Consider the following 226425-nt stretch of genomic DNA (forward strand, 5'->3'; position numbering starts at 1 on the left):
GCACAAGCATGACAGCCCATAAGCGCGCTGCAGTGCGCCGCTCGTTCAATACGGTGACGCTCGACTCCGGAAAATATGAAGTTCGGGTGCGCCGCAATACCCCGAAATCGGACGACCAGACGATCATCGACGACATTTATTTGAGCGACATCAATGAGATCACTCTCGATACTCTGATCTATCCAAACACCGCCCTTGTGGCGTTGAAGATCAAACTGTCGGATCAAATCTCTGGCATGCCGAAGGTAACTTTCCTCAATGGCGGCCGGGTCATCAATGTCTTCGGCCGCCCTGGCACGTTTGCGACCGAAGACCAGTGGTACCCCGCCGCCTCGAAAAATCCAGCATGGATTATCTGGGATATGCTCACGCATCGCCGCTATGGTGGCGCGATGGCCACCTCACGCCTCGACTTCCCGGCATTCCAGAACTGGGCAAAGTACTGCGACGAGAAAAACCTGCAGTGGAATGGCCCGATCGACACGGAAATGAACGTCTGGGATGCCTCTCAGCTCGTGCTGCGCGTGGGCCACTCTCAGCTTGTCAACGTCGGCACGCGCTACACGGTTGTGACTGAGCGCCCTTCGGACCCGGTGATGATGTTCTCGGTGGCCAACATGATAGAGGACAGCTACCAGGAAACATGGCTGGCCACGAACGATCGCGCCAACGAGATTGACGTCACGTTCTACGACAAGACCAATAGCTATAAGCAGCGTACGATCAAAGTGTACGACCCGGCAGCGCTCACGGCCGGCGCCAAGCAGCGCACGTCCGCGATCACGCTGTACGGCGTTACCGACCACGAGACGGCCTATAAGGAAGCGCAGTTCCAGCTGAACCTGAACCGCTACATCCTCAAGACGATCAATTTCTCCGCCCCTCTGGAAGCTGTCGCCTGCTCGGTCGGCGACCTGATCTACGTCCAAACTGACATGACGGACTGGGCGCAGGCCGGCCGCCTCGATGCGGGGTCGACCGCCTCTAGGATTCAGCTCGACCGCGAAGTCACGATGGAAAAGGGCAAGCAATACAAGCTCCTGGTCATGCGGGACAAAGTGCTACGCGCGCGCGGCGTGGTGTACAACGTCGCCGGCACCTCGATCTTTCTGCAAGACTTCCGAGGCGACTCGGTCAAGCGCCTGCAAATCAACGGCCGTGATCTCCGCGTGTCGGCAAAATTCGCCCAGAATAACGGCTACGGCGTGGTGGTCGATGACGCTGCCGGCATCATGCCTGGGGCCACGTACGAGCTTTACGACACTGACGTAGTTGAGGAATTCAACGTCATCAACGTACCAGGCTCCTCTTCGACACTGCAGCTGCAAACGCCAATGTCCGGCGCGCCGAGCCAGTTCGTCAACTTCATGTTTGGCGAGGCGGAGAAGGTCAAGAAGCCGTTCCGCATTCGTTCGATTACTGGCAGCCACGAGTACAAGCGTGATATCTCCGCATTGGAGTACAAGGCTGAGGTCTATGATTTCGACCGCTACGGCAGCAGCACGCCGACCGTGCCGCCGCAGGACGCGATCATCGGTCCAGTCCGATCGCTCACTACTTACGAAGAATCCTACATCTCCGGCGAAACCATTGCGGTCAGTGTCGTCGCCTCATGGGCCGCACCGATTGCCGGCATGTACGCAGGCGCAGACGTGTACGTCCAGCGCAACGATGGACCAGCGGAGATCGTAGACCAGGCAAAGAACCGGACGTCCTCCGTGATAACCGCCAAGCGCGGCGATCGCCTGGTCGTGCGCGTTGTCGCATACGATATCTTCGGGAAACGAAGCGCCTACGAGAACGCTCCGACCGCAACCTACACGGTCTTGGGTGAAGTGCAAAACATCGAAGTCGGTGATGTAACCGGCGTCGGTTTCGCATGGGCCGGCCGGGACTGCAAAATCTCCTGGCGCTATAATTCGACTACGCACTCCTACGAATTCGGCAGCGAACCGGTCGGCGCTGACGCCGGCGCGCTCGATCCGCAGTTTAAGGATTACGAGATTCGCGTCTATGACAAGGATCACGCGACCCTGCGCCGAACCGAATACACCACGGATAATTCGTACACCTATATTTACGACAAGAACTTCGCCGATGGAGTGACCAGGCACCTGATCTTTGAAGTGCGAATGCGCGACAGGTTCAACAACTTGGGCAAGCCGGCCCTTCTCGATGCCTATAACGCACCGCCAACTGTCCTCAGAACCTCTATCACGACGACCTTTGAGAGCGCAACCCTGAGCTACACCCACTCGGGAGATCCTGACTTTGCAGGCGCGGCTGTGTACCTGTCGCTGAAAGAGGATGAGCTGGCAGACCTGACCAAGATCTCGCCAGTCTACTCCGGCCCGGATACGGCTATCTTGATTCCGAAGCTCAAGTTCGACACCTCGTATTTCGTTCGGGTGGCACCGTACGACGCTTTTGGTATGACGGAACTGAAGCCAAGCTCCGTGATCAAATTCCGAACCACGTTCTTAGATGTAAGCGCCATTGCGGACGGCGTACTGAAGGATTCGCAGTTGATGCCTGTGCTGCAGGACCGCATCAATTTGATCGATGCGCCGGCCACAGTCGTCGGCTCGGTAGCTGCGCGCGTGGACGCCGAAAGCAAGGCGCGGGTCGCTGCCTTGCTGGAGGAGGCGCGTGCTCGGGGGACCGAAATCAAGGCCACTCAGCAGCTTATTACTGACGGCGATACACGCGTGGCAAACTCGGTGCAGAGCCTCAGTGCAGCGATGGGCGACAGTCTTTCGGTTATCCGGAACGAACAGACGGCGCTGGCCAAGGCCGACCTTGCCGAGGCAAGTCAGCGAAACCTGCAAATCGCCGAGTTCGACTCCGCCATTCGCTCCTACGTCCAGTCTTACACGTACAGTAAGGCCGACAGCAACTCGTCCATCAACGAGGCATACAATACGCTCAGAAGTGAATTTGCCATGGGTGACGCGGCGACTTCGGCATATGTTCAGTCCTATGGGTACTCAAAATCGACGGTCGACGGCGCTTTCGCGACGGTCAATAATTCTATCGCCTCGAAAATTGCCGACGTGAATTCGGCCGTTCTCAACGAAGCAAAAGCACGATCCGATGCGATCGCTGCCGAAACCTCGCAACGTAACGAGCAATTGGCTAAGTACAACGGCGACATCCAAAGCTGGATCCAAAACTACAGCTACAGCCAGGCAACCTCGGATTATTCGATTAATCAGGTCTACAGCACGCTACGCAGCGAGTTTGCTTTGGGCGACAGCGCCTCGGCCGCCTACGTCCAATCGTACGCCTACTCCAAGGCTGAAACGAACAATGCGGTGGCGCAGCAGGTCAATCAAGTGACGTCACGGCTGAACGGCGCCGGCATGGGAGGCGTGACGGTCGAGCAGTACCTGTCCAGTCACGCCTCCGCGCTGCAGGGCTTGCAGGGCCAGTACACCGTCAAGATCGACAACAACGGTTATATCTCTGGGTTCGGCCTGGCCTCGACCACCGTCAACGGCGTGCCGCTTTCTGAGTTCCTTATTCGCGCGGATGTATTTGCGGTCGTCATGCCTGGCTACCAGGCCGCGAAGCCGTTCACGATCGGCGCCGTCAATGGGCTGCCACGCGTCATCATTTCTAGCGCACTGATTGGCGATGCGTCGATCAACAGCGCGCAAATTGCTGATGCGGCCATTACGCGCGCCAAGATCGGCGCCGCCCAGGTGGACACGCTCCAGATTGCCGGCAACGCCGTAACGGCGGCGGCATCGGCCGCCGGCGGCCGGTCGTGCTCCATCACGATGAACTTCCTCGGTGTACCAGTGGCGATTTGGGCATGCGGGAATGGCGCCGTGTATGGCGCGTTTCAAGTGCAGCTCGTTGTCGAGATTTTCCGGGATGGGATTCTGCTGGCCACCGCCACTGCCAACGGAATCGCGAGCGGGAACAACGACAGCGGCACTTGGCCGGCGCGAATGACGGCTACGCCGGTATTCATCGACACTCCGCCGCCCGGAGTGCATACCTACACCTTCTACACTAACCGAAACCTGGATGGCGTTGAGATTCAAACTAATGCCGCACTTATCGAGACGCGCCGATGATTAGCTACCTGATCCACGACCATGAAGGTCGAATTATTCAAACCGGCACGATCCCGGAGGACATGCTGGAGCTTCAGCATGTGAATGGCGGGACCGTGATAGCTGGGGTAGCCAACCTAAACACCGACTACGTGGTCGACGGCGCCGTAACGCCGCGCCCAGCGCAGGACACCAGGCTGATTGCCGGTACCCTGACCCACCTTCCAGTGCCATGCACGATCCATATAGATGGCAACGCCCACGCGTGCACCGATGATGTGGTCGAGTTGGAGTTCACCTATCCGGCCACCTACGCGGTGCGTGTCGAAGCATTCCCCTATCTCGATGCAGAATTCAATGTGGTGAAAAAATGAAGATTACGCACACTGCCGACGTCAACGCCATGCGACGCGCGGCCTATCCTCCCTTGGCTGATTTCGCAGATGCACTGTACTGGCAGTCGAAGGGCGACTCAAGCAAACTTGATACGTACCTCGAAGCGATCGAGGAGGTCAAGCGCAGGTTCCCCAAGGAGCAAGCTGATCCGCGTGCCTCGGAACACGCCTAAAATTGTAAGTCAGTACTTATTTATGTTAGACTCGCCTGATCTTTTTACGTTAAAGCGCCATGGCCCAGATTAAGCAGCTTTGTTCCGTCACTAACGGTCAGCAGATCGTTACTTTGCCAGGCGACCAGACGCTCCGCATTAAGCGCAACAGCATCTTCATGGTCGAAAGCGACCTGGTTCCATACACCGTCGCGGCCGACGCCACATTTAACGGTCAGGTCACTTCCGTGTATCTGACTGGCATTTACCTGGGAGCGACCTCGGCAGCGGCGCGCGGCGTGTTCGCCACCGATTTCACCTATCCAGACATGCTGCCCACCATTGCGCAGGGCGATGTCGGCACCGCCGCAGTTTTTACCGCTGCGATGTATCGCCTGCAGCAGATGATCAGGTCGCTTACTCCTGGCGAAGGCGGGGGCGGTGGTGGCGGCGCCTCGAGCTTCGCCGAACTTACCGACTTGCTGACCTTCGACCTGCCATTAACAAACGCCCCACTTGCTGCTGCGTTGGCTGGAAAAATGAACGCAAATGCGCAGCTGTCGGAGGGAACTGCCCCCTGGCTGATCTTCAACAGTGACTTGGTGACTTTTGTCGGAACGACGACATTTAACACTGAAGGCGCTCGCGCCGGTGGTCGAGTTCAATGGCCCGATGGCAAGGGTGGAACATATACGGCTTCCGTGTATAGCGTGGCGTTCCCGGGCGCTGTCGACGCCTACACCATCACGTACGAAGGATCCCCGGTAAGAACCGTTACGCAATCTCTTGTGACCCGTGATTTCATGGGCACGATCACCAATCGCCCTACGCCTACAATCGCATGAGCCAACACCTCCAAGTCCCAGCCACTCCTGAAATCGAGTTTGTGAACTCTCCTGACTTCGTACGCAGTTTCATCCCGACCAAGGCGTATGGACCTACCATCACTTTCGACGGCATGCAGATGAAGCGCATTCGCACCAGTTCGGGCATTACTCGTTACGCCGCGCATACCGGTACGCGAGTTATGGCGTCGGTGGCGACGTACAGCTGGTGCCGAGATCGGGACACCAATATCTCCGAACTGACGCGCATTGAGTTGCCCGCAGGATTGATTTTTAACGGCGAGTATGTGGAATTTGAGTTTCGAGTGGTGGCGCCAATGGGTTTCGGCTCTGCGCAAATTCGCGCCGAGTTCGGCATCATGCCTGGCGCATCCATCGTTTCGCCCCAATTGATGCAAGTTTCGCCAGGGGCGACGGCGACCGAATTCGTTGGCCGCATTCGCATGACCGCGATGGATTACAACGCAGCGAAGATTCAAGATATCGGCTCCACGAGTCCTATGACGTTCGCCTCGGGCGGATCTATTCGAGACCTTAGCCGCACGGTAACGAACACCGTTCGTCTATTGGCTCAGTTTACCGATGGATCGCAGCTCTCGAAAGGCCGCTATGTGAAGGCCGACTTCATGAGCGCGGAGATCCACGCACTTTCGCCAAACCCGCGTCGCAGCGTGTCGAACTATGTTGACCCAGCCGAGCGCCCCTTCAACAACGAGTCGTTCTGGAACATCCCGCTCGTTCGTTACAATGGGCCACCTGGCAACTTGCAAACCGCATCGGACCCTGAAACTGCCGCAATGCGATCCCTGCCCGAAGGCTTCGAGGCATGGGCCGGCAATTCCGTTTTCTTCTACAAGGCGAAAAGTACGGACCCTATGCAGAAGTGGAACTACACCTCTCGCTCAGATCCGAACAACTACTGGCCCTTCAAGTCGACCGATTATTACAACGGAGGCAGCCTATGGATGAATACACCCGTCGGCATCACTGCGGCCAGCGCAGGCGGCGACAAAAACATCGGGGTGATCACTCCAGATGGCCGCTGGTACGTCGAAGGTATCAACTACATCTACAACCCGGACACGAAAGAACACTCGGTAGGCAATATGACGTGTCACGATCTCTACGGCTATGGCGCTGTCCGGGTGCATGAGCGGGAAAATCTTGGCGATAGTGGTTCGTCGGTTGGCGTTCGCGGTGCCGGGGTGCCTCTAATTGGCGGGCTGGTGCGGGGATGGGAGCTGACTGCGGGCAAAATTGACCATGCAATCGTGCTGATCTTGGACGTATCCAAACTCAAGAGTCCCAAAAGTCGCACTGTCTCGCAGCTGATTAATCAGCGCCCGGTGGTCGTAAATGGCGGGAGCGGATACCGTCTGGGCGAAGTGTTGGTTCTGCAAGGAGGTGCCGCTACCCGCAAGGCAGAAGTGACCGTCACCAAGGTCAGCCCCGACAGCGGCGCGGTGCTCGCGGTATGGCCTACCAATACCGGCATGTATCCGGCCAATGGCTCGGGGGATATTGTTGGGGCAAGCGCAACTAAGGCGGACAGCACATCGACCGGGGCCGGTTGCACGATTAGTGTGACCATGCTCGCGGCGCTTTCGCGTAGTGGATCAAGGGTATGGCCGGCGACCACAGTGGACGGCGCATACACTGAATACACAAACACCATTCCTATGGGTTCCCTGTGGACCATCCCTCCCTGGGTGGATGTAAGTAGCATCTTTACCTACAAGCCGGCACTGAAGTCGCAAGAGGCTATGACGCTCGCGCGCGCAATCCAAGAATATGGTGCGTACGTGATGGACGTCTCAGAAGCGGGCGCCATGTACATGGCAGTCTGCGCCCAAGATGTGACGACAGCTCAATTCAATTCGCTAGTAGGCATGGAAAATTACGTAATGCACAATATGGCGGCGATTCTGAACAACCTCGTGATGGTGCGAAATAACACGCCGGAATCTCCAGGGGGTTGGACTGGTGAACGCTACGTGAACCAACGACCGGTTTATCCACTTTTCTAACTTTAGAGGGCGGTTGGCCACGCCCCAAAGTCAGCGTCTCGGCGAACTAATCACATTTTTCTCGCGCCCCAACATAAGTCGGTACTGACTTATGTTAGAATTCCGGCCAATTCCCTTTGCGAGCGAATGACGAAGGATCGACTTGAATGATTACTGAGGATTTTCAATGCCGCCGAACCAAACCGTCTTCGAAAAGCAAATGGAAGAGCTGCGCGCCGATATGCGCGGGATGCGCGCCACGATGGGTCAGATTGCCAATGCACTGACCAAGCTCTCCATCTTGGAAGAGCGCAACTTGGCCATGCACCAGTCCGTAGAAAAGATCGACACCCGCCTGGAAAAGCTTGAGGCGAAAATGTCCGCCATCGAGCTGGAGCAAGTACGTGCGAACGCGACCGTTGACGGCGCCACCAAGACCGTCAAAGTGATGTGGGCCGTAGTGGGCGGCGGCGTACTTTTCCTGGGTTCCCAAATCATCCAGCGCTTCGCATAAGGCTGATCATGAACCTGACTCAACACTTCAGCCTGGCCGAACTGATCGACTCCCAGATCGCCGCGCGCCGCGGCATCGACAACACTCCAGGTGCCGCAATCGTCCCCAACCTGCGTCGCGTCGCCGAAACCCTGGAACTGGTTCGCGCTCTGGTTAGTCGCCCTGTGACCGTGTCCAGCGGCTACCGCTCGCCGGCTCTGAACATTGCGGCCGGCGGCTCACGCAGCAGCGCCCACCTGAAAGGCCTGGCGGCAGATATCAATGTGACCGGAATCGCCGCAAGAGACCTGGCCAAGACAATTGCCAAATCCAGCATTGCCTTCGATCAGCTTATTTACGAGGGCACTTGGGTCCACGTCGGTTTGTCCGAAGGAGCGCCGCGCCGCGAGGTACTCACCGCCTGGTTTAAGCCTGGTGGCGTCACTTACACCAAAGGCATTTCGTAACGACTTGCGGCCGGCAGCCGCCCAATGAAAGGAAACCATGCTGGACAAATTACGCAACGCCTGGCGCTCGCGCACCATCTGGATAAACGCTACCCTTCTCGGGCTGCTGCCCCTGTTCGACATGATCAACTCCGCCCTGCCGCAGTTGCACGAATTTCTTCCGGAGAACATGTACAAGACTGTTGGCGTTGCGACGGTGCTGGTCAACATCTTGCTGCGCTTCTTCACCTCTACCTCGCTGGAGAACAAGTGAGCACCCGGGCGGTTGCTGTCGCAGCCCTTCTCGGTGTCTCGCTCGGCTGTATAGGCGGCTACTGGGCCAAAGTGAAGCTTGACCATGCGTCAAGTTCCGCCGCCAGCATCGACGCTCGCCGCGAGACTTCTGTCGGGATCGTGAGGGCGGCCGAAGCAAGCGTGTCGCTCGGCGCTCAAATTTCTTCCGACAGCACGCGCATCGATCAACTGCGGGTGGCGGCCGCCAAACGGACCGCAAAGTACCTTCTCAAACCCATCGCGCCATTAAATGAAAACACCGCCCCTGAAGCGCCCTTATCTCCTCTTGATCGAAGCCATTCTGGCCTTGTTCTTGATGCTGGGACTGTTCGGCTGCTCAACGCAGCGCGCACCGGCCGTCTCGTGGTCGATCCCAGCGGAGACACTGCGCAAGAGTGATCCGCTGCCTGAGATCGCGCTCGATCCAAAAGCTGCCGACGACGACGCTACAAACATCGACCTGCCAGCCATGGTGCAGATTGACTTGGCGCTGACAAAAACATGCCGCGCGGTGATTGCCCGCCACAATTTGCTGGTCGACGAAGTCATGGCATATCTGCGCAAGCAAGCAGATGCCGGTCAATAAAATTTTACCCTTGAGAATAAGTAAGTACTGACTTATTATTCCTAATCTTTTATTTTTGGAAGTTAGATGATTATCAAGAACCCCCGGGTGCTGCTACATCGAAGCCAGGTCGGACCGGACGACACCATCGAGTCATTCGACTCTCACCAAAAATTTGTCGCCGTCTTGCAGTCCGGCACGGCTATCACCGTAAAGGTCGAAATGAGTATGGACGGCACTAATGGCTGGCAGGAGGTTTGCACCTTTGACCTGGATACTGTCGGTCAGGAGCTGGATACCGGCCTGCTGGTAATCCCCATGCGTTTCATTCGCGCAACCGTCATCGCTCAATCCGGCCCTACTCCAAGTGCCATCGTCTACATGGGGAATTAATGGGCGCTCTCAAAATCAACTCCGTCGTCACTAAAGCAGGCGCTGGCGGCGTTGCGCCGCAAGTGGTGGTGAGTGGCGGCAATAGCGTCGGCAGCGTTCTGACGGCTGCGCCTGGCGAGGGCTGGGCTTGGACTGTAGGGACTTGGAAGCGTGACGGCATCGCACTGGTGACGAATTTGCAGTACACCCGCGCGAAGGCAGACATCGGAAAGCGGCTCACTTTTATTCCCGAAAACCCAACCCCACTGCTGAAAGTTGACGACACGGTACCTGGCATTCCTGGCAGCCCAACCATTACTGCAGTCACTGCCGGTGACGGCTTCGTCCAGGTAACTTTCGCAGCGCCGGCTGACGACGGCGGCGGAAATATCTCGCTGTACCGCCTACAGCTCGACAACGGCGCATTCACGGAAGGCATGCAAAGCCCACTGAAAGTCGCCGCGCAAAACGGCATTAAACGCACTCCGGTGATGTTTGCCAAAAACGAATCCGGCTGGAGCTTGTCGTCGGTGCCTGGCGCTTCCGTGACGCCATCGGTACCTGCGCCTCAGTCTAAGTCTTCCGCTGCTGTAGGCGCATCTGCAGTCGGCTCCTCCCCTCTTTAACCACTGATAGGAAAGCATGAACCAACAAATTTTCGGAAACGGCACAGCCGGCATTGCCCTGGTCGAAGCCATCGGCGCTGCTGCGATGTCGATGAAGGTGTCCGTCGCTGACGCGGCCAAGCTGCCGGCGTTGACTAACGGCGACTTCCTCATGCTCACGCTAACGTCAGCTACCCTGGCTGGAGTGTATGAGGTGGCGAAGGCCAACGCCATCGATACCGCGACCGGCATCATCACGCTCTCCGCGCGCGCTGTAGAAGGCGTAGCGATCGCATGGGCTGCCGGCGACACAGCCGAGGTACGCGTGACTGCAAAGTTCTTGAACGAGCTGCCCAGCGCCGCATCACTGAAATTGGCAGCTAAGGCCAAGGTAACGACGCGCGGCCTGATCAAAACTGCAGGCTCTGGTGCCCAGCTTGTTGAGGGGCAAGCCGTTGGCCGCACTATTTTCAAAATCCGCGCACCCGCCGCATTTGATCGTGTTCGCTTTTGGGCACTCCACCGCAGTCCTCGAGAGGCATTGGGCATTCGCTTTGCAGTTGCGCCTACCGAACAGCCGCTGAACGATACCATTGCCAACGCTTTCCATCCCCGTCAGGGCGGAAACTCCTTCAACGTTGCGCAAAGTGCGGCAGCTCCGGCCGGCTGGCGCGCAGGCAAGTTCGGCGGCGCCGACTCCATCGATTTGCTGCCAAGTCATGGATTCCGTGGCGCCTGGGGGCCAACCGGTAGCTACCAAGCGATTCCAGACATCGGCGTATCGGATTGGATCGATTGCCCAAGTATTGCGGCACTGGACGGCGGTGGCCCATGTCTGTTGGTGCGCTATCTGGCCAGCGGCACGCCAGCCGGAACGGAAATTACCAATGGCGGTCCGACCCTCAATGGCTCGACCACGTTTGGCACTGCCGGCGACTTCGTTTCAGACCTCACCATTGTGCCAACCGCCGTGCCAGGGACCACCAAGTTCTACATTCCCGGCTTCTGCATCGAGTTCGATTTCCGCGTGAAGGCGCGCTCTTTTGCGGTGCCAGGTGATTCCAACTCGGAAGGTTACGGCTGGATGTATGCCGCGATTGCTGAAATGTCCACGCCAGAGCGCCCGTACGTCTCGGCAAATCTCGGTATGTCCACCCACCGCGAGATTGAGTATATGGCCAATTTCCGCCAGTTCCTCAAGCGCGGCTACCGACCGACCGACGTGCTGATCCCGTCGTTTAGCCACAACGATTTCCAGACCATCCCTAACAAGGTGGGCTTTGATCGCCAGCGTAACCGCATTCTGCAAGCCCTCGACCTGTGCGACAGCATCGGTGCGAAAGCTTGGATCTGGACTCATTTCCGCGGCACCAATACCGGCGTTTCGCCCGATGACTGGACTTGTATCGAGTTCAACCAGTGGATTCGTAATTTGGCAGCCACCACTGGCCGCTTCACGCTGGTGGACGTTGCGAAAGACTGGAATTCCGCGACGATGGTAGCGGCGGACAAGACTCACTTTAACGAGTTGGGCAAAGCGAAGGCAAAAGCCGACTTCAAAGCCGTACTCATGATGGAGAACGCATAATGACTGTAATTACCAAACGACAAGGCGCGCCCTACGTGGGGCTTATGACTCCGAGCATTTCGGGTGAAGTCATCAGTGATGCCGTCGCGGCGCCAAGCACTACTATCACCGCAGCAGCCGGCGCTTTCCAGAACTTGACGACAGCTGACAATACTGGCTTTTCGCCTGGTGATATTGTTGAAATCGTAGGCAGCGGTCCGGCAGGTACGGATGACTGGTTCACTGCCGTGACTATTGGCAACTCGAATATGACGGCCGATACCACGAAAGTTAGCATCCGGCAACTCAAGCCCATTTCTGCTGCGGTTGCCTCGGCGGCGATGACGCAGTATCAATTCGTAGATACGGTTTATGCGCCGAACTCGATCACCCTGTTCAATCGCGCAACGCTGGACTCCTACGAATGGAAGCGTGGCTATTCGCAAAACACCGCGCTGAAGACCTCCGCTAACGGTGTTCGCACCAAACTCACGTCGGCCGCCATCGTTCAATCGCCAGTCGGCTTTTGGTTCCACCCGAGCTTGATCGGGCTGAACAACACGCTGGAGTGGTCCGTGACATTCGAAATGCCGGCAGAGTAACTACACAAAAGCCCGCCTAAACAGCGGGCTTTTTCTCTTGCACGGCATTTGTCGGTATATAAGTACTGACTTATCATTGGTCCTGTCAACAGGGTGGGCACGTTTCCCGACTTGGGGTTACTTGGGGCCGCCACTAGGTTTCTATAAGTAATAACTACAATCTGTATAACTGTATATCTTCAATTCATTAAATAAAGAAGTAATTTAGGGAACGGTAAGGCACACCCAATGACCCAAGCAACCTCAACCGAGCTGACGGAAACCTTCGGCCCCTATTTCGGTTCCGAACTTGACTGGAGCAGCTGCGAGATTTTGGCCATTGCCAAGATCGACCGCAAGCTTCTCGGCCTGGATACGGCACTATACGAGAAGAAATGGTTCGACTATCGCAACATGCACCCGACAATGGCGACGTACCTGTTTGCGCACCACTTCAATCGGGCATATGGCGACTTCATGGGCGAGTGCTTCGACCACAAGAAGCGCTTCATGGCGGCCTTTAAAGGCAAAGACGTGATGGCGGCCCGGGAGGTGAAATCGTTTTGGAAGCTCCGCCAGAAGGTGGACGATATGGGAATGCGGTACGACTTTTTCATGCGTGAGGCAATGGCCTGGTGCGCCGGCCGCGGGTGGAAGCAACCGCCCCGCCCTGCTCACCTCGCTACCCAGGACGAAGTGCTACTGCATGTGTCCAACATGTGGGAGTTGGAAAAGCGGGCCAAAATCCAATGGGCGGTGTCCGCCCGTTTTAAGGTCCAGAACTACGTCGGCGCCCCCGACCAGCTGGCCTATGAGCAGTACCTAATCTCGGCAATCGCCTCCCGCGCGCATCCGAAATTCAGCTTACACGCCGCTCTGCATCAGTACGAAGCACTGCGGATCGAGGCCGCAATCAGCCATTTCCCCGAGCAGGCAATTCGCGAGGCGTGCGAGATAAGCCTGTAAAAGTAAGTAAGTACTGAGCTATAATTCGACCATTGCGAAAGTTCGCACCTCACCCACGTAATGGAGAATCACATGAACGCACCCCTGCACCGTACGCCGTCAGTTGATGATCGTGTACGCGCTGATCAAATCGCAGAAGCGCGTCGCTTATCGGAGAGCGAAGGCGTGGCCTTCAATGGCTTTCAACCCCGTCGCACTCTCACTGCCAACCGCCCTTCTCGCCCCACTCCGGCAGCCAAGAATGGTCCCGCCCCCTTGAAGGGTCACGAAGCGTTCTTGAAGGCGCTCGAGAAGTCGGGCGCCAACGTGATCGTGCAAAAGATCAGCGACGGCGAAGACATCCAGGGCACGATCGCACACAGCGACAAGTGGACGGTGACCATGCGCTCGGCCGGCAAGGACCGCGTCATCTTCAAGCACGACATCAGCGAGTTCAGCACCACCACCCCGCGGCTGGCGCCAGCCGCTTCGGAAGGACAGTCGGTATGACCGTCGATGCACCACTGCGCGAGGTCGAAGACGCCTTCGTTGCGACTGTCGGTGCGTCGATGATGGGCACGCCGCACCAACCTGCGGCGCCGGCCGAAATTACCCTCGGCCCCGATGTATTCGAATTCGATAGCGAGTTCCAGACCAAGATTGTCGTCCACGCCCTACGCAACCTGGACTTCATGCGCAAGACGGCGCACCTGCTCAAGCCGGATTATTTTGAGAACGCTGGCGAGGCAGCGATGGTCAATATCGCCATTCGCTACTTCCAGCGCTATAGCACGGTCCCGACTGCGATCATTGCTGGCACGATGCTCAAGGAGGACATCGCAAACAAGGTGATCCGCTCCGACATCAAATCGGTGACGATCGAGGCTTGTCGTGAAGCGTACAAGCCAGGCGCTGACCTGTCCGACGGCTCCGCAATTGCTGAGCGGGTTGCTGAGTTCGCGCAGCACCAAGCAATGGCAGCAACCATTCTTGAATCAGTGGATCTGCTGGGCAAGGGGCAATTCGACAAGATTCGCGAAAAGGTGAAGGCTGCATACGAGGTGGGCCTGAACCTCAACGGCGACGAGTACGACTACTTCAAGCGCCTGGAAGAACGCACCAACGAGCGCAACGACCGGAAGATGGGAATCCTGCCACCGCAGGGCATCACCACCGGCCATAAGATCATCGACGACCTGCTGTATCACCGCGGCTGGGGCCGCAAGGAACTGTCGATCATCCTGGGCGGCGCCAAGTCGGGGAAAACGACCGCGCTGATCAACTTCGCCAAGTCGGCCGTGCTGACCGGCAAGAACGTTCTGTATGTGACCTGTGAGGTGGCCGCCAAGATCATTTCGGAGCGTCTGGATGCAACCATGTCCGACACCGAAATAAAGCTGCTGGTGGACAGAATGCATGACGTAGCGAGCCGGATCAAAGCGCACATGCCGCGATCGGGCCAGCTGCAGATCGCTGAATACCCTTCGGGCACGCTCACGCCCTCCATGCTGCGCGCCAAGATCGAGTCGTACAAGTCTCCAATGCTGCAACCGGATGGCACCGTCAGACCTGCGATTCAGTTCGACATGGTTGTGGTCGACTACGCGGACATTATGGCGCCCGACCACCGCACCACCGACTCCATCGAGAACAGCAAGTCCGTCTACCTTGCGCTGCGCGCGATCGCATCCGAAGAGAACGTCGCGATGCTGTCGGCCACCCAGACCAATCGGGAAGGCCACCAGGCGACTGTAGCAAAGGCCAGCCACGTCGCTGACGACTTCAACAAGGTGCGGACGGTGGACATCATGATCTCGATCAACGTCACCGATGAGGAGCGCGCCGCAGGCGAGGCCCGGCTGTACTTCGCAGCCTCCCGTAACCAGGAGGGCGGCTTCACCATTTTCATTAAGCAGGAACTGGCCAAGATGAAGTTCATCGCCAGCATCGTGAGGATCGAATAGGATGAGGCTCATCTGGGATCGCTCCAAAGGTCTGTCCGGCATCGAGTTCTGGATCGGACCGCGTGTACTTGTGCTGGCGCAGCTATCGACAACACTGTGGTGGAATCGCTTACCCGGCGACGAGAAGTGTTACAGCATCGCAACGCTCTGCTGGCACACTCGAGGTGACACACCTGGCGTGACGGTGCTTTCCCTGATCGTCCTGTGGGCGTGCCTGCGCGTGGGCATTGATCGAGGCGTCAAATGACGTCCGTCCATATCAGTCGGCGCGGCGGCAGTGACGAGCTGCAGGAAGTGCTGGCCACCATCGACATCGAAGCCTGGATGGACCGCGAGGGCATCAAATACCGGAACACTCGCGGCAGCCGCGGCGCCCAGCTCAACGTCAAGGAGTGCCCTTGCTGCGGCAACACCAACTACAAGGTGTACATCAACGCCAGCTCAGGCCTGGGCAACTGCTTCGTGGGCGACTGCGAGGTCAAGTTCAACAAGTGGAAGTTCATCAGCGCGACGCTTGGCGGCTCGACCCGAGAAGCCATCGAGCACGTCAAGGCGGTGGCGCGCGAACAGGGCTGGCGCCCGCCCAGAAAGGCCGCAGCCGTTTCCGTAGTACGCGGCGACCTGACGCTGCCGGAGTCGGTACCACTGCCGCACGGCGGCCGCAACCTGAAATACCTGGACAACCGCAATATCGGCGCGGAGATAGCGGCGTACTTTGAGCTTCGCATGTCCGTACGCGGCAAGTTCGACTATCTCACCGAAGATGGCGATCCGATGAGCCAGGACTACGCCAACCGGGTGATCATTCCGATCTTCGACCTGGAGGGCAAGCTGGTGTCGTTCCAGGGGCGCGACATCACAGGCACGGCAGACAAGAAGTACCTGTTCCCGCCAGGGTTCGCCAGCACCGGTGAGCACCTGTACAACGGCCACAACGCGATCGGGGCGGAGCATGTGGTCATCGGCGAAGGCGTGTTCGACGTAGCGGCGATCAAGGTCGCTCTCGACCAGGACGTGAATCTGCGTGAGGTGGTACCGGTGGGAGGCTTCGGCAAGAACCTTTCCGTCGGCGACGAAAAGAGCCAGCTTGCCAAGCTCATGCGGTTGCGGATGTTCGGACTGAAGATCATCACGATCATGTGGGACGGCGAGGCGCGCGCACTGCAGGATGCGGTCAGGACTGCGCTCATGCTTAAGAGCGTCGGCTTTATCGCCAGGGTGGCAGTGCTGCCCAAGGACAAAGACCCGAACGAGGTAACGGCAGTCGAGGTGCGAAACGCTTTCTACCGGGCCGAAGCGGTAACGCCGGCATTGGCCACGAAACTACTTCTGGCACGCCGTTAATTTATCCAAAAAGATATGTCATTACTGACTTATCTATCCAGCGCTCAGTGCGTAAGATTTAGAGATCAAAGGGCGCAACGTAGCGCAGCGGGGGAATAAGCAGTGACTTACACAATTCATACAGAGTACTTAGAGCACAGCGGCGGCACTAAGTTCTACGAGGTGGTGCTGATCAATGAGGAGCCTGACGGCCCGTGCATTTTGCTTAAACGCTTCGGCAAGCTTGCTGACAGGATCGGCGGCGGCCAAGTTCAAATCAGTCGCGGAAATCTGAACGCTTGCCTGGACGAATATCAGAAAACGCTTCACGCCAAGCGCAAAGGGAAGTCGGGCCAAGGGCATTACGCAAGCGTAGAGCGACCCGAATACGGCCTCCACAAGCGCAACGGCAAAAGCATCTTCGGGGTCGCGCTGCACAAGTACACGGAGGAGCACTACCCAAGCCAGCACGCCGCGTCGATCTTTTCCTATTTCGACCTCAAGACTGAGGGCTACGACGAGCCGCCGGCCGACATCGAAGCTGACGACGCGAAGCCGGAAGCGGCCGCAACTGACGCCTCCTGGGGGAGCTGGTGATGGTGACGCAACCGGTAATCGAACTGCTGCCGCGTCTCTCGCCAGCTGTGCAAGAAATCATTCGTCTGGATCTCATCCAGGCAGTGGGAAATGCTCTGCGTTTGCGCCAGCGCGAGAAGAACGAAACGGCAGAGCTTGAGGAATTCCTCGCTGAGCAAGAAAAGCTTGGCGAGCAGTGGGGATCTTTTTAAAGGAACATCATGATCAACGAACAAATCCAGCATGACACGCACCACCTGCCGGCAGCCAGCGCCGGCGGCAACAACGCCTATTACCTTAAAGGCTGCGACACGGTCCAGCGCAGCCCATCGTACGCCGCCTGCCTATTCAAGATCGTCGAGATCGAGGCAGGCCGCGAAACCGATTACAACCGGGAATGCGGCGTCGCCATCCGCTCGCGCCAGTGCCGCGCGGTAGGCATGCACCAGGAAGAGCAATTAAAGGGCCAGGCGCTGTACTTCTTCCCGCGCAAGAAGGCGCACCTGCCGATGAAGGTTACTGGTGATTTTGGCGTCCCGATCACCAACCTCACCGACCCGGCTCTCATTCCGAGCGATCGTGCGCCTGTACAGCGTTCTGCGCCGCTGAGCAAGCCAAAACCAGCAGCTATTCCCGATGTGTTGGGCTTGCCTCAAGACGGCTACGCCGCCGCAATCAACGCCGCCATTGCTGCCGCGCCACCTGCACCTGCACCTGCACCTGCACCAGCACCAGCGCCAGTACAAGCAACCGCCGCACCGGTACCGCAGGCCAAGCCAGCTCTCGCCGCGCATGTAGCGCCGGCCGCGCGCCCTGCCCTGCAGCCAGGCGAAACCCCTTTGCAGTACGCCCGCCGCTTGGCGGCACTTAAAAACCCAACCTAAGAGGAATACATGGAAGTCCAAATGAACACAGACGAAGTCTTTGGCCTGATCGAAGCCATCGCCAACACGCCAGGCAAGAACGACAAGCTGGCCATGCTCAAGAAGTGCTCGAGCAGCGCCACATTAAAGCGCGTGCTCAAGATGGCGAACGACCCGCTCATCAGCTACGGCATTCGCAAAGTGCCGGCCCGGACCGCGCTGCGTGATACAGGCGAACTGTTCAACGACCGTACGTGGGAGATCCTGGACTCGATGAGCAACCGTACGCTGACCGGTAGCGCAATGCAGTCGGCGATCGCGTACGAAATTGACCGCCTGTCGCTGTACTCGGCAGAATTGTTCAAGCGCATCATGCTCAAGGACATGCGCGCCGGCTTCGCCGAAGAATCGACCAACAAGACCTGGCCAGGACTGCTGCCGGACTTTCCGTACATGCGCTGCTCACTGCCCAAACACGCGAAAATGGCGGACTGGGATTGGGCCGCTGGCGTGTTCTCGCAAGAGAAGGCCGACGGCATGTTCACCAACGTCAACCACGAAGTCACCGGCGCCGTCTTCATGTACAGCCGTCAGGGTTCGATGTTCCCGATGGAGAGCTTCGGCGAGCTGGTCGACGCCATTCGCCTGACCCTAGCGCCAGGCACCCAGACGCACGGCGAAATGCTCGTCATGCGCGACGGCGCCGTGCTGGCGCGCGAGATCGGCAACGGAATCCTCAACAGCGTGCTTCAGGGTGGTCAATTCGGACCCAGCGAGAAACCGATCTTCATGGCGTGGGACCAAATCCCTCTGGCCTCGGTTGTTCCGAAAGGCTCGTTCGAAACGCCGTACCGCGATCGCCTGCGCGTACTGCTGGGCCAGATCACGGCGGCACACTCGCCGGTGATCAAGCTCGTGCCGACCCGCTTGGTGCGCTCCCTCAAGGAAGCGTACGCCCACTACGCAGAACTGCTGGCAAAGGGCAAAGAAGGCACCATCGTTAAGAACCCGGTCGCAATCTGGCGCGACGGCACCAGTAAGGACCAGGTCAAGCTGAAGCTGGAGTTCGAGCTGGATATGGAAGTGACCGCGGTGGTGCTGGGCAAGGCCAACAAGAAAACGGCTGGCCGGCCTGGCTCCCTGACTTGCTCGACCGCCGGCGGCATGCTCGTGACCGACGTGGCGATCAAGGGCGAAGCCATGCGCGACGATGTAGAAGCGAACCCCGAAAAATACGTCGGTGCGATCATGCCCGTCACGGCCAATATGATTCTGCGCCCTTCCCAGTCGAACCCGCTGCATTCGCTGTTCCTGCCGCGCTTCTCCCAGTCGACGCCACGCATGGACAAGACGGTGGCCGACTCGCTCGAGCGCGCCTTTGAAATCGAAGATGCAGCTAAAGAAGGCGCGGCCATCAACGAAGAAATGAAGGCCGCAGCATGAACATCACGGTACAGGAACTGGTTGCAGCGTTCATCGAAACCGGCCAATCGCTTCAATGGCTGAGCGTTGGCAAAGACCGTGAGCGCATGCCATGCACCGCCGGCACATTCGGGCTGGAAAAGATCGTCAAGGCCTTTGAAGTAGCGCTGCTGAAAAAGAGCGTGCGCACCGACGAAGAATTGGCCCTCATTGAGCGTGCGCGCGAGAAGTATGCAGTGCCGTCCGACGACGATGTTTTGATCAACGACGACGCGAAGGTGTCAAAGGCGGGCGACGAAGGCGTGTGGGTAGAAGCGTATGTGTTCTTGCGCAACGGTGAATCGAATGACGCCTGAGCGATTCCAAGCCCTCAAGGCCACGATGCCCTGGACCAACCACGACATCATCATGGGGCGGCAAACCCGGATCTCTGTTCGGGATCGCTTCGGTAACGAAGTTCCACTGCTCGACATGGTGGACTTCGTCAAACACATCACCGCGCACCTGGCCCGCCAGGGCGAGAAAGGATAACCGTGGGCCGCATCGTCGCAATCACAGGGCCGTCTTTCAGTGGCAAGTCCACGCTGGCGCACCTGCTTGGGCATCGCGGCTTCGGCCGCGTTCTCGCCTCGCTCACCCCAGGCGCCGACGGTAATACCGCCGACGGCATCGATCACCGCGTCATGCAGGCGCGCGACTTCAACAACCTGGTCGCCGCCGGCCAGATGGTCATCGCGATCAACATGGGCGCGCAATCGTTCGGCGTTTCGGCGAAGGAGATCGAGGCCGCCCAGCTGGAAAGTGAGAATGTGGTGATCGTGTGCGAACCGGCCGGCATCAGGCAGCTTGACGCCTGGTGTAAGCAGCGATCGGAGATATCGCTCACGCGCGTGTTCTTGGACAACCCGTCTCAGTTCATTAACCAGCGCTTCCTCGAGCGGGCAACGGAAGAGATCATGCGTTCGCGTATGGCCGGCGCCAGCGTTCAAAACCGCGTGCTCAAGCACTATGCCGAACTCATGAAGGTAATGGCCACGACTGAGAACGAATGGCGCAATCAAGCATATTTCCAGGTCGATGAAGATTCTGCCGGCGGCTCGTTCCGCTTCGATTACGTGATCTCTCGCTTCGACACTTTCAACGCGAAGGAAATAGCCGACCAGATCGCAAAAGGCCTGCCAGCTTTTTGCTGAACTGATATCCTTCCGTGCTGGAGGAAACAACTATGCCAGCACTGAAGGAAATCGTAGCCGACACGATCGGCACATCACTGCTCGCCGCCTCTCCCATGTGGGACCAGGCGGTCGACAAAATTATCCCCGCACAAATTACAGCCTTCGTGGATCGCAACGCCGAGTTGGGCCTGCGTGACGCTGCGGAGTCGGCAATCAGTATCGCAATTGAGCGGGTAGCTGCGGCCGTCGACGCCGGCGCAATGCCGCGACCATCAATGCTGTCATACTCCCGTCCAGAAAAACAAGAAGTGTCGCGACAAGAGCTAACGGGTGGCATGCAGTACCTGGGTGATCTCCGAACGGCTATGGTTCTGTTCGCGCTGGAGACGGGGCTAGACGTCGCGGAGGTCTCTCAACTGACGTACCTACGCCTTAAGGCTCTTCGCATCGAGCGTCGGTTCAGCGTACTGGCGGAGGCATGCTTGGAATGCGCGCCGCCACGCCAGCTGTCATTGCAATATGTATTCTGGGAGAATTCGGAGCTTGGCATGCCGGCGCCAGTGTTTGGACTAGACGCCGATATCTTCGACGCATTTGGGATGGTCTGGGCGGAGCTAAATTACGCCTACCGTAATATGTAAGACGTAGAAAAGGCGCCCAACGGGCGCCTTTTGCAGAGGCAAAAAAAAGTTATGATGGTTTCAGCGAAGAAACAACTTCCCGAAGTCTTTTTTTGTCTACCTCTGTCCGCAACTTTGGGTTAGGCACGCCACTTTCCCGAATCACTTCTATCATTTCAATCTCCGCCGCAGTTAGCACCGGCTGGTGTTTGAAAATCGTCTCGAAAGTCGCCCACAGATCAGGATCGTACTCAGCCACGCACAGCGTGAACAGATAGAACGGCTCGACATCCAAAGCTATCGCCATTGGAGCTATCTTTGCCATTGGCAACCTTGTCGCACCCGATTTAATCATCGAAATTACGTTTTGGGATTTGATGCCACAAGCCTTTGCTAGATCTTTTTGGGAAATGCCTGTCAAGTTTATCAACGCTGCTAGGTATTCATGGACCAGCGGCTTTACTTTGTGGCTATATTTCCTGCCTATGTACTGAGTCTGTTGCTCATCTTGCTTTTCTGCAGCTACCTTGCCGGCATCCATTGCCATTGCGCTCATCGTTGAACTCCTTTAATTAAATTGGACAGTGTCACTCACTGCTGACTGAGTGTCAGATCGTAATGATTATAGATTATACATCAGTACTTATTGACACTTGGGGATGTGTTAGGCCCCAACTTATGTGGATTTCGTGTGACTCCCGCTTCCATTTTAGCCCAAAATCCGTGACTTACAAGTGCAAAAGTAAGTCAATACTGAGCTATAATTGCAGCGATCAGTAGCGAAAGCTACCACGTCCAATACAAGACTAGGAGCAGCAAGAAATGAGCGTCGAAGTGACACAGAGCAACACCGAACAAGCCGAGAAGTTCCAGATCGTAGACATCGACTTTGTGGCCGATATCCTCGCGGAGTCGCATATTTGCGAGACTGCAGACTTAGGAACCACACTGGTACACAAGGTAAAGCACCCAGTTCGTGGCATGCTCATCATCATCAACACCATCGGTTCTAAGCACATCGTATTGCCTGCTTAACACGTCAAACATAAGTCAGTCCGTATGTATATCACGAATCGTTTGTTTTGCCGATTACATTTAGACCATTACTGAATAAACTTAGGGCGATCGGAGCGATGCAACGTCAGCTTGCAGTTCCATATCGCTCTTTTTAAAATCAATATTCATCAGTCAGTACTGACTTAACAAAGGGGAAGAATATGAACGCTTCGCACGATCGCATCCACATCATTCGTGAGGCCGTCACCAAATTGGTGCCGATGCTCACCGACAAGAAAGTATTAGTGACACAGCGCGGCATTAGCGCCTTCGTCAAGACAGACGCATCCGGCCGGCCAATACAGGTCAACCTGCCCTACATCCCCGACAATGCGACCGAAGAGCTGATCGACGCCATTCAAGGCTTTCTCGACCATGAAGTGGCTCACATTCTGTTCACGGACTTTAGCGTGCTTCCGAAAGCCGCCCAGATGGGTGTGCACAGTCTGTTTAACATCATTGAAGACGCTCGGATTGAGAAGGCAATGGCCGACCGCTTCCGCGGTTCGGGCACTAACATCGGCAACACTGCGAAATTCTTCTTGGAGAAGTTCACGAAGCCAAAAATGGAAGAAGCAATCGCTGCCGGCGACGAGGCAATGCTGACGTCGGTCCTGATGGTTCCGCTGATTCGCGGCATGGCCGGCCAAACCGTGTGGAGCGATTTCATGGCAGACAAGATGCACCACGTCCAGGACACCTACGACAAAATCAAGGGCACTGTGAAAAGCATCAGCGGGGCAAAGTCGAGCGCTGACGCTTTGAAGGCCGCTGGCAAGGTAATGGAGGCGATGACGGGTCACTCTCCCGCAGCGCCAAGCGCAACGCCACCGGCACCACCGCCACCGCCCAAATCCTCCGGTACTAGCGGCAAGCGCGGAAAGCCGGGCGCTGGCGTGAAGGCGGCCCCCAAGCATGGCCCGTCGGAAGAAGATGCCCCGCCAGCTGAAGAGGAAGACGACGACGCTCCGACCTCTGCAGCCACCGCAGCGCCGGCTGAAGAAGGTACCCCGGATGATGAGGATGATGGCGCCCCGGCTGAAGCCGACGAAGACGACGCCTCGATCGCTGGTTCCGGCGACGAAGAAATGGCCAGCGAGCGTGACGATGAAGCCACTGAAGATGTGGCGGAAACCAATGACGAGGGTGGCGTAACGTGGGAGAAGATCGAAAAGCACATGGCGGCTGACTTTGACGATACCACCTCCAACCTGATCACGAATGGCGTGTCCGAAGCGGCAAAGGGCGCCGACTATCTGGTCTTCACGCGCGACAAAGACATCGTCGAGCCACTGGTGATCGGCAAGCAATATGCTCCGGAAATGTTCAAGCGTATCAGCGATGATGTGGACCACATGGTAGGCCCGCTGCAAAAGGACTTGGAACGGGCCATTAGCGCCCGTAGCCTGTCGAGCTGGTCGCCTGGCCACCGCAGCGGTCGAGTCAATGCGTCATCCCTGCATCGCCTGGCCACCGGAGACGACCGCGTGTTCCGCCGTAAGCAAATCACAACGACGAAGGACGTTGCCGTTGAACTGGTCATCGACATGTCCGGCTCCATGAGCGGTTCTAAGATTCACACTGCGGCAAAGGCCGCCTACGCCCTGGCCTCCGTACTCGATCGTATCGGCATTGCCAACGAGGTAATCTGCTTCACTACCGGCGAAGCCCTCTACTCCGACGAGTCCGAAATGAACCGGGAAGAGGCTAAGCTGGGGCGCCGCTACAGCCGCCGCGAGTCGCTGTACATGCCGATCTTGAAAAAGTTCGCGGAGCGCATGAGCACGGACGTGAAGTCGCGCTTCGGTTGGCTGCCGAACACTTCGTCGATGTCTGGAAATGTTGACGGCGAGTCGATCGAAGTCGCCGCCCGCCGTCTCATGGGTCGCAAGGAAAAGGGCAAGATCATGATGGTGCTGTCGGACGGCGCGCCGGCCGCCTCCGGCGACTGCAGCGAACTGCAGGAGCACTTGAAAAAGACGGTCGAGAACATCACTCGAGCCGGAGTCAACGTCATCGGCATCGGCATCCAGTCGACTGAGGTGAAAAAGTTTTACCCTAAAAGCCTGATCCTCAACGACGTGAAGGATCTGCCAATTGTGGTCATGAAGCAGTTGCGCGAACTGATCCTCAAATAGCACCGAAAGCCCGTCATTTTGCCAAGAAAGATAAGTAAGTACTGACTTGTATATCCTGACGGGTTTGCGTATCATTCTCTATGTCGATTCAACAGACACCCACTAACACCGGGCATGTGCCCAACCAAAGGAGAGTAAGTAATGACTGAAGTCAATGGCAAAATCGAATGCAAATTGTGCGGCGCTCAAGTGCATGTGATGCAGAAGCACTTACTGGATAACCACCCCGAATACACGCCGGCAAGCTACCAAGAAGAATTCCCTGGCGCGCCGATGCTTTCGGACTTGGCCAAGCAAAAGGTTGCCGAAAGCAATGCAGCTAAAGCGGCAGCTGCAGCTCAGCAAGCGCAAAATGATGCTGGTCAAGTTCATATGGCGGCAAGCGCAGCGCCTGCGGCTTCCGTCGCGTCGGTAGTCCCGCGCGGCACCATCGTTAAAAAGCCTCTGCATGAGGTGTTCGATCTCGGCGCGGCAAAAGCGGCGCTCAGCGCAAAGGGAACCCCGATTCCAATCTCGGTACTGACTGCTCACGACCACCAGGACATGGTGCCGGAAGTGTCGAGCATTTACGTGTACGACATCAACGAGCTGAAAAACGTGATACTGGGCCTCGAGTGCAGCATTCCAGTATACGTACACGGCCACAAGGGCACCGGCAAGTCCGAGCTGCTGGCCCAAGTAGCGGCGCGCACCAACCGCCCTCAAATCCGCGTACAACACACCGCCAACACCGAAGAAAGCCACATCGTCGGCCAGTGGACCGTCAAGGGCGGCGAAACCGTCTTCGCACTCGGCCCACTCGCTGAAGCGATGAAGCACGGCTGGATCTACTGCGCCGACGAATACGACTTCGGTATGCCCTCCGTACTGGCCGTCTATCAGCCTGTCCTCGAAGGCAAGGCGTTGGTGATCAAAGAAGCTCCACCTGAGCTGCGCATCATCAAGCCACACCGCGATTTCCGCTTTGTAGCAACCGGTAACACCAATGGCTCCGGCGACGAGACCGGTCTCTATCAGGGCACGCTGATCCAGAACAGTGCCAATTACGACCGCTTCGGCATGGTCATCCACAAGAAGTACATGGACAAGAAGGCCGAGGTCCGCATTTTGATGGGTCGCTGCGGTCTGACCGAAAAGGATGCCGAGAAAATGGTCGAGTTCGCCACCACGGTGCGTGAAGCGTACGACGGCGCCAAGCTCAGCGATACCATTTCGCCACGCACGATGATCTACGCGTCGGAGATTGGTGTGAAGCGTGGTTCCTTCCGCGAAGGCCTGGCCCTGTCGTTCCTCAACAAACTCACCACCGTAGATCGCGAAGTAGCCGACGGCCTGGCTCAACGCATCTTCTCGTAATCGAGGTCGCCATGACCCGGGCACTGAAAATCGAGGAGAACATCGGTCTGGTCCACTTTCACGCCAAGCGTGGCTTCAAGTGGGCTGACGGTGCCGGAAGCGGGCTTACCTACGAGGATATGTTCCAAGTGGCCAGCCTGGCCTTCTGGACCGCCGTACAGGGGTTCAACCCCGACAACGGCAACGGCTTTGCCGCTTACTACGGCATGGTCGCGTACAGCGAGTTTCGCAAGGAAATTGGCGTCATGACAGGCGTCAAAAACTTGAACCCTGGCCAGCGCAGCGATATCGAGGCGCGCAAACAAGAAAACGCCCGCCGCCGCGCTGCCGGCGAGGCTCAGCTGCCAGAAATGAACTACGGTTTGGCGCCAGTGAGCTTTGGCGAAATCGGTGGTGGAAACGAAGATGGCGACTTCACCCCGTTCGAAGACACATTGGCCTCCCCCGAGCGTACCCCGGAAGAGATCGTCGAATTTCGCCAGCAGTGGGAACTGGCAACGGCCGGTATCAGCCCACTGGCGGAACTGGTGATCGACTGGCTGCGTGACCCGCCCCCTGCACTTCAGCAGGAGCTAGCCAGCCAGGCCGCCCATGCCGACCTGATTACGGCCGCCGGTGGCCGGGCACACGGACTGCGTGACGGCGTGAGCGTCAAGGCCGTGATCAAGTTTCTGGCAATGGTAGGGGATGTCTCCCGCGAAGAATTAATGATGGTCGAGGCTGAACTGCGCGGCATCGTCAGTAAATTGGAAAAAGCATAATGAATATGACAAGCACTGTAGAACAGCTCGCGCCTGGCTGCTTTGGCGCTGCCAGCGTCTACAGCATGGACTCCGACGTCTGCAAGGCCTGCCTCGCCTTCGACACTTGCAGTGCCCGGTCAATGGAAAACCTGCAAGCGATCCGCCAGCAGGTGGACGTCGCCGACATACTCAAGCGACACCAGGCCGCCCTGGCACGCAACCGCAACAACGCCGCGCGCCCAGCAAGCCCCAAGTCGGAGCCGCTGATGGTCTCGCACGTCGCCATCGCGCAGCCGCTACCAATCACCAAGCCGGTCGCGCGCAGCACCTCGTCGGAGCGCGTGACGTTCGACCTTGCTGCCGCCGACGAAGCCATCATCGCTCAAATCGCCCAGGCGAACAAGAAGACGGCATTCCAGGCACAGCAGCTGGCCAAAGCGGGCAAGCTTGACGCGATGCGCGCCCTTCTCCCTCGCGGTGAAAACCCGTTCGCTCAGACGGGGCCATCGTACCTTCGCGTAGCGTGCGACATGATCACATCTGGCGGTTTTATCAGGGCTGAGCTGAAAGCCGAATTGATGGCGCGCCTGGGCTGGACCGACGGCACGGCCGGCGCCCACGTTTCGATCGCAACCGCATTGCTGTTCGCCTTCGGGATCACCCGCAAGGATCACAACGAGCGCTTTGTTCTCAATCCAGTTCTGGCGGGCGACAATAATTTCAACCAACTGAAAGCAGCAGTATGAACAAGCGCAACAAAAACGCCACTCGCGCCCTGCGGATAATGATGGGCGGCTTCGTCCTCTTATCGCTGATCGGCATCGCCCTGGGGGATGGCAAGTGAATTTAAACCACGCCCTGTCCGTCCGATCCGACTTCTCGATCGGCCAATCGCTCCTGCAGGTGGATCACATCATCGAAGAGGCAGTCAAACACGGCTACAAGTCCGTCGCGCTGGTCGATGACATGAGCATCCACAACCTGGTGGACTTCACCTTGAAGGCTAAGAAAGCTGACATCAAGCCAATCATCGGCTGCCGCATTCGCGTGGTCGATGACCCGCTGCACCGTAAGCCGCCCAAAGCCTCCGGCCTGGCCGACAAGCCAAACCCGCTGGTGATGATCAAGGCCTATGCGGTAGACGAGACGGGCATCACGTCCTTGCTCAAGCTGCTGTCCAAGGCTAACAGCAAGGAATACTTCTACTACCACAGCCGTGTTGGCTGGGAGGACGTCGAGCAGCTGGAAGGCGTCATTCTGACCTCGGGCGACTTCTATAACGTGTTCTCGCACCCGCACGGCGCTGAGATTTGGCATAACCTGGCGCACAAGTTCACCGGCCGCATTTACACCGAGCTGGTACCGGTTGATACGCCTCTGTTCGACACGCTCAATGCTAAAGCGCTGGACGTGATCGGCAAGTACGGCATTCCGCCGCTTGTCACGTACCCATTCATGTACCGCCAGGACGAAGACGCAAGCACGCTGGAAGTGCTGAACGTAATTACCAGCCAGCAGAAAATCTCCACGTCATGGCGGCCGCGCCAAACGGTGCGCAACTTCAGCTTTCAGCCGTCGCTGGAACTGACCCGCAAGATGGTGGGCGCGGCCAAGCGCGTGGCGAAGTGGAACGGCATCGTGGCGCCGGCAGCATGGAAGTCAGGTCTGGAAAACATCGAAGCGCTGGCCGACGCCTGCGTCTACGAGTTCAAGAAGCTGCCGGTATCGCTGCCAACCATGGCGCCGAACGAGTTCGAAGCGCTCGGCAAGAAGTGCATCGAAGGCTGGAAGCGCCGCTTCAGTCAGTCGTTCCTGGGCCACATGCCTACCGCTGCGGAGATCCCCCAGTACACTGCGCGCCTGAAGTACGAGCTTGGCGTGCTCAAGACCATGGGCTTCTCTGGCTACTTCCTCCTGGTCGAGGACTTGGTCATGTGGGCTAAGAACAATGGCATCATCGTCGGGCCTGGTCGCGGTTCGGTCGGCGGCTCACTCGTGGCGTACCTGATCGGCATCACCGACGTGGACCCGATCCGCTTCAACCTACTGTTTGAGCGCTTCATCAATCCCGAGCGCCTTGACTTGCCCGACGCCGACTTGGACTTCATGTCCACGCGGCGTCACGAGGTCATCACGTACCTGGCCAACAAGTACGGCGCCGATCGTGTGGCTGGCATTTCCAACTTCTCGACCCTCGCCTCGGCTTCTGCCCTGCGCGATACGGGCCGGGTGTACGAGCTGGACCCGCTGACGCTGTCGGCAACCAAGCTGGTACCGAAAGAGCACGGCATGTCCTACTCGCTCACCGACGCCGCCCTGGCCGTGCCGGAGCTGGAGAGCTTCCGCGACACGCAGCCCGAGATCTGGAACCACGCGTTGAAGCTGGAAGGCGTCATGCGCAGCTTCGGCAAGCACGCCGCTGGCGTTGTCGTGGCCGGCGAACCGCTGATCAACCGGGCCGTGATCGAGTCGCGCGCCAGTGATGAAGACTCCGGGGTGCCGGTGGTCAACTGGGACAAACGATTTGTGGAAGAATGGGGACTGGTCAAAATGGACATTTTGGGCCTGTCCACGCTCGACGTGCTGGAGATCGCCCGAAAGTACATCAAGGACCGCCACCGCGTCGATGTGAGCTATGTGAATCTGCCGCTGGAAGAAAGCGACATCATGGAAGCGTTCGCGCGCGGCGACACCACCGGCGTGTTCCAGTTCGAATCGGGCGGCATGAAAAAGCTGTTGCGCGACCTGGCCAAGGGCGGCCCTCTGACGTTTGAAGACATTACGGCCGCCACCGCGCTGTACCGCCCCGGTCCAATGGATTCGGGTCTGATGACGGACTTTGTCCAGATCAAGCAGGGCAATCGTTCGCCGTATTACGACCACCCCAACATGGAAGCGGCGCTTAAGGACACCTACTCGGTCATCGTGTACCAGGAGCAAGTCATGCAGCTTGCCGTCGACGTGGCCGGCTTCACCCGGGCCGAAGCTGATCACCTGCGTAAGGCGATGGGCAAGAAGGACAAGGTCAAGATGGGCGAAATGCGTGACAAGTGGGTGAAAGGCTGCGACATCACCTCCAGCATGGATGCGGGCACCGCCGGCGACCTGTTCGACAAGATCGAGGCTTTCGCGGGCTACGGCTTCAACCGCAGCCACGCTGTCGAGTACTCGGTGATCTCCTATTGGACAATGTGGGTACGCGTGCGCTACCCGGCCGAATACTTCGCTGCCTGTCTCTCGGTCGTCGACAAGGAAGAGAAAATCCCCGCGCTGGTCAATGATGCGCGCTCCTACGGCATCGAAGTGCTGCCGCCGGACATCAACCTGTCCTCGGACCGCTTCACCATCCCCGACGACAAGCACCTGCTGGCGCCCTTCTCGGCCGTCAAGGGGATTTCAGAGAACACCGCGCGCCGGATCGTCGAACTGCGAAACACGCAGACGGCCAACTGCAGCAGCTTCGCCAGCATCACGGAGCTGGAAGATATCTGCACTGCGAAAGGAAGCAAGGTCAACGTCAAGGTGCGCGACGTGCTGAACCGCGTCGGCGCGCTGGTAGCGCTCCAACCTGGCGAGAAGCCGGCCCGAGATATGAGCAGGCGCCGGGACCAGATCGAACTGATGCCTGGCTTGATGGTCGACACCGTCAAAGCGGATCGCCAAACGGACACCAAAGAGCCGTTCCTGCGCGCGAAGATCATTCACCTGGTCCAGGAATATCGCGAGTGCGAAGGCTGCGACCTCAAGACTCAGCCGCACCCAGCCATCCGAACTGGCGGCACCGTCAAATTCATGGTCGTGTCGGATTGCCCGACCTGGCAGGAAGAGAAGGCAGGCAAGTTCCTCGAAGGGGATGCGGCCGCTTGCGTGAAATCGGCGCTGACTGCCGCAGGGTTGAAGCCTGGCGATGGTTACTTTACCTCGCTGGTGAAGGCCAAAAAGAGCGACAAGTTCTTGAGCAACGGGCAAATCAATGGCTGCTCTGAATTCATCAAGCGAGAGATAGAACTGGTCAAGCCTGCGATCATCATTGCGCTGGGCAGCGCGACGATCAAGCACTTCCTCCCCGGCGTAAAAGGCTCGACAGCCGAGCTAGCCGGCAAGGTCCATTTCGATCCGAAGCTTGACGCCTCGATCGTATGCGGCATCAACGCTCAGCAGGTCCATTTTGACCCAAGCAAGCAGGACGTCCTCGATGCGGTTTTTGCCAAAGTGGCAGAGATCCTCGAGTAAAAATTTAGCTCGGACAGTAAGTCAGTACTGATTTATGTCCGGGCTATAATCTGTAATATAAATATTCGATAGACTAACCAAATGGAGAATGTATGAGCACCCAACAAGCAACCCCGATTGAAGACGCGGAACTGGACGCCTTAATGGCGGAGCTGGAGGAGCAGACGGCCACCGCTGTCACGGTAGCGAAGGTTGCGCCTGCGGCAGCCCCGGTCACTGTCGTCGTGGAAGAAGATGATTTGTCAGGCTTGGATTCGCTCGACGGCGAGCAGTCGACGGCAGCAGTAGCTCCAACCAAACCGGCGGCTGCGCCGGCCATCCTGGACGAAGACGCGGAAATGGCAGCACTGGAGGCCGAGCTGGCTGCCACTGCGCCGGCTGCCGCACCGGTTGCGATGCCTGCGCCAGTTACGAAGCCGGCACCGATCGAGAAGCCTGCACCTGCACCTGCACCGACGCCAGCAGCACCCGCAGCTTCAACACCTTCCCCCGCACCTTCTACCGTAGCGAAACCAGCGGCAGCAGCCAATCGCCCAGCCTTTGAGCTGAAGTTCCACATCGATGTGGAGAAATTCCGCGATGACACGCGCGTGTCCGAAACTACCCTGGACGACTGCATGATGCAGCAAGCCAGCTTGCGCGCTTACTACGGTGCCCAGGCGGCACACTCCGAAGCGCAGCACTCGCGCTTGAAGCTCAAGTCCGAAGTACTCGAGGCGGCGCTGTACAAGAAATTCCGCAAAGAGCTGCTGGATGCGGGCGAAAAGCCAACCGAGAAATTGATCGACGCATACGTGAAAGATGACGCCAACTACCGCGCGCTGGAAAACTTGGTGATCGAAGCCCAGACCATCGCCAACATCAATAAAAGCCTGGTCGATTCCCTCAAGGACCGCCGCGACATGATCATCCAGCTGGGCGCCGATCGTCGTGAAGACGGCAAGGGCCAGGCCCGTGTCATGGCACAAGAACAAGCTCACCAGGACTTGAAAGCACGCGCTCTGAAAGCCGCAGCATAAGACCATTTTGCCTAAAAAGATAAGTAAGTACTGAGCTATAATTAATGCGCTGAACGACGAAAGTCTAAAGGCAACAACCCTACCAAAAACTGAAAGAGAAAAATGGATACTTCCAAACTGATGGCACTGATGGCGGCGAAAAAAGCCGCAATGAAGGTTGCCGAAAAGACGGTGAAGATCGAACCCGGCAAAAACCGCATACGTCTGCTCCCGGGCTGGCGCGTGGGCGAAGAACACGTCTGGTTCCACGACTTCGGTCAACACTTCATCAAGGACGCTTCGGACAAGATCCAGGCTGTGTACATGTGCGCAAGCGCTACCCACGACCGCGACTGCGACGTCTGCAAGGCGCTGACCCAAGCCGGCGTAGCGGCGGCCGACGACGCAACCAGCGAAGTGCTGGCGAAGGCGAAGGCATCGCGCACCGTCCTGATCAATGCGCTGATGCTCGACAGCAAAGAACCGAACACGCCCGTGATTCTGGAAATCAAGCGCGGTGTGTTCGGCCAGTTGGTGGACATCATCGAAGAAAACGGCGCGCTGGTCTTCGCTGAAAACGGCAACGAGATCATCATCAACCGCGAAGGCAAAGGTCTGAATACGAGCTACACGGCTCAGATCAGCCTGAAGACCTATACGGTCCCGCCGGCCGCCCTGGCTAAGCTGAACAACCTGGATGAATACGTCAAACAGGAATCGGCCGAGCAAGAGCGCCGCGCGATCGCCGCAGTCAACACCGTCGCGGGCATGCTGCCTGCACCTGGCGCCGGCGGCGACCGTCCGGAAACGACTGCAAGCCGTCTGGCTGCGCCGTCCAAGTCGAATGACCTGAGCGACGTGATGGACCTCGACGAAACTCCACCAGCTACCCCGGCTGCGGAAGTTGAAGATGATGCGGACCTGACCGCGTTGCTGGCTGACCTGGGCTAAGAACCAGCAAAAAGGGCCGACACGTAGTCGGCTCTTTTTTTCTGTGGAGAACAATTTGAAAAATCACACCCTCCTGATCGACGGAAACTCGATCGGCTACGCCGCTCAGCAAGCGACCAAATTAATCAGTGGCGGCATGGAAACCCAAGCTGCCTTCGGCATGATCCGCGAATTGCGCTCACTGCGTCAGGTTCATCCCGAATACACTCCTTTCGTCCTCTGGGACGGCCGCGCTCAGTGGCGCTTTGACCTTTACCCTCCGTACAAAGGCAGCCGCAACAGCACGCCGGAGCAAGTTGCGATGAAGGAGTCTTACAAAAGGCAGCGGCCGTACATCGCGCGCCTCCTGCGACACCTCGGCGTGCGCCAACTGACCGTGACCTCCGCAGAGGCCGACGACATGGGCGGCTACTTTGCAAAGCTGCTCTCCTCCGCGCCTGGCTCGAAAGTGGGCCTTATCACCGGCGACGAAGACTGGATGCAGCTGGTGCGCGCGGCAACGGCCACCAGCGGCGAAGTGTGGTGGAAAGATCCGCGCTCGGACGGCAAATTCACCAACCACAAAAACTTCTACGACAAGACCGGCTGCCGTACGCCCTTTGCGTTCTTGGAAACCAAGATTCTGATGGGCGACGGCTCCGACGAGATCACTGGCGTCGGAGGTATCGGTGAGAAGGGGGCGCCAGAATTCATCGCTGAATTCGGTAGCGTGCGCGAGTTTTGGCGACGCTGTGACGCGGGTGAGTTCGTTCCCCGTCTCAAGGCGCACAAGCGACTCTACGAGGGCATCTGCCCGCTGGATATCGATCAGTGGATGACGAACTACCCTGGCGATCCGGCGGACGCCAAAGCGCTGAAAAAGTACAAAGATTCTTGGCCTGGCCAAGGTCGCTTGATATACAAGCGCAACTTCCAGCTGATGCAGCTGCTGAAAGTTCCGGCGCCGGCCAAAGCCGATGTCCAGCTCGATGCCGGCAAGTTCGACAAGGAAGCATTCGCAGAGGTGTGCCAAGAACTGGCCTTCGCCAGCATCTTGAAGAACCTAGACGAATTCACCAATACATTTTTGCAGAAATAAGGAAACACAGATGGCTACCTCTCCAAAGAACTCTGGCACCGCCGAAGACCTGATGAAGCTGCTCGATGCAGCGATCGGTGAGAATGACGGCAATTCCCGCGTCACCCAGTTCATCGATACCGGCTTTGCGCCGCTCAACGAAGCGCTGTCGGGCCGTCCTGATGGAGGTCTTCCGTTCGGCCGCATGGTTGAAATGTTTGGCGAGTCGTCCTCGGGCAAAACCGCCCTGGCCACCGAATGGATGGTGCAAGCGCAAAAGATGGGCGGCGTGGCCGGCTTCATCGACTGGGAACGCTCGTTCGACGTCGGCCTGGCCGAGGGCTTCGGCTTGAACAGCGCGCGCCCGTACTGGCTCTACAACAAGGCGGAGACGTGGGAAAGTGGCAACGCTTGGGCTGGCAAGGCCTGCCGTGCAATCCGCGCATCGAAAGCTATCCCTGACTCGGCACCGATTTTGTTTGTGTTTGATTCGATCGCGTCGGCTATTCCGATGTCGATGCTGTACGACGCCAAGGGCGTGCGCCGCGAGATCGACACCTTCACCATGAACGACACGTCGGCGCTGTCTCGTGTGACGTCCACTACGCTCAAGGTGATGGCGCAGTACTGCGAGGAATATAACGCCACCTTCCTGTACCTGAACCAGATTCGCCTCAAGATCGGCGTCGTGTTCGGCGACCCGCGCACCACCCCGGGCGGCAAGGCGATGGAATACTACGCCACCAACCGCATTTCGCTCGGTCGCGAAAAGATCATGTTGCAGTCCAAGGGCGGCAAGGAATTCGTGGGCCAGAACATCAAGATCGAAGTCACCAAGTCCAAGCTGACCAAGCCATTCAAGAAGACGGAGCTGCGCATGTCCTTCGACGAAGACGGCGTGGCGCGCTTCGACCGCGACTATTCGCTGGTGGAGCTGATGCTGGAGCAAAAGCTGCTGGACTCACCATCGAACGGCTACGTTACGTGGGATGGCAAGCGTTTGTCCAAGCGCAGCATGGCTGATCTGATCGGCGCCGAAACTGGTCTGCGCGAGAAACTGGTCGCGATGATGTTCCCCGAAAACGACGACGCTACCGCCTAAGAATCAGCTGGAGTCATAACTATAATGCAACCGCGCGGCAACATCGTCGCGGTTGTTTATAGGAGTTCGCATGCACGTACAAGTTATCGGTTTCATCCCGCCGCACGTTGGCCTGGAAGGCGAATTCAACACAGTCCGTCTGGGCGGCAAGATGGCGAAAGTTTTGACACCGGGTCAGGAAGTGTTCCTGATGGACGAGAAAGAAAAGGCCGTATTTGGGCGCGCTGCGGTGATCAGCGTTGAAATGGGCAAGCTGGAAGAGCTTTGCGAGGTCCACGCACACAAGAATCACACCGAGCTGGCAAACGATCCGGCTGGCGCCCCGCAGCGTCTGATGACCTTCATCCAGAAAATCTTTGGCCCGCACATCGCCCCACCACACAAGCGTACTTGTGTGGTGTATTTGAGGAGGATTGAGTGAGTGATATCGGATTAGAAAACACCCTCCCTTGGGGAAAGTACAAGGGACAAAAAGTCGCAGAAATATTCAAGAAGGACGCGGCCTACCTCTGCTGGCTTCGTGAGCAGCGGAAGAAAGAAAGCAGCGACACGAAATTCTTCGCCCGGGAAGTTCACCTCCTGTTGGACGCGGCAATCGACAGCGAAAAATCGCTTCGATTCCACTACACGTCCTGGGGTACCAATCTCGTCGCTGAGCACGAGGTAGCTCAAGACATGGCAAGGCAGCGGGCCGAACGGGCGGCAATTGACGCGGCCTGTTACGACGAATCCTGGGGGATGTTTTGAGCGTCCGTACCGAAAACCGTCTGATGGGCAAGCTGACTGGCGTGTTCTACGAGACGGCCGGCGGCAGCAAGCTGTACCTGGCGCTGCGCAGCAAGCGCGAGATCATGCGTGCCAAGTACGCCTGGTGCATCGAAGCATCGGCCCTGCAGAAGTGCCGCGACGCCGGCATTACAGCGGTCGGGGTTCTTTGGAAGGACGGCAGCAAGCGAATGGTCCACCTGACGCATATCGACGACTGGGAAGGGCCAAACAGTTTCCCCCTATTCACCCACTGCAAGCAGCGATGCCTTCCCATGAAGGCGTTTCGAGTTGATCCAATGCGATCCGAAGCGGTCATCGCAAAAGCAATCAAACTGCGCTGATCCGCGGTCAATTGTAAGTAAGTCCTGACTTACTAGACTATAATGACCATTGATACAGAGATTTTGAGGTACCGCATGGGCATTTCAGCAGCATTGATGTGCCTCGCGCTCAACATTTATAACGAGGCGCGAGGTGAGGTTTTAGGAGGTCAGCAAGCAGTTGCGCTAGTCACGATGAACCGAGCGGGATGGGAACCCAAACGGGTTTGCGAGGAGGTACATAGGCCGGGGCAATTCAGCTGGACAACCGGGAAGCAAGGGCCGCCGAAGGAAAAAGAGGCCTGGGATTTAGCGCTGGAAGTGGCGCGCGACGTAATGAACCGCCGGGTACCAGACTTCACCGACGGAGCGACCTTCTTCCACGCCAAGCGTGTGCGCCCGAAGTGGCGCCACACTGAGCAATACGTGATGACTCTAGGTAGTCATCTTTTTTATAAATCCAGTAATAAGTAAGTACTGACATAGGAGCAACACCCAATGAAGCCATTTGGCGTTATCAGTGACACTCACCATCACGGCTGGTCCGCGTTTGCGACGACCACGCCGGATGGCATCAACAGCCGCCTGGCCGAAACATTAAGCGAGACGCGCCGCTGTGCCGACGCGGTGCTCAAGGCGGGTGGCAACACCATCTACCACGGCGGCGACCTGTTCCACGTACGCGGCTCGATTGCGCCGTCGGTGCTCAACCCGACCATGGACTGCTACAAGGAACTGATCGCCAAGGGCATTCGCTTCGTCATCAACGCCGGCAACCACGACCTGGAAGGCAAGGAAGCGGCCCGCGTGAGCAGTGCCATCACCTCGCTGGAGGGCATCGGCTGCCACGTCGTCAATGCGCCGAACTATCACGCTTTCGACGACATGGTGATCATTCCCTGGATTCCCAAGTTGGCTGACCTCAAGGTTGCCATCGAGCACGTTGCCCCCGCAGACCGTCCTGGCTGCGACCTGTTGCTGCACGCGCCGATCGACGGCGTCATCCCAGGCCTGCCTGATCACGGTCTGGACTGGGGCTACTTGAACAGCCTGGGCTACCGCCGCGTCTTCGCTGGCCACTACCACCATCACAAGAACGTAGGCGGCAACGTGTGGTCGATCGGCAGCCTCACCGCGCAGACCTGGAGCGACATCGGCGCGAAGGCGGGCTTCCTCCTGGTCGACGACACCGATGTGAAGTGGATGGCAAGCCACGCGCCCTCCTTCGTCGAGATCGACGGCGGCACCGACGCAAGCGAAATTCCCCTTATCGTCGATGGCAACTATGTGCGCGTCAAGATGGACACGTCGAAAGAGTCGGACGTGACGATGATGCGTGACTATCTGACCAGCGTCGGCGCGCACGGCGTCACCATTCTCCCGGTAAAGAAAATCGCGTCGGCAACCGCGCGCGCCGGCGGCACCCTGCTCAAGGCTGGGGCCACGCTGGAGCAGTCGATCGGCGACTTCATCAAGACCAAGGGCTTCAGGCTCGAGGCGGCTGTGGCTGCTGAATGCGCTGACGTGCTGGCGGCCGTGCGGAGCGTCGCATGAGCTGGGCACTTCTCGCCGTCTCGGCCGTACCGCAGTCAGGTAACGCCGTCTTGGCCGCCAGCGACGACTTGCTCAAGGAGATCGCGGACGACGACCACTTGGAGTACCTGACATTTTTCCCCGAAACCCCAGGTGTCTACCTCTGGCGCGGCGTCGTTACGGCAACTGCCGACGAGTTCACCTGCGTGGGCCAAGCCCGCCTCGTCCATACGGCCGGCTCCGAACTGACCCACATTCTCAATAAAAATGGAGCTTCAACGCTGTGAAAATCCCATCACTCCAAATCGAAAACTTCCTCACGATCGGCTCAGCCAGCTTGGAACTGGACGATCGCGGCCTGCTGCTGATCCAGGGCATCAACTCGGCCGATAGCTCGGCTACCTCCAACGGCGCCGGCAAGTCCTCCGCTGTCGACGGTCTGTGCTGGTGCCTTTACGGCGAAACCGCGCGCGGCGTCTCGGGCGATGAAGTGGTCAACCGCACGGCCAAAAAAGACACGAGCGTGGTCACGGTGCTTGAAGATGGCGAAGTGCAGTACCGCATTGAGCGCTACCGCAAGCACACCAAGCAGAAGAACCAGCTGCTGGTGTGGCAAATTCTCAGCCCCGGCACCCCGCCGGTAGCCCTGCACAAGGGAACCGATCGCGAGACCCAGGAAGTGGTCAACAAGATCGTCGGCTGCGGCCTAGACGTGTTCCGGGGCGCGATCTACGCCGGCCAAGAAATGATGCCCGATCTGCCGGGCATGACCGACAAGCAGCTCAAATTGCTGATCGAGGAGGCGGCCGGCGTTGAAGAGCTGGGCGAAGCCTACAAGGAAGCCGGCAAACGGGCGCTGGTGATCGAAAAGAGCCTCGTGGCTGCGCAGACCCACGTCGCATCCCTCGGCAGCCGCCTGGGCGCTCTAGAGGGCGAACTGACTAATGCCGAAACCGAGCATGGTTCGTTTGAAACCGGTCGCCGGGGCCGCGCGCTGGCTGTGCTGGCTGGCATGTCGCCGATCGAAACGGCTATCGTCACGAAGACGGCCGAGCTGACCGCGCTGGACGAGCCAACACTGACCACGGAAAAGGCCGAAGTAGAGGCCCGCTTGGCCGCCGTGAGCGGTCAGCAGGAAGAACTGCGCAGCCTCTCCGCCCTGGAGCGCGCCGCCGGCGACAAGGTTACGCGTTTCCGCTCCACCGTCGAGCAGCTGAAAACCGCGAAGGCAAAGGCCGAGGAAAACCTGGCCACCGTCAATTCCCGCGTCGGTACCGCCTGCGGCGAGTGCAGCAAGACCTATTGTGAGCACGACCTGGAGAAGGTTAAGGAGTTGCGCGTCAACGGCGTGGCGCTGGCCAAGAAGAATCTGATCGAAGCGGTCACAAGCTGCCGCACCGCGATTGAATGCCACGCGGCCACCGTCAAAGCCGTGAGCGACTTCCAGGCGACGATGACCGACACGACGGCCGACGCCGCCAGGCTGAGCGTGCTGACTGGCCAGATCGCAGCCGCGACCCGCTTGACTGCGCAAATTGCGGCCCACCACAAAGAAATTGATGGCATCAAGGCTGGCGCCCGCGCCAAGTTGGCCGAAGCGAACCCTTGGACCAAAGCGGTTGAGTCGAAAAAAGACGACATCAAGCGCTGCAAGACCGATATTGCCACCGCATCGACCGGCGTGGCCGAGCTGGAAGACAAGCTGGCCCTGGCCAATGACGTGGTAACTGTGTTCGGCCCTGCCGGCGTGCGCGCCCATATTCTGGACACCGTCACTCCGTTCCTGAACGAGAAGACTGGCGAATACCTTGGCGCCCTGTCCGACGGCAATATCGTTGCCACCTGGTCCACGCTGTCCAAAACCGCCAAGGGCGAACTGCGCGAGAAGTTCAACATCGCAGTGACCAACGACACCGGCGCCGACTCGTTCAAAGGCCTGTCGGGCGGCGAGAAGCGCAAGGTGCGCCTGGCCACCAACATGGCGCTGCAGGACATGGTCGCTACGCGCGCTGAGAAGCCTCTGGGCCTGTGGATCGGCGACGAGATTGACGACGCGCTGGACGAGGCCGGCCTGGAGCGTCTGATGACCATCCTCGACACCAAAGCGAAGTCGCACGGCACCGTGGTGGTGATCAGCCACAACTCGCTGGCCGACTGGATCGATAACGTCATCACGGTGGAGAAAACTGGTGGTGTCTCCACTATTACCGGCGCCAATACACGCGCCACGTCCTAAGCGGGACGTAATCACGACCCAGCCGCGCAGGGCTGGCAAGTCTATCGTCGCAAAGATGATTCGCGAGAATTTCGGCGCGACGATGACAGGCCGCCCCCTGCGAGGTACCGAAATTACCCAAATCCTGGTCGATGAATATTTCGATTCAGAAATTACGAAAGGCAGTGAACAAATGGCAAAAGCAGCGCAGTCGGTCAGCGAGGAAACGATCCGACGAACGAAGGAGCTGGCAGAAGCAATGTCGGCATATTTCTCGATGGATGAAAAGGTCAAGACGGACCTCCTCTCGCCAGCGACACTGACGGCGAAGGTGCCGGGCAAAGGCTATCGCAAGGTATCGCATGTTGGCGGCGAAACCTTCATTTTCGACGGCGTCTACGTCGGCGCAACCAACCGCCTGATCTTTGTCTTGGTGCCCGAGTCGGGAAGCGAAGCCTCGGGCTACACCCAGGTGGAACTGACGGAGCAGGAAGGCCAGAACCTCCTCGACAATTTCCGCTCCCACTGTACGGCGGCCGCCGGCCGCAACTTCCGCGAGGCTATGCATGAGATCCATGCTGTCGAGCGCCAAGCGGCCAAGGTGGAGGAAGTGGCAGAAAAAGCAACCGACTATGAGCAATACGGCTCCTGGTAACGACGACTGGAAATAACGATGAAAATGAAAATCTGCGGCATGGACCCTTCCCTGCAAAACTTCGGGATCGCCTTCGCGACGCTCGACCTCGACACCTTGACGTTCGTGGTGGACCGCTTTGAACTCGCGAAGACCGCGCCCGAGAAAGACAAGAAAGTGCGCAAGGTGGTTCGCAAAAACAGCGAAGATCTGGAGCGCGCCAAAATACTGCACGGCGCGGCAATGGGCGCAGTCAAAGGCATCTGGCTGGCGTTCGTTGAGGTACCAGTCGGCAGCCAGTCGTCGCGCGCGATGGCCTCCTACGGCGTCTGCATTGGCGTACTGGCGGCAGTCGGGCAGGCGGTGCCCATGGTTCAAGTCACCCCGACCGAAGTGAAGCTGGCCGGCGCCGGCGTTAAGACCGCCACTAAGGAAGAAATGATCGAAGCAATGATGGCGAAGTATCCAAACGCGCCGTGGCCAATGCAGAAGAAGGCGGGCGTGATGGTCCCTATCGCCAGCGTCTGCGAACACTTGGCCGATGCCGTCGCTGCAATCGAAGCCGGGATGGCCACGGACGAGTTTCGTCAAACTATTGCTATGTACCGCAGCTCCCCAATGTTTAAGCTTGCAGCGGCAGCATAAGTTCTACCTTTGCCTGAAAAGATAAGTCAGTACTGAGCTATTATTCATTTGCACTGACTTATCTGGAACAGCAAATGGCAATCACGAAGAATCACTTGTGGCACGACTGGCTAAAGGACTTTGGGGATGAAAAGCTCACACGGTCCAAGTTTGAAGACCAGTTCATGGGCACCTTCAAAACTGAGCCGGCCGGGCTGTTGGCGTCAATGGGGCCGGTTCACGTCATGATCCCAGTCAACCCTTTCGAAGTCCGCGATCCCGCGTATGTTCAGCATCAACAGCACGCGCAAGCCGAGAAGATACGCCGCGAGTTAGAGAAAAAGACCCCGCAATGCATTAACTGCGAAATGGTCACGTTCAAAACAGAACGACACTACGAGCACTCAGCGATGCGCGAAAGCGAAGTCATGACAGCCAGTTGCAAACTCAGTCGCTGCAACCAGTCAAAGATCGTCAAAGGTGACGTCGTTCACCCTTATGACCTCATATTGGACGAAACGCTGCCCTACCTCCCTGAAGTCTCAGCCGACATCCCGGAGTCCGCTTCGGGCGACGCCTGGTAATTTTTTCACGCTTTAAAATGTAAGTCAGTGCTGACTTATATATAATTCACATTCCAGTTTTACTTTCACCTCAAAGGACGAAGCAATGTTTGTAACCAAGCGCGACGGCAGCACCCAACCACGCGACATCAACAAGATCCACAAACTGACCGAATGGGCCACCCAAGGCCTTGACGTATCCCAGTCCGAGCTGGAAATGAACGCCAACCTACTGTTCTTCGACGGCATGAAGACCTCGATGATCCATGACTCGATCACCCAGGCGGCCGCAGGCCTGAACAACATCGAAGCGCAAGACTGGACCTTCGTCGCTGCACGGCTGGTGCTGCTCAAGCTGTATAAGGAAGCCTGGAACGACATCGATTATCCGCACCTGCGCACCTACCTGGTGGCCGGCGTGGCAAACTCGAAGCTCGACACGCGCCTGGTCAACCTGTTCGACCTGAACCGCCTGAACGACGCCATCGCGCCGGAGCGTGATCGTCAATTCACCTACATCGGCATCCAGACGCTGGCCGACCGGTACCTGATCCGCGACCAGCAAAAGCGCACCATTGAGCTGCCGCAGCACTTCTTCATGCGTGTTGCCATGGGCCTGTCGGTCCTCGAGGAAAAGCCTACCGAGCGCGCCATCGAGTTCTACAACGTGTTGTCGCACCACGAATTCATCAATTCCACACCCACCCTGTTCAACTCGGGCACCCTGCACGCCCAACTGGCCAGCTGCTTCCTGAATTCGGTCGCCGACACCATTACCAATGACGAAGGCACCCACCGCTTCGCCTCGATCTACGGCACCATCGAAGAATGCGCGATCCTGTCCAAGTACGCCGGTGGCCTGGGCACCGACTGGCATCGCTTGCGCGGCATGGGCGGCTATATCAAGGGCACCGACGGCACCAGTTCGGGCATCGTGCCTTACTTGAAGGTGTTCAACGACACCGCAGTGGCGGTGAACCAAGGCGGCAAGCGCGCCGGCTCCTTCGCGGCCTACATCGAACCGCACCACCCGGACGCCTTCGCTTTCATCGACCTCAAGAAGGAATCGGGCGACGACCGTCAACGCGCGCACGATATTTTTCCTGCATTCTGGATGAACGACCTGTTCATGCAGCGCAAAGAAGAAAAAGGCGTCTGGAGCTTCTTCTGCCCACACACCTACCCGGAACTGCACGAGCTGTACGGCGAGGCGTTCGAAGCGCGCTACACCGAGCTGGAAACGGCTGGCAAGTACGTCGAGCAGGTTTCAGCGATGGACATGTGGAAGAAGATTCTGGGCGCCTTGTTCGAAACCGGCCACCCGTGGATCACCTTCAAGGACGAGTGCAACCGCCGCAACCCGCAGCAGCACGTCGGCGTCGTTCACAGCTCCAACCTGTGCACGGAAATCACGCTCAACACGAGCGACGACGAAACTGCCGTCTGCAACATCGGTAGCGTCAACATGGCAGTCATGAAGTCCACCGAGCACATGAAACGCGTGATCCGCACCGCCATGCGCATGCTGGACAACGTCATCGACATCAACTTCTATGGCAGCGACCGCGCGAAGGCATCGAACCTGCGCCACCGCCCTGTCGGCCTGGGCATGATGGGCTACACCGAATGGCTGGTGAAGAACGGCATCGACTGGGAAAGCCAGGAGCATCTGGAAGCGGCTGACAAACTGATGGAAGAGTTCTCGTACGCCGCCATCGACGCCTCCGCAGACCTGGCCATCGAGCGCGGCGCCTACGCTACGTTCCCGGGCAGCCTGTGGAGCAAAGGCATTCTGCCGATCGACACCGCCAAGCCTGCTGCAGTGGCGCTGACCTCCCACCAGCCCGACGTGGCCAAGTGGCAAGCGCTGCGCAACAAGGTGATGGCTACCGGCATGCGCAACTCAAACACCATGGCCATCGCTCCGACCGCCACTATTTCGAACATTGTCGGCACGACTCCGACCATCGAACCGATCTTCCTGCGCGAGGTGGTGAAGAAAAACCTGTCCGGTAGCTTCATCGTCACCGATCCGTCGCTGCGCTACGGCCGCCCAGAGTTGTGCAAGGAAGCGTTCGAAGTCGATGCGATGTGGCTGCTCAAGGCCGCCGGCGTTCGTCAGAAATGGCCCGACCAGGCGCAGTCGACCAATATCTTCGTGAAGGCCAACGTCAAAGGTAAAGACCTGGACGTGATCTACACGACGGCTTGGCAACTGGGCTTGAAAACCACCTACTACCTGCGCGGCCAGTCGGCATCGGCAAAGACGGCAGAAGTTGGCCCAAAGGTAGAGATTCAGGCGCCGGTGGAAGAGGAACCAGTCAACAACCTCTGCAGCCTGGATAACCCTAACTGCGAATCCTGCCAGTAACGCGGTAACAAAAGGGGCTTCGGCCCCTTTTCCTCAATTCCTCATTTACAGAAACACGATGAACCTCATTGAAATGATCAACGCCCGCCGCCTGATCAACGGCCCCGAAGACAAGCTGATGTGCGTCTCGCCATTAAAGCACCCATGGGCGTGGGAAATGCTCGACCGAATGGAGAACAACCACTGGCTGCCGAAGTCGATTCCCATGGGCGACGATGTGCTGTGCTATCGCACCCGCATGGATCAGGCCGAGCGTCAAATGTACGACCGCTCCCTGGCCTTCTTGTCGAACCTGGACGGCATCCAGTTCAACAACCTGATCACCAACATCGGCCGGCACGTCACCTCCCCCGAAGCATCGATGACGCTCGCGCGCCAAGCCTACGAGGAGGCGAACCACGTTCGTTCCTACGCGACCATGACCGAGGCCGTTTCGCTGGCGCCGCAGGAAATCTACGGCATGTATCAGACCGACGAGATCCTGGCTAACAAGAACAAATTCATCATGGCCCAGTCCGACGAGCTGAAGGGCGACTTCACGCCAGTCAAGTTTGCCCTGGCGGTGATCGGCAATATCTGCCTGGAAGGCATCTACTTCTACTCAGGCTTCCTCAATTTTTACGTGCTGGCCAAAAACGGCAAGATGCTCAAGAGCGCCGACCACATCAAGTACATCCAGCGCGATGAGGAAACGCACCTGGAGTTCTTCTGCCGCATGTACGAGACGCTGCAGCAGGAGAATCCGGAAATCTTCACGCCGGAATTCTACGCAGCAGCGCGCAAGCTCATGATGGCTGCCGTCGAGTTGGAAATCTCCTGGGGCAAACACACTATCGAAGGCGGCGTGCTGGGCCTGACCGACGCCATCGTCGAGCTGCGCATCAAGCACCTGGCTAACGTACGCGCTGCGCGCCTGGGCTGGGAACCGCTCTACCCCGGCGTGAAGAATCCAACCCCATGGGTGGAGAAGTTCTCGGCAGTGAACGGCTCCGAGGTGAACTTCTTTGAAGGTAAGCCGACGGACTATCAAGCAGGCGGTCTTGAATGGTCATAACTGACAGTTTTGCCTGAAAATGTAAGTAAGTACTGAGCTATAATAAGTTCAAGCAAGGGCGCGATGCCCTTGCTGCAACAGGAGAGAAACCCATGACAGATAACGTTTTTCAGTTTAAGGCGAAGTCAGCGACCGCTGATGTTTCCCCGGCTGAGCAACAGGAAGTTGTCGCCGAAATGATGACGCAAAGCTGCGCAATGTTCGTGCTGTCCACCCTGGCCTTCTATGCAAACCAGGGCTTCGACCACGGCCACCGCGCGCGCGCAGCCATGCCGGCGATCAAGGAATTGCTGGCAACAAAAGGCGTCAACGTCGAATTCGCACAACCGCAGTAATCCACACGCCGTCCAGACTCACATCGGTATTGTTTATTTTTCAACCATAAGGGAATTATGAAACGTTCACTCTTAGCCATCGCAATGCTGACTTCGCTGGCAGCTTGCAGCCGTCAGCAGGAAGTGCCACCTCACGCGGTCGCGCCGGCGGCCCAGCCAATCCAGGTAGCAGCGCAGCCGGCCGCAGCAGCGCCAGTGATCATCAACCAGGCGCCGGCCGCAACTCCAAGCTCGGGCGTGGGCGACATGCTCATGGGCGGCGCGGTGGGTTACATGCTGGGTTCGGCAGGCAATCGCAATTCGAACAATCACGCGGCCCCAGTCCCAGCGCCGGCCACCCGTGTAATTAACCGGACTACCGTCATCAACAAGACCGTGGTCATCAAGCGGCAGCCGAAGGTCAACCTGAGCAAGTCAAGCTCGTACCGGTCCAGCTTCTCCAGCTCGCGCAGCGGGAGCCGTCGCTAATGTCGTTCGCCGCAATTCCATTTAGCACCTTGTTCTGGACCGTAGTGTCGTCGGCAGCTGTCGGCTTCGTTCTCGGCGCCATCGTCTCGCACAAGGCCCACGTTTTCTACAAAAAGCACGCAGCATGAGCGCCACCGTCAAAATTATCGAACACAGTATTGCCCCGAACGGCAAAGAGCTGGTTACGTTCCAAGTGAAGTACCAGCGCTTCATTCACGCGGAAGCAAAAACGCACCGTGCAATGACCATCGCCGACCAGTCGGTAGAGCTGCTGCAGGAAGTCGGCCTGATGGACTGTGCTGATCTGTCGCGCAATGCCAGTTCCTCGCGCGCCATCCCGGTCAACAAGATGATCGCCGCCACCCTGGCCGATCCAGCTTTCTTCTCGCATGTCGGCAAAAACCAGCCAGGCATGCAAGCGCGTGAAGAAGTCTCGCCCGAAGTCAAAGCGCAGTTCAAGAAGGAATGGATCGAGCTGGCCGAAATCGTTGGTGGCTTCGTTGACCGCTGGTCGAACGGCTACGGCATCCACAAGCAGGTGGCCAACCGCGCGCTGGAACCGTGGCAGCACATCAGCGTGATCGTCACCGCGACCGAACTGGACAATTTCTTTGCGCTGCGCGACCACGTTGATGCGCAGCCGGAGATCCGCGACCTGGCCATCCTCATGAAGGCGGCCCTGGCCTCCTCCACGCCAACGTTGCGCACCGAAGATCCGGGCCGCGCTACTTCGTGGCACCTGCCGTACGTGACGGCCGCCGAGCGTCTGGAATACCACGGCCAGCCGGCGTACCTGGCCCAACTGTCGGCGGCACGCTGCGCGCGCGTTTCGTACCTCACCCACGATGGCCAGGCGCCATCGGTGGAGAAAGACATCGCCCTGTTCATGAGCCTGGTTGGCAGCGAACCGCTGCACGCCTCGCCAGTTGAGCACCAGGCATACCCGCTTCTGCTGTCGGACACCCGCTGCAAGAACTTCGTCGGCTGGCAGCAATACCGCCAGATCGTCGAGCAATCCTTTATCAAATAACCGGAGAACCACATGCTGCAAAACTTACTCGCCGCTCTGCGCGGCAAGAAAAACACCACCGCTGTCGTCATGACCGCCTTCGGCAAGACCCTGTCCGAACTGCGCCAGGTGGAATCGGAGCACGAGAAACAGGCAGCGGAAGCTGCAATCAGCGCCCAACAGGCCCAGGCCGAGCACGCGGCCGCCAAGCAGGAAGCTGCCACCGCTGCCGCCGTCGCTGCCCGCCTGGAGTCGCTGATCAGCACCAGTGCTGCGGCCGCCGAAGGCTTCTCCGACATTCGCCCAGTCGCCGTCTGAACCATATCCATGCTGCGGCGCTGCCGCAGCATCGTCCAAAAGGAACAATATGCAATTCGAACAATATCAAGGGCTGGCCCTCAAGACCGAGTCGGTGCCGGCGGCTCTGCACATCAACCAATTCGCGCTCCTGTCGGTGCTGGACATCGCCATTGCGGCCACGAAGATCGCCGACCTGGCAAAGCGCAAGCTCTACTACGGCAAGGACTTCCCGCAGGAGCGACTGGTCGGCGAGCTTGAAGGCTTGTTTGCGTCCGTACTTTCCTTCAAGGATCTAGCCGCCGCCGACAGCAGCGGCGAAATCAACAACCCCGAGGGGCCGCACGGGGAGCTGCTGGCAGAAGAATTCCGCGGTATTTCCCTGGACAAGCTCAACATTCGTCTGCTGCATGGCGCACTGGGACTGTTCACCGAGTCAGGCGAACAGCTGGAAGCGCTGCGCGTGCAGTTCTTGGGCAAGGGACTGGACATGGTCAACTTCGCCGAAGAAGTGGGCGACGCCAACTGGTACGACGCGGTGCAGAAGGACGAGCTGGCCAAGCTTGCCGCCGCCGACGGCAAGAGCATCAACGACGCTACGATCCGCTTGAGCAACATCACCAAGCTGCAAGGCAATGCCAAGCTCAAGGGCCGCTACGCCGAAGGCGACTTCAACGTGATCGACGCGCTCAATCGCAACTTGGCGCGTGAGCGCGCGCTGCTGGAGTCCTCCGACGACTCGGCTGCTGTTGCCGACACCAAGGTGGCGTAACCATGGCGAAGAAAATCTACCCGTACAACGCCTTCGTCGTGACCGCAGCGCTGTCCATCAGGGAAGTGACCCTTACGGGGCCAGGCCCGCGCTGGGTTTCTTCCTGGGAGCAGTCCGCGCACGGTCCTACTTACAGCAAGCGCGACCTCCACCCCACCCGGGGCGAGGCAATCACGGCCGCCAAATTGAAACTGGTTGACCAGGAAGCGCGCCTCGCGAAAAGCCAACTGAACCTGGCCCAGCGTCGCGCCAACCTGGCGAAAGCCGAGGCGGCGTAATGATCGGTCTGTGCGGCGCCCACCGAACGGGCAAGACCAGCCTGGCGCGGGCCTACACGCAAGCGACCGGCGCCATGTTCATCGAGTCGCCAGTCACGAAGATCTGGACCGAGCTGGGCCTGGACCCTTCCAAGCCCAACTTCGACTTCAAGACCCGGCTCGATGCGCAAGAGCTGATCCTCGAGCGCTTGGACAAAGAGTACGCGGCCGCCGCCGGCGTCAATGCGATCGCCGACCGTACGCCGATCGACATGCTGGGCTACACCATGGCCGAGGCATTGAGCAACAACGTCACCGACGCCGACATGGATCGGTTCCACCGTTACGTGCAGCGTTGCTTCGACGTGCTCAACCGGCGCTTCTCCGTCCTGCTGCTGATCCAGCCAGGCATTGCCTTGCAGCCGGCGGCGAACAAGGGAGCGCTCAATGAGGCATACATCGCGCACTTGAACAGCCTGATGTTCGGCTTGTCCGTCGACGAGCGCGTCCATATTCCGCACTTCTATATGCCGCGCGCCAACACGGATCTGGCAGAGCGCCTGACCTCGCTCAAGAACGCGGTGGCGCGCAGCCACCAAAGCGTGCAACGGGAATGCGCCCAGCTCAAGTTGGACGGCGTGGCAATGCAGTAGGCAACACATCAGGCATGGTCGCGCGCGACTTGTAAGTCCTGACATCAATTCTTAAACTTATTTCATCAAATCAGTAAATGCAGAAACAAAGAATTCATTAAATGCGTGAAGTCACGCAATGGGAATGCCATGTTTGAAAAGAAAATTAATGTCGAGCGGGCGCATATCCTGGCCAGCGCAAAGCAGCGCGAATACTTCGTTCCTAAATACGGCCACCGGTTTGAGGCGCTGCGCAAAGTTACCCGCCGCATGCTCTCCGAAGGCGTGCTGAAAAAGGTTGGCGCGGACGGTCGTGGCTTCTACTACCGCGCAGGAGAGCAGCATGTCTAACCTGCCCACCCTCAAGGAAGAATTAGACCGCAAATCGTTCGCGACGGTCGAGTGGCTGTATTCATCGCTCGAGCGCGGCCGCATTACGCCAGCCCAGTTCTCCACCGGTTTAGACGCCCTGTTCATGGCCGTCAGCGGCATCACCGACGACGGTGTGGTGGACCTGATCACCGCCGGCAGCGGCGCGGCAGCCAAAGAGGTCGCACGCGTTCGCCGCATCCTGGTTAAGGGCGCGCTCACGGTGCTGATCGACTGGAAGGTTGCCGACGAAAGTGTCACAGTCGCGAAGTACAGCGCAGGTGCGCAAATCGGCTCGGAGGTCAAAACCCTGGCAACCCCGGCAGCCGCGCGCGAAGCGATGAACGCCATGGTGCAAAAGCTCCTGGCGATGAAGTTTGAAGAATTATGAAAGCGGCCACCTCAATCGCCGCTCTGCTGTCGGTGGACATCACCGAGCTGGAGCAGCTGATGCTCGACGTGATCGAGGCAACCGGCGCCACCGGCTGCATTTCGGACGAAGTGCTTGCCTGTTACCCGTCTCTGTCCTATTCGTCGGTCACGGCACGCTTCTCCTCCCTGGAGAAGAAAGGCGTCATCTACCGTTCCGGCGACACGCGCCCAGGAGACTCCGGCCGCGCCCAACAAGTTATGCGCAGCGTCGCACACCTGGCGGCAATACCCGTCACAGTGCCGCGCGTTCGCAAGGTGGCCGGCAAGGTCAAACGCACCGGTTTTATGAAGGGGCTGATCTACGCAGCCGAATTGGTATCGAAGGCACCCGACTTGGCAACCGCCAAGCGACAACTGAAGGCCGCGCTCCTCAAGGCGGCAAAACGATAGGAAAGGGATTTATGGCACGTCTTTTCATTCCAAAACTTGGCACCGCGCTGAAGCTGGCGGCCGACTGGAGCTTCAACCTGGCCGGCGACCGCTTGAACGATGGCTTATTCAAGGCGCTGCGCAAGCCGCGCGCCCTGTTCACCGACTCCGGCGCCGAAGTAACGCTCCCCGCCGGCACGGAGCTGGTGGTGCGCAAGTACTACATCCGTCTGGGCCAGTGCGAGAACGACCACATCACGTTTGCGGCGCGCATCAACGGCAAGTCCCACCGCTTCTTCGCCAAGCTGTGTGACGTAAATCGCATCGAGTATGCCGAACCAGCGCCGCACCCGCTTGCGTAAAGTAGCAATTCTGCAAATCAGTATTTCTGTGAAACCGTAATTAAGGAGAGAGTTTTGAATCAATTACAGATCGTCATCACCGGGCCACTGCCGCCGGCACAAGATCCAGAGTTTGTCGGCGACATTCTCAAGGGCGTTTCCGACGAAGCTTACGAAGGCGAATTGAGCGGCGTGGAGACCATCGTGTCTCTCGGCAGCGAAGAAGACGGCGGCGGCCGCCGCGATTACGCCTGGGCGGTGCGCGAGGTTCCCGCTGACCCGATGAAAACCCGCGAGTATGCCAGCGAGGCCGCCAAGAAACTGCCAAGCGGGATGTATCTGGGCTTGTTCCACGGTCGTGCGTCCGTCGGCCAGGTTATGAACGGCTGGGGCACCAACGGCCCGATGATCCCGATCGCCGGCTTTCACGCCACCTATGGCAGCCGCTTGCGCTTTCGCTTTGCCAACCCCGAGCAGGCTCGGGAATTCTCCGAGAACACCGGTCTGGGTGCTAACAAGGCGTGTGACGAATGGGCCGACGCCAAAGTCATCGACGACTTGATCCAATACAAGGACCGCTTCTACGGCGACTGGTGCATCTTCAACCACATCCAGGGCACTTGAAGCCAACAGCGCGTAAGCCCTACCACCCTCCATTTAAACCGATATTAAGGAATAAAATGCCTCAAGTATTTTTGCAATCCGGCCGTACCTTTACCCCGGCCGATTCGTCCGCTCTCAATATTCAACAGCGCTTGCCCTTGGGCACCTATCGCGTCGGGACGTCGCCTGCTGGCTTCTACCTGGAAAAAGTCGAAGACTTCGCCCTGCCGCCAAAGCTGTATGGCAATGTCGATCAACAGGCCGACCGCATCATGCGAACGTTCGCGGACCGCCCTTCCGGCACTGGCGTACTCCTCGCGGGTCAAAAAGGCGCAGGCAAAACGATGCTGACGAAACGAATCTCGCAGCGCGCCGCAGCGGAAATGGACGTCATCACGATCCTGATCAATCAACCCCTTTACGGCGAGGCATTTAACAGCTTCATCCAGGGCATTAGTCAGCCGGCGATCGTTCTTTTCGATGAGTTTGAAAAAGTCTACGACCGCGACGACCAGCAGCAGCTTCTCACAATCTTTGACGGCACCTACAGCTCCAAGAAGCTTTTCCTGCTGACTTGTAATGACCGCTATCGCGTTGACACATACATGATCAACCGGCCCGGTCGCATCTACTACTCGCTGGATTTCACGGGCCTGGGCGTCGACTTTATTCGCGAATTTTGCATCGACAATTTGCTCAACCAAGAACACTCTGCCAGTGTGCAGACCGTGGCAAGTTGCTTCTCCGAGTTCAGTTTCGACATGCTCAAGGCGCTCGTGGAAGAAATGAACCGCTTTGGCGAGACGGCGAACGACGCGATGAAGCTTCTGAATATGAAGCCAGAACTGGATGATGGCGGCGAATACGAAGTCACGCTGATCCGAAACGGCAAGCCGGTGATCGCTAAGCAGTACAGCGACGATATTCTGGAATCTAATCCCCTCTCTTCCGACGGGTGGAAGCTGGTCATTTATCCGCTCGACGAAACCCACGCTGATTATAAGAAGTCGAATGCGGTGACGGAGCGTGAAATGTACTCAGTGGAACTGAGCCGCCTTGTCTCAATCGATCCTGCGGCCGGCAAGTTCACGTTCAACACTACGAAAGCAGGAACCCAGCTGGTGTTCGAGCGTAAGCGCGAACGTGCCATGGGATTTAACTACGACAAGTTCTAAAAGACAGGCGGGGAAACCCGCCCCTTTTTGAAAGGCAGAAATAATGAAAATCCTATTTCCTCAATTACTGATCAAAGTCCTCGTGCGCAGCGCCGCGCGCCGGCCGTTTCACACGCTGGAGGGCTACATGAAGCGCGATTGGCTGCTGGACCCGCAAAGCATCCTGGCCCGAGTCACCGGTTGCGGCGCCAGAATCCAGCAGATCCTGAGCAGCGATCGCGAGAAGGTTCCGCACGACCACCCATGGCCCTACATCAGCTTTATCCTCGAGGGCGGGTACACGGAATTGCGCTACCACGACACGATGATTGCCGCGTACCGCTACGCCGCCAAGCATCGTGCCAAGCACGGCATGCCAGAAGTCCATTTCAATGGCGAGATTGGTCAGTGGGAATCGCATTCCTACTACGGCGCCGGCAGCGTGCTGATCCGCAAGGCAAAGACGATGCACCGCCTTGTCATCGCCAAGGGCGAATCGGCCACTACCCTTTTCATCATGGGCCGTTACGGCCAGAAATGGGGCTACCTGACCTCTGATGGCAAAGTCTACTGGCGCGACTACCAGTGCCCGGAAGAAGTAGCGCGGTCTGCTGCGGCTATCGAAGAAGTGTACGGGGTGCAGGCATGAAGCTCCTGAACGCCATCTTCAAGCGCATCAAACACGCCCGGTTCCTCCTGGCCATCCACTGGCCGTACGGCTCCCTGTGCCGCCTACCGTACGGCAGCAAGGGTGAGATTCGCCTCACGAAACAAATGTGGATCATCGTGTCTGACGGGGTGTCCCAGGACGCGCTCCCGATCTCGTTCGTGTCTCCGCAGCTGATCGAGAGCATTGGCATCGAGCTGGCGAAGAAGTGGTACTGGCCGCAGGCAGAGTCAGCACAAGCCGCAGAAGTATAAGTTTTTTTACGCTATAATAAGTAAGTCAGTACTGACCTATCTTTCGCTTGAGGATAGGTTTAAACCCATCCTCAATCTCATATACACAGAAATAAGGAAACACAGAACAATGGCAACCAAAGTAACGATGTACGAAGCAAAAGATGGCTCCCTGCACAAAACCCCGAGCGCCTGCGACGCCAAAAACGTGGAGCTGCGCTTGGCGCCAGCCATCGAGAAATTCGTGGACGGCCTGGCCCCCAATGCTCCGGGCATGACCAATACGACCGAATCGACGACCATCCAGCCATTCTGCATCGAGTTAGGCAATTTGCCGCAATTCCTGCTGGGTCAATCTGAAGCCCTGCGCAAGGTGCTGAATGACGCGCTGGTAGTGAAGAAGCCGCGCAAGGGCGCTGCCAAGCCGGCCTCCGCACCCACCCCGGCGCCTACCGACCCATCGCCGGTACCAGCCGCTGCCCCACAACAGGCTGCGGCGCAGGTCGCCGCAAGCTCGCAGGTCAACGTCAATTCGATCGACGACCTGGACGACGCTCTTGCCCAGTTGGAAGCGCAGTCGTAATTCTGTCTTTCTGTAAATCTGCATAACCACAATTCAGCCGCCCATGCGGCTGAAGTTTCCAGAGGAGCTTGAAATGTCAGAAATGAACAGCACTGGCGGCAAAGGCTCGGCCCGCCGCCCTGGCGAAATCACTCAGTCGGCCTGGGATGCGGTATTCGGCAAGAAATCGAAGCCGGTCATTACGCCATGCGGCGGTTGCGGAGAGTCCGATCCCGACAAACGCTGTTTCGGCTGCCGCCACCCCTTTACGCCGCAAAAGTAGTCCAGTTGTCCAAATAGCCCGTCCAGACGGGCTTATTTAGAATTGTAAATGTAAGTCAATAGTGACTTAGTTTGAGGGGAAATATGAACAAACCTAACTTTGAATTATTGAAGGATGCGTACGCAATCATCTACGGCATCCCTGCCGAAGTTATCGACCTAGATAGCATAATTAAGTCGAGAGGCGACAGCCTGAGCTGCGGCACCGTCGCCTGCGCTTTTGGTTGGCTGGGTATGCATCCTAAATTCAAAAATTTGATGAACCCTACCGCCGGCAATTTCCCGGACTGGGTAATCGGCGGAAAGCTGCACATCGGCCACGACGAGGCGGCCGCAGCACTCTTCCAGATTGCCCCCGAAGATGGCTTCAATCTGTTTTCGTCATCCTGCAACAGTCGCTACGACCGTAAGTTCAATAGCAAACTCGGTCACAAAGCCATGTTCCTTCACCGCATGGAATCGTTCTTGAAAGAGCGTGGCGAGTGGAAGGGTCTCACCAAACGCAACGGGTCCGTGCCATGCTGATCACCGGCCTCGACACCGAAACCACCGGCCTCGATCCGGCTGACGGCCACCGCATCATCGAAATCGCCCTGCTCACCTACGACTCGGACACCCGCAAGCTGGTGGACCAGTACGTGCAGCGCATCGACCCGGAGCGCGCGATCTCGGCCGGCGCCCAGGAGGTCCACGGTATCGCCTACAACGAGCTGGTCGGCATGCCGAAGTGGAATGACGTGGCGCCGATCATCGTTGAGCGCCTGAAGGCCACCGACCTGGCAATCGCCCACAACATGGACTTCGACGGCCCATTCATAGGCCTGGAGCTGGTGCGCGTCGGGCAGGCAGTACCGAACTTCGACACGTTCTGCACCATGAAAAACGGACGCTGGGCAGCGTTCGACGGTAAGTCTCCCAAGCTGATAGAGCTGTGTTTCGCGCTGGGCGTCGAGTACGACAAAGCGAAGGCCCACGCCGCCGACTATGACGTCGAGGTGATGATGGAATGCTTCTGGCGCGGCCTGGATCGCGGCTTCTACCGCCCTGATCTGCTGACGGCCGCGTAATGGCCTGGGGCCACCACAAGCCGAAAACGCAGCGCGAAAACCATCGGGGCTGGCGCATCAACCCGGCACTGCCGGCAGGCTACCGCTTAGAGCGCGGGTATCCGGAGCGCCAGAACGTGATCTGGACTTGTAGCGAAGATGACGACGTGGTCGCCCAGGCGCTTCAAGGCTTTAGCGTCGCGGAGATCGCCAGCTACCACCTGCGTTCGATCGGCAGCATTCGCAGCCGCCTTGCCCGTCACGGCCTGGAACAACAGGATCGACCGTGAGCGGCTGGGCCTTTGAAGGTGTCAGGCGTGTCGGTCTGTACCGCACCGCCGTTCACCATAGCCAGATCGACCTCTGGAATGGCGTCTACCAGCACTGGGATGGTGAGCACTGGGGCGAGATAGGTCTGACGCCAGCGGAGGCCCAGAGCCTGGCCGCCAAGCCCACCAAATACGAGCCGAACTTTTGGCTAGAGATAAATCATGGAGAACAAATTGAGCCTTGCACCCGACTGCCCCTACTGCAACCAGAGATCCAAGCTGGTCGACAGCAAGGTGATTTACGGCACCAGCTACGGCCTGATCTACCTGTGCCGGCCGTGCGACGCGTACGTAGGCGTCCACAAGGGCACGGAGACACCGCTGGGCCGCCTGGCCAACGCCGAGCTGCGGGAATGGAAGAAACGCGCTCACGCGGCGTTTGATCCGGTCTGGGAGCGCAACATCGTCCAAGCGGTCCAGAGGAACGGAGGCCGCTTCCCGAAAGGCATCAAGTCCAACATGCGTGGCCAGGCATATAAGCAGCTGGCCCACGCCATGAACATCGACCGTGAACTGTGCCACATCGGCATGTTCGACGTCGAGCAGTGCATGGCGGTGGTGCGAATCGCGCGCCAGTGGAACAACAACCTCCCAGGAGTAAAACATGAGTAAGCAATCGGACGCCCAAGCGGCACAGCAGTACAACCCGAAACCAGATCCGGCAACTTGCGGTAACTGCAAGCACTTCGCATCGGAGAAGAAGCTGCCGGCGTGGATGGAGCGCGACAACGCCGAGGGCAGGAAACCCTTGGCCTGGTCCGGTGACATCAAGCGTGAGCGTTACACCGCCGAAGAAGACGGCGTAGAGAAGAATCTGCGCTGCGGCCTCGGCGGCTTCGCGGTGAAGAAGATGGCTTCGTGCGCTGAATTCACCCGCAAGCGAAATTAAACCAGAGATAATGAAATACAGAAAAGCGTATTTCATTATTAACAGAAAGATTAAATGAATCCGAAAAGCAAAGACCTGATCGCGCGCCTGCGCATCGTGGCCGGCCAGAGTGTCGTCAAGCCGCCGGCCATCGACATCGAGGCGGCTGACTACATCGAGCAATTGGAGAAAGAGCTGGCGCGCGCACGTCGGCGCCTGCCTAACCTCTTACCTGGCCAGCTGGAGAAGGACGTCCCCTGGCGCAACGTCCAGCCGGACGCTTTCTGCTTCATCCTTGGCGAGACAACCGTATTTGACGGCAAAGAAGTGCTGCGAACCTGGAATGCCATGCGTGACGCCCTTCTCAAGCGCCACGACGCCGAATGCGCGCACGTGGGCCACTTAAGCCAGGAACACCTCGACAGCATTGAAGAAGCCGCACACGTACTTGAATCGGCTGCCGCGCACAACCTTTCGAAGTGCCGAACCGTACTGGCGAACACGCAGCAAGACCGCGCTGACCGCCTGCGGTGCGCTCTCGCTGCCGCCAACACCCAAATCAGATATTGAGAATAACTATGCAAAAGTGGAAAGTATCAATGCCGCGTGAACCTCGCACAGACGGCAAGCCGCACGTCGTACTGGCGGTCAAATTTCACAGCGGGCAGCGGATCGAATTTATCGGAGCGCTCGAGCCGGATATGGCCAAAGCTATTCTCGGAAAGATAATTGGCAAGCCGAAGGTCGGTGAGGATCTTGGCATTGAAAAAGCGTTCGACAATTCATCAGTCAAACGCAAAAAGAAGGAGAACAGCAATCGTGAGTGAAGATCGAATCATCTATCGCCAAGACCTGTACAAGGCCTTGGGCGTTACGTCGGAGACGCTGCGCAAATGGATCAAAGAAGAGAAGATGCCGCCAGCGGACATCGCCATCAGCCGCCGCACGGTGGGGTGGCGTCTGTCCACCCTCCAGGCTGCCGGCATCCGACTTATCTAAACTGTACTGGCTCATCCCTGACCCGACACAGCATATCTAACAGCGACAGGCAGCCTGCGCCTCGAAACTAACGTTTGACGTTTCGTGACTCAAAACAGCGGGCTAATAATGCGTGGACTATGACGATTTCTTCTGCTCCTGAATGGCAGCGTCATATCGCTCAAGGTCGTTATACCAGACCCGCTGGTATGCAATATTGCGTTGTTTGAGGTAATCGTCGATGGCTCCAGAGAGCTTGTTGGCGAGATTCAAGCCGTTTATGCTATCCCATATTTCTGGGTCAATTAAGTCAGGGTAAATGGCATCAAGATGGAATATCTCCTTGCGATAAATATTTCGGAATCGCTCTAACCAGGGATGTATAACTCCCTTTTCAACGTGGAGCATGTCGTGTACCTCCCAGACGTGTAGCATGTGATACGGCTCTGGAACCCCAGCGTCAAAGAGAGAGCGCTCCCTGTCTATGGGATTGTGCGAGTGTCCAATTTTCACTAGATACGGACTGTCTTGCATCATTGCCATGTAAACGAATTGTCCACTTCCGATATTCATATCCCACCTGGTCCTTTTAACGTTGACTGTATCAAAAACATAGACTTTCGATAAATTTCCACCCTGGCTTTGGCCGCCTCGCAGCAATCTAACTCATCTGACAGTGTGTCATGTTAAGTGTAACCTAGTACATCCGATGGTACAATCCTTCTCTACTTGCCTAATTCACGGCAGAGATTCGTCAATTAGGAGCCTGATCAAAATAAGCTTTTACTTGCACTGTGGCCAAATAAGCATGGGCCAAGAGGAGATTGCACGCGTGCTGAAGAACGTCTTGGTGCGAAAATTCATTATCCATCGGAATCTTAATTAGACAGATCGTCGATGGATAATTTGTGTAGCGGAAGTAGCTATTAATATACGGAAGCCACTCATCAACAAACGCTTTATGGCCGGACCGGCCACACTTAGCAAACACTTTGCTGTTGAATGTTTCCCGGTCTTTAACTTGCCCCCCAGTATGGACTATGTGATGACGCAGTTGAGCGGTAACATTGGTGCTCAACAAAAGACTGGCCCCGGTGGCGTTCTTGTTCTCGAGCTTTTCTAGCTGAGGCAGAATTCTACGCAGAGACTTCAGTACAAATTCCGCTCCGATCGAGCGCGCAATTGCCTTGACCGCTATAAGGCAATCGTCAAAGCTTGGCTCAATGGCCGCGCTGTCGGAAAGCATTGCCCGCTCCCTCTGGGTCCAAGCCTCAATTCGTTCCCTCCCCACAAATGCATAGAGGTGTAACAGAAAAATTTCAAACTGCTCATAGGCTTCGACAAGTAGCCATTGATATTGCCTATTTTCGTGTCGGAGCGTACTGTCGATAGTTTCAGCAATTGTAACCACCTTCCGACCGTAGAATTGCCAGTCATTACCAATTGGGTCTCTGAAGGCCATATTATGGCTGCCCATTGTATGGTCTTTGTCGCCCTCTACCTCTTGCAGTCTATTTCCTAGTTGGATCATCTGGCCTTTGACCACTGAATTTACTGAACGCTGCTGCAGTTCCACTTCTGTCATGCCAGCATAGTAGACATTAAGAATTTCGTCTGGTGTCATTCTTTTCCTTGGTTAGGCATCAGCCAATCCGCAAAAGCCTGTAGCATCACTCTCCTCTGCTTCAGGTATTCTGCCGAGTTATAAACCCCTCTCACCCCACCCTCTTTATGCGCCAGTTGGGTCTCGACGTGGTCGGCGTTGTATTCATTTTCATTAGCCCAGGTCGAGCCAATCTTACGCCATCCGTGACCGGTCATCCGACCCTTATAGTCTAACCTGTGAATTAGATACAGAATGGAGTTCTCACTCATTGCGCGCTTACCATCGCGGTCGTTCGGAAACACATAAATGCTGCCGCGCGAACGCTGCTTCAATTCGGCGAGCAGGTTCAAGGCTTGAGTTGATAGCGGCACCAGATGTTCACGCCTCTTTTTCATTCGCTTCCCAGGAATTCGCCAGAGGTCGCCTTCGATCTCGTCCCAAGTCATGCGCCGCAATTCGTCAGTGCGGGTCCAAGTCAGCGCAAGCAGCTTGCACGCCATAACTGATTGAAGCTGATCTTCCAGCGCCAGTCGTTCCATGAAGGGGTGAACCTCGTTCAATGGAAGCGACGCAAACCCTTCGACAGGCTTTCTCGAGAACGCCACTTTGGCATTGATATCCGATGCGATGTTGTGCTGGGCGTGGCCATGCTCAACGCACCACTCCAGTACCTGCGACATCCACATACGGGTGCGGCGGACGTAGACCGACTTGCCGGCCTCATCCATAGGGCGCAGCACCGCCATCAGATCGTCACGCGTCACCTCACCTGCAGGCCTGCTGCCAAGTTTCGGCGAGACGTACATGGCGAGCGCACGCGTGGCATTCTTTATATAACCAGGAGAAGCGTCGGTGCGGCCGGCCCAGTAGTCTTGGATCGCCTGGTCAATGGTGAAAGCGGAAGTTGGCTTCTCGTCTTTGGTCGCTTTGAGGTCGGCACCGTCGATCAGCTTCACCCGCAGCTGGTCCCGGCGCTCGCGCGCCTCCTTGAGGCTGATTAGTGGGTAAGGGCCGATGACTGCGGTCTGCTGCTTGCCATCGCTGTTGCGGTAGGCCATGCGCCACACCTTGTTGCCGCTCGGTAGAACGGCAAGCATCAAGCCATGGCCATCGAATAGCTTGCGCAGCTTGCCATTATTGGGCGTGGCGCGCTTGCAGTCGGCATCGGTAAGGGTGTTGATAGCCACAATCGGCTCCTGTAGGTACGGTGTGAATGACAGCCGCATGATACCTACAATTGAACCTACAGAACAGTCTGTGACTTGCTTTTGGAACGTGGATAAATCTGCGATTAGAATCGGCCAGAACGGCCTAAGTGCTTGATTTTTAAAGAACTAACCTGCGATTGAGTGGGCTTCGTCAGGTTAGTCTTTGTTGTACTTGGCGGAGACGGTGGGATTCGAACCCACGATACAGGTATAAGCCGTATGCATCCTTAGCAGGGATGTGCCTTCGGCCACTCGGCCACGTCTCCTAGTCGATCACTCAACTATGTCTGCTTCACCAAACTACGCTGCAGCAGACGACCGTCATAGTATAGACCAGGACCGTTTCGGTCAAGGCTAGCCAACGGTTTTTTTAGAAATATTTATGCTTTTTCCAGTTCGAACGCTTTGTGCAGCGCGCGGACGGCCAGTTCCATGTACTTCTCGTCGATCAGTACCGAGATTTTGATTTCCGACGTCGAGATCATCATGATGTTGATGCCCTCTTCCGACAGCGTGCGGAACATCTGCGAGGCCACGCCCACGTGCGAGCGCATACCCACGCCTACCACGGAGATTTTCGAGACCTTGGCGTCGCCGGTCACGCTGGCGGCGCCCAGTTCTTCGCGGGTACCGTTCAGGACGTCGATGGCGCGCTGGTAGTCGTTGCGCGAGACGGTGAACGTGAAGTCGGTTTTACCTTCGACCGACTGGTTCTGTATGATCATGTCCACTTCGATGTTGGCATCGGCCACTGGTCCGAGGATGTGGTATGCCACGCCCGGACGGTCTGGCACGCCCAGCACGGTGATTTTGGCCTCGTCGCGGTTGAACGCGATACCGGAGATGACTGCTTGTTCCATGTGTTTGTCTTCCTCAAACGAAATCAGGGTGCCAGAGTTGGCTTCTTCTTCGATGTCGAGCATCGGGTCGGTCAGCGACGACAATACCCTGGTCGGTACGCGGTAGTTGCCGGCGAATTCCACCGAGCGGGTTTGCAGCACTTTCGAGCCCAGCGACGCCAGTTCCAGCATTTCTTCGAACGTGATCGCTTTCAGGCGGCGCGCTTCGGAGACCACGCGCGGATCGGTCGTGTACACGCCGTCTACGTCGGTGAAGATCAGGCATTCGTCGGCCTTCATGGCGGCGGCAATTGCCACGGCCGAGGTATCGGAACCGCCACGGCCGAGCGTGGCGATATTGCCGAGGTCGTCAACACCCTGGAAGCCGGTGATGATGACGATCTTGCCGTCGTCGAGGTCGCGGTTGACCTTGGCGTCGTCGATCGACTGTATGCGGGCCTTGGTGTAGGCGGAATCGGTTTTAATCGCGACTTGCCAGCCGGCGTAGGAGACGGCTTGCTTGCCGATCGCCAGCAATGCCATGGCCAGCAGGCCGACCGAGACTTGCTCGCCGGTGGAGGCGATCATGTCCAGTTCGCGTGGATCGGGCTGGGATTGAATTTCTTTGGCCAGGCCGATCAGGCGGTTGGTCTCGCCCGACATTGCCGAAGGTACCACGACGATGCGGTGACCGGCGTCATGCCACTTGGCGACACGCCGCGCGACGTTCTTGATACGGTCCGTCGAACCCATCGACGTACCGCCATATTTGTGCACGATTAAAGCCATAACAGAGAGTTTTCCGCTCATTAAAGGTAAATGGAACCCTAAACTCTACATGCGGCAGTGCAAAATAACAAGTCACAAAGCTCATATTCTCATACCGTATAGGCATATGCACATACAAAATTCGGCAAATGTGCCGAATTCCTACACAGCCTGCCAACGCAGCCGGATACGCCCTGCCCCGGCACCCAAATGCTTGCAATCCATGCCGATGCCGGCGGCGAAAATCAGCTCCTTGCCGGCGTGCACCACCGGCAAACGGCCGCGCTCCCAGGCCGGAATATTAAGTTCCTGGAAGTGGTATTTCAGGGGCCGGGTCGGCCGGTTGTCGGCACGTTTGAGGCGCTCACCGCCACGGCGGAACTCGATCAGTAGTGGCAGACTACGCAGCCAGTCTGCGTCAACGCCGGTCGGCAGCGCGTTTGCAGTATCGATGCCGGCCGACAACGGATTACCGGCATCGAGGCTGGACGGCGCTGAAACGATGACATCGACAGCAGCGGTCGGATCTGCGGTGGCGTCAGCGCCCGCGCCTGGCTCCGCAGCGACCGCCTCTACCACATCGAAGTGCAACACACCGCCGTAAGCGGGAAACGCCATCTGCGCCTCGCCATTCCAGCGGAACGGCGTACCGGGGGTCTGGTCGAACTGGTCTTCGCGCGTGCCTTCGAGGTCGGCCAGCTTGGGCGTCAGGTGCAGGCGGTCGCGGTAACGGCGCACGTGGCAGTCGGGATGCGTGACCAGCACCTGGGCGTCGTCGCGCGCTTCCAGCAGTTGGGTGACGGTTTCCGCCAGCCAAGCCGCGCTCGGCATGCGCAGGCCACGGGTGCCGAACCAGTGGCGCAGCAGGTTGTGGATGCGGTCCAGGCTGAGCAGGCGCAGCTGACTCATGTCGAGACAGTCGCCATCGAGACACAGGGCCAGGTCTTGCTGCGCCAGTTCGGTCAACAGGCGCTGAGCGGACTGGGCGTGCGACGCGCTGCGCGCCAGGCGCTCCTGGAAGCCGGGAAAGGCATCGGCCAGGGCCGGCATGATGGTGCGGCGTAGCGCATTGCGGGCGAAGCGCGGGTCGTCGTTCGATTCGTCGTGAATATGGGTGATACTGTGTGCGGTCACGTACTGGTCGAGTTGCTTGCGCGATGCGGTGAGCAGTGGCCGCGCCATCACCAGCTGGTCGTTGGCCAGCAGGCTGGCGGCGGTGTTGGCGGCGTCCATGCCCGACAGGCCGGCGGGGCCGGAGCCGCGCAGCAGTTGCAGCAGCACGGTCTCGGCCTGGTCGTCCTGGTGGTGGGCGGTAAGCAGCAGTTCGATGCCTTGCTCGCGGCACAGTGCGCCCAAGGCGGCGTAGCGAGCCTTGCGGGCCGCTTCTTCGGTGCCGGTCTTGTCCTTGCGCATCAACTCTACCTGGCGCGCCTGGAACGGCACGCCGAGGGCGGCACAGGCTTGTTCGCAGTGGGCCAGCCAGGCGTCGGCGTTGGGGCTCAGGCCGTGGTGGATGTGGAAGGCGTGCAGTTCGACGCCTTGCTCGGTGGCGCAGGCGTGGGCCAGGTGCAGCAGGGCCGATGAGTCGAGGCCGCCGCTGAGGGCGATGGCGATTTTTGGGGTGTTGCCGGCTTGTGCGCGGGCGGCGCTGACCGCCTGGGCGAAGGTGCTGGCGAGCGTGGGGATTTGCTGCTTCATTGTGTGGTTCCAAATGCGAACCGGGGGCGACGCGTTTGCGTGCCCCCGGTTAGGTTCTATGGGTCCCCGCGTGCGCGGCGGTCCGCCGGTGCGGGATGACGGCTCATCGGCCAGCGCGTATGCAGGCGGCCGCATTGCAGCTTGAGAGCCAACACTGATGCTGACGGTCGCGCTGCTGCACCGGCTGACGGCGCTTGCGGTCGATCCTTACTCCTGCGGCGTGGTTTCCTTGAACTTGCCGTAGCCCAGCAGCTTCTGGTGGCGGGCTTCGATCAGGTCCTTGGTTTTCATGCCGTGGAACTGGCGCAGCGAGTCGGCCAGGGCGCGCTTGAGCATGGTGGCCATGGCTTTCGGGTCGCGGTGGGCGCCGCCCAGCGGTTCGTTGATGATCTTGTCGATCAGGCCGATGGCTTTCAGGCGGTGTGCGGTCAGGCCCAGGGCTTCGGCGGCGTCGGCCGCGCGCTCGGACGTTTTCCACAGGATCGAGGCGCAACCTTCGGGCGAGATCACCGAGTAGGTCGAGTATTGAAGCATCAGTACGGAGTCGCCCACGGCAATCGCCAGCGCGCCGCCGGAGCCGCCTTCGCCGATGATGGTGGCGATCAGCGGCACTTTGAGTTCCGCCATCACGTACAGGTTGTGGCCGATGGCTTCGGACTGGCCGCGCTCTTCGGCATCGATGCCGGGGAATGCGCCCGGGGTATCGACAAACGTGAAGATCGGGATGCCGAATTTTTCAGCCAGCTTCATCAGGCGCATGGCCTTGCGGTAGCCTTCCGGCTTCGGCATGCCGAAATTGCGCATGGCGCGCTCTTTCGTGTCGCGGCCCTTCTGGTGGCCGATCACCATGCAAGCCTGGCCGTTGAAGCGAGCCAGACCGCCGACGATGGACTGGTCGTCCGCATAAGTGCGGTCGCCGTGCAGTTCGTGGAAGTCGGTAAAGATTTCGTTCACATAGTCCATGGTGTATGGACGCTGCGGGTGGCGCGCGATTTGCGCGACCTGCCAAGGCGTGAGCTTGGCGTAGATGTCTTTGGTCAGCTGCTGGCTCTTCTTGGCCAGACGGTCGATCTCCTCCGAGATGTCGACGGCCGAATCGTCCTGAACGAAGCGCAGCTCTTCGATTTTGCCATCGAGCTCGGCAATCGGTTGCTCAAAATTGAGGAAAGTCGTTTTGGTCATTGTACCTCCGGGATTATTCTTGGCTGCGCCCATCGATGATCGATGAGCCTGCTTCAGGCGGGCAAGGACTGGACTCAACCCAGGCCTCACGCAGCAATTAGAGTGGTTATTCTACAGTAACCGGGTCCAGACTACGCCATAAGTACCACGTTGCCACGGTGCGCCAAGGCTCCCAGTTGGCCGAGACTTCGCGCGCATCGCTGCGCGAAACAGGTTCACCTGAGAAATAGTTCTGGCTGATGCCCTGGATCAAACCTGGGTCATCAAGCGGCAAAACATTGGGACGTAGCAAATTAAATATCAAAAACATCTCCGCTGTCCAGCGCCCGATACCACGAATTTGCACCAGCTCAGCAATCACGGCTTCGTCTTCCATCTGGCCCCAGAGGGCGCTGTGGACGCGTTTGTTCTTGAAGTGGTCGGCCAGGTCGAGAATGTACTCGGTCTTACGCTTGGACAAGCCACAGGCGGACAGCTGCTCGGCGCCGGCCTTGATCACTTGCGCGGGCGTGCACTTGGGGCATGCGAGCAGCAGCTTGCGCCAGGCGGCGTCGGCCACCTTGGGCGTGACCTGCTGACCCACGATGGAGCGCGCCAGCGTGGTAAACGGGTCGTCGTGCCCCACCAGGTGCAGGTCGCCGAACTGCGGGATCAGCTTTTTCATGATGCGATCGCGCTTCATCAGCTCGATCTTGGCCTGTTCCCAGTACGGCGGCACGGCCGATAGCGGACCGGCGGCATCGGGCGCGGAGGCCCCGTTATCCTTGGCGGTGACCATTATGCGCGGCGCCAGTTGGTCGTACCGTCGGGTTTGTCCTCGAGGATGATGCCGGCGGCCAGCAGGTCGGCGCGGATCTGGTCCGATTCAGCGAAGTTGCGCGCCTTCTTGGCCGCTGCCCGCTGCGCGATTTGCGCGGCAATGGCGGCGTCGCCGGTGGTATCGGTTTCACCGACAGCCGCCTGCAGGAATTGTTGGGCGCTGCGACCCAGCAAACCGATCACGTCGGCCAGGCCTTTCAATTGACGCACCAGCGCCGGCGACTTGCTCTTGTTGATCTCGCTGGCGAGGTCGAACAGCACGGCAATCGCCACCGGCGTGTTGAAATCGTCATCCATTGCTTGCGCGAAACGCACGGCGTGAGCTTCGGTCCAGTCGAGGTCGGCGCCATCGCCGTCCACGCCGTCGAGCGCGGTGTACAGGCGCGTCAACGCCACGCGGGCGTCGTCGAGGTGGGCATCCGAGTAATTGAGCGGGCTGCGGTAGTGGGCGCGCATGATGAAGAAGCGGATCACTTCGGCATCGAATTTTTTCAGCACGTCGCGGATGGTAAAGAAGTTGCCCAAGGACTTGGACATCTTTTCGTTATCGACGCGCACGAAGCCGTTGTGCACCCAGTAATTGACCATGGTGCGGCCGAACGCGCCTTCGGACTGGGCGATCTCGTTTTCGTGGTGCGGGAATTGCAAGTCCGCGCCGCCGCCGTGGATGTCGAAATGTTCGCCGAGCAACGCCGAGCACATGGCCGAGCACTCGATGTGCCAGCCCGGACGGCCCTTGCCCCACTTGGAATCCCATTTCACCTCTTCCGGCTCGGATTCCTTCGACGCTTTCCACAGCACGAAGTCGAGCGGATCGCGCTTGCCGGTATTGACGTCCACGCGCTCGCCGGCACGCAGGTCGTCGAGCGACTTGCCGGACAGGCGGCCGTAATTGGGGAAGTTGCGTACCGCGTAATTGACGTCACCGTCCGTGCCCTGGTAGGCCAGGTCTTTTTGCTCGAGCGTTTCGATCAGCGCCAGCATTTGCGGCACGTATTCGGTAGCGCGCGGCACCAGCGTGGGCGGCAGAATGCCGAGCGCGCCCGTGTCTTCGTCCATGTATTGCGTGAAACGCGTGGTCAGCTGCGAGATGGTTTCGCCATTTTCCACCGCGCGGCGGATGATTTTGTCGTCGATGTCGGTGATGTTGCGGGCGTACGTGACGTCGTAACCGGTGGCCAGCAGCCAGCGGTACATCACGTCGAACGCCATCATCATGCGCGCGTGGCCGATGTGGCAGTAGTCATAAATGGTCATGCCGCACACATACATGCGGACTTTGCCAGCCTCGATGGGAACGAACGTCTGCTTGTCACGCGCCAGCGTGTTGTAAATCTTTAAATTGCTCATCGGACTCTTGCGTATTCTTGTCGTGATGCCACGTGCTTCGACAATACGAAAGCCGGGCGCGGCACCTTAAGGGCGCACCTGGATTCGCTTTGCCTTGGAAGACTGCCGGGCCTCGGTAGTGTTATTGTTTCCACCTGCCAGCAGGTAGAATGGCATGGTTTTGGAGAAGTATAGCATTGATAAAAACCGCATAGTCCACTAAAGGAAGTCCACATGCATCAAACCCAGCCTTCATTGTTCGGCCGCGTCGGCGCCCTGCTCGCCGGCCTGGCCCTGTCCGGCGCTGTCGCCATGACCGCTACCGCTGCAACAGCGGCCCCGGCCGAGCCGGCCACCCACCCGCAGGTGGAACTCAAGACCACCATGGGCAACATCGTGCTGGAACTGGACCGCGAGAAAGCGCCGAAGTCGGTTGACAACTTCCTCGCCTACGTCAAGTCGGGCTATTACAAGGGCACCATCTTCCACCGCGTGATCGACGGTTTCATGATCCAGGGCGGCGGCTACGATGAAAAACTCAAGAGCAAACCAACGCGCAAGAATGTTCCGAGCGAATCGCAAAACGGCCTGACCAACGACGCCTACACCATCGCCATGGCGCGCATGGACGATCCCAACTCGGCCAACTCGCAGTTTTTCATCAACGTGGCCGATAACCAGGGCCTCAATTTCCCCGGCAGCGACGGCGTCGGCTACACAGTCTTTGGCAAGGTGATCGACGGCCGCGAGACCGTGGACAAGATCAAGGGCGTGCTGGTGGACGACAAGGGCATGTTCCAGAATATCCCGGTCACGCCGATCTTCGTGAAGTCGGCCACCATTTTGAAAACCCCGATCGTGCCCAAAAATGTAGAATAGCGCCCTGCCGCTGCATTGACACTTATTGATAAATTAATTAAGGAACATCATGACCAAAGTCATCATCACCACCAACAAGGGCAAAATGGTTGCCGAGTTGAACGAACAACTGGCGCCTAAATCGGTGGAAAACTTCCTGGCCTACATGAACGCCGGCCACTACACCAACACCATCTTCCACCGCGTGATCGACGGTTTCATGATCCAGGGCGGCGGTTTCGAACCAGGCATGAAACAAAAGCCAGCTGATGCCACCGTGGAAAACGAAGCCAAGAACGGCCTGAAAAACGAGCCATACACGCTGGCCATGGCCCGCACCTCGGCGCCGCACTCGGCCTCGGCCCAGTTCTTCATCAACATCAAGAACAACTCGTTCCTCGACTACCCGGGCCAGGACGGCTGGGGCTATGCCGTGTTCGGTAAAGTTGTCGAAGGCACCGAGATCGTCGACGAGATCCGCAAAGTCAAAACCACCCGCAGCGGCATGTTTGCCGACGTGCCAGCAGAAGACGTGATCATCGAAAGCATCGAACTGGCTGCCTGATTCTTGATGAGCAATACCCTGACCGGCGCGCGCGCGTCCGACGCAAGCGCGCTGTTCATTTCAGACCTGCACTTGCAGGCCGCGCAGCCCGCCATCACGGCAGCGTTCCACGACTTCCTGGAACGCCATGCGCGGCATGCGCCCCAGCTGTACTTGCTCGGCGACCTGTTCGAGTACTGGGCCGGCGACGACGACCTCGACGACCCCTTCAACCGCGAAATCATCACCGCGCTGCGCCGCGTTAGCGATGCGGGCACCGCCATCTACTGGATTGCCGGCAATCGTGATTTTTTGGTCGGTGCGGACTTTGCCGCAGCCGCTGGCGTGACCTTGCTGCCGGAAGTGTTCGTGACGAACATCGGCGGCCAGCGCCTGGTGCTGGTGCACGGCGACGCCCAGTGCACCGAAGACGTCAAATACATGGAATTTCGCGCCATGGTGCGGCAACCGGCATGGCAGCAGCAGTTCGTGGCGATGCCGCTGGCGCAGCGCAAGGCGATCATCGCCGGCATGCGCGAGAACAGCCGCAAGGATCAGGGCGCCAAGACCATGGAGATCATGGATGTGACGCCGCAGGCGATTGCCGACCTGTTTGCGCAAACCGATACGAACATCATGATCCACGGCCACACCCACCGCCCTGCCCTGCACCTGGCGGGCGCTACGCGCCGCTACGTGCTGCCCGACTGGGAGCCGGAAGCGACGCCGCCGCGCGGTGGCTGGATTGCCATCGATAGTGCTGGTGTGATCACGCGCCACGATGTACGTGGCGCAGTTATTTCCTGAGTTTTAACGCAACGCCGCCATTGCCGCATTCAGCCGCTTGATCAGCGGCTGGTTCAAATCTCGTGTTTGCGGCGTCCAGCGCTCGATGGTGCGGCGCAGTTCCACTTCCAGCGCGCGCGCCTTGTCGGCATCGCCCACGCCGGCCGCCCAGATCGCGTATTCGGCCTGGGTGGTAAAACCGCTGTAGCGGCTCAACGCATGCTCGAACTCGGCGCGCGCCTCATCCTGGCGCCCCGCCGCTGCCCACGCCTGCGCCAGCAACAGCGACACCTGCTCGGCCCGGAAACCGTCGTTGGCGGTGCGGATGGTTTGCAGGTGTTTTACCGCATCGTCGGCGCGGCCGGCAGCGAACGTGGCACGCGCGGCGCCAAAGCGGATTTCCAGGTCGCCCGAGAACGGGCCCTGCAGGCAAGCCTCATAGGTCGTCGCCGCTTCGGCGGCATTGCCGCCTTCGAGCAGCGCGCTGGCCAGGCGCATCTGGTTTTGCGCGGTGGGCGTGTAGTCGTAGGCTTCGCGCGCCTCGCGCAGTTCGCGGCCCGGGTCCAGGGTCTTGACGGCCACGTTGGCCACCTTGCGCGCGCCCTGGTTGATGCGCGAGCTGGGCAGGTAGATGGCAATGAAGTACACCACGCTGCCGATCAGCGGAAACATGAACAGGATCAGCAGCCAGTAAATCGGCTGGCCGTTGCGCACCGCGTGCACGGCAAAGAAGATCGCCACCAGGATGTGGATGCCGATGCCAAAAATTTCCATTTGCTGCCTCTACAGTATCGTCAAGGGAGCGATTGTAGAAGCTTCGCCGCGCCATCACAACCCTGGTTAATTAAGAGCGAGGCCGCGCATGGTGAAACTGAAGGTCGTGGCAGCGTCATCGGACACCACGGCGATCTCGCCGCCATGCGACTTGGCAATCTCGGCGACAATGAACAAACCGAGGCCCAGGCCCTTTTCGCGGCTGCCGGGATTACCACGGAAGAACGGTTTGAATAGCTGGGCGGCCAGTTCCGGGGCAATCGGTTCGCCCTGGTTGGAAACCTTTACGTCGAGCCTGCCATCGGCCTGGCGCACGCTGACCAGCACCGGCTGCGCTGGGTCGCCGTGCACCAGCGCGTTTTTAAGTAGATTGGACAGCAGTTGCGCGAGCCGCCCGGCGTCGGCCATCACGCCGCCCTGCATATCGAACTCGGCGACGATGGTGCTGTGCGGATGGGCACCGCGCAGCTCGGCAATCACCTGTTCGAAACTCGCTTGCAGCGCATGCTGCGGTTCCATCGTCACCGCGATACCGCCGCCCATGCGGCCACGGGTAAAGTCCACGACATCGTCCACCAGGCCGGCGATGCGCATGGCGCTGCGGCGGATACGGTCCACCACCTTGCGCGACGCCGGCGTCAGGTTGCCCATGCCGAGCAAATCGGCCCCGCTGACGATGGAGCTGAGCGGCGTGCGCAAATCGTGGCCCAGCACCGCAATGAACTGCTCGCGCAACTCGCCCGACAGCTGCTCGTTCGACAGCGCGTGTTCCGCCTCGGCCAGCTTGCGGTCGTTTTCCAGCTGCACCGAGATAAGCTGGGCGAACAGCTTGAGGGTACTGGTCACCTTGTGCGTGGATAACTCGTTGGGTACCGGGTCGAGCCCGCACAGGGTGCCGAAATAGGCGCCATCGGGCCGGAATAGCGGTATCGAAAAATAACTCTGGAAGCCGTAGATGCGCGGCGTGTGATGGTCGCGGTAGCGGTCGTCGTCGGCCACGCTGTCGATCACCACCGGCAGCCGGGTATCGCGTACTTCCTCGCAAATGGTGGTGGTAATGTCGAGGCCATCGCCTACCTTGAGGCCGAAGTCGAGCCGGTCAAGCACCGCGCAGGTGGTCCACGAATCGGCCGTCACCCGCGCCACGCAGACGAAGCGCAGCCCGGTCAGCGCCGCCACCGTTTCGAGAATGGTGGGGACGGCCTCGATCGACTGGATCTGCGCAATGTCGGCGGCGATGTCGTGCTGCAACGGCAAGCCGGGCATGTCAGCGGCCACCGGGTGCCGACTCCGCCGGCCGCAACCGCGCCACCAGCGCGCCGGGACGGGTATCGATGGCCGTCAGCTCGAACTGCACGCCGGCATAGCGCAAGTCTTCCGGCTTGAAGGTATGCACGGCCACATTTTTCACCAGGGTGTCGCTGAGCAGGTTGGCCACGCTGGCCAATTGCGTCTGCCTGCCGGCATCCATATTATCGAGTGCAAACCGGTCCACGTGGGTGTCGGCGATGTACACGGTATTGCGCACAGGATCGACGTTAAGACGGCCCGACACCGCCATCGAGCCACGCCACGACTGCCGCGCCAGCAGTGGCGTGACGTTCAGATCGAAGGTCAGCGCCACCCGGTTGTTATCGGCCAGGATGGCCAGTTGCGGGCGGCTCAGCTCGACGTCGAAGATGCCCAGCACGCGGTGGTGCATGGGAAACTTGCGGTCCAGGTTCTGTTGCAGCTTTTCCTGCCTGACTTCGACGTCGCGCGGGCCGATCAGCCCGGCGCAGGCCGACAGCACGCCGGCCAGCACCAGCAACGACAGGGACAGCGAAAAATAGCGTTTCAGCTTGGTCATGGTGATTCCATCGATGAGATAGCGCCATTATGACCCACCTGCCGCGCGGTGTCGCGGGAACTAGGCCGCGATGTGGAGCGGGCGCTGCGGATCGAAGGTATCGGGCGCCACCAACTCGCCGAACGCCACGTTGCGCGAGGCGATGTCGTGGAAGGCGCCCACCAGGCCGATCTCGCCGCGCCGGATGGCCGACCGCAGGAACTCGCTGCCATCGATAATTTCCGCCAGTGAATTTTCGACATTGTGGCGCGCCACGCGGTCGCGCAGCTCCTTGTCGCCCAGGTGGCTGTGTTCGCCGCATTGGTGGATCGCCCACTGGATCTTGCCGGTGATGGCGCCGATGCTGTGCGAACCTTCCTGCTGCATGGCCAGGCCGATTGCGCCGCACGACGAGTGGCCTTTCACCACGATCAGCTTGGCGCCGAGCTTGGCGGCGATTTCCAGGCTGCCGATGATTTCGCGGCTGATGACGTTGCCGGCGATGCGGATAGTGAGCAAGTCACCGAGGCCGGCATCGAAAATGATTTCCGGCGACGTGCGCGAGTCGATGCAATTGACCACCACTGCCATCGGGTGCTGCCCGGCGGCCGTGGCGCTGGCCTGGTGCACATAATCGTTCTCGAAGCGCCGTCCCTCGCGGAAGCGCTGGTTGCCCTCCTTGAGCACTTGCAGCACGGCCTCGGGCGCCAGCTTTTTCTGGGTGGCGTGGTCGAGCACCGGTACGAACTGGTCGGGCGCATCCTGGCGATACACCTCGCGCAGGCCCACCACGCTCAACTGCACGTCGCGCTCGGCCGCCACGGTGCGGTAGTCTTCGATCACTTCCATCGCGTCGTGGTCGATGTAGTCGGTGCCCGATGCATTGATCACCACCTGCGAACCGGCAGGGATGTTCCACAGCGCTTCCTTGATGGTGGCCTTGTTCAGGAACGACACCTGGTTCGGCAATTCCATCTTGATCACGTCGCCGATATGCAGCTTGTACTGCTGCAGCGAGTACGGGTTGCGGAAGTTGCTGCGCAGCAGATAGAACAGGCCGGCAACCAGGCCGATCACCACGCCGGTCAGGAGGTCGGTCGCGACAATCGCCACCACGGTGATCACGAACGGCATGAACTGCGTGCCGCCCTTGCCGTACATCTCGCGGAACACGGCCACGTTGGCCAGCTTGTAGCCGGTGGTGATCAGGATCGCGGCCAAGGCCGCCAACGGAATCATGTTCAGCACTGGACTGAGCAACAGCACGCCGCCCAGCAGGAACACGCCGTGCAGCACGGCCGAGGCCTTGGTCCGGTTGCCCGACTGGACATTGACGGTGCTGCGCACGATGACGGATGTCACCGGCAAACCGCCGAGCAGGCCGGCCAGCATATTGCCCACGCCCTGGGCCAGCAGTTCGCGGTTGGCCGGCGTTTCTCGTTTCAGCGGATCGACCTTGTCCACGGCTTCCACGTTGAGCAGGGTTTCCAGCGACGCCACGATGGCAATCGTGATGCCCACCAGCCAGACGTCGAGGTTGGCCAGGTGGCGCAGGTCGGGCAGCAGCAGGAAGGCGCCGGGGTTGCCGGCGTCAAGCGGCGGCAAATCGACCAGGTGGGTCGCGGAAATCGCCAGCGACGGCACAAAGGCAGCGAAAAAGGCGTTCAGTCCGATGGCAAACGCCACCACGAACAGCGGCGCCGGCAGCATCTTGAATCGTCCGAGCGGCGTTTTGCCCCAGTACACCAGCATGAGGATCGACAGCGCCGAAATGAGCAGTGCACCCGGCGTGATGAACTCGACCGCCCGGCCCAGCATCGAGAAGAGGTTCTCGCCATTGCCCTGGAAGAAGGAGAAATTGTCGGCGTTCTTCGGATCGTAACCGAACGCATGCGGAATCTGGGTCAGGATCAGCAAGATGCCGATGGCCGCCAGCAGCCCCTTGATCACGCTCGACGGCACGTAATTGGCGATAAAGCCGGCGCGGCACAATCCCATCACCACTTGCAGCGCGCCAGCGATCAGGATTGCCACCAGCAGGATCTCGAAGCCGCCGAGCTTGGTCACCGACGCCAGCACCACCGCCGCCAGGCCGGCCGCCGGGCCGCTGACACTGGTTTGCGAGCCGCTGAGCGCGCCCACCACGATGCCGCCGATAATGCCGGAAATAATCCCCGACATCAGCGGCGCGCCGGAAGCGAGCGCAATGCCCAGGCAGAGCGGCAAAGCCACGAGAAAGACCACGAGGGCGGCCGGAATATCATATTTAAGATTCTTCATGATTGGCGTCCATATTAAAAATGTGAATGGCGACCGGCGCAATAAATCAAGGCGCAGGACGTCCTCCCGGGTAAGAAGGGATAAAACAGAAACAAGGATGAATACAAAGTTTTATATTGCGCTGCGGTTATTCCGGACGCAATGTCCTGCTCTGTCATGCCGAAGGATCACCTGGCATTGATGGAGGACTTGTCTGGCGTTGAGCTTGAAAAGAAATATAGCATGGACTTTTGCAGTGCACAAAAGTTTTTCACGTGAATTTGCATTAATATTTTTATTGCCAGCACTTAAAGTTTTTCGCTCAGATATTCAAATTATCCATTGGAAATTAAACGAGTTTTTATTCCCGGCAATGTGAATAATCTTTATGCAAATCCAAATAAAACCATGCTCAGTATTATTACGTAGTTGGTTATACGTAGTGAATCGGGGCGTGGCATGGCGTCATAAACAGAGTCGGGCGCCGCGTTTGCGCGCAGCGCCCTACAATGCACGATGAACAACACTATCCGCATCGGCTGTGCCGGCTGGAGTATCGGCCGCGACGTGGCCCTCTCCTTTCCCGGCGACGGCAGCCATCTCGAACGCTATGCGCGCGTGCTGAACGCGGTGGAAATCAATTCGTCGTTCTACAAGCCGCACCAGGCTTCCACGTACGCGCGCTGGGCCGCCAGCGTGCCCGACGATTTCCGCTTTGCCGTGAAACTGCCGCGCAGCATTAGCCACGACCAGCGGCTGGTCGATATCGAGGCGCTGCTGGCCGCGTTTGCCGGGCAAGCCAAATCGCTCGGCGACAAGCTGGGCTGCATCCTGGTGCAACTACCGCCCAGCCTGCGATTCGATACCGCCGTGGCCGACGATTTCTTCACCCGCCTGCGCCAGCACTTTGCCTGCGCCCTCGCCTGCGAGGCGCGCCACGGCAGCTGGTTCGGCGACGACGCCACAGCGCTGCTGCGCGACCACGGCGTTACCCGCGTGATCGCCGATCCGGCGGCAGGCGCACCGGGTCCGTTCGTGCCGACGACCGACATGGTGTACGCACGCCTGCACGGCAGTCCGCGCATTTATTACTCGTCGTACTCCGACGAATACCTGGACCAGGTGTCAGCGTGGATCACCGGGCGCGATGCCTGGTGCATCTTCGACAATACGGCCTCGGGCGCGGCGCTGCCGAACGCGTTGGACCTGCAACGCCGAGATGTAGAGCTTCACCGTTAACTTTGCCCTGGCAGTTTGGACAGCAGCTTATCGAGCGTGATCGGATAATCGCGCACGCGGGCGCCGGTGGCGTTGTAGATGGCGTTGGCAATCGCCGCGCCCACGCCGCACAGCCCCAGCTCGCCCACGCCCTTGGCCTTCATCGGCGACGACACCGGATCGGCTTCGTCGAGGAAGATCACCTCCTGGTGCGGAATGTCGGCGTGCACCGGCACTTCGTAGCCCGCGAGGTCGTGATTGACGAAATAGCCGGCGCGGTGGTCCACCGCCAGTTCTTCCATCAGCGCCGCGCCCACGCCCATGGTCATGGCGCCGATCACCTGGCTGCGCGCCGACTTGGGGTTGAGGATGCGGCCCGCCGCGCACACGGCCAGCATGCGGCGGATGCGCGTCTCGCCGGTATCCACGTCCACGCCCACTTCCACGAAGTGCGCGCCAAACGTCGACTGCTGGAATTTTTTGGCCAGGTCGCCGTATTCCATCATGTCTTCGGCCACGATATCGCCCGTTTCGGCCGCCTGGCGCAGCGGCAGCGATTTGCCGCCGGCGCTGACCTGGCCGCCGCTGAACTCGCTGGTCTCGGGATCGAGCCCCAACTGGCGGCTCACTGCCTCGCGCAGCTTTACGCACGCGGCGTACACGCCGGCCGTGGAACTGTTGGCGCCCCACTGCCCGCCCGAGCCGGCCGACACCGGATAGTCCGAGTCGCCCAGGCGCACGATCACGTCTGTTACGTCCAGGCCCATCATCTCCGCCGCCGTCTGGGCGATGATGGTGTAGCTGCCGGTGCCGATGTCGGTCATGTCGGTTTCCACCGTCACCTTGCCCTGGCGATCGAGTTTGACGCGCGCGCCCGACTTCATCACCATGTTGTTACGGAAGGCCACCGCCACGCCCATGCCCACGAGCCAGCGGCCGTCGCGCACCTGGCCCGGCTTGGCGCGGCGCGCACTCCAGCCGAAACGCTCGGCACCGGTGCGCAGGCACTGCACCAGCTGGCGCTGCGAAAAGCGCCGCTCGCGCTTGGCGGGATCCACCTTGATGTCGTTGATGATGCGGAACTGTACCGGGTCGAGCTTGAGCTTATCCGCCATCTCGTCCATCGCCATTTCCAGCGCCATCAGTCCCGGCGCCTCGCCCGGCGCGCGCATCGCATTCCCTTCGGGCAGATCGAGCAGCGCCAGGCGCACGCCGGTCAGGCGGTTGGCGCCTGCGTACAGCAGGTCGGTCTGCTGCACCGCATTTTCCGGCTTGCCGCCATCGAGGTTGCCGGACCAGCTTTCGTGGCCGATGGCCGTGATGCGGCCATCGCGCCCGGTACCGATGCGGATGCGTTGGATGGTGGCTGGCCGGTGCGTGGTGTTGTTGAACACCTGGTGGCGCGCCAGCGCCAGCTTGACGGGGCGGCCCGCCGCGCGCGCACCCAGTGCGGCCAGGATGGCGTCCGCGCGCACGAACAGCTTGCCGCCGAAACCGCCGCCGATGTACGGCGAAATCAGGCGCACTTTTTCCTTGGGCAGGCCCAAGGTCTTGGCCACGTCGGCGCGACCCCAGGCGATCATCTGGTTCGAGGTCCAGATGGTGACCTTGTCGCCGTCCCAGCGGGCGGTGGAGGCATGCGGCTCCATCATCGCGTGGGCGTGGTCGGGCGTGCTGTATTCGTGATCGATGCGCACCGGCGCGGCGGCAAAGGCGCCGACAAAGTCGCCCACCTTCTTGTCCGGCGTGTCCTTGTGCACGCCGGTGGCGGGTTTGGCGGCGGCCAGGTCGTAGGCGCCGTCCTGCCTGGCGTACGTCACTCGCACGAACTGCGCGGCGGCGCGCGCCTGCTCGAAGGTCTCGGCCACCACCACGGCCACGGCCTGGTGGTAATGCTGGATTTCGGGTCCGCCCAGCAGGTGCGCGGTATTGAAGCTGCCGAGGCCCAGTTTGCCGGCCGATTCGGCCGTGACAATCGCCAGCACGCCGGGTGCGCGCCGCGCCGCATCGAGGTCGATGGACGCGATGCGACCCTTGGCGATGCCCGCCGGGACGATGTAACCATATGCCGCATCGGGAACGGCTACGTGGTGCTCGTACGCGTACGGCGCCGTGCCCGTGGCTTTCAACGGACCATCGATGCGATCGAGCGGCTTGCCGATCACCTTCAGTTGATCGATGGGATTGGTGGTGGCAGGAGTGGTAAATTTCATGCGTCAGCCTTTCTTTGCTGCGGCCAGCACGGCGCCCAGGGTGCGCTCCACCAGCGTCACCTTGAAGGCGTTTTCTTCGGTTGGTTTGGCTCCGGCCAGCAAGGTCTCAAGCGTGGCCCTGGCGCCCTGCGGCAGGCGCGCTTCGGCCGCTTCCACGCGCCACGGTTTATGCGCCACGCCGCCCACGGCAATACGGCCCGTGCCATCTTTCTGAATCACGGCAGCGACAGACACCAGCGCGAACGCGTACGACGCCCGGTCTCGTACCTTGCGGTAAATGTGCACCCCGCCCAATGGGCGTGGCAGCGTCACCGACGTAATCAGCTCGCCAGGTTCGAGCACCGTATCGAGGTGCGGAGTGTCGCCCGGCAAGCGGTGGAAGTCGGCAATCGGAATCCTGCGCGCAGTACCGTTGGCGCGCACCGTTTCCACGGTGGCGTCCAGCACGCGCATGGCCACGGCCATGTCGCTCGGGTGGGTGGCAATGCAGGCGCTGCTCGAGCCGATCACCGCGTGCTGGCGATTGACGCCGCCGATGGCCGAACAGCCGGTGCCCGGCACGCGCTTGTTGCACGGCTGGTTCGTGTCATAGAAATACGGGCAGCGGGTGCGCTGCAGAAGGTTGCCGGCCGTGGTGGCCTTGTTGCGCAACTGGCCCGACGCGCCGGCCAGCAGTGCGCGCGACAGCACGCCGTAATCCTGGCGCACGCGCGCATCGGCCGCCAGGTCGGTATTGCTCACCAGCGCGCCAATGCGCAGGCCACCGTCCGGCGTGGCCTCGATCTGGTTGAAACCGAGGCCGTTGACGTCGATAAGGTGCGACGGCGTCTCGATCTCGAGCTTCATCAGATCGAGCAGATTGGTGCCGCCGGCGATGAAACGGGCGCCGGGCGTACGGACGAACGCTTCGGCCGCGGCAGCCGGGGTGGCGGCGCGCTGGTAGGTGAACGCTCTCATGCTGCACCTCCGGCTACTTCGGTAATCGCGTCGAAGATGTTCGAATAGGCGCCACAGCGGCAGATATTGCCGCTCATGCGTTCGCGGATCTCGTCGGCGGACAGCAGCGGCCTCTCGGTGAGGCTGCCGCTCACGTGGCTCGGGATGCCCTGCCTGATTTCATCGAGCACGGCCACGGCGGAACAGATCTGCCCCGGCGTGCAGTAGCCGCACTGGTAGCCGTCATGCTTGATGAACGCCGCCTGCATCGGATGCAGTTTATCGGGCGTACCCATACCTTCGATGGTGGTGATCGCGGCCCCTTCGTGCATCACGGCCAGCGACAGGCAGGAATTGATGCGGCGGCCGTCGAGCATGATGGTGCAGGCGCCGCACTGGCCATGGTCGCAGCCCTTCTTGGTGCCGGTCAGGTGCAGGTTTTCGCGCAGCACGTCGAGCAGGCTGGTACGGGTGTCCACTTCGAGCTGGTGGCGCTGGCCGTTGATGGTGAGGGAGACTTTGGCCAGCACTGGTGCTGCGGCGGTGGTGGCTGCAGTGGTGGCCGGCGTGTGGCCCTGAGCGCCGGCAAGCGATGGCACAACGGCGGCAGTGGCCGATACGGCGCCCGCTTTCAATACGTCGCGCCGGCTGAGTTTGAAATCGGTAAGGTCATTCATGTGGGACTCCCTGAGGTGGTACTTCTGACGGCATTATTTGGCTGGCTGTTGGTCCAGCGCCGTACGCGCACGGGCAGCGGCTTCCGATCCCACGCGTTCGGCCAGCACCTCGGCAAACTGGCGCAGTTGCTGGTGCGTGAGTCCCTGATGGAGACTGATCTGCGTGTGCGACAGCAGTTGCGGTTCCACGCCAGTCATGGCTGCCAGCGCGGCCACGGTGGCCAGCTCGCGGCTCTGCCAGTCGAGATTGGCGCGCGCAAAAATATCGCCGAACAGATGGGTTTTGAGGTACTGGTCAATGGCCGGGGCGAATTCGAACACGGGGCCCTTGACCGGGGCGCCGGTCAGCCTGGTCTGGTTGGCGGTGCCCACGGCCAGCAATTCTGCACCCACCGGTATCGGTCCGGAGCCGGCGCCTTCCGGGTCGTTGATGCCGCGCTGCTGGCGCGCTTCCACGGTTTTCATCAACACTCCGAGCGCATTGAGGGCGCGCGGGAAGCCGGCATAGGCATACATCTGCACCAGGATTTCCTTGCAGTCGCCCACCGACAGGCCGGCATCGAGGCCGCTGTCGAGGGCAGCGCCCAGGCGTGGCAGGTCGCCGGTGGCGGCAAAGGCGGCAATCGGACCGATGGCCTGCTGTTTGGGGGAAAGGCGGGAAGTGACGGTTTCAGTAGTCATGGAAGCTTGCTCCGGTGGGGCGGCGCTGGCGGAAGTGGTGAACGCCATGAGCGCCAACATTACCGGCAACACAGCAGCGCAAAAATTAACGGGAATGGTATTGTTCATCGGTGACCTTTTCTTGCCATTGGACGCTCTTGCCAGCCTGGCTGCCGGTGACGGCGATATGGGTGAGCGCGGTGGTGGGCGCAGCGCCATGCCAGTGCTTGACGCCCGGCGGGCACCAGACCACGTCGCCGGCCCGCAGTTCCTGCACCGGCTTGCCCCATTCCTGGGTCAGGCCGGCGCCAGCCGTGACCACCAGGTACTGGCCGGCCGGATGCGTATGCCAGGCCGACCGCGCACCGGGCTCGAAGGTGACGTAAGCGGTAGAGGTGTTGATCGACTCGTTGGTGGCGGTGAGCGGATCCACCCGCACCCGGCCCGTGAAATTCTCGGCCGGGCCGGCCACCGAGGCCACCGTGCCGGACTTGATGATGCGCTGGGCCGGTGCGGTGGCAGCCGGTTGCTGCGGTTGAGCCTGCGCCAGGCCGGCCAGCAGCGTCACCGCCAGCGGCAGAATGCGCCAGATACGTATAACCATGTGTGAGTTCCTTGATCGAATAGTGTCAACGTGCAGAAAACCCAATGTAGCTGTTGCGCTATCGAGCGCATAGAGGCAAAAAGCGCATGGGCTTATTAGCGTGGCTCATCAATCCGACAGTTCAGGGTAATGGACGTTGCCCAAAGCCGATTAGCCTCACGGCATGCCAGGAGTTGCTGGTATCCTTGCAGATCACGAAATTCCCCCCTCGCCACTGTGATACAGCTAGATCCTACGACCATCGTTCTGACTTCGACTCTCATGGCGGCGGCGATGACCATCGTGTTGTTTTCCGCCTACCGCAGCTTCCCTGCCGACGTGCGAGGGTTGGGCCATCAGTCGCTTGGCATGTTATCGCTGACGGCGAGCGGCTTGCTATTCTGCGCAGGGCCACTGATGCCGGAGGCGGTGTTGCTGTTCGTGGCCAATAGCACGATGCTGGGCGCCGCCGGGCTGATGCTGATCGGCACCCAGATCTTCTACGGCCGCAAGCCAAGCTGGTGGTGGCTGGCGCTGGCGTGGGTAGCCGGCATGGTCTGTCTGATCGGCTGGTATGTGATCACCCAGGACTACGCGTTGCGGGTGGCAGTGTTTTCATCGTTGACGCTGTCGTTCTACGTGGCGCAACTGGTGCTGCTGGTGCGCCATGGCGAACGCCACTTCTCCAGCTGGTTCTTCGGCGCGCTGTTGCTGGTGCAGTCGCTGGTGCTGCTGGTGCGGTTGCTCGCGGCGCTCAGCGGCGCGGTCGGCACCAGCAACGCCAGCAACGGCGCGGTACAGGGCATTTTCCTGTTGACCGCCAACTTCATGACGCTGATGTTGGCGGTCGGCTTCATGACCGTCGCCACGCGGCGCCTGCAGGTTGTGATGGAGCATCGCTCCAACTCGGACCCGCTGACCGGGGTGCTGAACCGGCGCGGTTTCGCCGACGCCTACCGCCGCGAGGTAGCGCGGATGAAACGCCATGGCCAGCCGATCACCCTGCTCAGCATCGACCTCGACTACTTCAAGGCCATCAACGACCAGCACGGCCACGCAGTCGGCGACCAAGTGCTGGTGCATGCGGCACGCACTACCGTCTCGGCCCTGCGCGAGATCGACCTCGTTGCGCGCTTCGGCGGCGAGGAATTCATCGTGCTGCTATCGGGCACCACGGCCGAGCAGGCCAAAGCGATGGCGCAACGCATCCATGGGTTGCTGTTCGCAGCGCGCGGCGGCAACGTGCCGGACTACACGGTCAGCATCGGCATCGCCAGCCAGCAGTCGCCAGACGAGAGCCTGGAAGCGCTGATGGCGCGCGCTGACGCCGCCCTCTACCGCGCCAAGGCCGCCGGCCGCGACCGCAGCGAGACGGTGTAAGCGCGCAGGCCGGCGCTAGCCGGCCGAGACCATCCCCCTGTGCAAAATCATTGTCTTTTTGATTTTTAGTGCTATAGTTCACTACAACACCATATCAAAAGGACTCCATGTATGTCAGCGACAGACTGGAATGACAACGCGCCGATTTATCGGCAGTTGAAGGACAAGGTGGTCGGCATGATGCTCGACGGCTTGCTCAAGGCAGGCGATGCCCTGCCGTCGGTGCGCCAGGTGGCGGCCGATTATCAACTCAACCCAATCACGGTGTCGCGCGCCTACCAGGAACTGGTGGACGAGGCGCTGGTGGAAAAACGCAGGGGGCTAGGCATGTATGTAACCGAAGGTGCACACGACAAACTGCTGGCGAGCGAACGCGAGCGCTTCATGCGCGAAGAATGGCCGGCCATGCTCGAACGCATCCGCCGCCTCGGCCTCGACACTGCTGCCCTGCTCGGCGCCGCCGCGCCGGCACCATCGGGAGCACAGCCATGAACGCCGCACTGAATCCGGATGCCGTGATCACCGCCACCGGCATCAGCAAGTGCTACGGCAAACATACCGCGCTCGACAACGTCAGCTTTACCATTGGCGCCGGCCGCATCGTCGGCCTGGTCGGACCGAACGGCTCGGGCAAGACCACCACGCTCAAGGCCATCCTGGGCCTGACGCCGTTCGAGGGCGGCTTGTCGGTGCTGGGCCGCGACCCGCGCACCGAGCGCGAACTGCTGATGAACGACGTGTGCTTCATCGCCGACGTCGCCATCCTGCCCAAGTGGCTCAAGGTCAAAGATGCGATCGACTTCGTGGCCGGCGTGCACCCTCGCTTCGACCGCGCCCGCGCCGAACAGTACATTGCCAATACCAAGCTCACGCCGAACATGAAGGTCAATGCCATGTCCAAGGGTATGGTGGTGCAGCTGCACCTGGCGCTGGTGATGGCGATCGACGCCAAATTGCTGGTTCTCGACGAACCCACGCTGGGCCTGGACATCCTGTATCGCAAACAGTTCTACCAGAACCTGCTGGAAGACTATTTCGACGAACAGAAGACCATCGTCATCACCACCCACCAGATCGAGGAAGTCGAGCACATCCTGTCGGACCTGATGTTCATCGAGAACGGCCGCATCGTGCTGGCCGCCAGCATGGATGAAGTGGGCGAGCGCTATGCCGAGGTGATGGTCGAACCGCAGTTCGTGGCCGTGGCCAGCGCGCTGGGCCCGATCTCGCAGCGCACGGTGTTCGGCAAATCGGTGATGCTGTTCGACCGCGCCGACCGTACCCAACTGGCCACCTTCGGCGAAGTGCGCACGCCCAGCGTGGCCGACCTGTTTGTCGCCACCATGAAAGGACAACCACAATGAAAACCATGAAATGGCTGATCAAGCGCGAATTGTGGGAGCACAAGGGCATGCTGGTGTGGACGCCGCTGGTGATCGCCGGACTGATTGCGGCGCTGGCGCTGCTGGCGGTATTCATCGGCAAGGACATCCAGTTGTCCGGCGACGCCATCACCGCCCAGAGCTTCACGGTCAGCATCCAGGGCCAGGCGCGCGCTACCCTGGTGAGCACGCTGGCCCAAGGCTACATCGTTTCTGCGGTGCCGGTGTACCTGGTGCTCGGCTTCCTGGTGTTTTTCTATTGCCTCGGTGCGCTCAACGACGAGCGCCGCGACCGCAGCATCCTGTTCTGGAAATCGTTGCCGGTATCGGACCAGACCACGGTGCTGTCCAAGGTTGTCACGGCACTGGTGGTCGCGCCACTGATCGTGGTCGGTATCGCCGTTGCGCTGTCGCTGGTGCTGCTGCTGGCGGTGGCGGCCAAGCTGTCGCTGCACGGCACGGTGCTGTTCGGCGACCTGCTGGCCTCGCCCGAGCTGTACCTGGCGCCGCTGCGCGTGCTCGGCCTGCTGCCCGTCTATATGCTTTGGGCGCTGCCCACGGTGGGCTGGCTGCTGATGATCTCGAGCATGGTGCGCTCGAAAGTGTTCGTGTGGGCCGTGGGCCTGCCGGTAGGCGCGGGGCTGCTGCTGGTATGGATGCAGAAGGTGCTGGGCTTCGATCTCAACGTCGGCTGGTTCATCAGCAACGTCACCAACCGCCTGTTGCTGGGCGTGGTGCCGGGATCGTGGATGTGGTTCGACCGCAGCCGGCTGGCGCTGTCGGAAGAACACGGCCTGCCGACGCCGACCGACGCCTTCCTGTATTCTTGGTCCACGCTGGCTAACGTGGGGCTGTGGGTCGGCGTGGTCGCGGGTGTGGCGATGATTGCGGTGGCGATACGCATGCGCCGCCGCCGCGAAGAAGGCTAAGCGCCTGATCCAGCCTCCAGCGCGGCGTTGCAGCTCCTCGCCGTACTGGCGTACTGTCTTCGTCGCTGCGCCTTGCTCTGAAGGCTAGATCAGGCGCTTGCAGCGTTTCTAGTTACTCAAATTGCTGGCGGAATTCGGCGAATTGCGCGGTCAAGTCTTCGACCTGGCGGCGCAGCTGCTGCACTTCCTGCTCCAGCGCGCCGATTTTTGTCCCCTGCCCCGCACCGCCGACCGAGCCGCCCAGGCTGGCGGCGGTTTCCTCGCGTGCCAGCGCTTCTTCACCGGCCAGCAGGTGGCCGTAGCGCGGCTCCTTGGTGCCGGGCGCCAGCGGCAGTTTCGACACCAGCGGCGGATATTTGTCGATCAAAAATTGCAGCGCATGCTCCACCTCGGCCACCGACTTGAAGTCGTGCAGGCGGCCGCTGCGGGTGCGGATTTCACCGGCCGTTTGCAGGCCGCGCAACATCAGCATGGTCAGCACGGCCAGCTTGTCCTGCTCCAGCGTGAACTTGATGCGCAGGCGGTGCTCATACTTGGTCACGCGTGCGCCGGCCTGGGTGATGCCGTTGACGTACTTGGCCTGCATCAGCCGCTGCAACACCTCGGCCACTGTGTCTTCCGAAATCGACATCACCGGGTCGCGGCTCGACAGCTGGTTGCAGCCGTTGACCAGCGCGTTCAGTGACAGCGGATAGTTGTCGGGCGTGAGCGCTTCCTTTTCGGCCAGCACGGCCAGCACTCGCAACTCGAACGGGTCCAGAATCTCGAGGCCTTCGGGCGTAGTTTCCATCTGCAGCGTTCCTTCTTGTGGTTAATCGCGTTATTCGACGAGCTTGTTCAATTGATCGGAATTTAATTTATCACATTCAGGCACGCCCTGGCACTCGAGCCCGGCCGCGCGCATGGTGGCCATCAGCCGCTCGATGCGCTCTTCCTGTTTGACGGCGTTTTCGATCAGGCCGCGCAAGGCTTTCGACAGCGGATCATCGCCGTTTGGCGTGACGCCATACGCGGCAAACGGATTGGCGGCAGCACCGAGTAAATCCTTCTGGACGACGTGGGCCGGATTGCCGACGGCAGTGGCGCCCGCAGGCACTGGTTTGAGCAGCACCGCGTTCGAGCCCACCTTGGCATAGTCGCCGATGGTGAAACCGCCGAGCACCTGGGCGCCGGCGCCGATGATCACGCCCCGCCCCAGCGTGGGATGCCGCTTGGCGCCCGTGTGCAGCGACGTGCCGCCAAGGGTGACGCCCTGGTAGATGGTGCAGTCGTCGCCGATCTCGGCAGTCTCGCCGATCACCACGCCGAAGCCATGGTCGATGAACACGCGGCGGCCGATGGTGGCGCCAGGATGGATTTCGATGCCGGTGACGATGCGCGCGCCATACGAGATGAAGCGACCGAGCCACTTGGCGCCGTGCCACCAGCACCAAGACGCCCAGCGGTGCATGACGATTGCCTGCAAACCGGGATAACAGGTGAGCACTTCCCAGGCGTTGCGGGCAGCGGGGTCGCGTTCGATGATGCTGTTGATGTCTTGGCGCAGATGGTGGAACATGGGTGTTCGAGTGACAACGGAAACGCGTATGGTAGCGTATCTGGAGGGGACGTGCCGGAGTGTGTTGCAAGGGCCTCCCGGCAGGAGGCCCCGTGATAATTAAGCTTCTTTGGCGATGCGCTGGCGGCGCGCTTCGTACAGGCAGACGCCCGACGCCACCGACACGTTCAGACTCTCAACCGAGCCGAACATTGGAATGCTCACCAGCACGTCGCAGGTTTCGCGCGTGAGGCGGCGCATGCCCTCGCCTTCCGAACCCATGACCAGCGCGGTCGGGCCGGTGAAGTCGGCTTCGTACAGGCCCTTCTCGCCGTCGTCGGACGTGCCGATCAGCCAGATGTCGCGCTCCTTCAGTTCGCGCAGCGTGCGCGCCAGGTTGGTCACCGTGATGTAAGGCACGGTCTCGGCGGCGCCGCTGGCCACCTTGGCGGCGGTGGCGTTCAGGCCCACGGCGCGGTCTTTCGGTACGATCACCGCGTGTGCGCCGACACCGTCGGCCACCCGCAGGCAGGCGCCCAGGTTGTGCGGATCGGTAATGCCGTCGAGCACCAGCAGCAGCGGCGGACCGTCGATGGCGTCGAGCAGTTCATCGAGGTTGCGCGCCAGCGCCAGCTGCGACGCAAAGGCGATCACGCCCTGGTGGCGGCGGGTGCCGACGATCTTGTCCAGGCGAGCCGAATCGACCGGCATGATGCGCACACCGGCAGCCTTGGCGTTGGCCACCAGATCTTTCATGCGGCGGTCATCGCGCGTGGCGTCGATGAAAATCTCTTCCACCGACGACGCCTCGTGACGCAAGCGCGAGGTCACCGCGTGGAACCCAAAAATCATTTTGTTCTTCATTTACTTATCGCTTCTTCTTACTTTTTGCGGCAGGTTTTGCTGCCTGGGGTGCTGCCGGGGCAGACGCCGCGGCATTGTTCTTGCTGCGGCCACCACGCGAGCGGGACTTGGGCTTGCTGCCGCCGTTGCCGCCGCCGTTGTTGCCACCATGATGATCCGCTGCCGTGGTTTTCACCTCGTGGCGCTGCGACGTGGTCGGGCCGGGCTTGATGTTGGTCTTGCGATCCTTGCCGCCGCTGTTGCCACTGCCTTCCGGCTTTGGCGGCGGCGCGTCGGGACCGGACAGGCGCAGGTCGATCTTGCGCATTTCCAGGTCCACCCGCACCACTTGCACGGTGACGCGATCGGTCAGCTGGAAGCGCTTGCCGGTGCGCTCGCCTTTCAGTTCGTGGCGGGCGTCGTCGTACTGGAAGTAGTCGGAACCAAGGTCGGTCACGTGGACCATGCCTTCGACGAACAGCTGGTCGAGCTGCACAAAAATGCCGAACGTGGCCACGCCGGTGATGATGCCGGTGAATTCCTCGCCCAGTTTATCCTGCATGAAGTAGCACTTGAGCCAGGCTTCGACATCGCGCGACGCTTCGTCGGCGCGGCGTTCGTTGGCCGAGCAGTGCACGCCCAGCGCATCCCAGATGGTGAGATCGGCGGCTTTTTTCTCTTTGCCTTCGGCCTTGTCCTTGGCCTGCTGCTTGCGCGTGGCGTTCGACACATTGGTGTTCAATACGCTCGACTCGGGTATCTTCGGCTCGTATTTTTTGCCGACCAAGATCGCCTTGATGGCGCGGTGCGTCAGCAGGTCCGGGTAGCGGCGGATCGGGCTGGTGAAGTGGGCATAGGCCTCGTACGCCAGGCCGAAGTGGCCGATGTTGTCCGGGCTGTACACGGCCTGCTGCATCGAGCGCAGCAGCATGGTTTGCAGCAGCGACGCGTCCGGGCGCTCCTTGATCTGGCGCATCAGCGACGCGTAGTCGCCGGCGGCCGGCTTGTCGCCGCCTTCCAGGGTCAGGTTCACTTGCTTGAGGAACGTGCGCACCTGCTTGAGCTTTTCAGCGGTCGGGCTGGCGTGGATACGGTACGTGCCCGGGTGCTTGTTGCGAATTAAAAGGTCGGCCGCGCAGACGTTGGCGGTCAACATGCATTCCTCGATCAGGCGGTGCGCATCGTTGCGGGTGCGCGGGATGATCTTTTCGATCTTGCCGGTCGATGGATTGCTGACGATATAGGTTTCGGTGGTCTCGAAGTCGATCGCGCCGCGTTCGCTGCGCGCTTTCAACAAGGCCTGGAACACGTCGTACAGGTTGTCCAGGTGCGGCACCAGGCCGGGACGGCGCTTGGCTGCCGGCCCCTTCTTGTCGCCGAGGATGTCGGCCACTTCGGTGTAGGTCAGGCGCGCGGCCGAGTGGATCACGGCCGGGTAGAACTGGTACGCCTTGATTTCGCCCTTGGCGGTGATCACGGCGTCGCAGACCAGCGTGAGGCGATCGACCGCCGGGTTCAGCGAGCACAGACCGTTCGACAGTTTTTCGGGCAGCATCGGGATCACGCGGCGCGGGAAGTACACCGACGTGCTGCGCTCCAATGCGTCGGTATCGAGCGCGTCGTTCGGTTTGACGTAGTGGCTCACGTCGGCAATTGCGACGATCAGGCGGTAGCCGTTGGCGCGGCCGATCTTGACCGGTTCGCAGTACACGGCATCATCGAAGTCGCGCGCGTCTTCGCCGTCGATGGTGACCAGCGGCACGTCGCGCAAATCGACGCGCTCGCCCAGGTCGGCTTCGCGCACGTGGTCTGGCAGCTTGTTGGCCTGCTTGAGCGCGGCTGGCGAAAACACGTGCGGCACGTTGAACTTGCGCACGGCGATTTCGATCTCCATGCCCGGGTCGTCAAGCGAGCCGAGAATTTCAACGATTTTGCCCACTGGCTGCTTGAAACGCATCGGCTGCTCGGTCAGCTCCACGCTGACGACCTGCCCGGCCTTGGCCTTGCCGACCGAACCTTCAACCAGGACGTCCTGGCCGATGCGCTGGTCTTCGGGCGCCACGACCCAGGTGCCGTTTTCATTGAGCAGGCGGCCGATGATGTGGGTATTGGCGCGGCTGACGACTTCGACAATCGTGCCTTCCTTGCGGCCGCGGCGATCGACACCGACCACCTTGGCCATCACGCGGTCGCCATGCAGCACTTTCTGCATTTCTTTCTCTGGCAGGAACAGGTCTTCGCCCGGCTCATCCGGGATCACGAAGCCGAAACCGTCGCGGTGGCTGCTGACCTTGCCGGCGATGAAACCGGTGTCCTCAGCGAGGGTGAAATTGCCGGCGTCATCGACGACGATCTGGCCGTCGCGCTGCATGGCGTTCAGGCGGCGCGACAGCACGGCCTGGGCGTCGGTCGCTACGTCGAGCGACTTCGCTACCGCGAGCAGGTCAAGCGACCGTTGGGCGCTGCGGAAGATGCCGAGAATTTCCTCACGGCTTGGAATGGTGTGTGTAATTTGGCTCAAAAGTTATTTCTATGGTGTTGTTATTGACAGTATTGGGTAAATCCGGCCTGGCAAAAATCGTCGGGGATACTGATATTGTGCATATATATGCCAGACGACAGCCGTAGTGTACTTGGAAACGCGGCGATAGCCTAATTCGTACGCACTCTGGGCAATTTTTCAAACATTTTCTGAAAATGACGTTTGACATCGCGCAAGATTGCTCTATAATCTTGGTCTCTTGCAGCGACAACGTTGAAAAACGAAAGCAAAGCAGGAATGCTAGACCGGGTTGATGTGCAGTATGGAACGCAAGTTCATCTGGCACGAAACCTACCCTTTTTAGCATATGCAGCATCAGTGCCCACGTGGCGGAATTGGTAGACGCGCATGGTTCAGGTCCATGTGCCGCAAGGTGTGGGGGTTCGAGTCCCTCCGTGGGCACCACAGAATTCCGCAAAGAAGCCGCAGACTTTTCACCGAGTCTGCGGCTTTTTTCATGCCCGTACACGTTGAATGCAAATAATTTCGGGCGGATGCTTGACGACTTGCGCAGTGTCCCGTATAGTTCTGGCCTCTGATGCAGAACACGCAGCAGAACAAGCAGTAAAGCAGTAACAGTGCCCACGTGGCGGAATTGGTAGACGCGCATGGTTCAGGTCCATGTGCCGTAAGGTGTGGGGGTTCGAGTCCCTCCGTGGGCACCACAGAATTCCGCAAAGAAGCCGCAGACTTTTCATCGAGTCTGCGGCTTTTTTCATTCCCGACCGCACCACAAATTAATTTCACAAAAGCATGCTCATGCCCTTGACGCAGTGCCAGTGCTACTTTAAGATTCGGTCCTCTGTTGCAGAACACGCGATAGAGAGAAGTAAAGCAGCAACAGTGCCCACGTGGCGGAATTGGTAGACGCGCATGGTTCAGGTCCATGTGCCGCAAGGTGTGGGGGTTCGAGTCCCTCCGTGGGCACCACAAAATTCCGCAAAAAAGCCGCATTCCTCTTCGAGGTCTGCGGCTTTTTTCATGCTCAGGCCAAAGCGGCTTTCACGGCATCGGCCAGCGGCTGGGTCGGACGGCCGATCAACTTGCCCAGCATGCCGCTGTCGTCGAACAGCGCGCCCTTGGAAGCGGCAAAGTCGGAATTGGCCAGCAGGTCGGCTACTGCCGGCGGCAGGCCCACGGTCACCAGCAGTTCGCGGTACTCGTGCTGGCCCAGGTTGTGGTACGGCAGCTCGCGACCGGCTTGCTTGCCTGTCTCCGCTGCCAGGTCGCTCAGGGTGAAGGACGTGTCGCCCGCCAGTTCATACACCTGCGCTACCGGCTGGCCGCTGGCCAGCACCAGGGCAGCGGCTTGCGCATAGTCGTCGCGCGCGGCGGCGGCAATCTTGCCGTCCGAGGCGGCGCCGCTCAGCGCGCCATGTTCGAGGGCGCCCTTCAGGCCGGCCGTGTAGTTTTCCAGGTACCAGCCATTGCGCAGCAAGGTGTAGGTCAGGCCCGAGGCGCGGATCGCGTCTTCGGTTTCGCGGTGTTCGGCGGCCAGGCCCAGCAGGCTGGTGTCGGCGTGCAGCACGCTGGTGTAGGCCAACAGCGCGGTGCTGGCGCGCACGGCCGCATCGATCACGTTCTGGTGCTGGGCGCCACGGTTGCCGAGGTCGTTGGACGAGATCAGCAAGACCTTGGTGGCGCCGGCAAAGGCCGTGTCGAGCGAGGCCGGATCGTTGTAATCGGCCTGGCGTACGTGCACGCCGAGCGCCTGCAAATCGGCAGCCTTGGCCGGATCGCGCACGGCGGCAACGATTTGCCCGGACGGCGTGGTTTTCAGCAGGTGGGAAATGACGAGGCGGCCCAGTTGGCCGGTAGCACCGGTAATGACGATCATGTTGTTTCCTTTTTTAAATTCGATAAGCACCAGCCTAAAGTGGCACGGTTAGGTTTGTCTTAAGGTGAACTGACAGCGTCCATGGTAATCGCTGTACTTACTTTTTGTAAGTACGTACAATTTGGTAAGTACACCTCCGACTTTGGATAGATGATGAACGAACAAAAATCACTGCGTGCGGCTTTGCGCGACAACCAGTTGCAGCCGCGCGTGCTGGCGGCCGAATGCCCGTCGCGCGCCGTGCTCGGCCACATTACCAGCCGCTGGGGCGTGCTGGTGCTGATCGTGCTGCTCGACCGCACCCACCGTTTCAGCGAGTTGCGACGCGCGATCGGCGGTGTGAGCGAAAAAATGCTGGCGCAAACGCTCGACGCCCTCGCCTATGATGGCCTGGTGCTGCGCGTGGCGCAGCAAGTCGTGCCACCGCACGTGGAATACAGCCTGACCACGCTGGGCCGCGAGGCGGCCACGCGACTGGAAGTACTGGTGGACTGGATCGAGAACAATTTCCCGCTGATCGAGCAAGCCCAGAAAGCCGCCGCCATCGAGGCGGCATGAATTCGATCTTCGCCGCCGATCTTGTAATACACTAACCATGCCATGACGCTGACGCCCTCCTCCGCTACGCCGCACACGATACTGGTTGCCACCAGTTCGGCGTACGACCACGCCGGCCTGGAGCAGACACTGGCGCGCCACGGCTACCATGTGCGCGTCGTCAGCCGCGGCAACGAGGCGCTGGAGGTGGCGCGCAGCGGCGACGTGGCGCTGGCCGTCGTCGATGTGGCGCTGGCCGGCAGCGCCAGCCTGGAGCTCTGTCAACTGGTGCGCCAGTTGTGCGGCCCCCAGGTGCCGCTCTACCTGCTCTCCACCGCGCCCCATCCCGAGGAACACGCGCGCGCGCTCCACATCGGCGCCACCGACTACCTGCCGCTCTCGATGGAGGCGGACGACCTGGCCGAAAAAATCCTGGTACGCCTGCACGCGATATTACCTGCGCCAGCCACGCGCGCGCTGCCCACCATGGCCACGCTGGAAGTCAACTATCACACCATGCTGGCCGGCTCGCCCGACACCATCCTGCTGATGCAGCGCGGCACCAACCTGCTGCTCGACGTCAATCGTCGCGCGCGCCAGCATTTCGGCCTGACCGAGGCGGAGCTGGTGCAAACCGACCTGCCCTCGCTGTGCCCGCCGTTGCAGCCCGATGGCCGCACCTCGAACGCGGTGTTTGCCGAGCAGGTGGCAGCGGTGATGGGCGGCGCCACGCAAATGGTGGCGCTGACCATGCGGCACAGCACCGGCCGCCTGATCGACTGCGAACTGCGCATGGTGCCGCTCAATTCCGGTGAGCACCGGCTGATGCATGTGCGGGTGGTCGATGTCACGGCCCGCAACCGGGCGGCAGCGCTGCGCGACGGCAAGAACAAGCTGCTGGAAATGATCGCCCGTTCGGCGCTGCAGGGCGAGATCATGAAGCGGCTGATGCTGCTGATCGAGTCGCAATCGCCGGATGTCATTTGCACGGTGATGCTGCTGGGTCCGGACGGACGCACAGTGGCAGCCGCAACCGGCCCACGCATGCCGCGCGCGTATCTCGATGCGCTGGTCGGACTGCCCATCGGCCCTTCGGCAGGCTCGTGCGGTACAGCCATGTACCGCCGCGCCACCGTGATCGTGGCCGACATCGACCATGACCCGCTATGGACGCCCTACCGCGAGGTGGCCGCGCGCTTCGGCCTGCGCGCCTGCTGGTCGATTCCCATCATGCAGGACAGCAGCACGGTGATCGGTTCGTTTGCCATGTACTACCGCACCGCGCGCACACCGGCCGACGACGAACTGGACCTTATCGGCACCGCCTCGCACCTGGCCGGGATTGCCATCACCCGCGCCCGGCGCGAGGAAGAATTGCTGCGCCACCGCGAGCACCTGGAAGAGCTGGTGGCGGCGCGCACGCTGGAACTGCTGCAATCGAAGGAGCAGGCCGAGCAGGTCAACGAAGAACTGACGGCCGCGCTGGAAAACCTCAGCCTGACCCAGGAGGAGCTGGTGCGCCGCGACAAGCTGGCCGCGCTGGGCGCGCTGGTGGCGGGCGTGGCGCACGAACTGAACACGCCGATCGGCAACAGCCTGGTCATGGCTAGCACCATGAGCGAACGCACGGCCGAACTGCGGCGCGAGCTCGAAGGCGGCCTGCGCCGCTCGGTGCTGGAAACCTATCTCGACCAGGCCGCCAGCGCCGACCAGGTGGTGCTGCGCAACCTGAACCGGGCGGCAGCGCTGGTGGCCAGCTTCCGCCATATCGCGGTCGATGGCGCCAACTCCCAGCGCAGCCGTTTTCTGCTGGGCGAACAGGTGGGGCATTTACTGCATGCCATGGAAGCCGACCTGCGCCGGCAGGGCGTCACGCTCGAACAGGAAATCGACCAGTCGCTCAAGCTCGACAGCTACGCCACCCCGCTGCTGCAGGCGCTGCGACAGCTGATCGACAACGCCGTGGTACACGGCTTCGGCAGCGGCAAGCTTGGCAAGGCCGGCACCTTGCGGGTGGCAGCCTACGACAGCAGCGGCGGTGGCGACAGCGGTGGCGAGATCGCCATCGACGTCATCGACGACGGCATCGGCATCCCCGGCGGCAACCTGCCGCGCATTTACGATCCGTTCTTCACCACCCGCATGGGCGCTGGCGGTTCGGGGCTGGGCCTGTACGTCACGCACAACATCGTCACTGGCGTGCTGGGTGGTCACATCGACGTGGCCAGCAAGGTGGGGCTGGGCACCCGGTTCACCCTGCGCCTGCCAAAAACCGCACCACTTTGAGGGCGCGGCGATTTGCTGTACTCTTGCGCCATGACTAAATACTTTCTCGGAGTCATAACATTATTGTCGCTGGCTATGACCTGTGGGCAACTTCAGGCCGGGCCGGCGCAGTACTGGCAATGGCAAAGCATCGTCGATGCCAAGGTGCTGACCTGCTCGCCCACGCAACTGGGGCCGGGCTGGAAAAAGTTCCGTGGTCCGTTCAGGGACAGCCGTTGCGAAAAACTGGTTATTATTTACTAAAAAGCCAATAACAACATGGGGACCACCCCGGAGCATCAGCCCATCATTCACATGAGGAGACCGTATGTTCACCAATCCCGAGCAGTTTGCCAACGCCACCAAAGCCCTGTTTGAATTTCAACTGGAAACCTTCAATACCCTGACCGCCCGCGCGGTGCAAGGCGTGGAGCAAGTCGTCGCCCTCAATATGGCCACCGCCAAATCGAATATGGCCGACGGCCTGGCCACCGGCAAGGAAATCAGCCAGGCCGCCGATCCCAAGGCCACGATGAGCCTGGCGGCCGCCAAGGTGCAGCCGGGCGTGGCCGGCGCCACCGCATACAACCAGCAACTGGGCGCCATCATTGCCGACATCCGCGAAGAATTCACGCGCGCCGCCGATGCCCACATGGCCGAAGCCAAGACCAACCTTTCCGCGCTGATCTACGACGTCACCAAGAACGTGCGACCCGGCTCGGAAAACGCGGTGCAAATCGTCAAGGCCGCGATCGACAACGCCTTCACCGGCTACGAGCAGGTGACCAAGGCCACCAAGCAGGCGGTGCAGTCGGTCGAAGAGCAAATCGCCAAAGCCAATGCGCTGGTCGAGCAAAAGGCGGCCGAAGCGGCCAAGGCAGCCGGCGCTGCAGCCAACGCCAGCAACGGCTAACCGACATTTCACTGGGCATTGGCAGCGGAAAGCGATACACTGTACATAAATACAGCCATCGCCTCTCCCTGCCGTGCCCGCAATGACTCCAGTTTTCTCCAATCCGCTCGATAACCCGTTCTACTACCTGGAAAATTTTCACCGGGTACTGACGTGGATCGCCGACCGTTACGACGACCTGCTCACGGCCGACGAGCGCGATTTCCTGCACCGCTTTCCCACCCTGCCCCAGGCCTCGCGGGCCCTGCTGGTACGGATGGTCATGCGCAAGGGCACGGTCTTTCGGGCCAGTAAATTAAGCTATGCCGAAATCGGCGACACCCACGCCGCCGCCCTGCCGCTGGCCGGGCTGGGCCTGATCGAACCCGATCCTCACCTCGACCTCGACCAGCTGTTCGAGCTGCTGCAAAAACCTGAAATCAGCAAAATTTTTCAGCTCGGCGCCAACGTGCGCCACCTGCGCAAGGCCGACCAGCTGGCCGCGCTGCGCGAACAGTTCGGTACGCCGCAGCCGTATTCGCAGTGGTGGCCCGAGTCCGGCGACCACGCCTACCGCAACCTGGTGCAAGACCTGTGCGACCGCCTGCGCCTGATCTTCTTTGGCAACTTCCACCAGGACTGGACCGAGTTCGTGCTGTCGGACCTCGGCATCTTCCAGTACGAAAAGGTGGAGTTTCCGGCAGCGGCGCGCGGCTTTCGCACGCGGCGCGATATCGACGATTTCCTGGCCCTGCACCGCTGCCGCGAACGCTTCGAACTCGGCGAAGACCCGGCCGCCATCATGGCCGACCTGCCCGCCTGCGCCGAGGACAACGAATGGCTGCTCAGCCGCCGCCACAAGTTTACGTTTGCCATCGGCCAGCACCTGGAAAAACTGCGCGACTGGCCGGGCGCACACGCCGTGTATGCCGCATGCCCGTACCCGGGCGCACGCGCCCGCGCCATCCGCGTGCTGGAAAAGGACGAGCAGCCGCGCGCCGCCTTCGACCTGCTGCAGCAAGCCATGGAAGCACCGGAAACCGCGGCCGAACGCCAGCAACTGCTGCGCATGGCGCCACGGCTGGCGCGCAAGCTCGGTCACGCCAAGCCGCCACCTGTGCCGCCCGCCAAACCGCTGCGCATCGACCTGAGCCTGCCATTGCCCACCGAGCACCACTACGTGGAATTCGTCGTGCGCGACCACCTGGCACGCGACGATGCCCCGGTGTACTACGTGGAAAATTCGCTGATCAATTCGCTGTTCGGCCTGCTGTGCTGGGAAGCCGTGTTCTGCCCGGTGCCGGGCGCCTTTTTCCACCCGTACCACCGGGCGCCGGCCGACCTGCACAGCGCCGATTTCCAGCGCCGCCGCGCCGCGCAATTTGACGCCTGCTTCGCCCAGCTCGACAGCGGCGATTACCGCGCCACCATCCGCGCCAACCACGGTGCCAAGCGCGGCATCCAGTCGCCGTTCCTGCATTGGCAGGCGCTCAGCGACGATTTGCTGGACCTGGCGCTCGACTGCATTCCGCCCGTGCACCTGCGCCGCGCCTTCGAGCGCATCCTGCAAGACATCAAGGCCAACCGCACCGGATTCCCCGACCTGATCCAGTTCTGGCCCGCCGAGCGGCGCTACACGATGATCGAAGTCAAAGGTCCGGGCGACCGCCTGCAGGATAACCAGCTGCGCTGGATCGACTACTGCGCCACGCACGAGATGCCGGTGGCCGTGTGCTATTTGCAATGGGCGGCCTGACATGGAAACTACCGGCACCTACACCATCGCCGTGCGCGCGCTGTGCGAGTTCACCGCCAAGGCGGGCGACCTCGACCTGCGCTTCACGCCCTCGCCCACGGCGCAGGAAGGCATCGCCGGCCACGCGGTGGTGGCAGCACGCCGCGCCGACGGTTATGAGACCGAGATTTCGCTGTCGGGAGATTTCGGCCCGCTGCACGTGCGCGGCCGCGCCGACGGCTACGACCCGCGCACCAACCGCCTCGAAGAGGTCAAGACCTATCGCGGCGACCTGGCGCGCATGGCAGACAACCAGCGCCAGCTGCACTGGGCGCAGGTAAAAATCTATGGCTACCTGTTTTGCAGCAATCGCGGGCTCGACACCATCAAGCTGGCCCTCGTGTATTTCGACATCGCCAGTCAGAAGGAAACCCGCCTGCAGGAAGAGTACAGCGCGCTGGACCTGCAGGAATACTTCCAGCAGCAGTGCGGCCTGTTCCTCGACTGGGCGCGGCAGGAACTGGCGCACCGCGCCGCCCGCGACGAACAGCTGAAAGCGATGCGCTTTCCGCACGCGGACTTCCGACCGGGCCAGCGCCAGCTGGCTGAAGCCATGTACAAGGCCAGCAACCGCCGCGTATGCTTGCTGGCGCAGGCGCCCACCGGCATCGGCAAGACCGTGGGCAGCCTGTTCCCGATGTTAAAAGGCGCGTGCGCGCATGGCGTCGATAAGGTGTTTTTCCTGGCTGCCAAAACCTCGGGCCGGCAAATGGCGCTCGACGCGGTGGACGTGATCCGCCACGGCGCCCCGCTGCTGCCGCTGCGCACGCTGGAGCTGGCATCGAAGTCGACCGCCTGCGTCAACCCGGACAAGGCCTGCCATGGCGAGTCGTGCCCGCTGGCCAGGGGGTTTTATGACCGCCTGCCGGCTGCGCGCCAATCGGCGCTCGATATCACCAACCCGCCGGCCGACGGCGCGGCGTTTTTATCGCTCGACCGCGAAACCTTGCGCGCGGTGGCGCTGGCCCACGACGTCTGTCCGTACTACCTGGGCACCGAACTGGCGCGCTGGTGCGACGTGGTCATCGGCGACTATAACTATTATTTCGACCTGAGCGCCATGCTGCACAGCCTGACGGTACTGAACGACTGGAAGGTCAGCGTGCTGGTGGACGAGGCGCACAACATGGTGTCGCGCGCGCGCAAGATGTATTCGGCCGAACTCGAACATGCCAGCCTGCGCCTGCTGCGCAAGACCGCGCCGCCCGAACTGAAAAAGCCGCTCGACCGCGTGCACAAGCTGTGGAACCAGCTCGAAAAAGAGCAGGACGTCGACTATAAATCGTACGCCACGCTGCCTGAAAAATTCATGATCGCGCTGCAAACCACGGCTGCCGCCATCTCCGACTACATGGCCGAGCATCCCACCCACCACGATCCCGAACTGCAGGAGTTTTATTTCGGTGCGCTGCTGTTCGGGCGCCTTGGCGAATCGTTTGGCGACCATGCGCTGTTCGATATCGAAAAAACCGAGGGCGCGCGCGCCAGCCATGCCGATTCGCTGCTGTGCATCCGCAACATCGTGCCGGCGCCGTTTTTGAAACCGCGCTTCGACAGCACTCACACCACGGCGCTGTTTTCGGCCACGCTCAGTCCCTGGAATTATTTCGGCGACATGCTGGGCATGCCCGAGTCCACCGCGTGGGTGGACGTGGAGTCGCCGTTCGTGGCCGAGCAGTTGTCGGTGCAGGTGGCGTCGCACATCTCCACCCGTTACCAGCACCGCCAGCAATCGTTGAAGCCGATTGCCGCGCTGATGGGCGAACAGTACCTGCGCCAGTCCGGCAACTACCTGGCGTTCTTCAGCAGTTTCGATTACATGGAAAAGGCGGCCAATGCGTTTGCCGAGCGCTACCCCGACGTACCCACCTGGCGCCAGTCGCGCCGCATGGACGAAGCGGAACGCGCCCACTTCCTGGCGCGCTTCACGCTCGAGAGCCGGGGCATCGGTTTCGCGGTACTGGGCGGCTCGTTCGGCGAAGGCGTCGATTTGCCCGGCGCGCGCCTGATCGGCGCGTTTGTCGCCACGCTGGGCCTGCCGCAAATCAATCCCGTCAACGAACAGATCCGCCTGCGCATGGACGCCATCTTCGGCGCCGGCTACGACTACACCTACACCTACCCCGGCATGCAGAAAGTGGTGCAGGCAGCAGGCCGCGTGATCCGCACCCAGTCCGACCAGGGCACCGTGTTCCTGATCGACGACCGCTTCGGCCGCCCCGAGATCCAGGCGCTGATGCCGGCGTGGTGGAGTATCGATACGGCGGCGGTACCGGTGGTATCGGCCTGACGAATTCCGGCGCGTTACTGAAAGTGCTGCTGGCGCAGGTCTTGATCAATGACTGCGCGGCAAGACGACGCGCCTGGCGCTGCCACAGCGTCGATGCGCAGCGCTAGAAACGCCGGGGGCAGCCTCCCATCAGCGGTTGGCCGAAGCTGGCGTGGCCAGAGCCCGCCGCGCTGTTGGCGCTCATACTGGCCTTGTCTGGATAAAACAAACAATACTCGCCTAGCGCGGTGATGATGCGGTAAATGCGCCTGGGGTCGTTGGGCGCGCTGAACAGCTCTATCTTTGCCGACTCGAACCATTTCGGTTTGACCGCCGCACTGGCCTCGGCAAAGCCCCGTTCCAGGCGCGCCTGCGGTGTATCGAGCGGCGCGGCGATCAGCTTGCGTTCGCCGGCGCGCAGCTCGCGGTCGATGGCGCCGACAGCCTTGAGCGCCTGCTCGCGCACATCGGCGGGTAGTGCTGCGGGCCCAGGTTGCGCGGCCAGCGGATCGACGTAGGTCGTCTGCTCGGCCGGGGCAGCGGCGGGTGCTGAGGCTGTCGAAGTTGTTGCGGTTGTTGAAGTTGTGGCGGTTGTTGAGGTTGTTACGGCTGTTGAAGCTGCCGCTGCTGCCGACGCTGCCGGCATTTGGGGCGTAGTGGGCGTTGCGGGCCGCGCGGATACTGGCTTCGGTGGCCGGGCATCCGATGCCTCCGGCGCAACTGGAGCAGCCGATGACATCGGACTGGCCGCCTGCAAACGCTGCTGCACTACCGGACTTGGCACGGGTTCAGGCATCGGCAAGCGTTGCGCTGGCTGCACCCTCAGCGTGGCAGCGACCGGCGCTGCGGCCAACGGCAGCAGCTGTATCCACACCCGGCGATCGCTTGAAACTGGCACCGGCACCGGCCGCATGGCCAGCCATAGCAGCGCCAGGTGCAGCGCCACCACCATGGCCGCTCCCGCCGCCAGGCGCGGACGCCGATCCGCATACGTCGTGTAGGCGGCAAAGGAAATCGGTGCGGAGAGTGCCGTCATGGTGTGCCTGGTGCGTTAGCCACAATAAATCCAGGCGCAATTGTACTTTTCTCAAGTGCCGGGTCCGGCGCCGTTCGCAGCGTCCCGCCAGGCGCTACCTACAGCAGCGCCGCGCGCACCTTTTGATAACCGCTGCGGCTGACCGGCAACCGGCTGCCGTCCTTGAGGATGGCGACGTGGCTGTCGCGCGTAGCCTGCTCGATACGATCGATACGGCCGATGTTGACGATGCACGAGCGGTGGATGCGCAGGAAGCGCGCACCGTCGAGCTGCTCTTCCAGCTCCGCCAGGCGCTGGCTTTTCAGATAGTCCTTGCCGTCGGCGCGGATGCGCACGTAATCGTCCTGTGCTTCGATGTAGTCGATCCGATCGCAGGCCACCACGTGGACCCTGGCGCCGTCGCGGATCAGCACCCGGTCCAGCGGCTGCTTGCGGCTGGCGGCGTCGCGCACCATTCGTTCGATGGCGGCGTCGCCAGTGCCTTTGGTAATATTGGCGCGCGCGTGGGCCAGCGCCTGGTCCAGCCGCTGCTGGCTGAAGGGTTTGAGCAGGTAGTCGAGCGCGTGGAATTCGAACGCCTTGATCGCGTACTGGTCGAACGCGGTGGCGAAGATGTAGCGGGTGTGGTTGCCGGCCAGTTCGGCCACCTCGAAGCCGTCGAGCTTGGGCATCTGGATGTCGAGCAGCACCAGGTCGGGCGCCAGCTCGGTGATGGCTTTTACCGCCTCGAAGCCGTTGGCGCATTCGCCGACGATCTCGATATCGGCATGCGCACCGAGGTACTCGCGCACCACCGCGCGCGCCAGCATTTCATCGTCGACGATCAATACCCGCATCTGCTATTCCCTGTCGTCTGTGGTGTGCGCCGGCATGGCGATGTCCACGTTGAAGTTGTTGTCCTGGCGGCCCCACCGGATGCTGGCCTCGTGTTTGTAGGCGCGGGCCAGGCGCTGGCGCACATTGGCCAGGCCGATGCCGCTGCCGCCCGTGTCTGCGTGCAGATCCTCGTCCACCGGATTGTCCACCCGGATGTGCAGCAGCGAACCGGCGCGCTGCGCCACGATGCGGATCACGCCGCCCTCGGGCAGGTTGCAAATGCCGTGCTTGACGGCGTTTTCCACCAGCGGCTGGATCAGCATGGGTGGCACCAGGCAGGACTGCGCCGCGTCGTCCACCGCGCACTCCACCCGTAGCCGGTCGCCGAAGCGCACCTGTTCGATTGCCAGGAAGTGCCGGATCAGCACCAGTTCCTCGCCCAGCGTGACCATCTTGTGCGCTTCCATGCCCAGGCTCTGGCGAAAGAAGCTGGCCAGCTCCAGGGTCATGCGGCGCGCGGCACCGGCGTCGCAGGAAGTGAGCGCGCTGATCGAATTGAGGCTGTTGAACAGGAAGTGCGGATCGATCTGGGTGCGCAGCATGCGCAGTTCGGCCTCCTGCGCCAGCAGTTGCGATTCGAGTTCGCGCCGCTCGGCGCTCCTGGCCCGCACGAATTCGATCACCAGGTAGTGCACCGCCGCCGCGCAGCCGTAGAGCAGTATGCCCAGGCCCACGATCAGCGCCGAGAGCTGCGGCGTGAGCACGATGCCGGCCCACGCCAGGTCTGGCAGCGCGGTCACCGCATTCCACAAGTGCCCGGCCAGCAGCCACAGCACGCCCGATACCACCGCTGCCACCGTCAGCACTGCAGCGACGGTGCCGGCCGGGCGCGCACCGAGCGGGTAGGCGCGGCACAAGTAGTAGGCGGAGTAGCCGGCCACCAGCGCATAGACCATGTTCAGCGGGATCGCGAACAGCATAGCGTTGGCCAGCGGCGTATCGCTGGTCAGCGCTATCACGCCACCGAGCGCCAGGCCGAAGAACAGCCACACCACCATGTAGATGGCGGCGCCGCGACGGTTCGAGAACGCTGCGAGCATCGTGGTACGGGCCTGCTAGTTGCGCACTTCCAGGCCGCCGAGGATGGCGTAGCCGCGCACGACCAAGCGCTTGCCGGTGCCGGCGGGCGGCGCGGTCTTTTCTTCGAAGCCGCCGATGATCGCGGTACCCTCCATCACCACCACCCAGTCCACCGGCACCTTGATGGTGATGCCGCCAGCCAGCGAGAAGATATTGAGTACGGCATCGCCCTCGATCGAGGCCTGGCGCAGGTCGAGATCGGCGCTGCCGAGGATGGCGGTCACTTCGCCGCCGCGAAAATTCTGCGTATTCACGCGCCGGTTGGACGTGCCCACTACCGAGACGAAGTTGATGACGTCGTCGCCGTCGGCGCCGCGCTGCGCCTTGACGTATTCGTCGCCGGGCGCCTGGAACGCGGCCTTGGGATCGTCGCCGCCGGCCCAGTCGCCGCTGTTGCCGGTGCCATTGGCGGCATTGCTGGCTTTATAGACGATGCCAATACCAACAATGATCAGTACCACGGGCCAGATATCGCGCCAGTCGAAATCGAGGAAGCCGATGCCGCGCAACACGCCGATGCTGCCCACGCAAACCAGCACCACGCCCACCACGTTGCCGGAATTGGTACGCGTGTGGGTAAGCTTGAGGACCCCGGCCAGCAGCAGCGCGGTGGGCACCAGCAGGCGGCGGAAATCGAGGTCGATCCAGCCCAGGTTATCGACCAGGAACAGCAGGCCGATGACGACCACCAGCAGGCCCAGCACCATTTGCGCCTTGGGATTGGTTTTGGCGATGCGGCTCATTTTTGCTCCTTGTGGGCGTCGAAGATATTTTCCAGCAGGGGGCGCAGCAGCAGGCCGACGCCGCAGGCGACGATCAGCGCCGGCCAGGTGTCACCGAAGCCCCAGCCCCAGATGCGGTTGAACGATACGTACCACCAGCCGGCAAAGAAAAAACTCCACAGGCCGCTGAGCAGGTAGGCTGGCGTGGTGGGCGGAATCACTTGCGTCAGGCCGCTGATCACCAGCAGCCAGGGCCAGTAGCGCCACAGCTCGGACACGCGCAGATCGAGGTCGATCAGGTCCGCGCGCTGCAACAGCACGACCACCCCCACCACGATCAAGCCGATGCCCCACACCAGTTGCTGGCGCCATTTATAAACGGTTTCCACATTCATGTTCGGTTCCCCCTTGTGACATGACCATCACAATAACGGGGAATCGCCAGCCGGCAAACCACAAATCGGCGAATGACGGAAATGCCCCGGTGAACGGCGTTCAGGCGAAAAAAAACCCACACCGCCGGTGGCGGGTGGGTGGATTTTCATATGCAGGCTGCTGAACTTAGCGGCGGGAGCGGGAATTGACCTTGACAGGAATGAGCGCAGGTTCAAACAACATCAAGCCCCAGCCCAGCTGACGGCGAATTTCCTCGGGCGTTGGCGGCGGTTTGAACTCACGCGCCCGGCGCTCCAACCATGCTCGTACCAAATGCTTTGAAGGATGCAAAGTCTGCGACATGTCCATCTCCCGAAAGTGTAGTGAAGCATCGGGGGCCTCGCAAAACCGTAGCGAGCGGTTTGCTATCGTCTCGAGTAGCGGAAGCGTACTCAGGTACGCTGAGCAACGCAGAGGCGATAGCAGGCCGCGCAGTAGGTTTGGCGAGCCCCAACCAAAAAATTCTGGTGCCGGTACTTGAGGCTACCGGCTTACCTGCTGCCGAGCGACATCTGCAAGAATGCGCTCCAGGCACGCGCAGCCACTATAGCGTGGCGCTGCCGCATACTCTGTACGCGGCCTCACACTATTGATTTGAAAACCGCGCCGTAGGTTTTCACAGTTTTTGTTGGAGAAAATCGAGGAAGCAACCGATGCGCCGCGCCAGTTGCGTGTTGCGGTAATAGACTGCGTGGATCTGCTGGCGGTAGCCGGTGTAGCTGTCCTCGAGCACCTTGACCAGGTGGCCATCGGCGATGTCGGCGCGGGTCATGAAGTCGGCCAGGCACACGATGCCCTGCCCGGCCAGCGCCAGCTGGCGCAAGGTCTCGCCGCTGGAGGCGGACAACGACGGCGTGACGGCCAGGCTGTTGCCGTTGGCGTGTTGCAGCGGCCAGCTGTTGCCCTGCTCGTACTGGGCAAAGCCCAGCAACGAATGGCCGGCCAGGTCTTCCGGCGTGCGCGGCACACCGTGCCGCGCCAGGTAGTCGGGACTGGCCAGCACGTACAGCGGACTGGCGGACAGCGCCCGCGCATGCAGGGTGGAGTCGGGCAGCGTGCCGATGCGGATCGCAATGTCGGTGCGGTGCTCGATCAGGTCGGTGATCTGGTCATTGCTGCTCAATTCGAGCCGGATCTCCGGATACAAGGCGCGGAATTCCGCCACGTGCGGCACCACGCAATGGAGCATGAACGGCGAGGCCGCATCCACGCACAGGCGTCCGGCCGGCTGCTGGCGGCGGATGCGGATGGTTTCCTCGGCTTCTTCCATGGCGCCCAGGATGGCGCGCGCGCGTTCGAGGAACAACTGGCCTTCTTCGGTCAATTCCATGCGGCGCGTGGTGCGCGTGAGCAGCGAGGTGGCCAGCTTGTCCTCGAGCCGCGACAACGCCCGGCTCACGCCCGACGTGGTCTGGCCCAGGTGCACCGAGGCGGCGCTGAGGGTGCCGCTGTCGATCACGGTGATGAAGGTTTTCAGATCGTCCGAATTAATGTCCACTTGGTTCAACTCTACTTGATTGATCGTTCACGCCACGTACAACAGCACGGCGGCAAAGTGGCAGGCGCTCCCGCCCAGCACGAACAAGTGCCACACGCCGTGGCCGTAGCGCCATTTGTGATCGGTCACGAAAAAAGCGATACCCACCGTGTACACCAGGCCGCCTCCGGCGATCCACAGGAAGCCGTCCAGGCCCAGCGCCGCAATCAGCGGGCTGGCGCCAATCACGCCCACCCAGCCCATGGCCACGTAAATCACCAGCGACAGGATGCGCTTGCCCTTGGCGAACCACAGCTCCTGCACGATGCCCACCAGCGCCAGCCCCCACACCACGCCGAACAATGACCAGCCCCACGGTCCGCGCAGGCTCACCAGCGTAAACGGCGTATAGGTGCCGGCGATGAGCAGGTAGATGGCGCAGTAATCCATCTGCCGCAGCACGTCCTTGGCGCGGCCGCGCAAGCTGTGATACAGCGTGGAGACCAGGTACAGCCCGAACAGGGTGGCGGCAAAAATGCTGAAGCTCACCACTTTCCAGGGGTCGCCGCTGCGCGCGGCCAGTACGATCAGAACAATGCCACCTGCCGCCGCCAGGGCTGCACCCACCGTGTGGGTAATGCTGTTGAAGCGCTCTCCGTAATACATAGGGCTTCCGATGCTGGTAAAGCCGACCATTGTATAGCGCGCCGCCTGCCGCGATACTTAGCAAAAACTTAATGGTAGCACATAAAAAATTTATTCAAAGCAATGTTACAAACTGCGACACTATCGCTTGACGATTGCGCGACAAGTGTCGCAAAATAACCCCACTCGTCGCAAAACAGGAAAAGTCATGTCCAATCCCATCCCGTCGGTCAGCGAACTGACCTTGCTCAAGGCGCTGTGGAAGCAGCAACCGCTGAGCGCCCGCGAAATCCACGATGCCGCCGCCGACGAACTGGCGTGGTCGTTCTCATCGACCCGCAAGACCCTCGACCGCATGCTCGACAAGGACATGATCGCGGTTCACGTCATGCACGGCGTCAATGTGTACAGCGCCCGGCTCGACAAGGTCGGCACGCTGGCGGCGTTCGCCCACGACTTCGGCCGCCGCGTAATGGAACTGGACGCACCGCTGCCGGTGGCGATGTTCACCGGCAGCAAGCTGGTGGACCAGCAGGAGCTGTCCCGGATTGAGCAAATGCTCAACGACTGGCCCGACGACGAGGCGGAACAGCCATGAGCACGCTGACGATGGCAACGCCCACGCTGCTGCTGTGGCAATGGCTGCTGGCCTGCTTCGGCTGCGTGCTGGGCGGCCTGCTGGTGCATGCGGCGCTCACACTGGCAGCACGCGCCTGGCCGGCCCTGCGCGGCCAGCGCCTGGTGTGGCTGGCCGCGCAAGCCGTGGTAGCCGCGGTGACGCTGCTGCCGTTTCTGCCGGCGCTGGACCGGGCCATGGCGCCAACGTTGACTGTCGTCGTGCCCGCGCCGCTGGCCCCGGCGCTGCGTTCGTCAACCGTCGGCACCGGGGCCATGCCCGCCGCGGTCAATGCGCCGCCAACCGCTTTCACTGCTGCCATAGGTGTGGTTGCCGATACCAGAATCAGGGCCGGTGCGAGCGCTGATACTACCGTTGCCACGCCTGCGACTGCGACTGCGACTGCGACTGCGACTGCGACTGCGACAGTCAATACCGCGCCATTCACCATTACCGCAGCGGCGCTGCTTGCCTGGGTACCGTTGCTCTGGGCCGTCATCTACTGCGCCGGCCTGGCCTGTGCCGTGCGGCGCCTGGTGCGCGCCTGGCGGTTGTGGCGCGGCCTGCTGGGCGGCGCGCGGCGTCTGTCGCGGCAGGCGCTGGGTGCGCACGGCGGCTTCGACGCGCGCCAACTGTATGACATCGCCCGCCATCGCGTGACGGTGATGGAAACCGATGCGGCGGTCTCGCCGATGCTGGTGGGCGCCTGGCGGCCGGTGCTGCTGCTGCCACGCCACCTGCGTGATTTTCCCGTGATCGAGCAACAGATGGTCATCGCCCACGAACTGCAGCACCGCCGTGCGCGCGATCCCTGGCTGCTGGGCGTGTCGGCCCTGGTACAAACGCTGTTGTGGTTCAATCCTGCGCCACGCTGGTTCGGCGCGCGCCTGGCCTGGGCGGTGGAACTGGCGTGCGACCGCCGCGTGCTGGCCGGCCGCCCGCCGCAGCAGCGCAAACAGTACGCTGGCGCGCTGCTGGCCCAGTGGCGCGCGCAACTGCTTGCGCCGCCTGCAACCGCCCTCGCCTTTGGCGGCGCCGATGCCCACACGGTGGGCGAACGCATCGAACAGCTGCGCCACGCCAAGCCTGCGGCGCTGCCAGTGGCTGGCGCGTGGACCGTGGCGGCAATGCTAATCGGCGTGCTGACTGGTAGCGCATTGCTGCGCCCTGCACTGGCGGTAAGCACTCTGCCGACACTGCCGGTGAGTACCTTGCCGGCGCTGGCTGGACCTGTTGCGTCGCCAACTGCGCCAGTCGCGCCAACCACATCGGTCACCTCGGGCACCGCATCCAGTCCGGCCACATTGACCACCTCGGTCACCGCAGGCACGCCAGCCACGTCAACTCCCCCGGCACGCCCCACCAACCCATCGATTGCTGCCGGCCTAGTCACTGCATCCACCGCGCCAGCCGCTTCGGCGTCAACGTCGGCAACCATCGCCTGGCACAACCCGCTCGACAAAATGCGTGTCTCCGGCTTTTTCGGCGTGATGCGCAGCGTTTCGCCACGGCCCAACCAGGGTCTCGACCTGCCGGCGCCGGTGGGCACGCCGGTGCGCGCAGCTGCCGCCGGCACCGTGCTTGCCGCCGGCAAGCTGGACGAAAACAATGGCCGCTACGGCACCACCGTCGTCATCGCCAGCGGTGATGGCAATGAGGTCACCCAGGCGCTCTACGCCCACCTGGACACCACGGCAGTGCAACCAGGCGCGAAGGTGACAGCGGGCCAGGTCATCGGCACCGTCGGCGTAACCGGCTTTTCCACCGGCCCGCACCTGCACTTCCAGCTGCGCCAGAACGGCCGGGCCATCGATCCAGCCACCGTGCTTGGCGGCCTCGACCAGCATGCGACCAGGCGCGCACTCGCCGTGCGGCGCCAGCAACTGGGCTACTAACTCCCCATAACCGTCCCTGCATCCGCCACCCGACCGGTGGCGGACAGGACTCCTATCGTCCGCGTTTTGGCGATCCGTTTCAAGAACCCCGCACAGGAACCACCATGTCACTTCCGATACTGGCCGCCAGCATGCTGCTGGCCGCGCCATCCACGCCCGCCACGCCCATCGTTGCCGAAGCACCGCAGCAGATCGAAATCACCGCCGCCCGCGCCGACGTGCGCCAGCGCGAAACCACCACCGCCATCGTCGTCACCCACGCCGAGCTGGTACGCCAGGGCGATCAGACCCTGGCCGACGCCCTCAAGCGCCTGCCCGGCATCAGCGTCTCGGGCGTGCCCGGCCAGGGCGGCGAGATCAGCATGCGCGGCCTGGGCAAGGGTTACACCCAGATCCTGCTCAACGGCGAGCCGGTGGCGACCGGTTTCTCGCTCGACTCGGTGGCGCCCGAGATGATCGAGCGGGTGGAAATCCTGCGCAGCGCCACGGCAGCGTCGAGCAACCAGGCGGTGGCCGGCAGCATCAACATCATCCTGAAAAAGGCGGCCAGGCGCGGCCAGCGGTCGCTGGCCGCCAGCGCAACCCGCCGTGGCGGCACCACGTCGCCCACGCTTACCGCGCAGTTGTCGGACCAGGCGGATAACCTCTCGTACAGCATAGCCGCCACGCTGTCGCGCCAGCGCACCGAGGAAGCCATCGCCGACGACGAAACGCTGACCGACGCTGACGGTGTGGTCACGCTGCGGCGCCATACGCCGCAACCAAAGTCCATCCGCAACGACAATTTGACCTTGACGCCGCGCGTGAGCTGGACCCTGGGCGGCGGCGACACCCTCGCCTGGCAGGGCTTCGCCAACTTGCGCCACTTCGATGTGCGCAACCGCGCCGACGAACAAACGCTGGTGGGCAGCGCCAGCGAATTTCCGCATTTTGTGTCGGACTACCACGCCCGCATCACCATGCTGCGCAGCGACCTGCAGTGGAACCACAATCTCGCCAACGGCGACAAGCTCGAAACCAAATTGGGCGCCAACAGCAACCGCCGCAGCACCGGCTACGATTTTTATGGCATGGACGCGAACGGCGCGCCGGCCGTGCACCGCCACGTCGATGCCGGTCCCACCGAAACGGCTGTGACGTTCACCGGTACCTGGCGCCACCCGGTGGGTGCGCGCCACGCGCTGGCGATCGGCTGGGACGCCAGCCGGGCGCGCCGCGACGAAGACCGCAGCGAAACCATTTTCGACGGCGCCGGCATGCAGACAGAGGCCAGCAACGCCGACTACAGCGCCGTGGTCAAACGCCTGGCGCTGTTCGCGCAAGACGAATGGGAAATATCGAAACAGTTTTCGGTGTATGCGGGACTGCGCCACGAGCGCCTGCAAACGGCCAGTCGTGCGCTGGCGGCCAATTCGCCCGATGCGCTCGATGTCACGTCGGCCGTGTGGAGTCCGTCGCTGCAGGCGCGCTACGCACTGCCGAACCGGGACGTGCTGCGCCTGGCGCTGGCGCGCACGTACAAGGCGCCGACGCTGGCCAAGCTGGTGCCGCGCCGCTACACCATGGACAATAACAACAACCCGACCAATCCCGACGAACAAGGCAACCCGCAGCTGCGCCCGGAGCTGGCCTGGGGCCTCGATGCCGCCTACGAGCGCTACCTGGGCGATGGCGCCCTGGCCAGCGTGAGCGTGTACTGGCGCCGCATCCGCGACGTCACGCAAACCCGCCTATTCCAGGAGGGCAGCGTGTGGGTGGAGACGCCGTTCAACAACGGCAACGCCAGCGTGTATGGCATCGAACTGGAAGCGAAGCTGCCGCTGCGTCGCCTGCTGGGCTGGACGGCGGCGCCGGCGGTGGACCTGCGCGCCAACCTGGCGCGCAACTGGTCGCACGTGGACAGCGTGGCCGGCCCCCATAACACGCTCGAAGAACAGGTGCCGGTCACCGCCAATCTGGGCGCAGACTACAAGCTGCCCGGCGGCGCCTGGACCGTCGGCGGCGACTTCACCTACAAGGGCGGCGTCACCACGCAGCGATCGACGCAGCTGCGCCTGGGCACGTCGCCAGGCCGCCAGCTGGACCTGTATGCACTGTGGAAGCTCGACGCCCAAACCCAGCTGCGCGTGTCGGGATCCAATCTGCTGCACCAGCAGTCCCGCGACTGGCAGCAGTTCCAGGCCACCGGCCTGCGCGCGCGTTCCACCATCACGCCCACCAGCGCGGCCGTGCGCGTGATGGTGGAACACCAGTTCCGGTAGCCGTGCTGTGGTATGGTTTCACCCATGACCACAGTACCGACTTCCCCCGCCCGCACCGATCAACCGTACCAGCGCTGCATGATCATGGGCGGCGGCGGTTTCCGCTTCGGCATCTACATCGGCATGTATGCCGCACTGCGCGAGGCGGGCAAGGCGCCCGACGTGATCGTGGCCAGCTGCGGCGGCGCGATTGCCGCCGCCATCATCCACAATCTGCCGGAGCCGCAGGCGCAGCGCGACTGGCTGGCGTCGCGCGCCATGTACGACTTCTGGTGCGGCCTCAAATCCACGCGCCACGCGGCGCTGCTGGCCACGCTGGCGCGGGCGGCGCGGCGCACACTGTCGTCGGCGCGCGCGCCGGTGATACCCGACCTGTTCGGCGACTTCCTGTTCGACATTCCGTCGCAGCTGCCCTTCCCCACCCCCGCCGGCACGCCGGAGGTCGATGTGGCCATCATCGGCGGCAAGCTGCTGTTCGATGCGCACGAGGTGGGACGCCCGCGCGGCCAGCGCAAGCTGTTTGCGGAGACCGTATTTTGCGGCGAGCGCGCGGCTGCCGCGCTGCGCGGCATGGCGTCGCCGTTGGCCGATCCGCGCTGGGGCGAACACGCCGTGGCGCCGGAGCTGCTGATCGACAGCGGCGTGCCGATTACCGAAGCCGCGCGCATCTCGATCGCGGACATGATCTACTTCCGCTGCCGCCAGTACCAGGGCGCGGAATACATCGGCGGGGTGCTCGACCTGTTCCCGGTCGAGATCGCGCGCCAGCTGGGCACAGAAGTGGTGATGGAGTTCAAGGAGGCGTTCGACCAGGTGTTTTCAATCCCGGCCTGGCGCTCGGTGCTGGGCCTGAACGGCAATGCGCGGCTGCGCTACGCCAACACGTACCTGGCCGACTTGCGCATCGATTCGTCCGATATCTCGAAGGCGCTGGCGCGCCAGCAATTGCAGCAAAAGCTGCACTGGAGCCGCAACCGCATCGAACTGGCGATGCCGCCCACGTACGACATCTTCGTGCAGCACGCGCGCGACCAGTGGCAATACGGCTACGACCGCGCCCGCGAGGCGCTGGCGCACCCGATCGGCCGCCACCCGGACGTGCGCCGCGCCACGCGCTACAGCCGCCCTTTCAGCAATCAATAATACTATTTACACATCTCGCGCCAGGATTCCTCGAATTCGTCCTGCGGCATATCCTGCGCCAGCATGGTCAGTTCGCGCGCCACCGAAATATAGCGCTGGTAGCCGAGGTAGGCGCCAAACGCATCCTTGGCATTGACCTCGCCGCATGGCGCGCCGCCCTTGCCGATGAACTGGTTGCGAAACTGCGCCGACGCCGGTTCGCGGATTTTCTCGCGCACGTATTTCTCGCCCATGGCAATCACCGCGCTCGCTTCGCGCTGTTTTTTTTGCGCGCGGGTTTCGCCGCAGCCGGCCAGAGCCAGCATGGCGGCCACCGCCAGCAGCCCGGCCACATGCCGGCGCAAGGTGTGTAAAAAATTCATATGGTTGCTCATCTTGTTCATGATGCCAGATACACCCCACTTAACGCATCACCCCTCGGCATTGTTGACAACCACCGACTTTGTTAAACTGACCAGCTTTATAGCACTGCAACTGGAGATCGACCGCATGTCACACAACCTTCCCGACCGTCTGGTACGCACCGTACAAACCCTGCTGGCCTGCACCATGTTGTTGGGCAGCTATGCGGGGGCAGCAGAAAAGCTGGCCAATGTCACCATCCTGGCTACCGGCGGCACCATTGCCGGCAGCGGCGCCAGCTCCACCACCACGGTCGGCTACACCGCCGCCACGGTCGGCGTCGATACCCTGATCAAGGCCGTGCCGGAACTGTCGAAAGTGGCGCAGGTAAAAGGCGAGCAGGTGTTCCAGATCGCCAGCGAGAACATGACCAATGAGCATTGGCTGGCGCTGGCCAAGCGCGTCAACACGCTGCTGGCGCAAGCGGACGTCGATGGCATCGTCATCACCCACGGCACCGATACCCTGGAAGAAACCGCGTATTTCCTCGACCTGACCGTCAAGAGCAAAAAGCCGGTGGTGCTGGTGGGCGCAATGCGTCCCGGCACGGCGCTGTCGGCCGACGGTCCGATCAACCTGTACAACGCGGTGCTGCTGGCCGCCAGCAAGGACGCGGTCGGCAAAGGCGTCCTGGTGGCGTTGAACGACCAGATCCACAGCGCGCGCGATGTCAGCAAGACAAACACCTCCACGCCGGACAGCTTCAAGACGCCGGAACTGGGCCTGCTCGGCTACATCCAGGGCAGCAAGCCATATTTTTACCGCGCATCCACCCGCAAGCACACGGTTGACGCCGAGTTCGACGTGAGCAAGCTGACCACCCTGCCGCAAGTCGATATCGTCTATGGCTACGCCAACGTCGGTCCGGTGGCGCTCAATGCGCTGGTGGCGGCGGGCGCCAAGGGCATCATCCATGCGGGCGTGGGTGACGGCAGCCTGGCCGCCACGGTAAAACCGGCGCTGGTGGCCGCGCGCAAGCAGGGCGTGGTGATCGTGCGCGCCAGCCGCGTCGGCCAGGGCATCCTGGCGCGCAACGGCGAAGCCAACGACGACGAACTCGATTTCGTTGCGGCCGACACCCTGAGCGCGCAAAAGGCGCGCATCCTGCTGATGTTGGCGCTGACCAAAACCGCCGACACCAAGGCCATCCAGCAGATGTTCTATACCTATTGATTCATGGGTAGTCCGGCCGCCGCATCTGGAACAGGCTGGCGGGCGTGATCTCGAAGTAATCGGCCGGGCCGCCGGCGCGCAGGATGGTCTGCGAGCCGGCCGTATCGTAAATGCCATCGCGCAACAGTGCCTGCGCGATGTGTACCCCCACCACCTCCCCCATCACCAGCCACGTATTGGTGGCGTCGCCCGATGCGCCTTGCAGGCGGATGATCTGGCTGCACTTGCATTCGAACGACACCGGGCTCGCTGCCACGCGCGGCACGCCAACGATGCGCGACGGCGCCGTGGCCAGGCCGGCCAGCGCAAACTCGTCCACCTCGGGCGGCGCCGCTGCGCAGCTGGCGTTCATGGCCTCGGCCAGCGGGCGCGTGGCCAGGTTCCAGACGAACTCACCGGTTTCCTCGATGTTGCGCAGGGTATCCTTGCGGCCGATGCTGGCAAAGCCGATCAGCGGCGGCGTGTAATTAAAGGCGTTGAAAAAGCTGTAGGGGGCCAGGTTGAGCACTCCGGCAGCCGATTGCGAAGAGATCCAGCCGATCGGGCGCGGGCCGACAATGGCGTTGAACGGGTCGTGCGGCAGGCCGTGGCCTTGTGCGGGCTGGTAGAAATAGCGGTCGTCCATGATGCTCCTGGAAAGTCGGCGCCGGGCGGCGCCACCACGTATTCTGGCATAAGCCGTAAACGACTGCGGGGCGGGCACTTGCGCGCCCGCCCCGCAGGGAATCACAACCAGCCAGGCTTACGCTTGCTTGGCAGCCTTGCGACGACGTGCCACCACGCCCAGCAGACCCAGACCGGCGATCATCATGGCGTAGGTTTCGGCTTCTGGCACCGGTGCCATGGCCAGGTTGACGTTCGACGAGTACGAACCGCCGCCCGCGCCTTGTACCAGGCCGTTCACGGACAGGTAGTAGCTGCCGGCGGTTAGGCCGTTGGCGTTGAATTTCCAGTAGTCTTCGGTGCCCACGCCCGAACCCAGCACGTTGGTGCCAGCGTAGGTGGAGATAACGGCTTGCGTTACCGGATCATATTTCACCAGGCTGAAGCCGTTGATGACCAGATCCTGGATCGGATTGGTGCTCAGGAAGGTCGAGCTCAAGGTGCCGGAAGCGTTATAGTTGCCGTTCAGGGTGAACGTGAACTTGTCGCTGAAAACGTTGGAAACCTGATCGGCGTCGAAGGTGTTACCGACCACGGTCTGGAAACCGCCTGCCTTGTTACTGACCAGAACAGCCGCTTCCGTGTCCCCCACGTTTGCTGCGAAGGCCGACGAGGTCATTACGCTGGCGCCCATGATCATCGATGCGATCAGGATATTTTTGAGTTTCATAGTCATTCCGTTGAAAGATTGTTAGTTGGCGTTCCGGTACGCAGCACCGGTGACAAGATAGTAAGCTAGTTGTAGCGGAATCAACTGTTAGTTACCTAACATAGTGATCACTTTTGCAAATTAGTTGGCCTCCTGGACACTTTTACATAAAACACTTGTTGTTAACAGATTCTGTGGATAAGCCTGTTAACAAGCCACAGCACCCAACTTCAAGTAGTTGTTTTTAAATGGAAATTTTGCCTTGCGTAAATTTAACGCAGCGAAAGTTATCCACTGACATTACACTAGGCAAGTTTGTTGAACCGACCACAGGAAGACCATGAACCACCGCCTGCATACCATTGCCCTCGCCATCGCGCTGCTGGGCAGCATCGTTACCCCGGCCCAGGCCGCCGACGAACCTGCCGCCTCCACCGTCGCCAGCGTGCGCGAGCAATACACCAAGTACGAATACCGCATCCCGATGCGCGACGGTACCCGCCTGTTCACCGCCGTGTACGTCCCCAAGGACGCCAGCCGCCGTTATCCGTTCCTGATGGAACGCACGCCGTACAGCGCTGGCGTGCATGCCGATGATGAATTGCACTACGGCGTCGATTTCTATCCCGCGCGCCTGGGCCCGTCGCCCGAATTCCAGCGCAGCGGCTATATCTTCGTGCAGCAGGACGTACGCGGCCGCTATATGTCGGAAGGCAAATGGCAGGAAATGACGCCGCACGTGAACCCGCGCCGCGCCAAGGGCGAAGGCAATGAAAGCGAGGACATGCACGATACCGTCGAGTGGTTGCTGAAAAATGTTCCCAACAATAACGGCAAGGTGGGCATCCTGGGGATTTCCTACCCGGGCTTTTACACCTCGGCCAGCATCATCGATTCGCACCCGGCCATCAAGGCTGCGTCGCCGCAGGCGCCGGTGACCGACCTGTACATGAACGACGACTCGTACCATGGTGGCGCCTTCATGCTGGCGGCCAATTTCGACTTCTACGCCGCCTTTGTCGAAGCCCAGAACCCGACCCCGCTACCGAAGAGCTGGAGCAACTTCGACTACGGCACCCCGGACGGCTACGACTTCTTCCTGTCGCACCTGACGCTGTCCAACATCACCGACACCATGACGGCCTCCCAGCGCGCATTGCTGATGCCGACGATTGGCAACTGGACCTATAACGACTTCTGGAAAACCCGCAACATCGCGCCGCACCTGAAAAACATCAAGGCGGCAGTGCTGACCGTGGGCGGCTGGTACGACGCCGAGGATTTACAAGGCCCGCTCACGACCTACCACGCCATCAAGCGCAATAATCCGGCGATCTACAGCGGCCTGGTGATGGGGCCATGGTCGCACGGCGCCTGGCGCCGCTACGACGGCCAGAGCCTGGGCAGCGTGCAGTTCGGCGCCAGGACCGGCGAGTACTTCCGTAAAAATATCGAGTTTCCGTTCTTCGAGCAGCACCTGAAAGGCGTGGCCAATCCCAGCAAGGCGGAAGTACATGCCTTCGAGACCGGCAGCAATGTCTGGCGCGAATACGCGGCCTGGCCACCGAAGCAGGCGCAGACGCGCACCTTGTACCTGGGCGCCAACGGCACACTGGCCTGGCAACAGCCGGCGGCCGGCGGCGACGGCTTCGACGAATACGTGGCCGATCCGCGCAAGCCGGTGCCGTACACCGGCTATCCGGCCATCGGCGTGCCCAAGGAATACATGGTGGGCGACCAGCGCTTTGCCTCGAGCCGCACCGACGTGCTGACGTACCGCAGCGAGCCGCTGGACGAAGATGTGACCTTGAGCGGTCCAGTAAAACCGCGCCTGTTCGTCTCCACCAGCGGCACCGATGCCGACTGGATCGTGAAGCTGATCGACGTCTATCCCGACGACTACCCGGCGGCCGGCAAGCCCGACGGCCCGCGCACCGATGTCGAGAAACCGGCCATTCCCATGGCCGGCTACCAGCAACTGGTGCGCGGCGATCCCTTGCGCGGCAAGTTCCGCAACGGTTTCGAAAAGCCGGAGCCGTTCACGCCCGGCAAGGTCGAACCGGTCAATTTCAGCATGACCGACATCAACCACACGTTCCGTCGCGGCCACCGCATCATGGTGCAGATCCAGAGTTCGTGGTTCCCGCTGGTGGACCTGAACCCGCAAACCTTTGTCGATATCCCCAAGGCCAGGCCCGAGGATTTCCGCAAGGCGACCCAACGCGTGTACCGCGCGCCGTCGATGTTTTCGGGCATCGAGGTGCAGGTGCTGCCCGGTCCCCGCTAAGCAACCAGGCCAGAAACCGGTGCGTTTGCGCCAGTTTCTGGCTTGCAGAGCAGGTGCAGCCTCCCATTCGGGAGAGGATTTCCCTTGCCTGACGCAGTAAAGTTGCAACACTGTTATTTCCATTAGGGAAATTCTATTGGGTTTATTTAATCTATAAACTTAACAGAATTGGCTTTAGGAAATATGATAGCGGCATCAGCTTCACTACCGTCGTTGGCATTTAAGGAATCCCCATGGAAAAGAATCACACCGGCCTCGGCGTCGCGGCCCGCCTGCGGATCGGCTTTGGCATCATCCTGGCGATGATGCTGGCATTGACCGCCCTGAGCGTGGTCAAGGTCAACGCCATCGACAACAGCCTGCAGCACATCAGCGAGGTCAACAACGTCAAGCAGCGCTATGCGATCAATTTCCGTGGCAGCGTGCACGACCGCGCGATTGCGCTGCGCGATGTCACCCTGGTGGCAGACGCCGATGTGGCCGCCGTGGTCGCCCTGATCGACAAGCTCGACGCCGACTACCAGCAATCGGCGCGCCCGATGGACGCCCTGTTCGGCCAGGCCAAGGCCAAGGTGATGCCGGAGGAACGCGCCTGGCTCGACAAGATCAAGCAGAACGAAGGGCGCGCCACGCCGCTGGTCAAGCAGATCATCGACGCGCGCCGCGCCGGCGATATCGACGGCGCGCGCAGCCTGATGCTGGGCCAGGCCAGGCCGGCCTTCATCGACTGGCTGGCCAGCATCAACGGATTTATCGACCAGGAAGAAAAGATGACCGAGGCCGAGTCCGAACTGGCCCGCCATGGCGCCCACAACTTCCAGGCGCTGGCCTTGCTGGCCGTGGCGATCGCGATGGCAATCGGCGCCGTGGTAGCGTGGCGCGTCTCGCAACACTTGCTGCGCGCACTCGGCGCCGAGCCGTCCGAGGTGAAAGCGCTGGCCAATGCCGTCGATCGTGGCGAGCTGTACCACAAGGTCAGCCTGCGCGATGGCGACCGCGACAGCATCATGGCGGTACTGGTCAAGATGAGCGGCAACCTGCACGCCACCGTCACCGAAGTGCATGACGCGGCGCAGGCCGTCTCCAGCATCAGCACCCAGATTTCGGCAGGCAACCAGGACCTGTCCAGCCGCACCGAGGACCAGGCCAGCTCGCTGGAAGAAACCGCGTCGGCCATGGAAGAGCTGACCGCCACCGTCAAGCAGAACGCCGACAGCGCCCGCAACGCCAGCAAGCTGGCGCGCGAAGCGTCCGGCGTCGCCAGCCAGGGCGGCGACATCGTCGGCCAGGTGGTGCAGACCATGAACGCCATCGACGCGTCCTCGCGCAAGATCGAAGAGATCATCAGCGTGATCGACGGCATCGCTTTCCAGACCAATATCCTGGCCCTGAACGCAGCGGTGGAAGCTGCGCGCGCCGGCGAACAGGGCCGTGGCTTTGCCGTGGTCGCCACCGAGGTGCGCAACCTGGCCCAGCGCAGCTCCACCGCCGCACGCGAAGTCAAGGCGCTGATCGACGAATCGGTGGAACGCATCCACACCGGCACCGACCTGGCCGAACACGCGGGCAGCACCATGCAGGACATCGTCAGCAGCGTCAAGCGCGTCTCCGACATGGTCGAATCGATTGCCAGCGCCAGCGAAGAGCAACGCGTGGGTATCGAGGAAGTCAACCGCGCCATCGCCCAGATGGACCAGGTGACGCAGCAGAACGCGGCGCTGGTCGAAGAAGCGACTGGCACGGTCGATACCCTGCAGGACCAGGCCGCCCTGCTCAACCACGCGGTTGGCGTGTTCAAGACCGAGCGCAGCGCCGTGGCGGCGCCGGCAGGCCGGTCCACACGCACAGCGGAGCCGCAGCTGCTGCTGGCCGCAACGGCATGACGCTGCCGGTGGTGTTGCGGCAAAACTCGGAACCGGAGCGGGTGCGGGCGCTGCAGCAACTGGGCGTCCTCAACACCAACACCAGCGACTACTTCGACAGCGTGACCGCGCTGGCAAAAACCCTGTTCGACGTCTCGGGCGCCTATATTTCGCTGCTCGACAGCGACCGCCAGTGGATCAAGTCGGCAGTCGGTTACTGCCCGCCAAACACCGACCGCGACAAGGCCTTCTGCCAATACACGATCGCCCAGGCCAGCGTGCTGGTGATCGAAGACACGCTGCGCGATCCCCGCTTTGCCGGCAACCCGCTGGTGGCCGGGCCGCAAGGCGTGCGCTTTTACGCCGGCGCGCCGCTGGTGACGCAGGACGGCTACGCCATCGGCGCACTGTGCCTGATCGACCAGCGCACCCGCGCTCTTCCCGCCAGCGACCAGCAGCGTCTGGCCACGCTGGCCGGCCTGGTGATGGCGCACATCACGCTGGGCCGCGCGGTGGGGCACGTGGATGCGGTGAGCGGCATGCCGAATAAATACCGGTTGGCCGACGACCTGGGTGCAGCCGCCGCGCTGGCCCCGGGGGCGCAACGCGTGCTGGTGGACCTTGCCATGCCCGACGCCGCCCGCGCCTTCGAAATCATCCGCGTGATGGGCGCGGCCGTGCACGACCAGCTGGTGCGCGAAGTGGGCGCCCGTCTGCAACAACTGTTCGCGGATCGTGCCCAGGTCTACCACCTGGGCGACACCCGCTTCGCCCTGCTCTCGCGCGACGCCGACAGCGACGCCTTCATCGACTACCTTTACGGGCTGGACGCGGCGCTGCAAACCCCGCTCACCAGCCTCAATATTCCGCTGGTCCTGCCCGGCTTTGGCGGTATTGTGCGCTTTGCGCTGGGTGCCGATTCGGCTGCCGATGCGCCGCGCCAGGCCGCCGCCGCCGTCAACCAGGCCCTGAGCGCGCAGCAGCGCTGGAGCCTGTACAGTGACAGCGAAGACGCGCAACAGCGCCGTGCGTTCCGCCTGCTGCACGATGTGCGGCGGGCAATTGCCGACGGCGAGTTCGAACTGGTGTATCAACCGAAGCACAACCTGCCCGGCGGCGCCTGCCACGGCGCGGAAGCGCTGCTGCGCTGGCACCACCGCGAGCTGGGCACGATCTCGCCGGCCGAATTCATCCCGCTGATCGAAACCACCGCCCTGATCGGTCCGCTCGGCGACTGGGTCATCAACACCGCCATCGCCCAGCTGGGCGCGTGGCATGCGGCCGGTTACCTGGTAAAGGTGGCGCTGAACCTGTCGGCCTGGAATTTCGAGGAACCGGACCTGGTGGACCGGCTGGCCGCCGCCTGCCGGCAGCATCGCGTCGATCCGCGCTACGTGGAAATCGAGTGCACCGAGGGCGTCTGGATGGAAAGCGCGGACATCCTGGCCACGCTGCACCGCATCCGCGCGCTGGGCATGGGCCTGGCGCTCGACGACTTCGGCACCGGCTACAGCAATTTCTCTTATTTGCAGAAAGTGCCGGCCACGGTGGTCAAGGTGGACCAGTCGCTGATCCGCCACGTCCACACCACCCCGCGCGACCAGCGCATCGTCCGCTCGCTGATCGCCCTGGCGCGCGAACTCGATTACCAGGTCGTGGCCGAAGGCGTGGAAACCGCGCAGTCGCTGGCGCTGATCCGTGAATGGGGCTGCGATGTGGCGCAGGGCTACCATTTTTCGAAGCCGCTGGCGGCTGGGGTGTTTATTGACTACCTGGTGCGGCACCAGCACGGTGCAGACAACACCAGCTAGCGATTGTCTGCCAGCCCGCATCCAGCTACAATGATAACAATTCTCATTTACATTGAATTGCCAGATGCTTGCCGTGTCCCCTTCCTCCACCTGCCAGCCCGATTTCCAGGCCTTGTATGCCGACCACCATTCCTGGTTGCTCGGCTGGCTCAAGCGGCGGCTACATGATGCGGGGCTGGCCGGCGATCTGGCGCACGATACCTTCATCAAGATCCTGGTGGCGCGCGAGGCTGACGCCATTGCCGAGCCGCGCCCATTCCTGGCCACCATCGCCAGGCGCCTGATTGCCAACCACTGCCGCCGCGAAGCGCTGGAGCACGCCTACCTGGATGCGCTGCTACACGCGCCGCAAGCGTGTGCGCGTTCGCCCGAAACCATCGCCATCGTGGTCGAATCGCTGCACCTGATCGACCGCGCACTCGCCAAGTTGCCGGAACCGGCCAGGCAGGCGTTCCTGATGGCGCACCTGGACGGCATGCGCTACGCCGATATCGCCACCGAATTGAACGTGAGCACGCACTCGGTCAAAAAATACCTGACCAAGGCCAACCTGCTCTGCTTCTTTGCCGTGCCCGATTTTGCCGCGTCCTGACATGGCCGAGACCACCGTCTATGCCGATGGCCAGCCGATCGCGCTCGACATCGCGATGCAGGCAGCGGAATGGCTGACCACGCTGATGGATGGCGACGCCACGGTGGCGCAGCGGCAAGCGTGGCGCGCCTGGCGCGACGCCCATCCCGACCACGAACGCGCCTGGCGCCATATCGAACAGGTGAGCGGCAACTTCCAGGAACTCGACGCCAGCGCCAGCCGCCAGGCCCTGGCCCGCCAGCCCACCGCGCGCCGCCAGGGCTTGCGGGCGCTGGTATGGCTGGCGGCATTCGGGGCCACCGGCTGGTTCGCCAGCCGCAGCGATACCGCGCACATCTTGCTGGCCGATGTCTCGACCGGCGCCACGCGCCGGCAAATCACGCTGGCCGATGGCACGGTGCTGCACCTGAACGTCCACACGGCAGTCAATCTCCGCTACACGGCCAGCGGGCGCCTGCTGCAACTGGTCCAGGGCGAAATCCATGTGGCCACCGCGCAGGAACGCCGCACGCCGTACCGCCCGCTCCTGGTCGAGACCACGCACGGCCGCGCGCTGGCGCTCGGCACGCGCTACGTGGTGCGCCAGGACGACGACCAGACCATGGTCGCGGTCGAACAGGGCCGCGTGCGCCTGACGCCACGCGACGGCGGCGCCCCCGTGATTGTCGCGGCCGGCCAGGGCGCGGGCATGACGAACAATCAGGTGCTGCCGGTGCGCGCCATCGGCCCCGAAGCCTGGGCCTGGCGCCAGGGCCTGCTGCTGGCCGACGCCATGCGCTTGCGCGACTTTATCCACGAACTGAGCCGCTACCGCAGCGGCTTCATCGCCTGCGACGACGCCGTGGGCGACCTGCGCATTTCGGGCGTGTACCCGCTGGCCGATACCGACGCCGTGCTGCGCTCTCTGCCCGATGCACTGCCGGTGCGGGTTCAGTACCGCACACCGTACTGGGTGCAGTTGCAAGCGAAATAAAAAATATTTAAAAAAACAGTACCCGTTTTCGATTCCGGCGTGACCCGTATAGGCAAAGTCAACCGACCCACCACTACAAGGTCACCATGTCCCTCATCCGTACCCCGATGGCTGTTGCCATCCAACTGGTTTTTATTTCCTCGGCATTGCTGGCCGGTGCCGGCAACGTGCAGGCGCAAGCCGCGCCATCCTCTGCTGCTACCCCGGCCAGCCATGACTTCCGCGTGCCAGCCGGCGAACTGGGCGCGGCGCTGCGCCAGGTCGCCAGCCAGGCCGGCGTGCTGCTGAGCTTTACGCCCGAGCAAACGCGCGGCAAGACCAGCAACGGCCTCGACGGCCGCCATACCGTAGCGGACGCACTGAACGGCGTATTGCGCGGCACCGGCCTGACTGCGGCCCTCAGCGCCAACGGCGCCTGGGTGCTGCGCGCGGCCGAAGCGCCAACCATGGGCAGCCTGCCGGCCGTCTCGGTCACCGCCCAAAGCGACGCCAGCGAAGGCACCGGCGCCTACGTCTCCACCGCAGCGCTCGGTACCGCCACGCCGCTGGGCCTGTCGCTGCGCGAGACGCCCCAATCGATCAGCGTGATCACCAGCGCGCGCATGGCCGACCAGGGCTTGACCACCATCGGCCAGGTGATGGCGCAGGCGCCCGGCGTCACCCTGTTTTCGCTGGGCAGCGAGCGCACCGGATTTACTGCGCGCGGTTACTCGATCACCAACTACCAGCTCGACGGCGTCAACACCCACTCGGAAAACCTGGGCCTCAACGCCCTACCCTCGCAAAGCCTGGCCGACATGGCGCTGTACGACCGCATTGAAATCCTGCGCGGCGCCTCGGGCCTGATGACCGGCGCCGGCGACGCCTCTGGGGCGCTCAATATGGTACGCAAGAAACCGACCAGGCAATTCCAGTCATCGATTGAAGGTCGGGCAGGGTCGAACCAGCAACTGCGCGGCGCCTTCGATGTATCGGGACCACTGAATAACGATGGCAGCGTGCGCGGCCGCCTGGTGACGGTGGCGCAGGACAACGAGAGCGATATCGACCATTACCGGCACAACAAGCAGGTGGTGTACGGCGTGGTGGAAGCGGACCTGCGGCCCGGCACCACGGTGAGCGCGGGCGTGACCCACCAGCGCAACCGCTCGAAGGGCTCGTTGTCGTACCTGGGCTTCCCGCTGTTCTACAGCAACGGCGTGATGACCGACCTGCCCCGCTCGTTCTCGCCGGCAGCGCCCGGCAACCGCTTCGACACCGATTCCACCGATGTTTTCGCCACGCTCGAGCAGGCGCTGGGCAGCAACTGGAGCCTGAAAGTCTCGGCCAGCCATTTGACGTCGTCGCAGGATGAGCGTTCGGTGTACCTGGATGTGAGCGGCGGCTTTGCCGACCAGGCCACCGGCGACGGCCTGCTGCTGGCCGCCAATCGCCGCAATTACCACCTGAAATCGAACAGCGTCGATGTCAAGGTGCGCGGCCCGGTCACGCTGTGGGGCCGCCAGCACGAACTGGTGTTCGGCCTCGACTACAGCGAATTCCAGAGCAAGACCGACGGCAGCTTCGACTGGAATCTGCAAGGCATGCCGGTCAACCTCTACACCTGGGACCGCAACCAGGCGCCGGTGTTTGGCGACACCTACGTTATCTATGACAGCACCCGGCGCCAGTCCAGCGCCTATGCCGCCGGCCGCTTCAACCTGGCCGACAAGCTGACCCTGATCGCCGGCGCCAAGGTCATGCGCTACGACGAGAACTACGTCACCGATGCACCGACCATCCCCTATTACAGCGCCGCGCCCGCCTCGGAAAAGCACGTTGTCACGCCGTACGGCGGCCTGGTCTATGAAATCAACGAGGTCCACAACGCTTACGCCAGCTATTCCACCATCTACCAGCCGCAGGCGTCGCAAGACCGTTACGGCAACTTGCTGGCGCCGCGCCAGGGCAAGACCTATGAAGCTGGTGTAAAAAGCGGCTGGTTGCAGGGCCAGTTGAATACCAGCGTGGCCGTGTACCGGATTCAACAGGAAAACCTGTCCGAGTCGGACCCCGGCTTCAATGTGCCCGGCACCACCATGCCCGCCTACCGCACCATCAAGGGCGCCCGCACCGAGGGCCTGGACCTGGAAGCGACCGGCGCGTTGACGCCGAACTGGAATGTTTCAGCCTCATGGTCCTATAGCCGCACCAGGAGCAACGAAGACAAGACCATCCAGACCACCTTCCCGCGCAACCTGGTCAAGCTGTGGACCACGTACAAAATGCCGGGCGAACTCAATCGCCTGACCGTGGGCGGCGGCATCAACTGGCAGAGCAAGGTGTATTCGGATATTTCGGCGTGGCAGATCGAACGCGACCTGTACTGGGAACAGAAGTCGTACGCAGTGGCTAGCCTGATGGGCCGCTATGACTTCAGCGACAAGCTGTCGGCGACGGTCAATGTGAGCAACCTGTTTGACAAGAAATATACGGCGTCGGTGTCGGACTGGTGGTACTCGGGCATGTACGGCCCTGGCCGCGCGGTGGCGCTGACGGCCAGGTACCGTTTCTGATGCGATGAAGACAGCCTCCCGCGCCGGGAGGCTGGTTTGGCATTACTTAACGTCGAGCAGTTCGACGTCGAAGATCAGGTTGGAGTTCGGTGGAATCGGACCCACGCCGCGCTCGCCGTAGCCATAGCTGGCCGGCACAATCAGGGTACGCTTGCCGCCCACTTTCATGCCCTGCACGCCTTCGTCCCAACCCTTGATGACCTGGCCGCCACCGAGCTGGAAGCTGAACGGCGAACGACCGACCGACGAATCGAACTGCTCGCCATGCTGGGCCGGCGCGCTCGGCACGTACAGCCAGCCGGTGTAGTTGACGACAGCGGTGGCGCCAGCCACGGCTTCCTTGCCGGTGCCGACGACGGTGTCGATCTTTTGCAGTTCGGTGCTGGCTCCCGGTGCAGCGGCTGGTACTTCAGCGGCCGGGGCTGGTGCTGGCGTTGCAGCAGCAGCCGGGGCTTCGGCAGCAGGCGGGGTTTCTTTTTTGTTGCAGGCGGCCAAAGCCAGGGTGAGGGTCAAACCGAGGATGGCGGAGGACAGCAGTTTCATGAGGTTCTTTCGTGATGGTTGTCAGCCGCCGCAGCATACAGCGCGGCACGCCTTCTGCCAATCCGAAACGGCTGCCGTGCGCGCAGAAATTCCTGCCGCGCCTGCTACCTAGGAGAGAACCGCACCCGCCCACTTCGCGGGTTATGCAGCGCAGGCGACTTGCCTACAATCGACAGCATCCTCCCTCCCGCGAAAGCACACCATGCAAGATTTACTTACCCCCGACAATTGCGCGCTGGTCCTGCTCGACCAGCAAGCCGGTCTGCAATTTGCCGTGCAATCGATGGACCGTCAGACCCTGCTCAATAATTCCGTGGCCCTGCTGGAATCGGCGCTGGCATTCTCGCTGCCGATCGTCGCCAGCACCTCGGCCAGCAAGGTCTACAGCGGCCCGCTGTTGCCCGACCTGCACGCGCTGATCCCCGACCACCCGGTGTTGGAGCGCCGCAATATGAACGCCTGGGAAGACCCGGCGGTGCAAGCAGCCATCGTCGCCACCGGCCGCAAAAAGCTGATCTTCTCCGGCATGCTGACCGAAGCGTGCATCAGCTTTGCCGTGCTCAGCGCCATCGAAGCGGGCTATGAATGCTACGTCGCCGGCGACGCCTGCGGCGGCCTCACCGAAATCGGCCACAACCTCGCCTTGCAACGCATGACCGCCAAAGGCGCACAACCGACCAGCTGGCTGCAAGTGCTGCTGGAACTGCAACGCGACTGGACCCGCCACGACACCTACGACGCGGCGCGCGCGGTGGTGGAGAAAAATGGCGGCGGTTATGGCGTGGGATTGCGGTATGCGCGGCAGATGTTGACGCCGCAGTGAATTGGCCAAATATCTGGCTGTGCTGACATCCTTACCTCAACGGATGTCAGCACCGTCAATTTGACGATCAGAAGCCAGTTTCCACCGTTGAGCCGAGTTTAGGCGCACCTGAGCTTCAGTAGAATGCATGGTAGTCGGCAAGACCAAGCGACTCGAAGGTAACTACTATCAGAATACCGCCATGAAAACTTTTTTAGCGCTCGTGATGACAGCCCTGCCGCTCGCTGTCATGGCTGCTCCCACGCAAGTGCTCGGCATTCCCTTCAATGGAAAGCTCAAGCATTCGCCTGGCATTTGTCCGCTCAACAACGAAAAAGCCGAACAAATTTGCTGGCGGAGCAGTCCGCGCATGGATGACATCGGCGGGCGCTGGGGCAGCGCCTATTTGCCGGATCCGGACTCGCGTCCGCTCTGGGCTGCGCGCGGGTGGTTCGAGATTGCGTTGAAAAAAGACCTGACCGTGACGCGCATTAAAGTGCTGGCGGAAGGCACGGCACGGGAGACGATTTTCCAGTCGATCTCGACCCGATTCGGCGCCCCTGCGTCCGACGATGGCCGCTCTGCGCGGTGGGTGCACAAGGACGCTACCATCCAACTGCTGTGCGCTGCGCCGACCAAGTGCTGGGCGACCTTCAATGTGCCTGCGGCTGAGGCCGATATTGCTGCAGCAACCAGGCTGGCGCAGAACCAGAAGCCCAGGCCGGTCACGCCCTGATGCCACACCGGAAAATACGATCAATTCAGAATTTGGCCTGCCCAGCAGGAATCGAACCTGCGACCCTCAGCTTAGAAGGCTGATGCTCTATCCAACTGAGCTATGGGCAGTTTTTGTACAGCGAGAATTCGCCGCAGAAATGAAAAACGGGTTGTCTAGGACAACCCGTTTAGTGTTTTTGGTCGGAGTACAAGGATTCGAACCTTGGACCCCCTGGTCCCAAACCAGGTGCGCTACCGGGCTGCGCTACACTCCGAAGACAGCATTCTAATACTCCGGGGCTTTGCCGTCAATGGACGGCCCAAAGTATCTTGCAAAATCGAACTAATCAGGCAGCCAGCTTGACGTCGATCTTGTCGGCAATGCGCTGCGCCATCGACCTGGCGTCGTCGGCGCTACGCGCTTCCACCATCACGCGGATCAGCGGTTCGGTGCCGGAGGCGCGGATCAGGACGCGGCCGGTGTCGCCCAGTTCGCGCTCGACCTGCTCTTTTTCCGCCACCATGGCGGCGTTCTCGGTCCAGTCGAAGCCAGGCGTGACGCGCACGTTGATCAGGGTTTGCGGGAACAGCACCAGGTCGGCGGTGGCCTCTTCCAGCGAGCGGCCGGCGCGCTTGAGGGCCGACAGCACTTGCAGCGCCGAGATGATGCCGTCGCCGGTGGTGTGTTTGTCGATGCACAGCAAGTGGCCCGAACCTTCGCCGCCCAGCAGCCAGCCCTTCTCCTGCATCACTTCCAGCACGTAGCGGTCGCCCACCTTGGCGCGCGCGAAGCCCACGCCCTTCTGCTTGATCGCGACTTCCACCGCCATATTGGTCATCAGGGTGCCGACGGCGCCAGCTACCGGGCCGGTGGCCAGGCGGTCGATGACCATCAGGTACAGCAGCTCGTCGCCGTTATAGAGGCGGCCGTTGGCGTCGCACATGATCAGGCGGTCGGCGTCGCCATCGAGGGCGATGCCGAGGTCGGCGCCATGGGCGCGCACAGCAGCGGCCATGGCGTCCGGTGCGGTGGCGCCGTGGGCCTTGTTGATGTTGAAGCCGTCCGGCTTGTTGCCGATGGCGATCACTTCCGCGCCCAGTTCATGGAATACGTGCGGCGCGATGTTGTACGCGGCGCCATGGGCGCAATCGACCACGACCTTCAGGCCGCGCAGATCGAGCTCGTTGGGGAACGTGCTCTTGCAAAATTCGATGTAACGACCCTGGGCATCGTCGAGGCGCTTGGCGCGGCCGAGTTTTTCCGGCGCCACGCATTCCATCGGATGCTCGAGCGCGGCTTCGATCTCGAGTTCGACCGCGTCGGGCAGCTTGGTGCCCTGGTCGGAGAAGAACTTGATGCCATTGTCCTGGAACGGGTTGTGCGAGGCCGAGATCACCACGCCGGCCGACAGGCGCAGTGCGCGCGTCAGGTAGGCAATCGCTGGCGTGGGCATCGGGCCGGCCAGCATCACGTCCACGCCGGCGGCAGCCAGGCCGGCTTCCAGCGCAGCTTCGAGCATGTAGCCGGAAATACGCGTGTCCTTGCCGATCAGGACGGTAGGACGCTTGCTGCCCGTCCCGGTACCTTTGCCGGCCAGGACCTTGCCGGCGGCATAGCCGAGGCGCATAACGAAGTCAGGCGTAATGGGCGAGACGCCCACCAGGCCGCGGATACCATCGGTGCCAAAATATTGTCGTGCCATGTCGTGTGCTCTTTCTGTGTCTGTTATGTCTTTTATTGGGCTGCCTGCCATACCTTGAGCGCGTCCACCGTGTCGGCCACGTCGTGCACGCGGACGATGATGGCGCCTTGCGCCACAGCAGCCAGGGCGCCGCCCACGCTGCCAGCTGCGCGCCGCTCCACCGGCTTGCCGGTGACCGCGCCGATCATCGACTTGCGTGACAGCCCCGCCAGCAGCGGCATGCCTGTCTCTTCGATGAGCCGGCCTGTCGCCTTGAGCAATGCGTAATTATGCTCTACCGTCTTGCCGAAGCCAAAACCCGGATCGATGCATAATCGACGCGGATCAATCCCGGCCTCCAGCAGCGCGTCGATGCGCTCGCGCAGGAAAGCGACCACCTCGTCCACCACGTCGGCGTAGCTGGGCGCCAGCTGCATGTGCTGCGGATCGGACTGCATATGCATGATACACAGCGCGCAGTCGCTGTCGCGTACCGCATCGATGGCGCCGGGGGCGCGGAAACCGTTTATATCGTTGATCATGTCGACGCCGGCAATGATGGCTTCGCGCATCACCTGCGGCTTGTAGGTATCGACCGAAATGGCGGGACCGAGGTCGCGCAGCGCATAGACCACCGGCATCACGCGCTGCAACTCGTCCTCCAAAGACACCGGCGGCGAGCCGGGCCGGGTGGACTCGCCACCGATGTCGATGATATCGACGCCCTCTTCGATCATCGCTTCGGCATGGCCGAGGGCGAACTCGAGCGCCTGGTAGTTGCCGCCGTCGGAAAAGGAGTCGGGCGTGACGTTGAGAATGCCCATCACGCGCGGGCGCCGGCCTGCGCCCTGCAAGGGGTAGTTGAAACGGCCGAACTGGAATGTGGATCGCATCTGATTCTATAAAGAAAAAGGGCGAGGATTGCTCCTCACCCTTGGGTGTTGAATACCTGCCGCAAGCTTACGCTGGTGCGGTCACGGTAGGCGAAACGCCCGAACCGCCGTCGCCAGGTGGCTGCTTGCGGATGGTCACGCCTGGTTTAGGCGGACGCGGCTCAAGGCCGGCCATGATGTCGTTGATCTGGTCCGCGTCGATGGTTTCCCAGTCGAGCAGCGCCTTGGTCATGACTTCGACTTTTTCGCGGTTGTCTTCCAGCAGTTGGCGAGCCAGTGCATATTGCTGGTCGAGGATGTTGCGGATTTCCGCATCAACCTTTTGCTGGGTCGCTTCCGAGATGGTCTTGTTGCTGCCACCCATGAAGCCGTCGTTCTGCTCATCTTCGTACACCATCACGCCCAAGGAATCGGACATGCCGAACTTGGTGACCATCGAGCGGGCCAGCTTGGTGGCGCGCTGGAAGTCGTTGGAGGCGCCGGTGGACATCTGGCCGACGAAAATCTCTTCCGCGATACGGCCGCCGAACAGGATGGAAATTTCTTCCAGCATCTTGTCCTTGTAGCCCGAGATGCGGTCGTGTTCCGGCAGCTGCCAGGTCAGGCCCAGGGCCCAACCACGCGGCATGATGGTTACCTTGTGGACCGGATCGGCCTTTGGCAGCAGCTTGGCGACCACGGCGTGACCCGACTCGTGGTAAGCGGTGTTGCGACGTTCTTCCTCGCGGATGACCATCGACTTGCGCTCGGGACCCATGAAGATCTTGTCCTTGGCATCTTCGAAGTCGGCCATATCGACCAGGCGCTTGGCGCGGCGGGCAGCAAACAGCGCAGCCTCGTTGACCAGGTTGGCCAGGTCGGCGCCCGAGAAGCCAGGCGTACCACGGGCCAGGATGTCGGCCTTGACGTCGGTGCCGATAGGCACTTTACGCATGTGCACGTTGAGGATCTGTTCGCGGCCACGGATGTCCGGCAAACCGACCGACACTTGACGGTCGAAACGACCTGGACGCAGCAGCGCTTTATCGAGAACGTCGGCGCGGTTGGTTGCGGCAATCACGATCACGCCGGATTGCGCTTCGAAACCGTCCATCTCGACCAGCAACTGGTTCAGCGTCTGTTCGCGTTCGTCGTTACCGCCGCCCATGCCGGCGCCACGGTGACGGCCGACCGCGTCGATCTCGTCGATGAAGATGATGCACGGCGAGTGCTTCTTGGCGTTCTCGAACATGTCACGGACACGCGATGCACCGACGCCGACAAACATTTCAACGAAGTCGGAACCAGAGATCGAGAAGAACGGCACTTTGGCTTCACCGGCAATCGCACGGGCCAGCAGGGTTTTACCGGTACCTGGAGGACCGACCATCAGCACGCCGCGTGGAATGCGGCCGCCGAGTTTCTGGAATTTGCTCGGGTCGCGCAGGAAATCGACGATTTCGCTGACTTCTTCCTTGGCTTCGTCGCAACCGGCAACGTCGGCAAAGGTGACCGAGTTATTGGAGTCGTCCAGCATGCGCGCCTTCGACTTGCCGAAGGAGAATGCGCCACCCTTGCCGCCGCCCTGCATCTGGCGCATGAAGAAAATCCACACGCCGATCAGCAACAGCATCGGGAACCACGAGACGAAGATTTGCTGCAGGAAGCCTGGCTCTTCCGGCGGACGGATGTCGAACTTGACGCCGTTGTCGCGCAGGTCGCCAATCAGGCCACGATCGAGCAGGGATGCAGTGGTGCGCACCTTGGTGTCGTCGCTCTTGACGGCAGTGATGCTGGTGCCTTCAATGACAACTTCCTTGATGTTCTTGGCTTTTACCGCATCGAGCAGTTCGGAGTATGGAATAGGTCGGGCGCCAGCTGCAACGCCATGGCTATCGAACTGCTTGTACAGCATGAGCAGGAGCAGTACGACGACTACCCAAATGGCTGACTTGGAAAACATGTTATTCACGAAAACTCCTTGGATGCAGGGCGCATCTCTTAACCTATAGCTAGAAACCCGATTTTACTCGCAATAAGCAGGCGGTGCCAGAAGCCCACTCCTCTACCGGGCGCAAACCCGGCCAAGCTCACATTATTTGATCAAAATTGCTGGTCGATCAAGATAAAAATGCTTCGCCTTGGCCGATATGCGGCCTGCTGCACGAATATCAAGGGTAAATCAGTCAACTTCGGGGCGAATCGGCGCGAAATCGTCGAGTTCGTACGGTACTGCGGACGCCATGCTGTCGGTCGGGTTTTTCAGGCCGCGGCCGAGCAGGAAAATTTCGGACGATTTGTCGCGGCTGGCCTTCGGTTTTTTTTGCGTCACAGTTTTAAATTCCTTACGGAATTTCAGCACGATGTCGTTAAAACCCATGTCTTTAAAACATTTGACCAGCAAGGCGCCCGAGGGTTTCATGTGGGCCTGCGAAAATTCGATGGCCAGGTCGATCAGGTGCTCCATGCGGGCGGCGTCGCTGTCGGCGATGCCGGACAGGTTGGGCGCCATGTCGGACAACACCAGGTCCACTTTCTGGCCTTGCAGCACGTCCTCCATTTTTTGCAACACTTCCGGCTCGCGGAAGTCGCCCTGGATGAAGTGGAAATCGGCCACCGGCGCCATCGGCAGGATATCGAGCCCGATCAGGGTGCCGTTGACACCGCCGCCGTCCTTGCCCGCGAGCTTGCGGCGCGTGTATTGCGCCCAGCTGCCAGGGGTACAACCGAGGTCCACGATGACCTGTCCCGGTTTGATCAGTTTTTCTTCCTCGTCGATCTCTTTCAGCTTGAAAGCCGCACGGGCGCGATAGCCCTCCTTCTGGGCCAATTTCACGTACGGATCATTAATGTGGTCGTGAATCCAGTTTTTGTTTAATTTGTTCTTTGCCATTCGCGTAGAATACTGCCTTTAAGAGAACTACCAGAAATTAATTATGATTAAACTTACCCCCGTTGAGCGCAGTGCCCTGCGCGCCGAAGCTCACGCGCTCAAGCCCATCGTCCTGATCGGCGAAGCGGGACTGACCGCCAACGTCCTCAAGGAAATTTCCCTGGGCCTCGATTCGCACGGCCTGATAAAGGTGCGCGTGTTCGGCGACGACCGTGAAGCGCGCGTTGCCATGTACGACACTATCTGCCAGGAACTCGAAGCAGCACCGGTGCAACACATCGGCAAGCTGTTCGTGCTCTACCGTCCAAAAGTGGAAACCACCAAGGAACGCTCCACGTCCGGCAAGGGCCTGCGCGAAGTGACCATCGTCAAGCCTAGCCCGAGCGGCACCAAGCGTCCATCGGTGACCAAGGTATTGCTTAAAGGGAATGAGCGAGTGACCCAGGGCGGCAACATCAAACGCGCCAAGCCACAGCAGAAGTCCAGCAAGAAAAGCGCGCTCGGTTCGAAGTAAGCTGCGCCAACGTATCGTCGCTCCCGCGCAGGCGGCAGCGACGGTGCAAGTTATTGTTTTACCACCAGCCACGCAGCCAGCAGGCTTTGTACCAGGAAGATGCTGCTGGAAATGCCGTGCAGGATGCCGAATTCGTTCTTGGCAGCCGACTCCATTACCCCTCCCGGACCAGCACTCGCGCGCAACGCGGCCATCATTGGCTGCAGGCCGAAGTGCGACACCAGCGTACACGCCAGCATCACCACCACGATGATCATCACCGTGCGGCGGCCCTTGGCCGCCATATTCACGGCCGGACCGGCAAAGATGCCTTCGGTACCGGGCCTGGTCGCCCACAACAGCAGCAGCATCAACACGCCGCAAGCGATCGACACCCAGGCCTGGGTGTTGAACAGGCTGCCGGCGATGGTGCCGGCCAGCACGCGGTCAGGCACGGTGGCAAACAGCGTGGGCGCGGCGATGTAGCCGACGCCCCACAGGCTGCCGGCCCACAGCGTGGCAACCAGCAAACGGGTACGGGCTAATAGCATCAGACGTAACGCACTTCCAGAATTTCGTATTCGCGCGGGCCGGACGGCGCCTGCACTTCCACCACATCGCCGGCGGACTTGCCGATCAGCGCGCGGGCAATCGGCGAGGTCACCGATACTTTGCTCAGTTTGAGATCGGCTTCGTCGAGGCCGACGATCTGGTACGTGACCTTGGCGCCGGACTCGAGATCTTCCAGATCCACGGTCGCGGCAAACACCACGCGGCCATCGGCTTCGAGCGTGGTAGGGTCGATGATCTGCGCGGCACTCAACTTGCCTTCGAGTTCGGCAATACGGCCTTCCACAAACGCCTGGCGCTCCTTGGCGGCATCGTACTCGGCGTTTTCGGACAGGTCGCCGTGCGAGCGCGCTTCGGCAATCGCGTCGATCACGATACGGCGTTCTTTGGTCTTCAACTGGTGCAGCTCTTCCCGCAGGAGGTTTGCGCCGAATATGGTAAGTGGAACTGAAGTCATATCTGTTTACTCTGTTTTTACAATGGAAAACCACAGAGGCCACGCCAACTGCAGCGTGAGCTCTGTGGTTAATTGGATCCTGCGCCGGGGGCTTGGAAAACCGTAGCGAGCGACCCGATGTCGTCTTGAGTAGCGGAAGCGTACGCAGGTACGCTGAGCAACGGAGAGGCGATAGCGGGACGCGCAGTAGGTTTTACTGCCACCGAAGGTTTAGTGTAAAGCCTTATGCAGTCCTTGTAAATCGTACACTTGCAATTCGTCGAGATGACGGATGCCTTCCACTGCCGCTTCGGCGCCGGCGATGGTCGTGTACGTGGTCACGCGCGAGGCCAGCGACGACGTGCGGATCGCGCGCGAGTCGTTGATGGCGCTGCGTTTTTCTTCCACCGTATTAATCACCAGCACGATCTCGTGGTTCTTGATCATGTCGACGATGTGCGGACGGCCTTCGGCCACCTTGTTGACAGCAATGACCGGGATGCCAGCCGTGGAGATCACGGCAGCGGTGCCCTTGGTTGCCACCAGCGAGAAGCCGGCATCGACCAGGTCGCGCGCCACCTTGACGGCGCGCGGCTTGTCCGACGATTTCACCGACAGGAACACCTTGCCCGACTTCGGCAACTTGACGCCGGCGCCCAGCTGCGACTTGACGAACGCTTCGCCGAAGGTGCGGCCCACGCCCATCACTTCGCCGGTCGATTTCATCTCTGGTCCCAGGATGGTATCGACGCCAGGGAACTTCACGAACGGGAACACGGCTTCCTTGACGCTGTAGTATGGCGGCACCACTTCTTCAGTGATGCCTTGCGCTGCCAGGGTCTGGCCGACCATGCAACGGGCGGCGATCTTGGCCAGTTGCAGGCCGGTCGCTTTCGACACGAACGGTACCGTGCGCGAAGCGCGCGGATTCACTTCCAGCACGTACACCACGTCCTGCTGTACGCCGTCCACGTCCTGCTTCTGGATCGCGAACTGCACGTTCATCAGGCCGACCACGTTGAGGCCCTTGGCCATCAGCGCGGTCTGGCGTTTCAGTTCGTCGATGGTCTCTTGCGCCAGCGAGTACGGCGGCAGCGAGCAGGCCGAATCGCCCGAGTGCACGCCAGCCTGTTCGATGTGTTCCATCACGCCGCCGATGAAGGTGGTTTCGCCGTCGCTGATGCAATCGACGTCGCACTCGATGGCGTCGTTCAGGAAGCGGTCGAGCAGCACCGGCGAATCGTGCGAGACCTTGACCGCTTCGCGCATGTAGCGCTCGAGGTCACGCTGCTCGTGGACGATTTCCATGGCGCGGCCGCCCAGCACGTACGATGGACGCACGACCAGCGGGTAGCCGATTTCCTGCGCCAGCGCCAGGGCATCGGCTTCGGTACGGGCGGTACGGTTAGGCGGCTGGCGCAGGTTCAGCTTGTGCAGCAGTTGCTGGAAACGCTCGCGGTCTTCGGCGGCGTCGATCATGTCCGGCGAGGTGCCGACGATCGGCACGCCGTTCGCTTCGAGGTCCAGCGCCAGTTTCAACGGGGTCTGGCCGCCGTACTGGACGATCACGCCCACCGGCTTTTCCAGCTCGACGATTTCCAGCACGTCTTCCAGCGTCAGCGATTCGAAATACAGGCGGTCGGACGTGTCGTAGTCGGTCGAGACGGTTTCAGGGTTGCAGTTGACCATGATGGTCTCGTAGCCGTCTTCGCGCATCGCCAGCGCCGCGTGCACGCAGCAGTAGTCGAACTCGATACCCTGGCCGATACGGTTCGGGCCACCGCCCAGCACCATGATCTTTTTCTTGTCGGTCGGGGCGGACTCGCACTCTTCGTCGTACGTCGAGTACATGTACGCGGTGTTGGTCGCGAATTCTGCGGCGCAGGTGTCCACGCGCTTGTACACTGGACGGATCGCCAGTTCGTGGCGACGGGTGCGCACGGCCTTGGCATCGGTTTGCAGCAGGAAGGCCAGGCGGCGGTCCGAGAAGCCTTTTTGCTTGAGCTTGTACAGCGTGGGCTTGTCCAGCAGGTCGAGCTTTTGCGTGTCGAGCCACAGCTCGATGTCCACGATCTCTTTAATCTGGATCAGGAACCATGGATCGATCCTGGTCAGCGCGTGCACTTCTTCCAGCGTGAAGCCCTGGGCGAAGGCATCGCCCACGTACCAGATACGCTCGGGACCTGGCTCGCCCAGTTCCTCTTCGATCTTCTCGCGGTCCTTGGTTTTTTCGTTCAGACCATCGACGCCCACTTCCAGGCCGCGCAAGGCTTTCTGGAACGATTCCTGGAAGGTGCGGCCGATCGCCATCACTTCGCCGACCGATTTCATTTGCGTGGTCAGGTGATGGTCGGCGGTCGGGAATTTCTCGAACGTGAAGCGCGGGATCTTGGTGACCACGTAGTCGATCGATGGCTCGAACGATGCTGGCGTGGCGCCGCCGGTGATCTCGTTGCGCAGCTCGTCCAGGGTAAAGCCCACGGCCAGCTTGGCCGCGACTTTCGCGATCGGGAAGCCGGTCGCTTTCGAGGCCAGGGCCGACGAACGCGACACGCGCGGGTTCATTTCGATGACGATCATGCGGCCGTCGGCCGGGTTGATCGAGAACTGCACGTTGGAGCCGCCGGTATCAACACCGATCTCACGCAACACTGCCAGCGAGGCGTTGCGCATGATCTGGTATTCCTTGTCGGTCAGCGTTTGCGCTGGCGCCACGGTGATCGAGTCGCCGGTGTGCACGCCCATCGGGTCCAGGTTCTCGATCGAGCAGATGATGATGCAGTTGTCCGCCTTGTCGCGCACCACTTCCATCTCGTACTCTTTCCAGCCCAGCAGCGATTCTTCAATCAGCAGCTCGTTGGTTGGCGACGCTTCCAGGCCGCGTTTGCAGATCGCTTCGAATTCTTCTTCGTTGTACGCGATACCGCCGCCGCTGCCGCCCATGGTGAACGATGGACGGATGATGGTCGGGAAGCCGACGTCGCGCTGCACCGCCCACGCTTCGTCGAGCGAGTGCGCCACGCCGGAACGGGCCGAGCCCAGGCCGATCTTGGTCATCGCATCCTTGAACTTGGAGCGGTCTTCGGCCTTGTCGATGGCTTCCGGCGTGGCGCCGATCAGCTCGACCTTGTACTTGTCGAGGATGCCGTGGCGATGCAGGTCCAGTGCGCAGTTCAGCGCAGTCTGGCCGCCCATGGTTGGCAGGATCGCGTCCGGCTTTTCCTTGGCGATGATTTTTTCGACGACTTGCCAGGTGATCGGCTCGATGTACGTGACATCGGCCATTTCCGGGTCGGTCATGATGGTCGCAGGATTGCTGTTGACCAGGATGACTTTGTAACCCTCTTCGCGCAGGGCCTTGCAGGCCTGGGCGCCGGAATAATCGAACTCGCAGGCCTGGCCGATAATGATCGGACCAGCGCCAATAATCAAAATACTTTTAATGTCAGAACGTTTAGGCATCTTATTTTTTCTCCGTAGCTTCCATCAGGCCGATGAAGCGGTCAAACAGGTAAGCGACGTCAGTCGGGCCAGGCGATGCTTCAGGGTGACCCTGGAAGCAGAATGCCGGCGTATCGGTACGTTCAAAGCCCTGCAGCGAGCCGTCGAACAGCGACACGTGGGTTACGCGGCAGTTGGCTGGCAGGGTGTCGGGATCGACTGCGAAGCCGTGGTTCTGGGACGTGATCAGCACTTGCTTGCTGTCGAGGTCCTGTACCGGGTGGTTGGCGCCGTGGTGGCCGAATTTCATTTTCAGGGTGGTTGCACCCGAGGCCAGGCCCATGATCTGGTGACCGAGGCAGATGCCGAACAGCGGGATCTTCTTGGCCATGAATTCACGGGCGGCAGCGATCGCGTAGTCGCATGGCTGCGGGTCGCCAGGGCCGTTCGACAGGAACACGCCGTCCGGGTTCAGCGCCAGCACATCGGCAGCGGACGTTTGCGCCGGCACCACGGTGACCTTGCAGCCGCGCGCGGTGAGCATGCGCAGGATGTTGCGCTTGACGCCGAAGTCGTAGGCGACCACGTGGAATTTCTGGTCGGCGGCAGCCAACTGGCCGTAGCCTTCACCGAGAGTCCATTCGGTTTCAACGGTTTCGTACGACTTGGTGACCGAAACCACCTTGGCCAGGTCCATGCCCGACAGGCCGGGGAACGAACGGGCCAGGTCCAGCGCTTGCGACGTCGATGGCTCGTTGCCTTGCGTGCCGACCAGGATGGCGCCGGATTGGGCGCCCTTTTCGCGCAGGATGCGGGTCAGCTTGCGGGTGTCGATACCGGAGATGGCAACGATGTTCTCGGCCTTCAGGTACTCGGCCAGCGACTGGGTGGAGCGGAAGTTCGAGGCCAGCAGCGGCAGGTCACGGATGATCAGGCCGGCGGCGTGGACTTTGGACGACTCGACGTCTTCGGGGTTGATGCCGTAGTTGCCGATGTGCGGGTAAGTGAGGGTGACGATCTGGCGGCTGTAGGAAGGATCGGTGAGGATCTCCTGGTAACCGGTCATGGACGTATTGAAAACGACTTCCCCGGTCGTATGACCGGCAGCGCCGATCGAAAAACCTTTGAAGATGGTTCCATCAGCGAGGGCCAGTATGGCTGGAACGGTGGAGCCAGAAAAAAATGGCGGCAAGGGCAACTCCTGATAAAGTTACCGTAGCTGCGCCACGTCAGACGACCGTCGTTGTGCCCGCGTGGTGATGTGCGGGTAGAAGGTCAATTGATGATGGAGTGAGTGGTAGTCGCTACGGTAGGGTGTGATTGGCTAAACCTTTGAATTATAACCAGTTCCCCACCGTTTGACAAGGCAGGCCGCCCGAATTGGCGGCCCTTGATTCGACAGCAACGTTACACGACTGCGGCGATCCCCGCCTTGGCAATCTGCGCGTCCTCGGTCGATTTCACGCCCGACACGCCCACTGCGCCCACCACGTGACCATCGACGATGATCGGCACGCCACCTTCGAGCATGCCATCGGCCTGCGGCGACGGTGCGGTCAGGAACGCGGTGCGGCCACCGTTGATGATGTCTTCGTAAATCTTCGATTCGCGGCGGCCCAGCGCGGCCACGCGCGCTTTCGACGGGGCGATGTGCGAGGACAGCGCGTTGGCGCCATCATTGCGCTGCAACCACAGCAAGTGGCCGCCGTCATCGACGATGGCGATCGCCACGGCCCAGTTGTTGGCGAGGGCTTCCGCTTCGGCGGCGGCAGCGATTTTCTTGACGTCGGCAAGCGACAGGTATGGTTTGGTTTGCATGACACTCCTATGGATAAATCGTTTTTAAGGGCGGCGCTTGGCCTCAATCTTTTGCTTGATCTGGGCCATCACCTGGGCGGCAGCCTGCTCGCCCGCCAGGATGGCCTGGTTGCGGCTATTAAAATCGTTGCCGGCCATCTTGCCCAGGCTCGGGGTGATGACGATGTCGGCGTCCTTCAATTCGTACTGGTTGATGCGCTGGCCCATGATGCTAAACGTCTGCATGATCACATCGACCGAGCTGACGGTGGCCTGCACGTCGGCCTGGGTGGAGATGTTGACGGCGATGACGAAGTCGGCGCCCATGTCGCGCGCGAATTTTACGGGCACCGGCGCCACCAGGCCGCCATCGACATAGGTGCGGCCGTTGATGGTCACCGGCTGGAACACGCCGGGTACCGACGACGAGGCCCGCACCGCCATGCCGGTATTACCACGCTGGAACAGGATCGGCTGGCCGTTTTTCAGGTCCGCCGCCACTGCGCCGAACGGAATCTTCAGTTTTTCCATCGGCAAGTTGCCCACCGCCTTGTTCACATACGCCTGCAGCGCCTCGCCTTTTAATACGCCGGTGCTCTTGCCGAACAGCGGCATGGCCCAGTCGGAAATCGCCGCTTCGTCCATGTCGAACGCCAGTCTTTGCAGCTGGAAGCCGGTATTGCCCGCCGCGTACAGGGCGCCGACCACGCTGCCGGCGCTGGTGCCGACCACCACGTCCGGGTAGATGCCTTGCGCTTCGAGCGCCTTGATCACGCCGATGTGGGCAAAGCCGCGCGCGGCGCCGCCGCCCAGGGCCAGGCCGATCTTGATTTTCTTCGGTTCGGGCGCCGCAATTGGCGTAATCGGTGCAGGGGTCTCGATCACCGGTGTGGTTTTACAGCCGCTGAGGGCGGCAACGGCGAGCGTGATGGATAAAAGGGCAAGACGGCGTGAAGACATGAATGGTCGCATGAAAAATGGGCGCAGCACATTCTAACGCAAGCACCCCCATCACCGCCAAACGCGCAGCGATTTGAGCGTCCGCGCGCCCGCAAGCGCCGGACTATGGCCGATAATCTGCGCTTCCCGGCCATTGCCGTCGCCAAGGTCTGCCATGCAGCGCATTCTCGCCATCGCCCTCCTCCTCTTTAGTTCCCTGACCGCGCCGGTCGCCGGCGCCGCGCCACAGGCGCAGCCACAGCCAGATGCCGGCATGGTGCTCGACCTGGCCGGCCAGTGGCGCTTCGCGCTCGACCGCCAGGATACCGGCGTGCAGCAGCAATGGTTCAAGCAAGACTTGCAAGACCGGATCGCCCTGCCCGGCATCCTGCAGGCGCAAGGCTATGGCGACGACATCGGCACCGGCACGCCGTGGGTGCTGTCACTGTACGACAAACAGTGGCAGCTGCGCGAGGACTACAAGACCCACACCACGCCCGGCCAGGTCAAGGTGCCGTTCCTGTCACAGCCGCCTAAGCATTACCTGGGCGCCGCGTGGTACCAACGCGATATCGACATTCCGGTCGTAGCCGGCAGCCGAGGCGATGTGCCCAAGGGCTGGCGCGGCCAGCGCGTGGTGCTGCACCTGGAGCGGCCGCGCTGGGGCTCCACCGTGTGGGTCGATGACCGCCAGGTGGGCAGTAATCTGAGCCTGGTGGCGGAGCATGAATACGACCTGGGCCTGCTGGCGCCGGGCCGCCATCGCATCTCGATCCGGGTGGACAACCGCATGCTGATGGCGTACCGGCCTGACGCCCACTCGGTATCCGATTCGCTGGGCATGAGCTGGAACGGCATCATCGGCAAACTGGAACTGCGCGCGACGTCCCCGGTATGGATCGACGACGCCCAGGTATACCCGAACGTGCAAGACCGCACAGCCCTGGTGAAGATCAAGATCGGCAACGCGGGCGGGCGCGCCGGCAGCGGCGCCATCACCGCCAACGGCGTGCGCCATCCGGTGCGCTGGAATGAGAGCGGCGGCGGCGCCGAGTTCACCGTCAAGTTTGCAGCCAACGCGCAGACCTGGGACGAATTCCACCCGGTGCTGCACGACTTGCGCCTGCAACTGCAAGGGCCGAATGCCGCCCACACGAAGAACGTACGCTTCGGCTTCGCCCAGATTGCCGCCGTCGGCAAGGACTTCGTGCTCAACGGCCGCACCATCTTCCTGCGCGGCACCCACCATGGCGGCGACTTCCCGCTCACCGGCTATCCGCCCACCGACCTCGCCTACTGGCGAAAGATCATCCAGATCAACAAGGACTGGGGGATCAATCATATCCGCTTCCACTCGTTCTGCCCGCCCGAGGCGGCGTTCCAGGCCGCCGATGAACTGGGCGTCTATTTGCAACCGGAACCGGGCATGTGGAACGACGTCTCGCCCGGCACGGCCATGGAAGCGATGCTGTACGAAGAAACCGACCGCATGATCCGCGCCTACGGCAACCACCCATCGTTCCTGCTGCTCAGCCCCAGCAACGAACCGAAAGGCAAGTGGAAAGAAGCATTCGACAAGTGGATCGCCCACTATCGCCAGGCCGACCCGCGCCGGCTGTACACCAACGGCACCGGCCACACCGAAAAGCAGGTGCCGGGACTGGCCGAGGGTACCGACTACCTGGCCATGCAGCGCATCGGCCCCAAGCCGCTGCGCGGCGAACGTGGCTGGTTCGGGCGCGACTACGGCGCCTCGCTCGAGGGTGTCAACGTGCCGGTCGTGTCGCACGAGACCGGGCAATGGGTGGCCTACCCCGACTACGATATCGTCGATAAATTTACCGGCTACCTGCGGCCGGGGAACTACGAGATCTTCCGCGACTCGCTGGCGCGCCACGGCATGGCCGCGCGCAACAAGGATTTTGCCTGGGCCTCGGGCAAATTCCAGGTGCAGGCCTACAAGGAAGAAATCGAAGCGAACCTGCGCACGCCGGGCCTGGGCGGCTATCAATTGCTGGACCTGCACGACTACCTGGGCCAGGGCACGGCGCTGGTCGGCGTGCTCGATACCTTCTGGGAACCGAAAGGCTATGTGACGGCGCCCGAGTTCCGCCGTTTTAACGGAGAGACTGTGCCGCTGGCGCGCCTGTCCAAGCGCGTGTACACCACGACCGACAGCTTGACCGTACCGGTGGAAGTCGCGCACTTCGGCGCCGCCCCGCTAGTCGATGCGCAACCGCGTTGGCAACTGCTGGACGACGCCGGCCAGGTAGCGGCCAGCGGCGCCTTCGCGCGCCAGACCATCGCCATCGGCAAGAACATCGCGCTGGGCACGATCGAACTGCCACTGCGCGACCTGGCGGCGCCGCGGACTTACCGCCTTGAAGTGACGATCGATGGTGCGGTGAATGGCACACCCGCCGGCGCACCACGCGTTGCGGGGCAAAATGACTGGCGCATCTGGGTATATCCGGCAGCAGCCACCAACAAGGCCGAGCCAGCCGATGTGCTGGTCACGCGCAGCTGGAACGCGGCCGAAGCGCGCCTGGCGCAAGGTGGCAAGGTGTTGTACCTGCCGCTGGCGGCGGACCTGGACTGGAGCGGCCCTCCGCTCGACAGCGTGCCGGTGTTCTGGAACCGCCTGATGAACCCGGCCTGGAGCCGCACGCTGGGCGTTGCGATCGACAACCGTCACCCGGCGCTGGCGCACTTCCCCACCGACCGGTTCAACGACTGGCAATGGACGGAACTGATCAAGGGCGCGCGCACCATCAATCTCGATAAATTGCCGGCCGCGTTGCAACCGATCGTCCAGCCGGTCGATGACTGGAACCGCAACTACAAACTGGGTTTATTGGTGGAAGCAAAGGTCGGCAACGGCCGCCTGATGATTGCCAGCGCCGACCTGGTTTCGAACCTGGACCAACGCATCGTCGCGCGCCAGCTGCGCAAGTCGGTGCTCGACTACATGGCGTCGAGCCGCTTCGAGCCGCAAGTGGCCGTCAGCGCCTTTGAGGTGCGGCTGGCGCTGTTCGATACGCTGGTGATGAAAAAGCTTGGTGCGCAGGCGGCGGGAGACAACAACCCCGCTTACGCCATCGACGGCGATCCGAACACGTTCTGGAGCGCTGGCGACCAGAAGGCGCAGCGCATGCCGCAAGCGCTGACCATCACCCTGGCGAGGCCGGCGTCATTTTCCGGGCTGGTGCTGATGCCGCGCCAGAACCACCGCGACCACGAGGGCGATGTGCGCGAATACCTGGTCGAGACCAGCGACGACGGCGCGCACTGGCAGGAGCTGCAACGCGGCGCGCTGGTCTCGACCTACGACCAGCAGCGCATCGCCTTCGGCCGCAACGTGACGGCGCGCCAGCTGCGCTTCACCGCCCTGTCGGGCTTTGGCGCCGACAACACGGCGGCATTGGCCGAACTGGCGCTGGTGTACATGGGTGCGCCACTGCCGGAAAACAGCGGCGCGGTCGATTACAAGCGGGTACAGTCGGCGTCGAGCGATATCGATGAAAATATCGGGCCGGCGGAGCCGAAAAAGCCGGCGAAATAGCGAGTGCCGTCAAGCTGAGCGCTCCTTGGCTGTCGTACCGTATGGCGGTCCGCCGCGGAGGTGGGTACGCGAGTTGTGTGCAATTCGTTGAAATGTGCGCCGAATTGGATCGCCGCTTGCGCGATGGTCCGCCGATGCACAACGACGTTTTCAGACCGCCGAACCCCGGCAACGGATCTGGGTGCAGTGTGCTACGGCGCGCCGATCCCGCACTCTTCCAGGGTAAGCTCCAGCAACGGGAAATGCCCGGTCTCCACCTTGAAGAACTCCGCCTGCGGGAAGATCACGCTCCACACCGCCTGGTCCTGCTGCGCATCGATCATCGGATCATGCGCACCGAACAGCACTGTCACCGGGCCACCGAAGGCGCTGGCCACGGGGCGGCGATCGATCGCTGAAAAATCGTCCGAGGTTGCTACCGATGTCGGACCGTCAAAGGCGCCCGGTTGCTCGATCAGTTCCGCGAACGAGCGCGCCGCCGCCTCGCCGCCGTTGGGGCCGAAGTACAGCGCTGTCACATCGGGCAACAACGACAGCGCGCCAAACACGTCCCAGAAACGGGGCCGGCCCGGATCGTCCTCGTAGGCCGCCAGCGCGATCGCCAGCTGGCCCGCGCACGGGTGGTCGGTGTGCACGCGGAACGCGCGCCGGGCCAGGCGCAACGCGGCCTGTTCCGGGTCGAAAGTTGGGGCCAGCAGCACGATACGGTCAATCAGCTCCGGCGCATGGCGCGCCAGGTGCACGGCCAGGTGGGCGCCGAACGAGCTGGCCGCCAGCGTGACCGGGGCGCCGCGTTCGGCCGCCACCCGGCGCAATTCGTCCAGCGCGGACGCCTGCAAGTCCAGGAACGGCCGCGCCGCGCAGGGCTTGGCCAGCGGCTGGCGCCACCAGTGGACGTGGGTGGCATCGGGATAGCGGGCAAGTTCGAACACGGGGCCCAGGCCCGGACCGCCATGCAGATAAAGGACTGAAGGTGCCGACATAATTTCTCCTGAAGAAGGTGAATATTATAGTCGGCGCCACCGTGTGCCGAAGCCTGCATTACGACTGGGTTCACTTGCAGATCTTAAGCGTTGCTTAGAGTGCGATGAAATATGGCGATGGAGGAAATTTAAAGTTTTCTGCCCGGACAAGTATGGCGCACGTCGGCTGAACCTGCGAAACTGTGAAACTGGGCGTCCGGCCAAAGCGCTCTCGGCACCTCCTGTATTGGCCCCTTTCCAGTTTGAGGAGCATGACATGAATTCGTTTGTGGACACCATCTCGCCCGTAGCCAAAGAGCATATCGCAGCAAGAATCGCGTACGTCAACGACGTGGCGCTGGCCGTGGTTCACTCCGCCCGGCAACTGGCAGAAGCCAATCTGCAATTCGGTCGCGACTGGTTGCAACAGTCCAGCAATGCCTGGCAACAAGCCGTGTTCACGCCCGCTGCCGAGCGCAGCGAAGTGGCGGCCCCCACGGCAGAGGCCGTCGCCCAGACTTTGCATGCGTACCAGCGGCACGTGGCGCAAATCGCCAGCGACTTCCAGACCTCGATCACCGACGTGATGCGCCAACACGTGCCGCAAACCACGCGCACGGCCACGGCGCTGGCCGAGGTGGTGTCGCAAAAAGCCGCGGCCGAAACCGACCAGCAATGGCGCATCAACCAGACCGCCAGCCGGGACCTGATCGACCAGGCCAGCCGCTTTGCCCAGGTCGCCACGCAAAACCGCGCCATGCAGGAACCGGCATCCATGCAAAGCGCGGAAGATAGCGGCAACAAGAACTAGCCGGAATTTATGACCCTCCCGCTCCGCCCACTGCCGCATACACCTGGCCAGTGGCATAGCTCGACTCGTTAGAGGCCAGCAATACATACACGGCAGCCAGTTCGGCCGGCTGGCCGGGGCGTTTCAGCGGCGAGTCGGCGCCGAACTCGGGCAGCTTTTCCGGCGGCTGGCCGCCCGTGACCTGGAGCGGAGTCCAGAATGGCCCGGGCGCTACCGCATTGACGCGGATGCCTTGCGGAGCGAGCTGCTTGGCCAATCCCTTGCTGAAATTCATGATCGCCGCCTTGGTGGACGCGTAGTCGAGCAGGTTTTCGCTCGGGTCGTACGCCTGCACCGAGGTGGTGTTGATGATGGTCGCGCCGGGTTTAAGCAGCGGCACCGCTGCCTTGGCCACCCAGAACGTCGCATACACATTGGTTTTGTAGGTCTCGTCGAACTCGGCGGTGGTGAGGTCGAGAATGGACTTGCGCGAAAACTGGCGCGCGGCATTGTTGACCACGATATCGAGCCCCCCAAGGTCGCGCGCGGCGTCCGCCACCAGGCGGCGGCAAAACGCTTCGTCTTTGAGGTCGCCCGGGATCAGCACGGCCTTGCGGCCGGCGGCGCGGATCAGGTCGGCTACCTCGCGCGCATCGGCTTCCTCGGCCGGCAGGTAGTTGATCGCCACGTCGGCGCCCTCGCGCGCGTAGGCAATGGCGGCAGCACGGCCGATGCCGGAGTCGCCCCCTGTGATCAGCGCCTTGCGCCCCTTGAGGCGGCCACTACCCTTGTAGGTAGTCTCACCATGGTCAGGGCGCGGGTTCATCTTGCCGCTGAGGCCCGGCCACGGTTGCTGTTGCGTCGCGAATGGCGGTTGCTTGTAGGCAGTGCGTGGATCGAGCAGCGGCACATCAGGTGCGGATGCCGGCGTGCCTTTGCTGACCTGGTCCGCAGCCGTAGCTGCCGAGACGGGAACGATGGCAGCGCCCAGCAGGCCGGTAGCGAGGCCGCCGACCATGGCCCGGCGCGATGCGTTGGGATTTTCGGGTTGCATGCTTGCCTTTCAGTGAGAACAGTGAAGTAACCCATCATTCCAAGTTCTCACCGTGCGCACCGTGCGGCACTGCACTAACCCCTACAGGAAGCGCTCGGGAATCCCGGCCACGAACGGGTACAGCGGGAAGTAAGGTTTCGATTCTTCCAGCACGCGGCGCACCGACGGGCGCAGCACCAGCCGCTCGAAATACGACTGCAGGTTGGTGTATTCCTCGGGGAACGGCAACAGCGTGGCGGCGTAGAACAGTGCCGGCGCCGCTGCGCAGTCGGCCAGGCTGAAGTGCTCGCCGCTCATCCACGAGCGGCTGGCCATGCGCTTCTCGATCATCTTGTAGGCGGTCTTGAGCTTGGTGCGCTCCTTGGTACGGTCGCACTGCATGCCGGTCAGGTGTCCGGTAACGATGGTCTGCACCGGCACCTGCACGTAATTGTCGAAGAACCGGTCCCACAGGCGCACGTCGAGCGCGGCGTCCCAGTCGGCCGGGATCATCGGCTGCGGGCCGGGAAAGTGGCGGTCCAGGTACTCGATGATGATCGAGGTTTCCGGGATGTCGCGCATCCGTTCGTGGTCGCGGATCACCGGAAATTTACATATCGGCCACATGGCCGTGAGCTCGGCGCGGTCAGCGTCCTCGCCCACGTTGATGACGCGCTTGTCGAACTCCGTGCCGTTTTCGTATAGCGCGATCAGCACCTTGTGGCAAAACGACGCCAGCGGATGGTAATACAGGGTCAGTGCAGGCGCCGCGGACTCGGTTGCGGACTCGGGGGCGGACTGTCTTGCAGGGGTGTCAGGCATGGCGGCTCCAGGGGGCGCGGCATCGGCAGGCGATACCATTGAATTCGCCAAATGATACTTCACCTGCGGTGTCGGCGTCTGGCGCGGTTTGTGACACACTGCCACCCGTCCCAGCCGGCACGTCCAGATGCCAGCAGACTCCGAACCACTCTTTCCAGGAAATCATCATGCGTTTCAGCCTCAAGTTAGCCCCCCTGTTCGTCTCCCTGTGCGCTGTCGGCGCCGCCGGCCATGCCGCTGCCCAGACCGCTCCGGAAGGTACACTGGTCGGCATCGGCATCGGCTATGTACCCGAATACGCCGGCGCCGACGACAACCACCTGGTGGGCGCCCCCATCCTCGACCACAGCTTCGGCAACGGCTTCTTTGCCAGCACCCGGCGCGGCCTCGGTTACCAGACTGCTGCCGGCGGCTTCGGTCTCTCGGCCGCGCTCGGCTATGGCGGCAAGCGCGACGAGCACAAGCGCAACTTCGGCGCCGGTTCCGATGACCTGCGCGGCATGGGCAAAGTCCATGGCGGCGCGCTGGCCCTGCTGACGGCTACCTACCAGGTCGGCACCATCGGCCTGTCGCTGAGCACCGCCCAGGCCCTGTCCAGGCGCGACAACGGCAGCACCTACACCATCGGCGCGTCCACACCGTTCTATACCAGCACCACCGACCAGTTGTCGTTCAACGCCTCCGCCGTCTATGGCGACAACAAGCATGCGCAAACCTACTACGGCGTCACCGCCACCCAGAGCGCGCGCTCGGGCTACGGCAGCTACCGCGCCGAACGCGGGTTCGAAAACATCAACGTCGGCGTCAACTGGAACCACGCGATCGACGCACGCTGGTCGGTCACCAGCGCCGCCGGCTTGACCCGCATGGTCGGAGATGCGGCCGACAGCCCGCTGACCAAGCGCAAAACCACGCCGATGGTCACGACCGGCCTGGTCTACAAGTTCTAGGCAATCGCGGTGAATGGCGTGGGCGACTATCGTAGTTGAAAGTCAATGTTTACCAAAAGCATTACTTTCGTGCTAACCTGCCGTTGGTCTTCCTGTCATTCACCAAGGAGTTGTCATGTCGCGCATCGAAGGTTCGGCTTCGTTCAAGATCCAGGGCCCTGTCACTTCTGTCGGCCAGCTGGTCGAGCAGAAGAAAATGGTGGCATTCAAGCTGCCCGAGCACTTGCAGGCCGAGCTGGCCCTGCACGACCAGCAGGTGGCAGCGCGCCAGCAGGCCAACCAGGCGGCGGCCGCCGCCAACCCTGACCGGGTGTTCGCCCAGATCGTCAAGAATGGCCAGGTCGTCGCCATGGTGTACGACAGCGGCAGTGCCTACATCCAGCAGAACGTGCCGGGTCTGAAACTGACGGAAGACTTTGCCGGCCAGAGCCTGGCCGACCGCCGCTTGGCCGAGCTGATGCGCGCCGTACCCGGCACAGTGATTTACGATAATTTCCTGCCGCTGCCGGGCCAGACCAGCGCCAATGACATCACATCGTCGTCCAAGGTGGACCAGTCGCTGTTACCGAAGGTGACTGCACGCGGCCTGAGCGACATGGTAGACGAGATCAACGCCGCCCGCGACGCGGCGATGCTTGCGGCGGGCATTACCCAGAAGAAGGCCGGCTGATTCTGTTGCGTCCGGTAAATTCGATTGACACCGTGCACCCCATAATCTAGGCTCGAAAAGGCAGGCGCGTCGTCCTGCGTCACGCTCACGATTTTCAGGGAACACGGTGTCAGATTCATTACCAGCTCGCGCATTACCCAACGCCGTTGTCGGACTGGTCGGCACCGCCACCGTCCTGGCCCTGTTGTATTTCGGCCGCGACGTGCTGATCCCGATCACCCTCGCCTTCATCCTGAGCTTTTTGATCGCACCATTCGTGCGGGCCTTGCGCCGCGTGGGGCTGGGGCCGACCGCCTCGGTGCTCACCGGCGTGGCCGTGGTAGCGGCCGTGGTGCTGATGGCCGGCGCGGTCATCGTCACCCAGGTCACGCGCCTGGGCGCCAGCCTGCCGCAGTACCAGGACACCATCGCCACCAAGCTCGAAGTGCTCAACGAGATCACGCGCGGCACCATCGGCAGCATCGGCGGCCCGGCCGGGCAACTGATCGAGCACCTGACCCAGAACTCAACCGATGAATTCGGCAAAGCGCCAAAGCCGCGCCTGGCCAGCGATGGCACCACGCCGGTGCTGGTGGAAATCCACGAGCCGGACTTGAAGCCCCTGCAAATCCTCTCCAGGGTGGTGGCCTCGGTGTGGCCGCCGCTGGAGACGGCCGGCATCGTCTTCATCGTGCTGATCTTCGTCCTGCTCGAACATGAATCGCTGCGCGACCGCTTCATCCGGCTGGCCGGCGGCGAGGACTTGCGCGCCACCACGGTCGCGGTCAACGATGCCGGTGAGCGGCTGTCGCGCTTTTTCATCTCGCAATTCGCAGTCAATGCCAGCACCGGGCTGGTGATCTGGATCGGGCTGTCGATCATCGGCCTGTCGCAGGCGCTGCTGTGGGCGGCGATGACCGCCGTGCTGCGCTACGTTCCCTACGTCGGCTTCTGGATCGCGGCGCTGTGCGCCACGCTGCTGGCCGCCGCGATCGACCCGGGCTGGTCGCTGGCACTGATGACATTCGGCATCTTTTTGGTCGTGGACATCGTGGTCGCGCAAACCGTCGAACCCAAGCTGTACGGCCACACGACCGGGCTGTCGCCGCTGTCGGTGGTGGTGGCGGCGATATTCTGGAGCTGGATCTGGGGCCCGGTCGGCCTGGTGCTGTCCACCCCGCTCACCCTGTGCCTGGTGGTGGCCGGCCGGTATATCCGGGCTTTGAAAGTGCTGGAAATCATGTTCGGCGAATTGCCGGCCTTGACCTTGCCGCAGAATTTTTACCAGCGCGCCTTGTCGGGCGACGCCCACGAAATCATTGCGGCAGCGCGGCGCTACATGCGCAAGAAGACGCTGGCCCAGTACTGCGACAGCGTGCTAGTGCCGGCACTGCACTTGGCCAACTTTGACCTGCGCGGCAAGACCATCACGGCCGATGAACAGGCCAAGGTCACCAGCGCCATCATTACCGTGATCGAGACGCTGAGCGACCGCAAGTCGTGGTGGCGCCGCCCCAAGGCACCCAAGGCAGGCAAGGGCAGCTCGGCGCTGGCCGGCATGGGGATCGGGCGCCAGCTGCGTGAACGGCGTATCTCGGCCACCGGCGAATGGCAGGGTTCGTTCGACATCCCGCCCGGCAGCCTGATCCTGAGCGTGGGCCTGGCGACGTCGTACGACGAGCTGGCCACGGAGATCCTGGTGCGCATCATGCGCGACCAGAAACTCGACGCCCGCAGCATGAGCAGCGAAGACATCGACGAGCCGCTACCGCCCGAAGCCACTGCCGAGCTGGTATCCATCGTATGCCTGGTGACGGTCGATCCGGTCAACGATACGCCGCAAATGCGCCAGCTGATGGCCGAGCTGCGGGTGCGCCTGCCGCACGCGAAGCAACTGGCGGTGCTGCTGCCCAGCCCATTCGGCAACCGCGACCTCAAGGACTGCGACTTCCCGCAGGCCGACCACGTGTCCGCTTCGTTCGAGGATGCGCTTAATACTTGCTTGCGGGCCATGCCGCGCAAGACATAGGGCGACGCCCAGGCGCAATTAGCGCTACCATAGACCGCATCATCATTTGAACTGGGATACACGATGGCAAAGACCGACAACGCTGCCGACTACACGGCGCAGTATTCCGACGACGGCTTCTGGGGCAAGGTCAAGGGCTACGCCAAGACGGCGGGCCGCGGCGTGCTGGAGCCGGCACTCAAAATGTATTACTCGGCCACCGACCCGGACACGCCGCGCTGGGCCAAGGCCACCATCTATGGTGCGCTCGGCTATTTCATCTCGCCGCTGGACGGCATACCCGATCTGCTGCCGGTGGTGGGCTATAGCGACGACCTGGGGATTTTATTGGCGGCGCTGGGCGCGGTGGCCGTGTACATCAAGGATGAACACACGGCCAAGGCCCGCGCCACGCTGACGCAGTGGTTTGACTAAGCAGTGGCTTGAGTGAGCAGCAGCTCGGCCTGCTTCGGCACGATCGCGCTCTTGGGCAGGCAGACGATAAAGGTGCTGCCCTTGCCTGCTTCCGACTTGATTTGCAAGGTGCCGCCATGGCGCAGCAGCACGTGTTTGACGATCGCCAGGCCCAGGCCGGTACCCTGGGTTTCGCGCGAACGGCTCTTGTCCACCCGGTAGAAACGCTCGGTCAGGCGCGAGATATGCTCGGGGCTGATGCCGATGCCGGTATCTTCCACCTTGAACTTGATGCCGGCTTCGAACTCGCGCCACACCAGGGCGATCTTGCCGCCAGCCGGCGTGTAGCGCACCGCATTGGAGGCCAGGTTGCCGAAGGCGCTGTGCAATTCCTCGTAGCTGCCCACCACGTCGGGGCCGTCGATCTGCAAGGTGATCTCGTGCTTGCCGGCCGATAAGGCGCGGGCGTCGCTGGCCACCTGCTCCATCAGGCGCCGCACGTCGACGGTTTCAGGCCGCATCGGGTAATCGACCGACTCCAGCCGCGACAAGGTCAGCATGTCCTCGATCAGGTGCTGCATGCGGTGGCCCTGCTCCGTCATCAGTTTCAGGTGGGCGTTGCGGGTGGCCACGTCCAGCCCTTCCGACGCGGCAATTTCCAGGAAACCGACGATCACCGTCAGCGGCGTGCGCAGCTCGTGCGAGGCATTGGCAATGAAGTCGCGCCGCATTTCTTCGATGCGCTCGGTCTCGGTGGCGTCGTGCGTGACCAGGATTTGCCGGCGGTTCTCGAACGGAATGATGTGCACGATGAGTTTGCGCTCGCGGAAGCTGATCGTCAGCGGCTGCTCGTAGCGGCCGAGGATGATGTAATCCATGAAGTCAGGGTTACGCACCAGGTTGGTGACGCGCATGCCCTTGTCGCGCTCGTGCGTGAGGCCCAGGTGCTTCTCGGCGGCCGGGTTGCACCACTCGAGGAACAGCACGTCGTCCATGATCACCACGCCGTCGGGCAGCAGGTGCATGGCCTGGCGGAAGCGCGCCAGCCACTCGGTCAGCTCGGTCTGGTTTTTTTCGTCGTCGCGGCGCATGCGGTACAGGCGCGAGAAGATATTGGTCCAGGCGCCCCAGCCATCGGGCAGCTTGGCGCTTTGCGGGTCGTCCATCCAGTTGCTGAGCTGGTAAAGATAGGACAGCTGCACGAACACCATCACCATCGTCGCCAGCAAGGCCACGACAACACCGGTCATCCAGCCGAACATCCAGCCCAACAACGCGCAGCCCGCTGCAACGAGCGCGGTGCGCAAGGCGGCGGGTACCCAGAACAGCAGTTTTGGATTCATGAGACTAGGTTTTCTCCGACAACATGTAACCGACACTGCGCACGGTCTTGATCAGGTGCTCGGCTTCCTTGAGGGCCTTGCGCAGGCGCAGCACGTGGACGTCCACCGTGCGCTCCTCGATCACCACGTGGTCGCCCCACACCTTGTCGAGCAACTGGCTGCGCGAGAACACGCGCTCCGGGTGGGCCAGCAGGAACTTGAGCAGCTTGTACTCGGCGTGGCCGATGTCGATCTTCTGGTCGTCCATCGACACCGTGCAACTGACCGGGTCGAGCGCGATATTGGCCGCGCGCATGGTCGATTGCGCGTGCTCCGGGCTCTTGCGGCGCAGCAGCGCGCGCGCGCGGGCCAGCAGCTCGCGCGGCGAGAACGGCTTGGTGACGTAGTCGTCGGCGCCGGTGTTCAGGCCCGCCAGCTTGTCCTCTTCCATGCTTTTTGCGGTGAGCATGATGACCGGGATTTCCTGGAAATTGCGGTCGGAACGGATGCGCGCCAGCAGGCGCAAGCCGGTTTGATCCGGCAACATCCAGTCGAGCAAAATCAGCTGCGGGGTGCGGGTCTGGATGAACTCCCAGGCCTCGCCCACGCTTTGCACCGCGCAGCAGTTCCAGCCTGCCTCACGCAGCGAAAAAGTCACCAACTCGACAATCGCCGGTTCATCTTCCACGATCAGTACGGTGGTTTTATCAGATGCCATATGCTTGTTTATGCAGGTTCAATGTTGTCTTCGATAGCAGGCACGGTCTTGGTGTGACGGATGTCCTTGCCTTCCACCACGTAAATCACGTACTCGGCGATGTTCTTGGCATGGTCGCCGATGCGCTCGATGGCCTTGGCCACCCACAGCGTGTCCAGTGCGGCCGAAATCGTGCGCGGATCTTCCATCATGAAGGTAATCAGGTTGCGCATGATCGAACGGAATTCGTGGTCGATCACGGCATCCTGGGCGATCAATTTGAGTGCCTGGACGCCGTCGTTGCGCGCAAACGCGTCAAGCGCGTCGTGCAGCATGTCGCTGGTGTTGTTGGCGATATTGCGCACCATTTCGTAATGGTTGACGGTGGCCGTGCCACGCGAATGCAGTGCCTTGGCGGTGCGGGCGATCTTGGTTGCTTCGTCGCCGATGCGTTCCAGGTCGGTGATCACCTTGATGGTGGCCATGATGGTGCGCAGATCGTTGGCGGCCGGCTGGCGGCGCACGATCAGGTGGCTGCAGGCGTCGTCGAGCGACACTTCGAGCTGGTTGACAGTGTCGTCCTCGCGCATCACGCGGTCGGCGCGTTCCGGGTTGCCGATGCGGAAGCAGGTCATGGCGTCGAGGAACTGGGTCTCGACGATGCCGCCCATTAAGAGCACCTTGGAGCGGATGGCTTCGAGTTCGTTATCGTATTGTTTGGATGAGTGCTCACCGATCATGCTGATTCTCCGTAATGACGTATTATAAGTGTCGATCAGCCGAAGCGGCCGGTGATGTAATCCTGGGTTTCCTTGCGCGCAGGATTCATGAAGATCTGGTCGGTCTCGCCGAACTCCACCAGCTCGCCCAGGTACATATAGGCGGTGTAGTCCGAGCAACGCGCGGCCTGCTGCATGTTGTGGGTAACGATGGCGATCGTGTAGTCTTGCTTGAGTTCGCTGATCAGTTCTTCCACTTTCGAGGTCGAGATCGGATCCAGTGCCGAGGTTGGCTCGTCCAGCAGCAGCACGTCAGGTTTCACCGCCACGCCGCGCGCGATGCACAGGCGCTGTTGCTGGCCGCCCGACAGCGACAGGCCGCTCTTGGTCAGCTTGTCTTTTACTTCGCCCCACAGTGCGGCTTTCTTCAGCGCCCATTCCACGCGCTCGTCCATCTCGCCTTTCGACAGGTCTTCGTACAGGCGCACGCCGAACGCAATGTTGTCGTAGATCGACATCGGGAACGGGGTCGGCTTCTGGAACACCATGCCGATTTTGGCGCGCAGCATGTTCAAGTCCTGGCCGGCGTCGAGGATGTTACGGCCGCGGTACATGATCGAACCTTCGGCGCGCTGGCCAGGGTACAGGTCGTACATACGGTTGAGCGTGCGCAGCAAGGTCGATTTGCCGCAGCCCGACGGGCCGATGAAGGCGGTGACCTGGCGCTCGTGGATGTTGAGGTTGACGTTGGTCAGGCTCTGGGTCTTACCGTAGAAAAAATTCAGGTTCGAGATGCCGATAGTCGTGCGCTTGCCGGCGCCTGCTGGCGCGGTGGTCGTTTCTGGGCTCAGTTGCGTATTCATTATGTGTCGATCGCTTTATGTAAGTGGTCGCTAATTAGTTTGGAATTTTTTGGCTGAACATGGTGCGCGAGACGATGTTAAGCGCCAGCACACTGAAGGTAACCAGCAGCGCGCCGCCCCAGGCCAGTTCGCGCCAGTTGTCGTACGGGCTCATGGCGAAACCATAAATCACGACAGGCAAGTTGGCCATCGGGCCGTTCATGTCCTTGCTGAAGAACTGGTTGTTCAGGGCAGTGAACAGCAGCGGCGCGGTTTCGCCCGAGATGCGGGCCACGGCCAGCAGCACGCCGGTGATCACGCCGGCTTTCACGGCGCGCAGGCGCACCGTCATCGCTACTTTCCAGCGCGGTGCGCCCAGGGCGAACGCCGCTTCCAGCAGGCTGCTAGGTACCAGGCGCAGCATGTTGTCGGTGGTACGCACCACGACCGGCACGGCGATCAGGGCCAGCGCGATCGAACCGGCGTAACCGGAGTAATGGTTGGTGGTGGCCACGTAAGCAGCCCACACGAACATGCCGATCACGATCGACGGAGCCGACAGCATGATGTCGGTGACAAAGCGGGTCACGGCCGCCAGCTTGTTTTCATTGCCGTACTCGGCCAGGTACATGCCGGCCAGGATGCCGATCGGCGTGCTCACCAGCGTGGACAGGCCGACGATCATGAAGCTGCCGAAGATGGCGTTGGCCAGGCCACCGCCTTCGCTGCCCGGCGCCGGGGTGCTTTCGGTGAACATGTTCACCGACAGGGCACTAAAGCCATTGACGACCAGGGTGACCAGGATCCAGGCCAGCACGGCCAGGCCCAGCGACATCGCCAGCACCGACATGGCGATGCCCACGCGGTGGCGGAACAGGCGCTTGCGGTACACCTTGTTCATCGGAACAATCGGTTCCTGCGGGTTGATGGCAGCTTGGTTCATTTGAGGCCTTCCTTGCGGGACATGCCAACCAACATCAGTTTGGCGGCGGACAGGACGATAAAGGTGATGACAAACAGGATCAGTGCCAGCGCGAACAGCGACGAGGTGTGCAGCACGGTGTCCGATTCGGCGAATTCGTTGGCCAGCGTCGAGGCGATCGAGTTACCGGCAGCGAACAGCGAGAACGACAGCTTGTTGGCGTTACCGATCACGAAGGTCACGGCCATGGTCTCGCCCAGCGCGCGGCCCAGGCCCAGCATCACACCGCCAACGACGCCGGTCTTGGTGTACGGCAGCACGATCTTGCGCACCACTTCCCAGCGGGTGCAGCCGAGGCCGTAAGCCGATTCTTTCAATACCGCCGGCACGATCTCGAACACGTCGCGCATCACCGACGAGATGAACGGGATGATCATCACGGCCAGGATCAGGGCGGCGGTCAGGATGCCGATGCCCATGGTGGGGCCGCTGAAGAATGGTCCGATGATCGGCAGCACGCCCAGCGTGCTTTTCAGGAACGGTTGCACGTAGTCGCCGAACAGCGGGGCGAACACGAACAGGCCCCACATGCCGTAGATGATCGACGGCACGCCGGCCAGCAGTTCGACGGCGGTGCCGAGCGGGCGGCGCAGCGAGGCGGGGCAGATTTCGGTGAGGAACAGCGCGATACCAAAGCTGATCGGGAACGCGATCAGCAGGGCGATGCCGGAAGTGGCCAGGGTGCCGACGATGGCGATCATGGCGCCGTACTGGTCGTTGACCGGATCCCATTCGACGCGGGTGATGAAGCCGGGGCCGAACTCCTTGAAAGCCGGCCAGGCGCCGACCATGAGCGAAATGATAATTCCCAGCAGCACCAGCAGCACCGACAGCGCGAACAGCATGGTGGTTTTGTGGAAGAAGAAGTCCTGGATGCGCTGCTTGCGCATGGTCCGCATCATCGACTGCATGGCGGCCTGTTCAGCAGCGGTGGCCTGCGCGGTACTAAATTGCGAGGCCGGCTCCGGTTTTGGAATTGGCGTGGTAGTGATGTCAGCGCTCATATTGTTATCTCGGGAAGGTAAGCTAGCCTGCGATGTCCACATGGGCACCGCAGGCTAACCCCCTCACCGCCTTGTATTGCAGGCAGTGAAGGGAATCAGGATTAGTAGATGGCCTTGCCCGAAGCGTCTTTCAGGTTGGCTTTCCAGGAATCCTGCACCAGTTTCACCACCGAGTCAGGCAGCGGTACGTAGTCCAGTTCAACAGCCGACTTGCCGCCGTTTTTGAAGGCCCAGTCGAAGAATTTCACGACTTCCTTGCCCTTGTTGGCGTCCGGTTGCACTTTGTGCATCAGGATGAACGACACGCCGGTGATCGGCCACGAGTTTTTACCAGCCTGGTCGGTCAGCACCACGCCGAAGCCCGGGGTCTTGGTCCACTCGGCGTTGGCAGCAGCAGCTTTGAAGAACTCGTCGTCAGGTTGCAGGAAGTTGCCGTCCTTGTTTTTCAGCTGGGTGTGCTGCATCTTGTTTTTCTTGGCGTACGCCCACTCGACGTAGCCGATCGAACCCTTGATACGCTGCACGTTGGCGGCGACGCCTTCGTTACCCTTGCCGCCCACGCCCACGATCCATTTCACTGCGGTGCCGGCGCCGATTTTCGATTTGAAATCAGGGCTGGTTTTCGACAGGTAGTCGGTGAACAGGAACGAGGTGCCCGAACCGTCGGCGCGGTGCACCACGGTGATGTCTTCTGCTGGCAGCTTGACGCCGGCGTTTTGTGCGGCGATTGCCGGGTCGTTCCACTTGGTGATCTTGCCAAGGTAGATGTCAGCCACGATCGGACCGGTCAGTTTCAGTTGACCTGGGGTCAGGCCTGGAACGTTGACCACGGTCACCACGCCGCCCATGATGGCCGGGAACTGCATCAGGCCTTCGGCGTCGAGGTCTTCCGCTTTCATCGGGGCATCCGAGGCGCCGAAATCGACGGTCTTGGCTTTGATTTGCTTGATGCCAGCGCCCGAACCGACGGACTGGTAGTTCAGGCCATTGCCGGTAGAGGCTTTGTAGGTCTCAGCCCATTTTGCGTAGATTGGGTATGGGAAGGTCGCGCCGGCGCCGGTCATATCGGCAGCGGTGGCAGCGGACGAGAGAGCCATCATGGCGCAGGCACCGACTACCAGGGAAGAGATCAGTTGTTTCATTCGCATTTCAAAGTCCTTTGTTATGACAGGTTAGGATGCTGCGAAGTCTAACCGGCCAATATGACAGGTTTATGACATCTAGAAAAAATGTCCAAAAAGAAGTTTTTTGCCGAGTAACACCCCTCTCCCCTATGAAAACAGGTGCATGTCATAAGCGAATAACGCGATTGTGACACGTCCATGTCATAAAAGACGGGCAGTTTTGGCGGTTTATGACAGCGTGTGTCACAAACTTGTCATAATTGGTCTTTACACTGTTGCATCATTCTTCTGTTGAATTACAGGCTAGAATTACCTTATCTGCAAAGTGACCAAAGAGACATGAAGCCTGATGTGCATGCCGAAGTCGGCAAGAATTCCGCGTTCCTCGACCGCGAGCTGTCGCAACTGATGTTCAACCGCCGGGTGCTGGCGCAAGCCGAAGACAAGAGCATCCCCTTGCTCGAACGCTTGCGTTATTTATGTATTGCCAGCAGCAACCTTGATGAATTCTTTGAAGTACGCGTCGCCAGCCTGCTGGCCGCCGCCGGCACCGATGGCGTGCTGGCCACCCACCCCGCCCTGCTTGCCACCCTCTCCCGCATCAGCAACGAATGCCACGCGCTGGTTACCCACCAATACAATATTCTCAACCAGGAAGTGCTGCCAGAGCTGGCTGCCAGCGGCGTGCACCTGGTGCGTCACAACGAACGCACCGAAGCCGAGCGCGCCTGGGTCAAGGAGTATTTCGACACCGAGGTGCGGCCGCTGCTCACGCCGATCGGGCTCGACCCGGCCCACCCGTTCCCGCAGGTGGTCAATAAAAGCCTGAATTTCATCGTCTCGCTGTCGGGCAAGGATGCCTTCGGCCGCGGTACGGCGATTGCGATATTAAAAGCGCCGCGCGTGCTGCCGCGCGTGATCCGCCTGCCCGACGGGCTGTCCAACCGTGGCGGCGTGTCGTTCTGCCTGCTGTCGTCGGTGATCCACGCGCATATCTCGGATTTGTTTGCCGGGCGCGAAGTAATCGCCTATTCGCAGTTTCGCGTCACCCGCGACAGCGACTTGTGGGTCGATGAAGATGAAGTGAAAAACCTGCGCCAGGCGCTCAAGGGCGAATTGCAGGGCCGCCAGTTCGGCACCTCGGTGCGACTGGAAGTGGCGATCAACTGCCCGCCCGAGCTGTCGCAGTTCCTGCTCGACCAGTTCGGCCTGCAGCAGAGCCGGTTGTACGCGGTGAACGGCCCGGTCAACCTGGTGCGGCTCACCGAAATCATGGACCACGTGGAAGATCCGTCGCTGCGCTTCGCGCCGTTCTTCCCCGGCAGCGCGCAAAAGCCGGGCAGCGCCGACATCTTTGCCGCACTGCGCGCGCACGACATCCTGCTGCACCACCCGTTCCAGTCGTTCCAGACCGTGATCGACTTCATTCGCAGCGCAGCCCACGATCCGGCCGTGGTGGCGATCAAGCAGACGATTTACCGCACCGGCATGAATTCCGACCTGATGGAAGCGCTGATCACGGCCGCCCGCGCGGGCAAGGAAGTGACCGTGATAGTGGAACTGAAGGCGCGCTTCGACGAAGAAGCCAATATCAACTGGGCCGACAAGCTCGAGCAAGCCGGCGCCCAGGTCGTGTACGGCGTGGTGGGCCTGAAAACCCACGCCAAGGTGGCGCTGGTGATCCGCCGCGAGGAAGGCAAGCTGAAGTATTACGCCCACCTGGGCACCGGCAACTACCACCCGACCACCACCAAGTTCTACACCGACTTCGGTCTGCTGACCTGCCACCCGGGCATCAGCCAGGAGGTCAACGAGGTATTTATTCACCTCACCAGCCTGACCAAGCCGCACCGGCTCAACCACTTGTGGCTGGCGCCGTTCGCCTTGCAGAACGAAATCATCAAGGCCATCCGCAACGAGGCGCGCATCGCGCGCAGCGGACGTCCGGGCCGGATTATTGTTAAGATGAACGCGCTGGTGGACGAATCGGTGATCCGCGCGCTGTACGCGGCGTCCAAGGACGGTGTCAAGATCGACCTGATCGTGCGCGGCGCCTGCACTCTGAAACCGGGCGTGCCGGGGCTGTCGGAAAACATCAAGGTGCGCTCGATCATCGGCCGCTTCCTCGAACACAGCCGCATCTATTATTTCCGCAACGACCTGGCGCACGACATCATGCTGTCGAGCGCGGACTGGATGAGCCGCAACCTGTTCCGCCGCATCGAGGTCGCCTTCCCGATCCTGGACAAGGCGCTCAAGCGGCGCGTGATGTCGGAAGGGTTGAACCCTTACCTCAAGGACAACCGCAACGCCTGGGAGCTGGAACCGGACGGCCACTACCAGCGCCGCAAGGCACGCGGCAAACAGGGCGGTTTCTCCGCCCAACAACATTTAATGGAAACGCTGGGCATGCCCGGCGCAGTGATCGAGTAATTTTTGGCAAGGTGTACCGGGAGGTGCACCGGGATCTGATTTCACCAACTGGCATCAAGGAGAACATATGGATCTCGTTTTATGGCGGCACGCGGAGGCCGAAGATGCGGCGCCCGGCATGACCGACCTGGAACGCGCGCTGACCGGCAAGGGCATCAAGCAGGCGCGCCGCATGGGACTATGGCTCGATTCGCAACTGCCCGACAGCTGCCGCATCCTGGCCAGCCCGGCCGTGCGCACCCTGCAAACGGTGGAAGCGCTGGGCCGCAAGTTCAAGCTGCACAACGACCTGGCGCCGGGCGCCGACCCGGCCGACATCCTGAAAGCGGTCAACTGGCCGGGCAACAAGGATTCGGTGCTGGTGGTCGGCCACCAGCCCACCTTGGGCATGGTGGCAGCGCTGCTGCTGACGGGCGAAGACCTGGACTGGGATATCCGCAAGGCCAGCGCCTGGTGGTTTGCCCAGCGCGAGCCTGGTGACCCGGGCAGCGTGTATCTGAAAGCGGTGATGAGCGCGGACCTGGTCAAATAACCAGGCCCGCGTTTGGGGAACGGGCTTAGCGGCCCGTCTTGAACTTGGTGTAGGTACGCGTGATCACGCGCCGGATATCGGCCGGCACCGACTCCGGCGCGGCCATGCGCTGCTTGTCCGCATCGGACAGGAACACGGTCTTGTTGCCGGCGATATCCTTGCGCACGAACTTCATGCTGGCCGTGTTCGGGTTGGCGTAAAACACCTTGTTGGTCAGGCTGGCATGCACTTCCGGGCGCATGATGTAGTTGATCCACAGGTGGGCATTGTTCGGGTGCGGGGCGTCGGCGGGAATCGCCATGGTGTCGAACACCAGCGCGGCCGGGGTTTTCGGCACCAGCACCTCGATCACATTGCCGTTCTTGGCGTCGAGCGCGCGTTGGCGGGCAATATTGATGTCGCCCGACCAGCCCAGCGCCACGCAGACGGCGCCATTGGCCATGTCGTTGATATAGCCCGACGAACTGAACAGGGTGACATTGGGACGGATGGTTTGCAGCAGCTTGCCCGCCTCGGCGTAATCGGCAGCGTTTTTCGAGTACGCCGGTTTGCCGAGATACATCAGCGCAGCCGGCAATACTTCGGACGGCGAATCGAGGAACGACACGCCGCACGATTTCACCTTGGATGCATACTTGGGATCGAACACCAGGTCCCAGGCATTGGCCGGCATCGGCATGCCGCCGAGCGCGGCTTTCACTTTATTGACGTTGATGCCGACCGTGGTGTAACCCCACAGCCAGTCCACCAGGTATTCATTATTCGGATCGATGCTGGCAAGCTTGGCCTGGATCGCCGGATCGAGGTTTTTCAGGTTGGGCAGCTTCGATTTATCGAGCTTGCGCAGCAGCTTGCCTTCGATTTGCAGGCGCGCCCACTGGGCAGTAGGCACCACGATGTCGTAGCCCGACTTGCCGGCGACGAGCTTGGAGTTCAGGATTTCGTTGTTGTCGAACACATCATAGCGCACCTTGATGCCGGTCTCTTTCTCGAAATTCTTGACCGTGTCTTCCGCGATGTAGTCGGACCAGTTATAGATGTTGAGGACTTTTTCCTCTTGCGCCTGGGCCAGACCAGCCACCATCAAACCGGCCACCGCCAGCACGCCAACGAACTTTCCTGCCATAACACCTCCGAGTGGGATTCATACACAAGCCGTGATGATCCGGCATCGGGCCGTTACGTGCAAGAGGTTCGTTTGGATTAGCCGAGCAAATCGAACAAGGTGCCGGTGGACCCGGTACTGCCGGTGCCGAACATGCCGCCGCCGGTGCCGGTCTGCGACTGCGCCGAGTACAGCGCCGCCAGCGCGGTGGCCTGGGCGGTGAGCGCCTTGGTCAGCGCGGCGCGCTTGGTGTTGGTGGCGTCGAGCTCGCGGTTGACCTGGGTGGTCTCGCGGCTGATCACGCTGTTCTTGTCGGTAAACGAGGTCGCTTTGGCGCCCATCAGGTCGGCCAGGCCCTTGCCGTCGCTGGTAAACAGCTTGGCCACTTGCGACGAATCGGCAGTGATGGCTGCCTGCATCTTCTTGTCGTCGATCACCAGGTTGCCGTCCTTGCCCTGGCTGATCCCGGCTGCCGCTAGCGCCGACGTGGAAACGTTGCCGCCACCGGTCCTGAGCAACAGGTCCATCTGCATGGTGACCTGGCCCAGCGCCGTGTCGCCCTTGAGGGCGCCGTTGGACAGGGTTTTCAGCTTGCTGTTGAGGTCGTTGTAGGCGGCCACGAACGTTTTGAGGTTGTCGCCGATCTTGCTGGCATCCTGGCTGATGGTGATGTCGGCCTTGCCCTTGCCGGTGAGCGTGAGCGCGGCGCCGTCAATGCCCTTGTTCTTGTCCAGCGTGTTGCTGGCGCTCTTGATCTCCTTGCCATCGACCGTGAGGATGGCGTCCTGGGCGGCCGTGGTCTGCTTGAAGCCCTGCTTGCCTTTTTCGTCGGGATCGTAGCCGAGCAGGTTTTTCAGCGCGCCGTCGCCACTGACGCTGATGCGCATGCTGTTGGCTTCGCCGCTCTGGCCGGCGATCGACAGCGACACCTTGCCATCGTCGCCCTTGGCCACCGTGACGTCCACGCCAGCGGCCTTGAAGGCAGCAGCGATGCCCTCGACCGTGTTGTTGGTGCTGTCGATGGAAATGGTCTTGCTGGTGGCCGTGCCGTTGGTCGTGAAGCCCTTGTCGCCGGCAGTGCCGAAGTCGATCTTGACAGTGGTGGGCGCGCCGGTGCCGACCTTGGCGGTGGCAGAGCTGAATTCGGTGCTGGTCAGGAACTGGCCCTGCGCCAGTTGCTGGACGTTGATCGCGTAGGTGCCAGCCTTGGCGCCGCCGGTCGACGTGGCGGTGAGCACGGTTTTATCGGTACTGGCAGCCGAGGTGGACAGGCCGCTGCCGGTCAATGCCGCAGCGATCGACTGGAAGCTGCCCAGCGCACTTTGCAGCTGGCCCAGGCCCGAGAGCTTGGTCTGGCTGCTGGCCAGCGCGGCGTTGAGCCGGGTGGCGCCATTGTTCTGCGACATCATGGTCTGCTCGACGCGCTTGTACACGTCGGAACTGATCGATGAAGTGGTGCTGGCGGTGTTGGTGGCAGAACTGGTGAGCGGATTGATGGCCATAGCGGGGTCTCGGCTGTTGAGGCAGTGGTATATACCGATAGTATGCTACAGAAACTATATTTCAAAGCAATGAACAGGCAGCCAATCTCGCTTCTATCCGTCCCTGCCAGCGGAAATGCGCCTCTTCCTTCTGCATCATTGACTTTCATTGCACAATTAGCTCCCTGGCATTGACTTTAGAATGCGAATCGTTATCATTATTGTTTTCTTCTAACAGTTTCGATTTTCGCCTTACTAACAGGAACCATTACAAACATGAACCAGCAAGCACACGCCCGCACGGGTCTTACCCTCAATCGTCTCGCGGTCGCTGTCGCGCTTGCCATGCCGTTGCTGGTCCAGGCGCAGACTGCCGGACAGGATGCGGTATTGCAACAAGTTGAAGTATCGGCTCAAAAAACCGATGACACTACGGGCACTTACAATGTTGGTCGCACCCGTTCGGCAACGCCGCTGGACATGTCGCTGCGCGACACGCCGCAATCGGTGACCGTGATTACCCAACAACGCATCCAGGACCAGTTCCTGCAGAACGTCACCGATGTCATCAACAATGTGGCTGGCGTCTCGGTCAACCAGTACGAAACCCACCGTGGCGGCTTCACCTCGCGCGGTTTCGACATCGACAACCTGCAAATCGATGGCGTGCCCACCACCTGGCAACAACAATGGAGCGGCGGCGAGACCCTGTCCAGCCTGGCGACCTACGACCGCGTGGAAGTCGTGCGCGGCTCCACCGGCCTGATGACCGGCGCCGGCAACCCGTCCGCCTCGATCAACCTGGTGCGCAAGCGCGCCACCAGCAAGGTGCTCACCGGTTCGGCCGACGTGTCGGTCGGCAGCTGGAGCGACCGCCGTGGCCTGGTCGACGTTTCCACCCCGCTCACCAAGTCGGGCAATGTGCGCGCCCGCGTGGTGGGCGAAATCCACAAGGCCGACAGCTACGTCAACTCGCTCAAGACCGACGACAACACCATTTATGCTACCGTCGAAGCCGACCTTACGCCTTCCACGCTGGTATCGGTGGGCTTCAGCCGCCAGACCACCGATCCGAACGGCCCGATGTGGGGCGGCCTGCCATTCTGGTACAGCGACGGCACGCAAACCAACTGGGATGTATCCAAAACGTCCACCGCCAACTGGACCAAGTGGGAAACCTCGTACAACAACGCCTTCGCCAACCTCGAACACACGTTCGACAACGGCTGGAAACTGCGCGCGTCCTACACCGACAGCGTGCGTAAATCGGACTCCGCCTTGCTGTACCTGTCGGGCACGCCGGACCGCGTGACCGGCCTGGGCATGTTCGCCTTTTCTGGCGCATACGTCACCGAGACCAAGCAGCAGGACGCGGGCATTCAACTGAACGGTTCGTTCAACCTGGGCGGCCGCAAGCATGAAGCCGCCTTCGGCTACACCCATTCGAAGCAAAAGTTCAATTCCAACAGCCGCGCTGCCGACTTCGGCACCGCCGACTCGTCGGTCGGCAACTTCAACAACTGGAATCCGGCCGCCTACCCTACCCCGACCTGGGGTCCCGAGACGTTCTACGAACGCAGTGAAACCACCCAGGACGGCCTGTACGGCGTGGGCCGCTTCTCGCTGGCCGATCCGCTCAAGCTGATCGTCGGCGCACGCGTCGCCAAGTACGAAAAGTCGGGCACCGGCCTGTACACCGCTGCCTACAACATCAAGCATGACAACGAAGTCACGCCATATGCCGGCCTGGTCTACGACATCAACAGCACCTTCTCGGCGTACGGCAGCTACACCGAAATCTTCCAGCCGCAAAACTACAAGGACCTGGCCGGCAACTACCTCGATCCGATCGAAGGCAAGAACAAGGAAATCGGTATCAAGGGCGAATTCCTCGACGGCCGCGTGAACGCATCGTTCGCGTTGTTCAAGATTTCGCAGGACAAGCTGGCCCAGGCGGCCGGCAATGTGCTGCGTCCGGGCAGCACATTGCCGGAAGCGTACTATCGCGCGGCCGACGGCGCCACCAGCGAGGGCTTCGACCTGGAAGTAACGGGCGAAGTGGCACGTGGCTGGAACGCCAGCGCCAGCTACACCCACTACAGCGCCAAGGATGCCGACGGTCTGCCGTTCAACAGCATTTATCCGCGCGACCTGTTCCGCGTGTTCACCACCTACGACCTGTCCGGCCCGCTGGCCGGCGTCACCGTGGGCGGCGGCATCAACTGGGAAGGCAAAACCTACACCACCGACCCGGCCGCGCCTGCCGGCAACACCACCAACAACCAGATCCTGCAAGACTCGTTCGCGATGGTCAACCTGATGGCGCGCTACGAGATCAACAAGAACTGGTCGGCGCAGCTGAACGTGGACAACCTGACCGACAAAAAACACCTGGCCATGTTTGCCGCGTACAACCAGATCACGTATGGTGCGCCACGCCGCGTGACGGCTGCACTCAAATACCGTTTCTGATGTCCTGATGCACTAGCTACAGCCGGCGCCTGGTGCGCCGGCTTTTTTTATGGTGCGCCCCACCTTGCCGGCGCCGACCCGAGGTCGCTGGCGCCACGCTGCCACGCCATCGCCATGCCGTCGATCACCGCCGGAGCGCGCAAGCGCCGGGCCGGTCCCCAGTCGGTATGTTCGAGTCCCGGTGCGTAATCGTCGGCTGCAACCGGCGCCAGCTGCTGCGCGCCGATATCGCCGGGGGCAGTCATCAACAACGCCGCCGTGCGCGCCAGCGACAGCCGCGCCCGGGTTGCCCGCTGCTGCGTTGCCTTGACGATCAGGCCGCGCACCACGGCGGCGGCCATCAGGTAACCAGTTGCGTGATCGAGCGCCTGCACCGGCAGCGGTACCGGTTTGCCGGCGCCGCTGGCCTGCATGCCGTGCTCGGCGATGCCGCAACTCATCTGCACCAGGCTATCAAAACCGCGCCGGCCGGCCCACGGGCCGCTCCAGCCATAGGCGTCGAGGCTGACATCGACCAGGCCGGGGTTGACCTGCCGGCGGTATGCCTCGCCGTAGCCCAGCCGTGCCAGTGCTTCGGGGCGGTAACCATGTACGAGAACGTCCGCCTCGGCCAGCAACTGGTCGAACACGGCGCGATCGGGCGCGTGATGCAGGTCCAGCCGGGCGCAGCGCTTGCCGGGCGTGACCTCGGGAATCACACCGGGCTCGTTCCAGTCGGGCGCATCGATGCGCAACACGTCTGCGCCGTAGCCGGCCAGGAAGCGCGTGGCGACGGGGCCGGCCAGTACCCGCGTCAAATCCAGCACCTTGAGTCCCGCCAGCGGTCGCGCCGCCGTGCCGGTCAAGCCAGCCTGCGCGTTGCAGGGCAGGCTGTCGAAGGCGATCAGCGGCTCGGCGGCAACTGCCAGCCCTTGCGGATGGACGCGCCAGTCGTCGGCCGAGCGCATCTGCGCGGCGCAACCGCCGTTGGCGACGACTGCGGCCTCCAGCGCTGCCCCTGGCCACCTGGCGATCGCCTCTTCCACGGCCTGCCGGTCCGGCCCGCAACCGAGCACATCGAGCGCTGCGTGGCGGTGGTGCGGCGCATTGGTGTGCAGCCGTATCCAGCCGTCCTGGCACGCATAGTCGCCGGCCACCGCATCCCACAAGGCCGGGCGCTCCCAGCCGACCGGCGCCAGCGACCAGCCGAACCACAACGAAGCGAGCCGGCGGTCCACGCACACCGGCGCCTGCGCCCCGCCCTGCAGCGCGCCCAGCTCGCGCACGGCCAACGCTGCCGCCCCAACCGAGGCGGCAGCGAGATCGGTGACCGCGTAGTACGACGGCAAGTTACCGTCGCCGGTAAACGTAACGGCGCCGATTGACGGCGCCGGCAGTTCCAGCGCCGACCAGATGGCGGCCAGCAAATGATGCGATTGAGGATGAGAGTCGTCAGCCATGCAAGCCCCGGAAGATTGATCGTGTGCCGAGCTTAGGCTGCTGCGTGGGTGAAGTCAATCTTCAGTAAAAACCTTGGCGGTGCAGGCAGGGCCAGTTGCTCGGCGCGGGAGGTCGGAAAGCGAGGCGCGAGGGATGCCGACGATGGCTATCAGCGCAGGAACTTGTTGACGGTCGCCATGGTCCCGATGTCCGGGTTGACGTAGGTAAAACCGATCTTGAACTGATCGCCGCTGAAGATGCAGTAGTTGACCTTGCAGCGGGTGCTGACCAGTTGGCCCTTGCCTTCCATGAACAGCTCGAAGGTGACCTGTCCCATGTGGCCGACTGCCAGCTTATGGTCGTAGGTGAGCGATACGCCGGTGCCGCTGATATCGATGGTCCGCCCTTGCTGTGGCGGCAGGCCATCCATTACCACCACTGCCTTGGCGCGCACGATCTTTCGTGCGGCGGATCGTTGATCGACTAACAATTTCCCTGTCCTTTATTACGTAAAGAGCACTATTGCTCTTAGAAACACGTAACAATACAGCTTTATTGGATTTCGCGCAGCTTATTGAAAGCGTCGTCGATACGATCTACCGCAATAATCGTCATTCCTTCGATCGGTTGCTTGGGCGCGTTGGCGCTCGGGATCATGGCGATGGAAAAACCGAGCTTGGCCGCTTCGCGCAAGCGCTCCTGGCCACGTGGCGCGGGGCGGATTTCACCGGCCAGCCCCACTTCGCCAAACACCACGAAGCCGCGCGGCAGCGGCTTGTTGCGCATCGAGGAATTGATCGCCAGCAGCACGGCAAGGTCGGCCGCCGGCTCGGTGATTTTCACCCCACCGACGGCGTTGATGAACACGTCCTGGTCGAACGCGGCAATGCCGGCATGGCGGTGCAGCACCGCCAGCAGCATGGCCAGGCGGTTTTGCTCCAGGCCTACCGACAGCCGGCGCGCGTTGGGCAAATGGCTGGCATCGACCAGCGCCTGGATTTCCACCAGCAACGGGCGCGTGCCTTCCTGCGTGACCATCACGCACGAACCGGGCACCTGGTTATCATGTTGCGACAAGAACAAGGCCGACGGATTGGAAACGCCTTTCAGGCCCTTTTCTGTCATGGCAAAGACACCGAGCTCGTTAACGGCGCCGAAGCGGTTTTTAATGGCCCGCACCAGGCGGAAGCTCGAATGGTTGTCGCCCTCGAAATACAAAACCGTATCGACAATGTGCTCGAGCACGCGCGGGCCGGCCAGCGCACCCTCTTTGGTGACGTGGCCGACCAGGATGATGGTCACGCCGGTCTGCTTGGCTGCACGGGTGAGCTGCGCCGCGCATTCGCGCACCTGCGCCACCGAGCCCGGCGCCGAACTGAGCGCATCCGAATACACGGTCTGGATCGAGTCGATCACGGCCACTTCTGGCTTGAGGTCGGCAAGGGTGCCGAGGATTTTTTCCAGCTGTATCTCGGCCTGCAATTTTAAATCGCGGGCATCGATCATCAGGCGCTTGGCGCGCAGCGCGATTTGCGCACCCGATTCTTCGCCGCTCACATATAACACCCGCTTCATGTGCGAAACATTGGCCAGCGCCTGCAGCAGCAAGGTCGATTTGCCGATGCCGGGGTCGCCGCCGATCAGCACCACGCCGCCGCTGACCAGGCCGCCGCCGAGCACGCGGTCGAATTCCTCGATGCCGGTGCCGAAGCGCGGCACGTCGATGGCGTCGATATCGGCCAGCGACAGCACCGGCGCCGTTTGCGCCAGCGCCAGGTGTTGCGGCTGCGAATAGCGGTTGTTACCACCCTGCTCGACCACGCTCTCCACCATGGTGTTCCACTGCTGGCAAGCCGAGCACTGGCCGGTCCACTTGGTGGCGATGTTGCCGCACTCGGTGCACACAAAATTGGTTTTTGCCTTGGCCACGGTTATCCCTCTACCACAGCCACGCGCGGCGCCAGCGCGCACATCAGCTCATAGCCGATGGTGCCGGCGGCAGTGGCTACCTCGTCAATCGGCAAGCCCTCGCCCCACAGCACCACCTTGCTGCCAACCGTGGCGGCGGGAATGTGCGTGAGATCTACCGTCAGCATGTCCATCGACACCCGCCCGACCAGGCGCGTGCGTACGCCATCGACCAGCACCGGCGTATCGAGCGGCGCGTGGCGCGGGTAGCCGTCGGCGTAGCCGCAGGCCACCACGCCCACGCGCATGGCGCCATCGGCCGTGAAGCGGCTGCCGTAGCCGACCGCGTCGCCAGCGGCGATGTCCTGCACGCCGATGATTTCGCTGGTCAAGGTCATGGCGGGCCGCAGGCCGTAGTCGGCTGCCGACTTGCCGCCCGGCGTGCCGCCGTACAGCATGATGCCGGGACGCACCCAGTCGTTGCGCAGCAGGTCTTCCAGTTCGCCCTGGCGCAGCACGCCGGCCGAATTGGACAGGCTGCGCATGCCGGGCAAGCCAGCCGCGCCCGCCTCGAAGCGGCGAATCTGTTCGGCGATCGGCAGCAGCGGATGCTCGGCGTCGTCGGCATTGGCAAAGTGGGTCATCAGGGTGATATTACCCACGCAAGCGAGGGCGACCAGGCGCGCATGGGCGGCGGCAAACGCTTCGGGCTTGAAGCCGAGCCGGTTCATGCCGGTATTCATCTTGAGGTGCAGGTCGAACTTGATGCCGCGCTCGCCCAGGTCGGCGTCGGCCGCTTCCAGCCAGGCCAGTTGCTCGTTGCAATGGACGGCCGACTGCAGGGTGTAACCGGCCATGGTGTGCAAGTCCTCGAAACCGAAGAAACCTTCCAATAACAGGATCGGCTTCTTCCAGCCCAGCTCGCGCAGGCGGATGGCGTTGTCGAGTTCGACCAGCGCCAGGCCGTCTGCATCGGCGAAGCCACGCATGGCGCGTTCCAGTCCGTGGCCATAGCCATTGGCTTTGAGCACGCCCCAGGCCTTGGCGCCGGGCGCGCAGGCCCGGACAACCGCCAGATTATGCTGCATGGATGCGATGTGGATGGTGGCAAGTATCGGCCTGGGCATGGGGGTTCTCTGCGCTATCTGTGAAGGCGGTATTCTACCAACTGCGTACCAATTGCGCCCGCCGGCGCACCGCTCAATTCTTGGGGTTACGAACAAAGCGTGGTATAAAGCAAGCCAATATAAGCTTTCAGGCAGTCCAGAATGAATCGTGGTTTTTATACCATCATGTCGGCGCAGTTCTTTTCTTCGCTGGCTGACAACGCATTGCTCTTCGTCGCGATTGACCTGTTGATCAACATGAATTCGCCCGGCTGGATCACGCCGCTGCTGAAGCTTTCCTTCACCCTCTTTTACGTCCTGTTGGCAGCATTTGTCGGCGCGTTCGCTGATTCGATGCCAAAAGGCAAAGTCATGTTCGTCTCCAACCTGATCAAGGTTGGCGGTTGCATGCTGATGTTCGCCCACGTTCATCCCCTGGTGGCCTATGCCGTCGTCGGCTTCGGCGCGGCCGTGTATTCGCCTGCCAAGTACGGCATCCTGACTGAACTGTTGCCGGCTGAAAAGCTGGTTGCTGCCAATGGCTGGGTCGAGGGCCTGACCGTGATGTCCATCATTTTCGGCACCGTGCTCGGCGGCGCGCTGGTTGGCGACCGGCTGTCGTCGGTGCTGCTCGGCTTCGACTTCCCGTTCATCGACACCGGCATCGAAACCCCGACCGAAGCCGCGCTGTGCGTGGTAGTGGTGATTTATGCGCTGGCCGCCATCTTCAACACCCGCATCCCGGACACCGGCTGCGTGTACGGCCACCAGCAACGCAATCCGATCAAGCTGATCAGCGAATTCGCGACCTGCTGCGGCCTGCTGTGGAAAGACAAGCTGGGCCAGATTTCGCTGGCCGTGACCACCCTGTTCTGGGGCGCCGCGCAGACCCTGCAATTCATCGTACTCGAATGGGCCAACCGCACGCTCAAGCTCTCCTATGAACAGGCGACCAGCCTGGTGGGCGTGGTAGCGATCGGTGTGGCGGTCGGCGCGATCCTGTCGGCGCGCAGCATCACCTTGCGCCGCTCGCTGACCGTGATTCCGGTCGGCATCGCCATGGGCGTGATCGTGATGGGCATGACGATGGTGAAATCGGTGGCGCTGGCGTATCCGCTGCTGGTGCTGGTCGGCTTGCTGGGGGGCTTTTTCCTGGTGCCGATGAACGCGCTGCTGCAACACCGCGGCCACGTGCTGATGAGCGCCGGTCACTCGATCGCGGTACAGAATTTTAATGAAAACCTGTCGATCCTGACCATGCTGGCAGCCTACTCGCTGATGCTGCGCGGCCACATGAACCTGAACGTGATCATCATGATCTTCGGGATGTTCCTGGCGGGGACGATGTTGATGATTCTTCGTCGTCACAAGGCGAATCAGCGCGAGTTTGATTCGGTATCCTTGATTGGAGAAGCGAAGCATTAAGGCAGTTTGCCGTCGCGGCGGTTTTGTGCGGCGCGGTCGCGCCAGTCGTCGGGCACGATGAAGCCGCGCCGCTGTTCCAGCAGCCATTCCCCTTCCTGCCGCAACACCGCCACCATGACCGGGGCGGATACCTGCGCCATCTGGCGGTCCAGCTCTGTTTGCAACGCCTCGCGGTCCATGCCAGCGCCAGTCGGCACCTTCAACGGCGCCAGCCATTGCAGGCGCGGCATGATGCAAAACTGCTCGCCCGGCAAAGCTGCCACTTGCGCCAACGGCATCCAGAACCCCTGGCAGTGCTCGTGTGAAATGCCCGGCGTCACGCCTGGTGATTGATCGTACGGATAAAACAGCCAGCCCTTGACCAGCGCCTGCGCCCGGTCCACCGCTTGCGGCAGCAGCGGCTGGGCGGCCGGGTGCCGGGCCAGCGCCAGTTGCTTGTCAAAGATCTTGCGCATCTTGGCGCCGAGCGTATCGGCCAGGTTGGGGCCGATCAGGCCGTTGAAGTCGGCGCCAGCGGTGGCCGCGTCCAACAGATAAAACTTGGTGGCGAATTCCAGGTGTACCAGCGCGGCGCCGTCGCGCAGCAGGAAGTCGAATTCGCCCACGGTGTCGTTGCGGCTGGCGCGCACTTGCAGACCGTGCGCCACCAGGGTTTGCCGGCTGGCGAAATAGAAGGCCAGCAGCTTTTCCGCGTACAAACCCAGGCGAGAGTAATGGCGTTCGCCCAGCGCGGCGTCGAGCGGCGCCGGGTCCAGATCGAGCGCAGCCAGCCAGTGGCCAACATCTGCCGTTACCGGCCCCAGCGTGGCGATACGGCCCTGCCAGTGCGGCGCGGCGGGGTCGAGCAGGTCGGGGGCATCGAGCAACCACGCCAGCGCCCGCACCCGGGGATGATGCAGATGACCCCAGCGTTGGGCAAACCCCAGCTGATACGGATCCGAACTGGCGCAGGCTGCCGTCGCGCGCCCTGGCCTGACTGGAGCGCCGCCTTCAGTCGCTAACGCTGGGCCGACCGGAGCGTCGATGCAGCCTTCAATCGATATCACCGGGCTGGCCTGAGCGCTGGCGCGGTCCTCGGTTGTCATTCCAGAGCTGCCCGGATCCGGGGCACAGCCCTCAGTCGTTATCCCGGAGTTGGTCGAAGTGCTGGCACAGCCTTCAATCGTTATCCCAGATTTGGCCGAAGCGATGGCACAGCCATCAGTCGTTATCCCCGAATTGGCGCGACCTCCAGCCATTATCGCTGGGCTGGCGGTTGCGCTGGCGCGGTCCTCAGTCACGTGCGGTCCTGGCCAGGCACAGGTCGCCCCAGGCTTTGGCCTTGTCTTCGGGTCGTGCCAGCAGGTCGTCCGGGTGGTAGGTGGCCACCACTGGCAGGTCGCCGTAGCGCATTACCTTGCCGCGTGCAGCCGGGCCCATCATCAGGCCCCTGGCGGCGAACTGGCCGAAGGTCATCGCCATGGTGGCGCCGGTCAGCGCCAGTTCGCGGTCGAGGTATGGGCGGCAGGCGGTCAGTTCGTCGGCGGTCGGATTGCGCTGGGCGCCGTCGTCCGTCGCTGGCCGGCATTTGACCAGGTGGGTGACATACACATCGGCCTCGGGCTTGAGCGCGATGGCCTTGAACATATTGTCCAGCAACTGGCCGGCGTCGCCCGCCAGCGGGCGGATCTCGGTTTCATCGAGCGCAGAGGGGCCGGTGGCGATCGCCAGCCAGGCCGCCTGTTCGGGACCACGGCCATTGACGGCGTTGCGGCGCGTGGCGGCGAGCGGGCAGCGGGTGCAGTTCGAGACGGACGATTGCAAAGCAGGCCAGTCCATGGCAGCGATGGCCTCGTCGGTGACTGGTTGCACCGGTTGGGTTGGACGCGGGCGCGGCGGTGGCGGCGTGGCGGCCGGCACATCGTCGAACCAGGCGGTCGATTCGTCGTCGGACGCGACCACGGGCGACGTGGCCGGATGCCGTGCTGGCAACGGGGCCGGAGCCGGGGCCGAACCCGATACCTGCTCAGACGCCGGAGCTTGCACAGACGCCGGCACTTGTGCTGGTGTGTGCCCATGTACCGGGCTTGAACTGCGCGCAGGCGAATGTGCGGCAGCGGCGGCATCTGGCACGGCGTGTGCTGGCGCGGCGACCGTCGCAGCAGGTAACGGCGGTCGCACTGGCGCGGTTGGCGCACCCGGCGTCACCGCCACGGGCGCGTCCATGCCCTCGTCCGCAGCGGCCACACCGGCAGCAACCGCGTCGGCACCATCGCCCGTCGCGAACGCCGCCCCGGCATGCCGCAGCGTCCACAGCGCGCCAACGCCCATTTCCTGCAGAAACACTGCATTGCGGGGAGAGACGCTCATAAGTCGAACCGCATCACGATGGCGTCCTCGCGTAACTGGTTCGCTGCCGGGTAATAACCCTTGCGGCGACCGATCTGTTTGAATCCGTAGCGCTCGTAAATCGCCAGCGCGCGCGTGTTGGACGGCCGCACTTCCAGCAGCACCGATTCCATGCCGAGCCCGCGTGCGCAGGCCACCGACTGGTTCAGCAGCAGGTGGCCGAGGCCCTGCCCCTGCCGGTCGGCCGTCACTGCCACGTTGAGCAGGTGCGCTTCATCGACCATGGGCATCAACAGGAAATAGCCGAGCAGCACGCCGCCGTGGTCGCGCAGCACCCAGGCGTGGTAGCCGCTGGCGAGCGAATCGGCAAAATTGGCCATGCTCCACGGGTGCGGATAGACGCTTTGCTCGAGCGCCAGCACCTCGTCCAGGTCGGTGCGCTGCATCGGCTCATATACCAGCCGCGCCAGGTCCCACGTCTGCTTCATGCGCCACCCGCCGCTTTGGCAGCGTTGATGTCGCGCCGCTCGGCCTGGGTGTAGGCAACCTTGTTACGCAGGTACAGCGGTTGCGCTTCGGCCGCCGTCACGGTGCGGCCGGCAGCCAGCGCCAAACTGGCCAGTTGGGCGATCTGCTCGGCATGCGGCATGATTTCCGCAACATTAGCCGGGGAGCCATCGGCCACACCGGCAAACGCGTCGGCATACGCCGACAAGCCATTGCCGCAAAAGACGGGCGCACCCTGCGCCTGCACCGCGCCCGGCGCCGACAGGACGGCCGGCTGCACCACCTGCGGCTCGGCCAGCACGGCACCGCCAGCGAAACGATATTGTGCCCAGTACACCTCACCCATGCGGGCGTCGAGTACGGCCAGCACGTCGGTGGCGCCCTGGCGCTGGTGACAGGCCAGAGCCATGGCGTCGAGCGTAACCACCGGCACGACCGGCAGGTTGGCGCCAAAGGCCAGGCCCTGGGCCACGCCGCAGGCGGTACGCACGCCGGTAAACGAGCCGGGGCCGGAACCGAAGGCAACCGCGTTGCAGTCCTTGAGGGTGATGCCGGCTTCGGCCAGCAGCTCCTGGATCATCGGCAAGACCGACTGGGAATGGGTGCGCACGCCAGAGGACGCGCGGCTGATCACGGTGTCGCCACGCAACAGGGCAACCGAGGCCGCCTCGGACGAAGTTTCGACGGCAATAATGACGGGATGAGCAGAAATTGTAGGCATCCCGCATTTTAACCCGGCACGGCGGCCGGCGCGACCCTGCGTCGGGATGTAAAATACCGGTTTGGACCGCCGAGAACGCCGCCAACACCATGTACAGCATTACCCTCAATTCCGATAACCGCGAGCAAGTAGCCGCCGCGCTGGCCGGCGACCGCTGGATCGTCGCCTGCCTGTGCGCCGCCTGGTGCGGCACCTGCGACAGTTATCAGGCCAGTTTCGAGAGCGTGGCCGCGCGCCACCCCGATAAACTGTTCCTGTGGATCGACATCGAAGACCATGCCGACGTCGTTGGCGACCTCGACGTGGAAAACTTCCCCACCCTGCTGATCCAGCACCACGAACTGGTGGCCTTCTTCGGTACCATGCTGCCCGATCCGGCGCTGGCGCACCGGCTGGTGCAGGCGCAAACCGACATCTCCGATGCCGAGATGGCGGAAATGGTCCTCAACAGCGAGGAGCGCGCGCGCTGGCAACGCGAATGCAATCTGCGCGCGCTGCTGCGCAACGCCCTCGGCTAAATTGATAGCGTCAACGGCAAGCTGCGCAAGCGCTTGCCCGTCAACTTGAACACGGCGTTGGCCACGGCCGGCGCCACCGGCGGCACGGCCGGCTCGCCCATCCCTTCCGGGTGCGCGGCACTGGCCATAATGATGGTGTCCACCACCGGCGCCTGGTTCAGCCGCACCACCGGGTAATCGTGGAAGTTGGACTGTTCCACCTTGCCGTCCTTGATGGTCACCGCGCCGGACAGCGCCGCCGACAGTCCGAACACCACGCCCGATTCCGCCTGCTGGGCGATGAGGTTGGGATTGACCGCCAGGCCACAGTCGATCGCGCACACCACGCGGTGCACGCGGATCTCCGAGCCCTCCACCGATACCTGCGCCACCTGCGCCACGATGGTGCCGAACGACTGGTGCAGCGCCACGCCGTGCGCGCGGCCCTCGGGCGCGACGCCGGCACGCGCCACCGCTGCATCGAGCACCGCCAGGTGGCGCGGGTGACGCGCCAGCAGCGCGCGGCGGAACGCCACCTCGTCGCGGCCGGCGGCGTGCGCCAGTTCGTCGATGAAGCTCTCCTTGAAAAACGCGTTGTGCGAATGGCCCACCGAGCGCCAGTAACCGAGCGGCACGGCGCTGTCCACGATCACGTGGCGGATGCGCTGGTTGGGCAGTTCATAGGGCATGTCGAACGCGCCTTCGGCCGTGGTCTTGTCCGGCCCCGCCGCCGGCAGCCCGAGGTTGCGCTTGAAGAACTGGTGCGACACCGAACCGCTGGCCGATTTGCAGTCGAAACCGAGCACGTGGCCCACGCCGTCGAGCGTGGCGGAAAACCGCGCCAGCGCTGCCGGGCGATAGACGTCGTGGCCGGTATCGTCCTCGCGCGACCAGATGGTTTGCACCGGCACGCCATCCATCACGCGGGCAATCGCCACCGCCTGCGCCACCATGTCCACGTCCAGCCGGCGGCCGAAGCCGCCGCCCAGCAAGGTCACCTCCAGCGTCACCGCATCGACCGAAACGCCGGCCGCCTGCGCTGCCGCCTTCACCGCGAAACCGGGCGCCTGCGTGGGCACCCACAGGTGCACTTTGCCATCCTTGACATTTACCTGCGCAGTGCAGTTGATGGGCTCCATGGCCGCATGCGCGAGGTACGGCGCGCGGTACTCGGCGCCGATGGTCGTGGCCACGTTGCTCCCCTTGCCCTCGACGATATCCATCTCGCCGGCCTGGTGATAGGCGTGGCCCGCTTCCCGGTCCAGGCTGGCGGCAAAGCCGGCAAACACCGCCTCGCTCGACAGCCCGGCATGAGCGCCGTCGCGCCAGGTGATCACCAGCGCCAGCGCGGCCTGCTTGGCCTGCCACCAGCTGCGCGCCACCACGGCCACCCCGGCGCCGGCGCCGGCCAGGTGCGCGATGGCGCCGGAAAAATCGACCACCCGCAGCACGCCCGGCATCTTCAACGCAGCCGACGAATCGACCGAGGCAACCACGCCGCCGATTACGGGCGCCATGCGCACCGCCGCATACACCATGCCGGGCGGGCGCACGTCGATGCCGAAGACCGCGCTGCCATCGACTTTCGACGGCGTGTCGCGGCGCGGCTGCGCGTGGCCGATCAGCGTGAAATCCTTGGATGACTTGAGGCGCACCGCGCCTGGCTGCGACGTGGCGGCGGCAGCGGCCAGCGCGCCGTAGGCCAGCTTGCGCCCGTCCGCGTGCAGCACGTGACCGTTCCTAGTGCGGCAATCGGCAACCTGCGCGCGCCACTGGCTGGCGGCAGCGGCCACCAGCATGGCGCGCGCGGCGGCGCCGGCTTCGCGCATCGGCAGCCATGCATCCTTGACGCTGGACGAGCCGCCGGTAATCACGATGCCCAGCTCGCGCGCAACCTTGCCCACGATCCAGCGCGTGCCCGCCTGGAGCGCGCCATCGTCATCGGGGTGGAACGGCAGGCCGTCCTGCAGCATGGCGATATTGCCGAAGATGGCGTCCAGCGGCGCCTGCACCAGCCGCACCGAGGCCAGCGGCACGTCCATTTCTTCGGCCACCAGCATCGGCAGCGCAGTGTGCACGCCTTGCCCCATCTCGCAGCGCGGCATGGCGATGGTGACGCTGCCGTCCGGTGCCAGCGCCACCCAGCCGTTGAGCGCCACGGCGCCATCGGTCAGCGGCAGCGGATTTGACGCATGCAGGCGCTGGCGCGCGGGCAGCACGCCCCACCCCACCACCAATGCTCCCACGGCGGCGCCGGCGGATACTGCGCCGAACAGGAAACGTCGTCGGGAAAGTTCAGACATGCCAGCGCGCCAGCACGTCGTCGGGGCTCAGCGGCTTGCCATACAAATAGCCCTGCGCCAGGCGGCAGCCGTGGCGCAGCAGGAAGGTTGCCTGCTCCTTGGTCTCCACGCCTTCGGCAATCACCGACAGGTTCATGCTCTTGCCGAGCTGGATGATGGCGATCGCGATCGCCTCGTCGTTGGCGTCGGTGGAGATATCCTTGATGAACGAGCGGTCGATCTTGAGCGTTTGCACCGGCAACTGCTTCAGGTACGCCAGCGACGAATAGCCCGTGCCGAAATCGTCGATCGCCAGCGCCACGCCGATCGCGTGCAGGTCGTTGATGAACACCATGGCGTCGCCGGTATTCATGATCACCGATTCCGTCACTTCCAGCTGCAGGCGCTGCGGCGCCAGCCCGGTATCGGCCAGGATGTCGGCCACCAGGTTGACGATGCCGCCGCGCTCGAACTGGCGCGCAGACAGGTTGACCGCCATCTTGGGCACATGCAGCCCAGCTTCCTGCCAGCGGTTCATCTGCCGGCACGCCTCGTGCAGCACCCATTCGCCCAGCTGGTTGATGAAGCCCGTGTCTTCGGCCAGTGGGATGAAACGCACCGGCGGCACCAGTCCCAGCTCCGGGTGATTCCAGCGCACCAGCGCTTCCACGCCGATCAGGCGGCCGGTGTCGATTTCCACCTGCGGCTGATAGGTCAGGAAGATCTCGTTCTTTTCGATCGAGCGGCGCAGATAGGTTTCCAGGCGCAGGCGCTCCACGCCCTCGCCCGTCATCGACGGCATATAGAAGCTGTAGCCGTTGCGCCCGCGCGCCTTGGCCTGGTACATGGCCACGTCGGCATTGCGGATCAGCATATTGAGGTCGCTGGCGTCGTCGGGGAACAGGCTGATGCCCACGCTGCACGTGACAAACAATTCGTGGCCCGCCACCTGGAACGGCTGGTCGAACATCTGCACCAGCTTTTCGGCCACATGCGCCGGGCCGTAATGGCTGCCCACGTTTTCCAGCAGGACGATGAATTCGTCGCCGCCCAGGCGCGCCAGCGTATCGCCCTCGCGCAGGCGCTCGAGCAGCGCGCGCGCGACCTGCTTGAGCAGCTCGTCGCCGATATGGTGGCCCAGCGTGTCGTTGACGTTTTTAAACCGATCGAGGTCGATGAACAGCAGCGCCAGCTGTTCGCCGTCGCGGGTGGCGCGCTGCAAGGCATGCTGCAGGCGGTCGTTGAACAGCAGCCGGTTGGGCAGCGCGGTGAGCGGATCGTGGTGCGCCAGGTGGTCGAGCTTGTCCTGCGACTCCTTGGCGCGGGTGATGTCGCTGAACACGCCCACGTGGTGCGTGGCCCGGCCACGGCTGTCGCGTACCGCGCTGACCGTGAGCCATTCGAGATAGACGTCGCCGTTCTTGCGGCGGTTCCACAATTCTCCCTGCCAGAAGCCGGTGTCCACCTGCTCGCGCCACAACTCGTCGTAGAAGCTTTGTTCGTGGCGTCCCGAGCGCGTGAGCATGTAGTCGCGGCCGATTGCCTCGGCCGCCGTGTAGCCGGTGATCTGGGTGAAGGCCGGGTTGACGGTGACGATGGTACCTTGTGCATCGAGCACCACCACGCCGTCGGCAATGTGTTCGATCACGGTGGCCGACAGGCGCAGTTTTTCCTCGGCCTCCTTGCGCTCGGTGATGTCGGCGTACACCCAGATGCTGCCCTCGTTGGCGCGCCGGTGGTCGAGCGCATAGCCGCTCACCATGCACCAGAACGAGCTGCCGTCCTGGCGCAGGTAATGGCGCTCTTCGTTGAAGTAGTTGCCCTCGGACAGAGACGGATACTGGCGCGCGCCGGCCGACTCGAAATCGAACGACGTCGGGAACAGGATCGCTGTCGAGGAACCGACCATGGCGCCGGGCGCATAGCCGAACAGTTCCTCGCAGCGGCGGTTGACCGAGACGATGTGGCGGTTCCGCACGAACATCACGCCGAACATCACGTTGTCGAGGATGGCGCTTTGCTCGGCCAGCAGCGCCTCGATGCGCATCTCATTGTGTTTGCGCTCGCTGATGTCGGCCATGATGCCGTCCACCCACAGCGGGTTGTGGCCGTCGCCCGCTTGCGGCTGGCCGTTTTCCGCCAGCCAGCGCTCGGTGCCGCGGGCATCGATGATGCGGTACTCGATCTGGTACGGCTTGCCGCTGGCAAGCGCGTTCGCCACCGTGCGGCGGTGGCGCTTGCGGTCGTCGGGCGCGATCAGGTTGGTCCAGCTGTCGGTAGTGCCGCGCATGAACTGCCTGGCCGGGTAGCCGGAAATTTCCTCGATGGCGTCGGAGACGAATTCGATCGGTCCGTCGGGCCGGTAGCGGAACACCGCGCCCGGCACCTGGGTGACGATGGTGCGGAAGCGCTCCTCGCGCTGACCGATATCCTCGAACAGGTGCTTGATCGCCACCCGCATCTGTTCCAGCTGCAGCGACAGGCGGCCCAGCTCGTCGCGGCCGCGCACGGTGAGCTGGGTATCGAAATCGCCGCGCGCCAGGCGGTCGGAAAAGCCGGTGAGCTTGCGCAGCGGCCGGATCAGGCGGGCATTCAGGAACAGCACGATCAGCACCAGCGAGACCATCAATTGGGCGGCCAGCACCAGCACGTACGACCATTGTTTTTCACGCAAGTCCTGCTGGCTGCGGGCGTCGTCCATCTCGACCGTGATGCGGCCGATGCGCTCGCCGCGCACGGTGATTTCGCGCTCGGCGCGGTAGATATTGCTGGTGGGCTTGCGCGGGGAATCGACATGCATGAACTGGGTGTCGGCCTGGCCCACCACTTCCACCCGCACCACCGATTTGTCGCGCATGACCGATTCGACCAGCGAATGGGCCGATTCGGCATTCATATTCCACAGCGACTCCTGCATGCCCAGCGCCAGGATGTCGGCATTGCGTTGCAGCGACTCGTTGAGGGCGATGCGCGCCGATTCCTTCTCGTGCACGCCGATCAGCACGTAGCTGCCGATGGCGGCCGGCACCACCAGGCCGCCGAACACGACTGCCAGCAGCGCGCCATAGATCGACGAACGCGGCAAACCACGCAAAGCCCCGAGCCGGACACGCAAGCGTTCGATGGCCTTACCCATGCACGGACAGACAAGGTAGCGGTATCGAGTGGCGCAAGAGGAAAGGGTTGGGCATCGTCGGAAATGTCACGGTGAGCGTTGCAAAATATTACCTTTCAGAATTATGCACGCAAACCGGCGTCAAAAAACGGTCATGCAAGCAAAAATCGTGACGACAGGCTAATATCGCGGCTCCCTGTCAACATATGGAAAGCTCCAATGACCACTTTTTCGATCTACTCCGCCTCGATTCCAGCATTCAAGCAGATCCTCAACAGCCTGCATAACATCCTGGGCAAGGCCGAAGCGCACATCGCCGACAAGAAGATCGACCCGAACGCCCTGCTGCAATACCGCCTGTTCCCGGACATGCTGCCCTTCACCCGCCAGGTGCAGATCGCCTGCGATTTCGCCAAGGGCGCAGCCGCCCGCCTGGGTGGCCTGGACGTGCCATCGTACGACGACAAGGAAGTGACGTTCGCGGAGCTCAAGGAGCGTATCCAGAAAACCCTGGCCTACATCGACAGCGTGCCGCAGGACGCCATCGAAGGCAGCGAAACGCGTGCGATTACCACCGGCAGCGGCGAGAAAACCAAGCACTTCACCGGCCAGACGTACCTGTTCCACTACGCGCTGCCGCACTTCTACTTCCACGCCACCACCGCGTACGACATCCTGCGCCATAACGGTGTTGAGGTGGGCAAGAAGGATTACATCGGTACTTATTGATACTGGCGATACCGGTTTATTTGTTCCGGCGCGGGTAGCCCTGCGCCAGGATGCGTTGCCAGACCAGCTCTTTCTGCTCGGCCGTCATCGATACCCAGTGCGCTACCTCGACCACGGTGCGCCCGCATCCGCGACAGACGTCATCGAACGTGGTCGAGCACACGGCCACGCACGGCGTGTCCGGGCGTTCGGGCAGGTCGTCGTTGCTGCCTGCGCTCATGCCTTGTCAGCCATCAGCTTGTCCCAGCCATCGTGGCCCAGGGCGCGGATGGTGTCCATGTTCTTCTCGAAAATCTCTGACGCTTCCGGGAACGCTTCCACCGCGCGGTCGATGCTCTCTTCGCGCAGCAGGTGCAAGGTGGGATACGGCGTGCGGTTGGTGTAGTTCTCGATGTCGTTCTTGTCGGTGTCGGCGAACTGGTAGTCCGGGTGGAAGCTGGCCACCTGCAGGATGCCGTCGAGGTCCATGTCTTCCAGCGCGGCATCGGCCACGTCGAGAAACTCGTTGTAGTCCTCGAAGTCTTTCAGCACATGCGGGTGGATGATCAGCGTGGTGTCGAGCTTTTCCGGATCGGCTTCGGCCAGGTGCTCGAGCTCTTCCATCAGTTTTTCCAGCAGCGCCTCCGGCGTGGTCGCCTCGCTCACCACGTAGCGCACCTGTTTCTTGATGTGGACTGCCTTGGCAAACGGACACAGGTTCAGGCCAATCACGGCCTTTTCCAGCCAGTGAACGGTGTCGGCAACGACAGCGTCGTGATCGAGGGCGGGTGCAGAGGTACTCATGATGCGATTCCTTGTTTCAAACTATGCAAAGACGCGATTGTACGCACTCTTGGCGACGACCGATACTTCATGCATTCTGCCGCGATCGCATCCTTATCTACCGGCAACTATTCCATATAATGAAGTCACGTGATTGACATAATCCTTGACGCGCATCGGCGAGCTTCGTACACTCCACGTTTATTTCATGGTCCACTCGATGTTGGTTCAACAACAGCAATGGAAAACTATGCAAGCACGCAACCGTAACAACTGTCACTCCGCAGCGGCCCTGGCCGCGTTCCTGGCCCTGCTGGCGCCGTTTGCCAGCCATGCCCTCGAACACGACCTCGACGACGCTCACGTTCTGACACCGATTACCGCAGCATCGCTCAGCACCCTGCCTTCCCTGCCGAAAACCTCCATCTCCGACATTGCCGTCTCGCTCAAGGCCAGCAAGCCTGCCCGCGCCGACGACGAGTACCACGAAAAAGATCTCTGGGGCCGCATCCGCAGCGGCTACGCGATCCCCGACCTGAACAGCGAACTGGTCACCCGCCACACCACCTGGCTCAGCACCCGCCCCGACCACATCGCCAGCACCAGCGCGCGCGCTTCGCTGTACCTGTTCTACGTGGTGAGCGAACTGGAAAAGCGCGGCATGCCGACCGAGCTGGCGCTGCTGCCGTTTATCGAATCGGGCTTCAACCCGCAAGCGCTGTCGCGCGCCAACGCTGCCGGCATGTGGCAGTTCGTGCCGGGCACCGGCCGCGACTTCAACCTCAAGCAGGATGCGTTCAAGGACGAGCGCCGTGGCGTGATGGAATCGACCGACGCCGCCCTCACCTACCTGCAGCGCTTGAATGACATGTTCGGCGACTGGCAACTGGCGCTGGCCGCGTACAACTGGGGCGAAGGCTCGGTGCAGCGCGCCGTGGCCCGCAACCGTGCCGCCGGCAAGCCCACCGATTTCGAGAGCCTGTCGCCGCTGATGCCCACCGAGACGCGCGAATACGTGCCCAAGCTGCAAGCGATGAAGAACATCATCGGCAACCCGAGCCAGTACCGGGTGAGCCTGCCCATCATCGACAACACGCCCTACTTCACGGCCGTGGACAAGACCAGCGATATCGACATGACCATCGCTGCCCAGCTGGCAGAGCTGTCGATCGACGAATTCAAGGCCCTGAACCCGCAATTCAAGCGCCCGGTGATCACCGGCGACGAGCAGACCAAGATCCTGCTGCCCAAGGAAAATGCCGACAAGTTCCACCTGAACCTGGCGCAGTGGGGCAAGGAATTGTCCACCTGGACCGTGCACAAGATTACCAGCGCCAAAGAAAACATCAGCTCGCTGGCTTCGCGCTTCCACACCACACCGGATGTGATCCGCCAGGCCAACAACCTGCCGCAGCGTTCGCTGCTCAAGGCCGGCTCCACCATCCTGGTGCCGAAAATCGCCACCGGCACTTACACCGATATCGCGCCCGAAGTGGCCGACAACGCCACCGTGGCCTTCGAGACCGAGCGCACCGTGAGCAAGTCGGGCTACAAGCGCGCCGGCGCCAATGCGGGCAGCAAGTCCGGCCCGGTGTCGCTGGTCAAGGCGCGCGTCTCGCGCGACTCGATCAAAACCAAGAACCGCAAAAAAAGCAATTAATTCACGCCAACCGATGTGGCAGGCCGCGCGCCGGTGCGCGGCCTGTGAAGAATTCTTGCAGTCGCGGCAGACACGCCCTACAATCTCGGACTTGCGTGTCCGGCAATAGCCAACCACACAGTACAAAACAACCCCCCACTGCCGTCGCCCTGCCAGCTCACTGAGCCAGCACGGGGGCGCAGTCGCAATTGGAGTCATTATGGCGTTCCTGCAAGGCAAAAAAATCCTCATCACTGGTTTGCTGTCGAACCGTTCCATCGCTTACGGTATCGCCAAGGCTTGCCACCGCGAAGGCGCCGAACTGGCATTCACCTACGTTGGTGAACGTTTTAAAGACCGCATCACCGAATTCGCCGCCGAATTCGACAGCAAGCTGGTGTTCGACTGCGACGTCGGCAGCGACGAGCAAATCGACGCGCTGTTCGCCGACCTGGGCAAAAGCTGGTCGCACCTGGACGGCCTGGTCCACGCCATCGGCTTCGCCCCGCGCGAAGCGATCGCCGGCGAATTCCTCGACGGCCTGACCCGCGAGAACTTCCGCGTGGCCCACGATATCTCGGCCTACAGCTTCCCGGCCATGGCCAAGGCCGCGCTGCCGTTGCTCAAAGAAGGTTCGTCGCTGCTGACCTTGTCGTACCTGGGCGCCATCCGCGCCATCCCGTACTACAACACCATGGGCCTGGCCAAGGCCTCGCTGGAAGCGTCGGTACGCTACCTGGCCGAGAACCTGGGCAAAAAGGGTATTCGCGCCAACGGCATTTCGGCCGGCCCGATCAAGACCCTGGCCGCTTCGGGCATCAAGGACTTCGGCAAGCTGCTCGGCTTTGCCTCGTCGCACGCGCCGCTGCGCCGCAACGTCACCATCGACGAAGTGGGCAATACCGCCGCCTTCATGCTGTCGGACCTGGCCTCGGGCATCACCGGCGAGATTACCTACGTTGACGGCGGCTTCTCGCACGTGATGGGCCTGAACGCGGAAGATTACCTGTAATCTTGCTCTAAAGACTGTCCGCAGCAACGGCCGGGGGCGCTTTTCGAAGCGCCCCCGGCCTCGTTTATACTGTGCACCTGTACAGACCGCCCTAACTGCTGTATAGTCCTGTTTGTGCGCTGCAATGAGCGCGTCGCAAATCAAGCAGCGGCGCCGATTGTTCAGCCAGGATTTATTAGCAGCTACGCAGCCCTTGCGCATCATCCTGATGTCGCTAAAGCCCTCCCGCCTCTGGTGTCGCACCTGACACCGTCCCGGCGCAAAGCTTTTGTGCCGAAATTTCTTTCGATTTTGATTGAGTCATTTCGTTTTGGTAGGCGTTGCTATTTCGCGTTCCGTTTCAGCGTGAACGCAGATTTTTACGAAAGAACAGCATGACATTTGAAGCACTTGGTCTCAACACGTCCATCATTAAAGCCCTGACCGATTCCGGCTATACCGCGCCGACCCCGGTTCAGCAGCAGGCTATTCCTGCGGCCATCGCAGGCAAGGACTTGTTGGTATCCTCGCAAACCGGTTCCGGCAAGACCGCAGCATTCATGCTGCCGTCGCTGCACCGTTTGTTCGCATCCGAGCCGGCAGCTGCCGGCAAAACGCCAAACCAGGAAATGCAGGCAGCCCGCGCCCGTGGCGAGCGTCCGCGCTTCAAGGCCGCCCAGCCAAAAATGCTGGTGCTCACGCCTACCCGCGAACTGGCCCTGCAAGTGACTACCAACACCGACAAGTACAGCGTCAACCTGCGCCGTATCAAGGCCGTCTCGATCCTGGGCGGCATGCCTTACCCTAAGCAGATGCAACTGCTGGCCAAGAATCCTGAAATCCTGGTAGCCACCCCTGGCCGCCTGATCGACCACATGGAATCGGGCAAGATCGACTTCTCGCAACTGGAAATCCTGGTGCTGGACGAAGCCGACCGCATGCTGGACATGGGTTTCATCGACGACATCGAAAAAATCGTTGAAGCAACCCCATCGACGCGCCAGACCATGTTGTTCTCGGCCACCCTGGACGGCGTCGTGGGCAATATGGCCCGCCGCATCACCAAGGATCCGCAGGTCATCCAGATCGTCAGCGCTGCCAACAAGCACGAAAACATCACCCAGACGGTGCACTTCGTCGACGACCTGTCGCACAAGAACCGCCTGCTGGACCACCTGCTGCGCGACGAGTCGCTCGACCAGGCAGTTGTTTTCACCGCTACCAAGCGTGACGCCGACACCATCGCCGACCGCCTGAACATCGCCGGTTTCTCGGCTGCCGCACTGCATGGCGACATGCACCAGGGCGCCCGTAACCGCACGCTCGACAGCCTGCGTCGCGGCCAGGTGAAAATCCTGATCGCTACCGACGTTGCCGCCCGCGGTATCGACGTACCGACGATCACCCACGTGTTCAACTACGATCTGCCGAAGTTCCCGGAAGACTACGTCCACCGCATCGGCCGTACCGGCCGCGCCGGTCGTAACGGCCGGGCGATCTCGCTGGTCAACCACGCCGAAGGCATGAACGTCAAACGCATCGAACGCTTCACCAAGCAACTGATTCCGGTGAACGTGGTCGAGGGCTACGAGCCGAAGAAATCGGGCATGGCACCACGCTCGACCTCGCGTCCAGGCGGCTGGAAACCAGGCGACAACCGTGGCGGCGCCAAGCCGGGCCAACGCAGCTTCAGCAATCCTAACGCACCACGCAAGGAAGGCTCGGGCGGCGGCTACAAGGGTAGCAACCCGCGCAGCACCGACGGCGCCCGTCGCAGCTACGGCGATCGTTAATCGCGATTTGCAAGCTGACTAGGTATTAGAATGGCCACCGGAGCGATCCGGTGGCCATTTTTATTTGGGCGCGCGGTTGCTTACGCGTGGAGGTGCTTTTGGGCTACCATGCATGTCACATCCCCTCCTCTACCGAAAGTTTTATCGTTGACTGCCCGTACTCTTTTCCGGCTTGCCGGCGCACTGTGGCTGGCAGTTGCCGCCCTGCCCTCCGCCACGGCGGCGCCCACTGCACAGGCACTGATGGCGCAAGCACGCGTGGCCGTGGGTGGCGAGGCCTGGCGCAACGTCACGACGCTGCAGACGCAGTTCGTGCGCAGCTATGGTGGCAATGGCGGCAATACGGGTAATGACGATCACGAGGAAGCCGGCAGCAGCGACCTTGATTTCGTCAGCGGCCGCTATGCGCAGCGGATTCCGTCGTCGGCAGTGGCGCGGCAGATGTCGCGCTCGGACGGGCGCGATTTCTGGCAGCAGCGCATGGGTCGCGTGGAAAAGCTCGACGCCGCTGCGCCCAATCCCGAACAATACCTGCGCCGGCAATCGTACGGCTGGTGGTTCGCGCGCAGCAATGGCAAGGCACGCAAGCTGGAACTGCGCGGGCCGCGCCGGCATGGCGGTGTCGATTACGCCGTGGTGCAGGTGACACCGCAACGCGGCGCACCGTTCGATGTCTGGATCAACACCGCCACCGGCCGCGTGGAGCGGCGCCAGGAAGTCGTCGATGGCAAACTGCTCACCGTCGATTATCGCGATTTCCGCCGGGTGGACAAGGTCATCATGCCGTTCGAGGAACGCACGCGCGACGGTCGCGACCAGCGCGATGAAGACGTGCTGCGCGTAACCAGCATGGTGCTGAACCGTCCTGCCGCGCAACTCGACTTCACGCTGCCGGCGCCGGCTGCCATCGACGGCTTCGGCGCCGGACGGCGGTCGGTGACGATACCGTTCGAGCCGTGCCAGGCGCACATCTGCGTCGCGATGACATTGAACGGCCAGGGACCATTCCGCTTCATCCTCGACACTGGCGCGCGCAACGTCATCAGCAACAAGCTGCACCGGCGCTTGCAGTTGCCCGTGCAGGGCGTGGCCGTATTGTCCGGCATGGGACCGCAAAGCGAGCGCGGCATGCTCACCACCATCAACCAGATCGGCCTGGCCGGCCTGACCCTGAACCAGCAGGCATTCTTCACCAGCCCCACGCTCGACAACCTGCCCATCGATGGCACCATCGGCTACGAATGGCTGTCGCTCACGCCCACCCGCATCGACTATGCGGCGCGCCAGATCACGTTTTACGATCCCAGGGATTTCGTTTATCGCGGCGCGGCCACGGCCATCCCGCTCACCTTCCACGACCGCACGCCGCAGGTGGCGGCCAAGCTCGACGGCTTGCCCGGGATGTTTACCATCGATACCGGCAGCGACTATTCGCTGACGATGAACCAGTCGTTCGTGGAGCGCCACGGCCTGGTGGCCAAATACGGCGCCGGCGACGTGGTACAAACCGCGCAAGGCATCGGCGGCAAAAGCCGGGTGCTGGCCACGCAAGGCAAACTGTTTGAAATCGGCGACGTGCGCATTGCCGACCCCACGCTGGAACTGGCAACCCACGCCGGCGGCCTGCTCAATGGCACGACTGGCACCGCGATTGCCGGCAACATCAGCAACGGCATCCTGCGCCAGCTCGACATCGTGTTCGACTACCAAGGAGGCAAGCTGTACCTTACCCCCAATTCGACCAACTCGAGCAATAAAGCCGACGCCACCAACTAGCACTTAACCAAGCATTCAACCAAGCCAGCCATGCCAACAACAATAAAATCGCCAGCAACCCCAGCGTTTTCTCGCTACCAGAAAATCGTCGTCGCCCTGCTCGCCTTCCTGCAGTTTGCCGTGATCCTCGACTTCATGATCATGTCGCCGCTGGGCGCGGTGATCATGCCGGCGCTTGCCATCGGTCCGGCCGAATTCGGCCTGGTGGTGTCGGCGTACGCGTTCAGCGCCGGTATTTCCGGCTTGCTTACGGCTGGATTTGCCGACCGTTACGACCGCAAAAAACTGCTGCTGTTCTTTTATACGGGCTTTATCCTCGGCACCGTGTGGTGCGGACTGGCGCAGAGTTTCGAAGCGCTGGTAATCGCGCGCGTGGTGACCGGCTTGTTCGGCGGCGTGATCGGATCCGTGGTGCTGGCGATTGCCACCGACCTGTTCGCACCTTCCATGCGGGGCCGCGTGATGGGGCTGATCCAGACCGCGTTTGCCGCCAGCCAGGTGCTGGGCATCCCGATCAGCATTTATTTGTCGAACCACTGGGACTGGCATGTGCCGTTCCTGGCGCTGGCCGCTTTCGGCCTGGTTGGCGGCTTGGTGGTGGCGTGGCAGATGGAGCCGGTCAATGCCCACCTGGGCAAGCCGCAGGAACACAGCCCCTGGATGCACCTGTATCACACGGTCAAAGTGCCGCACCACCTGCTGGCGTTTGCCACCACCGCCTTGCTGACCATGGGCGGCTTCATGCTGATGCCGTTCAGCAGCGCCTACATCGTCAACAACCTCGGCATCGACATGCAGCATTTGCCCACCGTGTACCTGGTCACCGGCATCTGCACCATTTTTGCCGGGCCGATGATCGGCCGCATCGCGGACAAGCGCGGCAAGTTTCCGGTGTTTTTGTTCGGCACCATCGTCTCGATCGTTACCGTGGTGATTTATACCCACCTGCCGCGGATTTCGCTGCCGGTGCTGATCGTGCTCAACGCCATCATGTTCGTGGGGATCTTCTCGCGCATGATCCCGTTCCAGGCGCTGGCCGCCTCGATCCCGCCGCCCACCCAGCGCGGCGCCTTCAACGCCATCAGCGCGTCGCTCCAGCAACTGGCCGGCGGCGTGGCGTCGGTGGTGGCCGGACACATCGTCAGCCAGGGCGCCGATGGCCGCCTGCAACACTTCGATGTGATCGGCTATTTGATGGTGGCGACGTCGCTCGGCTCGTTGGTGCTGGTGCGCCTGCTCGACCGGCGCGCCCCGGCACGGCCGTAACGGATGTGCGCTAACGCACACTACTGCCGCATGATCAAATATGACCAGAGTTTCACTACATTCAAATCACATATAAAAAAGTTCAATAAAGTTTCCATGTAGCACTATTTCATTTATAATTCCGGGCATTAGACGATTAACTGATATCTCGAAATGGAGTAAGTGCATGAACCCCAGGAATATGGATGCAGCCTGCCTGCGCGCCCTGCGCCGCCGTGGCCACTCGGATGCGACGATTATCGCCATGAGCCCTGAAGAAGCGTTTTGCGAGTATTGCGCCTATCACGGCATCATGAACTTGCAGCCGAACACGCTGCAAATGCTGGATAAACTGCGCGATGCGCCGCCAAAGCAGCAGCTCGCCAATTAACAGTGGTCCCTTCCCCGCACACCAGGTGCGGGGCTCGAGTCAGGCTTACCGGCCGCTGTCGATAATCATGCCGCCATCAGGCGTCAGGCTGTAACCGGTCATAAATTGCGCATCTTTGCTTGCCAGGAATAACGCTACCGGCGCGATGTCGTGCTCCGGCGAACCCCAGCGCCCCAGCACGCTGCCCGGCGGCGGCTTCTCCGGCGCACCCCAGGTATCGGCCATCGGCAACAGGTTGTTGACGGTAATCGCATCGGCGCCCCACTCGCGCGCGGCGGTCCTGGTCAGTGCCCGCACCGCCTCCTTGGCCATGTTGTAAGGGCCGTAACCGGTCATGCCGGACACGCCTGCCAGCGAAGCGAAATTGATCACGCGCCCGGCGCCGCTCGCCTTGAGGTACGGGTAGCACGCCTGCATGGTGCGCAGGTAGGCGATCGGGCCCATGTCGAAATTGCGCTGCAATTGCTCGACCGAGAGGTCGAGCACCGGCGCCGTCACCACTGACGGATCGAAAGCATTGTTGACCAGGATGTCGATGCCCCCCCAGGCGCCCGCCGCCCGCGCCATTGCCGGTCCGATCTGCGCCGCATCGGCCACATCGCACACCACGCCCAGCGCCACACCGCCGTCCGCTTCGATTTCCGCAACCACCTGCCGCACATTGTCGGGCGTGCGCGAAACCACCGCTACGCGCGCGCCTTCGCTGGCGAACAATCGTGCGATGGCGCGGCCGATACCACGTCCTGCCCCCGTTACCACTGCAACTTTCCCATCCAGACGACCCATGCTGTTCTCCCAAAAAGATGTTGGCCACGGCGGCGAAATTTGTCGTCGCCCCATGGCATGCAGTCATCATCTCGTATAGCATTGATCTTCACAAGTAGGATGAAAATCAAGGGGTTAGTATGGAAAACCATAGTATTGAGGGAGCCGAGCTGAATATGCACGAGGAAATGCGCCGCGCATTTTCTCTGCTGTCAGGCAAGTGGAAACTGGAAATCCTGTGGCTGCTGCACCAGCGCCTGCACCGCTTCGGCGAATTGCGCCGGGCCATTCCCGGCATCACCCAGCACATGCTGACAGCCCAGTTGCGCGAGCTCGAGGCCGACGGGCTGGTCACGCGCACGGTATTTGCGGAAGTGCCGCCGCGCGTGGAATATGCGATCACCGACAAGGCGCTGGGACTGGGGCCCACGATTGCGGCGCTGATGGCGTGGTGGGAAGAATATGGCGACACCGTGCCCCGCCGCGCGCCCGGCAGCGGACGCAAGCCGGGATAAAAAAAGCCACCTGCGGTTGCCCGAGGTGGCTTCTTGAATAAGCGGTATCTGCTTACTTGTAAAACGCGGTGACCGCGCCTTTGAGCTTGATCAGCATCGGGTTGCCGCGGCGATCGACTGCCTTGCCGGCTGGTACTTTGATCCAGCCTTCGCTGATGCAGTACTCGTCGACATCCATACGTTCTTTGCCGTTGAAGGTGATGCCAACTTCGTGTTCGAACACGGCGGCAACGTGGTGCGGGCTGCGCGGGTCGATCGACAGGCGATCTGGCAGCGCAGGCTGTTGTGGGGTTTGGATAGGTTCGTTCATCCCATAATTATATCAGCTGGTTTTGACGATCAACTGCGCCGCGCGCCGCAATTTTGGATACACCATCGGCACCGTCAGCATGGTGCTGGCAATGGCCATCAACAGCAGCGCGGTAAAGGTCTCGTTGGTGATCAGGCCCTTGTCGAGCAGGATGTTGGAAAAGATGATCATGATCAGCGCCTTGGTCTGCAACAGCCAGCCGATGATGGACGCTTCGCCCGGACCCCATTTCAGGATACGGCCGGCGATGTGCGTGCCGATCAGCTTGCCCGACAACGACGCCGCCAGCAGCACTGCCGCCGCGATGAACACGGCCGATCCGCCCACCGCCCAGTTGGTGCGCAGGCCCGCGCTGAGGAAGTACACGGGCATGATGGTGATCAGGACGGTCTGGCGCATGAAGTCCAGCCGCTGCTGGGCGAACCAGTGCGCATCCATCACGGCGCCGGCCAGGAACGCGCCCACCATGTAGTGCAAGCCGGCCCAGTCGGCCGCGAACGATACCGCCACCAGCCAGATCAGCGCGACAAACCAGCGGTCGCGCTCCTCGAGCCTGGCCATCAACATGCGGAACAGCCGGGTGGCAACGATGAACACCACGATAAAACCCAGCTGGCGCGTGACGCGGTCCCAGTCGAGCATGATCACGGCCAGCACCGCCCAGATGGCGATGTCGTCGAGGCTGGCGTAGCGCAGGATGCGCTGGCCGATGTTCTCGCGCAGGATCTCGAGCTTTTCCATCAGCAGGATCAGGATCGGCAGCGCCGTCACCGCGCACGCCATGCCCACGCCCAGCACGAACTGCCACGACTGCGCCCTGGGCCCGATCCAGCCGGCAAAGCCCAGCATGCCGGCGGCGGCGATGCAGCCGAACAGCAGTGGCGTGCCCAGCGCCAGGCTGGCGGTAATCGTGCTCTCGCGCCGGTGCTCCCACGCCTTTTTCAGATCGAGTTCGATCCCGGCCAGCATCACGAAAATCATCACCGCCCACCAGGCGATGCCGTTGAGCGACTGCACCACCTGGGGATTGAACACGAAGGTGTAGTACTCGGGGTAGGCGCGACCCAGGATGCCGGGCCCGAGGATCACGCCGGTGATGATTTGCACGATCACCAGCGGTGCGTAATAGTCGGTGCCGCCCACTCGCCAGATCAGGTAGGGCACGGCAAAAATCAGCAGCATCGCGATCAGGAAAATTTCGGTAGTACCCATGTGCATGGTGGTGTCCCCGGATATTATAGGTTTATGAAAACGTTATCATAGCCATCTTGCCGTAACGAATAAACAAATAATTACTTGCTTACTCAAGCATTAATCACGTAATATTCAAAGAATTTACAAGCAAATCGAGGAGCAAGTGATGGAACACGACAATCCGCCAGTGGCGCCCAGCCTGGAATTCACCCTGCGCCTGGCCCGCGCGCAAGCCACGCTGGTACGCCGGCTCGACCAGGTGTTGGGCGGCTACCACGGCATCAGTTTTGGCGACTTCATGCTGCTGCACTACCTGAGCCGCGCGCCGGGCGGCCGCCTGCGCCGGGTGGACCTGGCCGAGCGCCAGGGCCTGACCGCCTCCGGCGTCACCCGCACCCTGCTGCCGCTGGAAAAAATCGGCCTGGTCGAACGCCAGCAAGACCCGCGCGACGCCCGCGTGGCCTACGCCGCCATCACGCCCACCGGGCGCGAGCTGCTGGACAACGCAGTGGTAGTCGCGGAGCAGATCAGCCGTGATTTGCTGCGCAGCTGCCCGCCAGCGCAGTTGAGCGAAATGAGCACGGCGCTGGGCCTGATCGCCGGCATGAACGCGTCCAATTCCTGACCTGCACACGAGAGGATCGCCATGGAAACCAAATGGCTCGAAGACTTCATCTCGCTGGTGGAGACCAATAACTTCAGCCGCTCGGCCGCGCTGCGCCATGTGACGCAACCGGCGTTCTCGCGCCGCATCCAGTCGCTGGAAAACTGGCTCGGCACGGATCTCGTGGACCGCACGTCGTACCCCACCCGCCTGACCCCGGCCGGCATCGTGTTCTATGAACAGGCGCTGGAGATGCTGGCGCAGATCAACGGCGCGCGCGACATGCTGCGCTCCAAGCGCGCGGCCGCGCAAAACAGCATCGACCTGGCCGTGCCGCACACGCTGTCGCTGACGTTCGTGCCCAAGTGGCTCACTGCGCTGGAAACCGATTTTGCACCGATCAACAGCCGGCTGATGGCGGTCAACGTCCACGACGCCGTGCTGCAACTGGTGGAAGGCGGCTGCGACCTGCTGCTGTGCTACCACCATCCGCGCCAACCGGTACAGCTCGACCCGTCGCGCTACGACATGCTGGTGCTGGGCCGCGAATCGCTGCGCGCCTACGCCCGCTGCGACAAGAACCGCGTGCCGGAGTTCGTGCTGCCCGGCACCCGCAAGGCGCCGCTGCCGTTCCTCTCGTACACCAACAACGCGTACCTGGGCCGCATGGTGGAACTGATCCTCGGCGACGCCAAACCGCCGCTGCACCTGGAACCCCACTACGAAACCGACATGGCCGAAGGTCTCAAGATGATGGCGCTCGAAGGCCGGGGCATCGCGTTTTTACCCGAGTCGGCGGTCACGCGTGAACTCAAACAAAAGCAGCTGGCGCGGGCCGACAACAACAGCGCCGACTGGGAAATCGAGATGGATATCCGCCTGTACCGCGAACGTCCTTCGGCCCAGCGGCGCGGCAAGGCCATCGTGGGCCGCCTGTGGGATTTCCTCGAGCAGCGCCAGAACGAGAAGGCGCCGCGCCGGCGCGTGCCGGCCTCGGAGAGATAACCGCAAAGATAGTAAAAATAATGTAACTATGCGTCTTTTGCATAACCGGATGCGCAGACGGCATTGGCCGCTCCTGCGGCGCAGTCCTATGATTCGACACACTGGAACAACGCCACAAGCCCGGTTCCAATATAACGAATTCTTGACGAATCCACAGGAGCACACGCATGACCACCGCGCACCAGCAGCACGTATTGCCTTCCTACCTCAATCCCGACGACCTGGGTCCATGGGGCGTCTATCTGCAGCAGATCGACCGCGTGACGCCGCATCTCGGCTCGCTGTCGCGCTGGGTGGAAACCCTCAAGCGCCCCAAGCGCATCCTGACGGTCGACGTGCCGATCGAACGTGACGACGGCACCATCTCGCACTACGAGGGTTACCGCGTGCAGCACAATATGTCGCGTGGTCCGGGCAAGGGCGGCGTGCGCTTCCACCAGGACGTGACGCTGTCGGAAGTGATGGCGCTGTCGGCGTGGATGACGGTGAAAAACGCGGCGGTCAACGTGCCATACGGCGGCGCCAAGGGCGGTATCCGCGTCGATCCGAAAACACTGTCGCGCAACGAACTGCAGCGCCTCACCCGTCGCTACACCAGCGAAATCAGCCTGATCATCGGACCGAACAAGGACATCCCGGCACCGGACGTCAACACCAACGAACAGGTGATGGCCTGGATGATGGACTCGTACGCCATGATCGAAGGTAACTTGTCCACCGGCGTGGTGACCGGCAAGCCGATCTCGCTCGGTGGCTCGCTGGGCCGCCGCGAAGCGACCGGACGTGGCGTATTCGTGGTGGGCCGCGAAGCGGCAGCACAGCGCGGCGTGGCCATCGAAGGCGCCCGGGTCGCGATCCAGGGCTTCGGCAACGTGGGCGGCGTGGCCGGCACCATGTTTGCGGACGCCGGCGCCAAGGTGATCGCAGTGCAGGACCATACCGGCACCGTCGTCAACCAGGGCGGCCTCGATATCGCCCAGCTGCACAAGCACGTGGCCGAAGTGGGCAGCGTTACCGGCTTCCCCGGCGCCGAAGCGTTCCTGGACCGCGACGCGTTCTGGGGCATCGAGTCCGACATCCTGATTCCGGCCGCGCTGGAACAGCAGATCACGGCGGAAAACGCACCGCGCATCCGCACCAAGATCATCCTGGAAGGCGCCAACGGCCCGACCACGCCGGAAGCGGACGACATCCTGACCGACAAGGACGTGCTGATCGTGCCCGATGTGCTGGCTAACGCCGGCGGCGTAACTGTGTCATACTTCGAATGGGTACAGGACTTCTCGAGCTTCTTCTGGAGCGAGGACGAAATCAACGCCCGCCTGACGCACATCATGCAAGACGCCTTCAAGTCTGTATGGGCCGTGTCGCAGGAGAAGAAGGTAACGCTGCGCACCGCGACCTTCATTCTTGCCTGCACCCGGGTGCTGCAGGCCCGCGAAGTTCGCGGTCTGTACCCTTGATGTAACGAACAGCTTCACATTGCGCCTGCACCGGTTCACGCCCGTGCAGGCGTTTTTCGCTTTAAAAAACGCTTTTAATAATAAGTTGTACATACACGATAAGGAAACCATGAGCACCATTGAACAGAAAGCACTGGCCTACCACCGTGCCGGCCGCGCCGGCAAGATCGCCATCGAAGTGACCAAGAGCGTCGCCACCCAGGAAGACCTGGCGATGGCCTACTCGCCGGGCGTGGCTGCGCCGTGCATGGAAATCGCCCGCGAGCCGGCCAAGGCCTACGAGTACACCGCCAAGCGCAACCTGGTGGGCGTGATCACCAACGGTTCCGCTGTGCTGGGTCTCGGTAACATCGGCGCGCTGGCTGGCAAGCCGGTCATGGAAGGCAAAGTGGTCCTGTTCAAGAAGTTCGCCGGCATCGACGCCTTCGACATCGAGATCGACGAAGCCGATCCCGACAAGCTGGTGGAGATCATCGCCTCGCTGCACCCTACTTTCGGCGGCATCAATCTCGAAGACATCAAGGCGCCCGAGTGCTTCTACATCGAGCGCAAGCTGCGCGAGCGCCTGCCGATTCCCGTCTTCCATGACGACCAGCACGGCACGGCCATCGTCGTTGGCGCCGGCATGCTCAACGCCATCGAAATGACCGGCCGCGATATCGCCACCGTGAAAATCGTGTGCTCGGGCGCCGGCGCTGCCGCCATGGCCTGCCTGGAACTGCTGGTGGACCTGGGCGCGCAAAAGCACAATATCTTCGTATGCGACAGCAAGGGCGTGCTGTCCACCGTGCGTCCGCTGGACGGCGAAAAAGCCGCGTGGGCGCGCGACACGCCATTCACCACGCTGTCGCAAGTGATGGAAGGCGCCGACGTGTTCCTGGGCGTGTCCGGTCCGGGCGTGCTGTCGCAAGCCGACATCGTGGCCATGAACCCGCACCCGATCGTCTTCACGCTGGCCAATCCGGAACCGGAACTGCGTCCGGAACTGGTGCGCGAAGTGGCGCCCGACGCGATCATCGCCACCGGCCGCTCGGACTATCCGAACCAGATCAACAACGCGCTGTGCTTCCCTTACCTGTTCCGCGCGGCGCTCGACTGCGGCGCTTCGACCATCAATCAGGAAATGAAGCGCGCCTGCGTGGTGGCGCTGGCCGACATGGCCCGCAGCGATGCCCGCTTCGGCAAGGACTACGTGGTGCCTGGCCTGCTGGACCCGCGCCTGCTGCGCGGCGTCACGCCGAAAATCGCCACTGCGGCATTCCGCAGCGGTGTGGCCCGTAAAGAGCTGATCGAATCGGAATACGCTGACGACCTGGTCGAACTGGGCGAATCGCTGATCTAAACGTTGTCACACCACCTGCGCCTTGGCGCCGCTCAGCGCGGCAAGGAGCAGGTGCGCAATCCCACGAACATGTCGTCGCGCTCGGCCGTGTAGAAATTGCGGAAGCGCGCCGAGACAAACCGCGCGGGTGTCGCAAACGAGGCGCCGCGCAGCACCTGGTGGCTGGAAAACCATGGCTGCGAATACTCGCGGTACCGGTCCGCCTCGAAACCCGGGTACGGCTCGAACGGCGTAGCCGTCCATTCCCACAACTGGCCCCAGCGAAACGCCGGGTGGCCGGACATCGCAGCAAACTCCCATTGCGCTTCGGTCGGCAAACGCCGTCCCGCCCAGGCACAATAAGCCAGTGCTTCGTGCAGGGTGATGTGGCGTACCGGCTCGGCGCCGTCGAGGTCTGCCGCCTGCCCGAAGCGCACGGTGCGCCACTGGGCGCCATCGCGGTGCCAGTAGCGCGGCGCGCTGCGGTCCTGGCGCAGCAGCCACACAGCACCTTCCTGGTTCCAGAACTGCCGGTTGTCATACCCGCCGTCGTCCACGAACGCGGCGAATTGGGCGTTGGTCACCAGCGCGCTGTCGATGGCGAACGGCGCGAGGTCGAACCGGTGCGCCTGGCGTTCGTTGTCGAACACGAAACCAGGTCCGTTGGTGCCCAGCTCGAACGCCGCGCCGGCCAGGCGGATTTCCGATGGTGCGTAGCCGGGCTTGAAGTCCGGCGCTGCCGGCAGGAGGTCGCGCGGCGCGGCCAGCCCCAGCGTCTGCAAGGTGTACAGCAACGCTTCGCCGTGCATGTCTTCGTGCGCCAGCGCCAGCCGGTACGGATACAGCGCCGCGTCGGCATGCGGTTCGCGCGCGAGCTTGTCGAGCACCCGGTCGAGCACTTCGCGACAATAGGTTTTCAGCTGCGCGGGAGGCGGCAGGTCGAGCGTCCAGCGGCTGCGGTGCGGCACCAGCGCCGAGTCGAACCAGTCGTCGCCGCGCGTGAGCAGGCAATTGCCGTTGCCGTCGGCCGGGTGGCTGGACGTGGCCTCGCGCAGGATGAACCATTCGGCAAACCAGGCCGTGTGGCCGAGTTCCCACAGCGGCGGATTAATCGTGCGCAGGTAAGGCACGCGCGCGGGCGCATCCATGCCGGCGGCGGCAAGGCAGTCGAACAGCCGCAGCGTATAATCGCGGGCCAGTCGGAGTGACTGCGCGAGCTGCTGCGGCGTGGCGGTCCGGAACGAACAGGGGCTGGTATTCATGCGGCGATTGTAACGGGAAAACCTTTGAAGCCACGACAGCATATCTGGATCGCCGGCCCCGCTGCGGCGGGCGCCAACAACGGCAACTGGCAAAGCGCCAGCCGCTGGGCCAGGTTTTTGCGCGCGCATTACCGGGTGACGCTGGCGCAGCAGTGGCCGGCGGCAGGCGCCGGTGGTGCGGCTGTTGTCCACGCCACCGGCGTAACGTCAGGCCACCGCGCGCCGCCACCCGACCTGCTGATCGCGCTGCACGCACGCCGCTCGGCGCCATCGCTCGACGCGTGGACGCGCGCCTGGCCCGACCGCCCTTCCCTGCTGCTGTTGACCGGCACCGACCTCTATCGCGACATCGCGGTCGATGCCGAGGCCCGGCGCGCGCTGGTGCAGGCCACCGCGCTGGTGCTGCTGCAGCCGGCCGGTCGCATGCTGCTGCCCGAGGCGCTGCGCGCCGGCGCCCACGTGATCTACCAGTCCGCGCCCGCGCTCGCGCCGCTGCCCGCCACGGCGCGCCGGCGGTTCGACATCGCCATGGTGGGGCATTTACGCCATGAAAAAGATCCGCTCACCTTCATGCGCGCAGCGAAGCTGGTGCGGGCGCCGGCCGCGCGCCTGGTCCATATCGGCGGCGTACTGGAACCGGAGCTGGCCACGGCCGCGCAGGCAACCGCGTTGGCCGAGCCGCGCTACCGCTGGCTGGGCCCCATGGCCCATGCCGCCACCCGCCAGCGCCTGAAACGCTGCCACGCGATGGCCCTCACCTCGCACATGGAAGGCGGCGCCAACGTCATCATCGAGGCGGTGACGGCCGGCGTGCCGGTGCTGGCGAGCGACATCGACGGCAACCGCGGCATGCTGGGCGCCGACTATGCCGGCTACTTCCCGCCCGGCGGCGCCGCCGCGCTGGCGCGCCTGATCGACCGCACCATCGAAGAACCCGATTTCCACCAGCTGCTGCGCGACCAGTGTGCGGCGCGGGCGCCATTGTTTGCGCCGGCGGCCGAGCGGGCAGCATTGCTCGCGTTGGTGGATAATCTGCTGAACCCTCAAAAAGGAAACAAACCATGAGCAATGACGCTATCAAACTGACTTCCTTTTCGCATGGCGGCGGCTGCGGCTGCAAGATCGCGCCCGGCGTGCTGTCCGAGATCCTCAAGAATTCCAGCGGCTTCCCGGTGCCGAAAGAACTGCTGGTCGGGATCGAGACCGCCGACGATGCGGCCGTCTACCTGCTCAATGACGAGCAGGCGCTGATCGCCACCACCGATTTCTTCATGCCGATCGTCGACGATCCGTACGACTTCGGCCGCATCGCCGCCACCAATGCCATCTCCGACGTGTATGCGATGGGCGGCACGCCGATCATGGCGCTGGCGCTGGTCGGCATGCCGATCAACAAGCTGCCGGTGGAGACCATCGGCCAGATCATCAAGGGCGGCGAATCGATCTGCGCCGAGGCGGGCATTCCGATCGCCGGCGGCCACACCATCGATTCGGTGGAGCCGATCTACGGCCTGGTGGTGATGGGGCTGATCCACCCGTCGAAAATCAAGCGCAATGCCGATGCGCGCGCCGGCGATGTGCTCATCCTGGGCAAGCCGCTGGGCGTGGGCGTGCTGTCGGCCGCGCTCAAGAAAGACAAGCTCGACGCAAGCGGCTACGCCGCCATGATTGCCAACACCACCAAGCTCAACAAGCCGGGCAAGGCGCTGTCCGACATGGCCGGCGTGCACGCGATGACCGACGTGACCGGGTTCGGCCTGCTGGGCCACCTGCTGGAACTGGCGCGCGGCGCCAAGCTCGAAGCGCAGCTGGACATGGACGCCATCCCACTGCTGCCCGGCGTGGAGCAGCTGGCGGCCGACGGTTACTTCACCGGCGCTTCGGGCCGCAACTGGGAGGCGTACGGCAAGGACGTGGACCTGGCGCCGACGATTTCGGCCGCGCGCCACGCGCTGCTCACGGACCCGCAAACCTCGGGCGGCCTGCTGGTGTCGTGCGATGCGGCCAGCGTCGACGACGTGCTGGCGCTGTTTGCGCGCGAAGGCTTTGGCGAAGCTGCCGTGATCGGCCGCATGGCGCAGGGCGCGCCGCGCGTAAGGGTCGCTGAAACCGTCAACCAGGCCGTCCGTTAAACCGGCAAGCTGGCGCTCAAACCAGCGCTGCCGGCGTCACCGGTAAATCCTGCATCGATGGCCGGATCACGCGTGCAATCCAGTTCAGCACCATGTCCACCCTGGGCGCCAGGTGGCGGCGCTGCGGCAGCAGCAGCGTTACCGGCAAAGGGGGCAGGCGGAACGCCGGCAGCACCTCCACCAGCTGGCCGCTCTCGATCAGCCGGCGATTGGTAGGCAGCGCGCCCGGCATGATGCCCAGGCCGTGCAGGCAGGCCGCCTGCATGAAGGCCGAATTATTGACCGCCAGCGCGCTGCGCATGGGCACCGCCTGCGGCGCCCCATCCACCATGCAGAGCAGCGCCGCTTCCTCGTTGCGCAGGTTGTTCGCGTAGTACACCAGGCGGTGGCTGGCCAGGTCGGCCGGCGTGTGCGGTATGCCGTGTCTGGCCAGGTAGGCCGGGCTGGCGAAGTTGCCCATGACCAGCGAACCCAGTGGCCGCGCCACCAGGTCGGAGTCGGGCAGCGGGCCGAGCCTGATCAGCGCATCGAAACCTTCACGGACCATGTCCACCCGGCGGTCGTTGGTGCTGATGCCCAGGTCGAGCAGGGGATGGGCTGCCAGCAGCGCAGGCAGGTGCGGCATCACCATTTCCTGGGCGAACAGGTTGGGCATGTCGATGCGGACCCTGCCCCGAATTTCGCCGCCGGCCAGCTGGAACATGCCCTGCAGTTGTTCGGCATCGGTCAGCAGTTCCTTGCAGCGCACCAGGAACAATTCACCTTCGGGCGTGAGCCGTACGCTGCGCGTGGTCCGTTGCAGCAGCCGCCCGCCCACCTTGCCTTCGAGCGCCTGCACCACGGTCGAGACACGGCCCTTGGCCATCCCCAGCTGCTCGGCGGCCCGGGTAAAACTGCCCAGTTCGGCCACCCGGCAAAATATCCTCAACTCGGACAAGTCCATCATTGTTCTTCCATGCATAACAGTGATTTCATTTTAAACCGGTTTATCGACGATAGTCAGAACGGTACAGTGATTACCTCTCTCACTGTCCAAGGAATTGCCATGACCACCACCGCATCGACCGAACTCCCGCGCCAGCGCATCGCGCTGATCACTGGCGCCAACCGTGGCCTGGGACGCAGCACGGCGCTGCACCTGGCCCGCCAGGGCGTCGACGTCATCATCACCTACCTGAACGGCGCGGCGCAGGCCGCCGACGTGGTAGCCGACGTGCAGGCGCTGGGCCGCCGCGCCGTAGCGTTGCGACTCGATGTCGGCACAGCCGCCAGCTTCGCCGGCTTTGCCGAGCAGGTACGCAGCGCGCTGGCGGCCAACTGGCAGCGCCAACAGCTCGACTTCCTGGTAAACAATGCCGGCGGCGGCATCAACGCCGCGCTGGCCGACACGACCGAGGAACAGTTCGACCTGATGATCAACACCCATTTGAAGGGCACGTTCTTCCTGACGCAAAAACTGCTGCCACTGATCGCCGATGGCGGCCGCATCCTCAACACGTCGTCGGGCCTGGCGCGCTTTACCTTCCCGGGCTACGCTGCTTATGCCTCGGCCAAGGGCGGCATCGACGTGCTCTCGCGCTACATGGCGCTGGAACTGGGACCACGCGGCATCAGCGTCAACGTGCTGGCGCCCGGCCCGGTGGAAACCGACTTCGGCGGCGGCGCAGTGCGCGACGACAGCGCCCTGAACCAGCAACTGGCCGCCATGACCGCCCTGGGCCGCACCGCAATGCCCGACGACATCGGCGCCACCGCCGCCGCGCTGCTGCTCGGCGGCAGCGGCTGGATCACGGGCCAACGTATCGAAGCCTCCGGTGGCCTGTTGCTGTAATATCGCCTGAAAATTATCGTGGAGCGGTGATGGTGCCTGCCAAATTGTTTTTGCACTACCTGGCGCAGTTGAAGCAGATGCTGCTGTTGGTCGAGCACTTCGATACTGGTATCGGCGAGGCCAGGCTGCATCCCACTATGTTTCCCCTGCTGCAACAGGCCCGCACCGCGATCGGTTTTACCTTGCGCGCCACGTGCCCGCTGGCTGGACGCGAAATCGTCTCGTTCGCCAGCGGGCACGACAGCTTTGCCAGCGTGCACGCGCAGCTCGATGCCACCTTGGCGTACCTGGCGGCGATTCCGGACGCGGATTTTCTGGCGCCGGCGCCGGCCGTGAATACAACGGCCGGGTTCGCGGGCGTGGCGCTCGACGGTGACGAGTATTTTCTGCTGTACGCGGTGCCCAACTTCTTTTTCCATTACGCGATGGTGTACGCCATCGCGCGCCAGGCCGGGGTGCCGATCGGCAAAGCCGATTTCGACGGCTTCCACCAGTATCCGCCCGGCTTCTCGTTTGAATCGACTTAACAAATCCTTGACAGCGGGGCTTGCAATCTCGTACATTTAGGGCATGACTTCGCATCTGCACCTATCCGCTTTCCTGTTGCCGTTGGCTAGCGCCCTATCGCTGGCAGCGCGCCTACCTGCACACGCTTAATTAGCGTTCAGCTGTACCCGTGTCGGCCATAAGCCACACAGTCTCCCCAAATCCAGGAAAGTTTGCACCGATGTTGACCACGGCTACCCATGCTCCATCCCGCACTGGCGATTTTTTCGCTAAGCTACTGCTAAAGCTACCGATCGGTTGCCTGGCCTAGCGTTCCGTGGCCGCCCGGCAGCCGCCCGCCACACCGCGCCAGCTATCCGCCGGCACAGCACTTTCCAAAATTTGAGACCCAGGAGCACCCCATGATGTTGCAGAACCCAGCAGCGAAATATCGCGCCTTCCCCGCCATCCAGTTGTCGGATCGTCAATGGCCCAATAACGTGATCAGCAAGCCGCCGATCTGGATGAGCACCGACCTGCGCGACGGCAACCAGGCGCTGATCGAGCCGATGAGCATCGAGAAAAAGCTGCGCTTCTTCGACCTGCTGATCAAGGTGGGCCTCAAGGAAATCGAAGTGGGCTTCCCGTCCGCCTCGCAAACCGATTTCGACTTCGTGCGCCGCCTGGTCGATGAAAACCGCATTCCCGACGACGTCACCATCATCGTGCTGACCCAGTCGCGCGATGAACTGATCCGTCGCACCGTGGAATCGGCTGCAGGCGCCAAGCGCGCCATCATCCACCTGTACAACTCGGTGGCGCCGGTGTTCCGTAAAGTGGTGTTCGGCATGTCGCGTGAAGAAATCACCAATATCGCCACCACCGGCACCAAGCTGGTCAAGGAACTGATCAAGCAGCATCCGCAAACCGACTGGGGTTTCGAGTACACGCCGGAATCGTTCTCCACCACCGAACTCGATTTCTCCAAGCATATCTGCGACGCCGTCACCGCCATCTGGGAGCCGACGCCGCAAAAGAAAATGATCATCAACCTGCCTTCGACGGTCGAGTGCAGCACGCCCAATATCTACGCCGACCAGATCGAGTGGATGTCGCGCAAGCTGGCCCGCCGCGACTCGCTGATCATCAGCGTACACCCGCACAACGACCGTGGCACCGCCGTGGCTTCGGCCGAACTGGCCGTGATGGCTGGCGCCGACCGCGTCGAGGGTTGCCTGTTCGGTAACGGCGAGCGCACCGGCAACGTCGATCTGGTCACGCTGGCACTCAACCTGTACACGCAAGGCGTGCACCCGGGCCTCGATTTCTCCGACATCGACGAAGTGCGCAAGTGCGTGGAAGAGTGCAACCAGTTGCCGGTACACCCGCGCCACCCTTACGTGGGCGACCTGGTGTTCACCGCCTTCTCCGGTTCGCACCAGGATGCGATCAAAAAAGGTTTTGCGCAGCAAAAAGATGGCGCGCTGTGGGAAATTCCGTACTTGCCAATCGACCCGGCCGATCTCGGTCGCAGCTACGACGCCGTAATTCGCGTCAACAGCCAGTCGGGCAAGGGCGGCATGGCCTACCTGCTGGAGCAGGATTACGGCCTGGTGTTGCCGCGCCGCCTGCAAATCGAGTTCTCGCGCGCGGTGCAAGCCGTGGCCGACCAGACCGGCCTGGAAATCACCGCCGAAGGCATTTACGAGATCTTCAGCCGCGAATACTTCGAGCAGAACCAGCCGTACGCGTACAACGCCCACAAGATGGTGGAAGACACCACCAGCGACGAGCCGGTACAGATCGATATCGCCCTCACCCACCGCGATGCGGCGCTGGCCCTGAAAGGCGGCGGTAACGGTCCGATCGACGCGTTTGTCGATGCACTGGGTCTCGACATCAAGCTGATGGACTACCACGAGCACTCGATCGGCTCGGGCGCCAACGCCAAGGCGGCGTGCTATGTGGAACTGCGCCTGGCCAACGGTCCGACCCTGTTCGGCGCCGCCACTGACAGCAATATTTTGACGGCTTCGTTCAAGGCGGTACTCAGCGCGGTGAACCGCCAGTTGAACGCCATCGACGCAGCGCAGGCCAAAGCTGCCATCGCTGCCTGATCAGGCAGCGATCAAATCGTCTGGTCGAAGCCGGACGATGCCACTGACGAGAGCAGATCGCTCTCGTCATTTTCGTTGGTCAACTTCTTGTCCATCAGAATATCGTCGTACGGCACGCCATCGACGATCAGCGCACAGTGCTCGCGGCCATACACCTTGAAGCCCAGCGACTCGTACAGGTGGATCGCGGCAGCATTGCCGACCGTGACCGCCAGCGTGACCTTGGTCACGCCTTCCATGGTAGCAATGCACTCCATCGCCTGGTTCATCAGCTGGCGTCCCACGCCGGTGCCGCGATACGCCATATCAACCTGCATACCGCGTATGAAAGCCTTGTGGCGCAGCTTGATCTGCGCTTCGCGCCCCACGCCCACCATACCGACCAGGCGCTCGCCGTCAAAGGCGCCGAAGCGGTTGCGGCCGGCTTCGGACGCGAAATAGGCTTCCGTGACCGACAACGGTGTGTTGCATTCCTCTTCGTAGCTGGAGGTGAAGGCGTTGGGGGTTTCGCGCAGGCCAGCAAGACGCAGCGCCTGGAAGGCAGCAGAGTCCGCCGGGGTTAATCGTCGTATGTGGATGGGCATGGTAAGAAGTAAAGTAAATGATTGGTGCGATTAAAAAGATGATTAAATTATCATTTACCTGATTGCTAATAGCAAGCGAACGGGCACGAAAGATCGAGCGTTGCCCCGCTCTTGGTGCGAATACTCGTGAATTTGAGTGATAACGTGGTCAAGCCTGGCGCGCCAGACGCAAACCGGTGAATTGCCAGCGGGCGCCGGCCGGGAAAAAGTTGCGATAGCTAGCGCGCGCGTGACCGTCCGGCGTGGCGCACGACGAGCCGCGCAGCACGTACTGGTTCAACATGAATTTGCCGTTGTATTCGCCCAGTGCACCGGGCGCGACCTGGAAACCGGGATATGGCGCATAGCTGCTGCTGGTCCATTGCCAGCAGTGGCCGAACATCTGTTGCAGTTGCGAATTCTGCGCCGACGCGGCTGCAACTTCCCACTCGGCCTCGGTCGGCAGGCGCGCACCGGTCCAGTGCGCATAAGCATCGGCTTCGAACAGTGACAGGTGGGTGGCGGGACGTTCAAGATCGAGCGGCTGCTCGCCGTGCAGCGTGAATTCGGTCCATGCGCCCTGCTCGTCGCAGCGCCAGTAGAACGGTGCCTTCAAACCCTGCGAGCGCACCCAGTCCCAGCCCTCGGCCAGCCACAGCGCGGCATTGAAGTAGCCGCCGGCGGCAACAAAAGCCAGGTATTCGCCATTGGTGACCAGGCGCGAGGCCAGCTGGAACGGCGCCACGTATTGCTTGTGGCGCGGCAGTTCGTTATCGAAACAAAAGCCCTCCCCAGCGTGGCCGATTTCGGCCAGTCCGCCGTCAATATCTACCCAGGCCAGCGGCGCGGCCGGCGGCTCAGCGTGGCGCGGCGCGTCGAGGTAAGCAGGCAGCAAGGCGCTTTGCGCCAGCAGGTGCTTGACGTCGGTAAGGATCAGTTCCTGGTGCTGCTGCTCGTGCTGCAGGCCCAGCGTGACCAGCAGGTGCAGCTGCGCGCGCTGCTGCGCATCGAGTCCGGATGCCAGCAGGCGCGCCACGCGCGCATCGACATCGTGACGGTAGGCGCGCACCTGCGCCATGGCGGGCCGGGTGAGCAGGCCGCGCTGGGCACGCGGGTGTTTGTCGCCCACGCCGTTGTAATACGAATTGAACAGCACCCGGAACGCCGGATGGAATGGTGCAAAATCCGGCTCCATGCGCTCAAGGATAAAGGTCTCGAAAAACCACGTGGTGTGCGCCATATGCCACTTGACCGGGCTGGCGTCGGGCATCGACTGGGCGCCGCAGTCCTCGTCGCTGAGCGGCGCGGCCAGCGCCAGCGTGTGGGCCCGGACCGCGCTGTAGCGCGCATCGAGGGGTAAATCGCTCGGTTGCGTACCACCCAGTGGCGTATCGCTCGGTTGCGTATCACTCGGTTGCGTATAAATTACTTGCGGCTGGCGCATATCCATCAGGGATTTCCTCAGTCGGGGATGACGCGGGCGTAGATCACGGCAAACCAGTTGTTTTCGTCGGTCCATACGCGGTTGGTGGCAAAGCCCGCTTGCTCGAGCAGGCTGACGAACGACTGCCGCGTGTATTTATAACTGTCTTCGGTGTGGATGCGCTCGCCGCTGGCGAAGTGGCGCTCATGGCTCTGCCAGCGCACCGTGACGGCACTGCGCGCTTCCAGATGCATTTCGATGCGCTTCTCGTGCGGGTTGAAGAACGCGTGGTGTTGCCAGTCGCGCACATTGAAGTCGGCGCCCACCAGGTGGTTCACGTGGCGCAGCATGTTCAGGTTGAACGCGGCGGTGACGCCGATGGCGTCGTCATACGCCGCGTCGAGTACTGCGCTGTCTTTGACCAGGTCCACGCCGATCAGCAGGCCACCATCGTCGCCGGCATTGGCGCGCAGGCCGTGCAAAAACGCGATGGCCTGTTCCGGTGAAAAATTGCCGATCGATGAGCCAGGGTAGAAGAACAACCGGCGCCTGGAGCGCACACTGTCGGGCAGCGCGAAGCCGCCGGAAAAGTCGAGCCCCAGCGGCGTCATCTCGATGTGCGGGAAGCGCTGTTGCAGGCGCGTGACCGATTCGGTAAGGAAGTCGCGCGAGATATCGACCGGCACGTACTGCGCCGGCTGCAGCAGCGGGAACAGGCTGGCCGCCTTGGCGCAATTGCCCGCCCCCAGGTCGATCAGCGAGACGCCGGTGCCGATGTCGTGCGCCATGGCGGCGCCATGGGCCTCGAAGATTGCCGCCTCGGTGCGGGTGGGGTAATACTCGGGCAGCTCGCAAATCGCTTCGAACAGCCGCGAACCGAGGCTGTCGTACAGGAATTTGGGGGAAGTATGGGCGGCGCGGGCCAACAGGCCGGCGGAAATTTCCGCGATGACCGCAGCGCTGCCGTGGGCGCGCGCGGGATGCTCCGGGCGGGTTGTCTGCATAGATTGCTCTGCCTTTAGGGGTAATGCCGGTCTGCACTAGGCTGCAAGGCAAGAGCCGACTTTTTGTTATCATAGCCGAATACGCATTATTTGGCGGGACGCACAAAAACACTGTGCGGCGTTTCACCCAACTCACCCATAGGGCCTTCCATGATGAAATTTTCCTCCCTGAGCACGATTAAATCGGTGCTGGCCGCCGGCTTGCTGGTTTCTGCAGCGTTCGCCCAGGCGCAGTCGGCCAACGGCGTGTTCCGCGTGTCCGCGATTCCCGATGAAGCACCGACCGAACTGCAGCGCAAGTTCAAGCCGCTGGGCGACTACCTGGAAAAGAAAATCGGCATGAAGGTCGAGTTCACCCCGGTGACCGATTACGCCGCTTCGGTGGAAGCGCTGATCAACAAGAAAGTGGACATGGTGTGGTTCGGCGGCTTCACTTTCGTGCAAGCGAAAGAGCGCAGCAAGAACCAGGTCACGCCGCTGGTGCAGCGTGCCGAAGATGAAAAATTCCGTTCGGTGTTCATCACCACCCAGAAAGACATCAACAAGCTGGAAGACCTGAAAGGCCACACGCTGACTTTCGGTTCGGAATCGTCCACCTCGGGCCACCTGATGCCACGTTCGTTCCTGCTGGCCGCCAAGATCAATCCCGACACCGATCTCAAGCGCATCGCTTTCTCCGGCGCGCACGATGCCACCGTGGCAGCGGTTGCCGGCGGCAAGGTCGATGCAGGCGCCTTGAATATCTCGGTGTGGGAAAAACTGGTGACCGAGAAGAAGGTCGATCCAAGCGTGGTGCGCGTGTTCTACACCACCCCCGGCTACTACGACTACAACTGGACCGTGCGCACCGACATGAACGCGGATCTCAAGAAAAAGCTGACCGATGCCTTCCTGGCGCTCGATCCGAAGAACCCGCAAGACAAGGTGATCATGGACCTGCAACGCGCATCGAAGTTCATCCCGACCAAGGCTGAAAATTACATCGCCATCGAAGCTGCCGCGCAAAACGCCGGCCTGCTGAAGAAGTAATCCAGAGCTTTTATCCTAGTCCGGCATGCCGACCTACCATTTGCACCACCTGACGGTGCGCCATCGCGGCGCATCCTCAGGTACACGTTCAGGTCTCCCCCTGCCCGCGCTGCGCGAGCTTTCGCTCACCATCGAACAAGGGGAGCAACTGGCGCTGATCGGCCCATCCGGCGCCGGCAAGACCACCTTGCTGGCCACCCTGGCGTGCGCGCAGCAGCCTGCCAGCGGCACTTTCACCATGTTCGATCAGGACCCGTGGGCGCTCGGCGATGCTGCGCGCCACCGGTTGCGTGCGCGCCTGTTCCTGGCGCCGCAAACGCCGCCGCTGCCGCCGCGCCAGCGCGTGGTGACGGCGGTGCTGGCCGCGCACTTGCCGCAATGGAGCATCTGGCGCGCACTGGCTTCGCTGTTCAAACCGGCCGATCCGCAAGGCGCGTGGCAGGCGCTGGCGCGCTTCAACCTCGGCGATAAACTGTATTCGCGCGTGGACCGCCTGTCGGGCGGCGAACGCCAGCGCTGCGGCCTGGCGCGGCTGCTGCTCTCCCCAGCCGAAGCGCTGCTGGTGGACGAGCCGCTGTCCGCGCTCGACCCGGTGCTCTCCGAGCTGACCCTGACCACCTTGCGCGAGGAAGCGGCTGCCCGCAACGCCACCTTGGTATGCAGCCTGCACCAGGTGGACCTGGCGCTGGCGCATTTTCCGCGCATCGTCGCCCTGCGCGCCGGCCGCATCGCCTTCGATCTGCCGCGTGCGCAAGTCACGCCACAGATGATCGCCGAGTTGTACCAAGGCGAGCCCTCAGCACCAGCACCGGCGCCGGCAGCACTGCCGGAAGCGGATGCCATGCTGGTCAAGCCCGGCGCCGGCGCCTGCCTGTGACCGCGCTGCACCGCCCCTTGTCCGCGCAATTGCCGGATCAGCTACCAGAGCGGCTGCGCCGCGACCCGGCCTGGCGCGGGCGCATCGTCGCCTGCCTGCTCACGGTGGTCATCGTGTGGCCGATGCTGGTGATGAGCGAATTCAAGCCGTGGATTTTATGGGATTGGCAAAGCCTGTCCGCCACCGGCCGCTTCCTGTCCGACTTCCTGGTGCCCGCGCACGATGCCGAATTCCTGCAATTGCTGCTGCGCGAGACCTGGCAAACCGTGGCCATTGCCACCGCCGGCCTGGCGCTGGCGCTGGTGGTGGCCATTCCCGCCACGCTGATCATCACCGACCGCCTGTCGATCTCGGCGCTGGGCACCGGCCGCATGCGCCTGCCCGCGCGGCTGCTGCGCCAGGGCGTGCGCTGGCTGTTGATCGTCCTGCGCAGCGTGCCGGAACTGGTGTGGGCGCTGCTGTTCGTGCGCATCATCGGTTTCGGTCCCACCGCCGGGGTGCTGGCCATTGCCCTCACCTACTGCGGCATGCTCGGCAAGGTGTATGCCGAAATCCTCGAATCGTCGGACACCCACAGCACCGACACCCTGCTGGCCAACGGCAGCGGCAGGCTGGCCGCGCTGCTGTACGGCGCGCTGCCGGAATCGGCGTCCGAGCTGATGTCGTACACGGTGTACCGCTGGGAGTGCGCGATTCGCGGCTCGGTGGTGATGGGCTTCGTGGGCGCCGGCGGCCTCGGTCAGCGGATGGACGAATCGATGAAGATGCTGGCCGGGGCCGAGGTGTCGTCGATGCTGCTGGTGTTCGTGCTGCTCGTCGCGCTGGCCGATTTGTTTTCCAAAATCTTGCGACGGCGGCTCGGATGAATCCTGTGCATGACACCCGACACATGCCCAAGCCGCCGGCACGCGACTGGACCATCATCGCCGTGATGCTGCTGTTGGCAGCCCTGGTGGTGGCCAGCTTCGCGTCGCTGCCGCTCAAGTGGCGCGACTTTTTCACGCTCGACGCCGTCAACAGCGCCGCCGAACTGCTGGCCGGCTTCGCGCCGCCGGAAACCGCCACGCCCTTCCTGGTCAAGACCGCGTGGGCCACGCTGGAGACGATGTCGATGTCGGCTCTGGGCACGCTGCTGGCGGTGGCGGCCGGGCTGGCGCTGGCGCTGCCGGCGTCGGGCCGCCTGGGCCAGGCGCCGCGCGCGGCCGTGCGCGCCCTGCTCAATGTGCTGCGCTCGATTCCCGAACTGGTATGGGCCTCGATCCTGCTGATTGCCGCCGGCCTGGGGCCGTTCGGCGGCACGCTGGCGCTGGCCGCGCACACGGCCGGGGTGCTGGGCCGGCTGTTTGCCGACTCGCTGGAAAACGCCCCGCCGGGACCGGAGGCGACGCTGCGCACCAACGGCGCCAGCGCCGCCGCCGCATTCCTCTACGCTACCTTGCCGCAAACCCTGCCGCAGATGCTGTCGTACACGCTGTACCGCTGGGAAAACAATATCCGCGCTGCCGCCATCCTGGGCGTGGTGGGCGCCGGCGGCCTCGGCCAGATGCTCAAATACCACCTGTCGCTGTTCCAGATGCAGCAGGCGGCCACCGTCATCATCGCCATGCTGGTACTGGTGGCCCTGGTGGACGCCATCAGCTATGCGCTCCGGCGCGCCCTCACCCGCTAGGCTCCCATGTCCACGCCCCTGTTAGAACTTCGCAACCTGTCCAAGTCGTACCAGGGCCGCCCGGTGCTGGCCAACCTGTCGTGGACCTTCCGGGCCGGAGAATTCGTGGCCATCATGGGCGACTCGGGCGTGGGCAAGTCCACCCTGCTCAACCTGATTGCCGGCCTCGATGCGCCCGATCCAGCAAGCACGTCGTCCATCATCATCGACGGCGTGCCGATGGCGGGCCTGGACGACGACGCTGCCACCCGCCTGCGCCGTTCGCGCATGGGGTTCATTTTCCAGGCCTTCCACGTGCTGCCGCACCTGACCTTGCTGCAAAACGTCGCCCTGCCGCTGCTGCTCAACGGCCTGCCCGTGGCGCGCGCGGCCGAGATGCTCGATGCCGTGGGCCTGGGCGGGCGTGGCGACGACTTCCCCCATCAACTGTCCGGCGGCGAGATGCAGCGCGTGGCCATTGCCAGGGCGCTGGTGCACCGCCCAGCCTTGGTGCTGGCCGACGAACCCACCGGCAACCTCGACCCCGACACCGCCCACGGCATCCTGGAACTGCTCCACCGCGAGATCAAATCGACCGGCGCCTGCGCCATCATGGTCACACATTCGCACATCGCCGCCGAAATGACAGACAAAATCCTACAACTATCGAAATGCGGCATACAAGAAACAACAATCGTCAAGCCATTTGAGCAATAAACAAGATAATTCAATTGTTAAACGCTGCAGCCAAGGCCGCAAAGGAGTATGATTTGAACTAACTTGCACGGTTAACAAGAATGTTGAGTAGCGCTCCACATTCAAAGCAATAGTGTGAGCGCTAGCCTTGCTGGGAAGACGTCATTTCTTCACGTTTAAGCTAAGGAGGAGCGAAAAATGAACGTAAGGCAAAAAAAGATGGAACTGATCGAAGCGATGAATCGTGCTCGGGCGCTGGAACCTTCCAGTTTTGTTCCGAACAAGTTACTCGATACTTTGATCGAAAAGATGAACCTTAAAAACGATGCAGAATTGTGCCGCGTTTTGGAAGTTCAACCGCCGATCATCAGCAAAATTCGCCACCGTAAGTTGGCAGTGGGTGCCACGATTTTGCTGCGGATGCACGAGAAGTCAGATATCAGCATCCGTGAATTAAAAGATCTGTCGACCGCCTCAATGCATTGAACAGCTTCGCTGATCTTGCTATGCCAGGCGCCGGCATGCGGTAACCGGCGCCCCCAATGCGATCATGCTTCAGCCCAAACCCCGCTGACAGCTGCATTACTCTCTCCCCTCCAGTTTTATCTCCCGGCAGTGCCCACACATCCCGTCTCCCGGTAACAATTTGTTGCACCCTACACAAAAGAAATATAGCAGGGCCTTCAATTTGGCATACTCTTCCGTCATTAGCGTTCCGGGACACGCCATGCAAACCAACACCAACACGATGCGCACCTTGATCATCACGCTCTTCGCTGGCGCCACCACGCTGCTGGCCGGCTGTGCCGCCACCGGCGACCGCGCTCCGGGCACTGCTGGCGCCGCCAGCATCACGGCCGCGCAATTGCCGGCCGCCGTCAACCGCGTCAGCTGGGGCGTCAACCAGGGCACCTGGCAGCAGGCGCAAGCGCTGGGCTATGATGCGTGGCTGGAGCAGCAGTTGCGGCCGTCCCCGGCATTATTGCCGGCCGCCGCCCAGGCCCAGATCGACAGTTTGACCATCGCCAGCAAGCCGCTGCCGCAGCTGGTGGCGGACCTGGAGCAACAGCGCAAGGACGCCGACAAGATCGCCGACGACGACGAAAAGAAAGCCGCGCAAAAGGCTTACCAGCAGGCGATGAACAACCTGGCGCGCGAGGCGGCCACGCGCTCGCTGCTGCGCGACCTGTATTCACCCAACCAGTTGCAGGAGCAGATGACGTGGTTCTGGATGAACCATTTTAACGTCCACGCGGGCAAGAACAACCTGCGCGCGCTGGTGGGCGACTACGAAGAAACCGCGATCCGGCCGTACGCGCTGGGCAAGTTCCGCGACCTGCTGGGCGCCACCGTGCGTCATCCGGCCATGATCCGCTACCTGGACAACGAACAGAACGCCGCCAACCGCATCAACGAAAACTATGCACGCGAGCTGATGGAGCTGCACACGCTGGGCGTGGACGGCGGCTACAGCCAGCGCGACGTGCAGGAGCTGGCGCGCATCCTCACCGGCGTCGGGGTCAACCTGGGCGATACGGCACCGAAGGTAAAAAAGGAACTGCAGTCGCAGTACGTGCGCAGCGGCCTGTTCGAGTTCAATCCCAACCGCCACGACTACGGCAACAAGCAGTTCCTGGGCCAGCCGGTGAAGGGACGCGGCCTGGCCGAAGTGGACGAGGCGCTCGACCGCCTGTGCCGCAGTCCGGCCGCAGCGCGCTTCATCAGCCGCAAGCTGGCCGTGTATTTCGTCGCCGACGAACCGCCGCCGGCACTGGTGGCCCGCATGGCTGCGGTATTCCAGTCGTCCGACGGCGACATTGCGGCGGTCATGCGCACCATGCTCACATCGACCGAGTTTGCCGAGTCGCTCGGCAAGAAATTCAAGGACCCGGTGCACTACGTGGTCGCGGCCGTGCGCCTGACCTACGACGACAAGGTGGTGCTCAACACCGCACCCATGCTGGGGTGGCTGAACCGCATGGCGCAGCCGCTGTACGGCCGGCAAACGCCGGACGGCTATGCGCTCACCCAGCCCGGCTGGGCCAGCCCGGGCCAGATGACCACCCGGTTCGAGATCGCCAAGGCCATCGGCTCGGGCAACGCGGGACTGTTCAAGACCGAGGGGCCGCAGCCGCAGGAACGCGCGGCGTTCCCGCAACTGGCCAGCGCCTTTTACTACCAGTCCTTGCAGCAAACCCTGGCGCCGAACACGCGCCGGGCACTGGAACAGGCAACCTCGCCGCAGGAATGGAACACCCTGCTGCTGTCGTCACCGGAACTGATGCATCGTTAGAACAAGGAGACCGCCATGGAACGCCGCACCCTGCTCAAATCGCTGGCCGCACTGCCCCTTGCAGCCACCGCCGCCGGCAACCTGTGGGCCGCACCGGCCAGCAAAACCCGCCTGCTGTTCGTGTTCATGCGCGGCGGCTACGACGCCACCAGCCTGCTGGTGCCGATCGCGAGCGAATATTACTACCAGGTGCGGCCCAACATCGCCATCCCCAAGCCGTCCGACGATTTGAAGTCGGCGCTGGCCATCAATGCCGACTGGGGCTTGCACCCGGCCCTGCGCGACACCATCTACCCGCTGTTTACCAGCGGCGAAGCGGCGTTCGTGCCGTTTGCCGGCACCGAGGACCTCTCGCGCAGCCACTTCGAAACCCAGGACAGCATCGAACTCGGGCAACCGCTGCAAGGCACGCGCAACTACCGCTCCGGCTTCTTGAACCGGCTGGCCACCACGCTCAATGCCGACCGCGCCAGCGCCATTTCGTTCACCGACCAGCTGCCGCTGATCATGCAGGGCACGGCGCAGCTGCCCAATATGGCGCTGCGCTCGCTCGGCAAGCCGCAGGTCGATGCCCGCCAGGCCCGCATGATCGCCGCCATGTACGACGGCAGTCCGCTGGCGTCGCAGGTGCGCGAGGGTTTCGTGGTGCGCGAGGACGTGATGAAGCAGATGATAGGCGAAATGGACGCTGCCAACCGCAACGCCATCACCGCCAAGGGCTTCGAGCTGGAAGCGCGCCGCATCGCCAGGCTGATGAAAGAGAAATACAACGTCGGTTTTGTTGACGTGGGCGGCTGGGACACCCACGTCGGCCAGGGCAACGGCGCAGGCTACCTGTCCAACCGCTTCGAGGAACTGGGACGCGGCCTGGCCGGCTTCGCCCAGGAGATGGGGCCGGAATGGAAAGACACGGTCGTGGTGGTGGTCAGCGAATTCGGCCGCACCTTCCGCGAAAACGGCAATCGCGGCACCGATCACGGGCACGGCTCGGTGTACTGGGTGCTCGGTGGCGGCGTGCGCGGCAACGCGGTGCGCGGCGAGCAGATCGCGCTGGAACAGAAAACCCTGTTCCAGAACCGCGACTACCCGGTGCTCAACGAATACCGCGCCATGTTCGGTGGCCTGCTGGCGCGCATGTACGGTTTGAATAGCGGTCAGGTGGAAACCATCTTCGGCACCAGGGGGCGCGATCTCGGCTTGGTATAAAGTTAAGTGTATTCGACGCAATCGTCCTTGCGGCAAAAGCTCACCAGCTTGATGCCGGCTGCCAGCGCGACGTCGATCGCCAGGGTGCTGGGCGCCGAAATGGTGGCCAGCATCGGAATATTCAGGCGCGCGGCCTTGCGTACCAGCTCATAGCTGGCGCGGCTCGACATGAATACAAAGCCTTGGGTCATGTCCACGCGCTCGAGCGCCAGGTAGCCGATCAGCTTGTCCATGGCGTTGTGGCGGCCCACGTCTTCGCACACGCGCAGCACGGCGCCGCTGGCGTCGCACCAGGCGGCGGCATGGACACCGCCGGTGGCGCGCATCAGGTGCTGGTGCGCGCCCAGTCCGGCCGCAGCGCGGGCGATGGCCGGCGCCAGCGTAACGTCGTCGTGCAATGGCGCGGCGTCGATGCGCGGCGGCGCAACGTCGATCAGTTCCAGGCTCTCGACTCCGCACACGCCGCAACCGCTGCGCCCCGCCATCGACCGGCGCTGCTGCTTGAGCAGCATGAAGTCTTCCTGCGCGATGGTCAGCGCCACCTCCACGCTGCGCGCGTGTTCCTGCACTTCGATATCGAACACGTCGGACGCCTTGCCCACCAGGCCTTCGGTCAGCGCAAAGCCCATGGCAAACGCCTGCAGGTCGCGCGGCGTGACCATCATCACCGCGTGCGAGATGCCATTAAAAACCAGCGCCACCGGCAGCTCTTCCGCCACTTGGTCGGTGGTGGCGATGGCGCCCTCGGGCGTGATGCCGCGATGGCGCAGCACCGGGCGCTGCTGGATGCCGCTGCGTTCTGTTTCCTGGTCGAGTTTCATTGCCGCCCCGCGTAGTCGTACAAGGCTCGATTGTACCGCGCAGAACCGGACCGGGTCGGTCCCTGCCAGGCGCCATCCCGACATGGCAGGGGCGGCGTATCGCCAAAGACGGGGCGGTTACGCTGCCAGCGGCTCGCCGCCCACGCCGTAGTGGCGGGCATAACGTGCATCGAGGTTCGCCAGCGGCATCATCAGGAACAGGTCGGCGCTTTCGAAATCCGGATCCCAGGCCGGTTCGCCGCAAATCCACGCGCCCGAGCGCATATAGCCCTTGAGCAGCGCTGGCACTTGAGGCTTTTGCGCCGCTTCCAGCTTGCCGAACGGGAAAGGCAGGTGCGGAGTGACGCGGTATTCGAGGGGAGCGAGGTGCTTGCCGATCAGTTGCTGATAGACGGCGACAGCATTATGGCCGCCATCGGCCAGGCTGATGCTGGCGCAGCCGATCAGGTAATCGCAATTTTCCCGGCGCATGTACTCGGCCAGGCCGGACCACAGCAACATGATCACGCTGCCGCCACGGTAAGCGGGATGGATGCAGGCGCGGCCCGCTTCCACCATGCGGCCGCGCAGGTGATTGAGGCGGCCAAGATCGAACTCGCCTTCGGAATACAGGCGACCCAGCTTGCGGGCGCGGGTGGCGCTCAGCAGGCGGTAAGTACCGACGACTTTGAGGGTATCGACATCGCGCACGATCAGGTGGTCGCAATAGGCGTCGAATTCGTCGCTGTCGAGGCCATCGGGGCTCTCGAGCGAGGACAGGCCCATGGTTTCGATGAAGACTTTATAGCGCAGGCGCTGCACTTCGTGCAACTCTTCCGGCGTGCTTGCCATGCTCAGCACCAGCTTGCCGGAAGCGGGACGGACGTCCGCCGGGAGGTTCGCAGCTTGTAAGATCGAGGTTTGCATGCTTCATCCTTTGTGTGGGTGACGAAGCAAGCGTAACCATCGAATACTTCAAGGAAATGACAGAAAAATGTCATTTCCGTGACATGCGCCGATCTGTTGTATTCAGATCAGTGTTTCCTCCATCAGGACTTCTTTGGACGGCCGGTTTTCAGTTGCGGCAGGCTGGCCAGCACTTTTTTCAGGGTGGCCAGATCGATCTGGCTGATCAGCGCCACGCCGATACGCAGCAGTTCGCTTTTCTTGATCTCGATACCGGCTTTCAGGCAGGTCTTCTTGACCTGGCCAAGCACCGCGTACTCTTGCTCGGGCATGGTGAAGCTGTCGCGCACCAGCTTGTCCTTGCGGGTTTTGTCGGCGCCGGTTTCCACGGCTGCGGTCTTGGCGGCTGGCTTGGTTGCCGGCTTAGTTGCCGGCTTGGTTGCTTGCTTGGTTGCTGGCTTCGATGCTTTCACGGCAGGCTTGGCAGCGCCCTTCGGTGCGGCCTTGGCGGCGGCTTTCGCGGCTGGCTTGGCGGCGGCCTTGGCTTCGGGCTTGCTGGCTGGCTTGGCGGCAGCCTTCGGCGCGGCCTTGGCGGCTGCTGGCTTAACGGTTGCTGGCTTGGCGGCAGCTTTGGTCACCGGCTTGGCGGTGGCTTTAGTGGCAGCTGCGGCGGTTGGCTTGACAGCGGCGGCCTTGGTTGCAGCAGGCTTGGCAGCAGCGGCTTTGGCGACGGCAGGCTTGGCGGCAACTGCTTTGACAGCGGCTGGCTTGGCGGCAGCAGGTTGGGCCACAGCGGTATTGGCGACTGCCGGCTTGGCAACTGCCGGCTTGGCAACTGCCGGCTTGGCGGCAGCAGGCTTCACGGCAGCAGGCTTCACGGCGGCAGGCTTGGCAACCGGTGCAGCCTCGACTTTCGCTTCGGCAGGCTTGGCTGGCACAGCATTCACAGCGGCTTTGCTTGAAGGCGTTTTGTCGATCACTTGTTCATCAATAGTTTTATTCATACAGGCTCCAAAATTATCCAACGATATAAACAATATATATCATTTACAGGAATTTTGCTTGTGCAATCGCAAATGTGCTAGCATTTTCAGCAATCATCCGGTGGTTCTGATGGTGAAATCCACGCCCACGTCGTCCCAGTGCTCCTGTTCTTTTTCGAGCCAGTACGACAGCGTGGGGTGGTCGGCCACCCATTCACGCGGAATGTCGAGCTCGACGCGGCTCTTCATGCGCAGCTTGACCAGGCTGAAGTCGATGTCGATGCGCGAGTGCATGAACAGCACCGCCAGCCGGAATGCCACCACCGCCTTGGCGATATCGACTTCCTCGATCATCTCCGATACCTTGCGCAAGTTGCCCTTGTGCGCCACCACCAGCCGGCTCATGAGCTTTTGCTCGCGCGTGGTAAATCCCGGCAAGTCGGCGTTTTCGATCATGTAGCACGCGTGCTTGTGGTAGCCGGTGTGCGACACCACCAGCCCCACCTCGTGCAGCAGCGCGCTCCAGTACAGGTGGCGCGTATAGACCTCGCACGACGGCTTGGTTTGCGCGTACAGCGCCAGCGCGTCGTCGGCCACCCGGTTGGCGCGGCGCTGATCGACGTGGAATTTTTCCACGCATGCCTGCACCGACTGCTCGCGGCGGTCGCGCTTGGTCGAGCGCAGGTGCAAATCCCACATCACCCCCATGCGCAGGCCCGCCTCGATCGGCTGCACCACCGGGATGCCGAGCTCGCGCACCAGCCCGATCAGGATCGCCAGGCCGCCGATGATGGTGCTGGCGCGGTCAGGCCGCAGGCCGGGCATGTCGATCTTGCTCACGTGGCCGAATTCGATGAAGCGCTGCTTGAGCGCGGACAGCGTATCGGCATTGACCTCCTTGCCGATGCCGTTCTTGATGATGATGTCGGCAATCGTGCGCGCGGTGCCGGACGAGCCGTAGCACTGCTTCCAGAACTGCGGCCGGTACGGCGGCGCGGCATCCTCGAAATGGCTGCGCGCCGACAGGATGGCCGCCTCGAACGAGGGACCGTCCACCCGCCCGCCCACAAAAAACGACAGGCTTTGCTTGACCGTGCCCACGCTGAACGATTCGACCTTTTCGATTTCCTGGCCGCGCCCCAGTATCAGCTCGGTGGAGCCGCCGCCGATGTCGATCACCAGCCGCCGCTCGCCAGGCGCCGCCACAGCGCTCGCCACGCCCATGTAAATCAGGCGCCCTTCTTCCTCGCCGGAGATGATCTCGATCGGGTAGCCGATGGCCTGCTCGGCCTCGGGCAGGAAAACGGCCGAATTGCGCGCCACCCGCATGGCCGACGTGGCCACCACGCGCACCGCGTCGAGCTTGTAGCCGGCCAGCACCTCGCGGAAGTTGCGCAGGCACGCCAGCGCGTTCTGCATGGCGGCCGGGGTGAGGTTGCCCTTGTCGTCGAGGCCGGCGGCCAGGCGGATCGGTTCGCGCACGCTTTTGAGCACGCGGATCGCATCGCCATCGTGTTTGCCGATGTGGAGGCGGAAGCTGTTGGAACCCAGGTCTACTGCTGCATACATAATATGAACCCATGCCCGCCCGGCGCGTGCCGGCGGAAAAAAAATTTAACTAAACGATTTAGATGATTTTAAAAATGCTATCACGATATGCCGTACTTGTGACGGCATGATGACAATCGCGTCCGCCTTGCGGGATAAATTGGCCAGGTGTCCCGGCGCTCAGGCGTCGAGCATGGCGGCGCTATCGGCGGCGTGCGCGGCCACCTGGTTGCCGCCGGCGGCGCGGGCCTGGCGTAATGCCAGGTCGGCGCGCTGGAACAGGCCCACGGTGGTGTCGTCGGCGCGCATGGTGGTGGCGCCAAGGCTGGCGGTGAGGTTGATGATGGCTTTTTCGGCCTTAACCGGTTGCGCGGCCAGCGCGCCACGCACACGTTCGGCCACCAGCAGCGCATCGTCGAGCGCGGTGCGCGGCAGCAGGATGGCGAATTCGCCGCCACCCAGGTGGCCCAGGGTGTCGCTGTCACGCAGTTGCCGCTTGCAGGCGTCGGCCATGGCGACCAGCACCTGGTCGCCGGCCAGGTGACCGTAATGGTCGTTGACGCGCTTGAAATCGTCGAGATCGACGATCACCAGCGCGGTAGGCTGACCGGGCCGGCGCGCCAGCGCCAGCCACGGCGCCAGCGCCTGGTGGAAGCCGCGCCGGTTCAGCGCGGACGTCAAAGGATCGATCACTTCCAGCCGTTCCAGCTCGTTTTGCAGGCGCTGGCGCACCAGCAGCAGGTAGCCGAAACCATTGCCCAGCATGACCAGGTACAGGGCAACCAGGCCCATGCCCTGCACCAGCTCCGGGCTGACCCACGACCAGCCATTGGGCAGGAACAGCACCAGCAGGCCGCGTGCGACGACTGCCAGCGCCAGCACCACCGTGCTGACCACCAGGTAGCGGCGCAGCAGCGTACCGGCCGACCAGCCCCGGCCCAGCGCGCCGGCGCCGGCAGCGACAAAGAAGCCGATGGCCAGCGAGGAAATCGCCTGCCGCTCGGGCGGCGTGCGTTGCAGCAGCCAGGCGCTGACAAAGGCCGCCACCGCGATCAGCAGCACGGGCAGCAGGTAGCGGCGCCAGATGCGCCGGCCCGCCTGCTCCCACAGCGCCGCCGCGTCCAGCGCGAAACCGGCCAGCAGCAGGGTATTGGCAAAGGGAATGGTCAGGAAATCGGGGAGCGTGCCGCGCAGGTAAACCAGGCCCCAGGCCAGTGCCTGCAACTGCCGGGCGCGCGCCCACGTGGCATTGCCGCGCGCCGCAGTAGCGGCGCCGGCGGGCTGCTCGAAAAAGAACAACGCCACGCACAGGCTGAGGTTGCCCAGCGCCAGCGCCAGGACCAGCGTCTTGATATCCATGACCGGGGGCGACTCAGACCTCGTGTTCGACGTTGGTGGTGCCGTCGCCCATCTTGCTGGCCCAGCCTTTCGAGAACAGTTCTTTTTCGTCGTCGCTCGGGGCGTCGTGCCAGAACACGATCAGCGTGCCCTTGTGGTCGTGCAGTTGGCTCACTTTTTCAATGAAGCTCTGGTGGCCCGACAGGTCGGCCAGCGCCACCACGTAACCGTACACGCGGGTCAGGCGCTCGATACGGTCGGGTTCGGTAATACTGTTGGTGGCGGTCAGCGTGGGGTGGTCTAAAAACATCGTGGTTCTCCGGTTTTCCGTATTGTCCGCCCATGGCGGTGCCCCGCCAATTTACATAGAAATATTCCTTCTGTAAATGAAAGTGACGGCCGCATGCTACTATAAATTGACATCCCGGATTCCCCAGACACTTGACGCCACCCGATCCCCGCCCCCAGGTCCACACCCGTGGCAATCGCCGCCTGCTGGAATTTCGCCCAGGCATGGTGCAAAGCGAGATGAAGCTCTCGCATCCCGACGACCTGGTACTTGCCTATTGCCGCGCCATGATGTGTTTTACCTTGTTCCAGCCGCAGCCAGCGCACATCGTGATGGTGGGCCTGGGCGGTGGTTCGCTGGCCAAGTTTTGCTACCGCTACCTGCCGCACGCGCGCATCACCGTGCTGGAATTACGGGCCGACGTGATCGCCCTGCGCGAGCAGTTCGCCATCCCGCCCGATGACGACCGGCTGCGCATCATCCACGCCGATGCCGCCAGCTACATGCGCCAGTTGCGCGGCAGCGCCGACGTGCTGCTGGTGGACGGTTTCGACGAACACGGCCTGCCGGCGCCGCTGGGCAGCGCAGCTTTTTACGCCGACTGCCGCCGCGCGCTGCGCCCTGGCGGCGTGCTGGTGACCAATATTTTCAGTTACGACCCGTCGTACGGCGTCATGCTGCGGCGCCTGCGGCACGCGTTCGGCGGCAGGATCTGCACCTTGCGCGGCGTGGCGGGCAATAACCGGATCTGGTTTGCGGTGCCGGGGGCGCAACCCTCGCCTGCGCTGGCGATGCAGCGCGGGCTGGCGGGACAGCGGTCGTTGCCGTGGCGGCCGCTGCTCAACCGGCTGCTGGCGTACCGCGTGGTGTGGCAGTTGCGCCGCGCCGCATCGGCATGACGACTCGCGGACGCGGGTCGATCAGGTACTGGCCCGGTGAACCAGCTCGAAGCCGGTATCGATCACGCGCGGGCGCACCTGGTTGCCGCCGTCGAGCCGGTCCAGCAGCAGTTGCGCCGCCACGGTGCCGATGTTGCGGCCATCGACGTGGATGGTCGAGAGCGGCGGATACGTGTGGGCTGCAAAGTTGAGATCGCCAAAACCGATCACGGCCAGCTGCCCCGGCACGTCCAGTCCTCGGCTGACGGCCTCGGTCAGCACGCCGTGCGCGAGCGTGTCGGAGCTGCACACGACAGCGTCGAGATTGGGCGCTTGCGCCAGCAATTGCGCCAGGCCTTCGCGGCCCAGTTGCAAGGTGGTGGGCAGCGGCATCAGTTGCACCGCCGCCACCGCCACGCCGTGGCGCGCCAGTTCCGCCTGCAACCCCTGGTTGCGGCGCGCGCCTCGCGGGTCGTTGACGGCCAAAATCGCGATGCGGCGGTAGCCGCGTTCCAATAAATGGCGCGCGGTGGCCTGCCCCACTTCTTCGTGTGAAAAGCCCACCACCATGTCGATCGGCGACGACGCCATGTCCCACGCCTCCACCACCGGCACGCCGGACAGCTCCAGCCGCCGCCGCGTGTTATCCGTATGCAGCGTACCGGTGACGATGATGCCGTCCGGGCGGCGGCTGAGGATGGTTTCGACCAGCACTTCCTCGCGCCAAGGCTCGTAGCGTGACAAGCCCAGCAGCAACTGGTAACCGGCCTGGGTCAGCGTATCGGTCACCGCTTCCACCATTTCGGCAAAGATCGGCGTGGCGATGCTGGGAATCACCAGCGACACCAGCTTGCTGCGGTTGGACGCCAGCGCGCCGGCCATCATGTTTTTCACGTAGCCGGTCTGCTGCACCGCCTCCTGCACCCGCGCCAGCGTGTTCGGCCGCACCAGCTGCGGCTGGTTGAGCGCGCGCGATACGGTGATCGGCGACACGCCGGCCACTTTGGCCACATCGGCCAGCGTGGCGCCGCTGACCGGAATGTCGGCGTTGGCGGTGCGCAGAACGCGCAAGTCGGATTGGTCATTTTTGATGGTCATGAACCAGATTATATAGCAACACATCATTTTCTATCATTTACTTCAATCATAAAAATGCGTAAATCTCGTAAATTTAGGTTGATATTTGCAAATGACATCGCTACCATTAAATGACAGCGCAATCATTTCAAGAACAACCAAGGATTCATGATGACCAGCCAGACCAACAACGACACTCCTACCATCACTGCCATGCGCGTAGTCCCGGTTGCCGGACGCGACAGCATGCTGCTCAACCTGAGCGGCGCCCACGGCCCCTACTTCACCCGCAACATCGTCATCCTCACCGACAGTTCCGGCCACACCGGCGTGGGCGAAGTCCCCGGCGGCGAAGCGATCCGCCAGACCCTGGAAGACGCCCAGGAACTCGTCATCGGCCACAGCATCGGCAACTACAAGGCCATTCTCAACGCTGCGCGCACGACGTTTTCCGGCCGCGACGCCGGCGGGCGCGGCCTGCAAACGTTCGACCTGCGCATCGCCATTCACGCCATTACCGCACTCGAAGCGGCGCTGCTCGACCTGCTGGGCCAGCACCTGGGCGTGCCGGTGGCCGCCCTGCTTGGCGACGGCCAGCAGCGCACCGAGGTGGAAATGCTTGGCTACCTGTTCTACATCGGCGACCGCAACGACACCAACCTGCCCTACGCGGCCGATCCCGACAACGAAGACGCCTGGCTGCGCCTGCGCCATCAAAAAGCGCTGACACCGGAAGCGGTGGTGCGCCTGGCCGAAGCGGCGTACGACCGCTACGGCTTCCAGGACTTCAAGCTCAAGGGCGGCGTGCTGCGCGGCGAGGACGAGATCGCGGCCGTCACCGCGCTGCATGAACGCTTCCCGCAGGCGCGCATCACGCTCGACCCCAACGGCGGCTGGCTGCTCAAGGACGCAATCCGCCTGTGCCGCGACCAGCACGATGTGCTGGCCTACGCCGAAGATCCGTGCGGCGCCGAGAACGGCTTTTCCGGCCGCGAAGTGATGGCCGAATTCCGCCGTGCCACCGGCCTGCTCACCGCCACCAATATGGTCGCCACCGACTGGCGCGAGATGCAGCACGCGATCTCGCTGCAATCGGTGGACATTCCGCTGGCCGACCCGCACTTCTGGACCATGCAGGGCTCGGTACGGGTGGCACAGATGTGCCATGAATGGGGCCTGACCTGGGGTTCGCATTCGAACAACCACTTCGACATCTCGCTGGCGATGTTCACCCACGTGGCCGCCGCAGCACCGGGCAAGATCACCGCCATCGACACCCACTGGATCTGGCAGGACGGCCAGCACCTGACCCGCAACCCGTTCCAGATCGAAGGCGGCAAGGTGCAGGTGCCCACCACGCCGGGCCTGGGCGTAGAACTCGACCTCGATGCGCTGGAAGCGGGCCACCAGCTGTACCTGAACAAGGGCCTGGGTGCCCGCGACGACGGCGTCGCGATGCAGTACGTGATTCCAGGCTGGAAATTCGATAACAAAAAGCCCTGCCTGGTGCGCTGATCATCCGATTCATGCAAGTTTGAGGAGACTGCAACACGAGTACAGTTTTACCCACCGCCGCCGGCGCGCCATCAAGCGTGCTGGCCAGCGCGGTCAGCAAGATCAAGTGGCGCATCCTGCCGTTGTTCGTGGTGATGTTCATCGCCAACTACATCGACCGTGTCAACATCGGCTTCGTCCGTACCCACCTGGAGGCGGACCTGGGCATCGGCGCAGCCGCGTTCGGCTTCGGCGCCGGGGTTTTCTTCCTCGCCTATGCGCTGTTCGAGGTGCCGTCGAATATCCTGCAACAGCGCTTCGGCGCCAAGGCGTGGCTCACCCGCATCATGGCCACCTGGGGCATCGTCGCCACCGGCATGGCGTTCGTCCAGGGCGAGACGTCGTTTTACGTGATGCGCTTCCTGCTGGGCGTGGCCGAGGCTGGCTTCTTCCCGGGCGTGGTGTATTACTTTACCCAGTGGTTGCCCAATGCCGAGCGCGGCAAGGCGATGGCGATTTTCCTCAGCGGTTCGGCGCTGGCCTCGGTGGTGTCAGGTCCATTGTCGGGCGCGCTGCTGCAAATCGAGGGCGGTGGCCTGCACGGCTGGCAATGGATGTTCATCATCGAAGGCGTGGCGTCGATCCTGCTGTGCTTTGTGGTGTGGTTCTGCCTTGATTCGAAACCGAGCGACGCCAAGTGGCTGACCGATGCCGAGCGCCATGAGCTGGAAACCGTGATCGCGGCCGAGCAAAAGGAGCGCGAAAAATCGAAACCGGGCCACGTCAGCATGTTCTCGCTGCTGCGCGACAGCCGCATCGTGCTGTTCTGCTTCATCTATTTCGCCATCCAGCTGACCATCTACGGCGCCACGTTTTGGCTGCCGAGTATCATCAAGAAGATGGGCCACTACACCGATTTCCAGATCGGCATGTTCAACTCGATTCCGTGGATTATCTCGATCGCGGCCATGTATATGTTCGCCTCGCTGGCGGCCCGTTTCAAGCACCAGCAGATGTGGGTGGCGATAGCCCTAGTGATCGCGGCGACCGGCATGTTCATGTCCACCGTGGGTGGCCCCGTATTCGCGTTCGTGGCGATCTGCTTTGCCGGCATCGGCTTCAAGGCGGCATCCGCGCTGTTCTGGCCGATTCCGCAAGCATACCTGGACGCCCGCATCGCTGCGGCCGTGATCGCGCTGATCAACTCGCTGGGCAACCTGGGCGGCTTCGTGGCGCCGACCACCTTCGGCTACCTCGAGCAGAAGACCGGTTCGATCCAGGGCGGCCTGTATGGACTGGCGGCGGCGTCGCTGGTCGCCGCTGCCCTGGTGTTCCTGACGCGGGGACCCAAGAAGTAAGGGCTAGAGGGCGCGCTCGCTGCCGCCGGTGTGCTTCTGCACACGCGGCGGCATTTACTTTCAGCCACCGTAGTTGGGCCGCTATAATTACGGCTGACAATATTTATGGCCGAGTCCTGGCTTCGATCCATGCGCACTATCCTGCCAGCGGCCTTGCGATGAACGACCACCGGGCGACAACAACAAGGCCAGCCCGCCAGCGCGGCTTCACGGTCTGGCTCACGGGCCTCAGTGGCGCCGGCAAATCGACGGTGGCGTTTGCGCTCGAAGCGCAACTGGCCGCAGCCGGCCACCATGTCACTGTGCTCGACGGCGACGTGTTGCGCCGTCGCCTGAACCGCGACCTCGGCTTTTCACCCACCGACCGCCAGGAAAACATCCGCCGTGCAGCGGAAGTGGCGCGCCTGATGAACGACGCCGGCCTGATCGTGCTCTGCGCCTTCATCTCGCCGCAACGGGCCGACCGCGCGCTGGCGCGCGACATCATCGGCGACCAGCTGTTCATCGAAACCTGGATCAGCACGCCAGGCGCAGTGTGCGAGCAACGCGATCCCAAGGGTTTATATCAAAAGGCGCGGGCCGGCCTGATCGCGGAATTTACCGGCGTCTCGGCGCCGTACGAAGCACCGCTGCAACCGGCGCTTGCGCTCGACACTTCCACCATCACGCTCGATCAGTCATGCCGGCTGGTACTGGAGCACCTGGCGCCACGCCTTAAAAAGTGATCTCGACCGATGGCGCGCTGCGCCTGGCGTCGCCGTGGAACACGGCCTCGATATTGTTGCCGTCGGGGTCGAGCACGAATGCCGCGTAGTAGCCGGGGTGATACGGCCGCTCGCCGGGCGGGCCGTTGTCGGTGCCGCCGTGCTCGAGCGCGGCCTGGTAAAACGCCTCGACGGCGGCCTGGTCCCTGGCTTGAAACGCCAGGTGGTGGCGCCCGGTAAGGACGCCAAGCGCGGCCTCGCTGTCGGAGGTGGAGACGAACAGTTCGTCGACCCAGAAATAGCTGTCGCCCTCGCCGCCGATCGGCACGTCGAGCACCTTGAAGACCGCCTCGTAAAATTGTCTCGACGCAGCCAGGTCGCGTACCACCAGCTGGATGTGATCGATCAACCTGCCACGATGTAGTTGCTGAGTTTCCATATCGGCC

225 protein-coding genes and 6 tRNA genes (1 of these 231 only partly in view) are annotated in these 226425 nt (G+C 61.9%); 143 read left to right on the top strand and 88 right to left on the bottom strand.

Annotated features, from left to right (window positions below; all coding sequences use genetic code 11):
• From F8197_RS06350 to F8197_RS06470, 25 genes are all read left to right on the top strand, one after another.
• Positions 1-4085 carry the 3' portion of a phage tail protein gene (locus F8197_RS06350; RefSeq protein ID WP_152881078.1) on the top strand. Its footprint begins 1309 nt before the window's first position, so 4085 of the gene's 5394 nt are visible here — the last part of the coding sequence; its start codon lies off the left edge, out of view; it ends in the stop codon at positions 4083-4085.
• Entirely contained in the window at positions 4082-4438 is a 357-nt protein-coding gene (locus F8197_RS06355) for a hypothetical protein (protein WP_152881080.1), read from the top strand. The genes F8197_RS06350 and F8197_RS06355 overlap by 4 nt, the downstream gene beginning before the upstream one ends.
• Positions 4435-4632, top strand: coding sequence for a hypothetical protein (locus tag F8197_RS06360; RefSeq protein WP_152881082.1), 198 nt, complete (start codon positions 4435-4437; stop codon positions 4630-4632). The genes F8197_RS06355 and F8197_RS06360 overlap by 4 nt, the downstream gene beginning before the upstream one ends.
• 59 nt (positions 4633-4691) lie before the next feature.
• Positions 4692-5456: a hypothetical protein gene (locus F8197_RS06365; protein ID WP_152881084.1), complete on the top strand. Its 765-nt coding sequence runs from the start codon at positions 4692-4694 to the stop codon at positions 5454-5456.
• A complete protein-coding gene (locus tag F8197_RS06370) occupies positions 5453-7483 on the top strand; it encodes a hypothetical protein (protein WP_152881086.1) in 2031 nt (676 codons plus the stop codon). Before F8197_RS06365 ends, F8197_RS06370 begins: the two co-directional genes overlap by 4 nt.
• Positions 7484-7649: 166 nt before the next feature.
• Entirely contained in the window at positions 7650-7976 is a 327-nt protein-coding gene (locus F8197_RS06375; RefSeq protein ID WP_152881088.1) for a hypothetical protein, read from the top strand.
• An 8-nt stretch (positions 7977-7984) separates the two neighbouring features.
• Positions 7985-8422, top strand: a complete 438-nt coding sequence (locus tag F8197_RS06380) for a D-Ala-D-Ala carboxypeptidase family metallohydrolase (protein ID WP_152881090.1) — start codon at positions 7985-7987, stop codon at positions 8420-8422.
• Between the two features lie 37 nt (positions 8423-8459).
• The gene (locus F8197_RS06385; RefSeq protein ID WP_152881091.1) at positions 8460-8675 is read left to right on the top strand and encodes a hypothetical protein; all 216 of its coding nucleotides are present in this window, start codon (positions 8460-8462) and stop codon (positions 8673-8675) included.
• 270 nt (positions 8676-8945) lie between these two features.
• Positions 8946-9281 (top strand): hypothetical protein, encoded by a 336-nt coding sequence (locus F8197_RS06390; RefSeq protein ID WP_152881093.1) that lies wholly within the window; start codon positions 8946-8948, stop codon positions 9279-9281.
• Positions 9282-9347: 66 nt separating this feature from the next.
• Positions 9348-9653: a hypothetical protein gene (locus F8197_RS06395; RefSeq protein WP_152881095.1), complete on the top strand. Its 306-nt coding sequence runs from the start codon at positions 9348-9350 to the stop codon at positions 9651-9653.
• Positions 9653-10258, top strand: coding sequence for a hypothetical protein (locus tag F8197_RS06400; RefSeq protein WP_152881097.1), 606 nt, complete (start codon positions 9653-9655; stop codon positions 10256-10258). The genes F8197_RS06395 and F8197_RS06400 overlap by 1 nt, the downstream gene beginning before the upstream one ends.
• A gap of 16 nt (positions 10259-10274) precedes the next feature.
• A complete protein-coding gene (locus F8197_RS06405) occupies positions 10275-11825 on the top strand; it encodes an SGNH/GDSL hydrolase family protein (protein WP_152881099.1) in 1551 nt (516 codons plus the stop codon).
• The gene (locus F8197_RS06410; RefSeq protein ID WP_152881101.1) at positions 11825-12406 is read left to right on the top strand and encodes a hypothetical protein; all 582 of its coding nucleotides are present in this window, start codon (positions 11825-11827) and stop codon (positions 12404-12406) included. Before F8197_RS06405 ends, F8197_RS06410 begins: the two co-directional genes overlap by 1 nt.
• Before the next feature lie 228 nt (positions 12407-12634).
• Positions 12635-13351 (top strand): hypothetical protein, encoded by a 717-nt coding sequence (locus tag F8197_RS06415; RefSeq protein ID WP_152881103.1) that lies wholly within the window; start codon positions 12635-12637, stop codon positions 13349-13351.
• Between the two features lie 255 nt (positions 13352-13606).
• Positions 13607-13840, top strand: a complete 234-nt coding sequence (locus tag F8197_RS28535; protein WP_193333364.1) for an RNA chaperone Hfq — start codon at positions 13607-13609, stop codon at positions 13838-13840.
• Complete coding sequence (locus F8197_RS06425) at positions 13837-15294, top strand: DnaB-like helicase C-terminal domain-containing protein (protein WP_227012135.1); 1458 nt, start codon at positions 13837-13839, stop codon at positions 15292-15294. Before F8197_RS28535 ends, F8197_RS06425 begins: the two co-directional genes overlap by 4 nt.
• A 243-nt stretch (positions 15295-15537) precedes the next feature.
• The gene (locus tag F8197_RS06430) at positions 15538-16638 is read left to right on the top strand and encodes a DNA primase (protein WP_152881106.1); all 1101 of its coding nucleotides are present in this window, start codon (positions 15538-15540) and stop codon (positions 16636-16638) included.
• Between the two features lie 102 nt (positions 16639-16740).
• On the top strand, positions 16741-17214 hold the full coding sequence (locus F8197_RS06435; RefSeq protein WP_152881108.1) for a WGR domain-containing protein: 474 nt from the start codon (positions 16741-16743) through the stop codon (positions 17212-17214).
• Complete coding sequence (locus F8197_RS06440; protein WP_152881110.1) at positions 17214-17405, top strand: hypothetical protein; 192 nt, start codon at positions 17214-17216, stop codon at positions 17403-17405. Before F8197_RS06435 ends, F8197_RS06440 begins: the two co-directional genes overlap by 1 nt.
• Positions 17406-17414: 9 nt before the next feature.
• Complete coding sequence (locus F8197_RS06445; protein WP_152881112.1) at positions 17415-18077, top strand: hypothetical protein; 663 nt, start codon at positions 17415-17417, stop codon at positions 18075-18077.
• Between the two features lie 21 nt (positions 18078-18098).
• Complete coding sequence (locus F8197_RS06450) at positions 18099-19499, top strand: DNA ligase (protein ID WP_193333365.1); 1401 nt, start codon at positions 18099-18101, stop codon at positions 19497-19499.
• Positions 19496-19834: a hypothetical protein gene (locus F8197_RS06455; protein ID WP_152881116.1), complete on the top strand. Its 339-nt coding sequence runs from the start codon at positions 19496-19498 to the stop codon at positions 19832-19834. The genes F8197_RS06450 and F8197_RS06455 overlap by 4 nt, the downstream gene beginning before the upstream one ends.
• Positions 19824-20009: a hypothetical protein gene (locus F8197_RS06460; protein ID WP_152881118.1), complete on the top strand. Its 186-nt coding sequence runs from the start codon at positions 19824-19826 to the stop codon at positions 20007-20009. Before F8197_RS06455 ends, F8197_RS06460 begins: the two co-directional genes overlap by 11 nt.
• A 2-nt stretch (positions 20010-20011) precedes the next feature.
• A complete protein-coding gene (locus tag F8197_RS06465; protein ID WP_152881120.1) occupies positions 20012-20671 on the top strand; it encodes a hypothetical protein in 660 nt (219 codons plus the stop codon).
• A gap of 32 nt (positions 20672-20703) precedes the next feature.
• Positions 20704-21294, top strand: coding sequence for a hypothetical protein (locus F8197_RS06470; protein ID WP_152881122.1), 591 nt, complete (start codon positions 20704-20706; stop codon positions 21292-21294).
• A gap of 49 nt (positions 21295-21343) precedes the next feature.
• Here the strand turns inward: F8197_RS06470 and F8197_RS06475 are convergent, their stop codons facing one another.
• Entirely contained in the window at positions 21344-21829 is a 486-nt protein-coding gene (locus tag F8197_RS06475; protein WP_152881124.1) for a helix-turn-helix domain-containing protein, read from the bottom strand.
• Positions 21830-22095: 266 nt separating this feature from the next.
• On the opposite strand from F8197_RS06475, the gene F8197_RS06480 reads away from it, so the two are divergent.
• From F8197_RS06480 to F8197_RS06710, 47 genes are all read left to right on the top strand, one after another.
• Positions 22096-22308 (top strand): hypothetical protein, encoded by a 213-nt coding sequence (locus F8197_RS06480; protein ID WP_152881126.1) that lies wholly within the window; start codon positions 22096-22098, stop codon positions 22306-22308.
• Positions 22309-22490: 182 nt separating this feature from the next.
• Complete coding sequence (locus tag F8197_RS06485; RefSeq protein ID WP_152881128.1) at positions 22491-24467, top strand: cobalamin biosynthesis protein CobT; 1977 nt, start codon at positions 22491-22493, stop codon at positions 24465-24467.
• A 141-nt stretch (positions 24468-24608) separates the two neighbouring features.
• Positions 24609-25823 (top strand): MoxR family ATPase, encoded by a 1215-nt coding sequence (locus F8197_RS06490; protein ID WP_152881130.1) that lies wholly within the window; start codon positions 24609-24611, stop codon positions 25821-25823.
• Positions 25824-25834: 11 nt separating this feature from the next.
• Positions 25835-26584, top strand: coding sequence for a sigma factor (locus F8197_RS06495; RefSeq protein ID WP_152881132.1), 750 nt, complete (start codon positions 25835-25837; stop codon positions 26582-26584).
• Between the two features lie 5 nt (positions 26585-26589).
• The gene (locus F8197_RS06500) at positions 26590-27312 is read left to right on the top strand and encodes a hypothetical protein (protein ID WP_152881134.1); all 723 of its coding nucleotides are present in this window, start codon (positions 26590-26592) and stop codon (positions 27310-27312) included.
• A gap of 94 nt (positions 27313-27406) precedes the next feature.
• A complete protein-coding gene (gene dnaE, locus F8197_RS06505; RefSeq protein ID WP_373996806.1) occupies positions 27407-30799 on the top strand; it encodes a DNA polymerase III subunit alpha in 3393 nt (1130 codons plus the stop codon).
• Between the two features lie 92 nt (positions 30800-30891).
• Positions 30892-31818 (top strand): hypothetical protein, encoded by a 927-nt coding sequence (locus F8197_RS06510; protein ID WP_152881136.1) that lies wholly within the window; start codon positions 30892-30894, stop codon positions 31816-31818.
• Positions 31819-31947: 129 nt separating this feature from the next.
• On the top strand, positions 31948-32748 hold the full coding sequence (locus F8197_RS06515; RefSeq protein WP_152881139.1) for a regulator: 801 nt from the start codon (positions 31948-31950) through the stop codon (positions 32746-32748).
• 55 nt (positions 32749-32803) lie between these two features.
• Positions 32804-33826: a 5'-3' exonuclease H3TH domain-containing protein gene (locus F8197_RS06520; protein WP_152881141.1), complete on the top strand. Its 1023-nt coding sequence runs from the start codon at positions 32804-32806 to the stop codon at positions 33824-33826.
• A 10-nt stretch (positions 33827-33836) separates the two neighbouring features.
• Positions 33837-34907, top strand: coding sequence for a DNA recombination/repair protein RecA (locus F8197_RS06525; protein ID WP_227012136.1), 1071 nt, complete (start codon positions 33837-33839; stop codon positions 34905-34907).
• A 70-nt stretch (positions 34908-34977) separates the two neighbouring features.
• Positions 34978-35328 carry a hypothetical protein gene (locus tag F8197_RS06530; RefSeq protein WP_152881143.1) on the top strand — a complete coding sequence of 117 codons (351 nt, stop codon included), beginning with the start codon at positions 34978-34980 and terminating at the stop codon, positions 35326-35328.
• On the top strand, positions 35325-35654 hold the full coding sequence (locus F8197_RS06535) for a hypothetical protein (RefSeq protein WP_152881145.1): 330 nt from the start codon (positions 35325-35327) through the stop codon (positions 35652-35654). The genes F8197_RS06530 and F8197_RS06535 overlap by 4 nt, the downstream gene beginning before the upstream one ends.
• A complete protein-coding gene (locus F8197_RS06540) occupies positions 35651-36016 on the top strand; it encodes a hypothetical protein (protein WP_152881147.1) in 366 nt (121 codons plus the stop codon). Before F8197_RS06535 ends, F8197_RS06540 begins: the two co-directional genes overlap by 4 nt.
• 42 nt (positions 36017-36058) lie before the next feature.
• Entirely contained in the window at positions 36059-36469 is a 411-nt protein-coding gene (locus tag F8197_RS06545; RefSeq protein ID WP_152881149.1) for a cell wall hydrolase, read from the top strand.
• Between the two features lie 24 nt (positions 36470-36493).
• Positions 36494-37549: a metallophosphoesterase gene (locus F8197_RS06550; protein ID WP_152881151.1), complete on the top strand. Its 1056-nt coding sequence runs from the start codon at positions 36494-36496 to the stop codon at positions 37547-37549.
• Complete coding sequence (locus F8197_RS06555; protein ID WP_152881153.1) at positions 37546-37815, top strand: hypothetical protein; 270 nt, start codon at positions 37546-37548, stop codon at positions 37813-37815. The genes F8197_RS06550 and F8197_RS06555 overlap by 4 nt, the downstream gene beginning before the upstream one ends.
• Complete coding sequence (locus F8197_RS06560) at positions 37812-39764, top strand: AAA family ATPase (RefSeq protein ID WP_373996807.1); 1953 nt, start codon at positions 37812-37814, stop codon at positions 39762-39764. The genes F8197_RS06555 and F8197_RS06560 overlap by 4 nt, the downstream gene beginning before the upstream one ends.
• 55 nt (positions 39765-39819) lie before the next feature.
• Positions 39820-40398, top strand: coding sequence for a hypothetical protein (locus F8197_RS06565; RefSeq protein WP_152881157.1), 579 nt, complete (start codon positions 39820-39822; stop codon positions 40396-40398).
• Between the two features lie 18 nt (positions 40399-40416).
• Positions 40417-41022 (top strand): hypothetical protein, encoded by a 606-nt coding sequence (locus tag F8197_RS06570; RefSeq protein ID WP_152881158.1) that lies wholly within the window; start codon positions 40417-40419, stop codon positions 41020-41022.
• 74 nt (positions 41023-41096) lie between these two features.
• On the top strand, positions 41097-41585 hold the full coding sequence (locus F8197_RS06575; protein WP_152881160.1) for a hypothetical protein: 489 nt from the start codon (positions 41097-41099) through the stop codon (positions 41583-41585).
• 85 nt (positions 41586-41670) lie between these two features.
• Positions 41671-43935 carry a ribonucleoside-diphosphate reductase subunit alpha gene (locus tag F8197_RS06580; protein WP_152881162.1) on the top strand — a complete coding sequence of 755 codons (2265 nt, stop codon included), beginning with the start codon at positions 41671-41673 and terminating at the stop codon, positions 43933-43935.
• 58 nt (positions 43936-43993) lie between these two features.
• Positions 43994-44989 (top strand): ribonucleotide-diphosphate reductase subunit beta, encoded by a 996-nt coding sequence (locus tag F8197_RS06585; protein ID WP_152881164.1) that lies wholly within the window; start codon positions 43994-43996, stop codon positions 44987-44989.
• A 92-nt stretch (positions 44990-45081) separates the two neighbouring features.
• Positions 45082-45324, top strand: coding sequence for a hypothetical protein (locus tag F8197_RS06590; protein ID WP_152881166.1), 243 nt, complete (start codon positions 45082-45084; stop codon positions 45322-45324).
• A gap of 57 nt (positions 45325-45381) precedes the next feature.
• Positions 45382-45792, top strand: a complete 411-nt coding sequence (locus F8197_RS06595; protein WP_152881168.1) for a hypothetical protein — start codon at positions 45382-45384, stop codon at positions 45790-45792.
• Between the two features lie 124 nt (positions 45793-45916).
• The gene (locus F8197_RS06600) at positions 45917-46822 is read left to right on the top strand and encodes an FAD-dependent thymidylate synthase (protein ID WP_152881170.1); all 906 of its coding nucleotides are present in this window, start codon (positions 45917-45919) and stop codon (positions 46820-46822) included.
• Positions 46823-46834: 12 nt separating this feature from the next.
• Complete coding sequence (locus tag F8197_RS06605; RefSeq protein WP_152881172.1) at positions 46835-47119, top strand: hypothetical protein; 285 nt, start codon at positions 46835-46837, stop codon at positions 47117-47119.
• A gap of 49 nt (positions 47120-47168) precedes the next feature.
• The gene (locus F8197_RS06610; RefSeq protein WP_152881174.1) at positions 47169-47870 is read left to right on the top strand and encodes a hypothetical protein; all 702 of its coding nucleotides are present in this window, start codon (positions 47169-47171) and stop codon (positions 47868-47870) included.
• Between the two features lie 2 nt (positions 47871-47872).
• Positions 47873-48148 (top strand): hypothetical protein, encoded by a 276-nt coding sequence (locus F8197_RS06615; protein WP_152881176.1) that lies wholly within the window; start codon positions 47873-47875, stop codon positions 48146-48148.
• The gene (locus F8197_RS06620) at positions 48148-48780 is read left to right on the top strand and encodes an AAA family ATPase (RefSeq protein WP_152881178.1); all 633 of its coding nucleotides are present in this window, start codon (positions 48148-48150) and stop codon (positions 48778-48780) included. The genes F8197_RS06615 and F8197_RS06620 overlap by 1 nt, the downstream gene beginning before the upstream one ends.
• A gap of 129 nt (positions 48781-48909) precedes the next feature.
• On the top strand, positions 48910-49110 hold the full coding sequence (locus tag F8197_RS06625) for a hypothetical protein (RefSeq protein ID WP_152881180.1): 201 nt from the start codon (positions 48910-48912) through the stop codon (positions 49108-49110).
• The gene (locus F8197_RS06630) at positions 49103-49519 is read left to right on the top strand and encodes a hypothetical protein (RefSeq protein WP_152881182.1); all 417 of its coding nucleotides are present in this window, start codon (positions 49103-49105) and stop codon (positions 49517-49519) included. Before F8197_RS06625 ends, F8197_RS06630 begins: the two co-directional genes overlap by 8 nt.
• Complete coding sequence (locus tag F8197_RS06635) at positions 49516-49950, top strand: hypothetical protein (protein WP_152881184.1); 435 nt, start codon at positions 49516-49518, stop codon at positions 49948-49950. Before F8197_RS06630 ends, F8197_RS06635 begins: the two co-directional genes overlap by 4 nt.
• Positions 49951-49961: 11 nt before the next feature.
• Positions 49962-50291 carry a hypothetical protein gene (locus F8197_RS06640; protein ID WP_152881186.1) on the top strand — a complete coding sequence of 110 codons (330 nt, stop codon included), beginning with the start codon at positions 49962-49964 and terminating at the stop codon, positions 50289-50291.
• 54 nt (positions 50292-50345) lie between these two features.
• A complete protein-coding gene (locus F8197_RS06645) occupies positions 50346-50894 on the top strand; it encodes a hypothetical protein (protein ID WP_152881188.1) in 549 nt (182 codons plus the stop codon).
• A 56-nt stretch (positions 50895-50950) separates the two neighbouring features.
• On the top strand, positions 50951-52048 hold the full coding sequence (locus tag F8197_RS06650; protein WP_193333366.1) for an AAA family ATPase: 1098 nt from the start codon (positions 50951-50953) through the stop codon (positions 52046-52048).
• 43 nt (positions 52049-52091) lie between these two features.
• The gene (locus tag F8197_RS06655) at positions 52092-52676 is read left to right on the top strand and encodes a hypothetical protein (RefSeq protein ID WP_152881192.1); all 585 of its coding nucleotides are present in this window, start codon (positions 52092-52094) and stop codon (positions 52674-52676) included.
• Complete coding sequence (locus F8197_RS06660; RefSeq protein ID WP_152881194.1) at positions 52673-52948, top strand: hypothetical protein; 276 nt, start codon at positions 52673-52675, stop codon at positions 52946-52948. Before F8197_RS06655 ends, F8197_RS06660 begins: the two co-directional genes overlap by 4 nt.
• A 109-nt stretch (positions 52949-53057) precedes the next feature.
• Positions 53058-53510: a hypothetical protein gene (locus F8197_RS06665; protein WP_152881195.1), complete on the top strand. Its 453-nt coding sequence runs from the start codon at positions 53058-53060 to the stop codon at positions 53508-53510.
• Between the two features lie 73 nt (positions 53511-53583).
• Entirely contained in the window at positions 53584-53772 is a 189-nt protein-coding gene (locus tag F8197_RS06670) for a hypothetical protein (RefSeq protein ID WP_193333367.1), read from the top strand.
• Between the two features lie 83 nt (positions 53773-53855).
• Positions 53856-54296, top strand: a complete 441-nt coding sequence (locus F8197_RS06675; RefSeq protein ID WP_152881199.1) for a hypothetical protein — start codon at positions 53856-53858, stop codon at positions 54294-54296.
• Positions 54290-54838, top strand: a complete 549-nt coding sequence (locus F8197_RS06680; RefSeq protein WP_152881201.1) for a 3'-5' exonuclease — start codon at positions 54290-54292, stop codon at positions 54836-54838. The genes F8197_RS06675 and F8197_RS06680 overlap by 7 nt, the downstream gene beginning before the upstream one ends.
• The gene (locus tag F8197_RS06685) at positions 54838-55107 is read left to right on the top strand and encodes a hypothetical protein (RefSeq protein WP_152881203.1); all 270 of its coding nucleotides are present in this window, start codon (positions 54838-54840) and stop codon (positions 55105-55107) included. The genes F8197_RS06680 and F8197_RS06685 overlap by 1 nt, the downstream gene beginning before the upstream one ends.
• Positions 55108-55308: 201 nt before the next feature.
• Positions 55309-55758, top strand: a complete 450-nt coding sequence (locus F8197_RS06690; RefSeq protein WP_152881205.1) for a zinc-finger-containing protein — start codon at positions 55309-55311, stop codon at positions 55756-55758.
• Positions 55751-56035, top strand: a complete 285-nt coding sequence (locus tag F8197_RS06695; protein ID WP_152881207.1) for a hypothetical protein — start codon at positions 55751-55753, stop codon at positions 56033-56035. The genes F8197_RS06690 and F8197_RS06695 overlap by 8 nt, the downstream gene beginning before the upstream one ends.
• A gap of 54 nt (positions 56036-56089) precedes the next feature.
• The gene (locus tag F8197_RS06700; RefSeq protein ID WP_152881208.1) at positions 56090-56584 is read left to right on the top strand and encodes a hypothetical protein; all 495 of its coding nucleotides are present in this window, start codon (positions 56090-56092) and stop codon (positions 56582-56584) included.
• Positions 56585-56592: 8 nt separating this feature from the next.
• Positions 56593-56841: a hypothetical protein gene (locus F8197_RS06705; protein WP_152881210.1), complete on the top strand. Its 249-nt coding sequence runs from the start codon at positions 56593-56595 to the stop codon at positions 56839-56841.
• Entirely contained in the window at positions 56834-57013 is a 180-nt protein-coding gene (locus F8197_RS06710; RefSeq protein WP_152881212.1) for an AlpA family transcriptional regulator, read from the top strand. Before F8197_RS06705 ends, F8197_RS06710 begins: the two co-directional genes overlap by 8 nt.
• A gap of 117 nt (positions 57014-57130) precedes the next feature.
• Here F8197_RS06710 and F8197_RS29435 read toward each other — a convergent pair whose 3' ends face one another.
• The 9 genes from F8197_RS29435 to cysS form a co-directional block, all read right to left on the bottom strand.
• Positions 57131-57565 (bottom strand): GIY-YIG nuclease family protein, encoded by a 435-nt coding sequence (locus tag F8197_RS29435; RefSeq protein ID WP_152881214.1) that lies wholly within the window; start codon positions 57563-57565, stop codon positions 57131-57133.
• 181 nt (positions 57566-57746) lie between these two features.
• Positions 57747-58616 (bottom strand): hypothetical protein, encoded by an 870-nt coding sequence (locus F8197_RS06720; protein WP_152881216.1) that lies wholly within the window; start codon positions 58614-58616, stop codon positions 57747-57749.
• A complete protein-coding gene (locus F8197_RS06725) occupies positions 58613-59785 on the bottom strand; it encodes a site-specific integrase (protein WP_193333368.1) in 1173 nt (390 codons plus the stop codon). The genes F8197_RS06720 and F8197_RS06725 overlap by 4 nt, the downstream gene beginning before the upstream one ends.
• A gap of 194 nt (positions 59786-59979) precedes the next feature.
• Positions 59980-60072, bottom strand: a tRNA-Ser gene (locus F8197_RS06730).
• A 114-nt stretch (positions 60073-60186) separates the two neighbouring features.
• A complete protein-coding gene (locus F8197_RS06735) occupies positions 60187-61434 on the bottom strand; it encodes an aspartate kinase (RefSeq protein ID WP_019922212.1) in 1248 nt (415 codons plus the stop codon).
• Between the two features lie 141 nt (positions 61435-61575).
• Positions 61576-63111: a tRNA lysidine(34) synthetase TilS gene (gene tilS / locus F8197_RS06740; protein ID WP_152881220.1), complete on the bottom strand. Its 1536-nt coding sequence runs from the start codon at positions 63109-63111 to the stop codon at positions 61576-61578.
• A gap of 207 nt (positions 63112-63318) precedes the next feature.
• Positions 63319-64293, bottom strand: a complete 975-nt coding sequence (locus F8197_RS06745) for an acetyl-CoA carboxylase carboxyltransferase subunit alpha (RefSeq protein ID WP_019922210.1) — start codon at positions 64291-64293, stop codon at positions 63319-63321.
• A gap of 106 nt (positions 64294-64399) precedes the next feature.
• Positions 64400-65071, bottom strand: coding sequence for a DNA-3-methyladenine glycosylase (locus F8197_RS06750; protein ID WP_019922209.1), 672 nt, complete (start codon positions 65069-65071; stop codon positions 64400-64402).
• Entirely contained in the window at positions 65071-66462 is a 1392-nt protein-coding gene (cysS, locus tag F8197_RS06755) for a cysteine--tRNA ligase (RefSeq protein ID WP_152881222.1), read from the bottom strand. The genes F8197_RS06750 and cysS overlap by 1 nt, the downstream gene beginning before the upstream one ends.
• Before the next feature lie 213 nt (positions 66463-66675).
• Between cysS and F8197_RS06760 the strand changes: the two genes are divergently transcribed.
• The 3 genes from F8197_RS06760 to F8197_RS06770 are packed head-to-tail and all read left to right on the top strand — an operon-like array spanning position 66676 to position 68650.
• Complete coding sequence (locus tag F8197_RS06760) at positions 66676-67320, top strand: peptidylprolyl isomerase (RefSeq protein ID WP_056138460.1); 645 nt, start codon at positions 66676-66678, stop codon at positions 67318-67320.
• 49 nt (positions 67321-67369) lie between these two features.
• Positions 67370-67864 (top strand): peptidylprolyl isomerase, encoded by a 495-nt coding sequence (locus tag F8197_RS06765; protein ID WP_152881224.1) that lies wholly within the window; start codon positions 67370-67372, stop codon positions 67862-67864.
• A gap of 6 nt (positions 67865-67870) precedes the next feature.
• Positions 67871-68650, top strand: a complete 780-nt coding sequence (locus F8197_RS06770) for a UDP-2,3-diacylglucosamine diphosphatase (protein WP_152881226.1) — start codon at positions 67871-67873, stop codon at positions 68648-68650.
• 3 nt (positions 68651-68653) lie between these two features.
• On the opposite strand, the gene F8197_RS06775 is transcribed toward F8197_RS06770, so the two are convergent.
• The 4 genes from F8197_RS06775 to F8197_RS06790 form a co-directional block, all read right to left on the bottom strand.
• Positions 68654-69403, bottom strand: coding sequence for a tetratricopeptide repeat protein (locus F8197_RS06775; protein WP_152881228.1), 750 nt, complete (start codon positions 69401-69403; stop codon positions 68654-68656).
• Positions 69404-69469: 66 nt separating this feature from the next.
• A complete protein-coding gene (locus F8197_RS06780) occupies positions 69470-70681 on the bottom strand; it encodes an ATP-binding protein (RefSeq protein ID WP_373996808.1) in 1212 nt (403 codons plus the stop codon).
• Positions 70671-71252, bottom strand: coding sequence for a DUF1439 domain-containing protein (locus tag F8197_RS06785; RefSeq protein ID WP_152881230.1), 582 nt, complete (start codon positions 71250-71252; stop codon positions 70671-70673). The genes F8197_RS06780 and F8197_RS06785 overlap by 11 nt, the downstream gene beginning before the upstream one ends.
• Before the next feature lie 60 nt (positions 71253-71312).
• Positions 71313-73511 carry a bifunctional SulP family inorganic anion transporter/carbonic anhydrase gene (locus F8197_RS06790; RefSeq protein WP_152881232.1) on the bottom strand — a complete coding sequence of 733 codons (2199 nt, stop codon included), beginning with the start codon at positions 73509-73511 and terminating at the stop codon, positions 71313-71315.
• 495 nt (positions 73512-74006) lie between these two features.
• Here F8197_RS06790 and F8197_RS06795 point away from each other — a divergent pair, with 495 nt between their 5' ends.
• Positions 74007-74729 (top strand): DUF72 domain-containing protein, encoded by a 723-nt coding sequence (locus F8197_RS06795; RefSeq protein WP_152881234.1) that lies wholly within the window; start codon positions 74007-74009, stop codon positions 74727-74729.
• Here the strand turns inward: F8197_RS06795 and paoC are convergent.
• The 5 genes from paoC to F8197_RS06820 form a co-directional block, all read right to left on the bottom strand.
• Positions 74726-76921 (bottom strand): aldehyde oxidoreductase molybdenum-binding subunit PaoC, encoded by a 2196-nt coding sequence (gene paoC, locus F8197_RS06800; protein ID WP_152881236.1) that lies wholly within the window; start codon positions 76919-76921, stop codon positions 74726-74728. The genes F8197_RS06795 and paoC overlap by 4 nt on opposite strands.
• Positions 76922-76924: 3 nt before the next feature.
• Complete coding sequence (locus F8197_RS06805; RefSeq protein ID WP_152881238.1) at positions 76925-77878, bottom strand: xanthine dehydrogenase family protein subunit M; 954 nt, start codon at positions 77876-77878, stop codon at positions 76925-76927.
• Positions 77875-78534, bottom strand: a complete 660-nt coding sequence (gene paoA / locus F8197_RS06810) for an aldehyde dehydrogenase iron-sulfur subunit PaoA (protein WP_152881240.1) — start codon at positions 78532-78534, stop codon at positions 77875-77877. Before paoA ends, F8197_RS06805 begins: the two co-directional genes overlap by 4 nt.
• 33 nt (positions 78535-78567) lie before the next feature.
• A complete protein-coding gene (locus tag F8197_RS06815; protein ID WP_152881242.1) occupies positions 78568-79215 on the bottom strand; it encodes a carboxymuconolactone decarboxylase family protein in 648 nt (215 codons plus the stop codon).
• 85 nt (positions 79216-79300) lie between these two features.
• Positions 79301-79798: a cupin domain-containing protein gene (locus tag F8197_RS06820; protein WP_152881244.1), complete on the bottom strand. Its 498-nt coding sequence runs from the start codon at positions 79796-79798 to the stop codon at positions 79301-79303.
• Between the two features lie 273 nt (positions 79799-80071).
• Here F8197_RS06820 and F8197_RS06825 point away from each other — a divergent pair, with 273 nt between their 5' ends.
• From F8197_RS06825 to F8197_RS06840, 4 genes are all read left to right on the top strand, one after another.
• Positions 80072-81157 (top strand): GGDEF domain-containing protein, encoded by a 1086-nt coding sequence (locus F8197_RS06825; protein ID WP_082488548.1) that lies wholly within the window; start codon positions 80072-80074, stop codon positions 81155-81157.
• A 111-nt stretch (positions 81158-81268) separates the two neighbouring features.
• On the top strand, positions 81269-81649 hold the full coding sequence (locus tag F8197_RS06830) for a GntR family transcriptional regulator (RefSeq protein WP_056138481.1): 381 nt from the start codon (positions 81269-81271) through the stop codon (positions 81647-81649).
• Positions 81646-82521, top strand: coding sequence for an ABC transporter ATP-binding protein (locus tag F8197_RS06835; RefSeq protein WP_056138483.1), 876 nt, complete (start codon positions 81646-81648; stop codon positions 82519-82521). The genes F8197_RS06830 and F8197_RS06835 overlap by 4 nt, the downstream gene beginning before the upstream one ends.
• Positions 82518-83468, top strand: coding sequence for a hypothetical protein (locus F8197_RS06840; RefSeq protein ID WP_152881246.1), 951 nt, complete (start codon positions 82518-82520; stop codon positions 83466-83468). Before F8197_RS06835 ends, F8197_RS06840 begins: the two co-directional genes overlap by 4 nt.
• A gap of 112 nt (positions 83469-83580) precedes the next feature.
• Here the strand turns inward: F8197_RS06840 and F8197_RS06845 are convergent, their stop codons facing one another.
• The 4 genes from F8197_RS06845 to rnr all read right to left on the bottom strand — a co-directional run bounded on the left by F8197_RS06845 (position 83581) and on the right by rnr (position 88369).
• On the bottom strand, positions 83581-84258 hold the full coding sequence (locus F8197_RS06845; RefSeq protein WP_152881247.1) for a YceH family protein: 678 nt from the start codon (positions 84256-84258) through the stop codon (positions 83581-83583).
• A gap of 30 nt (positions 84259-84288) precedes the next feature.
• The gene (gene cysE / locus F8197_RS06850) at positions 84289-85026 is read right to left on the bottom strand and encodes a serine O-acetyltransferase (RefSeq protein WP_152881249.1); all 738 of its coding nucleotides are present in this window, start codon (positions 85024-85026) and stop codon (positions 84289-84291) included.
• 99 nt (positions 85027-85125) lie between these two features.
• Positions 85126-85869 carry a 23S rRNA (guanosine(2251)-2'-O)-methyltransferase RlmB gene (gene rlmB, locus F8197_RS06855; RefSeq protein WP_019922191.1) on the bottom strand — a complete coding sequence of 248 codons (744 nt, stop codon included), beginning with the start codon at positions 85867-85869 and terminating at the stop codon, positions 85126-85128.
• 4 nt (positions 85870-85873) lie between these two features.
• On the bottom strand, positions 85874-88369 hold the full coding sequence (rnr, locus tag F8197_RS06860) for a ribonuclease R (protein WP_152881251.1): 2496 nt from the start codon (positions 88367-88369) through the stop codon (positions 85874-85876).
• A gap of 341 nt (positions 88370-88710) precedes the next feature.
• Here rnr and F8197_RS06865 point away from each other — a divergent pair.
• The 3 genes from F8197_RS06865 to F8197_RS06875 all read left to right on the top strand — a co-directional run bounded on the left by F8197_RS06865 (position 88711) and on the right by F8197_RS06875 (position 89320).
• Positions 88711-88795, top strand: a tRNA-Leu gene (locus F8197_RS06865).
• Positions 88796-88970: 175 nt separating this feature from the next.
• Positions 88971-89055, top strand: a tRNA-Leu gene (locus F8197_RS06870).
• 180 nt (positions 89056-89235) lie between these two features.
• Positions 89236-89320, top strand: a tRNA-Leu gene (locus F8197_RS06875).
• Between the two features lie 55 nt (positions 89321-89375).
• Here the strand turns inward: F8197_RS06875 and F8197_RS06880 are convergent.
• Complete coding sequence (locus tag F8197_RS06880; protein WP_152881253.1) at positions 89376-90227, bottom strand: SDR family oxidoreductase; 852 nt, start codon at positions 90225-90227, stop codon at positions 89376-89378.
• A gap of 153 nt (positions 90228-90380) precedes the next feature.
• Here F8197_RS06880 and F8197_RS06885 point away from each other — a divergent pair, with 153 nt between their 5' ends.
• The 6 genes from F8197_RS06885 (at position 90381) to F8197_RS06910 (ending at position 98006) form a co-directional block, all read left to right on the top strand.
• A complete protein-coding gene (locus F8197_RS06885) occupies positions 90381-90785 on the top strand; it encodes a helix-turn-helix domain-containing protein (protein WP_152881255.1) in 405 nt (134 codons plus the stop codon).
• Between the two features lie 42 nt (positions 90786-90827).
• Positions 90828-93050: an ATP-binding protein gene (locus F8197_RS06890; protein WP_152881256.1), complete on the top strand. Its 2223-nt coding sequence runs from the start codon at positions 90828-90830 to the stop codon at positions 93048-93050.
• Between the two features lie 30 nt (positions 93051-93080).
• Positions 93081-93293, top strand: coding sequence for a hypothetical protein (locus F8197_RS06895; protein ID WP_056138500.1), 213 nt, complete (start codon positions 93081-93083; stop codon positions 93291-93293).
• Between the two features lie 64 nt (positions 93294-93357).
• Positions 93358-93942, top strand: a complete 585-nt coding sequence (locus F8197_RS06900; RefSeq protein ID WP_152881258.1) for a phasin family protein — start codon at positions 93358-93360, stop codon at positions 93940-93942.
• 82 nt (positions 93943-94024) lie between these two features.
• Positions 94025-95677 (top strand): VRR-NUC domain-containing protein, encoded by a 1653-nt coding sequence (locus tag F8197_RS06905; RefSeq protein WP_152881260.1) that lies wholly within the window; start codon positions 94025-94027, stop codon positions 95675-95677.
• Between the two features lies 1 nt (position 95678).
• The gene (locus F8197_RS06910) at positions 95679-98006 is read left to right on the top strand and encodes an ATP-dependent DNA helicase (RefSeq protein WP_152881262.1); all 2328 of its coding nucleotides are present in this window, start codon (positions 95679-95681) and stop codon (positions 98004-98006) included.
• A gap of 103 nt (positions 98007-98109) precedes the next feature.
• Here the strand turns inward: F8197_RS06910 and F8197_RS06915 are convergent, their stop codons facing one another.
• From F8197_RS06915 to F8197_RS06945, 8 genes are all read right to left on the bottom strand, one after another.
• Positions 98110-99021: a hypothetical protein gene (locus tag F8197_RS06915; RefSeq protein WP_152881264.1), complete on the bottom strand. Its 912-nt coding sequence runs from the start codon at positions 99019-99021 to the stop codon at positions 98110-98112.
• A gap of 98 nt (positions 99022-99119) precedes the next feature.
• Positions 99120-99857 carry a LytTR family DNA-binding domain-containing protein gene (locus F8197_RS06920; RefSeq protein ID WP_152881266.1) on the bottom strand — a complete coding sequence of 246 codons (738 nt, stop codon included), beginning with the start codon at positions 99855-99857 and terminating at the stop codon, positions 99120-99122.
• A 3-nt stretch (positions 99858-99860) separates the two neighbouring features.
• Entirely contained in the window at positions 99861-100937 is a 1077-nt protein-coding gene (locus F8197_RS06925) for a sensor histidine kinase (RefSeq protein WP_152881268.1), read from the bottom strand.
• A gap of 15 nt (positions 100938-100952) precedes the next feature.
• Positions 100953-101720, bottom strand: a complete 768-nt coding sequence (locus F8197_RS06930) for a LiaI-LiaF-like domain-containing protein (RefSeq protein WP_152881270.1) — start codon at positions 101718-101720, stop codon at positions 100953-100955.
• On the bottom strand, positions 101717-102094 hold the full coding sequence (locus F8197_RS06935) for a LiaI-LiaF-like domain-containing protein (protein ID WP_019922170.1): 378 nt from the start codon (positions 102092-102094) through the stop codon (positions 101717-101719). Before F8197_RS06935 ends, F8197_RS06930 begins: the two co-directional genes overlap by 4 nt.
• Positions 102095-102260: 166 nt before the next feature.
• On the bottom strand, positions 102261-102437 hold the full coding sequence (locus F8197_RS28540; protein ID WP_193333369.1) for a hypothetical protein: 177 nt from the start codon (positions 102435-102437) through the stop codon (positions 102261-102263).
• Positions 102438-102750: 313 nt separating this feature from the next.
• On the bottom strand, positions 102751-103632 hold the full coding sequence (locus F8197_RS06940; RefSeq protein ID WP_373996809.1) for a LysR substrate-binding domain-containing protein: 882 nt from the start codon (positions 103630-103632) through the stop codon (positions 102751-102753).
• A 27-nt stretch (positions 103633-103659) separates the two neighbouring features.
• A complete protein-coding gene (locus F8197_RS06945) occupies positions 103660-104277 on the bottom strand; it encodes a hemolysin III family protein (protein ID WP_152881274.1) in 618 nt (205 codons plus the stop codon).
• Between the two features lie 187 nt (positions 104278-104464).
• Between F8197_RS06945 and F8197_RS06950 the strand changes: the two genes are divergently transcribed.
• From F8197_RS06950 to F8197_RS06965, 4 genes are all read left to right on the top strand, one after another.
• Positions 104465-104854, top strand: coding sequence for a BlaI/MecI/CopY family transcriptional regulator (locus tag F8197_RS06950; protein WP_152881276.1), 390 nt, complete (start codon positions 104465-104467; stop codon positions 104852-104854).
• A complete protein-coding gene (locus tag F8197_RS06955) occupies positions 104851-106767 on the top strand; it encodes a M23/M56 family metallopeptidase (RefSeq protein WP_152881278.1) in 1917 nt (638 codons plus the stop codon). The genes F8197_RS06950 and F8197_RS06955 overlap by 4 nt, the downstream gene beginning before the upstream one ends.
• A 104-nt stretch (positions 106768-106871) precedes the next feature.
• On the top strand, positions 106872-109028 hold the full coding sequence (locus F8197_RS06960) for a TonB-dependent siderophore receptor (protein WP_152881280.1): 2157 nt from the start codon (positions 106872-106874) through the stop codon (positions 109026-109028).
• Positions 109029-109052: 24 nt separating this feature from the next.
• Positions 109053-110171 (top strand): patatin-like phospholipase family protein, encoded by a 1119-nt coding sequence (locus tag F8197_RS06965; protein WP_227012138.1) that lies wholly within the window; start codon positions 109053-109055, stop codon positions 110169-110171.
• Between the two features lie 2 nt (positions 110172-110173).
• On the opposite strand, the gene F8197_RS06970 is transcribed toward F8197_RS06965, so the two are convergent.
• Positions 110174-110533: a hypothetical protein gene (locus F8197_RS06970; RefSeq protein WP_227012139.1), complete on the bottom strand. Its 360-nt coding sequence runs from the start codon at positions 110531-110533 to the stop codon at positions 110174-110176.
• A gap of 127 nt (positions 110534-110660) precedes the next feature.
• Here F8197_RS06970 and F8197_RS06975 point away from each other — a divergent pair, with 127 nt between their 5' ends.
• On the top strand, positions 110661-111746 hold the full coding sequence (locus F8197_RS06975) for a type II asparaginase (RefSeq protein ID WP_152881284.1): 1086 nt from the start codon (positions 110661-110663) through the stop codon (positions 111744-111746).
• A gap of 1 nt (position 111747) precedes the next feature.
• On the opposite strand, the gene F8197_RS06980 is transcribed toward F8197_RS06975, so the two are convergent.
• Both F8197_RS06980 and F8197_RS06985 read right to left on the bottom strand, forming a co-directional pair.
• Positions 111748-112371, bottom strand: a complete 624-nt coding sequence (locus F8197_RS06980; protein WP_152881286.1) for a flavin reductase family protein — start codon at positions 112369-112371, stop codon at positions 111748-111750.
• Between the two features lie 117 nt (positions 112372-112488).
• Positions 112489-113079 (bottom strand): FxDxF family PEP-CTERM protein, encoded by a 591-nt coding sequence (locus F8197_RS06985; protein ID WP_019922160.1) that lies wholly within the window; start codon positions 113077-113079, stop codon positions 112489-112491.
• A gap of 319 nt (positions 113080-113398) precedes the next feature.
• Here F8197_RS06985 and F8197_RS06990 point away from each other — a divergent pair, with 319 nt between their 5' ends.
• From F8197_RS06990 to F8197_RS07015, 6 genes are all read left to right on the top strand, one after another.
• Complete coding sequence (locus tag F8197_RS06990) at positions 113399-115345, top strand: CocE/NonD family hydrolase (protein WP_152881288.1); 1947 nt, start codon at positions 113399-113401, stop codon at positions 115343-115345.
• 233 nt (positions 115346-115578) lie between these two features.
• On the top strand, positions 115579-117228 hold the full coding sequence (locus F8197_RS06995) for a methyl-accepting chemotaxis protein (protein ID WP_152881290.1): 1650 nt from the start codon (positions 115579-115581) through the stop codon (positions 117226-117228).
• The gene (locus F8197_RS07000) at positions 117225-119018 is read left to right on the top strand and encodes an EAL domain-containing protein (RefSeq protein ID WP_152881292.1); all 1794 of its coding nucleotides are present in this window, start codon (positions 117225-117227) and stop codon (positions 119016-119018) included. The genes F8197_RS06995 and F8197_RS07000 overlap by 4 nt, the downstream gene beginning before the upstream one ends.
• Positions 119019-119082: 64 nt before the next feature.
• Complete coding sequence (locus tag F8197_RS07005; RefSeq protein WP_152881294.1) at positions 119083-119610, top strand: sigma-70 family RNA polymerase sigma factor; 528 nt, start codon at positions 119083-119085, stop codon at positions 119608-119610.
• 1 nt (position 119611) lies between these two features.
• Positions 119612-120583 (top strand): FecR domain-containing protein, encoded by a 972-nt coding sequence (locus tag F8197_RS07010; RefSeq protein ID WP_152881296.1) that lies wholly within the window; start codon positions 119612-119614, stop codon positions 120581-120583.
• Positions 120584-120669: 86 nt separating this feature from the next.
• Complete coding sequence (locus F8197_RS07015; protein WP_152881298.1) at positions 120670-123138, top strand: TonB-dependent receptor; 2469 nt, start codon at positions 120670-120672, stop codon at positions 123136-123138.
• Between the two features lie 42 nt (positions 123139-123180).
• Here F8197_RS07015 and F8197_RS07020 read toward each other — a convergent pair whose 3' ends face one another.
• Entirely contained in the window at positions 123181-123681 is a 501-nt protein-coding gene (locus tag F8197_RS07020) for an FKBP-type peptidyl-prolyl cis-trans isomerase (protein WP_152881300.1), read from the bottom strand.
• Positions 123682-123883: 202 nt separating this feature from the next.
• Between F8197_RS07020 and F8197_RS07025 the strand changes: the two genes are divergently transcribed.
• Both F8197_RS07025 and F8197_RS07030 read left to right on the top strand, forming a co-directional pair.
• Positions 123884-124504, top strand: coding sequence for a hydrolase (locus F8197_RS07025; protein ID WP_152881301.1), 621 nt, complete (start codon positions 123884-123886; stop codon positions 124502-124504).
• 127 nt (positions 124505-124631) lie between these two features.
• Positions 124632-125219, top strand: a complete 588-nt coding sequence (locus tag F8197_RS07030; RefSeq protein ID WP_152881303.1) for a hypothetical protein — start codon at positions 124632-124634, stop codon at positions 125217-125219.
• Positions 125220-125252: 33 nt separating this feature from the next.
• On the opposite strand, the gene F8197_RS07035 is transcribed toward F8197_RS07030, so the two are convergent.
• The 6 genes from F8197_RS07035 to F8197_RS07060 all read right to left on the bottom strand — a co-directional run bounded on the left by F8197_RS07035 (position 125253) and on the right by F8197_RS07060 (position 130647).
• Positions 125253-125329, bottom strand: a tRNA-Arg gene (locus tag F8197_RS07035).
• Positions 125330-125398: 69 nt separating this feature from the next.
• Positions 125399-125475, bottom strand: a tRNA-Pro gene (locus F8197_RS07040).
• Positions 125476-125547: 72 nt separating this feature from the next.
• Positions 125548-126903, bottom strand: coding sequence for a phosphoglucosamine mutase (gene glmM / locus F8197_RS07045; protein ID WP_152881305.1), 1356 nt, complete (start codon positions 126901-126903; stop codon positions 125548-125550).
• A gap of 32 nt (positions 126904-126935) precedes the next feature.
• Positions 126936-127775 (bottom strand): dihydropteroate synthase, encoded by an 840-nt coding sequence (gene folP, locus F8197_RS07050; protein ID WP_152881307.1) that lies wholly within the window; start codon positions 127773-127775, stop codon positions 126936-126938.
• Between the two features lie 67 nt (positions 127776-127842).
• On the bottom strand, positions 127843-129726 hold the full coding sequence (gene ftsH, locus F8197_RS07055; RefSeq protein ID WP_056138553.1) for an ATP-dependent zinc metalloprotease FtsH: 1884 nt from the start codon (positions 129724-129726) through the stop codon (positions 127843-127845).
• A 210-nt stretch (positions 129727-129936) separates the two neighbouring features.
• On the bottom strand, positions 129937-130647 hold the full coding sequence (locus tag F8197_RS07060; protein WP_152881308.1) for an RlmE family RNA methyltransferase: 711 nt from the start codon (positions 130645-130647) through the stop codon (positions 129937-129939).
• 43 nt (positions 130648-130690) lie between these two features.
• Here F8197_RS07060 and F8197_RS07065 point away from each other — a divergent pair, with 43 nt between their 5' ends.
• Positions 130691-131161, top strand: a complete 471-nt coding sequence (locus tag F8197_RS07065) for a YhbY family RNA-binding protein (protein WP_019922146.1) — start codon at positions 130691-130693, stop codon at positions 131159-131161.
• Between the two features lie 50 nt (positions 131162-131211).
• Here F8197_RS07065 and F8197_RS07070 read toward each other — a convergent pair whose 3' ends face one another.
• From F8197_RS07070 to F8197_RS07095, 6 genes are all read right to left on the bottom strand, one after another.
• The gene (locus tag F8197_RS07070) at positions 131212-131691 is read right to left on the bottom strand and encodes a DUF4149 domain-containing protein (protein WP_026637343.1); all 480 of its coding nucleotides are present in this window, start codon (positions 131689-131691) and stop codon (positions 131212-131214) included.
• The gene (gene greA / locus F8197_RS07075; protein WP_026637342.1) at positions 131691-132167 is read right to left on the bottom strand and encodes a transcription elongation factor GreA; all 477 of its coding nucleotides are present in this window, start codon (positions 132165-132167) and stop codon (positions 131691-131693) included. Before greA ends, F8197_RS07070 begins: the two co-directional genes overlap by 1 nt.
• A 210-nt stretch (positions 132168-132377) precedes the next feature.
• Positions 132378-135608 (bottom strand): carbamoyl-phosphate synthase large subunit, encoded by a 3231-nt coding sequence (gene carB / locus F8197_RS07080; protein WP_152881310.1) that lies wholly within the window; start codon positions 135606-135608, stop codon positions 132378-132380.
• Between the two features lies 1 nt (position 135609).
• Complete coding sequence (gene carA / locus F8197_RS07085; protein WP_056138558.1) at positions 135610-136779, bottom strand: glutamine-hydrolyzing carbamoyl-phosphate synthase small subunit; 1170 nt, start codon at positions 136777-136779, stop codon at positions 135610-135612.
• Positions 136780-136994: 215 nt separating this feature from the next.
• Positions 136995-137405 carry a heme-binding protein gene (locus tag F8197_RS07090; protein ID WP_019922141.1) on the bottom strand — a complete coding sequence of 137 codons (411 nt, stop codon included), beginning with the start codon at positions 137403-137405 and terminating at the stop codon, positions 136995-136997.
• Positions 137406-137429: 24 nt separating this feature from the next.
• On the bottom strand, positions 137430-138344 hold the full coding sequence (locus tag F8197_RS07095; protein WP_152881311.1) for a patatin-like phospholipase family protein: 915 nt from the start codon (positions 138342-138344) through the stop codon (positions 137430-137432).
• A 154-nt stretch (positions 138345-138498) separates the two neighbouring features.
• Here F8197_RS07095 and F8197_RS07100 point away from each other — a divergent pair, with 154 nt between their 5' ends.
• Positions 138499-141885 (top strand): discoidin domain-containing protein, encoded by a 3387-nt coding sequence (locus F8197_RS07100; protein ID WP_152881313.1) that lies wholly within the window; start codon positions 138499-138501, stop codon positions 141883-141885.
• Between the two features lie 191 nt (positions 141886-142076).
• Here the strand turns inward: F8197_RS07100 and F8197_RS07105 are convergent, their stop codons facing one another.
• Positions 142077-142868, bottom strand: coding sequence for an alpha/beta fold hydrolase (locus F8197_RS07105; protein ID WP_227012140.1), 792 nt, complete (start codon positions 142866-142868; stop codon positions 142077-142079).
• Between the two features lie 256 nt (positions 142869-143124).
• On the opposite strand from F8197_RS07105, the gene F8197_RS07110 reads away from it, so the two are divergent.
• A complete protein-coding gene (locus F8197_RS07110) occupies positions 143125-143658 on the top strand; it encodes a phasin family protein (RefSeq protein ID WP_152881315.1) in 534 nt (177 codons plus the stop codon).
• A 7-nt stretch (positions 143659-143665) separates the two neighbouring features.
• On the opposite strand, the gene F8197_RS07115 is transcribed toward F8197_RS07110, so the two are convergent.
• Both F8197_RS07115 and F8197_RS07120 read right to left on the bottom strand, forming a co-directional pair.
• Positions 143666-144691: an SDR family oxidoreductase gene (locus F8197_RS07115; RefSeq protein ID WP_227012141.1), complete on the bottom strand. Its 1026-nt coding sequence runs from the start codon at positions 144689-144691 to the stop codon at positions 143666-143668.
• An 81-nt stretch (positions 144692-144772) separates the two neighbouring features.
• Positions 144773-145492, bottom strand: a complete 720-nt coding sequence (locus tag F8197_RS07120) for a glutathione S-transferase family protein (protein WP_152881317.1) — start codon at positions 145490-145492, stop codon at positions 144773-144775.
• Positions 145493-145659: 167 nt separating this feature from the next.
• Between F8197_RS07120 and F8197_RS07125 the strand changes: the two genes are divergently transcribed.
• The 4 genes from F8197_RS07125 (at position 145660) to F8197_RS07140 (ending at position 149534) form a co-directional block, all read left to right on the top strand.
• Positions 145660-146442 carry a MipA/OmpV family protein gene (locus F8197_RS07125; protein ID WP_152881319.1) on the top strand — a complete coding sequence of 261 codons (783 nt, stop codon included), beginning with the start codon at positions 145660-145662 and terminating at the stop codon, positions 146440-146442.
• 115 nt (positions 146443-146557) lie between these two features.
• Entirely contained in the window at positions 146558-147112 is a 555-nt protein-coding gene (locus F8197_RS07130; protein ID WP_152881320.1) for a hypothetical protein, read from the top strand.
• Positions 147113-147218: 106 nt separating this feature from the next.
• Positions 147219-149120 (top strand): AI-2E family transporter, encoded by a 1902-nt coding sequence (locus tag F8197_RS07135; RefSeq protein WP_373996810.1) that lies wholly within the window; start codon positions 147219-147221, stop codon positions 149118-149120.
• A gap of 63 nt (positions 149121-149183) precedes the next feature.
• A complete protein-coding gene (locus F8197_RS07140) occupies positions 149184-149534 on the top strand; it encodes a YkvA family protein (RefSeq protein ID WP_152881322.1) in 351 nt (116 codons plus the stop codon).
• Here the strand turns inward: F8197_RS07140 and phoR are convergent.
• The 7 genes from phoR to pstS all read right to left on the bottom strand — a co-directional run bounded on the left by phoR (position 149531) and on the right by pstS (position 156227).
• Positions 149531-150856 carry a phosphate regulon sensor histidine kinase PhoR gene (gene phoR, locus F8197_RS07145; RefSeq protein WP_152881324.1) on the bottom strand — a complete coding sequence of 442 codons (1326 nt, stop codon included), beginning with the start codon at positions 150854-150856 and terminating at the stop codon, positions 149531-149533. The genes F8197_RS07140 and phoR overlap by 4 nt on opposite strands.
• Positions 150857-150860: 4 nt before the next feature.
• Positions 150861-151553 (bottom strand): phosphate regulon transcriptional regulator PhoB, encoded by a 693-nt coding sequence (phoB, locus tag F8197_RS07150; protein ID WP_019922128.1) that lies wholly within the window; start codon positions 151551-151553, stop codon positions 150861-150863.
• An 8-nt stretch (positions 151554-151561) separates the two neighbouring features.
• On the bottom strand, positions 151562-152272 hold the full coding sequence (phoU, locus tag F8197_RS07155; RefSeq protein WP_056138580.1) for a phosphate signaling complex protein PhoU: 711 nt from the start codon (positions 152270-152272) through the stop codon (positions 151562-151564).
• A gap of 35 nt (positions 152273-152307) precedes the next feature.
• Positions 152308-153114, bottom strand: coding sequence for a phosphate ABC transporter ATP-binding protein PstB (gene pstB / locus F8197_RS07160; RefSeq protein ID WP_056138582.1), 807 nt, complete (start codon positions 153112-153114; stop codon positions 152308-152310).
• Between the two features lie 34 nt (positions 153115-153148).
• A complete protein-coding gene (gene pstA / locus F8197_RS07165; RefSeq protein ID WP_152881326.1) occupies positions 153149-154036 on the bottom strand; it encodes a phosphate ABC transporter permease PstA in 888 nt (295 codons plus the stop codon).
• The gene (pstC, locus tag F8197_RS07170) at positions 154033-155079 is read right to left on the bottom strand and encodes a phosphate ABC transporter permease subunit PstC (protein WP_019922124.1); all 1047 of its coding nucleotides are present in this window, start codon (positions 155077-155079) and stop codon (positions 154033-154035) included. The genes pstA and pstC overlap by 4 nt, the downstream gene beginning before the upstream one ends.
• A gap of 101 nt (positions 155080-155180) precedes the next feature.
• Positions 155181-156227: a phosphate ABC transporter substrate-binding protein PstS gene (pstS, locus tag F8197_RS07175; RefSeq protein ID WP_152881328.1), complete on the bottom strand. Its 1047-nt coding sequence runs from the start codon at positions 156225-156227 to the stop codon at positions 155181-155183.
• Between the two features lie 315 nt (positions 156228-156542).
• Between pstS and ppk1 the strand changes: the two genes are divergently transcribed.
• Both ppk1 and F8197_RS07185 read left to right on the top strand, forming a co-directional pair.
• A complete protein-coding gene (gene ppk1 / locus F8197_RS07180) occupies positions 156543-158636 on the top strand; it encodes a polyphosphate kinase 1 (RefSeq protein ID WP_152881330.1) in 2094 nt (697 codons plus the stop codon).
• Positions 158637-158703: 67 nt separating this feature from the next.
• Entirely contained in the window at positions 158704-159168 is a 465-nt protein-coding gene (locus F8197_RS07185) for a histidine phosphatase family protein (protein ID WP_152881332.1), read from the top strand.
• 25 nt (positions 159169-159193) lie between these two features.
• Here F8197_RS07185 and F8197_RS07190 read toward each other — a convergent pair whose 3' ends face one another.
• Together F8197_RS07190 and fliD are read right to left on the bottom strand one after the other, a co-directional pair.
• Positions 159194-160294 carry a polyamine ABC transporter substrate-binding protein gene (locus F8197_RS07190; protein WP_056138594.1) on the bottom strand — a complete coding sequence of 367 codons (1101 nt, stop codon included), beginning with the start codon at positions 160292-160294 and terminating at the stop codon, positions 159194-159196.
• Positions 160295-160371: 77 nt separating this feature from the next.
• Positions 160372-161775 (bottom strand): flagellar filament capping protein FliD, encoded by a 1404-nt coding sequence (fliD, locus tag F8197_RS07195; RefSeq protein WP_152881334.1) that lies wholly within the window; start codon positions 161773-161775, stop codon positions 160372-160374.
• Between the two features lie 255 nt (positions 161776-162030).
• Between fliD and F8197_RS07200 the strand changes: the two genes are divergently transcribed.
• Entirely contained in the window at positions 162031-164226 is a 2196-nt protein-coding gene (locus F8197_RS07200) for a TonB-dependent siderophore receptor (protein WP_227012142.1), read from the top strand.
• 47 nt (positions 164227-164273) lie between these two features.
• Here F8197_RS07200 and F8197_RS07205 read toward each other — a convergent pair whose 3' ends face one another.
• The 4 genes from F8197_RS07205 to alr form a co-directional block, all read right to left on the bottom strand.
• Entirely contained in the window at positions 164274-165665 is a 1392-nt protein-coding gene (locus F8197_RS07205; protein ID WP_152881336.1) for a CoA transferase, read from the bottom strand.
• Positions 165666-165814: 149 nt separating this feature from the next.
• Positions 165815-166135, bottom strand: a complete 321-nt coding sequence (locus tag F8197_RS07210; protein ID WP_082488550.1) for a PilZ domain-containing protein — start codon at positions 166133-166135, stop codon at positions 165815-165817.
• A 62-nt stretch (positions 166136-166197) separates the two neighbouring features.
• Positions 166198-167574 (bottom strand): DNA repair protein RadA, encoded by a 1377-nt coding sequence (gene radA, locus F8197_RS07215; protein ID WP_019922115.1) that lies wholly within the window; start codon positions 167572-167574, stop codon positions 166198-166200.
• Between the two features lie 2 nt (positions 167575-167576).
• The gene (gene alr / locus F8197_RS07220) at positions 167577-168680 is read right to left on the bottom strand and encodes an alanine racemase (protein WP_152881338.1); all 1104 of its coding nucleotides are present in this window, start codon (positions 168678-168680) and stop codon (positions 167577-167579) included.
• Positions 168681-168821: 141 nt separating this feature from the next.
• Between alr and lplT the strand changes: the two genes are divergently transcribed.
• Entirely contained in the window at positions 168822-170084 is a 1263-nt protein-coding gene (gene lplT, locus F8197_RS07225; RefSeq protein ID WP_152881340.1) for a lysophospholipid transporter LplT, read from the top strand.
• Here lplT and F8197_RS07230 read toward each other — a convergent pair.
• From F8197_RS07230 to tsaB, 4 genes are all read right to left on the bottom strand, one after another.
• Positions 170081-170968, bottom strand: coding sequence for a DUF1853 family protein (locus tag F8197_RS07230; RefSeq protein ID WP_373996848.1), 888 nt, complete (start codon positions 170966-170968; stop codon positions 170081-170083). The genes lplT and F8197_RS07230 overlap by 4 nt on opposite strands.
• A 388-nt stretch (positions 170969-171356) precedes the next feature.
• Positions 171357-172433, bottom strand: coding sequence for a uracil-DNA glycosylase (locus tag F8197_RS07235; protein WP_152881342.1), 1077 nt, complete (start codon positions 172431-172433; stop codon positions 171357-171359).
• A complete protein-coding gene (gene rimI, locus F8197_RS07240; protein ID WP_152881344.1) occupies positions 172430-172900 on the bottom strand; it encodes a ribosomal protein S18-alanine N-acetyltransferase in 471 nt (156 codons plus the stop codon). The genes F8197_RS07235 and rimI overlap by 4 nt, the downstream gene beginning before the upstream one ends.
• Positions 172897-173640, bottom strand: coding sequence for a tRNA (adenosine(37)-N6)-threonylcarbamoyltransferase complex dimerization subunit type 1 TsaB (gene tsaB / locus F8197_RS07245; protein WP_152881346.1), 744 nt, complete (start codon positions 173638-173640; stop codon positions 172897-172899). The genes rimI and tsaB overlap by 4 nt, the downstream gene beginning before the upstream one ends.
• An 89-nt stretch (positions 173641-173729) precedes the next feature.
• On the opposite strand from tsaB, the gene F8197_RS07250 reads away from it, so the two are divergent.
• Positions 173730-174158, top strand: coding sequence for a thioredoxin family protein (locus tag F8197_RS07250; RefSeq protein WP_152881347.1), 429 nt, complete (start codon positions 173730-173732; stop codon positions 174156-174158).
• Here F8197_RS07250 and F8197_RS07255 read toward each other — a convergent pair.
• Both F8197_RS07255 and F8197_RS07260 read right to left on the bottom strand, forming a co-directional pair.
• A complete protein-coding gene (locus F8197_RS07255) occupies positions 174155-176440 on the bottom strand; it encodes a molybdopterin cofactor-binding domain-containing protein (RefSeq protein ID WP_152881348.1) in 2286 nt (761 codons plus the stop codon). The two genes, F8197_RS07250 and F8197_RS07255, sit on opposite strands and share 4 nt — an antisense overlap.
• Positions 176433-179555, bottom strand: coding sequence for an EAL domain-containing protein (locus tag F8197_RS07260; protein ID WP_152881349.1), 3123 nt, complete (start codon positions 179553-179555; stop codon positions 176433-176435). The genes F8197_RS07255 and F8197_RS07260 overlap by 8 nt, the downstream gene beginning before the upstream one ends.
• A gap of 198 nt (positions 179556-179753) precedes the next feature.
• Between F8197_RS07260 and F8197_RS07265 the strand changes: the two genes are divergently transcribed.
• On the top strand, positions 179754-180263 hold the full coding sequence (locus F8197_RS07265; RefSeq protein ID WP_152881350.1) for a DUF1993 family protein: 510 nt from the start codon (positions 179754-179756) through the stop codon (positions 180261-180263).
• Positions 180264-180279: 16 nt separating this feature from the next.
• Here the strand turns inward: F8197_RS07265 and F8197_RS07270 are convergent, their stop codons facing one another.
• Entirely contained in the window at positions 180280-180483 is a 204-nt protein-coding gene (locus F8197_RS07270) for a DUF1289 domain-containing protein (RefSeq protein ID WP_019922104.1), read from the bottom strand.
• Positions 180480-181046 carry a DUF1415 domain-containing protein gene (locus F8197_RS07275; RefSeq protein WP_152881351.1) on the bottom strand — a complete coding sequence of 189 codons (567 nt, stop codon included), beginning with the start codon at positions 181044-181046 and terminating at the stop codon, positions 180480-180482. Before F8197_RS07275 ends, F8197_RS07270 begins: the two co-directional genes overlap by 4 nt.
• Before the next feature lie 229 nt (positions 181047-181275).
• On the opposite strand from F8197_RS07275, the gene F8197_RS07280 reads away from it, so the two are divergent.
• The 6 genes from F8197_RS07280 to F8197_RS07305 all read left to right on the top strand — a co-directional run bounded on the left by F8197_RS07280 (position 181276) and on the right by F8197_RS07305 (position 188860).
• On the top strand, positions 181276-182685 hold the full coding sequence (locus tag F8197_RS07280) for a transglycosylase SLT domain-containing protein (RefSeq protein ID WP_152881352.1): 1410 nt from the start codon (positions 181276-181278) through the stop codon (positions 182683-182685).
• A gap of 199 nt (positions 182686-182884) precedes the next feature.
• Positions 182885-183676, top strand: coding sequence for an enoyl-ACP reductase FabI (fabI, locus tag F8197_RS07285; protein ID WP_056138617.1), 792 nt, complete (start codon positions 182885-182887; stop codon positions 183674-183676).
• A 374-nt stretch (positions 183677-184050) separates the two neighbouring features.
• Positions 184051-185448 carry a DEAD/DEAH box helicase gene (locus F8197_RS07290; protein ID WP_056138619.1) on the top strand — a complete coding sequence of 466 codons (1398 nt, stop codon included), beginning with the start codon at positions 184051-184053 and terminating at the stop codon, positions 185446-185448.
• 147 nt (positions 185449-185595) lie between these two features.
• A complete protein-coding gene (locus F8197_RS07295) occupies positions 185596-187224 on the top strand; it encodes a retroviral-like aspartic protease family protein (RefSeq protein ID WP_227012144.1) in 1629 nt (542 codons plus the stop codon).
• Positions 187225-187254: 30 nt separating this feature from the next.
• Complete coding sequence (locus tag F8197_RS07300) at positions 187255-188490, top strand: MFS transporter (protein ID WP_152881353.1); 1236 nt, start codon at positions 187255-187257, stop codon at positions 188488-188490.
• A 166-nt stretch (positions 188491-188656) separates the two neighbouring features.
• Entirely contained in the window at positions 188657-188860 is a 204-nt protein-coding gene (locus F8197_RS07305) for a hypothetical protein (protein ID WP_227012145.1), read from the top strand.
• A 45-nt stretch (positions 188861-188905) separates the two neighbouring features.
• Here F8197_RS07305 and F8197_RS07310 read toward each other — a convergent pair whose 3' ends face one another.
• Complete coding sequence (locus F8197_RS07310) at positions 188906-189646, bottom strand: SDR family NAD(P)-dependent oxidoreductase (RefSeq protein WP_152881355.1); 741 nt, start codon at positions 189644-189646, stop codon at positions 188906-188908.
• Positions 189647-189765: 119 nt separating this feature from the next.
• Here F8197_RS07310 and F8197_RS07315 point away from each other — a divergent pair, with 119 nt between their 5' ends.
• Positions 189766-190140 (top strand): helix-turn-helix domain-containing protein, encoded by a 375-nt coding sequence (locus F8197_RS07315; RefSeq protein WP_152881356.1) that lies wholly within the window; start codon positions 189766-189768, stop codon positions 190138-190140.
• Between the two features lie 52 nt (positions 190141-190192).
• Here the strand turns inward: F8197_RS07315 and F8197_RS07320 are convergent, their stop codons facing one another.
• Both F8197_RS07320 and F8197_RS07325 read right to left on the bottom strand, forming a co-directional pair.
• Positions 190193-190450, bottom strand: coding sequence for a DUF3297 family protein (locus tag F8197_RS07320; protein ID WP_152881357.1), 258 nt, complete (start codon positions 190448-190450; stop codon positions 190193-190195).
• A 12-nt stretch (positions 190451-190462) separates the two neighbouring features.
• Positions 190463-191668, bottom strand: a complete 1206-nt coding sequence (locus F8197_RS07325) for a cation:proton antiporter (RefSeq protein ID WP_152881358.1) — start codon at positions 191666-191668, stop codon at positions 190463-190465.
• A 142-nt stretch (positions 191669-191810) separates the two neighbouring features.
• Here F8197_RS07325 and F8197_RS07330 point away from each other — a divergent pair, with 142 nt between their 5' ends.
• The 4 genes from F8197_RS07330 to F8197_RS07345 all read left to right on the top strand — a co-directional run bounded on the left by F8197_RS07330 (position 191811) and on the right by F8197_RS07345 (position 196058).
• A complete protein-coding gene (locus tag F8197_RS07330; RefSeq protein ID WP_152881359.1) occupies positions 191811-192269 on the top strand; it encodes a MarR family winged helix-turn-helix transcriptional regulator in 459 nt (152 codons plus the stop codon).
• Positions 192270-192290: 21 nt separating this feature from the next.
• Positions 192291-193253 (top strand): LysR family transcriptional regulator, encoded by a 963-nt coding sequence (locus tag F8197_RS07335; RefSeq protein WP_152881360.1) that lies wholly within the window; start codon positions 192291-192293, stop codon positions 193251-193253.
• A gap of 167 nt (positions 193254-193420) precedes the next feature.
• Complete coding sequence (locus F8197_RS07340) at positions 193421-194716, top strand: Glu/Leu/Phe/Val dehydrogenase (RefSeq protein WP_056138638.1); 1296 nt, start codon at positions 193421-193423, stop codon at positions 194714-194716.
• A 109-nt stretch (positions 194717-194825) separates the two neighbouring features.
• On the top strand, positions 194826-196058 hold the full coding sequence (locus tag F8197_RS07345) for a malic enzyme-like NAD(P)-binding protein (RefSeq protein WP_056138640.1): 1233 nt from the start codon (positions 194826-194828) through the stop codon (positions 196056-196058).
• Between the two features lie 32 nt (positions 196059-196090).
• Here the strand turns inward: F8197_RS07345 and senA are convergent, their stop codons facing one another.
• Complete coding sequence (gene senA / locus F8197_RS07350) at positions 196091-197299, bottom strand: selenoneine synthase SenA (protein WP_152881361.1); 1209 nt, start codon at positions 197297-197299, stop codon at positions 196091-196093.
• A gap of 24 nt (positions 197300-197323) precedes the next feature.
• Between senA and senB the strand changes: the two genes are divergently transcribed.
• Both senB and selD read left to right on the top strand, forming a co-directional pair.
• Positions 197324-198364, top strand: a complete 1041-nt coding sequence (gene senB / locus F8197_RS07355; RefSeq protein WP_152881362.1) for a selenoneine biosynthesis selenosugar synthase SenB — start codon at positions 197324-197326, stop codon at positions 198362-198364.
• Complete coding sequence (gene selD, locus F8197_RS07360) at positions 198361-199431, top strand: selenide, water dikinase SelD (RefSeq protein WP_152881363.1); 1071 nt, start codon at positions 198361-198363, stop codon at positions 199429-199431. Before senB ends, selD begins: the two co-directional genes overlap by 4 nt.
• 16 nt (positions 199432-199447) lie before the next feature.
• On the opposite strand, the gene F8197_RS07365 is transcribed toward selD, so the two are convergent.
• Complete coding sequence (locus F8197_RS07365) at positions 199448-200377, bottom strand: LysR family transcriptional regulator (RefSeq protein ID WP_227012146.1); 930 nt, start codon at positions 200375-200377, stop codon at positions 199448-199450.
• 99 nt (positions 200378-200476) lie between these two features.
• Here F8197_RS07365 and F8197_RS07370 point away from each other — a divergent pair, with 99 nt between their 5' ends.
• From F8197_RS07370 to leuA, 3 genes are all read left to right on the top strand, one after another.
• Positions 200477-201262: an SDR family NAD(P)-dependent oxidoreductase gene (locus tag F8197_RS07370; RefSeq protein ID WP_152881364.1), complete on the top strand. Its 786-nt coding sequence runs from the start codon at positions 200477-200479 to the stop codon at positions 201260-201262.
• 29 nt (positions 201263-201291) lie between these two features.
• Positions 201292-201789 (top strand): DUF1993 family protein, encoded by a 498-nt coding sequence (locus tag F8197_RS07375; protein WP_152881365.1) that lies wholly within the window; start codon positions 201292-201294, stop codon positions 201787-201789.
• A 381-nt stretch (positions 201790-202170) separates the two neighbouring features.
• On the top strand, positions 202171-203865 hold the full coding sequence (gene leuA, locus F8197_RS07380) for a 2-isopropylmalate synthase (protein ID WP_152881366.1): 1695 nt from the start codon (positions 202171-202173) through the stop codon (positions 203863-203865).
• An 11-nt stretch (positions 203866-203876) separates the two neighbouring features.
• Here leuA and F8197_RS07385 read toward each other — a convergent pair whose 3' ends face one another.
• The 3 genes from F8197_RS07385 to egtD form a co-directional block, all read right to left on the bottom strand.
• Positions 203877-204449 (bottom strand): GNAT family N-acetyltransferase, encoded by a 573-nt coding sequence (locus F8197_RS07385; RefSeq protein ID WP_084669976.1) that lies wholly within the window; start codon positions 204447-204449, stop codon positions 203877-203879.
• Between the two features lie 148 nt (positions 204450-204597).
• Positions 204598-205872, bottom strand: coding sequence for an ergothioneine biosynthesis protein EgtB (gene egtB, locus F8197_RS07390; RefSeq protein ID WP_373996849.1), 1275 nt, complete (start codon positions 205870-205872; stop codon positions 204598-204600).
• Between the two features lie 17 nt (positions 205873-205889).
• The gene (gene egtD / locus F8197_RS07395; protein WP_152881368.1) at positions 205890-206855 is read right to left on the bottom strand and encodes an L-histidine N(alpha)-methyltransferase; all 966 of its coding nucleotides are present in this window, start codon (positions 206853-206855) and stop codon (positions 205890-205892) included.
• Positions 206856-207005: 150 nt separating this feature from the next.
• Between egtD and F8197_RS07400 the strand changes: the two genes are divergently transcribed.
• The 8 genes from F8197_RS07400 (at position 207006) to F8197_RS07435 (ending at position 214604) form a co-directional block, all read left to right on the top strand.
• Positions 207006-207884 carry a putative selenate ABC transporter substrate-binding protein gene (locus F8197_RS07400; RefSeq protein ID WP_227012147.1) on the top strand — a complete coding sequence of 293 codons (879 nt, stop codon included), beginning with the start codon at positions 207006-207008 and terminating at the stop codon, positions 207882-207884.
• Positions 207885-207909: 25 nt separating this feature from the next.
• Positions 207910-208761, top strand: a complete 852-nt coding sequence (locus F8197_RS07405; RefSeq protein ID WP_152881369.1) for a phosphonate ABC transporter ATP-binding protein — start codon at positions 207910-207912, stop codon at positions 208759-208761.
• A gap of 5 nt (positions 208762-208766) precedes the next feature.
• Positions 208767-209627, top strand: a complete 861-nt coding sequence (locus F8197_RS07410; protein WP_227012201.1) for an ABC transporter permease — start codon at positions 208767-208769, stop codon at positions 209625-209627.
• On the top strand, positions 209624-210430 hold the full coding sequence (gene phnE, locus F8197_RS07415) for a phosphonate ABC transporter, permease protein PhnE (protein ID WP_152881370.1): 807 nt from the start codon (positions 209624-209626) through the stop codon (positions 210428-210430). The genes F8197_RS07410 and phnE overlap by 4 nt, the downstream gene beginning before the upstream one ends.
• Before the next feature lie 6 nt (positions 210431-210436).
• Positions 210437-211126, top strand: coding sequence for an ABC transporter ATP-binding protein (locus tag F8197_RS07420; RefSeq protein ID WP_227012148.1), 690 nt, complete (start codon positions 210437-210439; stop codon positions 211124-211126).
• Positions 211127-211303: 177 nt separating this feature from the next.
• Positions 211304-211591, top strand: a complete 288-nt coding sequence (locus F8197_RS07425) for a hypothetical protein (RefSeq protein ID WP_019922076.1) — start codon at positions 211304-211306, stop codon at positions 211589-211591.
• Between the two features lie 241 nt (positions 211592-211832).
• Positions 211833-213398, top strand: a complete 1566-nt coding sequence (locus F8197_RS07430) for a DUF1800 domain-containing protein (RefSeq protein ID WP_152881371.1) — start codon at positions 211833-211835, stop codon at positions 213396-213398.
• A gap of 15 nt (positions 213399-213413) precedes the next feature.
• Entirely contained in the window at positions 213414-214604 is a 1191-nt protein-coding gene (locus tag F8197_RS07435) for a DUF1501 domain-containing protein (protein ID WP_152881372.1), read from the top strand.
• A 2-nt stretch (positions 214605-214606) separates the two neighbouring features.
• On the opposite strand, the gene fdhD is transcribed toward F8197_RS07435, so the two are convergent.
• From fdhD to F8197_RS07465, 6 genes are all read right to left on the bottom strand, one after another.
• Positions 214607-215425: a formate dehydrogenase accessory sulfurtransferase FdhD gene (gene fdhD, locus F8197_RS07440; RefSeq protein WP_152881373.1), complete on the bottom strand. Its 819-nt coding sequence runs from the start codon at positions 215423-215425 to the stop codon at positions 214607-214609.
• A 117-nt stretch (positions 215426-215542) separates the two neighbouring features.
• Positions 215543-216331: a GNAT family N-acetyltransferase gene (locus F8197_RS07445; RefSeq protein WP_019922072.1), complete on the bottom strand. Its 789-nt coding sequence runs from the start codon at positions 216329-216331 to the stop codon at positions 215543-215545.
• Between the two features lie 122 nt (positions 216332-216453).
• Entirely contained in the window at positions 216454-217314 is an 861-nt protein-coding gene (locus tag F8197_RS29070) for a hypothetical protein (RefSeq protein ID WP_229214483.1), read from the bottom strand.
• Positions 217315-217407: 93 nt separating this feature from the next.
• Positions 217408-218862 (bottom strand): Ppx/GppA phosphatase family protein, encoded by a 1455-nt coding sequence (locus F8197_RS07455; protein ID WP_152881374.1) that lies wholly within the window; start codon positions 218860-218862, stop codon positions 217408-217410.
• Positions 218863-219021: 159 nt separating this feature from the next.
• Complete coding sequence (locus tag F8197_RS07460; protein WP_152881375.1) at positions 219022-220200, bottom strand: GGDEF domain-containing protein; 1179 nt, start codon at positions 220198-220200, stop codon at positions 219022-219024.
• Positions 220201-220213: 13 nt separating this feature from the next.
• Positions 220214-220489 carry a hypothetical protein gene (locus F8197_RS07465; RefSeq protein WP_152881376.1) on the bottom strand — a complete coding sequence of 92 codons (276 nt, stop codon included), beginning with the start codon at positions 220487-220489 and terminating at the stop codon, positions 220214-220216.
• 203 nt (positions 220490-220692) lie between these two features.
• On the opposite strand from F8197_RS07465, the gene F8197_RS07470 reads away from it, so the two are divergent.
• Positions 220693-221367 carry a methyltransferase domain-containing protein gene (locus F8197_RS07470; protein WP_227012202.1) on the top strand — a complete coding sequence of 225 codons (675 nt, stop codon included), beginning with the start codon at positions 220693-220695 and terminating at the stop codon, positions 221365-221367.
• A gap of 21 nt (positions 221368-221388) precedes the next feature.
• On the opposite strand, the gene F8197_RS07475 is transcribed toward F8197_RS07470, so the two are convergent.
• On the bottom strand, positions 221389-222444 hold the full coding sequence (locus F8197_RS07475; RefSeq protein WP_152881378.1) for a LacI family DNA-binding transcriptional regulator: 1056 nt from the start codon (positions 222442-222444) through the stop codon (positions 221389-221391).
• Positions 222445-222594: 150 nt separating this feature from the next.
• Here F8197_RS07475 and gudD point away from each other — a divergent pair, with 150 nt between their 5' ends.
• The 3 genes from gudD (at position 222595) to cysC (ending at position 226000) form a co-directional block, all read left to right on the top strand.
• Positions 222595-223938 (top strand): glucarate dehydratase, encoded by a 1344-nt coding sequence (gene gudD / locus F8197_RS07480; RefSeq protein ID WP_373996811.1) that lies wholly within the window; start codon positions 222595-222597, stop codon positions 223936-223938.
• A 134-nt stretch (positions 223939-224072) separates the two neighbouring features.
• The gene (locus F8197_RS07485) at positions 224073-225275 is read left to right on the top strand and encodes an MFS transporter (protein WP_227012203.1); all 1203 of its coding nucleotides are present in this window, start codon (positions 224073-224075) and stop codon (positions 225273-225275) included.
• A 158-nt stretch (positions 225276-225433) separates the two neighbouring features.
• Positions 225434-226000 carry an adenylyl-sulfate kinase gene (cysC, locus tag F8197_RS07490; RefSeq protein WP_152881380.1) on the top strand — a complete coding sequence of 189 codons (567 nt, stop codon included), beginning with the start codon at positions 225434-225436 and terminating at the stop codon, positions 225998-226000.
• On the opposite strand, the gene F8197_RS07495 is transcribed toward cysC, so the two are convergent.
• Positions 225990-226418, bottom strand: coding sequence for a VOC family protein (locus F8197_RS07495; RefSeq protein ID WP_152881381.1), 429 nt, complete (start codon positions 226416-226418; stop codon positions 225990-225992). The genes cysC and F8197_RS07495 overlap by 11 nt on opposite strands.
• Positions 226419-226425: the final 7 nt, after the last annotated feature.

Source organism: Duganella sp. FT27W, assembly GCF_009295655.1.
Lineage (GTDB): Bacteria > Pseudomonadota > Gammaproteobacteria > Burkholderiales > Burkholderiaceae_D > Rugamonas > Rugamonas zoogloeoides.

What these genes read in the sequence shown, in the direction of transcription:
- F8197_RS06355 (WP_152881080.1), top strand. Translation starts at nt 4,082, where the DNA reads ATGATTAGCTACCTGATCCACGACCATGAAGGTCGAATTATTCAAACC.
- F8197_RS06360 (WP_152881082.1), top strand. Translation starts at nt 4,435, where the DNA reads ATGAAGATTACGCACACTGCCGACGTCAACGCCATGCGACGCGCGGCC.
- F8197_RS06365 (WP_152881084.1), top strand. Translation starts at nt 4,692, where the DNA reads ATGGCCCAGATTAAGCAGCTTTGTTCCGTCACTAACGGTCAGCAGATC.
- F8197_RS06370 (WP_152881086.1), top strand. Translation starts at nt 5,453, where the DNA reads ATGAGCCAACACCTCCAAGTCCCAGCCACTCCTGAAATCGAGTTTGTG.
- F8197_RS06375 (WP_152881088.1), top strand. Translation starts at nt 7,650, where the DNA reads ATGCCGCCGAACCAAACCGTCTTCGAAAAGCAAATGGAAGAGCTGCGC.
- F8197_RS06380 (WP_152881090.1), top strand. Translation starts at nt 7,985, where the DNA reads ATGAACCTGACTCAACACTTCAGCCTGGCCGAACTGATCGACTCCCAG.
- F8197_RS06385 (WP_152881091.1), top strand. Translation starts at nt 8,460, where the DNA reads ATGCTGGACAAATTACGCAACGCCTGGCGCTCGCGCACCATCTGGATA.
- F8197_RS06390 (WP_152881093.1), top strand. Translation starts at nt 8,946, where the DNA reads ATGAAAACACCGCCCCTGAAGCGCCCTTATCTCCTCTTGATCGAAGCC.
- F8197_RS06395 (WP_152881095.1), top strand. Translation starts at nt 9,348, where the DNA reads ATGATTATCAAGAACCCCCGGGTGCTGCTACATCGAAGCCAGGTCGGA.
- F8197_RS06400 (WP_152881097.1), top strand. Translation starts at nt 9,653, where the DNA reads ATGGGCGCTCTCAAAATCAACTCCGTCGTCACTAAAGCAGGCGCTGGC.
- F8197_RS06405 (WP_152881099.1), top strand. Translation starts at nt 10,275, where the DNA reads ATGAACCAACAAATTTTCGGAAACGGCACAGCCGGCATTGCCCTGGTC.
- F8197_RS06410 (WP_152881101.1), top strand. Translation starts at nt 11,825, where the DNA reads ATGACTGTAATTACCAAACGACAAGGCGCGCCCTACGTGGGGCTTATG.
- F8197_RS06415 (WP_152881103.1), top strand. Translation starts at nt 12,635, where the DNA reads ATGACCCAAGCAACCTCAACCGAGCTGACGGAAACCTTCGGCCCCTAT.
- F8197_RS06425 (WP_227012135.1), top strand. Translation starts at nt 13,837, where the DNA reads ATGACCGTCGATGCACCACTGCGCGAGGTCGAAGACGCCTTCGTTGCG.
- F8197_RS06430 (WP_152881106.1), top strand. Translation starts at nt 15,538, where the DNA reads ATGACGTCCGTCCATATCAGTCGGCGCGGCGGCAGTGACGAGCTGCAG.
- F8197_RS06440 (WP_152881110.1), top strand. Translation starts at nt 17,214, where the DNA reads ATGGTGACGCAACCGGTAATCGAACTGCTGCCGCGTCTCTCGCCAGCT.
- F8197_RS06445 (WP_152881112.1), top strand. Translation starts at nt 17,415, where the DNA reads ATGATCAACGAACAAATCCAGCATGACACGCACCACCTGCCGGCAGCC.
- F8197_RS06450 (WP_193333365.1), top strand. Translation starts at nt 18,099, where the DNA reads ATGAACACAGACGAAGTCTTTGGCCTGATCGAAGCCATCGCCAACACG.
- F8197_RS06455 (WP_152881116.1), top strand. Translation starts at nt 19,496, where the DNA reads ATGAACATCACGGTACAGGAACTGGTTGCAGCGTTCATCGAAACCGGC.
- F8197_RS06460 (WP_152881118.1), top strand. Translation starts at nt 19,824, where the DNA reads ATGACGCCTGAGCGATTCCAAGCCCTCAAGGCCACGATGCCCTGGACC.
- F8197_RS06470 (WP_152881122.1), top strand. Translation starts at nt 20,704, where the DNA reads ATGCCAGCACTGAAGGAAATCGTAGCCGACACGATCGGCACATCACTG.
- F8197_RS06475 (WP_152881124.1), bottom strand. Translation starts at nt 21,829, where the DNA reads ATGAGCGCAATGGCAATGGATGCCGGCAAGGTAGCTGCAGAAAAGCAA.
- F8197_RS06480 (WP_152881126.1), top strand. Translation starts at nt 22,096, where the DNA reads ATGAGCGTCGAAGTGACACAGAGCAACACCGAACAAGCCGAGAAGTTC.
- F8197_RS06485 (WP_152881128.1), top strand. Translation starts at nt 22,491, where the DNA reads ATGAACGCTTCGCACGATCGCATCCACATCATTCGTGAGGCCGTCACC.
- F8197_RS06490 (WP_152881130.1), top strand. Translation starts at nt 24,609, where the DNA reads ATGACTGAAGTCAATGGCAAAATCGAATGCAAATTGTGCGGCGCTCAA.
- F8197_RS06495 (WP_152881132.1), top strand. Translation starts at nt 25,835, where the DNA reads ATGACCCGGGCACTGAAAATCGAGGAGAACATCGGTCTGGTCCACTTT.
- F8197_RS06500 (WP_152881134.1), top strand. Translation starts at nt 26,590, where the DNA reads ATGACAAGCACTGTAGAACAGCTCGCGCCTGGCTGCTTTGGCGCTGCC.
- F8197_RS06510 (WP_152881136.1), top strand. Translation starts at nt 30,892, where the DNA reads ATGAGCACCCAACAAGCAACCCCGATTGAAGACGCGGAACTGGACGCC.
- F8197_RS06515 (WP_152881139.1), top strand. Translation starts at nt 31,948, where the DNA reads ATGGCGGCGAAAAAAGCCGCAATGAAGGTTGCCGAAAAGACGGTGAAG.
- F8197_RS06525 (WP_227012136.1), top strand. Translation starts at nt 33,837, where the DNA reads ATGGCTACCTCTCCAAAGAACTCTGGCACCGCCGAAGACCTGATGAAG.
- F8197_RS06530 (WP_152881143.1), top strand. Translation starts at nt 34,978, where the DNA reads ATGCACGTACAAGTTATCGGTTTCATCCCGCCGCACGTTGGCCTGGAA.
- F8197_RS06545 (WP_152881149.1), top strand. Translation starts at nt 36,059, where the DNA reads ATGACCATTGATACAGAGATTTTGAGGTACCGCATGGGCATTTCAGCA.
- F8197_RS06550 (WP_152881151.1), top strand. Translation starts at nt 36,494, where the DNA reads ATGAAGCCATTTGGCGTTATCAGTGACACTCACCATCACGGCTGGTCC.
- F8197_RS06555 (WP_152881153.1), top strand. Translation starts at nt 37,546, where the DNA reads ATGAGCTGGGCACTTCTCGCCGTCTCGGCCGTACCGCAGTCAGGTAAC.
- F8197_RS06565 (WP_152881157.1), top strand. Translation starts at nt 39,820, where the DNA reads ATGATTCGCGAGAATTTCGGCGCGACGATGACAGGCCGCCCCCTGCGA.
- F8197_RS06570 (WP_152881158.1), top strand. Translation starts at nt 40,417, where the DNA reads ATGAAAATGAAAATCTGCGGCATGGACCCTTCCCTGCAAAACTTCGGG.
- F8197_RS06575 (WP_152881160.1), top strand. Translation starts at nt 41,097, where the DNA reads ATGGCAATCACGAAGAATCACTTGTGGCACGACTGGCTAAAGGACTTT.
- F8197_RS06580 (WP_152881162.1), top strand. Translation starts at nt 41,671, where the DNA reads ATGTTTGTAACCAAGCGCGACGGCAGCACCCAACCACGCGACATCAAC.
- F8197_RS06585 (WP_152881164.1), top strand. Translation starts at nt 43,994, where the DNA reads ATGAACCTCATTGAAATGATCAACGCCCGCCGCCTGATCAACGGCCCC.
- F8197_RS06590 (WP_152881166.1), top strand. Translation starts at nt 45,082, where the DNA reads ATGACAGATAACGTTTTTCAGTTTAAGGCGAAGTCAGCGACCGCTGAT.
- F8197_RS06595 (WP_152881168.1), top strand. Translation starts at nt 45,382, where the DNA reads ATGAAACGTTCACTCTTAGCCATCGCAATGCTGACTTCGCTGGCAGCT.
- F8197_RS06600 (WP_152881170.1), top strand. Translation starts at nt 45,917, where the DNA reads ATGAGCGCCACCGTCAAAATTATCGAACACAGTATTGCCCCGAACGGC.
- F8197_RS06605 (WP_152881172.1), top strand. Translation starts at nt 46,835, where the DNA reads ATGCTGCAAAACTTACTCGCCGCTCTGCGCGGCAAGAAAAACACCACC.
- F8197_RS06610 (WP_152881174.1), top strand. Translation starts at nt 47,169, where the DNA reads ATGCAATTCGAACAATATCAAGGGCTGGCCCTCAAGACCGAGTCGGTG.
- F8197_RS06615 (WP_152881176.1), top strand. Translation starts at nt 47,873, where the DNA reads ATGGCGAAGAAAATCTACCCGTACAACGCCTTCGTCGTGACCGCAGCG.
- F8197_RS06620 (WP_152881178.1), top strand. Translation starts at nt 48,148, where the DNA reads ATGATCGGTCTGTGCGGCGCCCACCGAACGGGCAAGACCAGCCTGGCG.
- F8197_RS06625 (WP_152881180.1), top strand. Translation starts at nt 48,910, where the DNA reads ATGTTTGAAAAGAAAATTAATGTCGAGCGGGCGCATATCCTGGCCAGC.
- F8197_RS06630 (WP_152881182.1), top strand. Translation starts at nt 49,103, where the DNA reads ATGTCTAACCTGCCCACCCTCAAGGAAGAATTAGACCGCAAATCGTTC.
- F8197_RS06635 (WP_152881184.1), top strand. Translation starts at nt 49,516, where the DNA reads ATGAAAGCGGCCACCTCAATCGCCGCTCTGCTGTCGGTGGACATCACC.
- F8197_RS06640 (WP_152881186.1), top strand. Translation starts at nt 49,962, where the DNA reads ATGGCACGTCTTTTCATTCCAAAACTTGGCACCGCGCTGAAGCTGGCG.
- F8197_RS06650 (WP_193333366.1), top strand. Translation starts at nt 50,951, where the DNA reads ATGCCTCAAGTATTTTTGCAATCCGGCCGTACCTTTACCCCGGCCGAT.
- F8197_RS06655 (WP_152881192.1), top strand. Translation starts at nt 52,092, where the DNA reads ATGAAAATCCTATTTCCTCAATTACTGATCAAAGTCCTCGTGCGCAGC.
- F8197_RS06660 (WP_152881194.1), top strand. Translation starts at nt 52,673, where the DNA reads ATGAAGCTCCTGAACGCCATCTTCAAGCGCATCAAACACGCCCGGTTC.
- F8197_RS06665 (WP_152881195.1), top strand. Translation starts at nt 53,058, where the DNA reads ATGGCAACCAAAGTAACGATGTACGAAGCAAAAGATGGCTCCCTGCAC.
- F8197_RS06670 (WP_193333367.1), top strand. Translation starts at nt 53,584, where the DNA reads ATGTCAGAAATGAACAGCACTGGCGGCAAAGGCTCGGCCCGCCGCCCT.
- F8197_RS06675 (WP_152881199.1), top strand. Translation starts at nt 53,856, where the DNA reads ATGAACAAACCTAACTTTGAATTATTGAAGGATGCGTACGCAATCATC.
- F8197_RS06680 (WP_152881201.1), top strand. Translation starts at nt 54,290, where the DNA reads ATGCTGATCACCGGCCTCGACACCGAAACCACCGGCCTCGATCCGGCT.
- F8197_RS06685 (WP_152881203.1), top strand. Translation starts at nt 54,838, where the DNA reads ATGGCCTGGGGCCACCACAAGCCGAAAACGCAGCGCGAAAACCATCGG.
- F8197_RS06690 (WP_152881205.1), top strand. Translation starts at nt 55,309, where the DNA reads ATGGAGAACAAATTGAGCCTTGCACCCGACTGCCCCTACTGCAACCAG.
- F8197_RS06695 (WP_152881207.1), top strand. Translation starts at nt 55,751, where the DNA reads ATGAGTAAGCAATCGGACGCCCAAGCGGCACAGCAGTACAACCCGAAA.
- F8197_RS06700 (WP_152881208.1), top strand. Translation starts at nt 56,090, where the DNA reads ATGAATCCGAAAAGCAAAGACCTGATCGCGCGCCTGCGCATCGTGGCC.
- F8197_RS06705 (WP_152881210.1), top strand. Translation starts at nt 56,593, where the DNA reads ATGCAAAAGTGGAAAGTATCAATGCCGCGTGAACCTCGCACAGACGGC.
- F8197_RS29435 (WP_152881214.1), bottom strand. Translation starts at nt 57,565, where the DNA reads ATGAATATCGGAAGTGGACAATTCGTTTACATGGCAATGATGCAAGAC.
- F8197_RS06720 (WP_152881216.1), bottom strand. Translation starts at nt 58,616, where the DNA reads ATGACACCAGACGAAATTCTTAATGTCTACTATGCTGGCATGACAGAA.
- F8197_RS06735 (WP_019922212.1), bottom strand. Translation starts at nt 61,434, where the DNA reads ATGGCTTTAATCGTGCACAAATATGGCGGTACGTCGATGGGTTCGACG.
- tilS (WP_152881220.1), bottom strand. Translation starts at nt 63,111, where the DNA reads ATGAAGCAGCAAATCCCCACGCTCGCCAGCACCTTCGCCCAGGCGGTC.
- F8197_RS06745 (WP_019922210.1), bottom strand. Translation starts at nt 64,293, where the DNA reads ATGACCAAAACGACTTTCCTCAATTTTGAGCAACCGATTGCCGAGCTC.
- F8197_RS06750 (WP_019922209.1), bottom strand. Translation starts at nt 65,071, where the DNA reads ATGGTCACCGCCAAGGATAACGGGGCCTCCGCGCCCGATGCCGCCGGT.
- cysS (WP_152881222.1), bottom strand. Translation starts at nt 66,462, where the DNA reads ATGAGCAATTTAAAGATTTACAACACGCTGGCGCGTGACAAGCAGACG.
- F8197_RS06760 (WP_056138460.1), top strand. Translation starts at nt 66,676, where the DNA reads ATGCATCAAACCCAGCCTTCATTGTTCGGCCGCGTCGGCGCCCTGCTC.
- F8197_RS06765 (WP_152881224.1), top strand. Translation starts at nt 67,370, where the DNA reads ATGACCAAAGTCATCATCACCACCAACAAGGGCAAAATGGTTGCCGAG.
- F8197_RS06770 (WP_152881226.1), top strand. Translation starts at nt 67,871, where the DNA reads ATGAGCAATACCCTGACCGGCGCGCGCGCGTCCGACGCAAGCGCGCTG.
- F8197_RS06775 (WP_152881228.1), bottom strand. Translation starts at nt 69,403, where the DNA reads ATGGAAATTTTTGGCATCGGCATCCACATCCTGGTGGCGATCTTCTTT.
- F8197_RS06785 (WP_152881230.1), bottom strand. Translation starts at nt 71,252, where the DNA reads ATGACCAAGCTGAAACGCTATTTTTCGCTGTCCCTGTCGTTGCTGGTG.
- F8197_RS06790 (WP_152881232.1), bottom strand. Translation starts at nt 73,511, where the DNA reads ATGAAGAATCTTAAATATGATATTCCGGCCGCCCTCGTGGTCTTTCTC.
- F8197_RS06795 (WP_152881234.1), top strand. Translation starts at nt 74,007, where the DNA reads ATGAACAACACTATCCGCATCGGCTGTGCCGGCTGGAGTATCGGCCGC.
- paoC (WP_152881236.1), bottom strand. Translation starts at nt 76,921, where the DNA reads ATGAAATTTACCACTCCTGCCACCACCAATCCCATCGATCAACTGAAG.
- F8197_RS06805 (WP_152881238.1), bottom strand. Translation starts at nt 77,878, where the DNA reads ATGAGAGCGTTCACCTACCAGCGCGCCGCCACCCCGGCTGCCGCGGCC.
- paoA (WP_152881240.1), bottom strand. Translation starts at nt 78,534, where the DNA reads ATGAATGACCTTACCGATTTCAAACTCAGCCGGCGCGACGTATTGAAA.
- F8197_RS06815 (WP_152881242.1), bottom strand. Translation starts at nt 79,215, where the DNA reads ATGACTACTGAAACCGTCACTTCCCGCCTTTCCCCCAAACAGCAGGCC.
- F8197_RS06820 (WP_152881244.1), bottom strand. Translation starts at nt 79,798, where the DNA reads ATGGTTATACGTATCTGGCGCATTCTGCCGCTGGCGGTGACGCTGCTG.
- F8197_RS06825 (WP_082488548.1), top strand. Translation starts at nt 80,072, where the DNA reads ATGACCATCGTGTTGTTTTCCGCCTACCGCAGCTTCCCTGCCGACGTG.
- F8197_RS06830 (WP_056138481.1), top strand. Translation starts at nt 81,269, where the DNA reads ATGTCAGCGACAGACTGGAATGACAACGCGCCGATTTATCGGCAGTTG.
- F8197_RS06835 (WP_056138483.1), top strand. Translation starts at nt 81,646, where the DNA reads ATGAACGCCGCACTGAATCCGGATGCCGTGATCACCGCCACCGGCATC.
- F8197_RS06840 (WP_152881246.1), top strand. Translation starts at nt 82,518, where the DNA reads ATGAAAACCATGAAATGGCTGATCAAGCGCGAATTGTGGGAGCACAAG.
- F8197_RS06845 (WP_152881247.1), bottom strand. Translation starts at nt 84,258, where the DNA reads ATGGAAACTACGCCCGAAGGCCTCGAGATTCTGGACCCGTTCGAGTTG.
- cysE (WP_152881249.1), bottom strand. Translation starts at nt 85,026, where the DNA reads ATGTTCCACCATCTGCGCCAAGACATCAACAGCATCATCGAACGCGAC.
- rlmB (WP_019922191.1), bottom strand. Translation starts at nt 85,869, where the DNA reads ATGAAGAACAAAATGATTTTTGGGTTCCACGCGGTGACCTCGCGCTTG.
- F8197_RS06880 (WP_152881253.1), bottom strand. Translation starts at nt 90,227, where the DNA reads ATGATCGTCATTACCGGTGCTACCGGCCAACTGGGCCGCCTCGTCATT.
- F8197_RS06885 (WP_152881255.1), top strand. Translation starts at nt 90,381, where the DNA reads ATGAACGAACAAAAATCACTGCGTGCGGCTTTGCGCGACAACCAGTTG.
- F8197_RS06890 (WP_152881256.1), top strand. Translation starts at nt 90,828, where the DNA reads ATGACGCTGACGCCCTCCTCCGCTACGCCGCACACGATACTGGTTGCC.
- F8197_RS06895 (WP_056138500.1), top strand. Translation starts at nt 93,081, where the DNA reads ATGACTAAATACTTTCTCGGAGTCATAACATTATTGTCGCTGGCTATG.
- F8197_RS06900 (WP_152881258.1), top strand. Translation starts at nt 93,358, where the DNA reads ATGTTCACCAATCCCGAGCAGTTTGCCAACGCCACCAAAGCCCTGTTT.
- F8197_RS06905 (WP_152881260.1), top strand. Translation starts at nt 94,025, where the DNA reads ATGACTCCAGTTTTCTCCAATCCGCTCGATAACCCGTTCTACTACCTG.
- F8197_RS06910 (WP_152881262.1), top strand. Translation starts at nt 95,679, where the DNA reads ATGGAAACTACCGGCACCTACACCATCGCCGTGCGCGCGCTGTGCGAG.
- F8197_RS06915 (WP_152881264.1), bottom strand. Translation starts at nt 99,021, where the DNA reads ATGACGGCACTCTCCGCACCGATTTCCTTTGCCGCCTACACGACGTAT.
- F8197_RS06920 (WP_152881266.1), bottom strand. Translation starts at nt 99,857, where the DNA reads ATGCGGGTATTGATCGTCGACGATGAAATGCTGGCGCGCGCGGTGGTG.
- F8197_RS06925 (WP_152881268.1), bottom strand. Translation starts at nt 100,937, where the DNA reads ATGCTCGCAGCGTTCTCGAACCGTCGCGGCGCCGCCATCTACATGGTG.
- F8197_RS06930 (WP_152881270.1), bottom strand. Translation starts at nt 101,720, where the DNA reads ATGAGCCGCATCGCCAAAACCAATCCCAAGGCGCAAATGGTGCTGGGC.
- F8197_RS06935 (WP_019922170.1), bottom strand. Translation starts at nt 102,094, where the DNA reads ATGAATGTGGAAACCGTTTATAAATGGCGCCAGCAACTGGTGTGGGGC.
- F8197_RS28540 (WP_193333369.1), bottom strand. Translation starts at nt 102,437, where the DNA reads ATGTCGCAGACTTTGCATCCTTCAAAGCATTTGGTACGAGCATGGTTG.
- F8197_RS06945 (WP_152881274.1), bottom strand. Translation starts at nt 104,277, where the DNA reads ATGTATTACGGAGAGCGCTTCAACAGCATTACCCACACGGTGGGTGCA.
- F8197_RS06950 (WP_152881276.1), top strand. Translation starts at nt 104,465, where the DNA reads ATGTCCAATCCCATCCCGTCGGTCAGCGAACTGACCTTGCTCAAGGCG.
- F8197_RS06955 (WP_152881278.1), top strand. Translation starts at nt 104,851, where the DNA reads ATGAGCACGCTGACGATGGCAACGCCCACGCTGCTGCTGTGGCAATGG.
- F8197_RS06960 (WP_152881280.1), top strand. Translation starts at nt 106,872, where the DNA reads ATGTCACTTCCGATACTGGCCGCCAGCATGCTGCTGGCCGCGCCATCC.
- F8197_RS06965 (WP_227012138.1), top strand. Translation starts at nt 109,053, where the DNA reads ATGACCACAGTACCGACTTCCCCCGCCCGCACCGATCAACCGTACCAG.
- F8197_RS06970 (WP_227012139.1), bottom strand. Translation starts at nt 110,533, where the DNA reads ATGAATTTTTTACACACCTTGCGCCGGCATGTGGCCGGGCTGCTGGCG.
- F8197_RS06975 (WP_152881284.1), top strand. Translation starts at nt 110,661, where the DNA reads ATGTCACACAACCTTCCCGACCGTCTGGTACGCACCGTACAAACCCTG.
- F8197_RS06980 (WP_152881286.1), bottom strand. Translation starts at nt 112,371, where the DNA reads ATGGACGACCGCTATTTCTACCAGCCCGCACAAGGCCACGGCCTGCCG.
- F8197_RS06985 (WP_019922160.1), bottom strand. Translation starts at nt 113,079, where the DNA reads ATGAAACTCAAAAATATCCTGATCGCATCGATGATCATGGGCGCCAGC.
- F8197_RS06990 (WP_152881288.1), top strand. Translation starts at nt 113,399, where the DNA reads ATGAACCACCGCCTGCATACCATTGCCCTCGCCATCGCGCTGCTGGGC.
- F8197_RS06995 (WP_152881290.1), top strand. Translation starts at nt 115,579, where the DNA reads ATGGAAAAGAATCACACCGGCCTCGGCGTCGCGGCCCGCCTGCGGATC.
- F8197_RS07000 (WP_152881292.1), top strand. Translation starts at nt 117,225, where the DNA reads ATGACGCTGCCGGTGGTGTTGCGGCAAAACTCGGAACCGGAGCGGGTG.
- F8197_RS07005 (WP_152881294.1), top strand. Translation starts at nt 119,083, where the DNA reads ATGCTTGCCGTGTCCCCTTCCTCCACCTGCCAGCCCGATTTCCAGGCC.
- F8197_RS07010 (WP_152881296.1), top strand. Translation starts at nt 119,612, where the DNA reads ATGGCCGAGACCACCGTCTATGCCGATGGCCAGCCGATCGCGCTCGAC.
- F8197_RS07015 (WP_152881298.1), top strand. Translation starts at nt 120,670, where the DNA reads ATGTCCCTCATCCGTACCCCGATGGCTGTTGCCATCCAACTGGTTTTT.
- F8197_RS07020 (WP_152881300.1), bottom strand. Translation starts at nt 123,681, where the DNA reads ATGAAACTGCTGTCCTCCGCCATCCTCGGTTTGACCCTCACCCTGGCT.
- F8197_RS07025 (WP_152881301.1), top strand. Translation starts at nt 123,884, where the DNA reads ATGCAAGATTTACTTACCCCCGACAATTGCGCGCTGGTCCTGCTCGAC.
- F8197_RS07030 (WP_152881303.1), top strand. Translation starts at nt 124,632, where the DNA reads ATGGTAGTCGGCAAGACCAAGCGACTCGAAGGTAACTACTATCAGAAT.
- glmM (WP_152881305.1), bottom strand. Translation starts at nt 126,903, where the DNA reads ATGGCACGACAATATTTTGGCACCGATGGTATCCGCGGCCTGGTGGGC.
- folP (WP_152881307.1), bottom strand. Translation starts at nt 127,775, where the DNA reads ATGCGATCCACATTCCAGTTCGGCCGTTTCAACTACCCCTTGCAGGGC.
- F8197_RS07060 (WP_152881308.1), bottom strand. Translation starts at nt 130,647, where the DNA reads ATGGCAAAGAACAAATTAAACAAAAACTGGATTCACGACCACATTAAT.
- F8197_RS07065 (WP_019922146.1), top strand. Translation starts at nt 130,691, where the DNA reads ATGATTAAACTTACCCCCGTTGAGCGCAGTGCCCTGCGCGCCGAAGCT.
- F8197_RS07070 (WP_026637343.1), bottom strand. Translation starts at nt 131,691, where the DNA reads ATGCTATTAGCCCGTACCCGTTTGCTGGTTGCCACGCTGTGGGCCGGC.
- greA (WP_026637342.1), bottom strand. Translation starts at nt 132,167, where the DNA reads ATGACTTCAGTTCCACTTACCATATTCGGCGCAAACCTCCTGCGGGAA.
- carB (WP_152881310.1), bottom strand. Translation starts at nt 135,608, where the DNA reads ATGCCTAAACGTTCTGACATTAAAAGTATTTTGATTATTGGCGCTGGT.
- F8197_RS07090 (WP_019922141.1), bottom strand. Translation starts at nt 137,405, where the DNA reads ATGCAAACCAAACCATACCTGTCGCTTGCCGACGTCAAGAAAATCGCT.
- F8197_RS07095 (WP_152881311.1), bottom strand. Translation starts at nt 138,344, where the DNA reads ATGTCTTCACGCCGTCTTGCCCTTTTATCCATCACGCTCGCCGTTGCC.
- F8197_RS07100 (WP_152881313.1), top strand. Translation starts at nt 138,499, where the DNA reads ATGCAGCGCATTCTCGCCATCGCCCTCCTCCTCTTTAGTTCCCTGACC.
- F8197_RS07105 (WP_227012140.1), bottom strand. Translation starts at nt 142,868, where the DNA reads ATGTCGGCACCTTCAGTCCTTTATCTGCATGGCGGTCCGGGCCTGGGC.
- F8197_RS07110 (WP_152881315.1), top strand. Translation starts at nt 143,125, where the DNA reads ATGAATTCGTTTGTGGACACCATCTCGCCCGTAGCCAAAGAGCATATC.
- F8197_RS07115 (WP_227012141.1), bottom strand. Translation starts at nt 144,691, where the DNA reads ATGCAACCCGAAAATCCCAACGCATCGCGCCGGGCCATGGTCGGCGGC.
- F8197_RS07120 (WP_152881317.1), bottom strand. Translation starts at nt 145,492, where the DNA reads ATGCCTGACACCCCTGCAAGACAGTCCGCCCCCGAGTCCGCAACCGAG.
- F8197_RS07125 (WP_152881319.1), top strand. Translation starts at nt 145,660, where the DNA reads ATGCGTTTCAGCCTCAAGTTAGCCCCCCTGTTCGTCTCCCTGTGCGCT.
- F8197_RS07130 (WP_152881320.1), top strand. Translation starts at nt 146,558, where the DNA reads ATGTCGCGCATCGAAGGTTCGGCTTCGTTCAAGATCCAGGGCCCTGTC.
- F8197_RS07140 (WP_152881322.1), top strand. Translation starts at nt 149,184, where the DNA reads ATGGCAAAGACCGACAACGCTGCCGACTACACGGCGCAGTATTCCGAC.
- phoR (WP_152881324.1), bottom strand. Translation starts at nt 150,856, where the DNA reads ATGAATCCAAAACTGCTGTTCTGGGTACCCGCCGCCTTGCGCACCGCG.
- phoB (WP_019922128.1), bottom strand. Translation starts at nt 151,553, where the DNA reads ATGGCATCTGATAAAACCACCGTACTGATCGTGGAAGATGAACCGGCG.
- phoU (WP_056138580.1), bottom strand. Translation starts at nt 152,272, where the DNA reads ATGATCGGTGAGCACTCATCCAAACAATACGATAACGAACTCGAAGCC.
- pstB (WP_056138582.1), bottom strand. Translation starts at nt 153,114, where the DNA reads ATGAATACGCAACTGAGCCCAGAAACGACCACCGCGCCAGCAGGCGCC.
- pstA (WP_152881326.1), bottom strand. Translation starts at nt 154,036, where the DNA reads ATGAACCAAGCTGCCATCAACCCGCAGGAACCGATTGTTCCGATGAAC.
- pstC (WP_019922124.1), bottom strand. Translation starts at nt 155,079, where the DNA reads ATGAGCGCTGACATCACTACCACGCCAATTCCAAAACCGGAGCCGGCC.
- pstS (WP_152881328.1), bottom strand. Translation starts at nt 156,227, where the DNA reads ATGCGAATGAAACAACTGATCTCTTCCCTGGTAGTCGGTGCCTGCGCC.
- ppk1 (WP_152881330.1), top strand. Translation starts at nt 156,543, where the DNA reads ATGAAGCCTGATGTGCATGCCGAAGTCGGCAAGAATTCCGCGTTCCTC.
- F8197_RS07185 (WP_152881332.1), top strand. Translation starts at nt 158,704, where the DNA reads ATGGATCTCGTTTTATGGCGGCACGCGGAGGCCGAAGATGCGGCGCCC.
- F8197_RS07190 (WP_056138594.1), bottom strand. Translation starts at nt 160,294, where the DNA reads ATGGCAGGAAAGTTCGTTGGCGTGCTGGCGGTGGCCGGTTTGATGGTG.
- fliD (WP_152881334.1), bottom strand. Translation starts at nt 161,775, where the DNA reads ATGGCCATCAATCCGCTCACCAGTTCTGCCACCAACACCGCCAGCACC.
- F8197_RS07200 (WP_227012142.1), top strand. Translation starts at nt 162,031, where the DNA reads ATGAACCAGCAAGCACACGCCCGCACGGGTCTTACCCTCAATCGTCTC.
- F8197_RS07205 (WP_152881336.1), bottom strand. Translation starts at nt 165,665, where the DNA reads ATGGCTGACGACTCTCATCCTCAATCGCATCATTTGCTGGCCGCCATC.
- alr (WP_152881338.1), bottom strand. Translation starts at nt 168,680, where the DNA reads ATGCCCAGGCCGATACTTGCCACCATCCACATCGCATCCATGCAGCAT.
- lplT (WP_152881340.1), top strand. Translation starts at nt 168,822, where the DNA reads ATGAATCGTGGTTTTTATACCATCATGTCGGCGCAGTTCTTTTCTTCG.
- F8197_RS07235 (WP_152881342.1), bottom strand. Translation starts at nt 172,433, where the DNA reads ATGAGCGTCTCTCCCCGCAATGCAGTGTTTCTGCAGGAAATGGGCGTT.
- rimI (WP_152881344.1), bottom strand. Translation starts at nt 172,900, where the DNA reads ATGAAGCAGACGTGGGACCTGGCGCGGCTGGTATATGAGCCGATGCAG.
- tsaB (WP_152881346.1), bottom strand. Translation starts at nt 173,640, where the DNA reads ATGCCTACAATTTCTGCTCATCCCGTCATTATTGCCGTCGAAACTTCG.
- F8197_RS07250 (WP_152881347.1), top strand. Translation starts at nt 173,730, where the DNA reads ATGTACAGCATTACCCTCAATTCCGATAACCGCGAGCAAGTAGCCGCC.
- F8197_RS07255 (WP_152881348.1), bottom strand. Translation starts at nt 176,440, where the DNA reads ATGTCTGAACTTTCCCGACGACGTTTCCTGTTCGGCGCAGTATCCGCC.
- F8197_RS07260 (WP_152881349.1), bottom strand. Translation starts at nt 179,555, where the DNA reads ATGGGTAAGGCCATCGAACGCTTGCGTGTCCGGCTCGGGGCTTTGCGT.
- F8197_RS07265 (WP_152881350.1), top strand. Translation starts at nt 179,754, where the DNA reads ATGACCACTTTTTCGATCTACTCCGCCTCGATTCCAGCATTCAAGCAG.
- F8197_RS07270 (WP_019922104.1), bottom strand. Translation starts at nt 180,483, where the DNA reads ATGAGCGCAGGCAGCAACGACGACCTGCCCGAACGCCCGGACACGCCG.
- F8197_RS07275 (WP_152881351.1), bottom strand. Translation starts at nt 181,046, where the DNA reads ATGAGTACCTCTGCACCCGCCCTCGATCACGACGCTGTCGTTGCCGAC.
- F8197_RS07280 (WP_152881352.1), top strand. Translation starts at nt 181,276, where the DNA reads ATGCAAGCACGCAACCGTAACAACTGTCACTCCGCAGCGGCCCTGGCC.
- fabI (WP_056138617.1), top strand. Translation starts at nt 182,885, where the DNA reads ATGGCGTTCCTGCAAGGCAAAAAAATCCTCATCACTGGTTTGCTGTCG.
- F8197_RS07290 (WP_056138619.1), top strand. Translation starts at nt 184,051, where the DNA reads ATGACATTTGAAGCACTTGGTCTCAACACGTCCATCATTAAAGCCCTG.
- F8197_RS07300 (WP_152881353.1), top strand. Translation starts at nt 187,255, where the DNA reads ATGCCAACAACAATAAAATCGCCAGCAACCCCAGCGTTTTCTCGCTAC.
- F8197_RS07305 (WP_227012145.1), top strand. Translation starts at nt 188,657, where the DNA reads ATGAACCCCAGGAATATGGATGCAGCCTGCCTGCGCGCCCTGCGCCGC.
- F8197_RS07310 (WP_152881355.1), bottom strand. Translation starts at nt 189,646, where the DNA reads ATGGGTCGTCTGGATGGGAAAGTTGCAGTGGTAACGGGGGCAGGACGT.
- F8197_RS07315 (WP_152881356.1), top strand. Translation starts at nt 189,766, where the DNA reads ATGGAAAACCATAGTATTGAGGGAGCCGAGCTGAATATGCACGAGGAA.
- F8197_RS07320 (WP_152881357.1), bottom strand. Translation starts at nt 190,450, where the DNA reads ATGAACGAACCTATCCAAACCCCACAACAGCCTGCGCTGCCAGATCGC.
- F8197_RS07325 (WP_152881358.1), bottom strand. Translation starts at nt 191,668, where the DNA reads ATGCACATGGGTACTACCGAAATTTTCCTGATCGCGATGCTGCTGATT.
- F8197_RS07330 (WP_152881359.1), top strand. Translation starts at nt 191,811, where the DNA reads ATGGAACACGACAATCCGCCAGTGGCGCCCAGCCTGGAATTCACCCTG.
- F8197_RS07335 (WP_152881360.1), top strand. Translation starts at nt 192,291, where the DNA reads ATGGAAACCAAATGGCTCGAAGACTTCATCTCGCTGGTGGAGACCAAT.
- F8197_RS07340 (WP_056138638.1), top strand. Translation starts at nt 193,421, where the DNA reads ATGACCACCGCGCACCAGCAGCACGTATTGCCTTCCTACCTCAATCCC.
- F8197_RS07345 (WP_056138640.1), top strand. Translation starts at nt 194,826, where the DNA reads ATGAGCACCATTGAACAGAAAGCACTGGCCTACCACCGTGCCGGCCGC.
- senA (WP_152881361.1), bottom strand. Translation starts at nt 197,299, where the DNA reads ATGAATACCAGCCCCTGTTCGTTCCGGACCGCCACGCCGCAGCAGCTC.
- selD (WP_152881363.1), top strand. Translation starts at nt 198,361, where the DNA reads ATGAGCAATGACGCTATCAAACTGACTTCCTTTTCGCATGGCGGCGGC.
- F8197_RS07365 (WP_227012146.1), bottom strand. Translation starts at nt 200,377, where the DNA reads ATGATGGACTTGTCCGAGTTGAGGATATTTTGCCGGGTGGCCGAACTG.
- F8197_RS07370 (WP_152881364.1), top strand. Translation starts at nt 200,477, where the DNA reads ATGACCACCACCGCATCGACCGAACTCCCGCGCCAGCGCATCGCGCTG.
- F8197_RS07375 (WP_152881365.1), top strand. Translation starts at nt 201,292, where the DNA reads ATGGTGCCTGCCAAATTGTTTTTGCACTACCTGGCGCAGTTGAAGCAG.
- leuA (WP_152881366.1), top strand. Translation starts at nt 202,171, where the DNA reads ATGATGTTGCAGAACCCAGCAGCGAAATATCGCGCCTTCCCCGCCATC.
- F8197_RS07385 (WP_084669976.1), bottom strand. Translation starts at nt 204,449, where the DNA reads ATGCCCATCCACATACGACGATTAACCCCGGCGGACTCTGCTGCCTTC.
- egtB (WP_373996849.1), bottom strand. Translation starts at nt 205,872, where the DNA reads ATGCGCCAGCCGCAAGTAATTTATACGCAACCGAGTGATACGCAACCG.
- egtD (WP_152881368.1), bottom strand. Translation starts at nt 206,855, where the DNA reads ATGCAGACAACCCGCCCGGAGCATCCCGCGCGCGCCCACGGCAGCGCT.
- F8197_RS07400 (WP_227012147.1), top strand. Translation starts at nt 207,006, where the DNA reads ATGATGAAATTTTCCTCCCTGAGCACGATTAAATCGGTGCTGGCCGCC.
- F8197_RS07405 (WP_152881369.1), top strand. Translation starts at nt 207,910, where the DNA reads ATGCCGACCTACCATTTGCACCACCTGACGGTGCGCCATCGCGGCGCA.
- phnE (WP_152881370.1), top strand. Translation starts at nt 209,624, where the DNA reads ATGAATCCTGTGCATGACACCCGACACATGCCCAAGCCGCCGGCACGC.
- F8197_RS07420 (WP_227012148.1), top strand. Translation starts at nt 210,437, where the DNA reads ATGTCCACGCCCCTGTTAGAACTTCGCAACCTGTCCAAGTCGTACCAG.
- F8197_RS07425 (WP_019922076.1), top strand. Translation starts at nt 211,304, where the DNA reads ATGAACGTAAGGCAAAAAAAGATGGAACTGATCGAAGCGATGAATCGT.
- F8197_RS07430 (WP_152881371.1), top strand. Translation starts at nt 211,833, where the DNA reads ATGCAAACCAACACCAACACGATGCGCACCTTGATCATCACGCTCTTC.
- F8197_RS07435 (WP_152881372.1), top strand. Translation starts at nt 213,414, where the DNA reads ATGGAACGCCGCACCCTGCTCAAATCGCTGGCCGCACTGCCCCTTGCA.
- fdhD (WP_152881373.1), bottom strand. Translation starts at nt 215,425, where the DNA reads ATGAAACTCGACCAGGAAACAGAACGCAGCGGCATCCAGCAGCGCCCG.
- F8197_RS07445 (WP_019922072.1), bottom strand. Translation starts at nt 216,331, where the DNA reads ATGCAAACCTCGATCTTACAAGCTGCGAACCTCCCGGCGGACGTCCGT.
- F8197_RS29070 (WP_229214483.1), bottom strand. Translation starts at nt 217,314, where the DNA reads ATGAATAAAACTATTGATGAACAAGTGATCGACAAAACGCCTTCAAGC.
- F8197_RS07455 (WP_152881374.1), bottom strand. Translation starts at nt 218,862, where the DNA reads ATGTATGCAGCAGTAGACCTGGGTTCCAACAGCTTCCGCCTCCACATC.
- F8197_RS07460 (WP_152881375.1), bottom strand. Translation starts at nt 220,200, where the DNA reads ATGGATATCAAGACGCTGGTCCTGGCGCTGGCGCTGGGCAACCTCAGC.
- F8197_RS07465 (WP_152881376.1), bottom strand. Translation starts at nt 220,489, where the DNA reads ATGTTTTTAGACCACCCCACGCTGACCGCCACCAACAGTATTACCGAA.
- F8197_RS07470 (WP_227012202.1), top strand. Translation starts at nt 220,693, where the DNA reads ATGGTGCAAAGCGAGATGAAGCTCTCGCATCCCGACGACCTGGTACTT.
- F8197_RS07475 (WP_152881378.1), bottom strand. Translation starts at nt 222,444, where the DNA reads ATGACCATCAAAAATGACCAATCCGACTTGCGCGTTCTGCGCACCGCC.
- gudD (WP_373996811.1), top strand. Translation starts at nt 222,595, where the DNA reads ATGACCAGCCAGACCAACAACGACACTCCTACCATCACTGCCATGCGC.
- F8197_RS07485 (WP_227012203.1), top strand. Translation starts at nt 224,073, where the DNA reads ATGTTCATCGCCAACTACATCGACCGTGTCAACATCGGCTTCGTCCGT.
- cysC (WP_152881380.1), top strand. Translation starts at nt 225,434, where the DNA reads ATGAACGACCACCGGGCGACAACAACAAGGCCAGCCCGCCAGCGCGGC.
- F8197_RS07495 (WP_152881381.1), bottom strand. Translation starts at nt 226,418, where the DNA reads ATGGAAACTCAGCAACTACATCGTGGCAGGTTGATCGATCACATCCAG.